The organism is Micromonospora sp. CNZ299 (assembly GCF_002754415.1).
Map to the genome: position 1 here is coordinate 5539926 of NZ_PEFG01000001.1, position 227328 is coordinate 5767253.

Annotated in this window: 215 protein-coding genes, 3 pseudogenes and 1 riboswitch (2 of these 219 running past the window's edge); of the genes and pseudogenes, 105 read left to right on the top strand and 113 right to left on the bottom strand. The window is 70.5% G+C overall.

The features are described 5' to 3' along the window. Positions 1–3095 carry the 5' portion of a S8 family peptidase gene (locus CLT68_RS25230; protein WP_099854620.1) on the bottom strand. It extends 250 nt beyond the left edge of the window, so 3095 of the gene's 3345 nt are visible here — the first part of the coding sequence; the start codon lies at positions 3093–3095; the stop codon falls past the left edge of the window. Positions 3096–3336: 241 nt separating this feature from the next. Here CLT68_RS25230 and CLT68_RS25235 point away from each other — a divergent pair, with 241 nt between their 5' ends. The 4 genes from CLT68_RS25235 to CLT68_RS25250 all read left to right on the top strand — a co-directional run bounded on the left by CLT68_RS25235 (position 3337) and on the right by CLT68_RS25250 (position 8212). Beyond that, positions 3337–5220 carry a Xaa-Pro dipeptidyl-peptidase gene (locus tag CLT68_RS25235; protein ID WP_099854622.1) on the top strand — a complete coding sequence of 628 codons (1884 nt, stop codon included), beginning with the start codon at positions 3337–3339 and terminating at the stop codon, positions 5218–5220. A 512-nt stretch (positions 5221–5732) separates the two neighbouring features. Next, the gene (locus tag CLT68_RS25240; RefSeq protein WP_099854623.1) at positions 5733–6392 is read left to right on the top strand and encodes a C39 family peptidase; all 660 of its coding nucleotides are present in this window, start codon (positions 5733–5735) and stop codon (positions 6390–6392) included. A 249-nt stretch (positions 6393–6641) separates the two neighbouring features. Further along, complete coding sequence (locus CLT68_RS25245) at positions 6642–7535, top strand: DUF1996 domain-containing protein (protein ID WP_099854625.1); 894 nt, start codon at positions 6642–6644, stop codon at positions 7533–7535. Between the two features lie 74 nt (positions 7536–7609). Further along, on the top strand, positions 7610–8212 hold the full coding sequence (locus tag CLT68_RS25250; RefSeq protein ID WP_099854627.1) for a DUF305 domain-containing protein: 603 nt from the start codon (positions 7610–7612) through the stop codon (positions 8210–8212). Between the two features lie 79 nt (positions 8213–8291). Here the strand turns inward: CLT68_RS25250 and CLT68_RS25255 are convergent, their stop codons facing one another. After that, the gene (locus CLT68_RS25255) at positions 8292–8951 is read right to left on the bottom strand and encodes a TetR/AcrR family transcriptional regulator (RefSeq protein WP_099857605.1); all 660 of its coding nucleotides are present in this window, start codon (positions 8949–8951) and stop codon (positions 8292–8294) included. Positions 8952–9089: 138 nt separating this feature from the next. On the opposite strand from CLT68_RS25255, the gene CLT68_RS25260 reads away from it, so the two are divergent. Beyond that, positions 9090–10193, top strand: coding sequence for an aldo/keto reductase (locus tag CLT68_RS25260; RefSeq protein WP_099854629.1), 1104 nt, complete (start codon positions 9090–9092; stop codon positions 10191–10193). Here CLT68_RS25260 and CLT68_RS25265 read toward each other — a convergent pair. From CLT68_RS25265 to CLT68_RS25275, 3 genes are all read right to left on the bottom strand, one after another. Next, positions 10148–11137, bottom strand: a complete 990-nt coding sequence (locus tag CLT68_RS25265) for a serine aminopeptidase domain-containing protein (protein WP_099854631.1) — start codon at positions 11135–11137, stop codon at positions 10148–10150. The genes CLT68_RS25260 and CLT68_RS25265 overlap by 46 nt on opposite strands. A gap of 76 nt (positions 11138–11213) precedes the next feature. Then, a complete protein-coding gene (locus tag CLT68_RS25270) occupies positions 11214–12110 on the bottom strand; it encodes an acetyltransferase (RefSeq protein ID WP_099854633.1) in 897 nt (298 codons plus the stop codon). A gap of 158 nt (positions 12111–12268) precedes the next feature. Then, positions 12269–13465: a low temperature requirement protein A gene (locus CLT68_RS25275; protein WP_099854635.1), complete on the bottom strand. Its 1197-nt coding sequence runs from the start codon at positions 13463–13465 to the stop codon at positions 12269–12271. Positions 13466–13771: 306 nt separating this feature from the next. Here CLT68_RS25275 and CLT68_RS25280 point away from each other — a divergent pair, with 306 nt between their 5' ends. Then, positions 13772–14884: a glycoside hydrolase family protein gene (locus CLT68_RS25280; RefSeq protein WP_486482310.1), complete on the top strand. Its 1113-nt coding sequence runs from the start codon at positions 13772–13774 to the stop codon at positions 14882–14884. Between the two features lies 1 nt (position 14885). Here CLT68_RS25280 and CLT68_RS25285 read toward each other — a convergent pair whose 3' ends face one another. Continuing rightward, positions 14886–15779, bottom strand: a complete 894-nt coding sequence (locus CLT68_RS25285) for an NAD-dependent epimerase/dehydratase family protein (RefSeq protein WP_099854639.1) — start codon at positions 15777–15779, stop codon at positions 14886–14888. Positions 15780–16014: 235 nt separating this feature from the next. Here CLT68_RS25285 and CLT68_RS25290 point away from each other — a divergent pair, with 235 nt between their 5' ends. Both CLT68_RS25290 and CLT68_RS25295 read left to right on the top strand, forming a co-directional pair. Beyond that, positions 16015–16260: a hypothetical protein gene (locus tag CLT68_RS25290; RefSeq protein ID WP_486482311.1), complete on the top strand. Its 246-nt coding sequence runs from the start codon at positions 16015–16017 to the stop codon at positions 16258–16260. 78 nt (positions 16261–16338) lie between these two features. After that, positions 16339–16758, top strand: a complete 420-nt coding sequence (locus CLT68_RS25295) for a PPOX class F420-dependent oxidoreductase (RefSeq protein ID WP_099854643.1) — start codon at positions 16339–16341, stop codon at positions 16756–16758. Positions 16759–16809: 51 nt separating this feature from the next. On the opposite strand, the gene CLT68_RS25300 is transcribed toward CLT68_RS25295, so the two are convergent. After that, positions 16810–17691, bottom strand: coding sequence for a bile acid:sodium symporter family protein (locus tag CLT68_RS25300; protein ID WP_099854645.1), 882 nt, complete (start codon positions 17689–17691; stop codon positions 16810–16812). A gap of 145 nt (positions 17692–17836) precedes the next feature. On the opposite strand from CLT68_RS25300, the gene CLT68_RS25305 reads away from it, so the two are divergent. Further along, complete coding sequence (locus tag CLT68_RS25305; RefSeq protein WP_099854646.1) at positions 17837–19180, top strand: glycoside hydrolase family 18 protein; 1344 nt, start codon at positions 17837–17839, stop codon at positions 19178–19180. 26 nt (positions 19181–19206) lie between these two features. Here the strand turns inward: CLT68_RS25305 and CLT68_RS25310 are convergent, their stop codons facing one another. Then, the gene (locus CLT68_RS25310) at positions 19207–19587 is read right to left on the bottom strand and encodes an effector-associated constant component EACC1 (RefSeq protein WP_143743239.1); all 381 of its coding nucleotides are present in this window, start codon (positions 19585–19587) and stop codon (positions 19207–19209) included. Positions 19588–19753: 166 nt separating this feature from the next. Between CLT68_RS25310 and CLT68_RS25315 the strand changes: the two genes are divergently transcribed. Then, positions 19754–22555, top strand: coding sequence for a M14 family zinc carboxypeptidase (locus CLT68_RS25315; protein WP_099854648.1), 2802 nt, complete (start codon positions 19754–19756; stop codon positions 22553–22555). A 73-nt stretch (positions 22556–22628) separates the two neighbouring features. Here CLT68_RS25315 and CLT68_RS25320 read toward each other — a convergent pair whose 3' ends face one another. Together CLT68_RS25320 and CLT68_RS25325 are read right to left on the bottom strand one after the other, a co-directional pair. Beyond that, complete coding sequence (locus CLT68_RS25320; RefSeq protein ID WP_412535448.1) at positions 22629–22814, bottom strand: DUF397 domain-containing protein; 186 nt, start codon at positions 22812–22814, stop codon at positions 22629–22631. Continuing rightward, positions 22811–23302: a DUF5753 domain-containing protein gene (locus tag CLT68_RS25325; RefSeq protein ID WP_486482312.1), complete on the bottom strand. Its 492-nt coding sequence runs from the start codon at positions 23300–23302 to the stop codon at positions 22811–22813. Before CLT68_RS25325 ends, CLT68_RS25320 begins: the two co-directional genes overlap by 4 nt. A 455-nt stretch (positions 23303–23757) precedes the next feature. Between CLT68_RS25325 and CLT68_RS25330 the strand changes: the two genes are divergently transcribed. Beyond that, on the top strand, positions 23758–24114 hold the full coding sequence (locus tag CLT68_RS25330; RefSeq protein ID WP_099854651.1) for a hypothetical protein: 357 nt from the start codon (positions 23758–23760) through the stop codon (positions 24112–24114). A gap of 760 nt (positions 24115–24874) precedes the next feature. Here CLT68_RS25330 and CLT68_RS25340 read toward each other — a convergent pair. The 6 genes from CLT68_RS25340 to CLT68_RS25365 form a co-directional block, all read right to left on the bottom strand. Further along, on the bottom strand, positions 24875–26941 hold the full coding sequence (locus CLT68_RS25340; protein ID WP_099854655.1) for a cellulose binding domain-containing protein: 2067 nt from the start codon (positions 26939–26941) through the stop codon (positions 24875–24877). Positions 26942–27225: 284 nt separating this feature from the next. Next, positions 27226–27639 (bottom strand): hypothetical protein, encoded by a 414-nt coding sequence (locus CLT68_RS25345; RefSeq protein WP_099854657.1) that lies wholly within the window; start codon positions 27637–27639, stop codon positions 27226–27228. Positions 27640–27641: 2 nt separating this feature from the next. After that, on the bottom strand, positions 27642–28127 hold the full coding sequence (locus CLT68_RS25350) for an EndoU domain-containing protein (RefSeq protein ID WP_099854659.1): 486 nt from the start codon (positions 28125–28127) through the stop codon (positions 27642–27644). Continuing rightward, the gene (locus CLT68_RS25355) at positions 28120–28614 is read right to left on the bottom strand and encodes a WXG100-like domain-containing protein (protein WP_099854661.1); all 495 of its coding nucleotides are present in this window, start codon (positions 28612–28614) and stop codon (positions 28120–28122) included. The genes CLT68_RS25350 and CLT68_RS25355 overlap by 8 nt, the downstream gene beginning before the upstream one ends. Position 28615: 1 nt before the next feature. Further along, positions 28616–28942, bottom strand: coding sequence for a hypothetical protein (locus CLT68_RS25360; protein WP_099854663.1), 327 nt, complete (start codon positions 28940–28942; stop codon positions 28616–28618). 25 nt (positions 28943–28967) lie between these two features. After that, positions 28968–29795, bottom strand: coding sequence for a hypothetical protein (locus CLT68_RS25365; protein ID WP_099854665.1), 828 nt, complete (start codon positions 29793–29795; stop codon positions 28968–28970). Positions 29796–29910: 115 nt separating this feature from the next. Between CLT68_RS25365 and CLT68_RS25370 the strand changes: the two genes are divergently transcribed. Continuing rightward, positions 29911–30618, top strand: coding sequence for an ElyC/SanA/YdcF family protein (locus tag CLT68_RS25370; RefSeq protein ID WP_099854667.1), 708 nt, complete (start codon positions 29911–29913; stop codon positions 30616–30618). 6 nt (positions 30619–30624) lie between these two features. Here the strand turns inward: CLT68_RS25370 and CLT68_RS25375 are convergent, their stop codons facing one another. Genes CLT68_RS25375 through CLT68_RS25390 form a run of 4 tightly spaced genes read right to left on the bottom strand, consistent with a single transcriptional unit; the run spans position 30625 to position 34901 of the window. After that, entirely contained in the window at positions 30625–31668 is a 1044-nt protein-coding gene (locus tag CLT68_RS25375) for a LacI family DNA-binding transcriptional regulator (protein WP_088948778.1), read from the bottom strand. 53 nt (positions 31669–31721) lie between these two features. Next, the gene (locus CLT68_RS25380) at positions 31722–32558 is read right to left on the bottom strand and encodes a carbohydrate ABC transporter permease (RefSeq protein ID WP_088948779.1); all 837 of its coding nucleotides are present in this window, start codon (positions 32556–32558) and stop codon (positions 31722–31724) included. Next, complete coding sequence (locus CLT68_RS25385; protein ID WP_099854669.1) at positions 32555–33553, bottom strand: carbohydrate ABC transporter permease; 999 nt, start codon at positions 33551–33553, stop codon at positions 32555–32557. Before CLT68_RS25385 ends, CLT68_RS25380 begins: the two co-directional genes overlap by 4 nt. A gap of 52 nt (positions 33554–33605) precedes the next feature. Next, entirely contained in the window at positions 33606–34901 is a 1296-nt protein-coding gene (locus CLT68_RS25390) for an extracellular solute-binding protein (protein ID WP_099854671.1), read from the bottom strand. Positions 34902–35153: 252 nt separating this feature from the next. Here CLT68_RS25390 and CLT68_RS25395 point away from each other — a divergent pair, with 252 nt between their 5' ends. Then, entirely contained in the window at positions 35154–36779 is a 1626-nt protein-coding gene (locus CLT68_RS25395; protein ID WP_099854673.1) for a glycoside hydrolase family 43 protein, read from the top strand. Positions 36780–36827: 48 nt separating this feature from the next. On the opposite strand, the gene CLT68_RS32915 is transcribed toward CLT68_RS25395, so the two are convergent. Beyond that, positions 36828–37442 (bottom strand): hypothetical protein, encoded by a 615-nt coding sequence (locus CLT68_RS32915; protein ID WP_158240927.1) that lies wholly within the window; start codon positions 37440–37442, stop codon positions 36828–36830. A 280-nt stretch (positions 37443–37722) separates the two neighbouring features. On the opposite strand from CLT68_RS32915, the gene CLT68_RS25405 reads away from it, so the two are divergent. The 5 genes from CLT68_RS25405 to CLT68_RS25425 all read left to right on the top strand — a co-directional run bounded on the left by CLT68_RS25405 (position 37723) and on the right by CLT68_RS25425 (position 41818). Beyond that, positions 37723–38925, top strand: a complete 1203-nt coding sequence (locus CLT68_RS25405) for a chitosanase (RefSeq protein WP_199177138.1) — start codon at positions 37723–37725, stop codon at positions 38923–38925. A 231-nt stretch (positions 38926–39156) separates the two neighbouring features. Beyond that, positions 39157–39549 (top strand): MerR family transcriptional regulator, encoded by a 393-nt coding sequence (locus tag CLT68_RS25410; protein WP_099854677.1) that lies wholly within the window; start codon positions 39157–39159, stop codon positions 39547–39549. Beyond that, the gene (trxA, locus tag CLT68_RS25415) at positions 39519–39866 is read left to right on the top strand and encodes a thioredoxin (protein WP_099854679.1); all 348 of its coding nucleotides are present in this window, start codon (positions 39519–39521) and stop codon (positions 39864–39866) included. Before CLT68_RS25410 ends, trxA begins: the two co-directional genes overlap by 31 nt. Before the next feature lie 139 nt (positions 39867–40005). After that, positions 40006–40515, top strand: coding sequence for an HAD domain-containing protein (locus CLT68_RS25420; RefSeq protein ID WP_486482313.1), 510 nt, complete (start codon positions 40006–40008; stop codon positions 40513–40515). Between the two features lie 52 nt (positions 40516–40567). Then, positions 40568–41818, top strand: coding sequence for an HNH endonuclease signature motif containing protein (locus CLT68_RS25425; protein ID WP_099854681.1), 1251 nt, complete (start codon positions 40568–40570; stop codon positions 41816–41818). A 159-nt stretch (positions 41819–41977) separates the two neighbouring features. On the opposite strand, the gene CLT68_RS25430 is transcribed toward CLT68_RS25425, so the two are convergent. Then, a complete protein-coding gene (locus tag CLT68_RS25430) occupies positions 41978–43246 on the bottom strand; it encodes an MFS transporter (protein WP_486482314.1) in 1269 nt (422 codons plus the stop codon). A 61-nt stretch (positions 43247–43307) separates the two neighbouring features. Beyond that, entirely contained in the window at positions 43308–44030 is a 723-nt protein-coding gene (locus CLT68_RS25435) for an aldo/keto reductase (protein WP_099854686.1), read from the bottom strand. 539 nt (positions 44031–44569) lie between these two features. On the opposite strand from CLT68_RS25435, the gene CLT68_RS25445 reads away from it, so the two are divergent. Together CLT68_RS25445 and CLT68_RS25450 are read left to right on the top strand one after the other, a co-directional pair. Then, positions 44570–45016, top strand: coding sequence for a hypothetical protein (locus tag CLT68_RS25445; protein ID WP_486482315.1), 447 nt, complete (start codon positions 44570–44572; stop codon positions 45014–45016). 47 nt (positions 45017–45063) lie between these two features. Next, positions 45064–45345 (top strand): DUF6881 domain-containing protein, encoded by a 282-nt coding sequence (locus tag CLT68_RS25450; protein WP_486482316.1) that lies wholly within the window; start codon positions 45064–45066, stop codon positions 45343–45345. Between the two features lie 85 nt (positions 45346–45430). Here CLT68_RS25450 and CLT68_RS25455 read toward each other — a convergent pair whose 3' ends face one another. Then, the gene (locus CLT68_RS25455) at positions 45431–45775 is read right to left on the bottom strand and encodes a hypothetical protein (RefSeq protein WP_099854691.1); all 345 of its coding nucleotides are present in this window, start codon (positions 45773–45775) and stop codon (positions 45431–45433) included. A gap of 286 nt (positions 45776–46061) precedes the next feature. Between CLT68_RS25455 and CLT68_RS25460 the strand changes: the two genes are divergently transcribed. From CLT68_RS25460 to CLT68_RS25470, 3 genes are all read left to right on the top strand, one after another. Further along, positions 46062–46586, top strand: coding sequence for a YfbM family protein (locus CLT68_RS25460; protein ID WP_099857616.1), 525 nt, complete (start codon positions 46062–46064; stop codon positions 46584–46586). Between the two features lie 184 nt (positions 46587–46770). Beyond that, positions 46771–47400: a hypothetical protein gene (locus tag CLT68_RS25465; protein WP_099854693.1), complete on the top strand. Its 630-nt coding sequence runs from the start codon at positions 46771–46773 to the stop codon at positions 47398–47400. A gap of 51 nt (positions 47401–47451) precedes the next feature. Continuing rightward, positions 47452–49344, top strand: coding sequence for an ABC transporter ATP-binding protein (locus CLT68_RS25470; RefSeq protein WP_099854695.1), 1893 nt, complete (start codon positions 47452–47454; stop codon positions 49342–49344). Between the two features lie 71 nt (positions 49345–49415). Here the strand turns inward: CLT68_RS25470 and CLT68_RS25475 are convergent, their stop codons facing one another. The 4 genes from CLT68_RS25475 to CLT68_RS25490 form a co-directional block, all read right to left on the bottom strand. Next, positions 49416–49976 carry a PepSY domain-containing protein gene (locus CLT68_RS25475; protein WP_099857618.1) on the bottom strand — a complete coding sequence of 187 codons (561 nt, stop codon included), beginning with the start codon at positions 49974–49976 and terminating at the stop codon, positions 49416–49418. A gap of 106 nt (positions 49977–50082) precedes the next feature. Next, positions 50083–50637: a DUF5872 domain-containing protein gene (locus CLT68_RS25480; protein WP_088948790.1), complete on the bottom strand. Its 555-nt coding sequence runs from the start codon at positions 50635–50637 to the stop codon at positions 50083–50085. Between the two features lie 28 nt (positions 50638–50665). Continuing rightward, positions 50666–51952, bottom strand: a complete 1287-nt coding sequence (locus CLT68_RS25485) for a sensor histidine kinase (protein WP_099854697.1) — start codon at positions 51950–51952, stop codon at positions 50666–50668. Then, on the bottom strand, positions 51949–52644 hold the full coding sequence (locus CLT68_RS25490; protein ID WP_099854699.1) for a response regulator transcription factor: 696 nt from the start codon (positions 52642–52644) through the stop codon (positions 51949–51951). The genes CLT68_RS25485 and CLT68_RS25490 overlap by 4 nt, the downstream gene beginning before the upstream one ends. A 102-nt stretch (positions 52645–52746) precedes the next feature. On the opposite strand from CLT68_RS25490, the gene CLT68_RS25495 reads away from it, so the two are divergent. Then, complete coding sequence (locus CLT68_RS25495; RefSeq protein WP_099854701.1) at positions 52747–53211, top strand: septum formation initiator; 465 nt, start codon at positions 52747–52749, stop codon at positions 53209–53211. Positions 53212–53247: 36 nt separating this feature from the next. Here the strand turns inward: CLT68_RS25495 and CLT68_RS25500 are convergent, their stop codons facing one another. Next, on the bottom strand, positions 53248–53700 hold the full coding sequence (locus CLT68_RS25500) for a MarR family winged helix-turn-helix transcriptional regulator (protein WP_099854703.1): 453 nt from the start codon (positions 53698–53700) through the stop codon (positions 53248–53250). Between the two features lie 118 nt (positions 53701–53818). Here CLT68_RS25500 and CLT68_RS25505 point away from each other — a divergent pair, with 118 nt between their 5' ends. Continuing rightward, entirely contained in the window at positions 53819–54091 is a 273-nt protein-coding gene (locus CLT68_RS25505) for a hypothetical protein (RefSeq protein ID WP_199177139.1), read from the top strand. Positions 54092–54128: 37 nt separating this feature from the next. Here the strand turns inward: CLT68_RS25505 and CLT68_RS25510 are convergent, their stop codons facing one another. The 4 genes from CLT68_RS25510 to rpsD all read right to left on the bottom strand — a co-directional run bounded on the left by CLT68_RS25510 (position 54129) and on the right by rpsD (position 60452). Beyond that, the gene (locus tag CLT68_RS25510) at positions 54129–55205 is read right to left on the bottom strand and encodes a hypothetical protein (protein ID WP_099854707.1); all 1077 of its coding nucleotides are present in this window, start codon (positions 55203–55205) and stop codon (positions 54129–54131) included. Continuing rightward, positions 55202–55549, bottom strand: coding sequence for a PadR family transcriptional regulator (locus CLT68_RS25515; protein ID WP_099854709.1), 348 nt, complete (start codon positions 55547–55549; stop codon positions 55202–55204). The genes CLT68_RS25510 and CLT68_RS25515 overlap by 4 nt, the downstream gene beginning before the upstream one ends. A gap of 104 nt (positions 55550–55653) precedes the next feature. Further along, entirely contained in the window at positions 55654–59589 is a 3936-nt protein-coding gene (locus CLT68_RS25520) for a ThuA domain-containing protein (RefSeq protein ID WP_099854711.1), read from the bottom strand. A gap of 254 nt (positions 59590–59843) precedes the next feature. After that, entirely contained in the window at positions 59844–60452 is a 609-nt protein-coding gene (rpsD, locus tag CLT68_RS25525; protein WP_099854713.1) for a 30S ribosomal protein S4, read from the bottom strand. A gap of 110 nt (positions 60453–60562) precedes the next feature. On the opposite strand from rpsD, the gene CLT68_RS25530 reads away from it, so the two are divergent. Together CLT68_RS25530 and CLT68_RS25535 are read left to right on the top strand one after the other, a co-directional pair. Continuing rightward, on the top strand, positions 60563–61222 hold the full coding sequence (locus tag CLT68_RS25530; RefSeq protein WP_486482457.1) for a DUF2470 domain-containing protein: 660 nt from the start codon (positions 60563–60565) through the stop codon (positions 61220–61222). Positions 61223–61359: 137 nt separating this feature from the next. After that, positions 61360–61662, top strand: a complete 303-nt coding sequence (locus CLT68_RS25535; protein WP_088948797.1) for a DUF1540 domain-containing protein — start codon at positions 61360–61362, stop codon at positions 61660–61662. 79 nt (positions 61663–61741) lie between these two features. Here CLT68_RS25535 and CLT68_RS25540 read toward each other — a convergent pair whose 3' ends face one another. From CLT68_RS25540 to CLT68_RS25550, 3 genes are all read right to left on the bottom strand, one after another. Further along, the gene (locus CLT68_RS25540; protein WP_099854717.1) at positions 61742–63202 is read right to left on the bottom strand and encodes a hypothetical protein; all 1461 of its coding nucleotides are present in this window, start codon (positions 63200–63202) and stop codon (positions 61742–61744) included. Then, on the bottom strand, positions 63199–65055 hold the full coding sequence (locus tag CLT68_RS25545) for a dynamin family protein (RefSeq protein ID WP_099854719.1): 1857 nt from the start codon (positions 65053–65055) through the stop codon (positions 63199–63201). The genes CLT68_RS25540 and CLT68_RS25545 overlap by 4 nt, the downstream gene beginning before the upstream one ends. 115 nt (positions 65056–65170) lie before the next feature. Further along, positions 65171–66055: an IniB N-terminal domain-containing protein gene (locus CLT68_RS25550; RefSeq protein WP_099854721.1), complete on the bottom strand. Its 885-nt coding sequence runs from the start codon at positions 66053–66055 to the stop codon at positions 65171–65173. 297 nt (positions 66056–66352) lie between these two features. Between CLT68_RS25550 and CLT68_RS25555 the strand changes: the two genes are divergently transcribed. The 6 genes from CLT68_RS25555 (at position 66353) to CLT68_RS25580 (ending at position 73773) form a co-directional block, all read left to right on the top strand. After that, positions 66353–67618: an Hsp70 family protein gene (locus CLT68_RS25555; protein ID WP_088948801.1), complete on the top strand. Its 1266-nt coding sequence runs from the start codon at positions 66353–66355 to the stop codon at positions 67616–67618. Between the two features lie 5 nt (positions 67619–67623). Next, complete coding sequence (locus CLT68_RS25560; protein WP_199177140.1) at positions 67624–70188, top strand: LuxR family transcriptional regulator; 2565 nt, start codon at positions 67624–67626, stop codon at positions 70186–70188. Positions 70189–70231: 43 nt separating this feature from the next. Next, positions 70232–72154: a nitrate- and nitrite sensing domain-containing protein gene (locus tag CLT68_RS25565; RefSeq protein ID WP_099854723.1), complete on the top strand. Its 1923-nt coding sequence runs from the start codon at positions 70232–70234 to the stop codon at positions 72152–72154. Then, the gene (locus tag CLT68_RS25570) at positions 72151–72600 is read left to right on the top strand and encodes a roadblock/LC7 domain-containing protein (protein ID WP_088948803.1); all 450 of its coding nucleotides are present in this window, start codon (positions 72151–72153) and stop codon (positions 72598–72600) included. Before CLT68_RS25565 ends, CLT68_RS25570 begins: the two co-directional genes overlap by 4 nt. Next, positions 72578–72958 (top strand): DUF742 domain-containing protein, encoded by a 381-nt coding sequence (locus CLT68_RS25575; RefSeq protein ID WP_099854725.1) that lies wholly within the window; start codon positions 72578–72580, stop codon positions 72956–72958. The genes CLT68_RS25570 and CLT68_RS25575 overlap by 23 nt, the downstream gene beginning before the upstream one ends. 74 nt (positions 72959–73032) lie before the next feature. Beyond that, complete coding sequence (locus CLT68_RS25580; protein WP_158240928.1) at positions 73033–73773, top strand: cellulose binding domain-containing protein; 741 nt, start codon at positions 73033–73035, stop codon at positions 73771–73773. 10 nt (positions 73774–73783) lie between these two features. Here CLT68_RS25580 and CLT68_RS25585 read toward each other — a convergent pair whose 3' ends face one another. From CLT68_RS25585 to CLT68_RS25600, 4 genes are all read right to left on the bottom strand, one after another. Next, the gene (locus tag CLT68_RS25585; protein WP_143743241.1) at positions 73784–74371 is read right to left on the bottom strand and encodes a prolyl oligopeptidase family protein; all 588 of its coding nucleotides are present in this window, start codon (positions 74369–74371) and stop codon (positions 73784–73786) included. 123 nt (positions 74372–74494) lie between these two features. Then, positions 74495–75058: a GerMN domain-containing protein gene (locus CLT68_RS25590; RefSeq protein WP_088948807.1), complete on the bottom strand. Its 564-nt coding sequence runs from the start codon at positions 75056–75058 to the stop codon at positions 74495–74497. Continuing rightward, entirely contained in the window at positions 75055–76410 is a 1356-nt protein-coding gene (locus CLT68_RS25595; protein ID WP_099854730.1) for a sensor histidine kinase, read from the bottom strand. The genes CLT68_RS25590 and CLT68_RS25595 overlap by 4 nt, the downstream gene beginning before the upstream one ends. Beyond that, a complete protein-coding gene (locus tag CLT68_RS25600) occupies positions 76407–77096 on the bottom strand; it encodes a response regulator transcription factor (protein ID WP_088948809.1) in 690 nt (229 codons plus the stop codon). The genes CLT68_RS25595 and CLT68_RS25600 overlap by 4 nt, the downstream gene beginning before the upstream one ends. A gap of 152 nt (positions 77097–77248) precedes the next feature. Between CLT68_RS25600 and CLT68_RS25605 the strand changes: the two genes are divergently transcribed. From CLT68_RS25605 to helR, 4 genes are all read left to right on the top strand, one after another. Further along, positions 77249–77617 carry an STAS domain-containing protein gene (locus CLT68_RS25605; RefSeq protein WP_099854732.1) on the top strand — a complete coding sequence of 123 codons (369 nt, stop codon included), beginning with the start codon at positions 77249–77251 and terminating at the stop codon, positions 77615–77617. Further along, on the top strand, positions 77614–78210 hold the full coding sequence (locus tag CLT68_RS25610) for an STAS domain-containing protein (RefSeq protein WP_099854733.1): 597 nt from the start codon (positions 77614–77616) through the stop codon (positions 78208–78210). The genes CLT68_RS25605 and CLT68_RS25610 overlap by 4 nt, the downstream gene beginning before the upstream one ends. 74 nt (positions 78211–78284) lie before the next feature. Next, the gene (locus tag CLT68_RS25615) at positions 78285–78665 is read left to right on the top strand and encodes a YccF domain-containing protein (protein ID WP_197699536.1); all 381 of its coding nucleotides are present in this window, start codon (positions 78285–78287) and stop codon (positions 78663–78665) included. A gap of 153 nt (positions 78666–78818) precedes the next feature. Then, positions 78819–80948, top strand: coding sequence for an RNA polymerase recycling motor ATPase HelR (gene helR / locus CLT68_RS25620; RefSeq protein ID WP_486482317.1), 2130 nt, complete (start codon positions 78819–78821; stop codon positions 80946–80948). A gap of 77 nt (positions 80949–81025) precedes the next feature. Here the strand turns inward: helR and CLT68_RS25625 are convergent, their stop codons facing one another. Together CLT68_RS25625 and CLT68_RS33945 are read right to left on the bottom strand one after the other, a co-directional pair. Beyond that, positions 81026–83098 carry a PQQ-dependent sugar dehydrogenase gene (locus CLT68_RS25625; protein WP_088948814.1) on the bottom strand — a complete coding sequence of 691 codons (2073 nt, stop codon included), beginning with the start codon at positions 83096–83098 and terminating at the stop codon, positions 81026–81028. Between the two features lie 157 nt (positions 83099–83255). Then, entirely contained in the window at positions 83256–83396 is a 141-nt protein-coding gene (locus tag CLT68_RS33945; RefSeq protein WP_247666796.1) for an RNA polymerase sigma factor, read from the bottom strand. Positions 83397–83408: 12 nt separating this feature from the next. Here CLT68_RS33945 and CLT68_RS33950 point away from each other — a divergent pair, with 12 nt between their 5' ends. Then, on the top strand, positions 83409–83687 hold the full coding sequence (locus tag CLT68_RS33950) for a hypothetical protein (RefSeq protein ID WP_486482318.1): 279 nt from the start codon (positions 83409–83411) through the stop codon (positions 83685–83687). On the opposite strand, the gene CLT68_RS25635 is transcribed toward CLT68_RS33950, so the two are convergent. Then, positions 83684–84388: a hypothetical protein gene (locus tag CLT68_RS25635; RefSeq protein ID WP_099854740.1), complete on the bottom strand. Its 705-nt coding sequence runs from the start codon at positions 84386–84388 to the stop codon at positions 83684–83686. The genes CLT68_RS33950 and CLT68_RS25635 overlap by 4 nt on opposite strands. 195 nt (positions 84389–84583) lie before the next feature. On the opposite strand from CLT68_RS25635, the gene CLT68_RS25640 reads away from it, so the two are divergent. Beyond that, entirely contained in the window at positions 84584–85381 is a 798-nt protein-coding gene (locus CLT68_RS25640) for an SAM-dependent methyltransferase (protein ID WP_099854742.1), read from the top strand. Positions 85382–85438: 57 nt separating this feature from the next. Here the strand turns inward: CLT68_RS25640 and CLT68_RS25645 are convergent, their stop codons facing one another. Together CLT68_RS25645 and CLT68_RS25650 are read right to left on the bottom strand one after the other, a co-directional pair. Then, positions 85439–86161, bottom strand: a complete 723-nt coding sequence (locus CLT68_RS25645; protein ID WP_099854744.1) for a cellulose binding domain-containing protein — start codon at positions 86159–86161, stop codon at positions 85439–85441. Between the two features lie 216 nt (positions 86162–86377). Further along, positions 86378–87475: a winged helix DNA-binding domain-containing protein gene (locus tag CLT68_RS25650; RefSeq protein ID WP_099854746.1), complete on the bottom strand. Its 1098-nt coding sequence runs from the start codon at positions 87473–87475 to the stop codon at positions 86378–86380. A 294-nt stretch (positions 87476–87769) separates the two neighbouring features. Here CLT68_RS25650 and CLT68_RS25655 point away from each other — a divergent pair, with 294 nt between their 5' ends. Next, on the top strand, positions 87770–93232 hold the full coding sequence (locus CLT68_RS25655) for an ATP-binding protein (protein ID WP_099854748.1): 5463 nt from the start codon (positions 87770–87772) through the stop codon (positions 93230–93232). 28 nt (positions 93233–93260) lie between these two features. Here the strand turns inward: CLT68_RS25655 and CLT68_RS25660 are convergent, their stop codons facing one another. The 9 genes from CLT68_RS25660 to CLT68_RS25700 all read right to left on the bottom strand — a co-directional run bounded on the left by CLT68_RS25660 (position 93261) and on the right by CLT68_RS25700 (position 103726). After that, positions 93261–93839, bottom strand: coding sequence for a sigma-70 family RNA polymerase sigma factor (locus tag CLT68_RS25660; RefSeq protein ID WP_307871367.1), 579 nt, complete (start codon positions 93837–93839; stop codon positions 93261–93263). Positions 93840–94033: 194 nt separating this feature from the next. Beyond that, positions 94034–95884 carry an ABC transporter ATP-binding protein gene (locus CLT68_RS25665; protein ID WP_486482319.1) on the bottom strand — a complete coding sequence of 617 codons (1851 nt, stop codon included), beginning with the start codon at positions 95882–95884 and terminating at the stop codon, positions 94034–94036. Then, positions 95881–97587: an ABC transporter ATP-binding protein gene (locus CLT68_RS25670; RefSeq protein ID WP_099854753.1), complete on the bottom strand. Its 1707-nt coding sequence runs from the start codon at positions 97585–97587 to the stop codon at positions 95881–95883. The genes CLT68_RS25665 and CLT68_RS25670 overlap by 4 nt, the downstream gene beginning before the upstream one ends. A 32-nt stretch (positions 97588–97619) precedes the next feature. Then, entirely contained in the window at positions 97620–98192 is a 573-nt protein-coding gene (locus tag CLT68_RS25675; protein WP_099854755.1) for a gluconokinase, read from the bottom strand. Then, complete coding sequence (gene manD, locus CLT68_RS25680) at positions 98182–99411, bottom strand: D-mannonate dehydratase ManD (RefSeq protein WP_088948824.1); 1230 nt, start codon at positions 99409–99411, stop codon at positions 98182–98184. The genes CLT68_RS25675 and manD overlap by 11 nt, the downstream gene beginning before the upstream one ends. A gap of 35 nt (positions 99412–99446) precedes the next feature. Continuing rightward, complete coding sequence (dgoD, locus tag CLT68_RS25685; RefSeq protein ID WP_099854757.1) at positions 99447–100595, bottom strand: galactonate dehydratase; 1149 nt, start codon at positions 100593–100595, stop codon at positions 99447–99449. A gap of 7 nt (positions 100596–100602) precedes the next feature. Beyond that, positions 100603–101418 carry a carbohydrate ABC transporter permease gene (locus tag CLT68_RS25690; protein ID WP_088948826.1) on the bottom strand — a complete coding sequence of 272 codons (816 nt, stop codon included), beginning with the start codon at positions 101416–101418 and terminating at the stop codon, positions 100603–100605. Continuing rightward, positions 101415–102365, bottom strand: coding sequence for a carbohydrate ABC transporter permease (locus tag CLT68_RS25695; RefSeq protein ID WP_088948827.1), 951 nt, complete (start codon positions 102363–102365; stop codon positions 101415–101417). Before CLT68_RS25695 ends, CLT68_RS25690 begins: the two co-directional genes overlap by 4 nt. A 74-nt stretch (positions 102366–102439) precedes the next feature. Further along, the gene (locus tag CLT68_RS25700; protein WP_486482320.1) at positions 102440–103726 is read right to left on the bottom strand and encodes an ABC transporter substrate-binding protein; all 1287 of its coding nucleotides are present in this window, start codon (positions 103724–103726) and stop codon (positions 102440–102442) included. A gap of 135 nt (positions 103727–103861) precedes the next feature. On the opposite strand from CLT68_RS25700, the gene CLT68_RS25705 reads away from it, so the two are divergent. Beyond that, entirely contained in the window at positions 103862–104647 is a 786-nt protein-coding gene (locus CLT68_RS25705; RefSeq protein WP_099854761.1) for an FCD domain-containing protein, read from the top strand. Between the two features lie 109 nt (positions 104648–104756). Here the strand turns inward: CLT68_RS25705 and CLT68_RS25710 are convergent, their stop codons facing one another. The 11 genes from CLT68_RS25710 to CLT68_RS25760 all read right to left on the bottom strand — a co-directional run bounded on the left by CLT68_RS25710 (position 104757) and on the right by CLT68_RS25760 (position 116193). After that, complete coding sequence (locus tag CLT68_RS25710) at positions 104757–105539, bottom strand: hypothetical protein (RefSeq protein WP_143743243.1); 783 nt, start codon at positions 105537–105539, stop codon at positions 104757–104759. Between the two features lie 138 nt (positions 105540–105677). Continuing rightward, positions 105678–106502: an SDR family NAD(P)-dependent oxidoreductase gene (locus CLT68_RS25715; protein WP_486482321.1), complete on the bottom strand. Its 825-nt coding sequence runs from the start codon at positions 106500–106502 to the stop codon at positions 105678–105680. A 54-nt stretch (positions 106503–106556) separates the two neighbouring features. Then, complete coding sequence (locus CLT68_RS25720; RefSeq protein WP_099854763.1) at positions 106557–107861, bottom strand: L-fuconate dehydratase; 1305 nt, start codon at positions 107859–107861, stop codon at positions 106557–106559. Then, positions 107861–108700 carry a fumarylacetoacetate hydrolase family protein gene (locus CLT68_RS25725; RefSeq protein ID WP_088948833.1) on the bottom strand — a complete coding sequence of 280 codons (840 nt, stop codon included), beginning with the start codon at positions 108698–108700 and terminating at the stop codon, positions 107861–107863. The genes CLT68_RS25720 and CLT68_RS25725 overlap by 1 nt, the downstream gene beginning before the upstream one ends. Then, positions 108697–109539: an amidohydrolase family protein gene (locus tag CLT68_RS25730; RefSeq protein WP_099854765.1), complete on the bottom strand. Its 843-nt coding sequence runs from the start codon at positions 109537–109539 to the stop codon at positions 108697–108699. The genes CLT68_RS25725 and CLT68_RS25730 overlap by 4 nt, the downstream gene beginning before the upstream one ends. Beyond that, on the bottom strand, positions 109536–110513 hold the full coding sequence (locus CLT68_RS25735; protein ID WP_099854767.1) for an aldo/keto reductase: 978 nt from the start codon (positions 110511–110513) through the stop codon (positions 109536–109538). The genes CLT68_RS25730 and CLT68_RS25735 overlap by 4 nt, the downstream gene beginning before the upstream one ends. Continuing rightward, positions 110510–112042 (bottom strand): sugar ABC transporter ATP-binding protein, encoded by a 1533-nt coding sequence (locus CLT68_RS25740; RefSeq protein ID WP_099854769.1) that lies wholly within the window; start codon positions 112040–112042, stop codon positions 110510–110512. The genes CLT68_RS25735 and CLT68_RS25740 overlap by 4 nt, the downstream gene beginning before the upstream one ends. Further along, entirely contained in the window at positions 112039–112989 is a 951-nt protein-coding gene (locus CLT68_RS25745; RefSeq protein WP_099854771.1) for an ABC transporter permease, read from the bottom strand. Before CLT68_RS25745 ends, CLT68_RS25740 begins: the two co-directional genes overlap by 4 nt. Next, the gene (locus CLT68_RS25750) at positions 112986–114059 is read right to left on the bottom strand and encodes an ABC transporter permease (RefSeq protein ID WP_099854773.1); all 1074 of its coding nucleotides are present in this window, start codon (positions 114057–114059) and stop codon (positions 112986–112988) included. Before CLT68_RS25750 ends, CLT68_RS25745 begins: the two co-directional genes overlap by 4 nt. Next, the gene (locus tag CLT68_RS25755; protein ID WP_099857628.1) at positions 114056–115144 is read right to left on the bottom strand and encodes a mandelate racemase/muconate lactonizing enzyme family protein; all 1089 of its coding nucleotides are present in this window, start codon (positions 115142–115144) and stop codon (positions 114056–114058) included. The genes CLT68_RS25750 and CLT68_RS25755 overlap by 4 nt, the downstream gene beginning before the upstream one ends. Continuing rightward, entirely contained in the window at positions 115144–116193 is a 1050-nt protein-coding gene (locus tag CLT68_RS25760) for a sugar ABC transporter substrate-binding protein (protein WP_199177142.1), read from the bottom strand. Before CLT68_RS25760 ends, CLT68_RS25755 begins: the two co-directional genes overlap by 1 nt. 124 nt (positions 116194–116317) lie before the next feature. Here CLT68_RS25760 and CLT68_RS25765 point away from each other — a divergent pair, with 124 nt between their 5' ends. From CLT68_RS25765 to CLT68_RS25780, 4 genes are read left to right on the top strand one after another with little or no spacing between them, the layout of a single operon-like run. Further along, positions 116318–117037: a GntR family transcriptional regulator gene (locus CLT68_RS25765; RefSeq protein WP_099854777.1), complete on the top strand. Its 720-nt coding sequence runs from the start codon at positions 116318–116320 to the stop codon at positions 117035–117037. A 30-nt stretch (positions 117038–117067) separates the two neighbouring features. Beyond that, positions 117068–117778, top strand: a complete 711-nt coding sequence (locus CLT68_RS25770) for a (Fe-S)-binding protein (RefSeq protein WP_099854779.1) — start codon at positions 117068–117070, stop codon at positions 117776–117778. Beyond that, positions 117775–119220: a LutB/LldF family L-lactate oxidation iron-sulfur protein gene (locus tag CLT68_RS25775; RefSeq protein WP_099854781.1), complete on the top strand. Its 1446-nt coding sequence runs from the start codon at positions 117775–117777 to the stop codon at positions 119218–119220. Before CLT68_RS25770 ends, CLT68_RS25775 begins: the two co-directional genes overlap by 4 nt. Next, the gene (locus tag CLT68_RS25780) at positions 119217–119825 is read left to right on the top strand and encodes a LutC/YkgG family protein (protein WP_486482322.1); all 609 of its coding nucleotides are present in this window, start codon (positions 119217–119219) and stop codon (positions 119823–119825) included. Before CLT68_RS25775 ends, CLT68_RS25780 begins: the two co-directional genes overlap by 4 nt. Here the strand turns inward: CLT68_RS25780 and lspA are convergent. Beyond that, positions 119814–120314, bottom strand: a complete 501-nt coding sequence (gene lspA / locus CLT68_RS25785; RefSeq protein WP_099854782.1) for a signal peptidase II — start codon at positions 120312–120314, stop codon at positions 119814–119816. The two genes, CLT68_RS25780 and lspA, sit on opposite strands and share 12 nt — an antisense overlap. Positions 120315–120548: 234 nt before the next feature. Here lspA and CLT68_RS33955 point away from each other — a divergent pair, with 234 nt between their 5' ends. The 5 genes from CLT68_RS33955 to CLT68_RS25810 are packed head-to-tail and all read left to right on the top strand — an operon-like array spanning position 120549 to position 125682. After that, positions 120549–122138 carry an ABC transporter substrate-binding protein gene (locus CLT68_RS33955; protein WP_099854785.1) on the top strand — a complete coding sequence of 530 codons (1590 nt, stop codon included), beginning with the start codon at positions 120549–120551 and terminating at the stop codon, positions 122136–122138. Next, positions 122108–123127, top strand: coding sequence for an ABC transporter permease (locus CLT68_RS25795; protein WP_486482323.1), 1020 nt, complete (start codon positions 122108–122110; stop codon positions 123125–123127). Before CLT68_RS33955 ends, CLT68_RS25795 begins: the two co-directional genes overlap by 31 nt. Then, a complete protein-coding gene (locus CLT68_RS25800) occupies positions 123120–124004 on the top strand; it encodes an ABC transporter permease (protein ID WP_099854787.1) in 885 nt (294 codons plus the stop codon). The genes CLT68_RS25795 and CLT68_RS25800 overlap by 8 nt, the downstream gene beginning before the upstream one ends. Continuing rightward, entirely contained in the window at positions 124001–125005 is a 1005-nt protein-coding gene (locus CLT68_RS25805; RefSeq protein WP_099854789.1) for an ABC transporter ATP-binding protein, read from the top strand. Before CLT68_RS25800 ends, CLT68_RS25805 begins: the two co-directional genes overlap by 4 nt. Then, positions 125002–125682: an ABC transporter ATP-binding protein gene (locus CLT68_RS25810; RefSeq protein WP_486482324.1), complete on the top strand. Its 681-nt coding sequence runs from the start codon at positions 125002–125004 to the stop codon at positions 125680–125682. The genes CLT68_RS25805 and CLT68_RS25810 overlap by 4 nt, the downstream gene beginning before the upstream one ends. 79 nt (positions 125683–125761) lie before the next feature. On the opposite strand, the gene CLT68_RS25815 is transcribed toward CLT68_RS25810, so the two are convergent. From CLT68_RS25815 to CLT68_RS33445, 3 genes are all read right to left on the bottom strand, one after another. Then, a complete protein-coding gene (locus CLT68_RS25815) occupies positions 125762–126661 on the bottom strand; it encodes an ABC transporter substrate-binding protein (protein WP_099854791.1) in 900 nt (299 codons plus the stop codon). 10 nt (positions 126662–126671) lie between these two features. Further along, the gene (locus CLT68_RS25820) at positions 126672–127583 is read right to left on the bottom strand and encodes a GNAT family N-acetyltransferase (RefSeq protein WP_486482458.1); all 912 of its coding nucleotides are present in this window, start codon (positions 127581–127583) and stop codon (positions 126672–126674) included. Between the two features lie 450 nt (positions 127584–128033). Beyond that, complete coding sequence (locus CLT68_RS33445; protein WP_199177145.1) at positions 128034–128207, bottom strand: hypothetical protein; 174 nt, start codon at positions 128205–128207, stop codon at positions 128034–128036. Positions 128208–128860: 653 nt separating this feature from the next. Here CLT68_RS33445 and CLT68_RS25840 point away from each other — a divergent pair. Further along, entirely contained in the window at positions 128861–129076 is a 216-nt protein-coding gene (locus tag CLT68_RS25840; RefSeq protein ID WP_238659872.1) for a winged helix-turn-helix domain-containing protein, read from the top strand. A 478-nt stretch (positions 129077–129554) separates the two neighbouring features. Here CLT68_RS25840 and CLT68_RS25845 read toward each other — a convergent pair whose 3' ends face one another. After that, positions 129555–130082, bottom strand: a complete 528-nt coding sequence (locus tag CLT68_RS25845; RefSeq protein ID WP_143743245.1) for a hypothetical protein — start codon at positions 130080–130082, stop codon at positions 129555–129557. 253 nt (positions 130083–130335) lie between these two features. Between CLT68_RS25845 and CLT68_RS25850 the strand changes: the two genes are divergently transcribed. After that, the gene (locus tag CLT68_RS25850) at positions 130336–131208 is read left to right on the top strand and encodes a class I SAM-dependent methyltransferase (RefSeq protein WP_099854804.1); all 873 of its coding nucleotides are present in this window, start codon (positions 130336–130338) and stop codon (positions 131206–131208) included. 659 nt (positions 131209–131867) lie between these two features. On the opposite strand, the gene CLT68_RS25855 is transcribed toward CLT68_RS25850, so the two are convergent. From CLT68_RS25855 to CLT68_RS25875, 5 genes and pseudogenes are all read right to left on the bottom strand, one after another. Then, entirely contained in the window at positions 131868–132455 is a 588-nt protein-coding gene (locus CLT68_RS25855; RefSeq protein WP_099854806.1) for a nucleoside monophosphate kinase, read from the bottom strand. 174 nt (positions 132456–132629) lie between these two features. Then, a complete protein-coding gene (locus tag CLT68_RS25860) occupies positions 132630–133427 on the bottom strand; it encodes an IS3 family transposase (protein ID WP_158240929.1) in 798 nt (265 codons plus the stop codon). Between the two features lie 112 nt (positions 133428–133539). Further along, positions 133540–133746, bottom strand: a pseudogene (locus CLT68_RS33960) (transposase); the annotation flags it as partial. A gap of 161 nt (positions 133747–133907) precedes the next feature. Beyond that, on the bottom strand, positions 133908–134204 hold the full coding sequence (locus CLT68_RS25870; protein ID WP_486482325.1) for a hypothetical protein: 297 nt from the start codon (positions 134202–134204) through the stop codon (positions 133908–133910). Positions 134205–134494: 290 nt separating this feature from the next. Continuing rightward, positions 134495–134938 (bottom strand): annotated as a pseudogene (locus CLT68_RS25875) (acyl-CoA thioesterase). A gap of 49 nt (positions 134939–134987) precedes the next feature. After that, positions 134988–135202, bottom strand: a riboswitch (cobalamin riboswitch). A gap of 131 nt (positions 135203–135333) precedes the next feature. Between CLT68_RS25875 and CLT68_RS25880 the strand changes: the two are divergent. The 4 genes from CLT68_RS25880 (at position 135334) to CLT68_RS25895 (ending at position 139866) form a co-directional block, all read left to right on the top strand. Continuing rightward, entirely contained in the window at positions 135334–137373 is a 2040-nt protein-coding gene (locus CLT68_RS25880) for a copper resistance protein CopC (protein WP_099854810.1), read from the top strand. Between the two features lie 65 nt (positions 137374–137438). After that, positions 137439–138038: a copper chaperone PCu(A)C gene (locus CLT68_RS25885; protein ID WP_099854812.1), complete on the top strand. Its 600-nt coding sequence runs from the start codon at positions 137439–137441 to the stop codon at positions 138036–138038. Between the two features lie 23 nt (positions 138039–138061). Continuing rightward, a complete protein-coding gene (locus tag CLT68_RS25890) occupies positions 138062–139276 on the top strand; it encodes a Dyp-type peroxidase (RefSeq protein ID WP_486482459.1) in 1215 nt (404 codons plus the stop codon). A gap of 23 nt (positions 139277–139299) precedes the next feature. After that, positions 139300–139866: a copper resistance CopC family protein gene (locus CLT68_RS25895; RefSeq protein ID WP_099854817.1), complete on the top strand. Its 567-nt coding sequence runs from the start codon at positions 139300–139302 to the stop codon at positions 139864–139866. A 64-nt stretch (positions 139867–139930) separates the two neighbouring features. Here the strand turns inward: CLT68_RS25895 and CLT68_RS25900 are convergent, their stop codons facing one another. Then, positions 139931–141064: a cupin domain-containing protein gene (locus CLT68_RS25900; RefSeq protein ID WP_099854819.1), complete on the bottom strand. Its 1134-nt coding sequence runs from the start codon at positions 141062–141064 to the stop codon at positions 139931–139933. Between the two features lie 13 nt (positions 141065–141077). Continuing rightward, complete coding sequence (locus tag CLT68_RS25905; RefSeq protein WP_143743246.1) at positions 141078–141431, bottom strand: hypothetical protein; 354 nt, start codon at positions 141429–141431, stop codon at positions 141078–141080. A 199-nt stretch (positions 141432–141630) separates the two neighbouring features. Here CLT68_RS25905 and CLT68_RS25910 point away from each other — a divergent pair, with 199 nt between their 5' ends. Then, on the top strand, positions 141631–143232 hold the full coding sequence (locus CLT68_RS25910) for a helix-turn-helix domain-containing protein (RefSeq protein ID WP_099854823.1): 1602 nt from the start codon (positions 141631–141633) through the stop codon (positions 143230–143232). Then, complete coding sequence (locus tag CLT68_RS25915) at positions 143232–144059, top strand: GNAT family N-acetyltransferase (RefSeq protein ID WP_099854825.1); 828 nt, start codon at positions 143232–143234, stop codon at positions 144057–144059. The genes CLT68_RS25910 and CLT68_RS25915 overlap by 1 nt, the downstream gene beginning before the upstream one ends. Before the next feature lie 8 nt (positions 144060–144067). On the opposite strand, the gene CLT68_RS25920 is transcribed toward CLT68_RS25915, so the two are convergent. Beyond that, the gene (locus tag CLT68_RS25920) at positions 144068–145078 is read right to left on the bottom strand and encodes an aldo/keto reductase (RefSeq protein ID WP_099854827.1); all 1011 of its coding nucleotides are present in this window, start codon (positions 145076–145078) and stop codon (positions 144068–144070) included. Positions 145079–145194: 116 nt separating this feature from the next. Here CLT68_RS25920 and CLT68_RS25925 point away from each other — a divergent pair, with 116 nt between their 5' ends. After that, positions 145195–145803 carry a TetR/AcrR family transcriptional regulator gene (locus CLT68_RS25925; RefSeq protein WP_099854829.1) on the top strand — a complete coding sequence of 203 codons (609 nt, stop codon included), beginning with the start codon at positions 145195–145197 and terminating at the stop codon, positions 145801–145803. A 35-nt stretch (positions 145804–145838) separates the two neighbouring features. Here CLT68_RS25925 and CLT68_RS25930 read toward each other — a convergent pair whose 3' ends face one another. The 3 genes from CLT68_RS25930 to CLT68_RS25940 all read right to left on the bottom strand — a co-directional run bounded on the left by CLT68_RS25930 (position 145839) and on the right by CLT68_RS25940 (position 148138). Further along, the gene (locus CLT68_RS25930; protein WP_099854831.1) at positions 145839–146468 is read right to left on the bottom strand and encodes a VOC family protein; all 630 of its coding nucleotides are present in this window, start codon (positions 146466–146468) and stop codon (positions 145839–145841) included. Positions 146469–146655: 187 nt separating this feature from the next. Continuing rightward, positions 146656–147540: a pyridoxal-phosphate dependent enzyme gene (locus CLT68_RS25935; protein ID WP_099854833.1), complete on the bottom strand. Its 885-nt coding sequence runs from the start codon at positions 147538–147540 to the stop codon at positions 146656–146658. A gap of 64 nt (positions 147541–147604) precedes the next feature. Further along, the gene (locus tag CLT68_RS25940) at positions 147605–148138 is read right to left on the bottom strand and encodes a hypothetical protein (protein ID WP_099854835.1); all 534 of its coding nucleotides are present in this window, start codon (positions 148136–148138) and stop codon (positions 147605–147607) included. Positions 148139–148465: 327 nt separating this feature from the next. On the opposite strand from CLT68_RS25940, the gene CLT68_RS25945 reads away from it, so the two are divergent. Continuing rightward, entirely contained in the window at positions 148466–149680 is a 1215-nt protein-coding gene (locus CLT68_RS25945; protein WP_099854836.1) for a hypothetical protein, read from the top strand. Further along, positions 149673–150254, top strand: a complete 582-nt coding sequence (locus CLT68_RS25950) for a hemerythrin domain-containing protein (protein WP_099854838.1) — start codon at positions 149673–149675, stop codon at positions 150252–150254. The genes CLT68_RS25945 and CLT68_RS25950 overlap by 8 nt, the downstream gene beginning before the upstream one ends. A gap of 104 nt (positions 150255–150358) precedes the next feature. On the opposite strand, the gene CLT68_RS25955 is transcribed toward CLT68_RS25950, so the two are convergent. Together CLT68_RS25955 and CLT68_RS25960 are read right to left on the bottom strand one after the other, a co-directional pair. Continuing rightward, entirely contained in the window at positions 150359–151072 is a 714-nt protein-coding gene (locus CLT68_RS25955) for a GAF and ANTAR domain-containing protein (RefSeq protein WP_099854840.1), read from the bottom strand. A 208-nt stretch (positions 151073–151280) separates the two neighbouring features. Then, positions 151281–152408, bottom strand: a complete 1128-nt coding sequence (locus CLT68_RS25960; RefSeq protein WP_099854841.1) for a glycoside hydrolase family 183 protein — start codon at positions 152406–152408, stop codon at positions 151281–151283. Between the two features lie 230 nt (positions 152409–152638). Here CLT68_RS25960 and CLT68_RS25965 point away from each other — a divergent pair, with 230 nt between their 5' ends. The 6 genes from CLT68_RS25965 to CLT68_RS25990 all read left to right on the top strand — a co-directional run bounded on the left by CLT68_RS25965 (position 152639) and on the right by CLT68_RS25990 (position 159466). Continuing rightward, positions 152639–154081 (top strand): FG-GAP repeat domain-containing protein, encoded by a 1443-nt coding sequence (locus tag CLT68_RS25965; RefSeq protein WP_099854843.1) that lies wholly within the window; start codon positions 152639–152641, stop codon positions 154079–154081. Between the two features lie 19 nt (positions 154082–154100). Continuing rightward, positions 154101–155732: an N-acetylmuramoyl-L-alanine amidase gene (locus tag CLT68_RS25970; RefSeq protein ID WP_099854845.1), complete on the top strand. Its 1632-nt coding sequence runs from the start codon at positions 154101–154103 to the stop codon at positions 155730–155732. Positions 155733–155753: 21 nt separating this feature from the next. Continuing rightward, the gene (locus tag CLT68_RS33965; protein ID WP_099854847.1) at positions 155754–156152 is read left to right on the top strand and encodes an FG-GAP repeat domain-containing protein; all 399 of its coding nucleotides are present in this window, start codon (positions 155754–155756) and stop codon (positions 156150–156152) included. Between the two features lie 79 nt (positions 156153–156231). Beyond that, positions 156232–157689 carry an FG-GAP-like repeat-containing protein gene (locus CLT68_RS25980; RefSeq protein ID WP_486482460.1) on the top strand — a complete coding sequence of 486 codons (1458 nt, stop codon included), beginning with the start codon at positions 156232–156234 and terminating at the stop codon, positions 157687–157689. A gap of 15 nt (positions 157690–157704) precedes the next feature. Further along, complete coding sequence (locus CLT68_RS25985; RefSeq protein WP_099854851.1) at positions 157705–158697, top strand: esterase family protein; 993 nt, start codon at positions 157705–157707, stop codon at positions 158695–158697. Between the two features lie 58 nt (positions 158698–158755). After that, entirely contained in the window at positions 158756–159466 is a 711-nt protein-coding gene (locus CLT68_RS25990) for a DNA alkylation repair protein (protein ID WP_099857638.1), read from the top strand. Between the two features lie 8 nt (positions 159467–159474). On the opposite strand, the gene CLT68_RS25995 is transcribed toward CLT68_RS25990, so the two are convergent. Next, positions 159475–161751: an LLM class flavin-dependent oxidoreductase gene (locus tag CLT68_RS25995; protein ID WP_099854853.1), complete on the bottom strand. Its 2277-nt coding sequence runs from the start codon at positions 161749–161751 to the stop codon at positions 159475–159477. Between the two features lie 144 nt (positions 161752–161895). Between CLT68_RS25995 and CLT68_RS26000 the strand changes: the two genes are divergently transcribed. Beyond that, positions 161896–162423, top strand: a complete 528-nt coding sequence (locus CLT68_RS26000; protein WP_099854855.1) for a MarR family winged helix-turn-helix transcriptional regulator — start codon at positions 161896–161898, stop codon at positions 162421–162423. An 18-nt stretch (positions 162424–162441) separates the two neighbouring features. Here the strand turns inward: CLT68_RS26000 and CLT68_RS26005 are convergent, their stop codons facing one another. Then, positions 162442–163269 carry an SAM-dependent methyltransferase gene (locus CLT68_RS26005; protein WP_099854857.1) on the bottom strand — a complete coding sequence of 276 codons (828 nt, stop codon included), beginning with the start codon at positions 163267–163269 and terminating at the stop codon, positions 162442–162444. A gap of 241 nt (positions 163270–163510) precedes the next feature. Between CLT68_RS26005 and CLT68_RS26010 the strand changes: the two genes are divergently transcribed. Next, positions 163511–164446 (top strand): hypothetical protein, encoded by a 936-nt coding sequence (locus CLT68_RS26010; protein ID WP_099854859.1) that lies wholly within the window; start codon positions 163511–163513, stop codon positions 164444–164446. A 118-nt stretch (positions 164447–164564) separates the two neighbouring features. Here the strand turns inward: CLT68_RS26010 and CLT68_RS26015 are convergent, their stop codons facing one another. Continuing rightward, positions 164565–165287 carry an alpha/beta fold hydrolase gene (locus CLT68_RS26015; RefSeq protein WP_486482326.1) on the bottom strand — a complete coding sequence of 241 codons (723 nt, stop codon included), beginning with the start codon at positions 165285–165287 and terminating at the stop codon, positions 164565–164567. A 441-nt stretch (positions 165288–165728) separates the two neighbouring features. Here CLT68_RS26015 and CLT68_RS26020 point away from each other — a divergent pair, with 441 nt between their 5' ends. The 3 genes from CLT68_RS26020 to CLT68_RS26030 all read left to right on the top strand — a co-directional run bounded on the left by CLT68_RS26020 (position 165729) and on the right by CLT68_RS26030 (position 168380). Next, positions 165729–166589: an NADP-dependent oxidoreductase gene (locus tag CLT68_RS26020; protein WP_486482327.1), complete on the top strand. Its 861-nt coding sequence runs from the start codon at positions 165729–165731 to the stop codon at positions 166587–166589. Positions 166590–166749: 160 nt separating this feature from the next. Then, positions 166750–167166, top strand: a complete 417-nt coding sequence (locus CLT68_RS26025; protein ID WP_099854863.1) for a YciI family protein — start codon at positions 166750–166752, stop codon at positions 167164–167166. Beyond that, positions 167166–168380, top strand: a complete 1215-nt coding sequence (locus CLT68_RS26030) for a sigma-70 family RNA polymerase sigma factor (protein ID WP_199177146.1) — start codon at positions 167166–167168, stop codon at positions 168378–168380. The genes CLT68_RS26025 and CLT68_RS26030 overlap by 1 nt, the downstream gene beginning before the upstream one ends. A 24-nt stretch (positions 168381–168404) precedes the next feature. On the opposite strand, the gene CLT68_RS26035 is transcribed toward CLT68_RS26030, so the two are convergent. Both CLT68_RS26035 and CLT68_RS26040 read right to left on the bottom strand, forming a co-directional pair. After that, complete coding sequence (locus CLT68_RS26035) at positions 168405–169994, bottom strand: hypothetical protein (protein WP_486482328.1); 1590 nt, start codon at positions 169992–169994, stop codon at positions 168405–168407. A 126-nt stretch (positions 169995–170120) separates the two neighbouring features. Next, the gene (locus CLT68_RS26040; protein ID WP_099854865.1) at positions 170121–171332 is read right to left on the bottom strand and encodes an MFS transporter; all 1212 of its coding nucleotides are present in this window, start codon (positions 171330–171332) and stop codon (positions 170121–170123) included. 45 nt (positions 171333–171377) lie between these two features. On the opposite strand from CLT68_RS26040, the gene CLT68_RS26045 reads away from it, so the two are divergent. Both CLT68_RS26045 and CLT68_RS26050 read left to right on the top strand, forming a co-directional pair. Next, positions 171378–171923 carry an ABATE domain-containing protein gene (locus tag CLT68_RS26045; RefSeq protein ID WP_099854867.1) on the top strand — a complete coding sequence of 182 codons (546 nt, stop codon included), beginning with the start codon at positions 171378–171380 and terminating at the stop codon, positions 171921–171923. 122 nt (positions 171924–172045) lie between these two features. After that, positions 172046–173500: an alkaline phosphatase PhoX gene (locus CLT68_RS26050; RefSeq protein WP_099854869.1), complete on the top strand. Its 1455-nt coding sequence runs from the start codon at positions 172046–172048 to the stop codon at positions 173498–173500. A gap of 62 nt (positions 173501–173562) precedes the next feature. On the opposite strand, the gene CLT68_RS26055 is transcribed toward CLT68_RS26050, so the two are convergent. The 3 genes from CLT68_RS26055 to CLT68_RS26065 all read right to left on the bottom strand — a co-directional run bounded on the left by CLT68_RS26055 (position 173563) and on the right by CLT68_RS26065 (position 178120). Beyond that, a complete protein-coding gene (locus tag CLT68_RS26055) occupies positions 173563–175290 on the bottom strand; it encodes an IlvD/Edd family dehydratase (RefSeq protein ID WP_099854871.1) in 1728 nt (575 codons plus the stop codon). A 104-nt stretch (positions 175291–175394) separates the two neighbouring features. Continuing rightward, the gene (locus CLT68_RS26060; protein ID WP_099854873.1) at positions 175395–176912 is read right to left on the bottom strand and encodes an aldehyde dehydrogenase family protein; all 1518 of its coding nucleotides are present in this window, start codon (positions 176910–176912) and stop codon (positions 175395–175397) included. Then, the gene (locus CLT68_RS26065; protein ID WP_099854875.1) at positions 176909–178120 is read right to left on the bottom strand and encodes a fumarylacetoacetate hydrolase family protein; all 1212 of its coding nucleotides are present in this window, start codon (positions 178118–178120) and stop codon (positions 176909–176911) included. The genes CLT68_RS26060 and CLT68_RS26065 overlap by 4 nt, the downstream gene beginning before the upstream one ends. A 127-nt stretch (positions 178121–178247) precedes the next feature. On the opposite strand from CLT68_RS26065, the gene CLT68_RS26070 reads away from it, so the two are divergent. The 7 genes from CLT68_RS26070 to CLT68_RS26100 all read left to right on the top strand — a co-directional run bounded on the left by CLT68_RS26070 (position 178248) and on the right by CLT68_RS26100 (position 185303). Then, a complete protein-coding gene (locus CLT68_RS26070; RefSeq protein ID WP_143743247.1) occupies positions 178248–179159 on the top strand; it encodes an IclR family transcriptional regulator in 912 nt (303 codons plus the stop codon). Positions 179160–179206: 47 nt separating this feature from the next. After that, on the top strand, positions 179207–180151 hold the full coding sequence (locus CLT68_RS26075; protein WP_099854879.1) for an acyltransferase domain-containing protein: 945 nt from the start codon (positions 179207–179209) through the stop codon (positions 180149–180151). 92 nt (positions 180152–180243) lie between these two features. Next, positions 180244–181785: a CoF synthetase gene (locus CLT68_RS26080; protein ID WP_099854881.1), complete on the top strand. Its 1542-nt coding sequence runs from the start codon at positions 180244–180246 to the stop codon at positions 181783–181785. Further along, positions 181782–182228, top strand: coding sequence for a DUF4188 domain-containing protein (locus CLT68_RS26085; RefSeq protein ID WP_099854883.1), 447 nt, complete (start codon positions 181782–181784; stop codon positions 182226–182228). Before CLT68_RS26080 ends, CLT68_RS26085 begins: the two co-directional genes overlap by 4 nt. Next, positions 182225–183310, top strand: a complete 1086-nt coding sequence (locus CLT68_RS26090) for a hypothetical protein (RefSeq protein ID WP_099854885.1) — start codon at positions 182225–182227, stop codon at positions 183308–183310. Before CLT68_RS26085 ends, CLT68_RS26090 begins: the two co-directional genes overlap by 4 nt. After that, positions 183307–184200 (top strand): hypothetical protein, encoded by an 894-nt coding sequence (locus tag CLT68_RS26095; RefSeq protein ID WP_099854887.1) that lies wholly within the window; start codon positions 183307–183309, stop codon positions 184198–184200. Before CLT68_RS26090 ends, CLT68_RS26095 begins: the two co-directional genes overlap by 4 nt. Before the next feature lie 98 nt (positions 184201–184298). Further along, a complete protein-coding gene (locus CLT68_RS26100) occupies positions 184299–185303 on the top strand; it encodes a hypothetical protein (RefSeq protein ID WP_199177147.1) in 1005 nt (334 codons plus the stop codon). A 27-nt stretch (positions 185304–185330) separates the two neighbouring features. Here CLT68_RS26100 and CLT68_RS26105 read toward each other — a convergent pair whose 3' ends face one another. Further along, on the bottom strand, positions 185331–185765 hold the full coding sequence (locus CLT68_RS26105; RefSeq protein ID WP_099854890.1) for a VOC family protein: 435 nt from the start codon (positions 185763–185765) through the stop codon (positions 185331–185333). A 760-nt stretch (positions 185766–186525) separates the two neighbouring features. Continuing rightward, positions 186526–186735 carry a hypothetical protein gene (locus CLT68_RS32685; RefSeq protein ID WP_143743248.1) on the bottom strand — a complete coding sequence of 70 codons (210 nt, stop codon included), beginning with the start codon at positions 186733–186735 and terminating at the stop codon, positions 186526–186528. A gap of 94 nt (positions 186736–186829) precedes the next feature. On the opposite strand from CLT68_RS32685, the gene CLT68_RS26110 reads away from it, so the two are divergent. From CLT68_RS26110 to CLT68_RS26130, 5 genes are all read left to right on the top strand, one after another. Next, positions 186830–187111 carry a hypothetical protein gene (locus tag CLT68_RS26110; RefSeq protein WP_099854891.1) on the top strand — a complete coding sequence of 94 codons (282 nt, stop codon included), beginning with the start codon at positions 186830–186832 and terminating at the stop codon, positions 187109–187111. A gap of 83 nt (positions 187112–187194) precedes the next feature. Further along, on the top strand, positions 187195–188433 hold the full coding sequence (locus tag CLT68_RS26115) for an MFS transporter (protein ID WP_099854893.1): 1239 nt from the start codon (positions 187195–187197) through the stop codon (positions 188431–188433). Positions 188434–188581: 148 nt separating this feature from the next. Then, positions 188582–188938 (top strand): YciI family protein, encoded by a 357-nt coding sequence (locus CLT68_RS26120; protein ID WP_199177148.1) that lies wholly within the window; start codon positions 188582–188584, stop codon positions 188936–188938. Then, complete coding sequence (locus CLT68_RS26125; RefSeq protein ID WP_099854898.1) at positions 188935–190200, top strand: sigma-70 family RNA polymerase sigma factor; 1266 nt, start codon at positions 188935–188937, stop codon at positions 190198–190200. Before CLT68_RS26120 ends, CLT68_RS26125 begins: the two co-directional genes overlap by 4 nt. Beyond that, entirely contained in the window at positions 190197–190703 is a 507-nt protein-coding gene (locus CLT68_RS26130) for an SRPBCC domain-containing protein (protein ID WP_158240930.1), read from the top strand. The genes CLT68_RS26125 and CLT68_RS26130 overlap by 4 nt, the downstream gene beginning before the upstream one ends. Before the next feature lie 13 nt (positions 190704–190716). On the opposite strand, the gene CLT68_RS26135 is transcribed toward CLT68_RS26130, so the two are convergent. Both CLT68_RS26135 and CLT68_RS26140 read right to left on the bottom strand, forming a co-directional pair. Further along, positions 190717–190932, bottom strand: a complete 216-nt coding sequence (locus tag CLT68_RS26135; RefSeq protein ID WP_099854903.1) for a hypothetical protein — start codon at positions 190930–190932, stop codon at positions 190717–190719. 41 nt (positions 190933–190973) lie between these two features. Continuing rightward, positions 190974–191366 (bottom strand): YybH family protein, encoded by a 393-nt coding sequence (locus CLT68_RS26140; protein WP_088948906.1) that lies wholly within the window; start codon positions 191364–191366, stop codon positions 190974–190976. Between the two features lie 157 nt (positions 191367–191523). On the opposite strand from CLT68_RS26140, the gene CLT68_RS26145 reads away from it, so the two are divergent. The 4 genes from CLT68_RS26145 to CLT68_RS26160 all read left to right on the top strand — a co-directional run bounded on the left by CLT68_RS26145 (position 191524) and on the right by CLT68_RS26160 (position 194630). Further along, positions 191524–192165 (top strand): DNA alkylation repair protein, encoded by a 642-nt coding sequence (locus CLT68_RS26145; RefSeq protein WP_199177277.1) that lies wholly within the window; start codon positions 191524–191526, stop codon positions 192163–192165. Positions 192166–192321: 156 nt separating this feature from the next. Further along, complete coding sequence (locus CLT68_RS26150) at positions 192322–193059, top strand: phosphotransferase (RefSeq protein WP_099854908.1); 738 nt, start codon at positions 192322–192324, stop codon at positions 193057–193059. Positions 193060–193134: 75 nt separating this feature from the next. Next, the gene (locus CLT68_RS26155) at positions 193135–193887 is read left to right on the top strand and encodes a phosphotransferase (protein WP_199177149.1); all 753 of its coding nucleotides are present in this window, start codon (positions 193135–193137) and stop codon (positions 193885–193887) included. Positions 193888–194039: 152 nt separating this feature from the next. Beyond that, on the top strand, positions 194040–194630 hold the full coding sequence (locus CLT68_RS26160; protein WP_099854909.1) for a DinB family protein: 591 nt from the start codon (positions 194040–194042) through the stop codon (positions 194628–194630). 81 nt (positions 194631–194711) lie between these two features. On the opposite strand, the gene CLT68_RS26165 is transcribed toward CLT68_RS26160, so the two are convergent. Next, positions 194712–196745, bottom strand: a complete 2034-nt coding sequence (locus CLT68_RS26165) for a hypothetical protein (RefSeq protein ID WP_099857651.1) — start codon at positions 196743–196745, stop codon at positions 194712–194714. A gap of 162 nt (positions 196746–196907) precedes the next feature. Here CLT68_RS26165 and CLT68_RS26170 point away from each other — a divergent pair, with 162 nt between their 5' ends. Then, on the top strand, positions 196908–197348 hold the full coding sequence (locus tag CLT68_RS26170; RefSeq protein ID WP_099854911.1) for a hypothetical protein: 441 nt from the start codon (positions 196908–196910) through the stop codon (positions 197346–197348). Between the two features lie 129 nt (positions 197349–197477). Here the strand turns inward: CLT68_RS26170 and CLT68_RS26175 are convergent, their stop codons facing one another. Beyond that, positions 197478–197765, bottom strand: coding sequence for a hypothetical protein (locus tag CLT68_RS26175; protein WP_218906239.1), 288 nt, complete (start codon positions 197763–197765; stop codon positions 197478–197480). A gap of 682 nt (positions 197766–198447) precedes the next feature. Here CLT68_RS26175 and CLT68_RS26180 point away from each other — a divergent pair. The 3 genes from CLT68_RS26180 to CLT68_RS26190 all read left to right on the top strand — a co-directional run bounded on the left by CLT68_RS26180 (position 198448) and on the right by CLT68_RS26190 (position 202070). After that, complete coding sequence (locus tag CLT68_RS26180; RefSeq protein ID WP_255508936.1) at positions 198448–199866, top strand: family 43 glycosylhydrolase; 1419 nt, start codon at positions 198448–198450, stop codon at positions 199864–199866. 36 nt (positions 199867–199902) lie between these two features. Then, positions 199903–201558, top strand: a complete 1656-nt coding sequence (locus CLT68_RS26185) for an RICIN domain-containing protein (RefSeq protein WP_099854915.1) — start codon at positions 199903–199905, stop codon at positions 201556–201558. 101 nt (positions 201559–201659) lie between these two features. Beyond that, positions 201660–202070 (top strand): VOC family protein, encoded by a 411-nt coding sequence (locus tag CLT68_RS26190; RefSeq protein WP_199177150.1) that lies wholly within the window; start codon positions 201660–201662, stop codon positions 202068–202070. Between the two features lie 54 nt (positions 202071–202124). On the opposite strand, the gene CLT68_RS26195 is transcribed toward CLT68_RS26190, so the two are convergent. Further along, complete coding sequence (locus CLT68_RS26195) at positions 202125–203405, bottom strand: GAF domain-containing protein (protein ID WP_099857655.1); 1281 nt, start codon at positions 203403–203405, stop codon at positions 202125–202127. Between the two features lie 244 nt (positions 203406–203649). On the opposite strand from CLT68_RS26195, the gene CLT68_RS26200 reads away from it, so the two are divergent. Further along, the gene (locus CLT68_RS26200; protein WP_099854917.1) at positions 203650–204531 is read left to right on the top strand and encodes a fructosamine kinase family protein; all 882 of its coding nucleotides are present in this window, start codon (positions 203650–203652) and stop codon (positions 204529–204531) included. 57 nt (positions 204532–204588) lie between these two features. Here CLT68_RS26200 and CLT68_RS26205 read toward each other — a convergent pair whose 3' ends face one another. Continuing rightward, entirely contained in the window at positions 204589–204777 is a 189-nt protein-coding gene (locus CLT68_RS26205) for a hypothetical protein (protein WP_088948915.1), read from the bottom strand. A 190-nt stretch (positions 204778–204967) separates the two neighbouring features. After that, positions 204968–206170, bottom strand: a complete 1203-nt coding sequence (locus CLT68_RS26210; RefSeq protein WP_099854919.1) for a cellulose-binding domain-containing protein — start codon at positions 206168–206170, stop codon at positions 204968–204970. Positions 206171–206533: 363 nt separating this feature from the next. Here CLT68_RS26210 and CLT68_RS26215 point away from each other — a divergent pair, with 363 nt between their 5' ends. Beyond that, complete coding sequence (locus CLT68_RS26215) at positions 206534–207556, top strand: zinc-dependent alcohol dehydrogenase family protein (RefSeq protein WP_099854921.1); 1023 nt, start codon at positions 206534–206536, stop codon at positions 207554–207556. 69 nt (positions 207557–207625) lie between these two features. Here CLT68_RS26215 and CLT68_RS26220 read toward each other — a convergent pair whose 3' ends face one another. Next, a complete protein-coding gene (locus CLT68_RS26220) occupies positions 207626–210106 on the bottom strand; it encodes a M14 family metallopeptidase (RefSeq protein WP_099854923.1) in 2481 nt (826 codons plus the stop codon). 282 nt (positions 210107–210388) lie between these two features. Between CLT68_RS26220 and CLT68_RS26225 the strand changes: the two genes are divergently transcribed. Beyond that, positions 210389–211132, top strand: a complete 744-nt coding sequence (locus CLT68_RS26225; RefSeq protein ID WP_099854925.1) for an SDR family oxidoreductase — start codon at positions 210389–210391, stop codon at positions 211130–211132. A 132-nt stretch (positions 211133–211264) separates the two neighbouring features. Then, positions 211265–212350 (top strand): hypothetical protein, encoded by a 1086-nt coding sequence (locus CLT68_RS26230; RefSeq protein WP_099854927.1) that lies wholly within the window; start codon positions 211265–211267, stop codon positions 212348–212350. Positions 212351–212430: 80 nt separating this feature from the next. Here CLT68_RS26230 and CLT68_RS26235 read toward each other — a convergent pair whose 3' ends face one another. Beyond that, entirely contained in the window at positions 212431–212775 is a 345-nt protein-coding gene (locus CLT68_RS26235; protein ID WP_099857657.1) for a DUF1801 domain-containing protein, read from the bottom strand. A gap of 244 nt (positions 212776–213019) precedes the next feature. On the opposite strand from CLT68_RS26235, the gene CLT68_RS26240 reads away from it, so the two are divergent. Beyond that, entirely contained in the window at positions 213020–214255 is a 1236-nt protein-coding gene (locus tag CLT68_RS26240; RefSeq protein ID WP_486482329.1) for an MFS transporter, read from the top strand. A 362-nt stretch (positions 214256–214617) separates the two neighbouring features. Continuing rightward, on the top strand, positions 214618–215136 hold the full coding sequence (locus tag CLT68_RS26245) for a polyketide cyclase (protein ID WP_099854931.1): 519 nt from the start codon (positions 214618–214620) through the stop codon (positions 215134–215136). A 127-nt stretch (positions 215137–215263) separates the two neighbouring features. Here the strand turns inward: CLT68_RS26245 and CLT68_RS26250 are convergent, their stop codons facing one another. Further along, positions 215264–215617 (bottom strand): aldo/keto reductase, encoded by a 354-nt coding sequence (locus CLT68_RS26250; RefSeq protein ID WP_486482461.1) that lies wholly within the window; start codon positions 215615–215617, stop codon positions 215264–215266. Between the two features lie 8 nt (positions 215618–215625). Between CLT68_RS26250 and CLT68_RS26255 the strand changes: the two genes are divergently transcribed. Beyond that, on the top strand, positions 215626–216180 hold the full coding sequence (locus CLT68_RS26255; protein WP_099854933.1) for a TetR/AcrR family transcriptional regulator: 555 nt from the start codon (positions 215626–215628) through the stop codon (positions 216178–216180). Between the two features lie 123 nt (positions 216181–216303). Here the strand turns inward: CLT68_RS26255 and CLT68_RS26260 are convergent, their stop codons facing one another. Next, positions 216304–216711, bottom strand: coding sequence for a nitroreductase family deazaflavin-dependent oxidoreductase (locus CLT68_RS26260; RefSeq protein WP_099854935.1), 408 nt, complete (start codon positions 216709–216711; stop codon positions 216304–216306). A gap of 221 nt (positions 216712–216932) precedes the next feature. Between CLT68_RS26260 and CLT68_RS26265 the strand changes: the two genes are divergently transcribed. Further along, complete coding sequence (locus tag CLT68_RS26265) at positions 216933–217574, top strand: DUF4291 domain-containing protein (RefSeq protein ID WP_099854937.1); 642 nt, start codon at positions 216933–216935, stop codon at positions 217572–217574. Positions 217575–217621: 47 nt separating this feature from the next. Here CLT68_RS26265 and CLT68_RS26270 read toward each other — a convergent pair whose 3' ends face one another. The 3 genes and pseudogenes from CLT68_RS26270 to CLT68_RS26280 form a co-directional block, all read right to left on the bottom strand. Then, positions 217622–218014 (bottom strand): hypothetical protein, encoded by a 393-nt coding sequence (locus tag CLT68_RS26270; RefSeq protein WP_199177151.1) that lies wholly within the window; start codon positions 218012–218014, stop codon positions 217622–217624. Positions 218015–218170: 156 nt separating this feature from the next. Then, on the bottom strand, positions 218171–219400 hold the full coding sequence (locus tag CLT68_RS26275) for a hypothetical protein (RefSeq protein ID WP_099854939.1): 1230 nt from the start codon (positions 219398–219400) through the stop codon (positions 218171–218173). A gap of 101 nt (positions 219401–219501) precedes the next feature. Further along, positions 219502–219714: pseudogene (locus CLT68_RS26280) on the bottom strand (VOC family protein); the annotation flags it as partial. An 18-nt stretch (positions 219715–219732) separates the two neighbouring features. Between CLT68_RS26280 and CLT68_RS26285 the strand changes: the two are divergent. Beyond that, a complete protein-coding gene (locus CLT68_RS26285) occupies positions 219733–219894 on the top strand; it encodes a LuxR C-terminal-related transcriptional regulator (RefSeq protein ID WP_433549909.1) in 162 nt (53 codons plus the stop codon). Between the two features lie 94 nt (positions 219895–219988). Here CLT68_RS26285 and CLT68_RS26290 read toward each other — a convergent pair whose 3' ends face one another. Beyond that, the gene (locus tag CLT68_RS26290; protein WP_099854941.1) at positions 219989–221677 is read right to left on the bottom strand and encodes a cellulose binding domain-containing protein; all 1689 of its coding nucleotides are present in this window, start codon (positions 221675–221677) and stop codon (positions 219989–219991) included. A gap of 432 nt (positions 221678–222109) precedes the next feature. On the opposite strand from CLT68_RS26290, the gene CLT68_RS26295 reads away from it, so the two are divergent. Beyond that, entirely contained in the window at positions 222110–222817 is a 708-nt protein-coding gene (locus CLT68_RS26295) for an SDR family oxidoreductase (protein ID WP_099854944.1), read from the top strand. 24 nt (positions 222818–222841) lie between these two features. On the opposite strand, the gene CLT68_RS26300 is transcribed toward CLT68_RS26295, so the two are convergent. After that, positions 222842–223210, bottom strand: a complete 369-nt coding sequence (locus CLT68_RS26300) for a MerR family transcriptional regulator (protein ID WP_099857661.1) — start codon at positions 223208–223210, stop codon at positions 222842–222844. Between the two features lie 92 nt (positions 223211–223302). Continuing rightward, positions 223303–224505, bottom strand: coding sequence for a low temperature requirement protein A (locus CLT68_RS26305; RefSeq protein WP_099854946.1), 1203 nt, complete (start codon positions 224503–224505; stop codon positions 223303–223305). A 217-nt stretch (positions 224506–224722) separates the two neighbouring features. Here CLT68_RS26305 and CLT68_RS26310 point away from each other — a divergent pair, with 217 nt between their 5' ends. Next, positions 224723–225316, top strand: a complete 594-nt coding sequence (locus CLT68_RS26310; protein WP_088948936.1) for a hypothetical protein — start codon at positions 224723–224725, stop codon at positions 225314–225316. A gap of 95 nt (positions 225317–225411) precedes the next feature. On the opposite strand, the gene CLT68_RS26315 is transcribed toward CLT68_RS26310, so the two are convergent. The 3 genes from CLT68_RS26315 to CLT68_RS26325 form a co-directional block, all read right to left on the bottom strand. Beyond that, on the bottom strand, positions 225412–226176 hold the full coding sequence (locus CLT68_RS26315; protein ID WP_199177152.1) for a class I SAM-dependent methyltransferase: 765 nt from the start codon (positions 226174–226176) through the stop codon (positions 225412–225414). Positions 226177–226204: 28 nt separating this feature from the next. Further along, positions 226205–226612, bottom strand: coding sequence for a helix-turn-helix domain-containing protein (locus CLT68_RS26320; protein WP_099854951.1), 408 nt, complete (start codon positions 226610–226612; stop codon positions 226205–226207). A 156-nt stretch (positions 226613–226768) separates the two neighbouring features. After that, positions 226769–227328 carry the 3' portion of a Gfo/Idh/MocA family protein gene (locus CLT68_RS26325; protein ID WP_099854953.1) on the bottom strand. 541 nt of this gene lie beyond the right edge of the window, so only the last 560 of its 1101 coding nucleotides appear in the window; the start codon falls outside the window, past its right edge; its stop codon occupies positions 226769–226771.

The following is a 227328-nucleotide window of genomic DNA, read 5'->3' on the forward strand; positions in this document are numbered from 1 at the left end:
CCGCCGGTGGCGTGGTTGAGGGTGTCCATCGGCAGCGCGTAGTCCACCGCCAGCAGGGGCAGCGGCACACTGCCGGTGCCGTCCGGTCCGGCGGACCGGAACGTCCACGACGTGTTGACCCTGGTCGAGATCGGCAGGATCAGGCTCGTGTCGACGTCGAGGGTCAGCCGGTAGTCGGCCATCTGCTGCGCAACGGTGACGTCGGCGAGCGGGCGGTCCCGCTCGTCGATCAGCTTGCCGTTGCGGTACACCGACAGCTTGCGGTTCACCCCGATCGAGCCGCCCTGGAGGCAGTCGGCCCGCTGGTGCTGGTCCGTCAGCGACACCAGGTCGATGTGCAGGTTGCCCCGGGTACGCGACGGCGCGGTGGCGCAGCTGGACTCGGCCCCGGCCGGGTCGTCGTACCAGCCGGAGTGCAGCGGCTGCCGCGCCCAGACCTTGGTCTGCCGACTGCCCGGCTGGTAGCTGCGCGGCGCCTCCTGCGCTGACAGTCCACCGTAGACACCCTCGTCGGCCCACAGGTAGCCGGGCGAGAGGTAGTCGGTGCGGTACGGGGGCAGGTTGCCCTCGTGGGTCTGCGTCACCGGCACCCCGTCGGGCGTGAAGCCGCTGCGGATCAGCTGGGTGACCATTCCTTCCGAGTCCATCTGGTGGAAGCGCTCCTCGATCCGGGCGAGCTTCGCCTGTTCGGCTCTGCTCACTCGGAAGGCGGGGTCGGCCGGTACTCCGCCCGCGTACTCGTGCACCAGGTTGTAGCGGTACGGCCTGGCGGTGCCGGCCGGCGAGTCGAGGTTGACGGCCGCCCAGGTGCGCCGGGACCCGACGCCGGGTTTCGGCAGCGCGGTGGTGCGGACCGTCGTCTGGGCCCCGTACCCGCTGACCTGGTGCCACCAGGACAGCCCGTTCGGGGCGGTCTGGACGTTGGTGAGGTCGGTCCGGGTGGGCGTGGTGGGCACCCCGTCGACAGTCGCCGTCACCGGCCTGGCCCGCGCCGGGTCGAGCGTCACGCTTCGGGCACCGCGCACGTCCAGGTCGGCCTCGGCGGCGAGCGTCGTCTCCAGCACGTCACTGTCGACGTAGTAGGCGACGGATGAGCCGAGGATCGCGTACCGGCCGGCCGGCACCCGCAGCGTGAAGGTGTCGCCGGGCGTACCGCCCGCACCGCTGTAGTAGACCACCGGGTCGGTGAGGTTGGTGACCAGCAGGTTGATCCAACTCTCCGCGCCCTCCTTGAGGCCGGGCAGTGGCTTCGTCCGGATCGTCAGGTCATAGCTGGGCTGCTCGACGTAGAAGCTCACCGGCGTGGTCGAGACCAGCTTGTGCCCGGCGGTGCGGGCGGTGACGGTGGCCAGGTAGAAGCCCGGCCGGGCGGCCAGCGCCGCGCGGTTGATCCGCACTGTCGCGCCGGCGGTCGCGCCGCGCTTGAGCGTCACCCGACTCGCCGACAGCGACGCCGCGCCCCGCGGCACCGACTGGCCGTCGTGGTTGACGACCGACACGTCGAGGTCCAGCACGGTCGTCGACTCACCGGTCCAGCTCAGCTTCGCCTCACTGGTCCCGGACTGCGGGTACGCGAAGGTGCCGAGGTTGACGACCGGCTGGTTGCTGGTCGGGCTGCCGAGGGCCCGGGCCGCGTTGAGCCGGCCAGCACCGACGGCGTACGCGTCGACGCCGCTCAGCGGGTCGGCGGCACCGACGAGTGCGGCCTTGAGCTGCGCACCGGTCCAGTCCGGGTGCCGCTGGGCGAGCAGCGCGGCGGCGCCCGCCACGTGTGGGCTGGCCATCGAGGTGCCGCTGATGGCCTCGTAGTACCTGTCGATCGGGTCCTGGAGGTTGGTGCCGGCGGCCCGCGCGGCGACGATGTCGACGCCGGGTGCGACCAGCTCCGGCTTGGCCACGTTGCTGGTGACCAGCGGCCCACGGCTGGAGAAGTCGGCGAGCTTGTCGTTCCGGTCGACCGCGCCGACGGTCAGCGCGCTGGCGGCCGACCCCGGCGAGGAGATGGCCCCGCCGCTGTTGCCGGCGGCGATGACGAAGAGCGCGCCGGTGGACCTGCTCAGCCCGTCGACGGCCAGCGAGAGCGGGTCGTTGCCGTCGTCCGGGTCGCTGCCGCCGAGGCTCATGTTGATGACGTCGGCCCGGTTGGCGGCCCACTCCATGCCGGCGATGATCCCGGAGTCCGCACCGGAACCGTGGTCGTCGAGGACCTTGCCGATCACCAGCTTGGCGTCGGGCGCCACGCCGCGACGCTGACCGCGGGCGGCCGCGCCGGTGCCGGCGATGGTCGAGGCGACGTGCGTACCGTGGCCGTTGTGGTCGACGGCGTCACCGCCCTCGGCGGTGAAGTCGGCCCGGTCGGCGACCCGGCCGACCAGGTCCGGGTGGGTGAAGTCGGCACCGGTGTCGAGCACCGCGACAGTGGTCCCCCGGCCGGTCCAGCCAGCCTTCCAGGCGTCGGGCGCGGCGATCTGGCCGAGGTTGCGGTCCAGGTCGGCGTGCTGTCCGCCGCCGGTCAGGGCGGTGGCGCGGACCTTGCGGTCCAGCCAGACCTTCTTCGCGCCGGCGAGCAGCGAGTCGGTCGCCAGCTTCGCGGTGGCCGGGCTCTTCTTGGGTACGTGGCCGGCGACCGCGCCGATGCTGGGCAGCGACAGCACGTCACCGAGTGCGGCCACCCGGGCGGACGCGGTGGCGGGCTGCACGATGACCGGCAGGTCCGTGGTGTTCTCGTCGTCGTACCCGTCGGCGATCAGCGCGGTGACGTCGAACAGGTCGGGGTCGAGGACCGGACCGATCTGGGACGCGACGCGGGCGGGTACGACGTGCAGGTGACCGTCGGGGCCGCAGGTCTGCTGGATGACCGCGTTCTCGTCGGCCGGCCGCACCGTGGCCTTGGGGCATCCCGATCCGGTGCTCCGTACGGTCACCACGTCCCCGGTCAGCAGGGTGACGGTGTGCGTCTTCCCGTCGACCGAGGTCCTGGGCGTGCCGGTCGTGCCGATGCCGCCTGGCCCGGCCGTGGCAGAGCCGCCCGGTAGGGCGGTCAGTGTCGTGGCCGTGACGGCGATGGCCAACAGCCACCGCGTTTTCCTGAGCATGGCGCTCCTCGTCTAATGTGGACGAAGCCGTCTCTTCGGGCGGCTTCCCGCAAGATCATATGCACGAGACTGTGATCTTCGGAGCCCCCGGAACGAGGAGTTTTCCGGCTCGCGCGAAGGATGCATCCCCGCCCGAGGGGATCGACGGGACGCCAGCGCCGTCCTAGCATGGCGACGAATGGATCTTCGAGATCGGCCCCTGCCGACCCCCGGCAACCAGCCCAACCGAAGGGAGACGCGCATGCGTCGACCCCGTCATCTGGCACTTCTGAGCATCGGCGTGTCCGGCGCTCTCGTGCTCAGCGCAGCCCCCACAGCAACGGCTGCCCCGCCCACCGCGACCACGCCCACCGGCATCGTGGTCAGCGACGGCATGACCCAACCGGTGTTCTCGCTCGCCGACGCGATCGAGGAGCGGGTGTTCGTCCAGACCCCGGTCGACACCGACCACGACGGTCGACCCGACCGGGTGGCGATCGACATCTCCCGACCCCGGGAGACCGCCACGCAGGGCTTCAAGGTGCCTGTCATCTTCGAGCACAGCCCGTACCGCAAGGGCACCTGGGGTGACGTCCCGTACCCGAGCGTGCTGGTCGACGACCTGCCGCAGAACGGCCTGACCGACCGTTCCGGACGGCGGGCGCTCGACGTGGGCACCCAGCGCGCCCAGGCGAAGGCCAACCTGCCCGGCTCGCTGGACGACTACTACGTGCCCCGCGGGTACGCGGTGGTGCTCGGTCAGAGCGTCGGCACCGGCGACTCGGACGGCTGCCCCACCAGCGGCGACCAGGCCGAGACGCTCGGCACCAAGGCGGTCATCGACTGGCTCAACGGCCAGGCGTTGGGGTACGACGCGAACGGCGCCCCGGTCTCCGCCGGCTGGACCACCGGCGCGGTCGGCATGACCGGTGTCTCCTACAACGGGACGCTGCCCAACCAGGTGGCCACCACGGGAGTCAAGGGACTCAAGACCATCGTGCCGGTCTCCGCCATCAGCAGCTGGTACGACTATTACCGGGCCAACGGTCTGGTCGTCGCCCCCGGGACGTTCCAGGGCGAGGACCTCGACATCCTCGCCCAGTACACCGCCGGGCAGGCACGGGCCGAGGGGCAGTGCGCCGACGAGCTGGCCGCCATCACCGAGGAGCAGGACCGGGTCACCGGCGACTACTCCGAATTCTGGCAGGACCGCGACTACCTCGACGCCCGCAACGTCAAGGCGAGCGTCTTCGTCGTCCACGGCCTCAACGACTGGAACGTGAAGACCGAGCACTTCGCCGGCTGGTGGGACCAGCTCGCCAAGCGCGACGTACCGCGCAAGATCTGGCTGCACCAGGGCGGCCACGGCGGCCCGGGCAGCAGCGCGTCGGTGACCCTGCCGAGCGGCCAGACGTGGACGTACAAGCAGACCGAGAACCGCTGGTTCGACTTCTGGCTGTGGAACGTGCGCAACGGCATCATGGACGAACCGACCGCGGTGCTCCAGCGCGAGGACCGGGCCTACACCACGTACGCCAACTGGCCCGACCCGGCCGCGCGTGAGGTCGGCTTGCGGTTCGCCGCCACCGACGCCACCGCCCCGGGCACGCTCACCACGGGCAAGCCGCCGAAGGCCAAGGTCGAGCAGAGCTTCGTCGACGAGGGGCGGACCATCCACCCGGACACCCTGGTGTCCAACCCGGACACGGCGAGCGCGAACCGACTGGCGTACCGCTCCCCCGAGCTGACGCAGAGCGTGCGCATCTCCGGCCGTCCGGAGATGCGGCTGCGGATGGCGATCGACAACAAGCCGGACGCGAACCTCACCGCGTACCTGGTCGACTACGGCCCGGCCGGGTCGACCGCCGCGCCGACAGTGGTGACGCGAGGTTGGATGGACCCGCAGAACCGCAAGAGCGCCGCACGCACCCAGCCGGTCAAGCAGGGCAAGCTGTACGACTACCGGTGGACCATGGAGCCGAAGGACTACGTCTTCCCGGCGGGCCACCGGATCGGCGTGGTCGTCTTCTCCAGCGACCAGGAGTACACCCTGCTGCCGTTGGGCGGCACCGAGCTGCGGGTCGCACCGAACGACAGCGAACTGCGGCTGCCGGTGGTCGGCGGGCGGAGCGTCCTCGGGTTCTGATCACGCCTCGTGCGACAGGTGGGGCGGTCCGACGCGTTCGGGCTGCCCCACCCGCGCGTCCGGCGGTGTCCGGTATCCCCCCCGGGTCAAGATCCGCGCAACATCAGGGAACTTGCTGCCTCGTCGCGGTCTGAGGCAGCACTTTCCCGGAAAGTGCGCGGATCTTGGATTGTCGACGCCCGGGGTTGCGGGGTGTGGTGTCCGGTTCGGCGGATCCGACCCTGGGGTGGGTGTCGGGTTTCGGCGTGGGTTTCCCGTGGTCGGGGCCACCCTGGGGGTGGAATCGTGGGCCGGGCGGGGTCGTTATACCTGGCATGCCACCGCGACTTTCGGGTCGTGGGGCGAGGGCGCACCGGCCGGGAACATCCGCTGGGCCGCCCCGGTTACATCCCCCGCAACGCCCGAGCAGATCCCCCCAGGGATCGCCGGCGTTCTCGCGAGACTTTCCCGCACGGTCACCGTCCCCCCTTGCGTGTCGTGCGGACACCCCCGATGCAGAGGAGCACGCCATCATGCGTACCGATCTGATTCGTAAGACCGCTCTGACCGCTGCTGGCCTGGCCTTCACCGGCGGCGCCATCGTCGGACCGATCACCGCCGCGTACGCCGCGACCGATGCCAAGCCCACCACTCAGACGCAGTCTGACCGCAAGCCGTCTGGTGAGCGTCAGCTGGGCGTGCGCTACGAGGCGCAGCCGAACTTCTACTACTGCGGACCCGCCGCCGCCCGTAACGCCCTGAGCGTGCAGGGCAAGAACATCAGCGTCGACGCCATGGCCAAGGAGATGGGCACCACCGAGGCCGGCACCAACTCCATCAACGACATCACCCCCGTGCTGAACAAGGAAACCGGCAAGAACGACGCCTACCGGTCCGTAGAGATCAGCACCCCGGATGCCGACGCCAAGCAGACCGACAAGCTGCGCGCCGACATCGTCCGCACCGTCGACGACGGCCGGGCCGTGGTCGCCAACATCGCCGGCACCACGACTGACACCGACGGTGGTATCCACTCGTTCGAGGGCGGGCACTACATCAGCGTCGTCGGCTACCGCGACAACGGCAACACGGTGAAGATCGCCGACTCCGCCGACCCGAACACCGCCTCCTACGAGGTCACCGTCGAGCACCTCGCCGACTGGATCGCCACCCGCGGCTACGCCACCAGCTGACCCCGCACCAGACACGAAGCGAAGGGCCGGACCCCACCACGGGGCCCGGCCCTTCGTCGTCTTTCATTTCCGCCAATTGCGGAACGTATTGACAAGTTTCGACATCAGGGTGAGGCTTGACCTGCTGAGAGCGCTCTCTCGCACCCGGCCTCAAACCGGCCACCACCAGTCTGGCCAGGGCAATCTCCGATGTCTTCGGCGGCGGCGCCGGAGCTTTCCCTGACCCGTCCCCCCGACAGGAGTCACACGATGGACAGGGCCGCACCCCTCTCCGGCACCCACCGCCGGCTGCGCCTCGCCACGGCGATCGGCGCACTGCTGGTGCTACTCGGCACGTACGTCGCCTCCACCACCGAGCGGGCCGACGCCGCCCCGGTCGCCAACGCCATCCGGGTTGCCGAGTTCCCCGCCGACTGCGCCTACAGCCACCGGCTGCCGGACGACCCGATCATCTTCCCCGGGCTGCCCGGGGCCTCGCACATGCACAGCTTCTTCGGCGCCACGGTGACGAACGCCAACACCACCCTCCCTGACCTGGTCAACTCCCCCAGCACCTGCAACCCGCGGGTGGACGTCTCGTCCTACTGGGTGCCGACCCTGTACCGCGACAACGTGCCGGTGGAGCCGGCGATCGCCACGTTCTACTACCTGGGCGAGGGCGTACGCTCCGACGTCGTCGCGAACACCCAGCCGTTCCCGCTCGGGCTGCGACTCGTCGCCGGCAACGCGAAAGCCACCGGCTCGAACGACAGCATCGCCCGGTGGTCGTGCCTGCACGCCGGGCACGTGGCGCCGTCGAAGGACTTCGTCAACTGCCCGTCCGGCACGATGCTCGAGTCGTACCTGGACTTCCCGCAGTGCTGGAACGGCCGCGACCTGGACTCGCCGGACCACAAGAGCCACCTGGCGTACCCGGTGAACCAGGCCTGCCCGAGCACCCACCCGGTGCACGTGCCCAAGCTGCGGCAGGTGCTGCGATACCCGGTCACCGGCGACCCCTCGCGGATCCGGCTCGCCTCCGGGCCGGGCTACACCATGCACGGTGACTTCTTCAACGCCTGGCCGGTCGCGGAGATGGCCCGTCGGGTCCAGGACTGCATTCGCCCCGTCATCAAGTGCGGTCACGACGGCCGACCGATCTGAGCCGACAGGCTCCCACCACGGAGGCGGGTCCGGTCACGCCGGGCCCGCCGTCCGGGGGGGCGAGAGGAGGCCGGATGCGAGCCCTCGTGAGCGCGTCCATGTCCCTGTCCCTCGCGGCGCTGCTCGTCACGGCCTGCGCCACCGGATCACCGACCACGACCGCACCGTCGACCGCCGCACCCTCGATTGCCGGACTGGCCGGCTCGGTGTCGCCCAGCGGCTCGGCCAGCCTGTTCAGCCCCACCGACATCGCGTGGCTTCAGCTGACGGTGGCGATGAACGAACGCCTACTGCCGGTGCTGGACATGGTGCCGGGTCGGACCACCGACCCCGCGTGGCAGACCTTCGCCGCCCGGCTCGGCACGGCGCACCACGCCGACCTGAGCATTGCCCGACGGCTGCTCGCCGAATCCGGTGCCCCGGCGACCAACCCGCACGAGGGCCACGACATGCCGGGCATGGTCACCGAGCAGGAGTTGACGACGTTGCGGTCGGTCACCGGTGTCGCGTTCCAACGATTGGCAGGCCAGCACGTACGAGCGCACCTGCAACAGGTGGTGCGGGTCGCCACCGCGGAGCAGCGGAACGGGGTGCACCCGGCGACGACCGCGTTGGCCGCGGAGGTGGTCCGGGCCGGCGACGCCGAGCTCACCCGACTCGACCGGTTGACCCCGTAGACCGCCACGCCGATCGCCCTCTCAGCCGGTCGCCAGCAGCCGGGCGATCGTCGCTGGCTCCGCCAGGTGCGGGAAGTGACTACCGGGCAGCACGGTCACCACGACCTCCGGCAGGGTCGCGCCTTTCCTGCTCTCCGCTCGCCCGGGCGCTGGCCCGAAGCGAGTCGATGGTGAGGTCGAGAGCCGCCTCGAGGTGATCGATCTTCCCGGTGGAGAGCAGCAGTAGGACGCCGCCCTGAATGCCGGCCAGCAGCGCCGCGGAGGCACGGTCGGCGTCCACGTCCGGGCCGATGTCCCCGGTCGACTGCATGTGGCGGATGCCCTCGGTGATCGCCGCCTGCCAGCGCCACATCAGCCCGGTCACGATCGCCTGCGCGCCCGGCGCGCGTCGGCCGGTCTGACCGAGCAGCCCGTTGAGCGGGCACTTCACGCCCTGCGCGAGGTAGCGCTCGATGAGCCGGTCGCGCCACGCCAGCCAGGCCGACCAGGACGTCAGGTTGCTGAGCATCGGCTCCTGGTCGATGAGCACCTGATCGGCCTCGTGCTGGGCCACCGCGAGCAGCAGGTCCTCCTTGCCGCCGGGGAAGTAGTGGAACAGCTGTCCCTTGCTGGTGCTGGTGTGGGCCATCACGTCTTCGAGGCGTACCTCGTCGACGCCGCGCTCGCGGATCTCGGCGGCCGCGCCTGCGACGATCCGCGCCCGGGTGGCCTCGCCCTTGCGGGTCAACCCCCGTGTCATGAGACCCCCGTCACCGATCTGCGTCCGTACCTGCCGGTCCAACGCTAGCGCGGACTTTGGACTTGCAGGTCCATTTTTGCCGAGCAAAGGTCTGGGACGGCCCGCTCGGGGCCGACGCGCGATCGAGAGGACGCAACGATGAACCACTACTACCTGCTCGGGCGGTCCGGTCTGCGGGTGAGCCGGCTGGCGCTGGGCACCATGAACTTCGGCGTCGACGGGTTCCATGCCGCCTACGGCAAGACCGAGGAGGAGGCGGAGCCGATCTTCCGTCAGTACCTGGAGTCGGGGGGCAACTTCATCGACACGGCGGATTTCTACACCGCCGGGGAGAGCGAGAAGATCCTCGGCCGCCTGATCGACCGGGCCGGCGTCCGCGAACGGCTCGTGCTGACCAGCAAGGCCACCAACACCGTCGACCCGACCGACCCGAATGCCAGCGGCAACGGTCGCAAGCACATCACGCGGGCTGTGGAGGCCTCGCTGCGCCGATTCGGCACCGACTACATCGACCTGTACCTGCTGCACACCTGGGACCGGATCACACCGGTCGAGGAGGTCGTGCACACCTTCGACGACCTGGTGCGGGCCGGCAAGATCCGGTACGCCGGGCTCTCCGACGTGCCGGCCTGGTACGCGGCCCGGGCGCAGAGCTACGCCGAGGCACACGGGCTGGCCCCGATGATCAACGTGCAGCTGCCGTACTCCCTGGTCACCCGGCACATCGAGGCGGAGTTCGTGACGATGGCCCAGACCCTGGGAATGGGTGTCACCGCGTGGAGCCCGATCGGTGGCGGCCTGCTCAGCGGCAAGTACCGCCGGACCAGCGAGGGCATGAGCGGCACCGGTCGGTTGACCAACCCCGACGCCGCGGGTCGGGAGATCAGCCCCGGCGACTGGCAGGTGATCGAGGCACTGGAGAGCGTGGCCGCCGATCTGGGGCGCACCATGGCGCAGGTGGCGATCAACTGGGTGGCCACCCAACCCGCCGTCGCCTCGGTCGTGGTCGGGGCGAGCAGCCCCGAGCAGCTCGCCAGCAACTTCGGCGCGCTCGACTTCGAGATCCCGGCGGACGCCCGTCGGCGACTCGACGAGGCGAGCGCCCCGAACCTCGGGCTGGTCTACAGCATGTTCACCCCGCAGTACCAGTCCTGGGTGGTGAGCCCCGGCCTCGGCATCGGCGACAAGCCGGCCGGTTACGCCCCGCCGGTGTTCAACGGCGCCACCCCGCCCACCCGGTAGGGGAACGGTCCGGGGAGCGGTTCCCCCTCGTAGAGCGCGATGTACAGCCGGCGCAGCTCGGGCCCGTCGGCGCCGAGCGCGGTGAGGTTGAGGGTGTTGTGGCCGACGCCCAACGCCTCCGGCAGGGTGCAGACCTGGAGCGGAATCGCGTTTGCGTCGGCGATCCGGCGCGGCACGCGCTCCGCCGCACCGAGGTCGACCACGCCGTCGAGGGGGCTGATCGCGACGGCCGCGGTCCGCAGACCGGTCCGTCGTGGCGGCTTCGGCAGAGTACGCGCGATGCTCAGGTACCGGGTGACGGCGGCGAGGCTGTAACCGCGCGACGTGACGCGGTCCGGGAGGATGCGGCGCCCGTACAACATGATGAGCGGTCGGACCGCGAAAGCCGGCGCCTGCCGACGGTCCGGGCCGAAGAACGGCGACAGCAACAGCAGACGCCGTACGACGGTGCCCGGCACCTGGGCCAGCCAGGCGGCCAGGACGGCACCGCCGGAGATCCCCACGACGCCCACCTCGTCTCCCAGGCCCTCGGCGACGGCCAGCGCCCGCGCGGCGTACGTCGTCAGCTCGTCGGCCTGGACCCGGTGGTGGGCCCGCAGGTCGACGGTGCCGTGCTGCGGGGCCCGCGGAACCCAGACGTTGTAGCCGCGGTCGAAGAACTCCTCGGCCAGTTTGTCGTACTGGTCGGGCGCGAGGGTGTATCCGTGCAGCAGCAACACGACCCTGCCGGTGCGGGCGCCGTGGCTCAGGAGACGGCTGCGCGACTCCGGGCGGACCTCCGGGTCTGCCGCCTCCGCGGCGATGACGGCCTCGGCGGCACGGACGGCGGTGTCGAAGTCGAGCGGTCGCGCCGGTGCGACCGGTGGCTCACGGCGCAGCGACCGCCGGAGGCAGAGCGCGGCGACGGCCGCCACGACCAGCGCCAGTACGCCGACGATGAGCATGGCCCGATGCTGACAGGGCCAGCGGTCGACGCCGGTGCGGGGGTGCGCCCCGGTGACAGGGCGCACCCCCGATCCGCTACTCCTGCTGGTCCGCCGGCGCGAAGACGACCCTGGTGCGCAACTGCCGGAACCCGGTCCGTTCCAGCTCGGCCAGCACCGCCACCCGCCGCGCGTCCACGTCGGCGATGACCTCCCGGGCGCCGCCGGCGGCCAGCAGCCGGACCGCCTCGACCAGCAGTTCTGGCCGGGCCGCCTCGTCGAGCAGGCCGAGGTAGACGAGAAGTGGGTAGCAGGCGTCCCCGGCGGTGCCGACCAGACCCACCGGCTCTCCGGCGTCCAGTGCGACGCGCCATCCCTCCACTCCGTCCCCCAGCCAGCCCAGAGGGTCGGTGGAGAGGTCGACGCCGCTGACCACCCGTGCGATCTCGACGCCGGTCAGCACGTCCGGCTCGTCGATCCTGGCGACCAGGGCGTTGACCTCCGTCGCGTCGACCGGCGGCCGGAAGTCGTACCGTCCGGAGGACGCCGGCAGGGGTGTGCCCGTCCAGGAGCACCGGAGCCGCTCCCCCCGCTCGACCAGGCCGGCGAGCCGAGCCGCGGCCATCGGTGCCTCCACCACGGCCCGCACCTCGGGGCGGCGCCGCCAGTGTGCCGGCAGCGCGGCGTAGTACAGGCCGGGGCCACCCAGCGCCTGGTGGGCGGCGTGCAGCAGTTCGGCGCCGACCTCGGGCTCGGCGTCCAGATCGAACCGGTCCAGCCAGGGCGCGCCGACGGCGCCCGGTGGGAGGAGCCAGGCGGCCCGGCCGACCACCCGGCCGTCGCGCAGGGCGACCCAGGTGGTCTCGGGCCGATAGCCGCCGCCGGCGACCCCGTCGGCGTAGCCGACCTGGCGCAGTTGGGGCAGCGGATCAGGCATGGAGTCGAACAGGTTTTCCTCGCCCGCGACGAGCGGACGGATGACCAGATCAGTCATGGCGTGGTCCTCCGGGAAGCGAGCGCCCCGGATCAGATCCGCGCGGACGCCGGAGCGCGGAGGGGGCGCAGAACATCGGACATTGTTCTGACCTCCTCCCGGCTCGACGGCGTGCCGGAAGAACATACGCCGATCGGTCGCCGGCCCGCAACGGGTTGTCACAGAGTCGGGTTGGTTTCCGACCCTCGCTTGTGGGCCCGCTGGTCGAACACGGCGATGCCGGCCAGGATCACCGCTGCGAGGGCCGCCACGGCGACCGGCGGGAGAAACACCATCGGTACCGCCGCCAAGGCCAGCGTCACCGCACCGACGTACAGCACCCGACACCGCGGCGTGGTTCTGCTCGCCCGCTCCAGGGTGCTGCGCCCGAACAGGAACAGCACCGGGCCGCCGAAGATGATGACCACCAGAGCCCAGTCGATCGGCGGGTGCGGGTCCTCGATGACCTGTCCGAAGCCGACGGCGGTGCAGATGATGCCACCGACGATCAACAGCAGGCTGTAGCTCGCCCACGGCGACAGCTGGACCCCCTCACCGCTCGGGGTCGAGGCATGGCCGGACCTGACGTGGTAGAAGTAGATCCGCCAGAACGAGACCACCGCCACGAACGAGGCGACGAGGGTGATGGTCCCATCGGTCGAGAAGCCCGGAAAGCTGACCGCGGCGCCGGCTTCGAGCACCACCTCGGCGAGAGCGATCATGAAGAACTGGTTGTACCGCTCGGCGAGATGCGCCTGCGAGACAGTGACCCCCAGGGCGTTCAGCTGTCTCCCGCCTATTCGCGGAAGGGGGTAGGTGGTGGCGGCGCCGATCATCTCGATGGCGAGAGCGAGGGTCCAGAAGATGCCCCGACCGAGACCACCACTGATCCCACCACCGATCCAGAGCACGCCGGACACCAGGTGCCAGGTGAGCACCCGGAGCGAGAACGCGTAAACCGCATGGCCCCGCAGGGCGAACGCCACGAAGAGCGGTCGGCCGACCTGGATGACGACGTAGGTGCAGGCGAAGACGACGCCGCGCTGGCCGAAGGCCTGCGGCAACGTGACGGCCAGCACCAGGGTGCCGAACATCGTGGCCAGCAGGACGACCTGGAGATCGGGGCGTCGAGGGTCGTAGGTGCTCGCCAGCAGAGCGTTGAGCGACCAGATCATCCACATCGCCGTGAAGAACAGCACCGTCTGGCCCGCCTCGGACAGCAGCGTGTGCCGGACGATGGTCAGGTCGTCCGCGACCCGCCCGGCGAGACGGGCCAGCGCGAAGACGTACACGATGTCGAACAGCAGTTCCAGGACCGTCGCCGAGTTCGGGCTCCTGCTGTCCCCGAGCCCACGGGACCCGATGCGCGTCAACACGGACGGCGGGACAGCTCAGCCGGCCAGGGCCGCCGACACGGGCGGGCCGAGGTGATGGCGGTGCTCGGCGATCCGACCCGTTGCCATCGCCCCCGAGCCCCCTCACCGACCGCGTGATCCAGTTACGCGCACTTTATCCATCTTCTGGCCGATTCCGCGGTGGATGGCGGATCTGGCCCGCTGCTCACCCGGGCAGAAACTGTTATCCCGTTACGGGCGTCCAGTCTCCTGAGGGGAAGGTGGTGGCAAGATCCGCCGCTACCACGGCATCGGACAGCGATGCGACCACACGGAGGAGTCGAGACGATGCGCGCAACAGGTCAGGGTGGAGCGGACGCCGCGAAGGGGAATCGGGGCGTCCACGCGGCCCCCCGACGCGGATTGTCCGGCCGCCTCCCGACCGGCGCGAGGCGTCTGCTGTGGCCGCTCGCCGTGGCCGCCGTGGTCGTCCTCCTGGTGACCGGGGTGATCGTCGTGATCCAACCGACCGGGCCGACGCCCGCACCCGCGGCTGCCCCGCAGTCCGTCGACGAGCCGCTGGGCGCCAACCCGGCGTCCAGCTCCGCCACCGCGACCACGCCCGCCGCCACGCCGAGCCCGACGGGAGCGACCCCGTCCCCGACCCTGACGCCGACGGCGAAGCCGACGACCGGGCGTACGGTCGCCCCGGCGGCACCCGTGGTGACCTCGAAGCGCAAGGGTGTCGGGGTGTGGACCTTTGACGGCGTCAACCAGGCGCTGGCCAGCTCCGGGGCGAGCTGGTACTACACCTGGGACGTGGCCCACCAGGGCGTCACCAGCCCGCAGGGCGCCGAGTTCGTCCCGATGATCTGGGGGGCGAAGAGCGTCACCGCCACCAATCTGCAACAGGCCAGGAAGAACGGCAGCCACCTGCTCGGTTTCAACGAGCCGGACCTGAAGGGTCAGGCGGAGATGACCGTGGAGCAGGCGTTGGAGCTGTGGCCGCAACTGGAGGCGACCGGCCTTCCGCTGGGCAGCCCCGCCGTGGCCTGGGGCGGTGACCGGCCGGGCGAGTGGCTCGACCGCTTCATGGCCGGCGCGAAGCAGCGCGGGTACCGCGTCGACTTCATCGCCCTGCACTGGTACGGCGGCGACTTCACCACCGCCAACGCCGTCAACCAGCTCAGGTCGTACCTCCAGGCGGCGCACGACCGCTACAAGCTGCCCGTCTGGCTCACCGAGTTCGCCCTGATCGACTTCTCCAACGGCGTTCGCTTCCCGACCCAGGCACAGCAGGCCGCGTTCCTCACCGCGGCGACCAGAATGCTGGGCGGCCTGTCCTGGCTTCAGCGGTACGCGTGGTTCGGCCTGCCCGCAACGGACAAGGATCAGACCGGGCTCTTCCGTACCGGCAGCGAGGCGACCGCCGTGGGCCGCGCCTACCAGGCGGCTCGCTGACCTAGAGCTGATCCACGTGGTCTCGCCAGGAGTGCTGCGGCTCGTACCCCAGCACCCTGCGGGCCTTGTCGATGCTGAGCAGGGTCTCGTGCTCGCCCAACTCCTTGCGGACCTCGACGCCCGGGTAGACCTCGGCCATCAGGCTGGCGCTGGACCTGGTCATGACGGTGTCGGCGTTGGCGATGATGAACACGTCGGCGCCGGGCTGGTCGTGGGCGAGGGCCCGCTCGACCGCCTGGGCCCCGTCCCGGGCGTCGATGTAGCCCCACAGGTTCCACCGCCGCAGCAGCGGGTCGGCGTCGAAGGAGGGGAACGGGGCGTAGTCCTCGACGTCCATCACGTTGGAGAAGCGCAGACCCACCATGACCAGATCCGGGTCCCAGCGGCAGAAGTGCCGCGCCATCTCCTCCTCAAGGGCCTTGTTCAACGAGTACGTCGACTCGGGGCGCGGCGCGTACTCCTCGTCGACCGGCGCGTACGGCGGTGGGGTGTCGAACGGCAGCCCGAGGACCGTCTCGCTGGACGCCCAGACGACCCGCCTGATCCCGGCCGCCCTGGCGGCGGCGAAGACGTTGTACGTGGCGGCGGAGTTGTTGGCGAACGTGGTCGCGTTCGACATCAGCCCGGGGGCCGGGACCGCCGCCAGGTGCACGACCGCGTCGATACCGCCGGCGTGCTCGTCGGCGCCTCCGGTGAACGCCTCCACCACCTGCCCGTAGTCGATCAGGTCGACCTGGAGGAACTCGCCGGCCACGTCGCGGGGGTCGCGGCCTCCGGCGCGGTCCACCGCCAGCACGTCGACGCCCACGGCGCGCAGGTGGGAGACGACGGCGCGACCGAGCTTGCCGGTGGCCCCGGTGACGACGACGCGCGTGGGCAGTGCGGGATCGGTCATGACCACATCTTCTCCGGCGTGGCGCGGCACCCTGCACGCGGGTGGAGCACACCCCAGCGGCCCTGCCACGTGGTCGCCGGCGCGACGCTGGCACCGCTGCTGGCCGAAGCCGGCCCGGCGCGCGGCGAGACCCGATGGCAGGCTGAGGGACACCGGGTACGCCTGGTGGGCCGACCGCTGCTGCCGCACGAGCGGACCTGGGCGGACCTCGACCAGGCGGCATCACGGTACGACTTTGGGAGTCAGCGCGATGGGAATGATGGTAACCGCGAGGCGGATCGAGGCCACCGCGGATGAGATCCGCTATGAATTCGGGTTCGAGGACAGGTTCGACCGGATTCTCACGATCGATCCCAGAACCCTTGAAGCAGGTGTCGACGACGGCGAATTCAACTCGGCCGCCAGCGCGATCACCGTAAAGATCGTCAAGGCGTGGCGGTCCAGCGGCGAGTTCCCCGCCACGATGATGTACGCCAGTTGAGCGATCACATCTCACGGTGACCGGGACGGTGGGTGCGTAACGTGCAGGGGTAACCCTGACGCGACGAGGAGAGACTTCATGTCCAAGCCACCGCTGCCCGAGCCCGCGATCGCCATGCTGCAGAAGCCGAACCCCGCTGTCATGACCACGCTTCGCAATGGTGGTCAGCCGGTGTCCGCTGCCACCTGGTACCTGTGGGAGGACGGCCGGATCCTGGTGAACATGGACGAGAGCCGCCGCCGGCTGGAGCACGTCCGCAACGACCCGCGGGTGTCCCTGACCGTGCTCGACGAGGCCGGCTGGTACACCCACGTCAGCATCATCGGGCACGTCGTCGAGCTGCGGGCCGACGAGGACCTGACGGACATCGACCGGTTGTCGCAGCACTACACCGGCAATGCGTACCCCCGGCGGGAGCGCGCCCGGGTCAGCGCCCTGATCGAGATCGACCGCTGGCACGGTTGGGGCTCCCTCAAGGACAACGACCAGGTCGGCTGACCAGCATCAGCCCGGCCGGCGGCACCGCCGGCCGGGCTGGCGGCACCCGGGTCAGGGCTGCACGGTGGCGGGCCGGGCGCCGACGCGGGTCACCAGGTAGCCGAAGGCCGCCGCGGTGAAGAACATGACGATGCCGTAGACGGCGCCCGGGATCGCCATCTGGGTGCTGTTGAGCAACGCCGGGCTGAGCGCGATAGTGATGGCCAGGGTGCTGTTGTGGATGCCGATCTCGAACCCGGCTGCCGTCGCGGCGCTCCGCTCGACACCGGCGAGCCGCGGCACCCCGTACCCGATGGCGAGGCTCAGCAGGTTGAACGCGAGCACGGCCAGGCCGACCGCGACGAAGTAGTCGGCGATGTTCTCCCGTTCGCCGAGCACGGCCCCGGCGATCACCGCGACGAGCACGACGACGGAGAGGATCCGGACCGGCCGGTTCAGACGCTCGGCGACGTGCGGCAGCCGGGCCCGGATCAGCATGCCGATCGCGACCGGGACGAGCACGATGGCGAAGACCTGCACCACCTTGTCGAACTGCAACCCGATGCTCCTGCCGTCGGGCAGGAAGTACGCCGCCGACAGGTTGACCAGGATCGGCAGGGTGAACACGGCGAGCACCGAGTTGATGGCGGTCAGGGTGATGTTCAGGGCCACGTGGCCGCCGAACAGGTGGCTGTAGAGGTTGGCGGTCGTGCCGCCCGGCGAGGCGGCGAGCAGCATCATGCCGACGGCCAGCTCGGGCGCCAGGTCGAACGCGAGGACGAGGCAGAAGCAGAGCGCCGGCAGCACCAGCACCTGGCACACCAGGGCGATGACGGCGGCTCGTGGATGCTGGGCCACCCGGCGAAAGTCCGCGATGGTCAGTCCGAGACCCAGACCGAGCATGATGATGCCGAGGGCGATGGGCAGGCCGATCAGAGTCAGGGCGGAGTCCATGGCACAACATCGTTACCACCGGGTAACGCCGCAACAATCCCCCATGTGGCTGGACGCTCTTGACCCCGGACTGTGATCGGCTTAACTTCATCAATCAGATAAGTCTCTTTACTAATTCTGCTTGATGCCTCGTGGGAGTGTGCCGATGCGACCATTCCGCCACCGCCGTCTCACCGCCGTCGTCACAGTGGCGGCCCTGCTGTTCACCGCCGCACCGCCCAGCGCCGCCAGCGCGGGCGACAACCAGCAGCGCCGCACCGGTTACCACCGGGTCGGCTACTTCACCCAGTGGGGCATCTACGGCCGGGCCTTCCCGGTCAAGAAGCTCGACACGTCCGGGGCGGCGAGCCGCCTCACCCACGTCAACTACGCTTTCGGCAACGTCAGCGAGGACGGACGCTGCTACGTGGACGGCGGGCCGGGCGAGGGCGACGCCTGGGCCGACTACCAGCGACCCGTCCCCGCCGAGGAGAGCGTCGACGGCGTAGCGGACGCCCCGGGCCAGGCCCTCAACGGCAACTTCGGCCAGCTCGCCAAGCTGAAGACCAAGCACCCCAAACTGAAGGTGCTGATCTCGCTGGGTGGCTGGAGCTGGTCCACGTACTTCTCGAACGCCGCCCGCACCGACGCCTCCCGCAAGGCGTTCGTCGCGTCCTGCATCGACCTCTACCTGAAGGGCAACCTGCCCGGCGGGGACGGCGCCGCCGGCGGCCCGGGTGCCGGGGCCGGCGTCTTCGACGGCATCGACCTCGACTGGGAGTGGCCCAACTGGGAGGGTGAGCCCGGCAACGTCATCCGCCCGGAGGACCGGGAGAACTTCACCAAGCTGCTCGCCGAGTTCCGCCGGCAACTCGACGCGTACGGGCGCACCACCCGGACGCACCACCCGCTGACCGCCTTCCTGCCGGCCAACCCGGCCACCATGGACGCCGGCTACGAGGGCCGCAAGATCTTCAAGTACCTGGACTTCGCCACAGTGCAGGGGTACGACTTCCACGGCGGCTGGGAGGCAGTGGCCAACCAGCAGTCAGCGCTGCGCGTACCGGCGGGATCGCCGGACAACCCGGACTTCTCCGTCGAGGTGGCCATCGACGGCTGGATCGCCCGCGGGGCGCCGCGCGACAAGCTCGTGCTCGGCATCCCGTACTACGGTCGGGGTTGGACCGGTGTCACCGGAGGCGGCAACGGCCTCTTCCAGCCGGCCACCGGGCCCGCGCCGGCCACCTTCGAGGCCGGCTACGAGGACTACAAAAAGCTCAAGACCCTGGCCGGCAACGGCTACACCGTGCACCGCGACCTCCGCGCCGGGCACGCCTGGCTGTTCGACGGTACGACGTTCTGGACGTACGACGACCCGGCGGTCGTGTTGCAGAAGACGCTCTACATCCGCCGCGCCGGTCTGGCCGGAGCGATGATCTGGTCGCTGGACGGCGACGACGACAACGCCACGCTGACCAGGACGATCGGCCTCGGCCTGACGACCTGGTAGGCGTACCCGCGACGCGCCGCCCGTGATCACCTGGTCTCGGGCGGCGCGCCCTGTCCGGGGGAAACCGCGCGCACGGCGGCCTCGATGAGCCCGGTGACCTCGTCCATGTCCCGAGCCCGGTGCACGTCCAGCTCGGCCGACCAGCCGTCCGGACGGCTGAGCTGGACCGTCACGTCGTCGCGGCGATGGGTCAGCCAGCCGGCGATCGCCTGCACCAGCACCATGACGGTGCCAGCGTCGTCGGCCACCACCCGCAGCACCTCGGTGTCGCCCGCCGACGAGGTTGTGGTCACCCCGTCGCGCAGCCGATCCTCCGCGCGTAACCAGGACGTCAGCGAACGCCGAGCATCGGCGGACGGAAGATCCGGGAAGACCGAGAGCGTGATCATCTCAAGAGACGCCGGCACTGTCTCCTCCTTCCGGGCGAGGTGGACCCCACCCCGCCATCCTGCCAGCCGGCGCCGGCACGAGCATCCCGTGCAGTCACCGAAGTCGATCGAAGCTTGACCTGCGCATCGACGGTTCATAGGCTCCGGCCACTGCGAGGCTTTCCCCAGGAAGGGAACCCGAGACATGGCCCCATCGTCGCGTCCGTTCTGGACGGTCCCTCCGAAGCGGCTGGCGGGTGCCGCCACGATCGCGCTCCTGCTCGGCATGGCTCCCCTGCTCAGCGGCACGGCGACCGCGAGCCCCACCCGACCCTCCCCCTGCAGCAACGACCCGACCTCCCGGCTGAGCACCGTGCCCGCCCCGGAGACCGTGCTCGGCTTCCCCCTCGGCGCAGGCCAGGAGCGGGTCGTCACCAACGACGAGGTGCGGACGTACCTCGGGGCTGTGGACAGCGCCTCCAACCGGGTCGTCACCGGCGTGATGGCCACCAGCGTGCTCGGCCAGCCTCTGCCGTACGCGGTGGTGTCCAACGAACGCCACGTGCGGCCGTCCGCCCTGCGGAAGATCGCCGACGACGTACGGGACCTGCGCGACCCGCGCCGGACCAGCGCGCGGACGGCCGACCGGACGGCGAAGGACAGCCCGGCCATCGTCTGGGTCACCGCGAACGTGCACGGCGGTGAGAAGAGCGGCACCGACGCGGCGCTCAAGACGCTGTACGAGTTGGCGGCGGGCCTGTCCTGCGAGGTCGCCCGGCGAAACGACAACCTGGTCACCATCATCGTTCCGACCCAGAACCCGGACGGCCGCGACGCGACGCGTCGGCAGAACGAGTTCGGCTTCGACATGAACCGGGACTGGTTCGCCCGCACCCAGCAGGAGACCGACGGCAAGCTCGAACTGCTGCGCCGCTACCCGCCGCAGGTGTTCATCGACGCGCACGAGATGGGTGGCCGGCAGTACTTCTTCCCGCCGAACGCGGACCCGATCCACCACGAGATCGCTGGCGAGGCGGTGGACTGGATCAACCGGATCGGCGAGGCCAACAAGGCCGGCTTCGGCTTCAACGGGGCCTGCGACGACACCGTCACCACCGAGTGCTACTTCAACTACGACACGTACGACATGTTCTTCATGGGTTACGGCGACACGGTGCCCACCACCGGTTTCGGTGCGGCCGGCATGACGTACGAGAAGGGCAGCGCGTCGGCGGTGGCCGACCGGGTCCAGCAGCAGTTCCACACCCAGTGGTCGACGCTGGGCTGGGCCGCCGCGAACAAGCGCGAGGTGCTCAGCGGCTACTTCGACATCTGGACCGACGCGCTCGCCCAGGGCAGGGCGGGCACCCTGGAGCCGAACGAGGTGGTGCAGCCCACCAACGAGGTCCAGTTCCCCGTGCCGGACATCAAGATCCGCTCGTACTTCCTACTGCCGGACCGGCAGCTCGCCGACGTCCGGCAGCTCGTCGAGCGGCTGCGCCGGATGGACGTCGAGGTGTACGAGGTGCAGAAGCCGACCCGGGTGCCCACCGCGCGGGTCTTCGGCGGACGGACCGCCACGAACGTGACAGTGCCCAGGGGCGCGTACTGGATCCCGATGGACCAGCCGCAGAAGCACTGGATCCAGGCCATCATGGGCGAGGACCCGTACGTTCCGTTCCCCTACTTCTACGACGTGTCGTCCTGGAGCAACCCGCTGTTGATGGGCGTCTCCACCATCTACACCGGCGACAACGTCCGACCGAAGGCGGAGCTGGTCCGGGAAATCTCCGGCGGCCGGAGCTCGCTCGCGTGGCCGTGGGGCTCGTACACGTACCCGCTCGACTCGGCCGCCGCCGCGGAGTTCACCTTCCGCCTGCTCGGTCGCGGCGTCCCACTGGTCCGTGACCTGAAGACCAGCCGCGTCGCCATCCCGGCGACCAAGCTGAGCCGCACCGTGGACGAGCTGGCCGAGTCGTTCGGGGTGACCCTCACCCCTGGCGGGCGGCCCACCGGCACCGGCCTGGCCCTGCCCGACGTCGGGCTCTTCCAGGGCACCGGCATCTCCACCACCTCGGGTTCGCACGGCGAGGCCCGGTACGTGCTCGGCAAGCGGTGGGGGCTCGACCTCACACCGGTCACCACTGCCGACATCAACGACAACACCGAGGCGTTCACCGGGCGTACCGTGCTGCTGGTCCCCGACGGCAGCAGCGCGACCGGCGGTCTGACCGCGACCGGGCAGGCCAACCTGCGCGACTGGATCGCCCAGGGCCACACCTACCTCGGGCTGCGCAACGAGGGCACACGGGTGGCCCGCGCGGCCGGGCTCACCTCCACCACCGAGAAGACCAAACCGGCCGACTACCTGGTGATCGGCTCGCACCTGCGGGTCGACGTCGACACCGACAGCCCGGTCGCGCTGGGCCGCCCGGCGGAGGACTTCGAGTTCAACAACAGCGACCCGATCCTCAACCCGAGCACCACCGGGACGAACGTGCTCAGCTACCCGACGGGTGACACGTTCTGGGCCAACGGCTACACCGTCGGCGAGGACGCCCTGAAGGGCACGGCGGCAGTGGTCGACGAGCCGACCGGTGCCGGCCGGGCGGTGCTGTTCGCGTTCAATCCGCTCTTCCGGGCGTACAACGAGAATGGTCTGCACCTGGTCGCCAACGCGCTGCTCTACCCGGCGGACGCCTCGGACGCCCGGCGTTCCGCCGGGGTCGACCCGGCGCGCGCCAGCGCCGCCGCCGCGCCGGTCACGCCGGACCTGGGCGGCGGTTGGCGGCCGATCACCATCCAGGTGGCGGCGGCGGACCTGCCGCGCGCTGAGGCGATCGTCGAACGCTTCACCACGGACGCCAAGGCGTCCGCGAAGGACGACTCGGCGTACGTCGTGATCCCCAACCCGCAGGGCCTCCAGGTCGACGAACACCCGTTCGCGAGCGATCTGGTACGCGCGCTCCGCGACGCCAAGGTGCCGCTGCGGTCGGTGGTCGGCTGACGAATCCCGCACAGCGAAGCGCCCGTCCCCGCAGGTTTCGGGGGCGGGCGCTCTTCGCGTGCAGATGGCCGGGTTACGACTGCCGCGCGACCTCGGCGACGAACGCCCGCCACGACGCCGGCCCGAAGATCAGCGCCGGCCCATCGGGGTCCTTGGAGTCCCGCACACCGACAATGCCAGGCAGATCGTCCGCAACCTCGACGCAGGCTCCGCCATTGGTGGACGAGCGGGAGGCTTTCCGCCAGTGTGCACCCGTCATGATGTCCATGTCTTTGCCGCTTCCTTGAGTAAGCCGAGGGTTTGCCCCAGTGGAAGAGCCTCGCCCCGGACCGCCTCCCACGACAGTCCCAGGCTAGCAATCCCCTTCGGCTGCTCCACGATCTGCGCCGAAAGCTGATTGTCCACATAGCCAACACGTGACCCGTCTGGCATGTCGGCCAGAATGAATGCCCCTGCCAGGCCTGAGTACATGCCAGCCGACATTGGGACCACGTGCAACTGAATATGCGGTTCTTCGGCGTAGCTCATCAGATGTTCCAACTGCTCGGCCATCACGTCGGGGCCACCGCACGCACGTCGAACCGCCATCTCGTCCACGACTACGAAGAGCTGCGGGGCTGGGACGCGGGCGAGAACCGCCTGCCGCTCCAACCGCGCGGAGACGCGCTGATCAAGCTCGAACGCCGGCACCCGTGCCGCCCGGAAGGTTGCCCGCGCATAGGCCTCGGTTTGCAGGAGCCCCGGCACAAGGCGTGCTCGTACCAGCGCAGCGCGGTCGCCTCGCGCTCAGTTTCGATCCACTCGCGCAACCAGACCGGCGCAACGTCGCCCTTGACCAGCTCGTTCCAGAGCGTTGTGAAGTGCCCTCCGGTGTCGAGTGCCTTATCCACCGCCGCCAGATAGGGCAGCGTGGGCGGCTTTGTTCCAGTCTCGATCGCACTCACCTGGGAATCCGAGCAGAAAGTTTGCTCGCCGAGCTGCTCCGCGAAATTCCACACCGTTCTCCACCAGGCCCAGATCTGACTGCCGCGCTCCGTGATCGAGCGGTAACTGTTCCGATCCTAAGTGCCCACCATTCAGGGTGAAACCAGCGGCGCGGCCGGTGGAGGACCCGAGACCCGGCGGACCCGTTCGTAACGGGGCCGCCCCTCTGGGCGAGCACTCACGGGGCGGCCCCTCCCAACGCGAGCCAGGGGAAAACCATGCCCACAGACCAGCCAGTGCAGGTGCGGTCCGGCGATCTGCTGCACCTGACCCGTACCGCCAGCCCGCAGTTCACCCGTCCCATCACCGTCCGCGTGATCCGAGCCCTCGCCCACCGGCACACGTACCACGGTTGGTTGTGGATCGACGCCTACCAGCTCGGTCCGAAGGGCGACGCCATCGCCCGGCGCGAGCTGTACCTCATGCCGGCCGGCGCACAATGGCTGGCCGCTCCGCCCGCCGCGCCCTCCGGGTCTGCCGCGCCGCCTCTGCCGGTTGCGCCAGCCCAGCCGGTTGCGTCACCGCGGCGTGATGCTCGACGGCCGGTCCGGCGCGATTCGGCTCGGGTCGGCTGATGCCCCGTCGCGCTCCCGATCACCAGCCGGCCCGCCCAACGTGGCGCTGCGGCACGTGCGGCATCGCTTGGCCCTGCTCGGCCGCCAAACTCAGACTCCTCGCGATCTACCGGTTGGATCGTCCTGCCATGCTGGCCCACCTGGCGGCGCTTCAGGCGGAGGCTGCCACCAACCTCGCCGCACTCAACCCGAGCGCCGCCCCGGCCGATCTGAATGACCGCTTCACCGGCTGGGCGTCCGCCCGATAGGGATCCCCTCCTGCGGCCGGTCGGCCTTCTCGCCAGCGAGAATCCGCCCGCTGTCACGCCGCTGGTCCGGGGGGCGACATTGAGGTTCGGGTCCTTTGGAGCTGATGTCGTCAACGAATCAGACGACGACCGAGCAGGCGGGTGGGCGAGCTGGGAACGGGCGGGCCAGCGGGCCGGCGATTGGGCGGGCACGTGAATGTGTGATTCGTTTGCGACATCAGCTCCAAAGCGTCCCTACCCAGGATGTCGCCCTCCCGGTGGGCGGGCGACTATGCCCAGGCCGACGCGCGCAGCGGCACCACCCCGACGGCGCGGAGGCCGCCCCGTAACCCCTCAGCAACGCCGTGCCGTCGCGGCAGTGCGCCCGTGACGGGTGACCAGCAGGTGGCCCGCCAACGGCCCTCGCGCTGACCAGCGCGATGCCTGTGAGTCATCACGATGACTCACAGGCATCACCGACCTCGATGGGCCAACCCGAGCCAGGTTGACCAGGGACGCCGCTGGTGGCTCGGTCAGCCGGTGGTGCAGACGGTGCCGTTGAGGGTGAACGCCGTGGGCAGCACGTTCGGTCCGCTGTACGCGCCGACGAAGCCGGCGCTGACGCTGCCGCCGGCGGCGATCTGCCGGTTGTCGTCGGTGGGCGTGACCCGCACGGCGGTGCCGACCTGCTCCCAGGTGGCGCTCCAGCCGCTGCTCACCTGCTGCCAACCGGTGGGCCAGGTCCAGGTGAGCGTCCACCCGTTGATCGGACTGGTCCCGTTGTTGACGATCTCGACGCCGCCGATGTAGCCGTTGCCCCAGTCGCTGTTCGTGGTGAACCGGACGGTGCACGCGCTGGCGGCGGGGCCGCCGGTGGCGAAGGTGAGCGGCGGCGAGGACCAGGACACCCGACCGGCGGTGTCCCGGGCCACCACGTTGACGGTGTACCTGCTGCCCGGCACGAGGTTGCCGACAGTGAACGAGGCGGCCGCCGTCTCGCCGAGCTGCTCGCTGAGCCCGCCGTTCTGCCGGTACACCTCGTACTTGGCGATCGGGCTACCGCCCGGGGTCGCCGCCGGCCAGGAGATCGTCGCGGTCCGGTCGGTGACGCCGCTGACGGTGGGTTGGCCCGGTGCCGAGGGCCGCCCGGCGGTCGCGCCGGCCGGTCGCAGCACGAGCGTGGTCAACGAGTATGCCGGCAGCGTCCGGCTGGTGGCGGAGCCGGACTGGCCGGTGCCGATGCCGGTGGCGCCGTTGGTGAGGGTGGACACCGTCGGCGCGGCGGTCGACGGGGTGAACCCGGCATAGTCGATGGTGACCGGGTGGGCGTTGTCCGGGTCCTTGTTGACCAGCAGCACCGCGAGGTCACCGTTGCGTCGGCGGACCGCGTGCGCGCTGACCAGCGGCTCGTCGCTGCCGGCCCGCACGAACTGGTCACCGGCCTTGGCGAAGAGCTTCATCATGCTCAACCCGTGGTACGGCGCGAACGGTGTGTTCAGCGGTGGTTCGCAGACCGAGCCGTCCTCGGTGCAGGCGCCACTGGAGAGCATGCCGAAGTCGCCGTAGTCGGTCTGCCCGGCGACCTCCGTGACGGTGCCGATGCCGTTGTGCACGTTCCACCAGTGGACGGTGAAGATGCCGTTCTCCAGCAGCTCGCTGTAGGCGTCGGCCAGGAAGAGCGCGGCCGGTTGGGTGGTCCGGCCGGCATCGACGTTCAACTCGGTGAAGCTGATGCTGATGCGGTCGGCGTTCGGGCCGGCGTAACGGCTGAGTTGCTGCCGCAGCAGGTAGGTCGCATCGGAGATGTGGCTGGTGCGGGCCAGCGAGTCGGCGGCGCTGCCGCCCGGGTACCAGTGCACGTCCACAAAATCGATCTTTGGGCCGGCGATGGAGAGGACTGTCTGGTTCCACGGGCCCGGGTCGCTGCCGGCGGTGATTCCGTCCGGCCAGTTGCCCGGCATGGTGAGCACCGCGCCGACCTTGATGCTCGGGTCGACCGCCTTCATGGCGTCGGCGTACTCGACGACCAGCCGCGCGTACTGTGTCGCGCTCTTGTCCGGGTGGTCGTCCGCCTCCCAGGCGGACCCGTAGTGGCCGTTGCCGTAGTTCTCGTTGCCGACCGTCCAGTACCGCGCGCCGTACCCCTTGGTCACGTTGGCGTAGCGCACCCAGTCGGCGGCCTCCGCGGGGGTGCCGGTGCCGTAGTTCGCGATGATCATCGGCTGTGCGCCGACCCGCTTCACGGCCGCCATGAACGTGTCGAAGTCGGTGTTCGGCGCGACGTAGCCGCCGGGCGCGGTGTGGTCCTTCCAGTGGTAGATGTCGGCGTACGAGCCGCCGGGGTAACGCATCATCTGCACGCCGGCGTCGCGGAGCAGGTCCGACGTCTCGGGGGTGCCGAGGTTCTGGTCCCAGATGGCGTGGTTGACGCCCAGCGCGGTGTCGGGCACGGTCGCCATCCCCGCCCGGGCGTCGACGGTGACGGCGACGGCGGCCGGGTCGGGTGCGGCGCTGGCGTTGGGTGGGTTGACGCCGGAGAGCGCGGTCGCGGCGAGCAGCAGGCTCGCCAGCAGCGTCGCGCGGCTTCTCGGGAGGTTCATGGGCGGATTTCCTTCGCGGTGAACGACGGTGAGTCGCCCAGCCGGACGGATGTGACGCGGTGGCGGGGCGGACTCGTGGACGGACAGGCCCCGGTGTCCCATCGCTCGTGCCCCGTCCCCCGGAATCCCTGGTCGGATCCCGGCTGCCCTGTGGACGGGCGTCGGCCCCCGCAGGCGCGGCAGGCAATCGACGGCCAAGAATGTCACGGTCGGATCGAAGATCTCAAGGGCCCGACCGGAGCGGCATCGGCGCAGACGCGTCGGGCCCGTCGAAGAAAGGGGTGTCAGTCGTCGAGGCGCAGCAGGTGACGGCCGGGGAACGGGCCGCCGTGCTCCTGCTCCCAGGTCGCCAGGTGCCGCTTCCTGTCCTGCACGGACGGGGCCAGGAAGTCGAAGTAGGTGAGGATGACCTCGCGCGCCTCGTCGACCGTGTACGTCGTACCCGACGGGACAGGCCCGAGGCTGTCCACCGTGACACCGGTCGGCGTGCAGCGCACGACGGCGGAGTTGCCCTCGTACTCCTCGTACGCGGAACGCCCGGACACCACGTCGTCGATGCACTGCAACAACTCCAGGCAGTCCGGGGCGTAGCTCTGGATGTCGCTGGTGAGTTGGGAGGCGAGGTCGCGGAAGCGCCGGTCACCGCTCGTCATGGTCGGCGCGCCGTACTGGTTACGACCGAACTCAACGTGCCCCATCGTCAGCTTCCCCCCACCGGCCAGGCCGAATACCACGTCGTGCCGCCCGGATTGTAGAAGCCCTCCACCAGCACACCGTTGGCCCTACCCTGCCACTTGTTCGGATCCGCCGGGTGCGGACCTCCCGACCGGAACGCGCCTTCGATCGTCTCGTCGACCCGCTGCGGCGTCCAGTTGTCCGGGAAGAACGTGCTCGAACCCCGCTTCTGACGCCAGACACCGCCGTCGTCGAGCACATCGACCCGGGCCCGGTACGTGCCGTCGACGTGCCGCTCCAGGATCATCTCCCGGCCGTCGGGGCCGACGCGGACCCGGGCGCCGGGCGGGTTCTCCCCCATGAAGCGGTGGTGGAAGCCGGTGCCGCGGGGCGGGGTGGCGTTCGCGTTGACGTGGCCACGAAAGATGTGCTCGTAGCGGCGGTGGCGCATTCGCGCCCGGAGCCACTTCTCGACCGGCCGGAAGAGGCCCGCCTTGCCGCGGCTACCCACCGAGTACCGCTTCGGTCGCCATGTTCAGCAGTTGGTCGATGAGGGCGCCGGTGATGAGCTTGAAGATCGGGATCTCCAACAACGAGGCGCCGAAGGTGACCGCCGCCGTCGCGACGGCCTGCGCGATCTGGATGGCCAGCAACGTGAGCTGCACTATCACGTTGATCTTCAGGGCGAGCACGATGCCGGCGCACACCATGAGCCCGGCCCCGATCAACGCCGCCGCGGTAGCCCCGTCGTCGAGGTTCGTCTTCGCCGAGTCGCCGGCCTGCCAGGTGGCCTGGAAACGCTCGATGGCGTCGTCCCGGTTGTCGATCCACACCTGCCGTGCCGAACTGTCCGCGTCGGCCACCGGCGCGGCCAGACGGTCCGGGAAGGCGAGCCATGCCTGGCCCATCTCCAGCAACTTGGTCTCATCGGCCTCGGGCCAGGTGTAGCCCAGAAGGCCCAGCAGGGACACCAACTCGGCGGGCAGCGTCATTCCCATGTCAGCTGAGCATCTCCCCGAAACGGCCGAGGTGCTCCACGATGGCACGCTCGGTTTCCTGATAGTTCAGGCCCATCACCCGGCTCAACTTGCCGATGTCCTCGATCTCGACCCCGTTGGCGTCGTAGCTCTCCAGCGCCAGGTCGCGGATCGTCTCGTACACCATGCCGATGAGCGAACCAAGATCGTCGTTGCCCCAGGGCGCACCGAACGCGGCCAGCTCGGCGTCGAAGGCGGACAGCGCGGAGCGGATGCGCTGGGCCGAGGCGACCATGTTGTCACCCGCCTCGATGATCGTCTCCGGGTTGATCTCAATCTCACCGGCCATCACACCTCACCCCGTTCGATCATCGTCACGGCTCCCGGACGCGGGCCATCATGCCGGTCAACGCCCCGGTCAGCGCAGCCATCTGTCGGATGCTGGCCTCCTGCAGCTCAGCGGCCCGACCGCCGAGGTCCTCCCAGGACGGCCCGTCCTGCGGGGCGTCCGCCGGGTCGATCTCGTCAAGGGCCCGATTGACCGCCTCGACGATCGACGCACCCAGCTCCGCGGAAGTGAGTCGACCGGCACGAGGCACCAGCTCCAGGCGGACGATCTGGCCGGCGACATCCACCTCGGCCAGGACATGCCCAGCGTCGTCGGACCCGGTCCACCGACGCTCACCCTCCTCGACCTGATCGGGGCCGGGCGTCGTCGCGCTCGCCGACCGCAACACGTCCAGGACACCGTGCAGCAGGTCTGCCGAGCCGTGCGCCGGAAGGTCACCACCGAGCCCGGTCGCCGGGCCCACCTTGGCGACAGCCTCGGCCAACGCCCCCTGGAGGCGGTGCATCGCCAGTTCGCTCTCCGCGAGGACCGCCGCCACACTGTCAGTCAGTCGTGAGACGTCCGGTGCCGCCTCCACACCGGACGGCACGGCGCGGGTCTCGGCGAGCGCGTTGTTGGACGCCTCCGTCACCAGGGGGCTCAGCTCCGCACCGGACATCCGCATCAGCTGGGCGGCGACCTCGACCGACTGCAGGCGGCCTGCCGCCGCGACGACGGTCACCGACCCGTGCGCGTCGTCGGCGCGGCTCTGCGCGACCGCGTCGGTCCTCGGTGGGCCCGCGCGCAGACCCGCCAGCTCCTGGCGGTACGCGTTCACCCGCGCGGTCCAGCTGTCCCCGGCATCGTCTGACATCCCGCAGCCTCCCCGTCCTGGCCCACGAAACCCTAGCAACGAAAGCCAAACCCGAAGGCCGTGCTGGTCGGCCCCGGGCCGGGCGTCGTGAGCACGGCCCGAATACTCTCTCGGCATGCGGGGACGGTCCGGTGCGCTCAGACGGTGGTACGGGAAGCGCGGGCGACTCGCTCGTCGTACCTTCGTGGCGGTGGTGGTCGGCGCGGTGCTGCTGACCGGCGGCACGGTGGCCAGCGTGGTGTGGATCCGCGACGCGGCCGACGGCCACATCTACAGCGAGGCAACCGTGCCGGATGCGCCCGTCGCCCTGGTGCTGGGGACCAAGGTGGACACCGACGGCAACCCGTCGCCGTTCCTCGCGGCCCGGTTGGAGATCGCGCGACGGCTCTTCGACGCCGGCAAGGTGCGGGCGATCCTGGTGTCCGGTGACAACATGAACGCGGACTACAACGAGCCAGCCGCGATGCTGGGCTGGCTGGTCGACCGGGGCGTGCCGGCGCGCAAGGTCGTGCTCGACCACGCCGGTTTCGACACGTACGACTCGTGCGCGCGGGCTGAGCGGATCTTCGGGGTACGGCGCGCGACGGTCGTGACCCAGTCGTTCCATCTCCCCCGCGCGGTGGCACTGTGCAGGGGCCTCGGCATCGACGCCAGCGGAGTGGGTGACGAGACCGCGAGACGGTACGCGCAGACCTGGCGGGTCAGCTCGTCCCGGGAGAACGGCGCCTGTCTGAAGGCAGCAGTGGATCTGCTGTCCCGTCGGGACCCGGCGCACCTCGGCCGACGGGAGACGGGCGTCGACGACGCTCTCCGTGGCGGCTGAACGGTGTCACGACCGGGGCCGCCCCGACGAGGACTCTCGCGGCGGTGCGGCGCTGTCGCGCACGATGAGTTCGGTGGCCAGCTCGACCCGGGGGCTTTCGGTCTTCTCGCCGCCCGCGAGGCGCAGCACGGTCCGCGCGGCCAGCATGCCCATCTCGGCGAGGGGTTGACGAACGGTGGTCAGCGGCGGTGAACACCAGCGGACCTCCGGCAGGTCGTCGAAACCGACCACGCTGACGTCGTCGGGCACCCGCAGGCCGCGCTTGCGGACCGCCTCGTAGACGCCGAGGGCCATCTGGTCGCTGGAGGCGAAGATGGCGGTGGGCGGATCGGGCAGGGCCAGCAACTGTGTGCCCGCGCTGAACCCGGCCTCGTGATAGAAGTTGCCGGGTCGGATGAGGGCGTCGTCGATGGGGATGTCTGCGGCGCCGAGGGCGGCCCGGTAGCCGTCCATCCGGGCCCGGCTGCACATCAGGTGCGGTGGGCCTGCGATGAAGCCGATGCGGCGGTGGCCGAGGTTGATCAGATACTGGTTGGCGCTCAGGGCGCCCGCCCAGTTGGTGGCGCCGATGGTGGGTGACTCCTGGGGGTCCACACCGGCGGGGTCGATGATGACCACCGGCAGGTGCAGGCGGCGCAGCTCGGCCTGCAACGGCGGGTTGACCATCGAGGTCACGAAGATGATGCCCTCGGTGGAACGCGTCCGCATGTTGTCGAGCCACTGCTTGGCCGAGGAGATGCGCCAGTGGATGGCCGACACGACGGTCCCGACGCCGCTGGTCTGACCGACGTCCTCCACCCCGCGGATGATCTCGACGGCCCACGGGCTGTCCAGGTCGTTGAAGACCAGGTCGATGAGGGCGGCGTCGGTGCGCCGGGCCGGTGACCGGCGGCGGTAGCCGTGCCGGTTGAGCAGGGCCTCAACACGTTCCCGAGTGTCGGGGGCGACGTCGGAGCGTCCGTTGATGACCCGGGAGACCGTGGGCACGGAGACACCGGCCAACCTCGCGATCATGGCGATGGTGACGTTTCGGCCGTTCTCCGTGCCCACGGTCCCCCCTTCGTCGTGCTGGAAGCGTCAGGTCTGCTCGCGGTGACGCGGTGTCATCCCTTGACGCTGCCGGTCAGGCCGCCGATCAGTTGGCGCTCGGCCACGGCGTAGAAGCCCAGGGCAGGCAGCATGGACAGCACGACGTACGCGAGCACCCGTGCGGTGTCGTCGGCGTACTGGCCCTGGAAGGCCTGCACCCCGACGGGGAGGGTCCACCAGCTCTGGTCGCTGAAGACGACCAGCGGGAGCATGAAGTTGTTCCAGCTGGTCACGATGGCCAGCACCGACACGGTGGCCAGGGCCGGACGGGCCATCGGCAGCAGGACCCGCCAGAAGAACCCGAACGAGCCGCAGCCGTCCAGGACGGCTGCCTCCTCGACCTCCGCCGGGATGGTGCGGAAGAACTGGCGCAGGATGATGATGGTGATCGGCAGCCCGAAGGCGGCCTGGGGCAGGATGACACCCAGCGGGTTGTCCAGCAGGTTCATGCCGCGCAGCAGGACGAACAGCGGCAGGATGGCCACCGCGAACGGGAACATCAGGCCGATCGCGAACAGCGTCACCAGGAACTCGCGGCCCCGGAAGGCGTAGCGAGCGAAGACGAACGCGGCCATCGCCGCCGCGCCGACGACGATGACGGTGCTGCTCACGGCGATGAGCAGACTGTTGCCGAGCTGCCGCCAGAACACGCCGTTGCTCAGGATGTCGATGTAGTTCGGCACCCAGGGGTCGGGCCAGCCCAGCGGGTTGGTGGACAGCTGGCCGTTGTCCTTGAAGCCGCCGAGCACACCGAACCACACCGGCACGACGATGAGCGCGCCGACGGCGATGCAGACGAGGTGCAGCACGACGCTGCGGGTCCGCTGGGCACGGCTCGCCGTGGCGGTCATCGCTGGCCTCCCTGGTTGGTGATCGCGCCCGCGGTGTCACGACGCAGCACGATGCGTTGGTAGAACAGGGCGAAGACGAGGCTCAGCAGGAACATGACGATGCTGATGGCGCTCGCGTAGCCGACCTCGAAGCGGCGGAAGCCGAACTGGTACATCGTGACGGCCAGCGTCTCCGAGGAGTGGATCGGACCACCGCCGGTGAGCACCCACACCATGTCGAACAGCTGGATGGTGCCGATGACGGACAGGAACACGCTGATCCGGATCGTCGGGCCGAGCAGGGGCAGGGTGACGTGCCGGAACGCCTGCCAGGCGGTGGCACCGTCGGTGACCGCAGCCTCGGACAACTCCTTGGGGATTCCCTGCCGGGCGGCCAGGAAGAGCATCATGTAGAGGCCGAAGTACTTCCAGGACACCACCAGGAAGACGGCGAACAGCACGGTGTCCGGGTCGGCGAAGACCGCGCCCGCGTCGGCGCCCAGCCACCGGGAGACACCCTCGCCCAACCCTCGGTTCGGTGAGAACACCAGGGTGAACAGAACAGCCGTGGTGACCTCGGAGAGCACGTACGGGGCGAAGAAGATCAGCCGGTAGATGGCCCGGCCGCGAATCGGCTGGTTGAGGAGCATGGCCAGGGCCAGCGCCACCGGCAGCTGCACGACCAGCGACAGCACCACCAGCACCAGGCCGCGCCTCAGGTCGCCGCGGAAGGTCGGGTCGCCGAAGGCGCGGGTGTAGTTGTCCAGCCCGATGAAATTCTCCGGCAGCCCGAAGCCGTTCCACTTGTAGAGGCTGGCGTAGCCGGCCACCACGATGGGGGCGAGGACAAGTAGCAGGAACAGCGCCAGGGCAGGCGCCAGGAACACGGCGAGGACGCCACCCCGGCCCGGCCGGGGCTGGCGGCCGCGCTGTCGCGCGGTGCCCGGCCTCGGTGCCGGCGGATCGGTCGCCGTGTCGCCGCGCCTCGTGTCCGACACGGTCGATGGCCTGGTCATGCCTGCTCCACTCGGGTTCTACGGCCGGCTACGGATGGGTGATGGATCACGGTCAGACGGTCTTTGCCACCTGCGTGATGTCCTTGAGAATCGCCGCCGGCGACTTCTTGCCGGCGATGATCTCGGCGACGCTGTCGTTGATCTGCTGCCCGAGCGCGGGCGCGTACGCCTGATCGAGGTAGAGCTGGAAGCCGGTGTTCTTGGCCAGGGTCTCCGCGACGACCTTGTTGTTGGCGTCGCTGATCGCCGAGGTGGCGTCCTTCACCGTGGGCAGCACCGCGCCGGTCTGCGCGGACCGCTTCTGGTTCTCGGCGCTGAGCAGGAACTTCAGGAAGTCGATGGTGGCGGCCGGCGCGTCCTTGCCGACGGCGAAACCGTTGCCGCCACCGAAGACCTCGGTCGCGGAGCCCTTGCCGCCGTCCACGGCAGGGAACGGGAAGAAGCCGAGCTTGTCGCCGAGGCCCTTCTTGCTGGTGGAGCTGGACGCCTGCACCGCCGGTGCCCACTGCCCCATCAGCTCCATGGCCGCGCCGCCGTTGCCCATCGTGGCGGCCTGCCCGTCGGGCGAGCCGAACTCGGCGCCCAGGAACCCCTTCTGGAACGGCTGCAGGTCGACGAGCTCCTTGAGCCGCTCGCCGGCGGCGGCGAGATCAGGGGTGTCGAAGTTCTTGTCGTCGACGGCCTTCTGCAACGCGCCCACGCCGCCGATGCGCATGGCGAGGTAGGACCAGTAGAAGTGGGCCGGCCACTTGTCCTTGCCGGCCAGGGCGACCGGGGTGATGCCGGCGGTCTTGAGCTTGCGGACCGCGTCGAGCAGGGCAGCCCAGGTGGCGGGAGCCTCGGTGATGCCGGCACGGGTGAAGAGGTCCTTGTTGTACCAGAACCCGACCATGCCGATGTCGAACGGGATGCCGTAGATCTTCCCGTCGATCGTGTAGGGCTGCATGGCGGCGGGCAGGATGCCGCCGACCAGATCCTTCACGTCGTCGGTGAGGTCCTTGACCAGGCCCGCGTCCACCTGCTGCTTGAGCACGCCGCCACCCCAGGACTGGAACAGGTCCGGCGGGTCGCCGGCCTGGGTGGCGGTGGTGAGCTTGGCCTTGAAGGCCTCGTTCTCCAGCGGCTGGATCGTCAACGTGACGTTGCTGTGCGCGGTCTTGTACTCGTTGGCCATCGCGGCCCAGACCGGCAGCATCGGGTCGGTGTTCTGGATGTGCCACCAGTTGATGGTCTGCGGGGCGTTCGGGTCGCTGGATTTCTCGTCGTCGCTACAGGCGCTCAGCAGGTAGGCGCCAGCGCCGGCACCGGCGAGGCCGAGCAGCGTTCGGCGGGAAAGGTGTGTGGTCATGATCCATCCCTTCGGGGACTCACGGGGTGCTCGGACGCCGGCCGAGCCGGCGGGGTGGAACCTATGGATCTCCGGAACTTTCAAAGCTTCGCCGGTATTACCGGTCGATGGCCGGCACGCTACGAGCTGTTTCCGCAACGGTCAAGACCTCTGTCCTATTGCGAAAAGACCGGCTAGCGTAGTCACGACTTCCAGCGATCCGGGACCGCAAGTTTCCGGAAGTTCCAGACAGCCCCGTCCAGAGGAGCCATCGTGTCGACCGACATCGCTAACGTGGCGACCGCTACCCGGTCGATCCGCAATCCCGTCCTCGCCGGGTTCCACCCGGACCCGTCGATCCTGCGTGTCGGGGACGACTACTACCTGGCCACCTCGACATTCGAGTGGTATCCGGGCGTGCGTGTGCACCATTCGCGTGATCTCGTGAACTGGCGCACCCTGGGCGGGGTCATCACCGACCGCCGCCTGCTCGACCTGCGAGGCTGCGGTGACTCCAACGGGGTGTGGGCACCCGACCTGACGTACCACGACGGCCAGTTCCACCTCGTCTACAGCGACGTCGCCAGCTTTGCCAGCGGCTACTGGGACCCACAGAACTTCCTGGTCACCGCCGAGGACATCACCGGCCCCTGGTCGGATCCGGTGAAACTGCACGGGCGCGGTTTCGACGCCGCGCTGTTCCACGACGACGACGGCACCAGTTGGCTGCTGAGCATGAGCGCGGACTGGCGACCCGGCCGGGACCGCTTCGGCGGCATCGAGATCCAGCAGTACGACAGGGCCGCGCGCAGCCTGGTCGGCCGGCCGCGCATCCTGTTCACCGGCACCCCGGTCGGGGTCACCGAGGGCCCGCACATCTACCGGCACGACGGCTGGTACTGGCTGATCACCGCCGAGGGCGGCACCAGCTGGGAGCACCAGGTCACCGTGGCGCGGTCCCGGGAGCTGTTCGGGCCGTACGAGGTGGACCCGGACGGTCCGCTGCTCACCTCCGTCGGCCGCCCCGAACTGCGGTTGCAGAAGGCGGGCCACGGCAGCCTGGTCCGTACGCAGGACGGCGAGTGGTACCTCGCCCACCTGGTGGGCCGCCCCTACTCCCCGCTGGGCAGTTGTGTGCTCGGCCGGGAGACCGCGATCCAGCGGGTCGAGTGGCCGGCTGACGGCTGGCCGCAGATCGCCGGAGGGGTGCCGGCAGACGAGGTCGTCGCACCGGACCTGCCCGCGCACCCGTGGCCGGCGGAGCCCGACACCGACCACTTCGACGCCCCCGAGCTGGGTCTGTGCTGGTCGACGCTGCGCCGGCCGGCCACCGCGGACTGGGTCGACCTGCACAGCCGCCCGTCACACCTTCGCATCCACGGCGGGCAGTCACCGGTCGGTCGACAGGCCCCCAGCCTGGTCGGGCGACGCGTCGGCGCGATGCACTGCTCCCTGGAGACCGTGCTGGAGTTCGACCCGGTCGACCACCGCCAGCTCGCCGGGATCACCGCCTACTACAACACCCTCAACTGGCACCACCTCTACCTGACCCGCGCCGATGACGGGCGGACGGTACTGGAGCTGCTCAGTTCCGACAACGGGCGGCGCACCCCGCACCCCGAGCTGACCGTCGACGCCAGCGGCGTGGACCAGGTCGGCCTGCGGGCCGTGTTCGACGGGCCGGTGGTGCGTTTCGACTACGACCTCGGCGCCGGTTGGCAGCGGCTACCGGTCGACCTGGACGCGACGATCCTGTCCGACGAGCACGCCGCGCTGATCATCGACGGTGAGCCGGCGGCGTGGGGTTTCACCGGGGCGTTCCTGGGCCTGTGGGTGCAGGACCTCGGCGGCGACGGTGCGTACGCCGACTTCGATCTGGCCACCTACCGCGAAGAGTGAGCACGCGGACGGCACCCGGTGGGTGCCGTCCGCGTTCCAGTCGTCGTCCTACTTCACCTGGGCTGCGACGGCGCGGAGCTGGCCGAGGGTGGTGCGGAAGCCGTGGCCGGACACGGCCGGGTCCTCGTCGACCAGGCCGCTGACGGCCATGGTCTGCGAGCGGGACATCGCGACGGCGTCATCACCGGTCCCGGTCACGTCGAACACCCCGAAGTCGCCGCTGAGCGTGCGGAACGTCGGGGCCGCCGGGTCCTTAGCGAGGTAGAGCACCACGACCTGACCCGCCGTGAGCGTGGACATCTGGGCCATGTCCGCCACGCCGCGATCCAGGCTGGCGAGCGTGATCCGCGTCCCGGCCCCGACTGCCGATCCGTTCGCCGCGCGCAGCACCTCGTCCACCCGGAACCCGGTCGCCTCGACCTCACCCCGTACCACCAGGTCCGCAGCCTCACTGAGCTGCCGCACCGTGCCGTACCCGCGCAGCTTGCCCTTGACCGCCGGGAGCGCGGCGCCGGTCGGCGTGGCCTCGGTTGGCGCGGCGGCGCTCGGCGCGCCGACCGGGTCGGCGGCGTCGGCGCTGCCGCAGGCGGACAACGCCACCACGGCCAGCACGGCGGCGGCCGTGGCCCACAGAGACGGGGTACGGCGGAGGGGGACTGCCATGGAACGCTCCTTGCGTGTCGGTGCCGTCCCGGGTCGTCTCGCCCGGGACCGCGGCACTGCTGACGACATCCAACTGGGCGGGCCGGGCATCGAGCTCTCGGGTGCCTGTCAACGAGATGAACATGCGTCGTCACGGCCTGCGGTCGTCGATTGACGACACACGAACGTACTGATATCTGTTAATACAGTTTCCTGATGCTCGCGGTGCCCGCCGGGGCCGAACCGCCGCGCCGGGCCACCGACCGGCCGGCGGCACGCCGCCCCTTCCCCGAGGAACACCATGGTTCACAGGAGAACAGCCGCCTACGTCGTGGGCGCCCTGCTGATGGGCGTCGCCGCGATCGGTTACGGTCTGCCGTCGGCCAGCGCCGCGACCGCCGGCCGGATCACCGGCCTCGGCGGGAAGTGCGTCGACGTGGCCGCCGCCAACTCGGCCAACGGCACGGCGGTCCAGCTCTACGACTGCAACGGCAGCGCGGCCCAGACGTGGACCGTCGGCAACACCGACAACTCGATCCGGGCACTCGGCAAGTGTCTCGACGTGACCGCCGCGTCGACCGCCAACGGCGCCAAGATCCAGTTGTACGACTGCAACGGCACCGGCGCGCAGAAGTGGACCGCCAGCAACGGCGCGCTCGTCAACACCGGCTCCGGCAAGTGCCTCGACGTCACCGACCGGAGCACCGCGAACGGCGCCCGGTTGCAGATCTGGACCTGCGGCGGCACCACCAACCAGCAGTGGACCCTGCCCGGCGGCGGCACCCCAACGCCCACCACCCCGACCGGGACCAACCTCGACGACCCGGCGAAGAAGGACGTCGCCATGCAGCTCGTCTCGGCTGCGGAGAACTCCTCGCTCGACTGGCGCGCGCAGTTCTCCTACATCGAGGACATCGGCGACGGGCGCGGCTACACCGCCGGCATCATCGGCTTCTGCTCCGGCACCGGCGACATGCTCGAACTGGTCGAGGCGTACACGCGCACCAAGCCGGGCAACGTGCTGGCCGGCTACCTGCCGGCGCTGCGCGCCGTCAACGGCACCCCCTCGCACTCCGGCCTGGACCCCAACTTCCCCCGCGACTGGCGGACCGCGGCCAACGACTCGGTGTTCCGGGCCGCACAGGAGGCCGAGCGGGACCGGGTCTACTTCAACCCATCGGTACGCGACGGAAAGAACGACCAGGTCCGGGCGCTCGGTCAGTTCGCCTACTACGACGCGGCGGTCATGCACGGGTACGAGGGGATGCGACAGATCCGCAACCGCGCCCTCGCTCGGGCGAAGCCCCCGGCGCAGGGCGGCGACGAGCGGACCTGGCTCAACGCCTTCCTCGACGAGCGGGTCATCGAGATGAAGAAGGAAGCGGCCCACTCGGACACGTCCCGGGTCGACACGGCCCAGCGAGTGTTCCTCAACAACGGCAACTTCAACCTGACCACGCCGTTGGTGTTCGCCGTCTACGGCGACCAGTTCCGCATCGGCTAGCGCACAGAGACTCAGGGCGCCGCATCGCGGCGCCCTGAGCCATGCCTGGGCCTGGGCTCGGGGCTGGGCCTGGGCTCAGGGCTGGGCCTGGGCTCGGGGCTGGGCCTGGGCTCGGGGCTGGGCCTGGGCTCGGGGCTGGGCCTGGGCTCGGGCCTGGGTTCGGGAGCAGCCTTGCCTTGACGCTGACGACAAGGTTTAGCCTGGTCGCGACAGGCTGGTCGAGGAGGTTTGATGCTGATCGGCGAGCTGGCGGAACGGGCCGGCACGAGCACCCGAACGCTGCGCTACTACGAAGCCCACGGGCTGGTACAACCGCAGCGCTCAGCGAACGGCTACCGCGTCTACGACGAGGCGGAGCTGCGGGTCGTCCGGGAGATCCGGGCGCTGCTCGACGTCGGCTTCGGCCTCGACGACGTCCGACCGTTCGTCGCCTGCCTGCGAGCGGGCAACGCGTCCGGTGACGTCTGTCCGGATTCCGTGCTGGTGCTGCGGCGCAAGCTCGCCGAAGTCGACGACTACCTCGATCGGCTCGGAGCGGTCCGTCAGCAGTTGCACACCCAGCTCACCCACGCCATCGAGCACCGGGAGAAAAAATGTCCCAGGAAACGAGCCTCAGCTCCCTGATCACCGTCACCGACGACACGTTCGCCGAGCTGGTGCTGGCCAGCGACCGGCCCGTCGTGGTCGATTTCTGGGCGGAGTGGTGTCCGCCGTGCAAGATGATCGAGAAGAGCCTCGTCGAGCTGGCACAGGAGTTCGGCGACCGGATGGTCATCGCCAAGCTCAACTCCGACGACAACCCGCAGGCCACGCGGCGCTACGCAGTCATGTCCCTGCCGACACTGCTGGTGTTCCGTGGGGGCGAGGTCGTCGGCTCGATCGTCGGGTCCAGGCCGAAACTCCACCTGCGGCAGAGCCTGACCATGCACGCCGGCCTGTGACCGTCGCCGCTGGTCGAGTGCCGCTTCCCGCCTCCCGCTGTTGAGCGTGGCGACGGTGGTCCGCGTCTGGCGGTACCGGTCCTCGCCGCGCGGGTGGTGGAGCGACCGTCTCCCCTCCGTCTGAACACGGCGTCGTGACGTGCGAATAACCCGACCCCTGCTGCTGCTCGACATCGACGGTGTCCTCAACCCGTACGGCAGTCCTCAACCGCTGGCCGGCTACACCGAGCACCGCCTGTTCCCCGGAGAGGAACCCGTCCGTGTCAACCCCGTACACGGCACCTGGATCACCGAAGCGAGTGCCATCCTGGACATAGCCTGGGCCACGAGCTGGAACGATGAAGCAAACCAACTCCTCGCTCCGCTTCTGCACATCACTCCCCTGCCGGTGGTCACCATGCCGTGCACACCGCTCCACCCCAGCGAGAAAATCCCACTCATTGCCGCCTACGCCCAGCAACGGCCCGCAACATGGATTGACGACCTTCACTCGTCCGAAGCCCACGTCTGGGCCGCGAGGCGTACCAGCCCCACTTTGCTGATCACCACCGACCCGACGATCGGTCTCACCCGCGATTCCATCGACCGCGTCATCACCTGGGCCAGGCCCTTCAACAACCCTCAGGAACCTCTCGGCTCCGCCTCATAGCGATCGATCATTGCCACTGAAAATTGTCGTACACCTGTTCTAGTCTCTGGTCATGGTCGAGGAGTTGGCACAGGCAGACGACGCGGTCGCTGCCTGCGTTGACGACGCCGTCTGGGCCCTCGCCGACGATAAGCTGGTCGCGGCGCTCGATGCCGCGCACCGCTTGGAGCAGCGTCTCGCCGCCGTGAAGCTGGCGTTGGTGCGGGAGGTGGACGGTCGGGGCACTGCGGTCGCGCAGGGCGCGTGCAGCACCGCGGTCTGGTTGCGTGAGCGACTGCGGTTGACCATTCCCGCGGCCCGGCGGTTGGTCGATCTCGCGGTCTGCGTTGACGCGGCCCCGCCGGCCGTGCGGGGCGCGCTGGCGGCCGGCGCGGTCAGCGTGGAGCAGGTGCGGGTCATCGCCGACACCGTCGCCACTGTGCAGACGGCCGCCGGGCCGGAGGTGGCCGACAAGGCCGTCGGTGTGCTGGTTGACTGGGCCGGGCAGTTCGATCCCATGCTGCTGCGCAAGCTCGGCACCCGCATCCTCGACCACGTCGCACCCGACATCGCCGACGCCGCCGCGGCGGCGGCTCTGGAAGCCGAGGCGGCCCGGGCGACCCGCGACCGGCACCTCACCGTCTCCGAGCAGACCGACGGCCGGCTGCGCCTCACCGGCACCCTCGACGCCGAGGCCGCCGCGTTGCTGCGCGCCGCGATCGACCCGCTGACCGCCCCGTCCGGCCCCGACGACCAGCGCTGCGCCGGGCAGCGCCGCCACGACGCCCTCGCCGACGTGTGCCGCCTCGCCCTGCGCACCGGTGAGCTGCCCGACAGCGGCGGCGATCCGGCCCAGGTCGTCGTCACCACCAGCTACGACGCGCTGACCCGGCAACTGGGCGATGGGGCGCTCGACATCGGCCTGCGGCTCACACCGGAAACAGTGCGCCGACTCGCCTGCGACGCCGCGATCCTGCCCGCCGTGCTCGGCGGCAGCGGTCAGGTCCTCGACGTGGGCCGGCAACGCCGCCTCATCACCGGCCCACTACGCCGCGCCCTCGTGCTCCGCGACCGCGGCTGCGCCTTCCCCGGCTGCGACCGACCACCCCGCTGGTGCGACGCCCACCACATCCACCACTGGGCCGACGGCGGCCCCACCAACCTCAACAACGCCGTCCTACTCTGCGGCCACCACCACCGACACCTCCACCACAACGACTGGACCGTCCGACTCGGCGACGACGGCCATCCGGAGTTCGTGCCCCCGGCCTGGCTCGACCCCGACCAACTCCCCCGCCGCAACCACTACCACCGACGGACATAGACACCACCAGCAGAGAGCAATCACTCCTGTCCGGGTGACGAGGCATGCCCTCGGGACCAGTCCACGAGTAGCCGGTCGCGCTGATGCCGGGCATCGGGCCCTTCTGCGCCGCCGTCGACGCGCACCTCCCGCGCTGCTGCCGCCCGCGATCGCTGGTCTCTAGACGGTCCCCGCTGAGTGCGGACGCGTTCGCTCGCCCCACCGGACGACCGCCGGGGCGGCGAGCCCGACCGCGACGAAGATGCCACCCATCAGCAGCCATCCGGGGGCACCCCAGGCGATGCAGAGCAGGCCCAGTAAGGAGGGTGCGGCGACGTTGGCCAGGCCCGTGCCGAGCCCGGAGATTCCCGTGTACTGCCCCTGCGCGTGCGCAGGGGCGAACCGGAACTGCAACTCGAGTGAGCCCGCCGCCTGCCACAGCTCGCCGACGGTGTGCGCAGCGACCCCCAGCGTCATCACCGTAACGGCGAGCCAGCCGGGCATCGCCGCCGTGGCGGCGATCAGGGCCATCCCGATCAGGAACGCCACCCCGGAGCGGCGCATGGCCCGACCGGCCGCTGGACTGGTGTCGATCCCCCGGCTCGCTCTGACCTGGAGCGACGCCACGAGGGCGGTGTTGACCAGCACGGCCACTCCGACGAACCAGCGCGGCGCGTGGGTCTGCGAGACGATCCACACCGGCAGCGCGAAGACCAGCACCTGGCCCTGAATTCCCAGGATGGCGTCCAGCGCGGTGACTGCCAGATAGGGCTTGTCCTTCAGCGCGATCCAGCGCCCGGTCGTCTGGGGCACTGGAATGGGCGGCAACGAGGGCAGCCGAGTGATGATCGCGGCGCATGCCACGAAACTGATGGCGTTGCCGACGACCAGGGCCAGGTAGGCCGCACGGGTGTCCAATTGCACTGCGGCGCCCGCGGCGAGGGCGCCACAACATCCGGCGAGGTTGGCGACCGAACGCAGATAGGCCCGGTACCGGGCCAGGTGCGTGCCGCCGAAGCCCCGCACCAGCGGACCGCGAGACGCCCCGCCGGCTGAGTGGGCGAGCTGGGTCAGGCAGACCAGGACGACGAACAGCCAGAACGTGTGCACGAAGGCCAGGGCGGCCATGGTGGCGGCACGGATGATCAGAGTCAGCAGATAGATCTCGCGCGGCCCCCGCCGATCGGCGAGATGCCCCACCGGGATCCCGGCGAGCATCCCGACGAACGCTGCGATGCCCATGCCCAGAGCGACCTGCGCAAGGGGAAGCCCGACGGATCGGGTGAAGAAGAGCACGGCGCTGGCCATGAAGATGCCGCTTCCGAGCATGTTGACGAAGGCCGCGACGGCCAGGACGCGCCGAGGGCCATGATCGGGGATGAGTCCTCGGGCAACGAGCCACGAGCTGTCGGGCGGCGGGATGGGAATGGGCGTTGTCGCTGCCTGCACAGGGACGGACCTTCCGTCGGAGGGTCGCGGCTTCGCAGCAGGGCCGCATCCTGCCGGGCCGCTACTCGAGGCTGGCCAAATCGTCCAGCGACAGGACCAGCGCCCCGGCGGCCAGGTTCTCGACCAGGTGATCGGGGTTGCCGGTACCGGGGATGGCCAGCAGGTGCGGGCCGCGGCTGAGGGTCCACGCGATACGCACCTGTGCCGGCGTCGCGCCGTGCGTACGCGCGACGGCCTGAACTGCCGCGTTGGCGGCCACGCCGCCGGCCTCACGTCCGTCGCCGGCGATCGCGAAGAACGGCACGAACGCGACACCCTGGTCGCCGCAGGTACGCACGAACTGGTCGTGCATGCGTCGGGTGTCGACACCGTACGTGTTCTGCACGCAGACCACCGGGGCGATCGCCTGCGCCTGCGCGAGGTGCTGCGGGCGAATATTGGACAGGCCGAGATGCCGGATCAGACCGGCGTCGCGCAGCTCGGCCAGCGCGCCGAAGTGCTCCGCGACCGAGTCCAGTCCGTGCTGGCGCAGGTTCACCACATCCAGGTGGTCGCGGCCGAGCTGACGCAGGTTCTCCTCGACCTGCCCGCGCAACTGGTCCGGCCGGGCCAACGGCAGCCATTCCCCCGAGGGGTCGCGGCCCGGCCCGACTTTGGTCGTGATGACCAGGCCAGCGGCGTACGGCGACAGCGCACTATTGATCAACTCGTTGGCCGACCGCAGCGGTGAGAAGTAGAACGCCGCCGTGCCAGCGGAACTCGCACTGATCATGTTCGTGGGCATTGGGCGAACTTAGCCACCGCCGCTGACCTGCGCAGTCGGTCGTCTGCCCGATACCGATTCCACAAAATCGTTGTTAGGTTATCTATCGTGGGAAGCGCTCCGCCGGCAGTGCAGTGACAGCCCGGATTCATCTCGGTCCTGACCGCATCCGCGTTCCACACGTGACGACAAACCGTCCGACGACGAGGGCCGGACCGTCCACATCTGACGGATCGGTCTCCGAACGCGCCGCCAGGGACTTCGCCAAGCCAACTGCCTCCTCGGTGAGAACGCCGAAGCGCCAAGCGGTATGTCCGAGACACGGGCCGGCGAGTCCGAGCAACGGGTTGTCGGCTGCGGCTCGCGTTGCGACCTCCATGCACCAGTGCTCCACGAACGCATGGTCACCGTCGTTCAACGCTGTCCCGATCAGCACGGTCGCGGCCTCGCCCGCCTGTCCACGGTCGTTCAGCGTTCGGGCCGGGCTTTGTGGCGGCGGCGACCGCGAGTCACTCGTCAATCGGATCGAGGTTCTGCCTCCCGGCGGTCGCGACGAGGTCGTGAACGCGCTGCTGGCTGAGGACTTCCTCATTGCTGCCGGCGGCCTACGGATTCGTGACAGCACTACCGGGACGGTGGTGACGCCGGGCTGCTGTGCCGGGCTGGAGGACTGGCGCGACTGGGCGCAGGTGTTGATCGGCAACTCGCCGTGGCTGGGACATGACCCGGGTCCGGAGGTCGAAATCGTCAGCGACGATCTGCGGGTATGGCAGGACGGCGGCCCGAACCGGCATCGCGGCCGGTGGGCGGGCGTCCACGTCGACCTTCCACACCGCGCGCTACCCGGGCTACTGAACGGCGCGCACCGAGACCTGGTCGGCTTCCTCAATGCCCTCACCCGATGGGCCACGCGAGTAGGACTGCAGCAGCGCGAAGCCACCCTGGTTGAAGCGATCGACAAGAACTTCGCGATCACGGCACCGTTGGACGTACAGCCGCTCCAATAGGCCTGTCGGCGGCAGATCCGTGCATGAGTGGATCTACGCTTACGGCCGTGACCCGCTTTTACCGTCGTTGCTGGGACGAGTTGCGTGGCGACGAGTTCGATGCTTGGGGGCACTCGGTCTGGTATTTCGAGGTGGATGACGACGGTTGGCCGGTCCGGCAGATTGAGGTGTACGAGCGTGGCCCGGTTCTCCGGTACGGGCCCGGATATGACGAAGACCAGTTCGGCGGCCTCGGGCAGGCGAGCCTGGATGATCCTGACGAGGACTGGAGCCCGTTCGTCATCACGCGAACCACCTTCGAAGACGCCTGGGACTCCGCAAGCGAGTAGCCCGAGCCCTTACGCGCGCCTCGCGGCAGATCGGTGGAGCTGACCTCGGTCAGGCGCACGTTCAGACGTGCATCATCTGTCCTAGTCAGCGGCCTTCCAGCGCGTCGGCCTGGCTGCGCAGCTCTGTCGCAAGGTTGTCCCAATCGGGACCGTGCATGTACAGGCTGTCGGCCGCCTCGCGCATGAGCGCCGGCTGGTTCGGCCGCTGCAGGAGCGCAAGCCGGTAAGCGAGATTGCGGACCCAGACCGGCAGAAGTCCGTCGACCAGGTTCGGGCAGAGTTCCCGCAGCATCGCGAGAATGGTCTCCGCGTCCGCGAAGGTCAGCTCTTCGACGAAGTAGTGCTCCTGGTGGTCCGGGCCACACTGCAACGCAGGCCGGTACTCGTCGCCGTAGAGGCACCGCGCGTGCTCGGTCAGGGTGCTGTGCACGATCGCAGAGCCTACGGCTCCTCTGCTTACTCTCCGGCGCACCGGCGCATTCGGAGACGCCTCGGTGCATCACGGACCCGGCTCAGGATCACACAAGGCGGCATCACGGCGCGGTGCCGCGACATGGTTGATGCACGGATCTCAGCGCCCCGGACGCCGGCGACCGGCGCCGACGGCACTCGGTGACGAGCACCTTGCGGTATTACAGTGCGCCGCCACGTTGCCGACACCTTTGCCTGCTGTTGGGGGAACTGTCGTAACCAGCGTTTAGCCTGCCGTGGTGAGTATGAACGGCAACTGGCTGCGCGTTTCCCCGGACGAACTTGAGCAGGCGAGGGCCGACCTCGGCTGGGCGTACGAACTCGCCATGACGCAACGGGACGACAACTCCGAACGCTGGGCTGCCACCGACAAGGCATGGGACGGGCTTGATTTCCTACTTGATCGGCTGGGCTTCGAGATTCCGCTGGTCTCGGGCGCGGAGCGGTTCGTGGAGTTGCCAGACGTCGAGCCCGACAGCGAGGAGATGTTCGATTTCCTGGAAAACCTCGAAGACGACTGGGGCTACGGGCCGCCTTCCTATCTGACACCGACCCAAGTAGCGACGGCAGCCTCGCAACTGGCCGCGCTCACCGAAGACGGCCTCATTCGGGGCGTCGACCCGCAGGAGTTGAACCGGGCCGATATCTACCCCGGGCCCTGGGAAGGCCCCGGGAAACTTGCCTGGGTGGCCCACTATCTGCCAGGCGTCCAGAGCTTCTTCGCTGCAGCCGCCAGGGATGGTGCTGCGGTGATCTGCTGGCTCGACTGAGCAACGGCTCAGCCGTCACAGCGCCGGTAGGGGAAGGACCGCGTTTACGTCCAGTCAGTGAACACAAAATCCGGGGTGGTGGCGACCACCACGTCGCGCAAGCGGGTCACCAGTAACGGGACAGCGGGCGTGCGATATCTTTCGCGCGAAATCTAGACGGGGACGGGACTCAATGACGCGCACGATGCCGGTTGGCCCAACCATCGTCGGCGCGCTGACGTCGGCGATCCTGTTGTTCACGACCGGGTGTTCGGGGCAGTCCGACACTCCGGCGCCGGCAGCGGCCATGCAGTCGTCGGCCCCCGCTGCGGCGATGCGCATCGATAAACCGGCCAAGCTCCTGGGCACCTGGACCGAATCCGTGGATCGGGGTTTCCACGACCACGCCGAGCAGCAGATGGGCAACTTCAAGAAGCTGCTCACCGCTGGGCCCACCAGCGCGATGGGCACCGCCTACGTCCGGGCCGAAGAGGTATACTCCCGTGAGCGCGGGCTGCACATCCCCAGCGATGACCAGCGGGTCATCCTGATCAGCGCGGTGTCCGGCACGATCACCGACCCGACCGCGACACTGAACAAGATCTTCGCCGGGCTGCCGAAGGTCACCGACGTGGGGTCGGTCGTGCCGGGCTCGCTGGGCGGGGTGGCCGGCTGCGGCACCGGTCAGGCCGGGACGGGCATCCCGGTCGACGTCTGCGTGTGGAGTGATCAGCACACCATCGGCATGGTGACCCTCGTCGGTTTCACCCGGACGGATGACCCGCGAGGTGTGTTCGGTCAGATCCGCGCCGAACTGGAACGCCCCGCGCGGTGACTTGACCTCAAGCTCGGGTGAGGTCCTAACCTCCGATATCGGAGGTAAGGCATGAGCATGGAATTTACCGCGTGGACGTCTCTGCACCACGCGATGAACGCGCAGGAAGAACGACCACTGTCCCGTGTCACCCTGAAGCGCATCGTGGAGTTCGCGCGGCCGCACCGGGCCCTGATCGTCAGGTTCCTGCTGCTGAGCGTGGTGACGGCGGTCCTCACGGTGGCGGCACCCGTCCTCGCCGGACGGGTGGTCGAGGCTATCGTGGACGGCGCCGACAGCGGCGTCGTGATCCGGTTGGCGGTGCTGATCGCCGTGATCGCCCTGGCCGAAGCCGGCCTGGGTCTGGTGACGCGGTTCCATTCCGCCAGCATCGGTGAGGGGCTCATCGTCCAGCTGCGGACGGCCGTCTTCGACCACGTGCAGCGCATGCCGGTGGCGTTCTTCACCAGGACGCGCACCGGAGCGCTGGTCAGCCGCCTGAACAACGACGTGATCGGTGCGCAGCGGGCCTTCAGCGACACGCTGTCCGGGGTGGTCGGCAATGCGGTCACCCTGGCACTGACGTTGGCGGTGATGCTCAGCTTCTCGTGGCAGATCACGGTGCTGGCGCTCGTGCTGCTGCCCATCTTCGTTCTCCCGGCGCGCCGGATGGGTTCGAAGCTCGCCCAGTTGCAGCGTGAGGCGGCCGAGCACAACGCGGCCATGAGCACGCGGATGACGGAACGCTTCTCCGCGCCCGGCGCGACCCTGGTCAAGCTGTACGGGCGGCCGGCCGAGGAGTCCGCCGAGTTCGCGGCACGGGCGCGTCGGGTGCGGGACATCGGCATCCGTACCGCCATGCTCCAGTGGGTCTTCATCACCGCGCTCACCGTCGTCGGCTCGCTGGCGCTGGCCCTGGTCTACGGGCTGGGTGGTCTCTACGCACTCCGGGGCAGCCTCGACGCCGGCACCGTGGTCGCCCTGGCGCTGCTGCTGTCGCGCCTCTACGCGCCGTTGACCTCGCTGGCCAGCGCCCGGGTGGAGGTGATGAGCGCTCTGGTGAGCTTCGAGAGGGTGTTCGAGATCCTCGACATCAAGCCGCTGATCCTCGACCGGCCCGACGCCCGCCCGCTTCCCGACGGGCCTGTCGCTGTGGAGTTCGACGACGTACGGTTCGGCTACCCGTCGGCGGACAAGGTGTCGCTCGCGTCTCTCGAAGATGTGGTGAAGCTCGATGCCCGCGGCGGCGAGGAAGTGCTGCACGGTGTGTCGTTCCGCGCCGAGGCGGGGCAGATGGTCGCCCTCGTCGGCTCCTCCGGGGCGGGCAAGTCGACGATCGCGCAGCTCGTCCCCCGCCTGTACGACGTCGAGGACGGCGCGGTGCGGCTGGCCGACGTCGACGTACGCGACCTGTCAGCCGAGTCGATCCGGACGGCGCTGGGCGTCGTCACCCAGGACGGGCACCTCTTCCACGAGAGCATCCGCGCCAACCTGGCGTTCGCTCAGCCGGGCGCCACGGAGGACGAGATGTGGGAGGTGCTCCAGCGGGCCCGCCTCGACGACCTGATCCGCACACTTCCCGATGGGCTCGACACCGTCGTCGGTGAACGCGGGTACCGGTTGTCGGGCGGGGAACGGCAACGGCTCACCATCGCGCGGCTGCTGCTGGCCCGTCCGCGCGTGGTCATCCTCGACGAGGCCACCGCGCATCTCGACTCCACCTCCGAGGCCGCGGTTCAGGAGGCTCTCGCCGAAGCCCTGACCGGCCGCACGAGCGTGGTCATCGCACACCGACTCTCCACCATCCGGGCGGCCGACCAGATCCTCGTCGTCGAAGACGGACGCATCGTCGAGCGTGGGCGACACGGCGACCTGCTCGACGCCGGCGGCCGGTATCAGGAGTTGTACCGCACCCAGTTCGACCAGGACCAGCCGACGGTGAAGGAGCAACGCGTCGCCATCTGAGGCACGCCTGCTCCACGACCAGAGCCGCCGCCCGCCCGGGGGATCCCGTGACGGGCGGCGGCGCCGGACGGTCAGTCGTCGTCGTTGTCGTTGTCGTCGTTGTCGTCGTCGTTGTCGTTGTCGTTGTCGTCGTCGTCGTCGTTGTCGTCGTCCTTGTCGTCGGCGTCATCGTCGCCGTCGACCGGCTCCTGCTCGGCCTTGACCACTGAACCGTTGTCCCGGTCGACGTCCACCTCGTGCTCGATGTCGCCAGCGACGATCTCGACGCTCCACACCGGTCGACCGTGCTCCTGCTCGGACTCGACCTCGACGATCTGACCGCCACCGGCCTTGGCGAGCGCGATCTCACCGGCACGCTTCTCGTCGACCGCGCTACCCGCCGGCGAGGTGCCAGCTGACGGCGTGCCGCTGGACGGCGTACCCGATGGGGTCTCGGCCGACGGCGTGCCGCTGGCCGACGGCGAACCGCTGGTCCCGGGCGCGTCCGTGGCCGTCGGTGCGACGGTCGCCGCGGCGAGCGTCGTGCCGCCGGTCCGCGAGTCGTTCGCGGCGTTGACGCCCAGCGCGACCCCGGCCACCGCCAGCACCGCCGAACCGCCGACCGTCGCCAGAAGCAGATTGGTGCGCTTCATGGTGGTGTCCACCTTTCCTCGGTTGTCGACTCCGAGGATCGGTCAAATCGGGATAGCAGCGCGCTGTCGGGACGCTAAGGCCAGGTTAAGGCGGTCGACGGGCAGGTCAGCCGCGCCGGTTGAGTTCCGCTTCGAGCCGCTGGACGAGCGTCTTGCGGTCCTTGCTGGCACGCTCGTTGCGCAGTGCGGTCTTGAGCTGTCGCGTGTCGAGGCCCCGGACCAGCTTGGCCGCCTCGGCGACCGACATCTCGGTCATCCGACCGGCCGTGGTGGCGTCTCGACGCGCTCGCTTGGCCGGGCCGGTGTTCGCGACGTACTGCCTGCCGGTGCGGGAGGCTTCGCGCTTCTTGGTGTCGGTCGCGCGCTTCTGGCTCTCCGACATCTCGTCCCAGGCCTTCTTGGGCAGGTAGCGGCTCGTCGTGTCGCCCTTGCGCGCCCGCGTGTCGCCCTCTTTCGTCTGCCACTTCTCGTTGCCCCAGCGCTGGAGCGACTTCTGCCGCTCGTCCTTTTCGCCGAGGAATCCCCCGCCGCGCTTCTTGTACTCCTGGGTGACCAGCTGCGACTTGCGCGCCGACCACTGTCCCGGCCGGCCGCCCTTGTCGGAGGACTTGATCTCTTCCTTGATCTGCTCTCTGAGCTCGGGTTTCGTGTACCGCGCCATGACTCGCAGCTACCCGGGACCGCAGCGGCTATGCCTGCCGCGGTGACGTCGGTGGTCCGAGCCGCAGCAGCACCTGTCCCCCGCCCCGCGGGGCGGTCCGCAACTCCAGGCGACCGCCGGCGGCCTGCGCGGCGCGGCGGGCGATGTCCAGGCCGAGGCCGGTGGAGCCGGCCGCGCTCGCGCCCCGGCGGACGGCGCCGTCCGGCATGCCCGGCCCCTCGTCGGCGACGCTGAGGACCACCTCCCCCGCGTCCGGGGCGAGCCGGACGGCGAACGACGTTCCATCGGGGGTGTGCGCGAAGACGTTGCCGAGCAGGGCGTCGACGGCCGCCGCGAGGTCGTCCGCTGCCACACCGACCGGGAGAGGCCCGGGTGCCAGGTCGAGGGTGACGGCCCGGCCGGTGTCCTCGGCCAGCACCGACCAGAACGCGACCCGGTCGGCGACGATCGCCGCCGCGTCCGAGGCGGCCGGGCCCGCCGGTGAGTGCCGCCACCGGGCCTGCCGGATCAGCCCGGTGACCGCACGTTCGAGACCGTCGGCGGCGGCGGTGATCCGGACCGCGTCCTCCGGGTCGCGCAGCGACTCCGCCTCCAGCCGCAACGCCGTCAGCGGTGTCCGCAACTGGTGGGACAGGTCGGCGACCTGCTCGCGTTCCTGGACGAGGAGCACCTGGATCCGGGTGGCGAGGTGGTTGAGCGCACCAGCCACCTCGCGCAGCTCGGGCGGGCCGGCCGGGGTGACCCGGGCGTCCAGCTCGGCGTTGGCGAGCCGGTGCGAGACGGCGGAGAGGTCGCTGATCGGCCGGACCAGGGTGCGCGCCAGCCGGTCGGCGACCAGCAGCCCGATCAGCACGAGGATCACGCCGAGCAGCGCGAGCACCAGCCAGGCCCGGGTGACCCCGGCGGTCAGTTCGTGCTGCGGCACCACGATCCGGATCACGCCGGTGCCGTCCGCCCGGCCCTGCACGGCGATGACCACCTCCCGGCCGGCCGCCGACTCCCCGGTGAGGCTCTGCCCACGCGCGGCCAGGGCCACCGCCGGCGTACGGGGGGTCTGGGCGCCAAGCACCGTGCCGTCCGGCAGGAACACGCTCACCGGCCGACCGGACTCCGCGGCGAGCTGCTCGACGGTGAGCCGGATGGTCGCCGCGTCGGCGGTGCCGACCACCGGCACGAGACTCTGCGCGTCAGCGGTGGCCCGAACGGTGGCCCGGTCCTCGGCGACAGTGCGGACCAGCAGCGCCAGCGGCACCAGGAAAGCGATGAGGGTCAGCACACTGACCGCGGCGACCAGCAACGCGAGCCGTGCCCTCACGGCTGCGCCGCCGGCGCTTCGAGACGCACCCCGACACCGCGCACGGTGTGCAGGTAGCGAGGCTGCTGGGCGTTCTCCCCCAACTTGCGACGCAACCAGGACAGGTGCACGTCGACGGTCTTGTCGGCACCCCCGTAGGGGATCTGCCAGACCTCGGTGAGCAGTTCACGTTTCGTGACCACCTGGCCGGGCCGGCCGGCGAGGTGGTGCAGCAGGTCGAACTCGCGCGGCGTCAGCTCGACCACCACCCCGTCCAGGGTGACCTGCCGGGCCCGGGGGTCGACGCGCAGCCCGCCGACGACGAGCGCCGGGTCCTGCGCGTCGGCACCGGAGGGCCCCCGCCGCAGCACCGCCCGGGCGCGGGCGTCGAGCTGCGCCGCCGTGAACGGCTTGACCACGTAGTCGTCGGCACCGGCGTCGAGCACCCGTACGATCTCGGCCTCGTCGTCGCGGGCGGTGGCCACGATGACCGGCACCGAGCTGACCGCGCGCAGCATCCGCAGCAGCTCGCGTCCGTCCAGGTCGGGCAGGCCCAGGTCGAGCACGACGAGGTCGGGACGGTCCTCCAGTGCGTCGCGGAGCCCGGCCATCGCGGTCGAGGCCGCGGCCACCGCATGGCCGCGTTCCCGCAGGGCACGGATCAGCGGGGTACGGATGGTCAGGTCGTCCTCGATGAGCAACAGGCGGGCCACAGCTGGGAGGCTAACCGCTACCGCTGTCAGCGAGGCGCACGTTAACTATGCCTTAGCGTCCGGATGTGCCAACGACAAGGAGGGATCGGGGATAGTCAGAGCATGGGCCGTCGTTCGATTCTCGTCGCCGCCGGGTGGGTGGCCACCGTCGCCGTGGCGACCCTGATCGGGTTGGGCGCGATCCGGTTGGTGGGCGAGAGCCTCACCGGCACACCGGGTGGGGTGCGCAGCGAGGCCGAGATCGAACGGGCGCTCGCCTCGCCGGAGCCGGTGCCCACCGGCACGACGGGCACCGGCTCCGTCGGGCCGGGCACGACGAGTCCCACACCGAGCGCGAGCTCCGGGGTCCGCCGGGGGTTCGCCACCGAGGGCGGCACGGCCGTGGCCGAGTGCGGTGCCGGTGGAGTACGCCTCGTCTCCTGGGCGCCCGCGCAGGGCTACCGGGTCAGGGACGTGGACCGGGGCCCGGACGACGACGTCGAGGTCACGTTCCAGGGGCCCACCCGGGAGTACGAGTTGAAGGTGCGCTGCATCGGCTCGGAGCCGGTGGCCGTCGCCGACGACTGACGGCCCGGGAGCAGGTGAGGTGAGTGTCGCGGCGGTTCACCGGCTCTGCAGGGCGTCCACCAACCGCCTGAGCGTCGCGCGCGCATTCTCGAGATCCCTGAGGCTGAGGCCGGCTCGTTCCACGGCGTCCCGGCGGTCGGCGTCGGAGCGTTCCAGGAGGCCGGTGAGCGTGGCCAGCCCTGCCGTCGTGAGTGTCACCAGTGGCGCGCGGCGGTGATCGGGGTTGTCGTGCAACTCCACCATCCCGGCACGGGCCAGGTCGTCGACCACTCGCTGCACGCTCTGTCGAGCGAGGCCGAGTCTGCGCGCCGCGCTCGCGACGGTGCGGGCACCGTCGGAGAGCACGCTCATCACGTGCCATCGGGCGGCAGTTTGGCCCTCTTCTCGGGCGAGCTCCTCGCTTGAGCGCCGAGACTCGCCTGCCAGTTCGTACACGTCTGCCACCAGCAGCCGATACGCGTCGACCCGGTCCTGTTTCCGTTCGGTCATCGGCAGCACCTTACCGCATATTGACAGCCTACTACTGGAATGACAGCATGCTGTCATGATTCTTCGACTGTGGAGCGGGTGGACGGAGCCCGCTCTCGCTGACGCCTACGATCGGCTGTTGACGCAGGACATCGCGCCCGCGATCCTCGCCCGGGGGGTGGCCGGGCTTCGGGAGCTTCGGGTTCTGCGTCGTTCCCCGCAGGAGCTGGACCCCGCCGAGGGCAGCGAATTTCTCACCGCCATGACTTTCACGGACTTCGCCGCAGTGTCGGCCTTCACCGGCGGCGATCCGTCCGCCTCCGTTGTCCCGCCTGCCGCCCGCGATCTGCTCGGACGCTTCGATCGGCAGTCGCGGCACTATCTCAGCCGAGCGGTGTTCCGCGCCGGGTGACGGCCAGCCGCCAGGCGTCGGGTGAGCACCCGGCCGCTCACTGACCCATTGGCTGCTCGCGGTCGGCGTTCCGGCCGAGGGCGACCATGCGCAGGGTCTCCTCTCGACGTCGCACCAGTAGCGCCCCGGCCAGGAAGGTCACCGGCGCGACGAGCACCAGCATCGCCCACTGAGCCGGCACCAGGGGGATGGTGTGTCCCATGTGCATGGTCGAGGTGACCCAACCGGCGAGGGCGCTGTCGATGACCAGGGCGAGGGCTGCCACGGGCAGCAGCATGACGACGATCCGTCGGCGTACCTCCGGAGTGAGCGTGGCCACCGCGATCACCATGGCCAACGCGGCAGCCGCCAGGCCCGCGACGTAGAGCCAGACGACCAGCTCACTGCTCGCCTCGATGCCGTACAAGACCTGGTACGACACCTGGCCGACGAAGCCGAACGTGGGGCTGGTCGCCCGGTTCGTCACAAGGAGCGCGACCATCGCGGCCGGTGCGAGCAGCAGGGCCAGCAGTCGGCGTACGCCCAGCAGCGCGATCGCCCGGCGGCGCGGCGCCGGCACGGTGAGCGCGGCGGCAGCCACCACGGCGAGGGCGAACTGCGGCAACGTGTCCACCACGTACGTCGGGTTGTCACCGGCCTGCGGCGCGACGAGCGCACTCCAACCGAGCACGCCGGCCCAGGCTAGACCGGCGGCGACCCAACGCCACCCGACCAGCACCGCCGTGCAGACGCCCGCCCAGCCGGCGACGCGCAGCCAGTCGACGAGATCCGGACCGCTCGAGGCGAACCCGGGCGGCGGGCTCGACGCGCGGACGAGCAGGTCGAGCAGCGTCCTGCTGGCGAGCGCCAGCAGGACGACCCCGACCAGCAGGCCGGTCACCGTCGCCGCGTCCGCCCAGCTCGACTCGGTGAACCCCCGTGCGCCCACCCGTAGCCGCGTCCGCAAGCCGGCGCCGACCAGATTCCGCACGTCGGCGGCGCCGGGTCGTCGCTGGCCCGGCCGCGCACCAGCGAGGAGCACGGCCAGCATCTCGTCCTCGTACACCCGACGGTGTTCCCACGGATAGACGGCCAGCAGCCGCCGGTAGCGGCGCTCCAGGTCGTCGCTGCTCACGCCGCACCTCCGTCGGTCAGTAGGACGCTGCGGCGCAGCCGCACCCGAGCGGCGTCCGCGTTGTGTCGCAGGCGGGACGCCTCTTCGGTGAGCCGCCGCGCGCCCAGGGCGGTGAGGCGGTAATAGCGGCGTAGTCGGGACTGCACCACCTCTTCGCGCTCGACCTCGATGAGACCGTCGGCGCGAAGCCGATCGAGGACGGCGTAGAGGGTGCCGGCGCGCAGGCGCACCCGGCCGTCGGAGATGCGCAGCACGTCCTCGATGACGGCGTACCCGTGCATGGGCGCCTCCGCCAGCGCGGTGAGCACCAGGAACGTCGGTTCCCGCAGTGGAGCTTCAGCCATGCCAGGGAGCATATACCGATAGGCGGTATATACAAGGACGACGAGCTGCATTGACGGACGTGGCCGGCACGGATCACCGTGCCGGCCACGTCAACGGTGGTGGTTCAGCTGGTGTAGGCCTCCACCTCCCAGAGCGAGTGCCCGTACCCGGTGCCCCGGGCGGTGCCGTTGATCCGCAGATAGCGGCCGTTGGCACCGAGCGCGGTGTGCTCGTCCACACCGCCGTCCGCGCCGGTCACCGTCTTCACCGTCGTCCAGGTGGTGCCGTCGTTAGAGGTCTGGATCTGGTACGCGCTGCTGTACGCCGCCTCCCAGCTCAGCTTGACCCGACCGATCGCGGTGGGACTGCCGAGGTCGACGCGGATCCACTGCGGGTCGGAGAACGTGCTCGACCAGCGGGTGGTGAGGCTGCCGTCCACCGCCTGGGCGCCGGACACGTCGGCCCCCTCGTTGCTGGAGGTCGACGTGGACTTGTTGAGCAGCAGGTTGCCGCCGGACGGGCCACCGGTGCCGCCGTACACCTCGAACTCGAACAGTGAGTAGCCCCAGGCGGTCCCCCGGGTGGTGCCCAGAAGCCGGACGTAGCGGCCGGACCCGCTGAGCCCGGTCAGGTCGTCCACCCCGCCGTCGCCACCGGTCACCGTACGGATCGTGGTGAAGTTGACCCCGTCCGGCGAGGTCTGGATCTGGTAACCACTGCCGTACGCCGCCTCCCAGGTCAGCTTGACCCGGTTGAGCGAGTACGTGGCGCCGAGGTCCACGTCGATCCACTGCGGGTCACTGAAGGCGCTGCCCCACCGGGTTCCGGCCACGCCGTCGAACGCGTTGGCCGCGCCGTACGCGCCCTCGAAGCTGGACGCACGCGCCGGCTTGCCCCGGGCCAGGTTGGCGCCCGGCTCGGGATCCGGGTCCGGGTCCGGCCCGGGACCGCCGGGGCTGGTGGAGAGGGTGAACTCGTCGATGTCGAACCACGGCCCAGCGCCCTTGAAGACCAGGAACAGGGTTCGGGTGCCGGTCGGGGCGGTGACCCCACCGGTGACCGTGGCGAAATTGGCGTACCCGCCGGTGGGCACCACGGTGGCCGAGCCGACCAGCGGCCCGGTGGGCGAGTCGACCCGCAACTCCACCGTGCCGCCGCCACCGGCCGGTGCGCCGACCCGGGCGCTGAACGACTGGACGCCGGTCAGGTTGTAGGGGCGGAACGAGATCCAGTCGTTGTTGTCGATGTAACCGACCGCCGCGCCGCCGTGTCCCGCCGCCCCGGCGACGATCTGGACACCTGATGAGTCACCGAAGTGCTCGGCCTGGCGTACCCGAGGTTGGAGGACGGCCTGGGTGTGCGTGGTCAGCGGCGGCTGGCCCCCACCGCCCAGGTCGGTGTACTCGGCGTCGATGATGCCGAAGATGTTCGCCGCGGTGTCGTGCTCGCCGTCCGCCGAGGTCTGGATGACGCCGGAGCAGCCCTGCACGCTGCCGAGCTGGTGGCCGTGCGAGTCGTGGCCGAGGACGTAGTTCACCTTCACCCGGGCGCAGTTGATCGCACCGTCCTGGGCGTCGGTGACGGTGACCGAGAACGGCACGGCGTCCCCGAAGGTGAAGGTCTGCCCGTTCAACGGGGTGTTCACGGTGACCACCGGGGCGCTGTTGCCGACCGTGACCACCACGCTCGCGGTGGCCGTCTTGCCGGTGGTGTCCCGGACCGTCAACGTCGGGCTGCGGGTCCCGTTGGTGGTGTACGTGAAGCTCGGGTTGGCCGCTGTCGAGTCGGTGGTGCCGTTGTTGTCGAAGTCCCAGGCGTAGGTGAACGGGTCGCCGTCCGGGTCGAGCGTGCCGGCCGAGGAGAAGGCCACTGTCAGCGGCGCGGTGCCGCTGGTCGGGGTGGCCGAGACCTTGGCGACGGGCGCTCGGCCCTCGCGGGCGTACTCGATGCGGTAGAGCGCCGAGTTGGCGTCGCCGTTGAACCAGCCGGTGCCGTAGTCGAGCACGTAGAGCGCGCCGTCGGGCCCGAACTCCATGTCCATGACCTGCGTGCCGGTCCACGGGAACGGGTTGATCTTCAGCGGTTGGCCGGACGCGTCGAGCTTGATGTTCTTGATCCAGCGGCGGCCGAACTCACCGGCGAAGTAGGTCCCGTCGTAGTACTCGGGGAACGCCACGGGCGAGGTGTTGTTCGGGTCGTACCGGTAGACCGGGCCGCCCATCGGCGACAGGCCACCGCCGGTGAACTCTGGCGGCGAGCCGGAGCCGCCGTACGGCAGCCACGCCGAGACGGCCGGCGGCAGCTGGGTGATGCCGGTGTTGTTTGGCGAGTTGTTGACCGGCCCGCCCGCGCAGTTGAACTTCGGCCCGGACGGCCCGGACGGGAAGGTGTAGTCGTTGTACGCGTCGTTGTGGGCGGTGCAGTACGGCCAGCCGTAGAAGCCGGGCCGGTCGATCCGGGCGAACTCCACGTTGCCCGCCGGCCCCCGGTTCGGGTCGGCGGTGCCCGCGTCGGGGCCGTAGTCACCCAGGTAGACGATGCCGGTGGCCTTGTCCACGCTCATCCGGAACGGGTTGCGGAAGCCCATCGCGTAGACCTCCGGACGGGTCCGCGCGGTGCCCGGGGCGAACATGTTGCCGGCCGGGATGGTGTAACCGCCGGCGGCGCTCGGCTTGATCCGGAGCACCTTGCCGCGCAGGTCGTTGCTGTTCGCCGAGGTGCGCTGCGCGTCGAACGCCGGGTTGCGCCCGGCCCGCTCGTCGATCGGGGTGAAGCCGGCCGAGTCGAACGGGTTGGTGTCGTCACCGGTGGAGAGGTAGAGGTTGCCCGCCGCGTCGAAGTCCATGTCACCGCCGACGTGGCAGCACATGCCCCGGCTGGTCGGCACGTTGAGGATCAGCGTCTCGCTGGCCAGGTTGATGGTGTTGTCCGCGTTGACGGTGAACCGGGCCAGCCGGTTGACGCCTTCCCAGACGGCGAACTCGGCCGGCGTGCCGGTGGCCGGGGCGCCGCCACCCGGGGTGCTCAGTGGCGGGGCGAAGTAGGCGTACACCCAGCGGTTGGTGGCGAAGTTCGGGTCGGCCTTGATGCCCTGCAGACCCTCCTCGTCTCCGGTGTAGACCGGCAGGGTCGCGGCGATCTTGGTGTTGCCGGCGGCGTCGGTGTGCCGGATCACGCCGTTGCGGGAGGTGTGCAGCACTCCCCGGTCCGGCAGGATGGTCAGGCTCATCGGCTCACCGGTCTCGGCCGCGCCCTTGGCCAGCTCCACCTGCTGGAAGCTGCTGGTGACGGTGGGGCCGCAGTCGGCGTCGACCTCCCCGGCCGCGGTCCTGATGCCACCGAGCAGGTGCTGACGGAAGCTCGCCTCGGTGTACGACGCGTCGGTGTGCCCCAGACCGGTGTACCAGGCCCGGCCGCCGGAGTAGTTCTGGCACCAGGAGATCGGGTGGTCGGCGCCCATGCTCCCGCCGGTGTAGGTGCTCTCGTCCAGCGTGGCCAGCACGTGCACGTTGCCGCGGGGGTTGGTGCGGTAGTTGTACAGCTCGTCGAACCGGTTCCACCGCTGCGGCAACGTCGCGGTGGACGGATGCACCTGGTCGGCGACCTTGACGGTGACGTTCTGCTCGGCGGGGTGCGAGGCGAAGTACGCCCCGACCAGCCCGCCGTACCAGGGCCAGTCGTACTCGGTGTCAGAGGCGGAGTGCACGCCGACGTAGCCGCCACCGCCGGTGATGTAGCGCTCGAACGCGGCCTGCTGGGCGGCGTTGAGAACGTCGCCGGTGGTGGACAACCAGATCACCGCGGCGAACCGGTCGAGGTTGGCGTCGGTGAACTGGGCGGCGTCCTCGGTCGCCTCGACGGTGAAGCCGTTGGCGGCGCCGAGCTGCTGGATGGCGGTGATGCCGGGGGTGATGGATCCGTGCCGGAATCCGGCGGTCTTGCTGAAGATCAGCACGGTGAACGGTGCGGCGCTGGCCGTGGGCGGCGCGGCGACGATGCCTCCGGCCACGAGGATCGTGCTCAGCGCGAGGCCAAGCCACGATCTCAGGGATCTGCGCACAGTGGGGTCCTTTCGCGGTGCGAGGGACGGCGTGCGCCGATCACGCCTGGCGGTGGTGGGACGAGATATGTGCATGCATCGTTGCGTCCGGATCACGGGCGCGTCAAGCACTCTCCCACCATCCGTGAGAGCGTTATCTCCGCAGCTCAGGGACGACCGTGTGGAGTGAGATCGAATAACGGTTTTCGGGCCACGATCCACCTGCGGAGGGCCCCGGCGCAGGTGCCTGCACTCGGGGCCCTTCCAACCGTCGGTCAGCGCGAGTAGTACTCGACGACTAGCTGCTCGTCGCAGACGACCGGGACCTCCGACCGCAGCGGGAGCCGGGTCAGACGCGCGGTCAGGCCGGGCAGGCTGACGTCGAGGTAGGGGGCGAGCCGTTCCGAGGCGTGCGCCCCGGCCGCCGCGACGACGAACGGGGCCTTGCCCCGGCTGCGCTCGGCGACGGCGATGACGTCGCCGGGTTGCAGGCGCGCGGACGGCCGGTCCAGGCGACGACCGTTCACCGTGACGTGCTGGTGGGTCACGATCTGGCGGGCCTGGTAGATGGTGCGGGCGAGACCAGCTCGCAGCACCAGCGCGTCCAGCCGGGTCTCCAGCTCCACGACCAGTTCCTCACCGGTCTTGCCCGGCCGGCGCACCGCCCGGTCGAAAGCACGCCGAAGCTGACCCTCGTGCAGGTCGTACTGGGCCTTGAGCCGCTGCTTCTCCAACAGCCGGACCTTGTAGTCGCTGGTGGTGCGTCGGGCGCGGCCGTGTTGACCCGGCGGGAACGGTCGGCGTTCGAAGTAGCGCACACATTTCGGGGTCAGCGCGATGCCCAGGGCGCGGGAGCGCTTGACCTTGGGACGGGTCTGATTCATCCTTCACCTCTCAAGTAAGGTAAGGCTAACCTTATTAGGAGATGATCGCCGTGAGCAAGCCCTCGACCAGCACGGACACCACCGACGACGCGGGTGTGCGACTACGATCGATGCTCGTCGCCACCGATTCCCTCACCCTGCACATCCCGGGGATCGAGGCGTACGTTGCCGGACGGCACGTCGTGACTGGCGACGGGCGGCTGCGGGTCGACCTGCCGGCCGGGTGCCACCTGACCCACCACCTCGCGCACCAGCGGGAAACAGTGGCGATGGTCGAGGTGACCGACCTGGCGCCCACTCCGGTCCGCAACCGGGTGCGCGGGCGCGGCACACTCACCGGCTGGCTGGCGATCGAGACCGTCCCGACCGAAAATAATCAGGACCTGGTGGCGCTCCTCGACCTCGCCACCGCCGAGCTGACCGTCGACGGCCGCACCACCTCCGTCCACCCGGACGCCTTCGTGGCCGCCCGGCCCGACCCACTGGCCGCCGCCGAGGCCGACCTGCTCTGCCACCTCGACCACCATCACCCGCAGACCGTCGAACGGCTGTGCCGACTGATCCCGACCCGCCATCTCCAGGGTGTTCGCCAGGTCCGGCCGGTACGCCTGGACCGCCACGGCGTCGTGCTCCGGTTGGAGCTGGCCGGGGGTGACCGCGACGTCCGGCTGACCTTCGGCGCGCCCCTGCGGCATCCGGACCAACTCGGCGCCCAGATCGAGGCACTTCTTCGGCAGACACACGGCTGTCGAGCCCGACGCGTTCGTTGATGACCGAAGCGGATCACGGCTATTAGGTAAGCCTGGCCTATGCAAAATATCCCCAGAAGAGATGACTGATGGGGATTTGTCCCGTCGGAGCCGGGTACTGGGATTGCCCGGCACCACCGACGGAAGCGAGATCGCCGATGACTGACATGCTGGAGATGCCGCGGGTACACGAGTGCACCGTCACCGACTGCGGCTACAACCACGATGGCTGCCACGCGTTCGCCATCACCATCGGGCAGGAGAACGGGCACGAGAACGCCAACTGCGCCACGTTCATCGACACCTCGGCCAAGGGCGGGCTGGACCGGGTCATCGCCCAGGTCGGCGCCTGCAAGCGCAGCGACTGCCAACACAACGCCGAGTTGGAGTGCCACGCACCGTCCATCCGGGTCGGCCCGGGGCAGGACATCGCCGACTGCCAGACATACCAACCGCGCTGAGCCCTGCGGGCACCGATGGAGGCGGCCGTGATGGCCGCCCCCATCGCGTCTCAGATCACGCCAGGTACGACCACCGCTCTCAGCGACCGCCCGCGACCAGCTCGGCGATCATTCCCTCGCAACTGCGGGCGACGACCTGCGCCCCGCGCCTCTGCGCCAGCGGAAGCAGTGGGTCCTCGGCCCGGTCCCGCCACCGCCACTGCGCGTCGGCGGCGACCTCCCAGAGCCGCTGCGCGGTCGCCTCGTGCTCGACACCGAGCCGGGCGGCGAGGCCCACCCCGTTGCCCCCGACCAGTCGCTGCGCCTCGTCGGCCAGCTCCACGTCGAACCCGAGCCGGGTGTTGCGCAGCGCCACCAGCAGGCGCAGCTCCCGGAACTCGTGCGCACCGGCGAGGATCTGCTCGACCGCGCCAACCAGCTCGTCGGAACCCCGGGTGGGCTCGGCCCGCAGCAGCGTCTCCACCGCGGCCAGCGCGGACCGGGCCTTGAGGGTGTCTCGGCGATCGATGAAACAACGGGTCACCGACTCCCGCAGCTCGGTGAGGCCACTGCGCCGGATGAGTTCGGCGGAGAGCTTCACCCGACTGTCGAAGCCACTGCGGACCAGGGTGGCCGCCAGCCGGACACCGAAGATCCCGAACCGGTCCAGCAGCGCGCCGCGGACATCGGTCTCCAGCCGTACCGGCAGCTCGCCACGGAGGAAGCGCTCGGCGGAGAGCAGGTGGGCGTCCAACTCCGCCCGGGGCACCGAGGCCAGCGTCGCGAGCGCCGCGAAGTCCGATTCGCCGAGCATCCGGCCCGCCAGGCCGAGCATCCCGCTGCACGCCACCACGTTCACGCTGACTGCGCTCACCCGTGGATCGCGGTAGTGCCGCCGGGCGAGCTGGCGCGCGCTGAGCAGACCGTCGATCCGACCTCCCCCGGTCTCGTCCGCCCGGGACAACACCATGATCACGTTGATCGGGGCGGCCTGCCCGACGGCGCCGTCCCGGCCCGCCTCCAGCATCCGCAGATCACTGTCGCGACCGTCACGGGTCAGGTACAACACCGCGTCCGAGTCCCGCAGCACCCGCTCCACCAACGGCATCCGGCCCTGCTCGACGTCGCCCGGGAGCGCCGGGGTGTCGATCAGCGTGACCTGCCGAAGCGCGCGCGTCGGCCACTGCACCACGATGTCGCGTACGTCCCCGGTGTCCCAGCCGAGATCCACCCGCAACCCGGTCGCCGACTTGACCACCGTCAGCTCCTGCGGGGGCTGACCGGCCGGGTAGGCGGTGGCACGCGGGGCAGGGCCGTCCTCGTACCAGGTGAACACACCGTCGGCCCTCTCGACCGGCGCGACCTCCTCGCCCATCAGCGCGTTGAGCACCGTCGACTTGCCCGACCGCCACGGCCCGGCGACAGCGATGCGCAGCGGTTGCTCCAACCGGGCCACCTGATTGCGCAACTGCCCCACGGCCCGGGGGTTGCCCTGATAGAGGTCGATGGCCTGGTGCAGCAACCCCCAGGCCGCCTCGTCCAGCCGCAGGCCCACTGTCATGTCTGCGGCTCCAACAGCAGCGGGGCCGAACGCGTGGCGGTCAACTGCTGGGCCTGCTCGTAGAGCGCGGCCAACCGGGTCATCTTCAACCGGATCTCGCGCTGCCGCTGCTCGCGCAGGGAGGCGTCGGTGTCGGCCTCCTGCTTGGCGCTGCGGAACGACTGCACGATGGCCTCCTGAAGCTCCTCGGTCAGCCCCGTGAAGTGGTCACGCAGCATCCGCTGCACCTGCCGGACGGCGTCCCGGCAGTCCCGGGTGATCCGGACGAAGAAGTCGTCGACGTGGCGCTGGATCGCGGTCTTGACGGTCGCCTGGCGGCGTCGGAGCAACTGCTTGCTCTCGTCGCGAATGCTCTTGCCGCCGAAGAGCGCCCCGATGCCGACCGAGACCGGGTTGATCATCGGCATTCCGGCCAGGGTGGTCGCCAGGCCGAACATCAACATGCCGCCGTACGAGCCCTTCATGCCGGTGAACAGCTTCTGGCCGGTGGTGAACCTGTCGATCGTCGGCCGTTGCAACTCCGGCAGTCGCCGGGCGATGTCGTCCGGCATGGACATGGACCAGGGTGGCAGGACGTCGTAGCCGTACCGGTTGAAGTTGGCGGCCACCCGGCGGGCGATCCAGTCGCAGCGCTGGATCAGCCACTCGTGGTTGGCCTCCGCCGCCTCGACCAGGCTCCGCTCCAACCAGTCCTGAAAGGTGTCCCAGGCGTCCAGCGGATCGGCGGTGTCGAACGCCTCGTCCACCGTGCGCAGGATCTGCCGGGTCCGGTCCCGAAGGTCGTACTCGATGTCGGAGAGCAGGTCGGCGATCTCGTCGTTGAGCGTGTTCTGCCAACGGGTGGAGCAGCGACGCAGCTCGTCGACCTCGCGCTGGGCGGCGTGCAGGCGGGAGATCGGCCCGGAATGCTCCTCGGCCTCCTGGGTCGCCAGCTCGGCGCGCAGCGGTGCGGCCAGCTGCTCCACCACCGTCCGGGCCACCGCCTGCACCGACGCCCGGGCCAGGTGGTCGGACTTGCCGGCAAGGTCCCGCTGCAGTCGGGCGATCAGCGCGGGAAAGCCGGACTCGGCGTTGAGATCACGGTCGCCGGAGGCGGCGGCGCGCAGTCGTAGCGTCGCCGAGACCGGGATCAGCGCCGCCGGGACGCCGGCCTCGACGAGATGCTGCCGGTTGCGCTCGGCGACCGCACGCCAGTCGGCCACCAGATCGGTCTTGCTCTGCACCACGACCACGTTCGGGTGCGCGCGCATCACGTGCAGCAACATGTTCAGCTCGGCGACCGACAACTCCCGGGTGGAGTCGGAGACCAGCAGCACGGTGTCCGCGCGGGCGGGAGCCGCGACCGGGGCGGCACCGCCGACACCGGCGACCTCGTCGGTGCCCGGAGTGTCCACCAGCACCAGCCCGGCGCCGAGCAGGGCACGCGGCACCCCGATCTCGACGTACGCCGGACCGCCGCCCGCCCGACGCCCGATCATGCCGGCCACGCCCGCGGCGACCTGGTTGAGCGCCACCGGAGTCCGCTCCACGGTCACCGTGGCGGCGCCGCCGGCGGGACGACCCGTGGCTGGTGGCGGCGCCTGAGCCACCGCGGCGGACGGGGCTTCGGCGTGCTGCACCACGGTCGGCAGGACTGTCGTGCGGCCGTCGCCCACCGGGCAGGCGGGGGCGTTGATGATCGCGTTGATCAGCTGGCTCTTGCCCTGGTTCGGCTCACCGATGACCAGGACCCGAAGCGTCGGGTCCAGCAGTTGGGCACGCTTCTGCCGCACCGTCTGGAGCAGGTCACCACGACCATGAGCACTGCACGTACGGGCGATCTCGTCCAGCACGTCCAACCAGATCCCGGCCATCACCGCACCAAGTGTGCGGATTTCGGCTCAATTATCAAGAGGGACCGGATGTGGAACAGGAGAGGGCCGGATCGCCCGAAGCGACCCGGCCTCCCGCTCCTACCGGAGATCCCTGTCAGAGCAGGCCGCCGGTGATACCCAGCAGGCCCTGGTCCGGCGAGGCGTGCGAGTCGCCCAGCACACCGTCGGTGGCGCCCCCGGTCACATCGCCGACCGCGCCGGTGACACCGGGAAGGAGGCTGTCCACCTGGTGCGTCACACCACCCACAGTGGACGGAACATCGAGCGGCGGGACGACGCCACCGACAGCGCCGCCCGCGTGGCCCAGACCCAGCCCACCCAGGGTGTCGTCGACACCGAGGGAACCCACGACACCGTTGAGCTGACCGTGGGAGCCGGAGAGGACACCGCCGGTCAGGTCGCCGCCGAGCAGGCCCGGGTCGGTTGCGCCGAGGAGACCGCTCGGGTCGCCGGCCACGCCGGTGACGTTCCCCAGAACCGGGTCCGCGATGGCGTCCACCGGCTGCGCCACGTCGGCGTCGAGGGTGTGCGCCACGTCGGAGACACCAGCCAGGTCGCTGTCCAACCCGTACGGACCGACGCCCAGGCCGATCCCCGGCAGCACGGTGATCCCGGCGGCGGCAGCCGACGGGTCGACCGCGATGGCGCCGAGCACACCGGCCTTGATGTCCACGCCGGTGGGAGAACTCGTGACGCTGATCTGCTGCGCCACGCTCTGCAACTGGCCCACCACGTCGGTGGTGTCGGTGACCAGCGGGTCGAACCCGAGCTGCCCGACGGCCGGCACCAGTGGGGTGAGGCCCTCCCCCGGCGCGTAGTCGACCACCAGCGGCACCACGTCCTGCACGTCCGCCGCGGTGATGTCGCTGAGCCCTGCGGCCCGCAGCGCACCCTCGGGGTCGAGGTCGAAGGCCGACCGCGCGTCGGGGTTCGTCAACAGGTCGAGCACGAAGTCGTGGAGGGTCTGGTGCGAGTCCATGTGCCGGTTCTCCTCGGATCTGGCCGTCGGCGGGTGTCGTACATCGACAGTGACGCTATTGCCCGGCCCACCCCCGGGCATCGGGGCTCAGCCCGCATCCGGGCCGGTTGAACTAGGGGCTCCGCCGCCTCGTACGTTAGGGGGACAGGGGGAAACCGACCCGGCGAGATTAGGGTCCCGACCAGGGACTGATCTCTGGTACGAACGTAGGAGCCCGCGGGGTTCGCCGGGGGTGGGTCGTCGGCAGCACCGACGCCATCGCCATCGGCCGGCCAACTCACGGGGGGAGAAGAGACGATGCCGTACGTCCTGGGGATAGACATCGGAAGCACCAACACCGCCGCCGCGGTCGCACGGTCGCACGGCACGACCTGGACCCGCCCCGAGCCCGTCCCGCTGCAGGTCGGTTCGGCTCTCGTGCCGTCGGTGCTGTGCCTGTCCGAGGATGGCTCGCTGCACGTCGGCGAGCCCGCCACCGACGACGGCAGCCGCACCACACGCGACTTCGTGCACCGGATCGGCGATGACGTACCCCTGCTGCTCGGCGGCGAAACGTGCGCGCCGCAGACGCTCACCGCCGAACTGGCGGCGTGGGTGGTCGAGCGGGTCCACGCCCTGGAGGGCGGCCCGGCAGAGGCGATAGTGCTCAGCCACCCGGCGGGGTGGCGCCCCTACCGACGGGAGGTGCTGCACCGGGCGCTGTCCGGCTTCGGCCTGCGCAACGTGACGTTGCTTCCGCGCACTGTCACTGTCGCCGAGAGCCACGCGGCCCGCGGGTTCGCGGGCAGCACCGCTGTCGTCTACGCCCTGGGGGGCAACAGCTTCGAGGCGGCTCTCGTGCGTCGCACCCCGCGCGGCACCTACGAGACGTTCGGCACCCCGCAGGGTCTGGACCCGATCGGCGGGGCCGACTTCGACGAGGCGCTGGCCGACCACACCCGTACCGCGCTGGCCCGGGAGTTGGCCACCAGCGCGCGCCGCGGCACCCAGGCCGCGCTGCGCGGGCTGCGCGCCGAGTGTGACCGGGTCAAGCGGGTGCTGACCGTCGACCTGACGGCCGACGTGGTGCTGGCCCTGCCGGGCGGCCCGGCGCGGATACCGGTGACCCGGGCCCAGTTCGAGGACATGATCCGCCCGACGGTGCAGGTCACCGTCGACCTCCTGCTGCGGGCCGTGCGCAGCGCCAACCTGACGCCGGGGCAGCTCGACGGTGTCCTGCTGGCGGGCGGGTCGACCCGCGTGCCACTCGTCACCGAGCTGATCAGCGCGGCCCTCCCGGTCCCCGTCGAGGTGGAACCGGACTCCCAGTTGACCGCCGCCACCGGTGCGGCGATGGCCGCCTGCCAGGTGGTGTCGCCGCGCCCCCGCCGACAGCCACCGGCCCGCGATCCATCCCCGGTCAGCGGTGCCGGTCGGGCCTCCGTCCCAGCCACCCGCCGCCCCCACCACGACACCACCGTCCCGGGCGATCCGCCACCGCGGCCCCCGGTCCGGGTCCTCCCACTGGACCTGCCGAAACCGTCCCGCCTGGCCTTGGCCCGCAGCCGGGGACGCGAAGGATGACCCCAATGATCATGAATGACATCGCCGAGACCGGGCTGACGCTGGACCGGGGGCCGCAGGTCCTGCTGGACACTGTCGGACAGGACCCGACCGGCCCGCTCAGCGTCGGCATCGCCGGCCCGGGCGGTCACGGGAAGACCGCGCTGCTCGCGGAGCTGGCGCGAGTCCATCAACGGGCCGGGATCACCGTGCGCACGACCGCCCCGGCGCCGGGCGAACCGGTCGACGCCGACACCCTGGTGCTGGTCGACGACGCGCACCTGCTCGACGACGCACGGATCGAGGTGCTGCAGGGTCTGGCCGCCACCCGTCGGCACCGACTGGTGGTCGCCCACCGCCCGTGGCCCCGGTCGGCGGCGCTCAGCGAGCTGGTCGACGCGCTCCGACGCGACGGGCAGGCCCTGCTCCTCACGCCGTTCACCCGGGAGCAGACCGCCGCCTACCTCGCCTCCACACCCGAGCTGGACGGCCGCGACGACCTGGTCGACTTCGTCCACACGCAGACCTGCGGCGTACCCCGGGATGTCGAACGGCTGGCCCGCGGCCTGGCCGCTGCGGAGACCCCGACCGGCGCGGTGGTCGACCCACCCCGGTCCGTCGTCGGCGAGTTCGGGCCGGACCTGGACGTCCAACCCGACGCGGTACGACGGCTGCTGCTCGCCGTCGCGGCGGGCGGGACGCTGCCGGTGAGCATGCTCGGCGCCCTCCTGGGCCGGGAGCCGGCGGCGGTGGACGATCTGATCGCCACGACCAGGGCGGCCGGGCTGCTCGGTGCCGACGGCCGGCTCGCACCGATCGTCCGGCGGGCCGTCACGACGCTGAGCCCCACCACCGAGCGGACGGCGGTCTGGCGTCGGCTCACCGAGTTGCAGCTCGCCAGGGGTGGCGCGGTGCTGCCGTTGGTCCGGTCCCTGCTCGCGGTCGGCGCGCTCGGCGATTGCCCGGTCCCGACCCTGGCAGCGGCTGCGAACGAGGCTCTGGCCGACGAGCCGGCGTTCGCCGCCGACCTGTTCGCGGCCGCCACGGCGGCCGGACGGCCAGCAAGCGCCGAGCAGGCGCTCGCCGCCGCACTGGCCGGCAACCTCGACGACGCCCTACGGCTGGCGGACCGACTGCTGTCGACGGCCACTCCCCCCGATCGCTGCGAGGCGGCAGTGGTGGCCGCGACCGCCCTGGCGCACCGTGGGCACGTCGGTCGCAGCGTGGAGCTGTACCGGTGGTCGGGCACCGCGTCGGCGCTGGCGTTCGCCACCGTCGGCGGGCTCGCCACCGGCGACCTGAGCGCCGCCGCCGAGCCGCCGGCCGGTGATCCCGGCGGCGAACCCCCGACCCTGCGCGCCAGCGCCGCCCGGCTGATGGCCACCGGCGTCCGCGACAGCGTGACCGGCTCACCGACCGCCGCGCTCTCCGCGCTCGTGCAGGCCGCCGCGCTGCTGGAGCCGGACGGACGCGCGGCACTCCTACCAGACAGCCCGGCGGCGCTCGCCGCGCTGACGGCAGTGCACTGCGGCGAGCTGGAGATCGCCGAGCAGGTGCTGCACCGGGCCCTGGCCGCCGGTGTCGGCGGCCCCCTGATGGCTCGTCGCCACCGGCTGTTGCAGGCCTGGATCCTGATGGTCCGGGGCGAGACGCACGCCGCGGCCGAACGTCTCGCCACGGTGACCCTCGACGGGCGGCCGTTGGAGTCGCGCGACCTGCTCTTCGCCGCCGCGATCCGGATGGGCGTCAGCCGGCGCAACAGCGACCTCGGTGCGCTCAAGCGCGGGTGGGGGCAGGCGCTGGAGGCGGTGGTCCGGCACCCCGTCGACCTGTTCACGCTGTTGCCGCTGGGTGAGCTGGCCATCGCGGGCGCACGGCTCGGTGACCTGGCCCGCCTGGAGCCGTACCTGCTCCAGGGACGCGCCCTGCTGGGCCGCCTCGGCGACCCACCACTGTGGAGTGTCCCGCTGCACTGGAGCGGACTGCACGCCGCCATCCTGACCGCCGAGCCGGCAGTCGCCGACGAACATGTCGCCGCGCTGCTCGCCGCCGCCGGTCACAGCCGGTACGCCGCCGTGGTCGCCGCCGCCGCGGAGAGCTGGGTGGAGGTGTTGCGGGGCGTCGTCGATCCGACCCGGGTGGAGGCCGCCGCCCGAGGGCTGCACGACACCGGACTGTGCTGGGACGGTGCTCGCCTCGCCGGTCAGGCCGCGATCCGCACCGCGGACCGGCGGGCGATGACCACCCTGCTGGAGTGCGCCCGCGCACTCCAGGGACGGCCACCCGGCGGCCACGGCGGGCAGACACCGACGACCGGCGCGAGCACGGCGCGCGCGGCCGGCCCCACCCAGCAGGGGCTCAGCGACCGCGAGTACGAGGTCGCCGAGCTGGTGCTGGCCGGGTTGACCTACCGGGAGATCGGCGACCGGCTCTTCATCTCGGCGAAGACGGTGGAACACCACGTGGCGCGGATGCGCCACCGACTCAACTGCGCCAACCGCACCGAGCTGCTGGCCCTTCTGCGCACCATCGTCGCCGACCGGGCCAGCGACACGGCCGGTCAGCCGTGGCCACAGCGGGCGACCCGATGAGGCACCCACGCGGCGGACGCCTCCGCACCGGGCGGGGCCGACCGTGACGCGCGACGAGGCGCGGCTGATCCGGGTCAGGCTGGTCGTGCTGTGCGCCGTCCTCGTCTCGCTCTGGTCCTACGCCGCCTATGTGGCCGGCCAGGACGCGGCCGACCTGCTGCGCGTGCGGGCCCTGGCGGACACCCTGGGCCAGCCCGTCGACCGACTGATCCTGGGCCTGCAGGCCGAACGTCGGCTCACCGCCGAGCGGGTCGCCGCAGCCGCGCCGACGGCGCCCCCGCTGGTCGCGGCGCGCGAGGGCACCGACCGGGCGGCAGCCGAGGTCCGCGCGTTCACCGAGGGGCGTGACCTTCGACTGCTCAGCGCCAGTGACGTCCGCGACCGGGCCGGCGAGCTGGTCCGCCGGCTCGACGGCCTGGGCACGATCCGGTCCCAGGTGGACGCCGGGAGTCTCGACCTGGCCGAGGCCGTCGACGCGTACGACCAGGTCGTCGACGTCGCCTTCCGGGTGTACGGCCCGGAGTGGGGCGCGTACGAGAGCGCTCTGGCCGCCGACACCCGGGCCGTGATCGCGGTGGCCCGTGCCCGGGAGCTGCTCGCCCGGGAGGACACACTGGTCAGCGCGGCCCTGACCGGCGCTCGGCTCGGTGCCGACGAGCGGAGCCGGCTGATCGAGCTCGTCGGCGGCCAGCGGTACGCGCGCACCGAGGCGGCGGCAGGGCTGCCAGTGGACGGCCGCAGTGAGCACCAGCGCCTCGTGACCGGCCCCGACTTCGCGGGTCTGCTCGCCCTGGAGGCCCGACTGCTCGCGGCCGACACGGCGCTGACCGGGATCACCGTCCAGGCCTGGCGGGCCGCGGCGGACGCCGCCCTGGGCGCACTGCAGACGCTGGTGACGACCACCGCCCGCAGCAGTACCGAGCGGGCCGCGCCGGGCGCCGCGGTGGTCGTCGCGCGTACCGGCGCCGTGGTGGGGCTCGGCCTCATCGTCGTGCTCGTGCTCCTGCTGGGTTGGGTGAGCACCGTCCGACGCCTGACCGAGGACCGGACCGGTTCGAACCACGACGCTCCGGCTCCGGCCGGTGATGCCACGGCGACGCCCGACGGCGCCAACCAGGAGTTGTTCCTGCGGCTCACCCGACGCAACCAGGTCCTGCTGCGCGATCAGCTCGGCCTGCTGGACGGGATGCAACGCCGGGAGCGGTCCGCCGAGGAGACAAACGAGCTGTTCCAGCTCGACCATCTCACCACCCGGATCCGACGCAACGTGGAGAAGCTGATCACGCTCGCCGGCGCGAGGCCCGCCCGCCGCTGGCGACGGCCCGTGCCGCTGCTCGACGTGACCCGCGGCGCGGTCGCCGAGGTGCCGGACTACCACCGGGTCCTGATCGCGCCGCACTGGCCCTGGTCGCTCGCGGGCAACGCCGTCACGGACGTCGTCCACCTGCTGTCGGAGCTGATCGAGAACGCCCTCGCCTTCTCCGCTGCGGACACCACCGTACGGGTCAGGGGCGAGCACCGACCGCAGGGCTGCGCGGTCCTGGTCGTCGACGACGGGCCGGGTCTGGACACGTCCGCGCTGGCCGAGGCGAACCACCTGCTCGGCAACCCGCCACCGGACGGCCCACCCCCGGGTTCCGCGGGTCTGTACGCGGCCGCCGTGCTGGCCGGCCGATGCGGCGCACAGGTCTCGTTGCGCCCCAGCCGGCGCGGTGGGACCGCCGCCACCGTGCTCCTCCCGGCCGGGCTGGTCACACCGAACGACACCGGCCGTGGAGCGGCCACCGCGCCACCCGGCACCCCCCACCCGCCGGCCCGCGACGCCGCCGACCCCTCCACCCCGAACGGCGACGGCGAGCTGCCGACGCGGACGCGCCACACCGGACCGACCGGCCCGGAACCCGGCAGGACCAGCCTCGACACCGTCGAGTTCCCGGTCGCTAGAGCAACAAGGAGACACCCATGACGTCCGCAGTGGTCACCGACGACGACCTGACCGGCGCCCTGGACCGCCTGGTCGACCGAGTGCACGGCGCGGAGTTCGCCGTGGTGCTCTCCCCCGACGGGCTGTTCCTCGGCGGTTCCCAACAGGTCAAGGGCGAGCTCGCCGAGCAGCTCTCCGGCGTGGTCGCTGGTCTGATCGCGTTGGGGCTGGCCGCCACCCGGATCTGCGAAGGGGGCGGTCTGCGTCAGGTCGTGGTGCAGATGGCGCGAGCGTTCCTGTTCGTCGCCACCATTCCGAACGGCACCATCCTCACCGTGCGGATCGCCGGTGACGACGTCAAGGTCGGCGACATGGCGTACGAGGTGGCGCTCTTCGTCGGGCAGGCCGAGCGGCACCTGCCGATCCGTCTCGGGCCCGCCTCCTCGGCGACGATCGGGGATCCTGGTGCGCAGCACCGGCAGCGCTGACGAGGCGTGGTACGACGACGACGCCGGCCCGGTGGCCCGGCCGTACACGATGACCGGGGGGCGCACCGCGCCCACGGGCGACAAGTTCGACCTGATCTCACTGGTCGTCGCTCGCCGGGGGGTCACGCCGCCCACACCGCTCTTTCCCGAACAGGCGCGGATCGTCGAGCTGTGCCACGATCCGGTGTCGGTGGCCGAGGTGGGTGCCGAGCTGGATCTTCCACTGGGGACGGTGCGGGTGCTGCTCGGTGACCTGCTCACGGCCGGGCTGATCGAGACGCATGACCCGCCGATGCTGTCGGAGGTGCCGAACGAGGATCTGCTCAAGGCGATACTCGTCGGGCTCCGCGCCCTGTGACAGGGCAGATGCCATCCGCGACCCGCACGGATCGCGGGCGCGCATCCGGCGACGAACTGAAGGGGAGACAGGCAGTGCCGGCAACACCACCGCAGCCACGCCGTACCGTGGCGATCATCCTGCTGGACCGGATCGTGGCCTTCGGCACGACCGCGCGGCGGGTGCTCACCGGACGGGACGACGTCTCGCGGGCCACCTGGGTGGCCGTGATCGCGGCGTTCGGGGTGCTGGTCGCGACGGCCGTCTCCGTCATCGGGTTGCTGCGTACGCCGGAGAAGCTGACGCCGGTGACCCTCGACGCCCCACCGTCCGTCGAGCAGGTGGGCACTCCATCGACCGGCACTCCCCGGGCGCAGGCACGGCCGGCGGCCAGCAGCCCGGCGGCGCCCGCTCCCCCACCGCCCGCGTCGGCCACCGCCGTCCCGACGACCGCAGGTGCGTCGACCCGGCCCACACCCACCGGTGCGACGGCTTCGCCCACCCCGACCCCCCTGAACGCCGACTTCGCCATCGCGGACAACGCCCTGCTCAGTTACGGTGCGGCCGTGACGATCAGCAACCCCGGCTCGGTGCCGGTGCCGCAGTGGACGCTGACCGTCACCCTGCCCCGGGAGTCGCTGCGGGTCAGCGCGGTCGAGGGCGCGCGGGTCAGCCGGGACGGTGCGGTGTGGACGTTCGTGCCGGACGGAAGCGCCGGTCAGGTGCCCGGCAGCACCTCGGTCCGGGTGACGTTTCGCGTCAACGGTTCACCGGCGGGTGCCGCCCCCGAGGCCTGCGCCATCGACGGGGCCGCCTGCACCGGCCTGCCGCACTGACCAGGGCGAGTCAGCGGGTCGAGTGCGTTACACCCGGCGTTCCGGCGACAGCCGGAAGCGCGGGCGCCAACGCCGCCAGGATGCACAGGCCGCCGATGGGGAGCAGGTTGAGCGTTACCGCCGGTGCCACGATGCCGACGACCAGCAGCGGAACGCTCCACCACGGCAGCCGCCGTCTGACCACGAGCATGCCGGCGAGCACGACCAGGCCGAGGAAGAAGAACTGGGGTACGACGTCGTAGAAGGCCACCTCGACACCGGGGATGTCCTTGAAGTCCGCGCCGAGGGCCGACATCTCCGCACGGTCCGCGGCCAGGAGCCCTTCGACGATGTCGGCGCCGAACTGCACCATGGTCGCGGCCAGCCCGGCCATGGTGAGGGCCACCACCCCGGTACGCCATGGGCTGCGGGGCAGCAGGCCGGCCAGGGCGAGCACGGCAGGGACGAAGCACACCATGCCCGCAAGCCCGACGAGATGCGCGGCCTGCCAGTCGAACCCGGGGCCGTACACCCCGTCGGACCTACCCCACAGGCGTACGAGGCCGTAGGCCGCGATGCCGACCGGTCCGGCGATCACGAAGAGCGCAGCGCGTTTCATGCCAGCCATCATCTGGCCGCCGACACCCACCCGACCTCCGGGAAGCTCCCCTGCCCGGCCCTGGACTTCGTCTCAGGTCTTCCACTGAGCAGACCCTCGGTGCCGCCGGCGGTGTGAACGGGCTCACTGCTCCTTGATCAGTGGGGCGTATGCGGCGCGGGTGAGCGGGTCGGCGGACAGCGAACCGTCGGCCCGGGGCACACCGAGCGGTCTGCCGTCGCGCAGGAAGGCCACTGTGGTGACGTCGTCGCGGCTGGTCAGGGTGCAGACGATCTGCCCGAAGGCGAGGACCTCGTCGCTGCGGCCGGCGTCGACGGCGGGCGCGTCCACCGCGACGAGAGCCTGCGTGCCGGTCACCGTCACACCAGCGGCGTTGACCGCTCCCGGCAGCGCGCTGGTCAGGTCGCTGTCACGTTCCTCCCCGGTGGGCCCGGCGAGCAGATGCCGCAGTTGGTCGGCCATGCTCGGCACACTGTCGACGCGCCGGACCACGGGGATGATCCAGTTGTCGCGTACGAGGCAGAGGGTTTCGACGACGTGGCCGGCCGGTGCGGTGGCGTCGGCGGGAACGGAGCTGTGGAAGGGCCCGCGCGGTGGCTGCACCGTTCGGGGGCCGTCGTCGGTGGGGATGCCGCAACCGGTCAACAGCAGGACGAGCGCCAACGGGGCGAGACGGCGTCGGTTCACGGCAGGCTGCCCGGAAGCGCGACCCGGAAGCGTCCGCCGCCCCCGGGGCGGTCGGCGACGGTGGCATGCCCCTCGTGCGCCGCGGCGTGCTGGGCCACCAGCGCGAGCCCGAGCCCGGTGCCGTCACCTGCGCCACGGGTGTGGGCGGCCCGACCCCGGACGAAACGGTCGAAGATCGCCTCACGATCCTCCACGGGCACGCCCGGGCCATCGTCGTCGACCTCGATGACGCCGGTGTCACCGTCGCGGTAGAGACGGACGGCTGCGGGGCCGGCGCCGTAGGTCACGGCGTTGTCGAGCAGGTTCGCCAGGACCTGGGCGATCCGCCGCCGCTCGACGTGCCAGGTCGGGGGGACGCCCGGTGCCAGGTGGACGAGGCTGACCGGCAGGTCGTACGCATGGCAGGCCTCCTCGGCCAGCTCCACCACGTCCACCGGGGCACGGTGTGCGGGCTGGTCGCTGCGGGCCAGGTCGATCAGGTCGTTGACCAGTCGCTGGAAACGGTCGATCTCGTCGGCGACGAGCCCGGCGGCAGTCGCCGTCCGGTCGTCCTGGTGTTCCCGACGACGGGCCAGGACGCTGGCCGCCGCGGCGAGGGTCTGCAGCGGTGAGCGCAGTTCGTGGCTGACGTCGGCGGCGAAGCGCCGGTCCCGTTCGATGCGGCGGGCGAGCTGGTCGACCATCTGGTTGAACGAGGAGGAGAGGCGGGTCAGGTCGGGGTCGGTGGCCGGGTCCAGCCGGGCGGTGAAGTCACCGGCGGCGATCTTCTGGGCAGCGTCGGCGACCGCCGTCAGCGGCCGTAGTCCGTGTCGGGTGGCGTACCACCCGAGGGCGGCACCGGACCCGGCGACCAGCACCGCGACGGTGGTCAACGCCAGCGCCAGGACCTGGAACGTCTGCTCCAACTCGCGCATCGAGTTGACCTCGAAATATGCCGCCGACGCGGACAGTGGCACCCCCACCACCAGGGCGGGTTGCCCGGCGACGCGTACGCGCTGCACCGCTGGCTCTCCGGCGGCGACGATTCGACGCAACTCGGCGGGGATGGCGGCGGTGGTGTCCGGGTCCGCTGTGCGCGCGTACCACTCGCCGTTGAGGTGCAGCACCGGCCGCCGGCTCCCGCCGGTGTCCAGCGACCGGAGCACCTCCACCACGTCCGGACTGTCCGTGTCGAGCCCGGCGTGCACCACCGCGGCGTCGAAGTAGGCGGCCCGCAGTGCGATGCGTGCCCGGTCGTCGAGCAGGGACTGCCGGGTCAGTTCGTAGGAGACCAGGGCCATCGACGCGGAGAGCAGGAGCGCGCCGACCGCGAACGCGGCCGCCACCCGGGTACGCAGTCCGAGGCGTCTCATCGTTGCAGCTTGTAGCCCAGACCCCGCAGGGTCACCAGGTGCCGGGGGTTCGCCGGGTCCGGCTCGATCTTCTGCCGCAGTCGGCCGACGTGCACGTCGACCAGCCGTTCGTCGCCGCTGTCGTACCCCCACACCCGTTGCAGCAACTGCTGACGGGACAGCACCCGGCCGGCGTGCTCGGCCAGCTCGCAGAGCAGGCGGAACTCGGTGCGGGTGACGGTGACCTGCTGACCGGCGCGGCGCACCTCCCCCGCCTCCGGACTGATCTCCAACTCGCCGAAGGCCACGGCCGGCACCGGATCCGGCGTCGACGCCGCCGCCAGCGGTCGGGCGCGCCGACGCAGGGCTCGCAGTCGGGCGGTCAACTCCCTGATCGCCACGGGTTTGACGACGTAGTCGTCGGCGCCGGCTTCGAGAGCGGCCACGATGTCGTCGGTCCCGTCCCGGGCGCTGACGACCACGATCGGAACGTCGTCGTCACGGCGCAGTTGTCGGATGCACTCGAAGCCGTCGAGGCCGGGGAGCATCAGGTCGACGAGCACGTAGTCGGCCGGGTGGTGACGCTGGGCGCGCAGGCCCTCCTCCGCGGTAGCCGCCCCGAGGGCGTCGTAGCCCTCGTCCTCCAGTGCGAGCAGCAGCGCGAGCCGGATGCGGTCGTCGTCCTCGATCACCAGTACGGCCGTCATGCCGGAATCATCCTCGGCAGCCCGCCGAGCGGCCAACCGTGCTGCCCAGCTCGCGGTTTTGTCACACAACTGTCACAGAGCCTTGCAGCTATCGCCAACCCCGCCCGTAACGGTGGTGGTGGACCGAGGGGCTGACGGAGAGGGGCACGGCCATGACAACGCCGGTGATGCCGACGCGGTACACGCTGCCGCTGGTTGAGGTGCGCGTCACCGAACTCGACCTGGCCTGCCTACCGGAGGTCGGCGCCATGTTCGATCGGCTGCTCAGCCTGCGCCCCGCGCAGATCGCGCTCGACCTCTCCGACTGCCGACACCTCGACGCCGCCGCCATCGGCCTGATCCTCGACCTGCACCGGAGGCTGGCTCGCGCCGACGCGGTCCTCACCGTGCGCAACCCGAACCCTCGGGTCCGCCGCATCCTGCACATCGCCCGCCTCGACCAGGTGCTGTCGATCGTCACCGACCCGGCCCGGGCGACGCGGACCGCGCCAGGCCAGGGCGTAGGAAGGACCCCAGCATGACCGTCGTCCCGGACGAGTACCTGATGACCCTGATCTGTGACACCTGCGGCGAGACCATCCGCGGCACCGCGTGCGTGCTACCCGACGCCGAGGTCGTCTGGACCCTGGTTGCCGAGCACGGCTGGACCGGCTCTCCGTTCGCCACCGGGCCGCACCGCTGCCCGCACTGCAGCCTGCTACCACCCCCGCGCAGCGGGCCGGGCTCGTGCGGCGACCACGGCCCCGGAGGCATCCTCGGCATCGACCACCTCGACGACGTCACCGTCATCGCCGCGACGGGCGACATCGACCTCGACACCGGCGACACACTGCGCACGGCGCTGCGACACGTGGCCGAGGTGGGCGGGCACGTGGTCGTCGACCTGAGCCGTGTGCACATCATCGACTCGACCGGGCTCGGTCTTCTCGTCCGCGCACACCGCGACGCGCGGGAACGCGGGGTGACGCTCTGCCTCGCCGCGCCGTCGCGATTCATCCGCACCGTCCTGCACACCATGCGCCTGGACGGAGCGTTCCCGATCTTCGAGAGCCTCGACGACGCCGTCGGCCAGTTGTCCGACGACGCCACGCGGCGCCAGCACGTGGCCGGCTGACCGTGCACACGCTCCGGCGAGGAGGGGCGGGAGGGCAGCGCGGGCCGATTGCGAGCATCGCTCATGCTGGAGTGGTGATTCGTTTCGTACTGAACGTGCTGTGGCTCATCTTCGGCGGTGGCATCGTGCTGGCGGTCGGGTACGGCGTCGCCGCACTGATCTGTTTCGTCCTGGTCGTGACGATCCCGTTCGGGGTCGCGTCGCTCCGCCTCGCCGTCTATTCGCTGTGGCCCTTCGGCCGCACCCTGGTGCCGAAGCCCGGCGCGGGCGTCGCTTCCGGTCTGGCGAACATCCTCTGGCTGGTGCTGGCGGGCTGGTGGCTCGCGCTGTCCCACATCGTCGCCGGGGTCGCCCTCTGCGTGACGATCATCGGGATTCCGTTCGGCATCGCCAACTTCAAGCTCGTGCCGGCGGCGTTCTGGCCCCTCGGCCGCGAGGTCGTGGACACGCCCTGAGCTTGGAAAATGGGGACACCTGGCCCCCTGCCACTTCTAACATATAGCGCACTGGGGGGCTTGCGGCAAGACCCGGTCCGTGCCGCAAAATCGTCGGCCGAGGCCAGAATCTGCCGAATTGGAAGTTCCCATTTGAATTCCTTGCCCACCTCCGTGTTCGATCTCCCCGATCACCTCTCCCCCAAGGCCGACCCGGCGCTGATCGGCCGCGACGAGCAGCATTTCGCGACGATGGCGGAGAGCCTTGATCAGCTGAACGCCGAGCTGTCCGAGCGCCTTGCCGCCGAGCGCAGGGCGCCCGGCGGCAAGGGCCGGCAGGCGATGGACCGGGACGAGGAGATCCGTCGGCTGACCGGCCGCCTGCGTGCGCTGAGTCGCTACGGTCTGGACCTGTGTCTCGGCCACGTGGTCGCTGCGGGCAACCCCGAGCCCGTGTACGTCGGACGTCGCGGCCTCACCGACAGCGAGGGTCGGCGGCTGCTGCTCGACTGGCGCTCGCCCGCCGCCGAGCCGTTCTTCGGCGCGACCCACGCCAACCCGATGGGTTTGTCGAGCCGTCGCCGGTACCGGTGGACGCGCGGCCGGATCAGCGACTACTGGGACGAAGTCTTCACCCCGGACGGGTTCGTGGGGCACGCCGTCGCGCTCGACGACCAGTCCGCGTTCATCGCCAGCCTCGGCAGCGCCCGGTCGACCCGGATGCGGGACGTGCTCAGCACCATCCAGGCCGACCAGGACGCCATCATCCGAGCGGGATCGGCCGGGGCGCTCGTCGTGGACGGCGGTCCGGGCACCGGAAAGACCGTCGTCGCGCTGCACCGCACCGCCTACCTGCTCTATTCCGACCCTCGCCTGGGTCAGCGCCGGGGTGGCGTGCTCTTCGTCGGGCCGCACCAGCCCTACCTGGCCTATGTCGCCGACGTCCTGCCCAGCCTCGGCGAGGAGGACGTGCAGACCTGCACCTTGCGGAACCTCGTCGGCGAGGGCGCCGGGGCGACGGTCGAACCCGATCCGGACGTGGCCCGGTTGAAGTCCTCCGCGGAGCTGGTCGGTGCGATCGACGCCGCGGTCAGGTTCTACGAGGACCCACCGGTCAAACCGATGACGGTCACGACCGACGAGGCCGACATCTGGCTGGGTGCCGGCGACTGGGCCGACGCGTTCCAGGCGCCCGGGCCGGGCACCCCGCACAACGAGGCGCGAGACGAGATCTGGGAGGAGTTGCTCACGATCCTCGTGGACAGGTACGACGGCGACGAGCCGGACGACGTGGTCCGCAGGTCGCTGCTGCGCAACAGGGAGCTGCGCGCGACCTTCAACCGCGCCTGGCCCCTGCTCGACGCCGCCGACATCGTGGGAGACCTGTGGTCGGTGCCCGCGTACCTGCGCACGTGTGCGCCCTGGCTCAGCCCTGCGGACGTCCGGAAGCTGCGGCGCGACGACGCCCGGGCCTGGACCGTATCCGACCTGCCGCTCCTGGACGCGGCACGGCGACGCCTCGGTCACGCGTCGGAGCGTCCGCGTCGGCACGACCCCGCCGCCGCCGTCGAACGCGAGCACCGGGCACGGGTAATCGACGAACTGCTCGCGGCCGACGCCTACGACGACGGCGAGGGCCTGCTGACGATGCTGCACCAGCCGGACCTGCGCGATGCCCTGGCCGACGAGTCCGCGCTGCCCGCCGCCGACCCGGATCTGCTGGCCGGCCCGTTCGCCCACATCGTCGTGGACGAGGCCCAGGAGCTGACCGACGCCGAGTGGCAGATGCTGCTGGCCCGCTGCCCGTCGCACAGCTTCACCATCGTCGGGGACCGCGCCCAGGCCCGGCACGGGTTCACCGAGTCGTGGCAGGAACGCCTGGAGCGCATCGGCCTCGACCGGATCACGCTGGCCACCCTGAGCATCAACTACCGGACCCCGGAGGAGGTCATGGTGGAAGCCGAGCCGGTCATCCGGGCTGTGCTCCCCGACGCCAACGTGCCGACCTCCATCCGCAGCAACGGGCTGCCCGTCGTCCACGGATCGGCCGCCGAGCTGGGCGCGATCCTCGACGCCTGGCTCGGCGAGCACGCCGACGGGACCGCCTGCGTGATCGGCGATCCGATGTTCCCACCGACGTCCCGCGTCCGGTCGCTGAGCCCGGAGCAGGCCAAGGGTCTCGAGTTCGACCTGGTCGTCCTGGTCGACCCGAAGGCGTTCGGCACGGGCATCGAGGGGGCTGTCGACCGTTACGTCGCGATGACGCGGGCGACCCAGCAACTCGTGATCCTGACGAGTTCCTGACGGCACGAGCTGTCTCCGCGGGGCCACGCACGTGGTGGCCCCGCGGAGACGTCGCTCACTGAACCGCTGCGGTCCCCCTAGTTGCCGAGCGTGACGTGCAGGATCCGCTCGTTGCTGTTGTTCGGGGTGCTGTCCTTGTCACCGGTGTTGGTGGTGGTCAGCCAGAGCCCTCCGTCGGGAGCCGGCTCCACCGTCCGCAACCGACCGTAGGTGCCGCTGAAGTACGTCTGCACGTTCGTCAGACTGCTGCCGCTGATCACCGCGCGGTACATTCGGGCACCACGCGCGCAGGCCACGTAGAGCGCGTCCCGCACGATCGTGATGCCCGAGCACGACCCTTCGGCGGTGGGATAGGTACGCGCCGGCGCGATGAACCCGGCGGTGCCGCACGTGCCGCTGGTGCCCTCGCACGCCGGCCAGCCGTAGTTGCCGCCCCGGGTGATCAGGTTGGTCTCATCCATGACCGAGTTGCCGAACTCCTGCTCCCACAGCCGGCCCTGCGAGTCGAACGCCAGCCCCTGCGGGTTGCGGTGGCCGTAGCTCCACACGTAGTTGCCGAACGGGTTGTCGGAGGGAACGGTGCCGTCCGGGTTGAGGCGCAGGATCTTGCCTTCGAGGGCCGCCCGGTCCTGTGCGTAGTTGCCGTTCTGCGCGTCACCCGTGCTGGCGTACAACTTTCCGTCCGGGCCGAACCGTAGGCGCCCACCGTCGTGGTATTTGTTGCGCCGGATGCCGCTGACCAGCACCTGCTCGCTGGCCGTGTTGAGTCGCCCGTTCTCCAACCTGATCCGCACGATCCGGTTGTCGCTCGGCGAGGTGTGCATGATGTACAACCAGCGGTCGCTGCTGTAGCTGGCCGAGATGGCGAGCCCGAGCAGGCCGCCCTCACCGTCGGTGCTCTGCACGTTCGGCACCGTGCCCAGGTTGGTCTTGGCGCCGGTGGTGGGGTTGAGCTGGATGATGTCGTGCGCGTCGCGGCGGTTGTAGAGCACGTTGCCGTCGGGCAGCGTCACCAGCCCCCACGGGATGTCGGTGTCGGTGGTGACCTGGCGCACCCCGCACACCGGGTTGCCGCACGCCGCGCCGGTCGTCACTGTCGTCGTGCCGCTGCGCGAGGAGGCGTTGTCCTGGGCGTCCCGCGCCACCACGTAGTACTGGTAGGCGGTGTTCGCGGCCAGCCCGCTGTCGGTGAACGTGGTCGCCGGCGGCGCGCCGGTGACCGTGCCGACCTTCACGCCGGCGCGGTGGATGTCGTACGCCCGGACCCCGATGTTGTCGCTCGACGCGGTCCACCGCAGTGTCACGGTGGTGCCCGACGCGGTGCCGGTGAGCTGTTGTGGCGCGGTCGGCGGCTGGGTGTCGGCCTGGCAGGGCGGCGGCGTGATCGAGACCGTGGTGCTCGCCTGGGACACGTTGCCGGCGGCGTCGCGGGCGTTGACGTACAGGCCCCAGGTCGCCCCGGCGACCACCGTGAGGGTGGTGGACAGCGTCGTGCCGCTCACCGATTTCATCAGCTGGCCGTCGTGGTAGACGTCGTAGAAGGCGACAGCGACGTTGTCCGTCGAGGCGTTCCACGCGAAGGTCACCGAGTTGCAGGTCAGGCCACTCACCCGCGGGCTGCCCGGCGCCGTGGGCGGCTGGCTGTCGCTGCTGCCCAGGGCAGTCGTCCACCGTTGGTTGGTCTGCCCGTTGCAGGTCCAGAGACCGACAGTGGTGCTGTTGGCGGTGCCCGCGCCGGTCACGTCCAGGCACAGGCCGGACTGGACGCCGACGATGGTCCCGTTGGTGTTGATCCGAAAGCGCTGGTTGGCACCACCGTTGCAGCCGTTGATCTGCAGTGCGGCCGGCGCGGTGGTGTCCTGGCCGACCACGTCGAGACACATCGTCTCGTTGTAGACCCGCAGCTCACCGGCCGAGGTGAGGCTCCACGCCTGGTTGGCCTGACCGTTGCAGTCGTAGATGTTGATGCCGGCGCCGGCGGTCCGCACGTTGCCGACCACGTCCAGGCACCGGCCGCTGGCCACGCCGACCACCGTCGACGGTGCCGCTGCGGCGGCCGGCACGCCGACGGCCACGGTCAGCAGTGTCACCGCCGCCATCACCGCCGGCAACAGCCGCCGTCGTGGTTTGGTTCGCGCGATGACTCGCATCCGTCCTCCAGGGTCAGGGCGTGGACCGGGTCACCCGGATGACCGAGCGCCTGACCGCACCCAGCGATAGACATCGACTATCAAAGATGCATTCGCCGCACAAGTCAAACGATGTCACTCGATCGGGGGCAAACCCGCAGATCGGCGTACGCTTCGCTCAGCCGCCCTCCAACGACTCCCGCACGTGCCGACGGGCGTGATGGATCCGGGACTTCAGCGTGCCGACCGGAATGCCCAGTTGCCCGGCGATCTCCTGGTAGTCGAGCTGACACAGATCGCGGAGCACGAGTGCCGTCACCAGCTTGTCGGGGTGAGCCGCACCCTGCGTGCGGCGGAGCCGACGCTGCCCGATCACAGTGGCTGCACGGATGCCGCCGACCGGACGGTCACCGTCGGCACCCTCGGTGGGATCGTCGCGCACTGGGCGCGATGCGGGGGCACGGAGACGTCGTTCAGCGAGGTCACCCTGGTGGCGGCCGACGGTTCGTTCGGCGTGTACGTGCAGGTCAAGCAGACCGACGGCGTGGACCGCACCGACGAGGTCCTCGGCACGCTGCGGGTGGACACGTCGGTGGTCGCGCAACGCTAGAACCGTTCCCAGTTTCCGCTGCCGTCGGCCTTGCGCCACCGCCTGGTCTCGGTGTTGCCGTCGAGTTTACGGACGGTGGCCTCCACGTTCTGGCCCACCACCCGGTACGAGACGAAGGTCATGACCCGGTCGCCGGTCGGGCTGGAGTCGTCTCCCAGGATGACCGGCCACGCGTACCGGTTCCGGCCGTTGTCCGCGAGCTGAACGGGCACGAGCGCCTGCCGCCGCGAGGCGTCGGGGTTGCCCAGTTCGACGAGGACCAGCGCGTCCTCGGTCGACGGGGCATTCGCCGGCTCCTCGACGATGAACTCGGCGTACACCGGCCGGGCACCGCCGGGCAGGATCCTGCACGGCACGTCGAGGCCGTTCGACCCGTTGCGGAACGACACGGAGTCGTCGGACTCACCGCAGAACCTCAGGTTGCGGATCACCGCGTTGGGCCAGTTGGTCCGCCTGATCTCGCTCTCCTGAGTGGCCGGCCCGGAGGTGCGGGTGGCCGCAGCTTCCGGGCTGGAGCTACGGGTGGCCGGAGCACTCGGCCCGGAGCTGGTCGACGCCGGAGCACCCGGTGTCGACGGGCTCGCGCTGCCGGCCGGAGAGCCGGCGGGCGCCGCCTCGCCGCCGACACGGTCGACGGATGACGTGCACCCGGCGACGAACGTGAGGGTGAGCACCACACCGGAAATCAGCTTGCCGCGCATGGCTGGTCCCTTTCTCTGCGGGTCTGTCACAGGGTTGGATGCCCCGCCATGGGCATTGGTTCACGCGAAACTCCTACCGTCGAGCTGCTCTGGCAGACCGAACGCCCGGCGTCGACAGTGGACGGCTCCGGAGTACGATCCCGGTCACACCGCAGAGGTGATCTCCCGCCGACGACCCCTCGATAGGAGCCTGGCATGGCCGGCCCGGACGCCGAACTCACCGCGAAGCTTCAGCCCGACGTGCCGCACGCGGCCCGGATCTGGAACTACTGGATGGGCGGCAAGGACAACTTCCAGTCCGACCGGGCGGCCGGCGACGCGGTCGCCGAGGTCTACCCGGAGATCGTCCTCATGGCGCAGCAGTCGCGCCTGTTCCTGGTGCGGGCCGTGCGGTACCTGGCGGCCGAGGCGGGCATCCGGCAGTTCCTGGACATCGGCACCGGCCTGCCCACCATGCAGAACACGCACGCGGTCGCCCAGGGGGTCGCGTCCGACTCGCGGATCGTCTACGTGGACAACGACCCGATGGTGCTGGTGCACGCGCGGGCGCTGCTGGCCAGCACGACCTCTGAGGGTGTCACCACCTACGTACCCGCCGACTACCACGACCCGGAGCAGATTCTCGCCGAGGCGGCGCAGACGCTCGACTTCGACCAGCCCGTCGCGGTGATGTTCATGGGCGTGATGGGCTACGAGCCCGACCTCTCCGTGGTGCGCTCGATCGTCGAGCGGACCATGGACGCGATGCCCTCCGGCAGCTACCTCGTGCTCTGGGACGGCACCAACACCAGCCCGGCTGTCGTTTCCGGTGCGGAGCGACTGGCACAGAGCGGCGGCGTCCCGTACATCCTGCGCAGCCCGGCGGACCTCGACAGTTGCTTCTCCGGCCTGACGAAGGTGGAGCCGGGCCTGGTGCCGATCCCCCTGTGGCGACCGGACGAGCCCGACGTCACGGCGATCGACGCCTACGGCGCGGTGGCCCGTAAACCCTGACCGACAGCACGCCGCCCCGCTCGCGCCGGCACACGGCGGGAGCGGGGCGGACGTCGTTCACCGGGCGCAGGCCATCGTCAACCCGTCGGGCACCGAGCTGGTCGTCACCAGCATTCCGAACGTCGTCGCACCGTCCAGCGCCAGCGCCCCGTTGTACGAGGCGTTGCGGACCGTGACGTCGACACCGGCGGCCTCGGCCACGCCACCCCAGGCGGTCTGGACGCGCTCGTCACCGGTCCACCGCCAGGACACCAGCCACCGGTCCAGTGGTTGGGTCCCGGTGTTGCGGACCGTGACCGTGGCGACGAAGCCGTTGCCCCAACGGGCGTCGATCGTGGCCGTCGCGCGGCAGGAGGCAAGTGGGGAGGTGCGCGCGGATGAGATCGCGTACGGGTCCCGCCGACCGTCGACGTCGGTCAACCGGTACCAGTACTCGGTGTCGGGCGTCAGCCGGTCGACGGTGACCGAGCCGTTGCGCTCCGGCCCGGAGACAGCCACGGCAACCGGGGCCCGCCACTGTTGGGCGTCCTCACGGCTGGCGAAGAGGCTGACGGTCATCGGCGGGTCGTAGCCGCAGGGTGGGCGGAGGAAGATCGAGTACGAGATGGTGACGCTGGTGGTGGTGACCCCGGCGACGTTGGCGGTGATCGGCAACACGGGCGGGCAGGTGGGCATCGGCGAGGGCGTCGGCGTGGCCGTGGGCGTGGGCTCTGTGGTGCCGCTCGCCCCGCCCCAGACGGCGAGCGCCACGGTCGTGACGGCGAGGAACATGCGAAGCATCGGTACCTCCGGTGGTTGCCGGGCACCGCTGACCGAGGTCGTAGCCGGTGCCGTGCTCGGGATCCGGTCGCCGACGAGGACTGCCCGGCACGGGTGAACTGACCACCTCGTGCGTCCCGTGGACCGGAGAAGGTGTGGTGCGCGCTGGCTCCCGAGCACGACCGAACCACATCATGGCAGTGGACAACCATCGATACAAGGTCGTTGGGGTTGGCCTCACCGGGGAGACGCGGCGACCCGCACCCGGTCGCTCTCCTTGTCGGAGAGGAACAGCGCCAGTGCCTGCCCCTGCTCGGCGACGGCGGCGCGGTCGGCGCGGGAGAAGCCGGTCAACGGGTTGACGGTCACCGTGCCCGCCTCGACGCTCCAGGTCGCGGCGACCCGGCCGTCGACCAGCACCACGCGCTCACCGGCCACGGACAGGCCGCGGTGGGCGTCGTCGATGATCCGGCTGCGGTCGTCGTAGCCGAGGATCGCGTTGTCGAACGCCGGCAGGAAGCGCACCGGAGCGGGTGTCTCGGGGTCGGGGCGTGGTGCGTCGGCGAGGTCGATCAGCCTTCGGCCGCGCTCGTCGCGGAAGGTGATCAGCTCGTCGCGCATCGCGGTCACCGCGGCCGGCAGCCCGGCGAGGCCGGACCAGGCGCGCACGTCGGCCGTGGCGGCCGGCCCGAACGCGGCCAGATAGCGCCGTACGAGGATCTGGCCGACGGGATCGGCGTCGTCCGGCGTCGGCGGGTGGACCTCCCGACCCAGCCACGCGGAGAGCAGGGCGTGTCGGGCGCCGCCCTTCATCCGCCACACTCCGCGCGGCGGCAGTTGGGTCAGCGGGACGAGGGCCATCGCCATCTCCCCCAGGGCCTGCGGGCCCGGTGTCGGCCAGTGCTCGCCGAGCGCTCGCCCGATCTCGGGCATCGAGCGCGGCTCACCGTCGGCCAGCAGCGCCCGCGCCGCCGCGGCGAGCTCGTCGAGGCCAACCCCGTCCAACTCGCCGCGGTAGACCCCGAGCACCCGCTGGCACAGCATGGCCTGGTGCCGGGATCGCCAGGCCAGCACGTCGTCGGCGACGAGCAGGTGCACGGTGCGGCGCATGAGATGGGTACGCACCACCTGTCGCTGGGTCAGCAGGGTCGAGAGCACCGCGGGGTCGAAGGTGCGCAGCCGCGACCAGAGCCCGACGAATGGTTCCTGCGGTTCCTGCGCCTGCAGGCCGCCGAGGTGCGCGACGGCGTCGAGGACCGGCAGGTCGGCGCGATCGAGCAGCAACTGCCGGGCGAGCGTCGCGCGGTTGAGCGCCCGCGGGTCGAGAACGGTCACCTCCTCATTGTCAGGCCCGGGGTGACAGTCACTGACGTCGCGGCGGTCGAGCCGTGCGTGACGCCCGGCGCGACCCCCGGCTGAGGTGAAGGTGATTCGGGTGCCCGCCTGGGCTACCGTGGCGGTCGCGGGCTGCGGGGACACCAAAAACTTTTGTTCACTTCCTACAACTGAGAGACGGTTGGTTCGGTGGTTGCGCCATAGCGCTGGCAGCCGCCAGCCGGAAAGGTGATCACTGCTGGGAGCCGTCGTCTCGCGGCACGCAGTTCAAGGTCTAGCTAAGGGGTCAGTCGGGTGTTCAACCGTGTCGCCATCGTCAACCGTGGTGAAGCCGCCATGCGGCTCATCCACGCGGTCCGCGAGTTGGCCGCGGAGACCGGCAACCAGATCGAAACCGTCGCTCTCTACACCGACGTCGACCGCACCGCCACCTTCGTCCGCGAAGCGGACATCGCCTACGATCTCGGTCCCGCGTCTGCCCGCCCGTACCTCAATCTGGCGGTGCTGGAGCGCGCCCTGACGGAGACCGGGGCCGACGCTGCCTGGGTCGGCTGGGGTTTCGTCGCTGAGGATCCCGCGTTCGCGGAGCTGTGCGAGAAGATCGGCGTCACCTTCGTCGGGCCGAGCCCGGACGCCATGCGCCAGCTCGGCGACAAGATCGGCTCCAAGCTGATCGCCGAGGAGGTCGGCGTGCCGGTCGCGCCGTGGAGCCGCGGCGCCGTCGAGACCCTGGACGCCGCTCGTGCCTCCGCGGCCAAGATCGGCTACCCGCTGATGCTGAAGGCGACAGCGGGCGGCGGCGGACGCGGCATCCGCGTGGTCCGCACCGAGGCTGAGCTGGTCGACGCGTACGAGCGGACCAGTCAGGAGGCCGCGCGGGCCTTCGGCAGCGGCATCGTGTTCCTGGAACGCCTGGTCACCGGGGCCCGGCACGTCGAGGTCCAGGTGATCGCCGACGGGCAGGGCACCGCGTGGGCGCTCGGGGTGCGCGACTGCTCGGTGCAGCGACGCAACCAGAAGGTCATCGAGGAGTCGGCGTCGCCGGTGCTCGACCCGGCGCAGGCCGCCGAGCTCAAGACGTCGGCCGAGCGGCTGGCCATCGCGGTCGGCTACCGCGGCGCGGCTACCGTCGAGTTCCTGTACCACCCCGGCGACCGGCTGTTCGCGTTCCTGGAGGTCAACACCCGCCTCCAGGTCGAGCATCCGATCACCGAGTTGACCACCGGGTTCGACCTGGTCAAGGCGCAGCTGCACGTCGCCTCCGGCGGGCGGCTCGACGGCGAGCCACCGATGGAGCGCGGGCACGCCATCGAGGCCCGCCTGAACGCCGAGGATCCCGACCGCGACTTCGCGCCGTCGCCGGGGCGGATCGCGCGGCTGGACCTGCCCAGCGGCCCCGGCATCCGGGTGGACACCGGCGTCAGCGAGGGCGACACCATCCCGGCCGACTTCGACTCGATGATCGCGAAGATCATCGCGTACGGCCGCGACCGCGACGAGGCCCTCGGCAAGCTGCGTCGGGCGATGGCGAACACCACGGTGATCATCGAGGGTGGCGCGACCAACAAGAGCTTCGTGCTCGACCTGCTCGACCAGCCCGAGGTGATCGACGCCAGCGCCGACACCGGCTGGATCGACCGCGTCCGCGGTGAGGGCCGACTCGTCACGCACCGCCACTCCGCTGTCGCCCTGGCGGCCGCCGCCATCGAGTCGTACGAGGAGGAGGAGCGCGCCGAGCGGCAGCGGCTGCTGTCGACGGCGTCCGGTGGTCGCCCGCAGGTGCAGCACGCCAGCGGCCGACCGCTGGACCTCAAGCTGCGCGGTGTCGGCTACCGCACCCGCGTGGCACGGGTCGGCCCCCACCGGTTCCGGGTCGGCATCGAGGCGGGCACCGTCGTCCGCACCGCCGACGTCGAACTCGACCGGTTCGACCGGCACACCGGCCAGATCGTCGTCAACGGCATCCGGTACCGCCTGCTCACCGGCACGTACGGGCCGACCCACCTGGTCGAGGTGGACGGTGTGACGCACCGGGTCAGCCGCGACGAGGGCGGCGTCCTGCGCTCCCCGATGCCGGCACTCGTCGTCGCCACACCGCTGGAGGTCGGCGCCGAGGTCGAGGCGGGCGCTCCGGTGCTGGTGCTCGAAGCGATGAAGATGGAGACGGTGCTGCGCGCGCCGTTCAGGGCGCGGCTCAAGGAGTGCGCCGTCTCGGTGGGCAGCCAGGTCGAGGCGGGCGCGCCGCTGCTGCGCCTGGAGCCGCTCGCGGACGACGCCGAGGAGACCACGGACGACCCGACCGCCGAGACCGTCGAACTGGACCTGCCGACCGCCGCCGAGACCGTTCCGGCGGACGAGCGGGGCAGGCGCGGTCAGGAGGATCTGCGGGGTCTGCTGCTCGGCTTCGACGTCGACCCGCACGACGACCGCCGGGTGCTCGACGGCTACCTCGCCGCGCGGCGGGAGGCCGCCGAGGCCGGTCACCGGCCACTGGCCGCGGAACTCGACCTCATCGAGGTGTTCGCCGACCTCACCGAGCTGAGCCGCAACCGGCCGACGGGTGAGGACGGCGGCGCCGCGCACGTGCACAGCGCGCGGGAGTACTTCCACACCTACCTGCAGAGCCTCGACGTCGAGCGGGCCGGGCTGCCGGACGCCTTCCAGACCAGGCTCGCCAAGGCACTCGGCCGGTACGGCGTCACCGACCTGGAGCGCTCCCCCGCCCTCGAAGCCGCCGTCTTCCGGATCTTCCTCGCCCAGCAGCGTGCGTCCGCCGACGCCACGGTCATCGCGACCCTGCTGCGCGCCTGGCTGCGGGAGACCCCGCCGGACGAGAGTTTGCGTGAGCCCGCCGGCCTGGCGCTGGAGCGGCTGATCGCCGCGACGCAGGTCCGCTTCCCCGTGGTCGCCGACCTCGCCCGCGGCGTGGTGTTCGCCTGGTTCGCCCAGCCGCTGCTGCGCCGCAACCGCGCCCGGGTCTACGCCGAGGTCCGTGGGCACCTGCGGCACCTGGACGCGCGCCCGGACGCGGCGGACCGCGCCGAGCGCATCGCCGAGATGGTACGCAGCACCGAGCCACTGGTCCGGCTGCTCGGCCAGCGGCTCGTCCGCGACCACCTCGACAACGCGGTCATGCTGGAGGTGCTGACCCGCCGGTACTACGGCAACAGGGCGCTCACCAGCGTGCGTACCCAGGAGGCCGCGGGCTGCACGTTCGTGGTCGCCGAGCGCGCCGATTCGAGCGTGGTCTCCGCCGCGGTGAGCTTCGACGCGTTGGGCGGCGCGCTGCGCGGGCTGGCCGAGCTGGCCGGCGACGAGGACTCCGTCGACGCCGACATCTACCTCGGCTGGGAGAACCAGCCGGAGGACTTCGACGCGATGGCGGCGGCGCTGGCCGAGGTCATCGCCGCGCACCCGCTGCCGACTCAGGTCCGACGGGTCACCACCACCGTCGCGGGTCGCGGCGGAGCGGTGATGCACCACCACTTCACCTTCCGACCGTCGGGCACCCAGCTGACCGAGGACCGGCTGATCCGCGGCCTGCACCCGTACATCGCGCAGCGGATGCAGTTGGAGCGTCTGCACAAGTTCGACCTGACCCGGCTGCCGTCGTCGGACGAGGAGGTCTACCTCTTCCAGTGCGTGGCGCGCGAAAACCGGTCGGACGAGCGCCTCGTGGCGTTCGCGCAGGTGCGTGACCTGACCGAGCTTCGCGAGCAGGACGGCCGACTGGTCGCGCTGCCGACGACCGAGGACGCCATCGCCGCCTGCCTCGACTCGATCCGCCGCGCCCAGTCGCTGCGGCCGTCGAAGACGCGCTTCAACACGAACCGGATCGTGGTCTACGTCTGGCCGCCGAGCGAGCTCACCCGCGAGGAGATGGAGATGATCGCCGGGCGCGTGCGCCCGACGACCGCGGGGGCCGGGCTGGAGGAGATCCTGTTCATCGCCCGCCAGCGCGACCGCCGGACCGGCGAGCTGACCAAGATCGCCGTACGGATCTCGTTCGACGCCGCCGGCGGCGCGGAGCTGGCCGTCGGCGAGCCGCCGGTCGAGGCGATCGAGCCGCTCGACGAGTACCGGCTCAAGGTGTTGCGCGCGAGCAGCCGCAACACGGTGTACCCGTACGAGCTGACCGGCAGGCTCGGTGACTTCGTCGAACACGACCTCGACGACGACCACGTGTTGCAGCCGGTGGACCGGCCGCGGGGGCGCAACAGCGCCGCGATCGTCGCCGGGGTGGTCACGACGCCGACCGAGCGCTACCCGCAGGGCGTCACCCGGGTGGTGCTGCTCGGCGACCCGACGAAGTCGCTGGGTGCCCTGTCCGAGCCGGAGTGCCGGCGTGTGATCGCCGCCCTGGACCTGGCGGAGCGGATGCACGTGCCGCTGGAGTGGTGGGCGCTGTCCGCCGGCGCCCGGATCTCGATGACGTCGGGAACGGAGAACATGGACTGGGTGGCCGCGGCGCTCAAGCGGATCGTCGAGTTCACCCAGGCCGGTGGTGAGATCAACATCGTGGTCGCGGGCATCAACGTCGGCGCGCAGCCGTACTGGAACGCCGAGGCGACGATGCTCATGCACACCAAGGGCATCCTGGTGATGACCCCGGACTCGGCGATGGTGCTCACCGGCAAGCACTCGCTGGACTTCTCCGGTGGCGTGTCGGCCGAGGACAACTTCGGCATCGGCGGCTACGACCGGGTGATGGGCCCGAACGGGCAGGCACAGTACTGGGCGCCGAACCTGACGGCCGCCCGGGACGTGGTGATGGCGCACTACGACCACACGTACGTCGCGCCCGGCGAGGACGCGCCCCGCCGGGCGGTCACCACCGACCCGACCGACCGCGACATCTCCGACTTCCCGCACGACGTGGCGGGCAGCGCCTTCGCCACCGTCGGGGAGATCTTCTCCGTCGAGGCCAACCCGGACCGCAAGAAGCCGTTCGACATCCGTACGGTGATGCGGGCCCTCTCCGACCAGGACCACCCGGTGCTGGAGCGCTGGGCGGGCATGGCCGACGCGGACACCGCGGTCGTGCAGGACATCCACCTCGGTGGCATCCCGGTCTGCCTGCTCGGCATCGAGTCCCGGTCGGTGCCGCGGCACGGCTTCCCGCCCACCGACGGTCCGGACACCTACACGGCGGGCACGCTGTTCCCCCGCTCGTCGAAGAAGGCAGCGCGGGCCATCAACGCGGCCAGCGGCAACCGGCCCCTCGTCGTGCTGGCGAACCTGTCGGGCTTCGACGGCTCACCGGAGTCGATGCGCAAGCTGCAACTGGAGTACGGGGCCGAGATCGGTCGGGCGATCGTGAACTTCCGGGGGCCCATCGTCTTCTGCGTGATCTCGCGCTACCACGGCGGTGCGTTCGTGGTGTTCTCGAAGGCGCTGAACCCGAACATGACAGTGCTCGCGCTGGAGGGCTCGTTCGCCTCGGTGCTCGGTGGCGCGCCCGCCGCCGCGGTGGTGTTCGCCGCCGACGTCAACGCCCGTACGGCGGCAGACCCCCGCGTGCGGGACCTGCAAGCCCGCGTCGGTGCCGCAGCCGGCACCGAACGCGCCGCGCTGACCGCGGAACTCGACGAGCTGCGCTCGTCGGTGCGCGCGGAGAAGCTCGGCGAGGTGGCGACCGAGTTCGACCGGGTGCACAACATCCAGCGCGCCGTGCAGGTCGGCTCGGTGGACGCCGTCATCCGCGCCGCCGAGCTGCGTCCGCGCATCATCGAGGCCATCGAGGCCCGCCTGGGGTGAGCGGCCGGGATCGGGCGGGGCCCCAGCCTCAGCTGGTTCGCCGCGTACGGCTCTGGTCGCCCTCGGCCTGCCAGGCGGCGACGAGGTCCTCGCGTGCCCGGGCGACCCGGGAGCGGATCGTGCCGATGGGGCACTGGCAGACGTCCGCGGCCTCGGCGTAGGAGAGGCCGAGCACGTGGGTGGCGACGAACGCCTCGCGACGCTCCCGGGTCAGGCCGGCGATCAACTGGTGCAGGGTCACGCCCTCGTCGGCCCCGGCGGCGATCGCGCCGGCTGACTCGGCCGCTGTCTGCCAGTCCGGCACCGACGCGATCCTCGGCCGGGCCACCGCCGTCCGGACGTGGTCGACGGCGACGCGCCGGGCGATCGTGAACACCCACGTCCGGGCCGACGAGCGGCCGGCGAAGCCGGGCAGGTTGCGGAACGCCCGCAGGAACGTCTCCTGAGTCAGGTCGTCAGCCTCACCCGGTCCGGCGAGGTGCGACAGGAACCGCCAGACCTGGTCCTGGAGGGCCCGGATGAACGCGGTGGCGGCCTGCCGGTCACCCCGGCCAGCCTCCTTCGCCCAGCGGGTCACCTGGTCGTCGTCAGCGACGCCGTCTCGCACGGACCACCGTCCTGTGTGCCACGGGCGCTCCTTCATGGCGAAGTGCCGTCGTCGGGACGCCGCCGGTCAGCCGCGCATCCTGGTTGTCGCTGGCCGGTCCGGAAAAGTTCCCGGGCTCCCCCGTTCGGTCGACTTCCCGGTTGCGTACCAGCGGGCCGGGGCCACGGCGGGACGGCGCGCGCCTCGTCGGCCGCTCAGCCCAGGACGGGTTGCTCCTCGATCTGCCCGGTGCTCCCGCGCCCCTGCGGCGGCACGGGGTCGGGCATGCGCCAGGACCGCCACAGCTGGCTGTAGCCACCCCCGGCCGCCAGCAGCTCGGCGTGCGTGCCGTGCTCGGCGACACGCCCATGCTCCATCACGACGATGCGGTCGGCGGTGGCCGCCTGGCTCAGTCGGTGGGCGACGACCAGGGTGGTACGTCCCTCGGTGGCCGCCACGGCGGCGCGGTCGAGGTCACGCGCACCCGCGCTGCCCGCCTCCGCGGTGGCCTCGTCGAGGACCGCGACAGCGGGATCGGCGAGGACGAGGCGGGCCAGCGCGAGCTGCTGGGCCTGGGCCGCGGTGAGGTGCCGTCCACCCTCCCCCACCTCCGTGGCGAGGCCGCCCGGCAGGGCACGGAACCAGTGGGTGGCACCGACGAGGTCGAGGGCGGCGGTCAGCTCGTCGTCGGTCGCGTCCGGGTTGGCCAGCCGCAGATCGTCGGCGAGCGGCCCGGCGAAGACGTGCACCTCCTGGCTGATGAGGGCGATCTCGCGGCGCAGCCGGTGCTCGCCGAGCTCGGCCAGCGGCACGCCGCGCAGGGTCACCGACCCGTGGGTGGGCGCGATGATGCCGGCGATGATCCCGGCGAGCGTGCTCTTGCCCGCGCCGCTGGCACCCACGAGGGCGACGCGCTCGCCCGGTGCGAGTCGGAGGTCGACGTCGCGCAACACGACCGGCCCGTCGTCGTAGCGGTGCTGCGCGACGGTCACCTCCAGTGCCGCCGGTTCGGGCCGCGCCGGCCGGGAGGGCTCCGGGCCGGCCGGGGTCGCAGTGTCCGGCAGCGCGGTGACCCCGACGAGCCGGGCGAGGCTGGCACCGGCCTGCAGCACGGAGTCCGACTCGAACAGCAGCAGGCCGATGGGGTTGAAGAGGCGGTGGAAGTAGAGCGCGGCGGTGGTGGCGGCTCCCACAGTGGCGAGGTCGTCGCGCACCAGCAGGAAGCCGGCGAGCAGCACGGCGGCCAGCCCCACGAACTCCGACCTGTTGATGCGCAGCCCGAACCGCGTGAACAGCCCGAAGATCTCCAGCGACAGGTCGCGGGCGACGCCGGAGCGCGCCGCGATCCGGGCGACGTGGGCGTCCTCCATCCGGTAGGCGCGCACGGTCGCCGCGCCGCGGAGCGCCTCGGCCGTCGCCTGCGCGCGTTCGCCAGTGGCCACCCGCTCCCGGGCGTAGTACGGGATCGACCGTTTGAGGTACCAGCGCAGCGCCAGCGCGTACGCCGGTGCGGCGACCAGCCCGGCGATGCCGAGCCGCCAGTCGAGGGCGAAGAGCCCCACCGCGGTCAACACGACGGACAACAGGGCGCCGAGGAAGGCCGGCCCGCTGGTGGCGATCACGTTCGTCACCACGGCCACGTCGTCGCCGGCGCGGGCCACCAGGTCCCCGGTGCCGGCTCGCTCCAGGGTGGCCGAGGGCAGGTGCAGGGCGCGGTCGAGGACCCGCTCCCGGAGTCGGGCCAGCACCGTCTCGCCGAGGCGTGCGGCGACCGCGGCGCCGACCGCGGTGAGGATGCCCGCGAGCACCGCGGCACCCGCGATCACGCCCGCCCAGGTCACGATCTGCGACGTGTCGGAGCCGGCGATGACGTCGTCCACGAGGCGACCGAGCACCCAGGGGGCGACGAGCCCGGTCGCGGACGCGGCCACCAGCAACGTGCCGGCGACGGCGCTGAGCCCCGGCAGGCGGGCCAGCTCGGTGCGGAGGGTGGCCCAGGTCTGTCCGGCGGTGGCCGTCGGCAGCAGTTGCCGGGGCTCGGCCCCGGTCATGGTCGGCTCGGTCATCGCAGGATCTCTTCCCGGTAGCGGGCGTCGCTGGCGAGCAACTGCTCGTGCGGCCCCTCGGCGATGACCCGGCCTCGGTCGAGCACGACGACCCGGTGTGTGACCCGCAGCAACGCCGGGCTGGTGGTGATCAGCACCGTGCCGTGGGTGTCCGCTCCGCGGGCCGAGGCCAGCCCTTCGGCGAGCAGGCCCTCGGTCACCGCGTCGACAGCCGTGGTGGGGTTGTGCAGCACCAGCACCGGGGGGTCGGCGACGAGCGCCCGGGCCAGCCCGATCCGCTGCCGCTGCCCGCCGGACAGGTTCGCCCCCCGCTCGGTGAGCTGGCGGTCGAAGCCGTGCGGGTGCGCGGCGAGCACGTCCTCGGCCGCCGCCGCCCGCACCGCGGCGCGCAGGACCGTGTCGTCGACCTGGGCGCCGGCGCTGAGGTTGGCGCGCAGGGTGCCCTCGAACAGCGCCACGTCATGCTGCTCCACCAGGACCACGGCGCGCAGGGCGTCGATGTGCAGCTCTTCGGCGGGCACGCCGTCGACGTAAAGCGTTCCCCGGCGGTCCGGTTGCGGCACCCGGCCGGCCAGCACCGCGACCAGCGCCTCGGCGTCGCTCGGGTCGTAGGCGAGCACGCCCAGGATCTCGCCGGCACGGACGTGCAGGCTGACACTGTCGAGGCCCGCGTGACCGACCCCGTCGAGGGTCAGCCGGGACGGGGTCGGTGCGGGCGGCCCGGCGTCGCCCGGCGCCAGGACCGGTGCCGCGCCGAGGACCCGGGCGACCCGCCCCGCGGAGGCCCGGGCCATGGCGAACAGCTGTACGCAGTACCCGAGCGTCTGCACCGGCTCGGCGATGAACTGGGCCAGCCCGACGACGGCGACGAGTTCGCCGATGGTGAGCCGGCCCTGGAGCGCGAGCCAGCCCGCGACGCCGGCGACCGTCGCGAGGAACAGGCCGTTGATCATGGTGGTGAGCCCGAGGTGCAGGCCCTTGGTGGTGGCGGCACGCAGGGTGACGTCGAGCGCGTGGCGGCTGGCGCCCGCGTACCGGCGCGCGGCGTGGTCCTGCGCGCCGATACCGCGCAGCACGCGCAGGCCGGTGACGAGGTCGACGGCGAGCGCGGTGGTGGCCGCGAGGGCCTCCTGCTGCGACGAGCTGCGCCGGGTGAGCAGCGGCGCCATCCGTTGCAGGGCGAGGACCAGCAGGGGTACGCCGAGGAGCACTCCGAGCCCCAGCGGGACGTCGACGACGAGCAGCGCGACGGCGGCGACCACGATGGCGGTGAACGCGGCGGCGGTGAGCCCGGCGACCCGCACGACCAGCGCGGACAGCTCGGCGTCGGAGGCCGTGACGGACAGCAGCTCTCCGTCGCGCATGCCGGAGTGGTGTCCACGCGGGTCGAGGGCGCTCCGGGCGATCTCGACCCGCGTCGCGTGTGCCTCGTGCTCCACCGCGGCGTACGCCATCCGGGCACCGGTCCGGTAGGCGAAGGCCAGGACGGTGAACAGGGCGGCCAGCCCGGCGAGTGAGAACACCAGCGCGCGGACGTCACCGGTGGCGACCGCCCGGTCGATGACCACCCCGATGGCGACGGGGACGAGGGCTTCGGTGGCCTGGTGTGTGCACAGCAGCGCGATGCCGAGCAGCACCCGGCCACGCTGTCGGCGCAGCGCGCGACGAAGCACCACGCCACCGCTGATCTCGGCGACTGACATGCGAGGCGGACTCCGTTATCGATTAGGGTTGGCTAACCTAACACGCTCCGTTGCGGGTCCGGACGGCGGTAGGGGTGCAGGCCGAGGCCGTCCACTGCCGCCGCGACCAGCGCCTCCGGGGTGAGCGCGACGTCGAGCACGAGCACCGACTCGTCCGGCTCCGCCGGCTCCAGCGTGGCGAGCTGGGACTCGAGCAGGCTCGCCGGCATGTAGTGCCCCTCGCGTCGGGCCATCCTGGCCCGGATGACCTCCGCCGACCCGGCGAGGTGCACGAAGTCCAACCGGAGCGTGCCCTGGCGCAGCACGTCCCGGTACGACCGCTTGAGCGCCGAGCAGGCCAGCACCGTCGACCGGCCCTCCGCGCCGCGATCGGCGATCCACACGGCGATGTCCCGCAGCCAGGGCCAGCGGGTGGTGTCGTCCAGCGGTACGCCCGAGCGCATGCGTGCCACGTTCGCCGGGGAGTGGAACTCGTCCGCCTCGGCGAACGCCAGCCCGGTGGCCGCGCTGATCCCCCGCGCCACAGTGCTCTTGCCGGCGCCGGAGACCCCCATCACCACGACGTGCCGGGTGGGTGGGGCGTCGCCCCGCCCCTCACCAGTCATGGATCGTGCCGTCCTTGAGCCGGTTGAACGGCAGGTAGGCCGGCTCGTACGGGAAGCGGGCCGCCACCTCCTCGTCGAGCTCCACCCCGAGACCCGGCTGATCGCCCGGGTGCAGGTAGCCGTCGGTGAAGGTGAACGACTGCCGGAACACCTCGTTGGCCAGCGGGGTGTGCTTCATGTACTCCTGGATGCCGAAGTTGTGGATGGCCAGGTCCAGGTGCAGCGCCGCCGCCATGCCCACGGGGGAGATGTCCGTGGGGCCGTGGATGCCGGACTTGATCTGGTACTGGGCGGCGAAGTCGAGCAGCTTGCGCATGGCGGTGATGCCACCGGTGTGGGTGACCGCGGACCGGACGTAGTCGATCAGCTGCTCGCGGATCAGGGTCTGGTAGTCCCAGACCGTGTTGAAGACCTCACCGATGGCCAGCGGGGTGGTGGTGTGCTGGCGGACCAGCCGCAGGGCCTCCTGGTTCTCCGCCGGGGTGCAGTCCTCCAGCCAGAACAGGTCGTACGGTTCGAGGGCCTTGCCGAGCTTGGCGGCCTGGATCGGGGTCATCCGGTGGTGACCGTCGTGCAGCAGCGGCAACTCCGGGCCGAACTCACCGCGGACCGCCTCGAAGACCTCGGGCAGGTGGCGCAGGTACGCGCGGGTGTCCCAGTCCTCCTCGACGGGCAGCGGGGTGCGCTGCGCGGGTTCGTAGTCGTAGCGCTGGCCGGTGGCGCTGGGCTGGGCGGCCACGCCGTACACCGCGTTGATCCCCGGCACCGAGGTCTGCACCCGGATCGACCGGAAGCCCTCGTCGAGGTGGCGACGGATGGAGTCGAACAGCTCGGGAAGGTCCCGTCCCGACGCGTGCCCGTACGCCATGATGCCGGTGCGCGACGCGCCGCCCAGCAGTTGGTACAGCGGCATGCCCGCGGCCTTGGCCTTGATGTCCCACAGCGCCACGTCGACCGCCGCGATGGCCGCCATCGTGACCGGTCCACGACGCCAGTACGCCGAGCGGTACAGGAACTGCCAGGTGTCCTCGATCCGGTGCGGGTCCCGCCCCATCAGCAACGGGGCCACGTGGTCGCGCAGGTACGAGGCGACGGACAGCTCACGGCCGTTGAGCGTGGCGTCGCCCAGACCGGTGATGCCCTCGTCGGTGGTGATCTTCAGGGTGACGAAGTTCCGGTCGGGGCTGGACACGATGATGTCTGCTGCGACGATCTTCACGGGGTGCCTTTCGTTCCTTCAGGACCGGGGTGGTCTCACCATTCGGCGAACGAGCCGTCGGGGTGCCGCCAGGTCGGGCTACGCCAGCCGTGGCCCCGCTTGTCGGCCGTCCGCACCGCGTGCTCGTCAATCTCGATGCCGAGGCCGGGTGCGGTCAACCGCTGTACGTAGCCGTCGACGAAGGTCAGCGGGGTCTTGTCGAGGCAGTAGTCGAGCACCTCGGCGCCCTGGTTGTAGTGGATGCCGACGCTCTGCTCCTGGATCAGGAAGTTGGGCGTCGCGAAGCCGACCTGGAGGCAGGCGGCGAGGGCGATCGGCCCGAGCGGGCAGTGCGGGGCGAGCTGCACGTCGTACACCTCGGCCAGCGTGGCGATCTTGCGCACCTCGGTGATGCCGCCGGCGTGCGCGAGGTCCGGCTGGGCCACGGCGATGCCGGCCTGCAGCACGGGCAGGAACTCCTGCCGGCTGTAGAGCCGCTCCCCGGTCGAGACCGGGGTGGTGGTGCAGCGGACGACCTCGCCGATCAGGTGCGAGTTCTCCGGCACCACCGGTTCTTCGAGGAAGAACGGCCGGTACGGCTCCAGGAGCGGTGCGACCCGCCGAACGTTGGCGAGGGTGAATCGCCCGTGGAAGTCGACAGCGACGTCGCGGTCGTCGCCGAGGACCTCGCGGGCGACGGCCACCCGCTGCACGACCGCGTCGAGTTCGGCAACCGAGGCGAGCGCGCCCATCCGCCCCGACGCGTTCATCTTCACCGCGGTCAGGCCCGCCTCGACCTGGGCGCTGATCTGGTCGCGGATCTCGGCGGGCTCGTCACCACCGACCCAGCCGTAGACCCGGATCCGGTCCCGGACCGGCCCGCCGAGCAGTTGGTGCACAGGGGCGCCGTAGTGCTTTCCGGCGATGTCCCAGAGCGCCTGGTCCAGACCGGACACCGCGCTGGCCAGGATCGGGCCGCCCCGATAGAAGGAGCCCTTGGTCAGCACCTGCCAGTGGTCCTCGATGCGCAGCGCGTCCCGACCGGTGAGCAGCTCGCTGAGCTGATGGACGGCGGTGCGTACGGTCTCGGACCGGCCCTCACAGGTCGCCTCCCCCCAGCCGACGATGCCGGACTCCGTCTCGACCCGGACGAACAGCCAGCGCGGCGCGACCAGGAAGGTCTCCACCTTTGCGATCCTCGTCATGGAGCTGTCAGCCCTTCGTGGCACCGGCGGTGAGGCCGGAGACGACGTACTTCTGCACGAACAGGGCGATCAGCATGATCGGCAGGGTGACCACTGTCGCGGCGGCCATCAGGCCGCCCCAGTCGATGCTGGCGTACCCGACGAAGTCGAAGATCGCCACGGGCAGCGTCTTCGTGTCGGAGCCCGAGAGCACCAGGGCGAACATGAAGTTGTTCCAGGAGAAGATGAACGAGAGGATGCCGGCCGTCGCGACGCCGGGCACCGACAGCGGCAGGGTGATCCGCCGGAACGCGCCGATGTGGGTCAGCCCGTCGACCAGCGCCGCCTCTTCCAACTCGGTCGGCAGGCCGTCGAAGTAGCCCATCATGATATAGACGATCAGCGGCAGCGACACGAACATGTGGCTCAGGATCAGCACGCTGAACCCGCCGACCAGCTTCAGGTTCGAGAAGACGTAGTACCAGGGCACCAGGAGCGAGACGCCCGGGATCACGCGGGCCATGAGCACGACCAGCGCCGACTTCTTCATGTTGAAGCGGCTCATCGAGTAGGCGGCGGGCACGCCCAGCAGGAGCGAGAGCGTGGTGGCCGCGAACGCCACCCAGAGGCTGTTGCCGATGAACTCGAGATAGTTGGCCTGCTGGAGGACGGTCTCGTAGTTTTTCAGGCTGGGTGAGAAGACGAACGCCTTGGCGGTGTCGTAGATGTCCACATTGGTCTTGAAGGACGCCGCGATCATCCAGAGCAGCGGCGCCATCAGCCCGAACACCACGACGACGAGAGCTGACGTGCGGAAGACGCGGTACGGCTTGCTCGGCTTCATCGGCCCAGCCCCTTCTTGCGATAGGTGAGGGCCCACATCACCCCGATGATGATCAGGAAGAAGATGATGAGAACGGTCGACGAGACGCCGTAGTCGTTGTAGTCGAAGCTGAGGCCGTAGGCGTACACGTTGAGGGTCTCGACCTCGTGGAACGACCCGCCGCCGCGCCCCTTGGTCGCGTAGAGGATGTCGAACGTCTTGAGCGCGTCGATGCCCCGCAGCAGGATGGCGACGATCACCGTGGGCATCAACAGCGGGAGGGTGACGTGCCGGAACCGCTGCCAACTGCTGGCGCCGTCGATCCGGGCCGCCTCCTGGGGCTCGTCGGAGAGTGAGGTGAGCCCGGCGAGCAGGATCAGCACGACCATCGGTGTCCACTGCCAGATGTCGATGAACATCGTCGTCGGCAGGGCCGAGTTCTGGCCGGCCAGCCAGGGCTGTGGGCCGATGCCGATCCAGCCGAGCAGCTGGTTCGCCATCCCGATGTTGGGGTCGAAGATGAGGCGCCACATCATGCCGACCGCGACCGGGGTGGCCACCAGCGGCAGGAGGATCGCGACGCGGACCCACTTCTCACCGCGGAAGGGCCGCCACAGCAGCAGGGCTATCGCCATGCCGAGAACGACCTCGAAGAACAGCACGACGCCGGTGAACAGGACCGTACGCCAGACCGCCGGCCAGAACCGGTCGGTGTCGGTGAGCACGTCGAGGTAGTTCTGGAAACCGATGAACTCGGACTCGGCGCGCACCGAACCCTCGGCGTCGGTCAGGCTCAGATAGCCCGTCCACGCCACCGGAAAGATGATCAGCACGGCGACGAACGCCATGGCGGGTGCCGCGAAGAGCCACTTGCGATGTTTGTTGGCCCACTGCGACCAGGCCGACGACTCCGGGGACGCCATGGGGGCCTTGGGCGAATCGGTGCGGGGTGCGGTGACGGCTGACATTCAGATCTCCGGGTTCGGGGGCCAGGTCCCGGCGAGGCGGCGGAGCACGTCGGCTCCGCCGCCCGGCGCGTGGGTTACTTCGCCTCGTCGTCGAGGAACTTCTGGAACGCCGCGTTCGCCGCGTCCGCCGAGCTGGCCGCGTCCTTGCCGGTGATCGCGTCGACGATCGGCTGGCCGACGATCTCGCGCGCCTCAGCCACCTTGACCACCAGCGGGCGGTCGTGCCCGACACCGTTCGCGGTGCTGACCGTGTTGGCCTCGGCCAGATCCTTCGGCAGGGTCGCGGTGCTCGCCGGGTTCGCCCAGACCGAGGTACGGGCACCGGGCACGCCGGCCGTCTGCTGCGCCAGCGTCTGCTCCTTGCCGGCCGCCCACTGGATGAACTTCCAGGCGTTGTCCTTGTTCTCCGAGCTGTCGTTCATGCCGAGCGCCCAGGAGGGGATGTTGTACGGCTTCGACCCGGCAGGGCCGGCCGGGAACGCGGCGAAGCCGACGGTGTCGACGACCTTGGACTTGGTGGGGTCGGTGGCGTTCTTGTAGAGCGAGTTGGCCTCGGTGTAGAAGGCGGCCTTGCCCTGCGTGAAGATCGCCATCGCCTCCGACCAGCTCATGTCGGTGCTGATGTTCTCCGGGCCGTGGTCCCGGAGCAGGCCGCCGTAGAAGGCGTACGCCTGCTTGGCCTGCTCGGTGTTGACAGTGGCCTTTCCGCTGCTGTCCACGAAGTCGCCACCGAAGCTGAAGAGGAAGCTGGAGAACTGGGTGACGGCGGCGGCCTTGCCGGTACGAGCGACGAACCCGGCCACACCGGGGTTGTCGGCCTCGATCTTCGCCGCCTGCGCCTTGAGTTCGTCGAGGCTCTTGGGCGGTGCGGTGAAGCCGGACTTGGTCAGCAGGTCCTTGCGGTAGTAGAGGACCTCCTGCTCGGTGATGATCGGCAGGCCGACCACCTTGTCCTCATAGGTGGTCGCCTGCACCGGCCCGGCCTGGAAGTCGCCGAACTCGAAGGCGCTGTCCGACTTGACCCTCTCGCTCAGGTCGGCGAGGTACTTGTTCTTGCCGAACTGCTTCCCCTCCTGCAGGGGCCGGTACATCATCACGTCGAGGTCGGTGGACCCGGCGTTCAGCTTGACGTTGTACTGGTCGGACAGCTGGTCCTCGCCGAGCTGGGTGACCTCGACCTTGAGGCCGGACTGCTTCTCGAACTCCGGCAGGGCCTTCTTGATGTTCTCTGTCCAGACGTGGTTCACCAGCGTCACGCGGACGGTCTTCGAACCTTCGCCGCCATCGTCGCCGCCGCAGGCGGTGAGGCTCATGGCGGTGACCACGGCCAGAGAAGTGCCGATTATCGATCGACGTCGCACGCTTGTCTCTCCTTCTGTCGTGGCCGCCGCCCTCGGAAGAGCCGCTACCTCGGTGTTACATCCGCTTAACATCGGGATGCTAGGCCGAATAGACGGATTACTTCAAGAGGTTGATGTAAATGATATGATCTTTGAGTGGAACCGTCCTCAGCAGAGGTTGCAGCCGCTCAGACCGCCCCCGCCGAGGCTGGGCTGCACGCCCGCGTCCTCGACCATCTGGGCACCGCCATCTGCGGCGGCGAGCTGGCGCCCGGCGCGATCCTCAACATCGACGAACTGGTCGACAGGTACGCCGTCTCCCGCTCGGTCGTCCGCGAGGTGCTGCGCGTCCTGGCGTCGATCGGGTTCATCGAGGCACGCCGACGGGTGGGGGTGATGATCCTGCCGGCCAGCGCGTGGAACGTCTTCGACCCGCAGGTGATCCGCTGGCGGCTCGCCTCGGCTGGCCGGATGGCCCAGCTCCGGTCGATCACCGAGCTACGCACCGCCGTCGAGCCGCACGCGGCCTACCTGGCGGCCAACCGGATCGGCCACGACGAAGCGAGCGACCTGGTCGGGCTGGCGGCGAAGATGTGGGCGGCCGGCGAGGCCGGTGACGAGGAACGCTTCCTGCACCTCGACATCGAGTTCCACCGGCGCGTCCTGCTCAACTCCGGCAACGAGATGTTCGTCCGGCTTCAGGATCTGGTCGCCGAGGTGCTCACCGGCCGGCACAAGCACCACCTCATGCCGCACCACCCGCACGAACAGGCTCTCCAGATGCACGCGGACGTCGCCCAGGCGATCCAACGACGCGACGGCGCACGCGCCCGGCAGGCGATGGTGCAGCTGATGGAGCAGGCGTTCGACGAGATGAAGTCACTGTGGGAGCAGACCTCGGTGCCCGACCGGGAGGCGCCTCCCGGGTCGGCCAGCCGCTGATCGACTCGGTTTACGGGAAGTCGCGGTGTCGGGCTGCCCCGTACACCGCGACTTCCGTGAAGCCGAGTCGATCATGGGCCGGCGCCGGGTGGCGCCGACCGGATCGGTCTCAGCGCGCGGTGCCTCGACCCGATCGACCCGCACCGGCGGAGGGCCGGTGCGCGATGCGGGGCGCCCGCACGGCGGAGGCGTTGCCGGCGCCGGGGCGGTAGTCCCGTGCCGCGCTGGCCACCATCTCGTCGGGGTCGCGGGTGAGCTGCTGGCGGATGTGCTGCGGCACGACCTCGGACGTCGCCATCGCCAGGCGAACCTGCACCGACCGGTCGTCGACCAGGCGCTCCAGGTCGGCCTCGTCCAACTCCAACGAGCGGACCAGCGCGGCACGCACGTCGACCACCGGGTCCGCGGCGAGCGCGCTGCGCTGCGCGGCGGTGGTCCGCGGGTTGCGGGCGACCCCCTTGCGTACGCGGGCGGTGCGATCGGCCAGCAGGGTGTTGATCACGTCGAGGTCGTGGGTGTGGGTGGCGAGTCGTTCCCGTACCTCGGGTGAGACGTCGTCGGTCAGCTTGGCGGCCAGCTCGGGCTCCAGGTCCCGGCTCTCGGCGAGGAGGCCGCGAAGCTCCTTGTCCGATGCCTGCGCCATGGCCCGGCGAACCGACTCGTCGCAGGCCGGGTTGCTGGCGACCGCCCAGCGGATCCACCGGTCGTCGTCCTTGACGAGACGCAGGAGGTTGGCGATCGAGGTGGAAGGGTTCCTCGCCACGGCCTCCCGGACCTGACGATCCTGGTCCCTGGTGAGCGGTCGCAGGGCCTGCGCGGGCGCGTCGGCCCGAGCGGCGACCGCCTTGCGGACCACCGCCGACGGGTCGGACGCCAGGTCGATAAGGGTCATTTGTGGCGTTGTGGGGTCCTGTGCGAGGGCGAGCCGCGCGTCAGCATCGCCACCGATCGGACGGTGGGCGGTGGCGTCGGACCCGCTGTGACGGTCGGGCTCGCCGACGTCCTGCTGTTTCCCCATGACCCAATCATGTCACGCGCCCGATCCGGCACTGCGGGCCTGACCAGCGCCAGGTGGCACCTGGGCGGGTAGTCGCAGGCCGGACATGCCACCATCCACCGCCAGCGACGTCCCGGTAACCGACCCCGTGGTGGGCGACGCGAGGTAGACGACGGCGGCGGCCACCTCGTCGGCGGTCACCAGACGGCCGGTCGGCTGACGGGCGGCGAGCTGCCGCTTCTCCGCCGTCGGGTCGGCCGCGCCGGCGAGCAGGCGGGCCACCCAGGGCGTGTCGACGGTGCCGGGGGCGACACAGTTGACCCGGACCCCCTCGGTCACCAGGTCGGCGGCCATGGCGAGGGTGAGGGCGTGCACGGCACCCTTCGACGCCGAGTACAGGGCGCGTCGGGGCAGGCCGACGGTCGCCGCGATCGACGAGACGTTGACGATCGCCGCCGCCGACGACCGACGCAGGTACGGCAGGGCGACAGCGCTGGTGCGGGCCACGCCGGTGACGTTGACGTCGAGCACCCTGCTCCACCGCTCGTCGTCGTCCTCCTCCACGGTGCCGACGGCGGAGATGCCGGCGTTGTTAACCAGAATGTCGATGCCCCCGAATGCCTCGGCGACCGAGGCGACGGCCCCGCTGAGCGAGGACCGGTCGGCCACGTCGGCCCGGACGCCGTGGACGTGCGGATCGTCGGGCAGGCCCGACAGGTCCAGGTCCAGGACGCCGACCCGGGCGCCGGCGGCCACGAACGCCCGTACGCAGGCGTTGCCGATCCCCGAGCCACCGCCGGTCACCACCGCCACCAGGCCGTCACACCGCATGTTGCTCTCCCATTCCGAGTAGTCCACCAGGTTGACGCACCGCCATCAGGAAGGCCGCGCGGTCGAGCAGGTCGAGGCTCGTCAGACCCATGCCGGCCCGTCGGGGTACGCGTACCTGGCGAGGCTCTCCGGGCGCATCTCGGCGGAGAACCCAGGGACGCTCGGCACCACGTAGTGCCCGTCGGAGATCACCACCGGGTCGACGAAGTGCTCGTGCAGGTGGTCGACGTACTCGACGACCCGGTCACGGGTGGAGCCGGACACGGCCACGAAGTCGAACATGGACAGGTGCTGGACCAGCTCACAGAGGCCGACTCCCCCGGCGTGCGGGCACACCGGCACCCCGAACTTCGCGGCCAGCAACAGGATGGCGACGTTCTCGTTGACGCCACCCACCCGGCACGCGTCGATCTGCACGACGTCGACGGCGCCGGCCTGCAACAACTGCTTGAACACCACCCGGTTCGCCACGTGCTCGCCGGTCGCGACCCGGATCGGTCCGCCACCGGGTGCGCTGGCCGACAGGGCGGACCGGATCGCCGCGTGGGCGAGCACGTCGTCGGGGCTGGTCGGCTCCTCGATCCACCACGGGTCGTACGGCGCCAGCTCCCGCATCCGGGCGACCGCCTCGGCGACGTCCCAGCGTTGGTTGGCGTCGACGGCGATCCGGATGTCCGGGCCGACCGTTTCGCGGGCGATGCGGAGGCGGCGCACGTCGTCGGCGGCGTCCGCGCCCACCTTCAGCTTGATCTGGGTGAACCCGTCGGCCACCGCCTGCTTGGCCAGCCGGATCACCTTCTCGTCCGGGTAGCCGAGCCAGCCGGGCGACGTCGTGTACGCGGGATATCCCCGCTCGATGAGCCGGACGATCCGCTGGGCCCGACCCGACTGCGCCGCCCGCAGGATCTCCAGCGCCTCGTCGGGGGTCAGCGCGTCGCTGAGGTACCGCCAGTCGACCAGGTCGACGATCTGCTCGGGGCTCAGGTCGGCCAGGTATCGCCAGACCGGTTTGCCCGCCCTCTTGGCGACCAGGTCCCACATCGCGTTGATCACCGCCGCCGTCGCCAGGTGCATCACCCCCTTCTCCGGGCCGAGCCAGCGCAACTGCGAGTCCTGGGTGAGCGAACGGGCGAACGCGCCGAGGTCGACGGTGTCCGGGTCGAGCCCGACCACGTAGGGCACCAGCGCCTCGATCGCCGCCCGGCAGACCTCGTTGCCCCTCCCGATGGTGAAGGTGAACCCGTGCCCGTCCGGCCCGTCGTCGGTGCTCAGCACCAGGTACGCGGCCGAGTAGTCGGGATCCGGATTCATCGCGTCGGAACCGTCCAGGTCACGCGAGGTCGGGAACCGCACGTCGTACGTGTCGACGGAGGTGATCACCGCCATCAGGCGCTCCCGAGCGTGCTGCGCTGCCGGCCGAGACCGTCGATCTCGACCTCCATCACGTCGCCCGCGGCCAGGTACGGGAACCGGCCGGAGAGCGCCACCCCCTGCGGGGTGCCGGTGTTGATGACGTCGCCCGGGTCCAGGACGGTGTACTGCGACAGGTGCCAGACCAGGTACGCCACGTCGAAGATCATGTCCTTGGTGCTGGAGTCCTGTCGGGGCTCGCCGTTGACCCAGGAACGCAGCCGCAGCGCCTGCGGGTCCTCGATCTCGTCGGCGGTGACCAGCCACGGGCCGAGCGGCTGGAACGTCTCACAGGACTTGCCCTTCGACCACTGGCCTCCGGAGACGGCGAGCTGGAAGTCGCGCTCGGAGACGTCGTTGGACAGCGCGTACCCGGCGATGTGCCCGAGGGCGTCGGCCGGCGAGGCGAGGTAACGGGCCCGACGGCCGATCACGACCGCCAGTTCCACCTCCCAGTCGGTCTTCGTCGAGCCACGCGGGATCAGGACGTCGTCGTGGGGGCCGACGACGGTGTTGGGCGCCTTGTAGAAGATGATCGGAGCGGTCGGGGGCTCGGCGCCCGACTCGGCGGCGTGCGCGGCGTAGTTCTGCCCCACGCAGAGGACCACCCCGGGGCGGGCGACCGGCGCGCCGACCCGCTGGCCGGTGATGTCGACCTCGGGCAGGTCGGTGGCCTCCCGTGCCCGCTGGACGCCGTCGCCGGCGAGGAACTCCCCGTCGATGTCGGCGGTGAGCGACGAGAGGTCGAAGTGCCGTCCGTCGACGTACAGCACGGGGCGCTCCCGCCCCACGGGCCCGACGCGCATGAATTTCACGAACCAACCTCCAGTGCATAGGTACAAGTCGCGGTGCCCGCCAGCACGGCGGTCCGCTCGTCGGTCGACAACTCAGCCAGGCAGGCGTCGAGCGCCGTCCACGCCTCGGCGTACGAGGCGACGAGGTCGCAGACGGGCCAGTCGGAGCCGGCCATCAGCCGTTGCGGGCCGAACAGCTCCAGCGCGGTGTCGACGTACGGCCGGATGTCGGCCACCCGCCACCCGGAGCCGGCCTCGGTGAGCAGTCCGGAGAGCTTCGCGACGACGTTGTCGCAGGCGGCCAGGTCGCGCACCGCGGCGCGCCACCCGGCGAGACCATCCGCGTCGATCCGCGGTTTGCCCAGATGGTCGAGGACGAAGGTGACACCGGGAGTGGCCCGGGCCGCCTCGGCGCAGGCGGGCAACTGCCCGAGGTGCACGACCAGGTCGAAGGTCAGCCCAGCGGCCCCGATCGCCGCGAGGGCGGCACGCACGTCGGGACGGGCGAGGTGCCCTGGGTCGGCGACCGCCTGCACCTGGTCGCGGATGCCGACGAGCTTCGTCGCGCCGGGCAGGTCCCGGTAGCCGGCGAGGGTGGCGGGCAGGGCCGGGTCGGTGAGCGACGCCCAGCCGACCACGCCGGCGATGCGGGGGGTGGCGGCGGCGAGGGCGAGGAACTCGGCGGTCTCGGCGGCGTCGCAGCGGCCGGCCTCGACCAGCACCGTCGCCGTCACACCGGCCTCGTCGAGCCGGGGTACGAGGTCGGCGACGGTGTAGTCGCGCCGGATCGACTCGAGGCCCGGTGCGGCGAGCCAGGAACAGTCGGCGGTCCACAGGTGGTGGTGGGCGTCGATGATCACGGGGTTGGCACCTCCTCCGGCAGCAGACCCTCGGCCTTCAGGTCCGCCCACAGCGCGTCCGGAACGTCCCACTCGAACATCGCCACGTTGTCGGCGATCTGCGCCGGGTCCTGGGCGCCGATCACCACGCTCGCGACCGCCGGGTGGCCGAGCGGGAACTGGATCGCCGCGGCACGCAGCGGCACTCCGTGCCGATCGCACACCGACCGGATCGCCGTGGCTCGGCGCAGCAGCCCCGCGTCGGCCGGCCGGTAGTCGTAGTGGGCACCCGGCTTCGGGTCGGCCAGCAGGCCCGAGTTGTAGACCCCGGCGGCGAGGACCGAGATCCCCCTCCGCCGGCACAGCGGCAGCAGCTCGTCGAGGCCGGACTGGTCGAGCAGGGTGTACCGGCCGGCGAGCATGAAGCAGTCGAAGTCGCCAGCGTGGGCCAGCTCGACCAGCGCCGGCGCCTGGTTCATCCCGGCGCCGACCGCGCCGATCTCACCGGCATCGCGCAGCCGCGCCAGCTCCGGGTACGCCTCCGCCGCCGCCTCGGCGAGGTGGTCGTCCGGGTCGTGGATGTGCGCGATGTCGACCCGGTCCAGCCCCAACCGGGCCAGGCTCTCCTCGTGCGAGCGGCGCACCCCGGCGGCGGAGAAGTCGAACCTCGGTGCCAGGTCGGTCGACTCGGCCCAGAACCCCTGCCCGTCGCCGCCGCCGGGGACGAGCAGCCGACCCACCTTGGTGGAGAGGGTGAACTCGCCGCGCGGCTTGCCGGCGAGGACCGCCCCGGCCCGCCGCTCGGAAAGGCCGCAGCCGTAGAGCGGGGCGGTGTCGAAGTAGCGCAACCCGAGGTCCCAGGCCGCCTCGACGGTGGCGTGGGCGACCTCGTCGCCGACGGCGGTGAAGAGGCCGCCGATCGGGGCAAGCCCCAGACCGAGGCGGGTCACCGCCACGTCCGTACGCCCCACTGTCACCTGGTCCGTGGCCCTCACGCCACCACCCCCTGCCCGTCGTGGATGAAGCGGATCACCGACTGGCTCATCCGGTCATAGTCGTGGTCGTTGTCCAGCTCCCCGATGATGGCGAACTCCCGCATCACCGCGATCCGGTCGGCTAGGGTCACCATCTCCGGCAGGTCCGACGAGATCAGCAGGATCGCCATCCCCCGCGCGGCGAGACCGGCGATCAACTCGTGGAAGGCCGCCTTGGTGCGGACGTCGATGCCCACTGTGGGTTCGTCGATGATGAGCACGTCGCAGTCGGCGGCCAACCATTTGGCGAGGCTGACCTTCTGCTGGTTGCCGCCGGAGAGCTGGCCGGCGAGCTGGTCGGGCGAGGCGAGTCGGATGCCCAGCCGGTCCGCGTACTCGTCGACCAGGGACCGCTCCGCCCGGTCCCGGACCAGGCCGAGCCGGGCCAGCTTGCGCCACACCGTCACCGCCGTGTTGCGGGCGACGGTCTGGTCGAGGAAGAGGCCCTCCTCCTTACGGTTCTCGGTGACATAGCCGATCCGGTGCCGGTGCAGGGCGTCGCCCACGTCCCGGATCCGGGCCGGGCGCCCGTGCACCCGCACCTCACCGGCGGTGATCCGGTCGAGGCCGAGGAGCGCCTTGGCCAGTTCGCTGCGGCCGGCACCGACCAGCCCGTACAGGCCGACTATCTCGCCGGGGCGTACGACGAGACTGACGTCGTGGTGGCCGGCGGTGGTCGCGACGTGATCCAGAGCCAGGGCCGGTTCGGTGTCCGCGTCAACGGTGCGCTCGGCGAGGTGCACCTGCTGGTACGCCCGGCCGACCATCAGGTCGACGATCTGCTCGCGGGTGTGGTCGGCGAGGGGCTCGGCCTCGGCGACGCTGCGCCCGTCGCGCAGCACGGTCACCGTGTCGGCGACCGCGAAGACCTCTTCCAGCTTGTGGCTGACCAGCACGGTTGCGTGACCCCGCTCGGACAGTCGGCGCACGATCCCGTAGAGCCGGTCGGCCTCGTCGTTGGTCAGCGAGGCGGTCGGTTCGTCGAGCAGCAGCACCGTCGAGTCGGCCGACAACGCCTTGGCGATCTCCACCAACTGCATCTGGGCCACCGAGAGCCGCGACACCGGCAGGTCGGGGTCCAGGTCGAGGTCGAGCAGGTCGAGGCACCGACGTGCCTCGACGCGCAGCGCCGCCCGGTCGAGCAGGCCGGCGCGCCGGGGCAGGTGTTGCAGGCAGATGTTCTCCGCGACGGTGAACGCCGGGATGAGGTTCCGCTCCTGGTGCACCACACCGATGCCGGCCCGCTGGGCGTCCTGCGGGTTGCCGAGCTGCACCGTACGCAGCTCGCCGTCCGGCCCGGGCAGCCGCAGGAGCCCACCGTCCGGCCGGTACACCCCGGTGAGGATCTTGATCAGGGTGCTCTTGCCGGCGCCGTTCTCGCCGAGCAACGCGTGCACGCTGCCGGCGGTCAGGGTCAGCGTCGCCTCGTCCAGGGCACGCACCCCCGGGAACGTCTTGACCAGGTTCTCCGCGGACAGCACGACGCTCATCGCTGACCTCCGGAGAGCTTGTCGCGGAACTGACCGAGCAGCACCGCGCCGAGGACGACCGCGCCGATGATGAGGTCCACCCACCGCCGGTTGATGTCGAACTGCGACTGGCTCACATCGACCAGCCGGACCAGGAAGGCCGCGAGGACCGTGCCGGTCACGCTGATCATGCCGCCGGCCAGGGCCACCCCGCCGATGATCGGCGCGGCGAAGCTGGGCAGCAGCAGGTCGTCGCCGATCGAGGCGTTCACCGAGCCGAAGGCGGCCACCACGATCACGGCGGCGAACCCGGCCAGCAGCCCGGACAGGGTGTGGGCCAGCACCAGCGCCCGGTCGTTGGAGATGCCCGACAACCGGGCCGCGAACGGGTTGCCGCCGGAGGCGAGCAGGTGCCGCCCCGGCACGGTACGACGGAAGAAGAGCGCGACCGCGACCGCGATGGCGACCGCCAGCAGGAACACCACGGGCACCCCCGCCAGGGACGCCTGCCCGAACTCCCGCAGCCCGGGTGAGTAGCCCTGGTAGGTGCCGGTGCCATTCACCCCGTACCGCAGCCCTTCGAGGATCGTCATGGTGGCGAGGGTGACGATGAACCCGTTGATCCGGGTGAAGATCACCAACAGGCCGTTGACCAGGCCGACGGTGGCGCCGAGGGCCAGCGCGGCGAGCACCGCGACCGGGGCCGGCAGACCAGCGTCGATCATCAGCCAGCCCGAGGCCACCGCGCAGAACCCGGTGAGCACGCCCACCGAGAGGTTCATCTGACCGACGGCGAGCACCACCATCTGGGCCAGGCCGATGACGATCGGCAGGGCGAGGAAGCGCAGGAACGCGTCCAGCGTGCCGGCGGTGAGCAGGTTGAAGTCGGTGGCGACCGCGAGCGCGGCGAACCCGAGGGCGGCGATCACCGCGAGGGTGAACTCGTTGGTCCGGATCAGGCTCTTCATGATGTCGACACCGCCCTTCGCTCGGCGATCACGGCTCGCAGCCGGTCCAGCGACAGCGCCGCGAGCAGGACCAGTCCGATGTAGAGCTTCAGCTCCTCCAGGGAGAACTGGAGCAGGTTGAGGCCCTTGTAGATGACCTGGGTGAGGGTGGCGCCGAGTGCGGTGCCGAGCACGCTGACCGCGCCACCGGCGAGCAGTGTGCCGCCGAGCACCGGGGCCAGGAACGACGGCAGCAGGAACGACTCCCCGATGTTGGCGGAGAAGGCCCCGTTGTTGGCGGCCAGCAGGAACCCGGCCAGTGCGGCGAGCAGCCCGCTCACCGCGTGCGCGGCGACGATCCGACGGTGTGTGGGGATGCCGGACAGCTCGGCGGCGACCGTGTTGGAGCCCGTCATCAGGATCTCCCGACCCAGCCGGGCATGCCGGAACAGCAGCCCGACGCCGAGCGCCGCCGCGACCGCGATCGGCACGACCAGCGGGATCCGGGGTCCGCAGACGTCCCCCATGCAGTAGTCGGCGAAGGTGTCGAAGCGCAGGGCGGACAGCCCGCTGGGCTGCACCGCGAACGACACCCCGCCGGTGGCCCACGTGTAGAGGATGGTGACCAGGCCCAGCAGCCCGAAGTCGAGCGCGAGGGTCACCACGAAGGAGTTGACGCCGGTCTTGGCGATGAGCAGGCCTGCGAGCGCGCCGATGCCCGCCCCGACGGCGAGGCCCACCAGCAGCCCGACCAGCAGGGGTACGCCGAGCCGGTCGTAGACCAGGCCCATCGCGAAGGTGGACAGCGCGGCCATCCGGCCGACCGCCATGTTCATGTGCCCGAGTGAGAGCACGGCGAGCTGGGCGAGACCGACCACGACGTACACGCTGATGTCGGCCTGTAGCGGCGCGAGGGTGAGCCGGGGGTCGAGGAACGCGGGGGTCAGCGACGAGAAGAGCACGACCAGCACGGCGATGACGATGAGCAGGCCGAGTCGGGGGTTCGCCCAGACCGGCAGGACCCGGGTGGGAGGCCGGGCCTCGGCGGCCGGAGGCGCTGCCGGCGCCTCCGGCGCGGTTTCGGTCTTCACGCCACCCTCCTGTCCTCGATCGCGTCGCGGTCCCAGTCGATGCCGAGGCCGGCCTCGCTCGGGGCGAGCGCGTGGCCGTCGACGATCGCGACCTCGGTCCGGGTGATCGCGCGCAGTTGCGGGATGTGCTCGACGTAGCGGCTGTTGGGCACGGCCGCGCAGAGGCTCACGTGCAGCTCCATGAGGAAGTGCGGGCAGACCACCACGTTGCACGCCTCGGCCAGGTGCGCGACCTTCAGCCACGGTGTGATGCCACCGATCCGCGCGACGTCGACCTGGACGATGCCGGCGGCCTGGCGACGCAGATACTCGGCGAACTGGCCGATGGAATACAGCGACTCCCCCACTGCGACGGGGATGCTGGTCGCGCGGGCGAGCAGCTCGTGCCCGGCGACGTCGTCGGCCGGCAACGGCTCCTCGAACCAGGCGACCTGGTGCGGTTCGAGCAGCCGGGCCCGGCGGATCGCCTCCGCTGCGGTCAGGGACTGGTTGGCGTCGACCATCACGTCGAAGTGGTCGCCCAGGGCCGCCCGGACCGCGCCGATCCGCGCCGCGTCCTCGGCCGGGTTCGGCTTGCCCACCTTGAGCTTGACGCCGGGCCAGCCGGCCGCCTGGGAGACCTTCGCGCCGGCGACCAGCTCGTCCTCGGTGAGGTGCAGCCAGCCGCCCTCCGTGTCGTACAACGGGATGCGGTCCTTGGCGCCGCCGGCGAGCACCCACAGGGGCAGGCCGGCGGCTCGGGCGCGCAGATCCCACAGCGCGGTGTCGACCGCGGCGAGCGCCAGCGAGGTGACGGCGCCGACGGTGGTGGCCCGGGTGGCGGCGTGCAGGTCACGCCAGATCGCCTCCACCCGCGCGGCGTCGCGGCCGACCAGGTGTGGCAGCAGGTAGTCGCGCAGCAGCGCGAGCACCGCGGTGCCGCCGGTCCCGATCGTGTACGAGTAGCCCGTGCCGTGCCCGCCGTCGGCCGTGCGTACCTCGACGAAGACCGTCTCCTGCTTGAGGAACGACTGCACAGCGTCGGTGCGGACGGTCTCGACGGGGATGTCGACGAGGTACGCCTCGGCCTTCGTGATCTTCGACATCAGTTGCACTTGAGCAGGTCGCCGTCGAACTTCTTCCGCAGTTCCTCGGTGGTCGCGGTGCGGTCGGCCTCGTAGCCGTCCAGCTTGTCCCTGGTCACCACGAACGAACCGGAGTCGATCGTCACGCCGGGCTCGGAGATCGTGCAGCCGCCGCTGAGCTTCATCAGCGCGTACGAGCCGACCCGGGCCTGGCCGACCGGGTTCTGCAGGACGGTGGCTGCCACCGATCCGCCCCGCAGTCCGTCGAGGACCGCCGGGTCGTCGTCGATGGCGATCACCTTGATGGGCAGCTTCGACTGGCGTACGCCCTCGGCGGAGGCGACCGCCGGGTTGTAGGCGGTGTTCACGATCGCCTGGATCTGGCGACCCTTGGCGGCGAGCAGGTCGGCCACCGCCTTCTGGGCGCTCTGGAGGTCCTTGTCGATGTCGGTGACGCTCTGGACGAGCACCACCTTGCCGCCGGTCTCAGCGACCGCCTTCTCCACGCCCTTGATCCGGCGCTGGGTGTTGGAGTCGACCTTGTTGCCGGTCAGGTGCACCAGGTTGCCCTGGCCACCCATGGCGTCGATGGCGGCCTTGGCGCCCTTGTACGCGGCGACCTCGACGTCGGTGGAGAGACAGAAGTCGGCCTTGTTGGCCCCGGCGGGGCACGACGCCAGGGAGCCGACGGCGAAGCCCTGCCGCTTGAGGTCCTCGAAGGTGGAGTTGATGTTGTCCGGCGAGACGCCGAAGACGCCGAAGGCGTTGTAGCCCTGTGCGGCCAGGGACTTGAGCACGTCGTTCTGTTTGGTCTGGTCCCAGCCGGCCGTCTCGTTGAAGGTGACGTCGCCGAGCGAGAGCTCCGATTTCGCGGCGGCTCCGGCGTCCTTCCAGGGCTGGAAGTACGGGTGCGAACCGCCGGGCACCAGCGCGACCTTGACCTGGGCTGGTTCCCGGCCGCCGGCTTCGGTGTCGGTGGTGTCGCTCTTCTTGGTGCAGGCCACTGTGGTCGTGGCGAGGGCCAGGACGGTGAGGCCCGAGCCGATCCGGGACAGCATTCTGCGCGACATGTTCGTCTCCTCGGGGGCGGTGGTGGTGAGACGGCGGCGGGGGAACCTATTTCCTATAGGATGTTGCTTTGCTAGTGTGTACTCGCTCACGCCAGCACAGTCAAGGGGTTGCTTAGGAGACGAGATGGCCCAGCAGGAAGCACGCGAGGGTCGACTCCGTCCCGCCCGTCGGCTCACCCTCAGCGAGGACGTCTACGAGTCGATAAAGACCCTGGTGATGGACCACATCCTTCCCCCCGGGGAGCGGGTCAACATAGACGCCCTCGCCCGTGAGCTGGACGTCTCCCCCACACCGGTCCGCGAGGCACTCGCCCGGTTGGAAGCCGACGGACTGGTCCGCAAGCGCCCCCTGTCCGGCTACACCACCACGCCCCTGCTGAGCCGCGCCGAGTTCGACGACCTGTTCGACGTCCGCCTGCTGCTGGAGGGCGCCACCGCCGGCCGGGCCGCCACACACGCCTCCACCGAGGAACGACAGCGGATCACCGCCGAGGCCGCGGCGAGCATCGATGTGGAGGCCGGCGACGGTTACCGCCGACACGCCGCCTTCACCGCGCTGGACGCGAGATTCCACGACCTGATCGCCGAGGTCGCCGGCAGCCCCCTGCTGCGCGACAGCGTCACGCGGCTGCACTCGCACCTGCACCTGCACCGGCTGTACTTTCCGGTCACCGGCGCTCCGGACACCAACACCGAGCACCAACGCATCGCCGCCGCCATCGCCGCGGGTGACTCCGAGGCGGCCGCCGAGGCGATGCGGGCCCACCTGACCGCCGCCCGGGAGCGCCACCTGCCCGCCTTCGACCAGCTTGCCGACCCCGGAACACCGCGCGACCCGGTGTGATCCCGCCCCCGACACACGTGAGGAGTCGCCATGCGCATCGCCCTCTTCATCACCTGCGTCAACGACGTCGCCTACCCGGCCACCGGCATCGCGGTCACCCGCATCCTGCGGCGGCTCGGCCACACCGTCGACTTCCCCACCCGCCAGACCTGTTGCGGGCAGATGCACGCCAACACGGGCTACCGCGCCGAGGCGATGCCGATGGTGCGCAACTACGTCGACGTCTTCGACGGCTACGACGCCGTCGTCGTGCCGTCCGGGTCGTGCACCGCGATGATCCGCGACCAGTACCCGCACCTGCACCCGCCCGCCGCGTCGGTGGCCGCCCGCACCTACGAGCTGTCCGAGCTGCTCGTCGACGTCCTCGGCGTCACCGACGTCGGCGCCGAGTTCCCCGAGACGGTCACCTACCACCCCACTTGCCACGGCCTGCGGATGCTGCGGTTGGGTGACCGGCCGCTGCAACTGTTGCGTCAGGTTCGCGGCATCCGGCTGGTCGAGCTGGCCGACGCCGAGGAGTGCTGCGGTTTCGGCGGCACGTTCGCCCTGAAGAACCCGGACGTTTCCACCGCGATGCTCACCGACAAGTGCGCCCGGGTCAGTGAGACCGGAGCGCAGGTGCTCGCCGCCGCCGACAACTCCTGCCTGGCGCACATCGGGGGCGGCCTGGACCGCCACCGGTCGGGCGTGCGGGCCGTGCACTACGCCGAGATCCTCGCCGCGACGGGAGCCGCCTCATGAACCGTCCGGTCGCACCGGCCACCGGCAGCGGACGCATCCGCACGCCACTGCCCTTCCCGACCGCGGCCAGACCGGCCGTCGCCGACACCCAACTGCGCGCCAACCTGCACCGGGCCACCCGCACCATCCGGGACAAACGCGCCCGGGTCGTCGACGAGGTACCCGACTGGGAGGCTCTCCGCGACGCCGGCTCCGCGATCAAGGCGGACGTCCAACGCCGGTTGCCCGAGCTGCTGGAGCAGTTCGAGGCGTCCGCCACCGCTGCCGGCGCCACAGTGCACTGGGCCCGGGACGCGGCCGAGGCCTGCCGGATCGTGGTCGAGCTGACCCGGGCCACCGGGGCCGACGAGGTCGTGAAGGTCAAGTCGATGGCGACCCAGGAGATCGAGCTCAACGAGGCGCTGGAGGCGGCCGGGATCGCCGCGTACGAGACCGACCTGGCCGAGCTGATCGTGCAGCTCGGCGACGACACGCCCTCGCACATCCTGGTGCCGGCGATCCACTACAACCGGGCGCAGATCCGGGAGATCTTCCAGCGTCGAATGCCCGACGTGCCGGCCGACCTCAGTGACGAGCCGTCCGCGTTGGCCGAGGCGGCCCGCGCGCATCTGCGCCGACGTTTCCTCTCGGCCCGGGTGGCCGTGTCCGGCGCCAACTTCGCCATCGCCGACACCGGCACGTTGGTGGTCGTGGAGTCCGAGGGCAACGGGCGGATGTGCCTCACCCTCCCGGAGACGCTGATCAGCGTCGTGGGCGTCGAGAAGCTGCTGCCGACCTTCACCGACCTGGAGGTCTTCCTGCAACTGCTGCCGCGGTCGTCGACCGGTGAGCGGATGAACCCGTACACCTCGCTGTGGACGGGCGTCACCCCCGGTGACGGGCCACAGGACGTGCACGTGGTGCTGGTCGACAATGGACGCTCCGCGGTGCTGGCCGACCCGGTCGGGCGGCCGGCGCTGTCGTGCATCCGCTGCTCGGCCTGCCTGAACGTCTGCCCGGTGTACGAGCGGGCCGGCGGGCACGCGTACGGCTCGGTGTATCCGGGGCCGATCGGGGCGATCCTGTCACCTCAGTTGACCGGCGTGGCCGACAACGCGTCCCTGCCGTACGCGTCGACCCTCTGCGGCGCCTGCTACGACGTGTGTCCCGTGAAAATCAACATTCCGGAGATCCTGGTCCACCTCCGCCAGCAGGCACCGCATCCGCTGGCCGAACGCGCCACCATGGGCGTCCTGTCGTGGGTGATGCGCAACCCTCGGCGCTGGGCCGCCGCCCTGCGTCTGGCCCGGACCGGCGCGGGTCCCCTCGGGGCGTACCGCGAACGGCGCACCGGCGCTCGGACGCTGCGCCGGCTGCCCTGGCCCGTCTCCGCGTGGACCCGGTCGCGTGACCTGCCGCTGCCCGCGGCGCAGACCTTCCGAGAATGGTGGGGAAAGCAGTGACCGCACGTGACGAGATCCTGGCGCGGCTCCGCACGGCCCTGGCCGACGACCCGCCGCCCGTGGAGGTGCCCCGCCGGTACCGCCGGGTCGGTGACCGCCCCGACCCGGTCGCCATCCTCGTCGACCGGCTGGAGGACTACCGGGCGGTCGTCCATCACGGCATCGGCTCTCTGCCCGGGCTGCTGGCCGGGGTGGACCGGCTCGCCGTGCCCGTCGACGTCCCCGCCGGCTGGCTGACCGGCTACGCCGGGCAGGTGCACCGCGACGCTCCCCCGCTGACACCGGCCGACCTCGACGCGATGGACGCGGTCCTGACCGGCTGCGCCGTGGCGGTCGCCGAGACGGGCACCATCATCCTCGACGCCGGCCCGGCACAGGGGCGACGAGCGCTCACCCTGGTGCCCGACCGGCACATCTGCGTCGTCCGCGCCGACCAGGTCGTCGGCCTGCTGCCGGAGGCGCTGACCCGGCTGGACCCGCGCGCGGCACAGACCTGGATCTCGGGCCCGTCCGCGACCAGCGACATCGAGCTCAACCGGGTCGAGGGTGTGCACGGGCCGCGCCGGCTGGAGATCGTGCTGGTCGGCGGCAACTCAGGAGCGTGACGCCACCTGCTCGTCGCCTGACGGGGTCTCCTCCCGCAGCGGGATGCCCCGCAGGTTCAGCACCATGACGACACCCACGCCGACCACCAGCGCGACGTCGGCGACGTTGCCGACGAAGAACCCCGCGTAGTCGATGAAGTCCACCACGTGCCCCCGGGCGAACCCCGGCTCGCGGAACAGACGGTCCAGCAGGTGGGTCGTCGCGCCGCCGAGCACCAGCCCCAACGCCACCGCCCAGGCGCGCGACGTGACCCGCAACGCCACGACCGTCACCGCGACCACCGCCGCGGCCGCGAACACCGCGAAGATCCAGGTGTACGCGGCGCCGATCGAGAACGCGGCACCCGGGTTGTAGACGAGTCGCAGTTGCAGCAGCTCACCGACGACGGTGACGGTCTGCCCGTCGGACAGTGCGGACTCGGCCCAGTACTTGGTGAGCTGATCCGCGGCGAGCACCACAGCAGCGATCAACACGACGGCGCGAAACATCCCGGAACCCTAGCCGCTCGACCTCGACCGTCACCAGCGTCGGATGGCTCCGGGCACCAGTGGGGCGAGGGCGGTCAGCCGCGGCGTGAACAGCGAGTTGATCAACTGCATAATGCCGGAGTGTGGCAATTGCAAAACACTGGCAACTGTGTCACCGTGATGATCAACGGCTGCGGCGCCACGCCCACCCGACCACGACTTCTTCCCCCACCACAGGAGAGTTCTGTGACCCGGATGCGTCCGACCTTCCGGCGCCTCGTGGCGTCTACCGCAGCGGCCGGGATGCTCGTCCTCGCCGCCTGCTCGGCCACGACCACCTCCGAGGGCCCGGCCGGCGGCACGACGCTGGTCGTCGCCACCTCCGACGAGCCGGACGCGTTGAACCCGGTGCTCAACTACGGCGTCGACGGCGCCGCGCTGATCTTCGACGGGCTCGTCTCCCGCGACAGCGACAACCGACTCGTCCCCGGCCTGGCAGCGGCGTTGCCGACGGTGGCACCCGACGGGCGGACCGTGACCGCGAAGCTCCGCGAGGGCGTGCTGTTCCACGACGGCACCGCGCTGACCGCAAAGGACGTCGTCTTCACGTACCAGGCCGTCCTGGATCCGACTGTCGACTCGACGCTGCGCTCCGACCTGGACATGGTGGAGTCGGTGACCGCACCCGACCAGGGGACGGTCGTGTTCAGACTGCGCTACCCGTACGCGCCGTTCCTGCAACGGCTCACCCTCGGCATCGTGCCGGCCACGCTGCTCAGCGGGCAGGACATCAACACCGCCGGGTTCAACCGGAAGCCGGTCGGGACCGGGCCGTACGCCGTCGAGTCCTGGACGCCGGGCGACCGGCTGGTGCTCACGGCCAACGAGCGCTACTTCGGTGGCCGGCCGGCGAACAACCGGGTCGTGGTCGCGTTCGTCGCCGACGACAACGTCCGCGCCCAGCGGATGCGCGCCGGGGAGTTCGACGCCGCCGAGTTGCCGCCGAAGCTCGCATCCGCCTTCGACCAGGACACCACGTACCGGGTGCAGCGGGTGCCGACCGCCGACTACCGCGGCGTGATGCTGCCGACGGGCAACCCGGTCCTCGCCGACCCGGCGGTCCGCCGTGCGCTCAACCTGGCCGTCGACCGGTCCGCGATGGTGTCCGGCATCCTCGGCGGCGCCGGCGAACCGGCGTTCGGGCCGATCCCCCCGACCTCCGAGTTCGCCGATCCCACTGTCGTCGGCGCGCCGACCGCCGACCCGACGGCCGCTGCGGCGCTGCTCGACGCCGCCGGCTGGACGCCCGGTCCGAACGGGGTACGCGCCAGGGACGGGCGGCCGGCCCGGTTCACGCTGATGTACCCGGCGAGCGACACCCTGCGCAAGGACCTGGCCCTCGCGGTGACCGCCGACGCGAAGAAGATCGGCATCGAGGTGACCCCGGCGGGGCTCACCTGGGACGCCATCGACCCACGGATGAAGTCCGACGCCCTGCTGATGGGCTATGGCACGCCGTACGACCCGGACTTCGTCTCGTACAAGCTGTTCGGCTCGAAGTTCGCCGGGCAGGGCTACTTCAACCCCGGCTCGTACCGCTCCGAGGTGGTGGACCGGGCCCTGCAGAACGGCCGGGACCAGATCGACCCGGCGCTGCGCAAGGCCGCGTACACGCAGTTCCAGAAGCAGCTCGCGGCCGACGTGCCGTGGCTGTTCCTCACCTACCTGCGGCACACGTACGTGCTGAAGGCCTCGGTGCGGGGGGTGGCCCCCCGGGTCGAGGCGCACGAGCACGGGGTGGCGAACAGCATCTGGTGGAACATCGACACCTGGACCCGGTCGTGACCCGCTCCGGCCGACTGGCCGGGGCCGGAGCGGTGATCCGACGCCGACTCCTCGTCGCCGTGCCGGTGCTCGCCGCGACCAGCATCGGGATGTTCGCCCTCGGCGCCGCGTCGCCGGTCGACCCCGCGAAACAGTACGCGGGCGCTGCGGCCTTCACCGCCACCGAGGAGAACCTGGCGCAGATCCGCGCCAACTGGGGTGTCGACGACCCGCTGCCGGTGCAGTACCTGCGCTGGATCGGCAACCTCGTCCAGGGCGACCTGGGCTGGTCGACCAGTCGACACGAGCCGGTCGCCTCGGTGCTCGCCGCCCGGGCCGGCTGGACGCTGCTGCTGATCGGCGTGAGCCTCGCCCTCGTCCTGGTCGCGAGCCTGCTGCTGGGCGCGCTGGCCGCGTACCGCCGGGGTGGGCTCTTCGACCGCGCGTTGCGGACGGCGGCCTACGCGGTCCAGTCGATGCCGGTGTTCTGGTTGGGTCTGGCCGCGATCGCCGTGTTCGCGCTGGCCCTGGGATGGTTACCGGCCGGCGGGCTCACCGACGTCACCGCGACCGGCACGTCCTGGTCCGACGTGGCCCACCACCTGATCCTGCCGGTCGGCGTGCTGGCCGTGTCCCAGGCCCCGTGGTTCGTGCTGTTCGTCCGGGACGCGGTCGCGGAGAGCATGCGCGACGACCACGTGCTCGCGGCCCGCGCCCGCGGCCTGCCGGGACGGACGGTGCTGTTCGGGCACGCGTTGCGGACCGCGCTGCTGCCGTTTCTCACCCTGGTCGGCACGCATCTGCCCGAGCTGGTCGGCGGGGCGGTGCTGGTCGAGACGGTCTTCTCGCTGCCGGGCCTCGGCGCCGTCACGGTCGCCGCCGCTCTGGGCAGCGACTTCCCGCTGCTGGCGGCGATCACGCTGGTCACCACCGCTGTGGTGCTGGCCGCGAACCTCGCGACCGACCTCGCCTACGCCGCCGCCGACCCGAGGGTACGACTCGATGGCTGACCTCGCTGCCCGACCGGCGCTGCTCCGGATCGCCCGGTCCCGACTGCGGCTGCGGCCCGGCCAGGCCGGAGTCGTCACTGCCGGCCTCGTGCTCCTCGTCGCCGTCGTCGGTTCGCTTCTCGCCCCGCTCGTCTGGCCGCTGGACCAGAGCGCTGTCGCGTTGGGCCAGACCCGTTTGGCGCCGTCCTGGGCGCACCTCGCCGGCACCGACGACCTCGGCCGAGACGTGGCACACCGTGCCGTCTACGGGCTGCGGGTCTCGCTGCTCGTCGGTGCCGTCGCCGCGCTCGTCGCCACCGTCCTCGGCGGTGTGGTGGGCGGGATCGCCGGCACGCTCGGCGGCCGGGTGGACCGGATCCTGATGCGGATCGTGGACACCATCGCCGCGATGCCGCACCTGCTGCTGGGCATCTTCATCGTCGCCATGCTGCGTCCCAGCCTTGGCGCGGTGATCGCCTCCGTCGGGCTCACCCACTGGCTCTCCACCGCCCGCATCGTCCGATCCGAGTTGCTGAGCCTTCGTACCCGGCCATTCGTCGACGCCGCCATCAACGGCGGAGCCGGTCGGGGTCGGGTCCTGATGCGACACCTCCTGCCGCACGTGCTGCCCCGACTGGCGCTGGCCACCACCCTGATGATCCCGCACGCGGTGTGGCACGAGACCGCGCTGTCGTTCCTCGGCCTGGGGCTGCCACCGCACCTCGCCTCCCTGGGAAACATGATCAATGACGGTCAGGGGTCGCTGCTGACCGGCGCCTGGTGGGCCAGTCTGGCGCCGGGGGCGGTCATCGTCGTCGTCACCCTCGCCATCGCGGTCCTCGCCGCCCGCTGGCGCGACCGCCTCGACCCCCGGGTCCGAGCGGAGCTGCACCTGTGACCACCACCGAACGCCTCACCGCCCCGGCACCGGACCGCGCCGCCGTGCGTCGCCCGCTGCTCGCAGTGGACGGCCTCGGCGTCCAGTTCCGGCTCCGCGACACCAGCGTGCACGCCGTCACCGACCTCAACCTCACCGTACGGGCCGGCGAACTGCTGGCCATCGTCGGTGAGTCCGGCTGCGGCAAGTCCGTGCTCGCCCACGCCCTGCTCGGCCTGTTGCCGGGCAACGCCACGATCACCGGCCACGCCGTCCTGCACGACCCGGACGCCGACCCGGTCGACCTGGTCACCTGCGGTCAGCGCCACCTGGCCCGCCGAGTACGCGGTCGCCGGGTCGGCCTGGTGCCGCAGAGCCCGGCCACCGCGCTGAACCCGGTCCGCACCGGACGACGACTGCTCACCGAGACGCTGCGGGCGCACGGCCGGGCCCGCGAGGACTGCGACCGGCTCGCGGTCGACGTCGGGCTCGACCCGGCCGACCTGGACCGCTACCCGCACGAACTCTCCGGCGGCATGGCGCAGCGCCTGGTCACCGCGCTCGCGCTGGCACCGGACCCGTCGCTGCTCATCGCCGACGAGCCCACCACCGGCCTCGACCGCCCGCTGGTGGACCACACCCTCGATCTGCTGCGCCGCCGCTGCGACGACGGCTCGGCCGTCGTGCTCATCACCCACGACCTGGCCGCCGCGCAGCGGGTCGCCGACACCGTCGCCGTCATGTACGCCAGCCACATCGTGGAGCACCGGGACGCCGACCAGCTCTTCACCGCACCAACCCACCCGTACGCGGCGGCGCTGCTCGACGCCCTGCCGGACCGCGCCTTCCGGCCGGTGCCGGGCGACCCGCCGATGCTCACCGCGCTGCCTCCGGGGTGCGCGTTCGCGCCCCGCTGCCCACGCCGCACCGACACCTGCGCGAGCCAGCCACCGCCGACACCGCTCGCCCGTGGTGGCACGGTCGCCTGCCACCACCCGATCACCACCGGAGTCGTCACGTGACCAGCTCGCCGCGTCTGCTCGCCGACGAGGTGACCGTCGGGTACGGCCGGCAGGTCGTGCTCGACGGCGTCACGCTGCGCATCGACCGGGGCGAGACGGTCGGACTTCGCGGCCCGTCCGGCTGCGGCAAGTCGACACTGGTCCGGGTCCTGGCGCTCCTGCACCGCCCCGACCACGGCCGGGTCAGCATCGACGGCACCCCGGTCGGCGGTGTGCGCTACGCCGTGCCGGTCGACCTGCGGACCCGCGTCGCCGTGCTCTTCCAGAGCCCTCGCGCCGCCGCCGATCCCCGGCTGAGCCTCGACGACCTGATCGCCGAACCGCTGCGCGCGATCCGAACGCCCGAGCCGACCGTCCGCGAGCGGGTAGCCGAACTCACCGACCTCGTCGGTCTCACCCCGGACCTGCGCGGCCGGCGGCCACACGCGGTGTCCGACGGGCAACTGCAACGCGCCTGCCTCGCCCGGGCGCTCGTACACCGCCCCGACTACCTGCTCTGCGACGAGGCCACGGCGATGCTCGACGCCTCGACCCAGGCGCACGTCGCCGCCGTCATCAGCGACTACCAGCGGGCGCAACACGCCGGAGTCCTGGTCGTGACCCACGACCAGATCCTGCTGGACCGCTGGGCCGACCGGATCGTCGACCTGGCCGCTACAGCGGGGGTACGCGCCTGACCCTCCGTGCGTTGCGAATGCTGGCGGCAACGGGTGATCGGCATCGGAGGTCCGCCCCCGCCACTCGGGCGCGGCAGCGTCAGCCGACGTCGAGGGGCACCCGCCGAGCGCGGGAGTCGGGGCGGCCGCCGAGGATGCCGGCGAGGATCTCCGCGCCGTCGACGACCCTCGGGCCGGGGCGGTTGAAGTAGGCAGGCCCGTCGACCACCCACACCTGCCCCTGACGGACCGCAGGCAGGTCCGCCCAACCGGGTTGCGCGGTCGCCACCGACAACTCGTCGAAGGTTCGCTCGGGCGTGAACCCGCACGGCCCGAACACCACCACCTCGGGAGCCAGGTCCGCGACCACCGACCACCGCTGCGGGGTGCTGTGCGCACCCGGTCCGAGCAGCAGAGACCGCCCACCCGCGTAGGTGATCTGCTCCGGTACCCAGTGCCCGCCAGGCATCAACGGGTCGAGCCACTCGACGAACAGCACCGTCGGCGCGCCGGGCACCGGCCCCGGCAACGCGGCGAGGCGACGCCCGGCGTCGGCTCGGATCTCCGCCGCCCTGCCTTCGGTGCCGGTCAGCGCGGCCACGGCATCGACAGTGTCCAGGATCCCGTCGATGGTCCTCGCCTCCAGGGACATCACCCTGGTGTCGAGATCGATCAGACCAACCGCGTCGTTGACCCGCTGGTAGGAGACCGCACACACGTCGCACAGATCCTGGGTCAGGATCAGATCCGGCTTCAACCCCTCCAGCATGGCGACGTCGAGCTGGTATAACGACGATCCTCGGTGCGCGTCACCGGCGATCGCCGCCGAGATCTCCCGGCTCGTCAAGGTCTCCGGCAGGGACGTCGCGGTCACCGCCGGGATGTCGGCCAAGGCCCCCGGCGGCCAGTCACACTCGTGGGTACGGCCGACCAGTTGCCCGGTCAGGCCAAGCGTGGCCACGATGTCCGTGGCCGCCGGCAGCAGGGAGACGATTCGCACGTCCGCCTGCCTACCAGGCGCGACCGAGCCACGTCCACTCACCCGACAGCGAGATCACGGCGGCCATCAGCGTGGTCAACGACCGTCTCAGCTCAGCACGCCTCGACTGGTTTGCGGTAACGGGGTTGCCAAGCGGTAACCCCGTTACCGCCTTCTCGTACAACCGAACGCTGTTGTTCGGATTCTCCGCAACCGTGCTGAGTCGGGCCGTCGAAACTCCCGCTTCCGCCAAAATGCGGAGCGTGCGCCTCATCACCGCAAGACCGACCCCCCGCCGACGCCACGCGGTGCCTACGGCAACCCACGGCGTCCGGGCGCTGCCGTCGGCCTGCAACTCGTTCACCACGACCGCCGCGATGTCGTCCCCCGCCCAAACGACGCACCAGATGTCGATGTCCTGGACGTCGCGGAGGTACTCCTCGTAGGTCCTGGGCCGGTAGCCGTCGCGTGTTCCCGCGAAGCACTCCTCGATCACCTCGTGGATCTGGGGGTGGTGGGCAGCCTCGACCGGACGCTGGGTGAGCCCTTCGGGTAGCCGAATGTCGCCGTCCGGTAGACCGTGCAGGTCGCGGGCCATTTCCACTGCCGTGAACGCGACCCGGTAGCCGTGAGCTGTCAGCAGTGCCAGATTGCCCGGTTGGTGCTCGCCCACGTTCGCGCCGAAGACGCTTCGGCCGCCGACCGGCCTGCTGCCGTCGAACTCGATGGCTTGTGCCTCCTGCCACCGCAGCATGGCGCTGCCGATGCCCCGTCGGCGCCATGCTGATTCCACACATCCACTCAGCAGGTAGACCCGGGTATCGGCCACTTCGGACCACCAGTCCATCCAGGTGAAGCCGACAGTTCGCCCCGAGTCGGCTTGGGCGATCAGACAGAACGGGTGTACGCCGTCGGGGTCCTCGCTGGTATCGGGACCGGGCAGCCAGAGATCGCCGTCGGCTCGGTGCCCTCGGCACGGACGGCCTGGAGGCCGGCAATGTCACTGGCACGCACATAGAGCCGCATCGTGACGCCAGCCTCCACCAACGAACCGAACTGCTCAACCGCCACTGTCCCGCCCTCTCCGTGCCAGTTCTTCGGAGGACTGCACGCCCGGTCATCGCGACGACCGCCGCGCCCGCGCTACGGACCGCTGCTCTCGATGTTAAGACGTACACGCGTGGTAGCCCTTACCGGTTGATCCGGCAACGGGATTCTGACCTGCACGAACCGAGAGTGGGCGATGCTGGTATCGAACCAGCGACCTCTTCGGTGTGAACCCTCGGCAAGCCGGTCGGGCCAGGCTTGATGCGAGGCCATACGGCCTGCTAACGCGCCTCTCGGGCCGGTTCGGCTGGCACGGTTGCTGCACTTCGGTGCTGTACTGCTGGCGTCAGACGAGGCGTTGGATGCGGACCTTCGGGCGCTCGTTCCGGAAGTGGCCGTGCTTGTGTTGGCGGACCTGCTCGTCCCAGACCTCTTGGTCGTAGTCCGGGTCCGGCGGGATCCACTTGTGCGAGCCGTCGCTGTAGTGGAACTTCTCGTCTCCCGGACGCAGGATGCTCATCGGCCCAGCCGAGGAATCGGTAATGCAGGTGGCCGGCGGGAACGTGGGCCAGGTCTTGGGCTGCATCGACGAGTTGGGCGGTCAGGTAGAGGGCGAGTGACACCGGGGCTCGGTCGTACTCGGCTCGCAGTTCTCGGCGCCGGGTCTGGCATGGCCACTCCCCCACACAGCCGCCGCACGTCCAGGCTGACTTGATCGGGTGGTGAGTAGTCACTGCGGGCCGTCCTGGCTGGGCCAGTGACCGCGGTTGATCGGGATGCGGTGGCGGCTTCGGCATGGCAGCTCGCCTCCGCAGCGGCAGACGCGCCGCCAGTGTCGCCAGGACCAGACGGGCTGGTGCCGACGAGCCAGAGTCAGCGCCACCGCCAGCACGTACTCGTCGTACGAAACTCGCTTCACCGGCTCGCCTCGCCCGCTCGCGCCAAGGTCTGCCCTGCCCATGTCGATGGGAGCACTGCCGTCTCCTTGTGCCGGAGCGATCTGGAGGCGTGGATGCCCGAACGCGGGGGACGCGCCGAACATCCACGCCGGCGAGGACGGCCCACAGCGCCAACCGAGGGAATCGACCTCCTCGGCAACCTCCCACAGGTACCGTTGGGTAGTCAAGGGCTGGCGTAGGTGGTCTACTCGTGTTGCCAACCGAGGAGAGCCACGTGCCACCGCGTTATCGCTACGAGCAGATCGCCGACGACCTCGCCGAACGCATCAAGTCCGGCGAGTTCCAGCCCGGCTCCAAGCTGCCCAGTCGGCGAGAGTTGATCGAGCACTACGGGGTCACTGAGCCGGTGATCGACCGCGCCATGCAGGTGCTACGGATCAAAGGGATGACCGAAACGCTTCCTGGCGTTGGCGTCTTCGTCGCCGAGTAGATCTCCTCGCAGAGCCGACCGCCACGCCCGCGAAATCTCGCTTACAAGCTCTGTGCACGTCGTCCGTGCTCGTCCGGGAACGGCTGCACGCTCGGAGCCTCGTCCATGCCAGCCCACGTCAGCGTGCCGCCGTCCGGCGCGGTTGCTGTCAGCGCTGCTGTCGACAGCTATTCCTTCGGCGACCTGCGCCGACCCCCCTCGGGGGGACGCGGACTCGTTTTGTCGTGGGCTGCCATCTGGCGGCGGCACGCACCGTTGAGCACGTGGTGGGCGGGGTTGGTTGATGTCCAATGCCAATTGCCATCGACGACCGCGCTGCCTCCTTGCCGCCTCACACTGGTGCCTCGGTTAGGAGATTTGGGAGCGCAGCAACAGCGCCCCCGTCCATGGCCTTGGCCACCTGAAGCACTCGCCTCTTGGGGGTGGGTGGCCTGCGCGCCGCACCTTCGGCCCAATGTCGCTACGGCTGTCGCTGCCTCTATGGCAGCAGCGCGTCGGCATCGTATGCCGAGGCAAGTGAGAGCTTTTCACCCAACTCTCGCCGCAGTTGGTTCACGAGCCTGCGTTCGAGTTCCCAAAATATCAGCAGCTTTTCGTCCAGGTGTGGGTCGCCCTCGGCGGCGGCCACCGCGATCCTGCGGGCGGCTCGCGAAACCAGATGGGCCTGATTGACTGTTCCTTGCTCCCCCGCGACCAGTTGGAGCCCTGTGTAGGTTGTCTCGACGGCCTCTCGAACTTCGTGGCCCCTACCGCTGAACGACGGCCTCGCGCGGCTGCCGTCCTGGTTGCGGATGATCGAAATTTCTCCGGCATGGGAAGTGACGTACACCATGTAGGCGCGAAGGGCGGTCAGGTGACTCACGTAGGCCCCTCGCTTGACTTCTGCGGCCTGCCGCTCCTGTTCCTGTCTCAGCGCATGACCCTGTGCTCGGCTACTCATTACCGTTCCTAGCCATACACCCAGCAGAGCACTGATCGGACCGGCCAAGGCAAGCACGAGGTTCATGCAGTCAGCCTGCTAGTTCGACGCAAGGTCTTGCTTGGGCAGTCGGTGCGGTTGACTGCTCTGTTGGTTGCTCGCCTGCGGCACACGTTTAGGAAGGCAGTTGCGCTGCAAGCTGCAATGGCACTCTGAGCAGCGGAAGCGCTGGTTGCCCGTCACCTACCATCCTTGATCGTTCCGCGCATAGTCCGGATCTTGGTCCGCTATCGCTGTGACGGGCCAGTGCGGTGCTCGGGGCCGGCACTATCGTGACCCGATGACGACCGACAGGTGGGCACAGTGGCTGTTGACGCGCCGAGACGGCGGAAGCGCCACCCTGCGCGCCCGGTACGCCTCAGACCTGGCGTGGTTCCGCGACGGCGTCCTCGACCGAGCCGATCTGAAACCCGATGACGTTCTCCTCGACGTCGGATGCGGAACCGGCTTAATTGGGTTTGGTGCGCTCGACCGTCTCGGCCCGGACGGCCGTGTCATCTTCAGTGACGTGTCGCAGGACCTGCTTGACCAGTGCCGGCGGATCGCCGACGGCGATGAGCGGTGCAGCTTCGTACAGGCGCCGGCCGAGGACCTTGCCGGCGTTGCTGATGCCTCCGTCGACGTCGTCACCACCCGGTCGGTGCTCATCTACTCCGACCGCAAAGCCACGGCGTTCGCAGAGTTCTTCCGAGTGCTGCGGCCAGGCGGAAGGCTCTCCCTCTTCGAGCCCATCAACCGCTTCGCGCGGCAGCACCGCCCCGACGACCTGTTCGGCTTGGGCGGCTCCCCGGTCGACGACCTGGTGGCCAAGGTCCGCAACGTGTACCGGGGACGCACAGAAGCGGCCGAGCAGCCGATGGTCGACTTCGACGAGCGCGACCTGATGACCTGGGCAGAGAGGTCGGGTTTCGAGGCGGTGGAGCTGGACTACCGCGCCCAGCTCGACGTACCCGCCGAGCCGATCAGCGACTGGGACGCGCTCAAGCGGGTCGCCCCCAACCCCCTGGTCCCGACGTATGGCGAAGCCATCGCCGCCGCACTGACCAACGACGAGCGCGAGCGCCTCGACGCGCACATGGCTGCCCTGACAGCGGCCAGGACGCCTACCCGCCGCACTACAGCCATAGCGTTCCTACGCGCGCTGCGGCCCTGAGGTCCAAGTCCGGGACTGTCCGCTGCGGCCTGCCCAGACGAACAGGCCGCATACGACACGCAGAGTCATCGAGAAAACACCTTCAGTGCTGTCACATTACGGACGCTTGCTGCCATCCCGTCTGCCGCCGACCCGCCCTAATGGGGAGTGGGCCGCCGGCCGGTCCGCCACGTCAAGTGGACCTTGACGCACGTTCGGACGCTGGCGGGCCGGGCGGCGGTCTGCTCGGCTCGCCCGGGTCGGCGGCTGGCGGGATGGCTCTGCGCAACCACCCACGGGCCGCGATGCGCCGACGGACCCCCGGCCATCTCGGAGTCGTTTCGCCCCCGCCGGAGGCGCGGTAACCGCAACCACCTTGCCGGCGCGACCCGCCGCGCGGACCCGGCGTGCCCTTCCCTACGCCGCGCCGATCGGGCGCGGCCCGGCCGGCTGCCGGCCCACCAACCTCAACCACCCTCGGCGCTACCGTCTACGGCGGCCCCCGGGCTTACCGCGCTCTCCGCGCCAGCCGCCGGGCGTTCTGCGTGGCCGGCGTGGAGCGACAGCGGAGCGACGGACGCGCGCCCAGGCGGCGGCGCGTGCGGCCCGTTCAGGGCCGCCTTGATAGACGTAAGGAAAGTCCTCCCACGGCGGCCGACAGCCGGCCTACCTGCCCGATCTCACGGGTGGCGTTGGCCATCGGAGGCGATTGGGATCAGTCTGGCTGCTACGTCTTCGAAGTCGCCGAAGCCATTGACGGTTTGCAACAGGCCATGGGTCCGGTAATAGGCGCGCAACGGCTCGATTTGCTCTTGGTAGTTTTCCTGTGAATGCGTGTACATAAGCAGGAGTTCCTGGCGTCGCTCGGCTTGCCGGAGGTTCAATTCTATCCGTCGTTCTACGCGGCAGTGAACGGCGAGGCGGAGTTGGTCCTCAGTCAGGACGAGTTCGATCACTGTGTCGGGGACGTGACCGCTCTGCGTCAGCAACTCGGCCTGACAGATCTTGCGAGGGAAGTTGTACAGCACCCATCCGCCGCCAACGTTGGCTAGGGCTTCAGCGACGGCTCTGACCACCAGCTCATCCGGGACAAGATGTCCGGCCTGCATATACCCGTTCGCCTCTTCGCCCAGCGGAGTCTGCTGCTGCACGTGCTCGCGGAAGACGTTTCCTGCGCTGACGACCTGTAGGCCGGTGGTGGCTGCCAGAGCCGACGCAGCGGAAGCCAGGTCGACTACCGGCCCGGCGATGAGGGCCACGTTGGGCATGTGCACTCCCTTGGGGACGCCAATGAGCCTGGGCTTGACCCGTTTCGACGGACAGGGTCGTTGTGTTGATCTTAGTTAGGCGGCTTGGTCGATCGGTAGCGGTTGTGAGCTGGTGGCCTCGAAGGCCGCAGGGCTGAGGTAGTCGAGGGTTGAGTGTCGGCGGCGGGTGTTGTACTAGCCCTCGATGTATTCGAGCATGGCCTGGCGGGCGGCTTGATGGGTGGGCCAGGCCTGGCGGTGCAGGAGTTCGGTTTTGATGGTGGCGAAGAACGATTCGGCGACTGCGTTGTCCCAGCACTGTCCGCGCCGTCCGACGGACAGGCGGATGTCGTGACGGTGTGCGAGGCGGGCATGCTGGGCGCTGAGGTATTGCGTGCCGCGGTCGGAATGAAACACCAGCCCGGGCTCGGGTCGGCGGCGTGCGAGAGCGTCGGCGAGGGCGGCGTCGACCAGGTCGGTCTTGAGGTTGTCGGCCACGGCCCAGCCGACGACCCGGCGTGATGCGAGATCGATGACGGTGGCCAGGTAGAGCCAGCCCTGCCAGGTGTTGATGTAGGTGATGTCGCCGCACCAGCGGGTATCGATTACGCCGGGATCAACACGGAAGTCGCGGCCGACCAGGTCAGGTCGGAGCCCGGCGGCCGGATCCGGGATTGTGGTCGTGCGCCAGCGGCGTGGGCTCTTGCCGGCGAGTCCGGCGGTGCGCATTAGCCGGGCGACGCGTTTACGGCCGTGCCGCATACCGGCGTCGGTGAGGTCAGCGTGGATCCGCGGCGCCCCGTAGGTGCCCTTGGACCGTTCGTGCAGCACGGTGATCTTGTCGGTGAGCTGGGCATCGACCCGCTCGCGCTGCGACTGGGTGCCGGCTTTCTGCTGGTAGTAGGCGGATCGGGAGACCTTGAGCAGTTCGCAGGCACGTTTGACGTTGTGCTTGCCGGCCTGCTCCGCGGCGATGAACGGGAAGACGTTCACCGGGTCTCCTTCGCGAAGAAGCCGTCGCCCGTTTGAGCACATCGACGTCTTCGCGCAGCCTGCGGTTCTCTTTGCGCAGCTGTGCGAGTTCGGCCCGTTCGTCGGTGGTCAGCCCGTCGGCGCGGACGCCGGTGTCGAGTTCGGCCTGCTTGACCCACTCACGCACCGCCGTCTCGGTCAGATCAAAATCCTGGCTGACCTGCCGAAGCGTGCGGTCACCACGCTGGCACAACTCGACGATCTCGGCCTTGAACTCCGGCGTGAACGAACGCCGAGGCTGCGGCCGCTCCTTCCCCATGCTCTCCATGATGATGGACATCCTCCCGGAGACCCCAGGTCCCCTGATCTCGGATGTCCGTCAAAACGGGGCAGGCCCACCATGATTGCCGACCGGCGTCCGTCGTGATCGTCACTCAAATAGTCACCCGCCCGGCGCATGCCCCGTGCGTCAGCACTGATCGTCGGCCAACGCCTTCTGCCCTAGGAACTCCCGGAAGAGTCGGCAAAGAGCGAGACGGCCTGCCTGTGGTCCGTATCGCTGACCACACTGTCCTCGGTGGCATTTTCACCGAAGGTCTCGACGAGCACCAGAGCCGAGAAGGTCAGGGGGCTGCCGTGATGCCGGTCGGACATCCACTCCTGGAACGCCGCCAGCTCGCCGCGACCACGCGCAAGGGCGAATCCCGTCAGCGCCGAGAACGCTCGCTCGTACCTGGGTCGTCCGACATACATACCTAGCCGCTGATCCATGTGCCACAAGAACTCTTCCCAGCTCACTGCGCGATTGTCCCTGATGCTCGACCGTTCCGGTGTAAAGGAACTGCCAGCCGGTTGCGAGCTGCACCAGCAGCAGGAGTGAGCAGTCCGCAGGAGTCCCTTGACGTCCGGCGTCGCTCGCGCCCGACGTCGTCACCCGGTTGGTCACCCCGCCTGGGTGGCAGACGTAGAAGCAAGACTTAGGCGGCCTCTCTCCTGAACTGCGGTGACCTAGACGACGCTCTGGTCCCGCTCACGCGCAGGGCGGCTCCTCGGATCGGCAGCGCCGCGACGGACCGACCGAGCACGTCTCAGCCGTCGGCGCCGTCGAGTAGCGCGCGCCGCAGCGCCAGGCGGTGCTCCCGGCGGATCTCCGCTTCCCGGTACCGACGCCGGTCCCCGTCGGTCTCCGGCAGCAACGGCGGCACCGTACGAGGCTGGCCGTCGTCGTCGATGGCGACCATGACCAGGTGGGCGGTGGCCACGTCGGTGGGCGGCACCGCCCGGTCCCACCGGTCGGCGGTCACCTTGACGGCCACCTCCATCGAGCTGCGGCCGGCCCAGGTGATCCGGGCGTCGACGTGCACGACGTCGCCGACCCGCACCGCGCGCAGGAACGCGGTCTCGTCGATGGCGGCGGTCACCGCCGGTCCGTCGGAGTGCCGGGCGGCGACCACACCGGCGACGGAGTCGATGAGGTTGAGGATCCGGCCGCCGTGCACCGTACCCATCAGGTTGGTGTGGTGCTAGTCCATGATCTGCGACAGGGTCAGGTGCGACGCCGACGGCGCTCGGCCGGCGATCGTTGTGTACGCGGCGCCGGCAGGTCTTCGGACTCGCGGGCCTGACCGGTCGCGCCCGTCCCCTACTGGCCGTCGCTTCCCAGGCCTGCTGGCCCAGTGCTGATGACGGCGGTCGTTCCCACTCACCGCTGCGGGGCAGCCCCGGATTTCCACCGGGTTCCCTCTTGCGACGCCCAGTCGGTCACGACGGGGCGAACCAGCGCCGCCGACGGCATAGCTGGCCAGCGAATCCGTCCGCCTGGCGCGTCGCATCGCGGCCGCGCGGCGGCCTCGTCATCAACTTTTGCCATCTGAGGAAAAAGATCGCCACCTCTTGAAAAAAGTCTCACGGCGGTGAGGATATTCAAATGCGTCGTCTCCCTCAGACTTGCGGGCGGGTGGTCTCGGGCCTCCTCGCGCTCCTCCTCGCCTCGGCGGTCGCCCTCCTCGCGTCCGCCCAACCCGCCGCAGCTCACGGGACTCTCGCCATGTCCACTCCGGCGAGCGGCGCCACGGTGAACGAGCCGTTGACGTCGGTGCAGCTCTACTTCACCGAGAAGGCCGCCGCCAACGCGTTCTTCACCATCACCGCCCCGGGCGGCGTCCGGGTCGACAACGGCTGGTCGTACGGGGAGCCGAAGCCGCTGGACAAGCCGGTGCGGGAGTACTTCCTGGTCAACGGACAGTTCGAGCCACGGGAGTACACGACGGGGTTCCCCGCGGTGGTTCCCGTCTCCCACCTGCCGGCCAAGGGCCAGTACTCGGTGAGCTACCTGTCGGTCGCCTCCGACGGCGACACCGTGCGGGGCACGTTGACCTTCCGCTACAACGGTCGGGTGACGGCAGCGCCGCAGGGGTGGAGCCCGCCGTCGACCCAGCCGGACCCGGCGCTGGTGGCCGCCACCGAGCAGCATGGGTCATCCGGGCAGGGCTCAGCGGTGCCGACCACCGCAGCCGAGTCCGCGGCCCCGCCGTCCGCGGCTGCGGCGGCCCCGCCGACCGGGTCGACCGATGAGAGCGACTCGGGGGCACTGGCCTGGGCCGGCTGGGCGGTCGCGGTTGCGGCGGCCGGGGCGGCGGCCGGATTCGTCGTCTGGCGTCGCCGATCGGCTTCCGCCGGCAAATCCACCAGCCGGGGCCGTACCTCGTCGGCGACCTCCGGTCGACGCGGCGGCGGCGCCCGTTCCACGAACAGGAGCGGCGCCGGCCGGACCGTCGGTGCCAAGCCCAGCGGCGGCAAGGTCGGCGCGGCGACCGTGGGGCAGGCCACGGGCGACAGGCGGCGACCCACCACCGTGCCGGCGGCGCGCAAGGGCAACGCGGTCGTCACCGCCCGCACGGGCGTCGCGGTCGATCCGACGGCCACCGACGCGGCGGCGAAGGCCCCCGCCACCACGGTCGGCGCGGCGACGGTCGACCCCGGCCCACGGCCCGACACGGACCTCGCCGCCGTGACACCCGGGTCCCGCCTGAGCAACACCCACCTGGCGCTGCTCGTCGGTGGGCTGGTGATCGCCCTGCTGGCCGGGTTCGGGCTGGCTCGCATCGGGACCGGCGACGAGAGCCCGGCGGGCGGCAACGCCCGTCCGGCCGCGGGCGGTCCGCCCGCCCCGGGGCAGGCGCAGTCCGCGACCGACGGGCACCAACACCCGGCGGGCACCGGGCCGCACACGCATCGCGGTGACGGCGCAACGGGCGAGACGCTGGCGACCGGGACGACGGTCAGCGCCGGTGGGTACACCCTGCAACCGCTGGAGCGGTCCCAACCCCCCGGTGTACGCGCGGACTACCGATTCCGCATCGTCGGGACCGACCGGCAGCCGGCGACCCGTTTCGCGGTCGTACACGACAAGCCGTTGCACCTGATCGTGGTGGGCCGCGACCTGTCCGGCTACCAGCACCTGCACCCGACGATGGCGCCGGACGGCACCTGGAGCGTCCCTGTGACGCTGGCCCGGCCCGGCGGCTACCGCGTCTACGCGGACTTCTCCGTCACCGCGACCAACGGCACGCAGGTCCCTCTCGTGCTGGGTGTCGACCACACCGTGCCCGGCGCGCACACCCCGACCGCGTTGCCGCCGGTGCAGGCCGAGACGACGGCCGGGCCGTACGCGGTGTCGATGAACGGCACGCCGACGGTGGGGATGACGGCACCGATGCACTTCCAGGTCAACGGCGCTCCGACCACGCCGGTGCAGTTGGAGCCGTACCTGGGCGCGTACGGGCACCTGGTCGTCGTCCGCGAGGGCGACCTCGGGTACGTGCACGTCCACCCCGAGCCGGAGCTGGTCGACGGGTCGGTCAAGTTCTGGCTGACCGCGCCGAGTTCGGGCCGGTACCGGGCGTTCTTCGACTTCCAGGTCGCCGGCAAGGTGCACACCGCCGAGTTCACGATCAACGTGCCCTGAGACCGGAACTTTCTCCATGCTGCGGCCGACCATCCAGCCAGCAGCAATCAACGGAGGAAGAACACATGCGCACCACCAACCCGCTCGGTTCACGCCGCTCGGCCACCGTCCTCACCGCCGCCATCCTGGCGGTGAGCGCCGCCGGTTGCGGCTCGTCCGACTCTCCGTCGGCAGCGCAGCCGAGCCCGTCCGTGTCGGCCTCGGCCAACCCGGACGCCGGTGTGATCGGCATTCGTGACCCGTGGGTCAAGGCGGCCGACAAGGGGATGACGGCGGCCTTCGGGACCCTGGTCAACGACGGCGACAGCGATGTCACGCTGACCAGTGCCACGACCTCGGTGTCGTCGATGGAGCTGCACGAGATGGCCATGAAGGACGGCAGGATGGTCATGCGGCAGAAGCAGGGCGGCATCGTGATCAAGGCCAAAGGCACGCACGCGCTGGAGCCCGGGGGCGACCACCTCATGCTGATGAGCCTCACCAGGCCCGTCCAGGCCGGCGACGAGTTGACCTTCACCCTGACCTTCGCCGACGGCAGGACCCAGCAGTTCCGCGCGGTGGCCAAGCCCTTCACCGGCGCGCAGGAGAGCTACGCCCCCGGGCACGGCGAGCCCACGCCCGGCATGAGCGCTACGCCGGGGATGAGCATGAGCCCGGCATCGTGACCGGGACGGCACCCGTCCGGCCGGTGAGCAGGCGCGGCCTGCTCACCGGCGGGGCTCTCGCCGTCGGTGGTGCCGTGGCCGGCGGGGCCGCGATCGCCGCGACCCGCGCCGGGCAGACCGGAGCACCTCCGGCGACCGCTGCCGACACGACCCTGGCGTCGACCGTCGGCGGCCTGGTCGAGCCGTTCCACGGCGCCCGGCAGGCCGGGGTGGCCACCGAACCGCAGGCGCACGCGGCATTCGTCGCGTTGACCCTGCGGGCCGGAACCGACCGGGCCGCGTTGGGCCGGATGCTGCGGCTGCTCACCGACGACGCGGCCCGGCTCACCCGGGGCCAACCCGCCCTGGCCGACACCGAGTCCGAACTCGGGCTGTTACCGGCGCGACTGACGGTGACCTTCGGCTTCGGGCCCGGCCTGTACCGGGCCGCCGGCGTCGACGACCGGCGGCCGGCCTCGGTGGTCGACCTGCCGTCGTTCCGCGTCGATCGGCTCCAGCCGGCCTGGTCCGGCGGTGATCTGCTGTTGCAGATCTGCGCGGACGACGCGATCACCGTCGCCCACGCCCAACGAGTCCTGATCAAGGACAGTCGGCCCTTCGCCACCGTCCGCTGGGTCCAGCAGGGCTTCCGGCGCAGCCCCGGCGTCGAGCCGGGCGGCCAGACCCAACGCAACCTGTTCGGCCAGCTCGACGGCACCGCCAACCCCCGGCCCGACACGCCGCTGGACACCGCCCTCTGGGTGCCGGACGGCCCGGCGTGGCTGCGCGACAGCACCACACTGGTGGTGCGGCGCATCAGCATGAACATGGAGACCTGGGACCTGCTCGGCCGCACCGATCGCGAGCTCGCCGTCGGGCGGCGCCTCGACACCGGCGCTCCCCTCACCGGCACCGCCGAGCACGACGAGCCCGACTTCGCCGCGACCGGCCCCGACGGGCTCACCGTCATCCCGGACTTCTCGCACCTCACCCGGGCGCATGTCACCGACGACCGGCTGAAGATCCTGCGCCGGCCCTACAACTACGACGGGGTGCCGACAGCGGACGGCCACGCCGACAGCGGGTTGATCTTCGCCTCGTACCAGGCCGACATCGCCAGGCAGTTCCTGCCCATCCAACGCCGGTTGGCCGACCGGGACCTGCTCAACGAATGGACCACGCCGATCGGGTCCGCCGTCTTCGCCATCCCACCCGGATGTCCACCGGACGGTTGGATCGGCGAGCAGGTGCTCGGATGACCCCCGCCAACCGGAGACTCGCCATGACCGTGCCGCCGTCCCGTCGCACCGCCGTCCGGCTCGGCGCGGCGGTGCTCGCCGTCGTCGTGGCACTGCTCGTCCCGGCCGCACCGGCCTGGGCACACAACTCGCTCAAGTCGGCGACGCCGGCCCGGGAAGCGACAGTGCCGAGCCCACCGACCGAGGTCACCCTCGAATTCATGCAGCGGCTCGACCCCACCTTCACCACCATCGTGCTCACCGACGCCGCCAGGCGGAAGCTCGCCACCGGCGACCCGGTGGTCACCGGGGCGAAGAGCACGGTCCAAGTGACCGACACCCTGCCCAACGGGACGTACACGGTCGCCTACCGGGTCGTCTCCGCCGACGGGCACCCGGTCCAGGGGTCGTACCCGTTCACGGTGGCCGACCCCGCGTCCAGTGCCGCGCCGGTCGCGGACGCCGCTACGTCGGCCGTCACCCCGTCCGCCGTCGCCGCGGTGCCGACCGACGGCGGCCCGGGTGCCGGCGTACTCGTCGCGGGTGCCGCGCTGGCCGCGCTCGTCATGGTGGCGGTTGGGCTGCTGTGGCGGCGGGCCGCCCGTCGCTGACCCGACCCGCTCTCGCCTCTCCTGCACCCGTCGGAAGCTGATCCGCGAGGGCCGGTCACAGTGGTCAGACCACCGTCTGCTTTGTGGTCGGCAAGGCGTCGACCATCGACTTCTGCACGTTGATCGTGTCCGCGATGATCTCGTGGGGCGTGTTGGCCATCCACTGCATCACCGAGATGTCCTCGAAGCGCGGGTGCCGGAACATCTCCAGGAACACCAGCGGTTCGTCGCCGGTGTTCTCGATGTAGTGCCCGTACGCGAACGGCACGTAGCCCACGTCGCCGGCCTGGAAGTCGAACGTCCGGGCGGCGGCCTGGGCCGCGAAGACGCCCATCCGACCGGTGCCGGAGATGTAGTACTGCCACTCGTCGGTGGTGGGATGCCAGTGCAGCTCGCGCATTCCCCCGGGCTCGACCTCGACGAGGGCGGCGGCGGTGGTCACGGACGCGGCGAAGTTGGTCGAGTCGGTGACCCGTACCGTCCCGCCGCGGAAGCGTTGCGGGGTTTGGGCGGTCATCCGGTGTTTGAAGCTGCGCGGGATGTCACCGGTGGGGCTGATCACCCGGTCCTGTTGCAGGGGCGGCGGCACGTCGCCCTGGAAGATGTACTTCTCCCGCTCGGGCAGGTTCTCCATCTGTTCCATCGTCCAGCCGAAGTTCTTGGCCAGGACGTGCCGGGGCGTGTGGGCGAAGAAGTCGCTGAGCAGGAAGGTGTTGTTCTCCGAGAACGCCCCGTCGTTGAAGACGAGCAGGAACTGCGCGCCCTCGTCCAGCGCCTGGATGTTGTGCGGCACGCCCTGCGGAAAGAACCACAGGTCGCCCTCCTTCACGTCCTCGATGAAGTTGCGTCCCTCGTGGTCGACAGCGCTGATCCGGCAACTGCCGCTGAGCATGTACGCCCACTCCGACTGCTGGTGCCAGTGGATCTCGCGGTATCCGCCCGGCTCCAAGCCGAATTGGACGCCGGCCATCTGGGTGGCGATCGGCAGATCCCGGGCGGTGACCTCGCGGGTCCAGCCACCCTTCTCCACCCGGGTGTGCGCCTGGGAGAACGAGAACTTCAGGTTGGGCACCAGTCGACTGTCGGTCGTCGGCGGCACCACCAGGTCGGGGTTCTGCCGCTCAAGTGCGATGTTGCGGCCGGGGATGGGCGGGCCGCCCTGGTCGCCGCGTCGCGGCTGGGGATCGCTGTTCGCCATGATCGCTGTCTCCTCACTCCGGTTGGGCCGGGTTGGGCGCGGACACGGATCCACCTCGCAGGCGTGGCCGGGAGGGCAGCCCCAGCAGGGTGCGCACCGAGGACCACCCGTACTGGACCGCGATCGCGGCAGGAACCGCCACCGCGGTCGCCACCACCACCAGACGGGTCCACGGCGGAGCGTGGCCACCCGCGCCGGTGCTGGCGAACACGACGAGAGCCAGCAGTACGACCCGGAGCCGGTGCACGCCCGGAAGCCCGGTCCGCCCCGGCTGCTCGCCCCGATCGTTGGCCGTCGAACAGCAGTCGGGCCGACCCGTTGCGCTGCTCGGCAGCCAACCATCGAGGGGCGACGTGGAGTGAGCCATGCTTTCGATGATCGGGGCCGGGCCGGCGCCGTCGCATCACGTGATCGCGCCATTACGGCACGCCCAATCCGGGACGTCGTGGGCCATTCGGCGCAATCGCGCCGGTTCGTCGATCTGGTCGCCCGCCGCTGCCGCCATGGCTAGGCTCGGTCCGAGGACGGCATTTCGACGCGCCGGGTAACCACCGGGGAGAACGCCATTGTCCGAATCATCCTTCAACGCCGGAGCCATCCCGGCTGACGACATCGCCGCCGACGCCGAGCAACGACAACGGTGGCTGTTCGCCGTGGCGGATCAGCTCCGGCTCGACGGGCGCGGCCAGGCTGCCCTGCGCGTCCTCGCGGTGGAGATCGCCGCGAATGGCCGCGATGAGCGACACCGCGCCCTGCTGCTCGGTCGCCTGGCACAGATCGCGGCGCTGGAGCCACCGTCGATCACCCTCGCGGGCCTACGGGAGTCGCTGAACCAACGGCTGGACGCCCCGAGCCGGGCCACTCTGCTCGCCGTCATCGCCACCGTCGCTGCCCGCACCGGACATCCGGACACCGATGCCCTGCTGCGCGAGGCGGGCACCGCGCACGCCACAGCGGGCAACCGGTCATCCGCCCGCCACCTCGCCCTCGGCCGGGCCGCCCGCGCCCTGTCGCACGGAGACCTGCCCGGCGCGCACGCCGTCCTGACGGCCATGGACCCGGACGCCAGGGCGGCCCGACGGGACGTCACCTCGGTCCGAGCCGAAGGAATCCTGGTGCAGCTCGGTCTCGGTCGGCACCAGGATGCCCGGACGGCGATCGGTCAGGCCTTCGACGACACGACGTCGACCGGTACGCCGCTGAGCGGCACCCTGACCGCCCTGGACTGCCTGCGCATGGTCGCGGTGGGCGAGTTGCCCGAGGCTGCCGCCCTCGCGGCCACCAGGCTCGGATCCGATTCGGTGGACATCAGCCAGGAGACACGGGCCCTGCTGGTCACGGTCATCGCGGAGGTGCACCACCGCCGGGGCGATCACCACGCTGCGCGCGCCGTCCTCCGTACCTGTCTGAACCGTAGACGGTGGCCGGACAGTACGGTGTGGACTCCCGCTCTTTGCGTCGCCGTCCGCGATCCGGCCCTCAGCGAGCCGTCGAGCCTCCTCAACAGCATCGTCGGCGACCTGCACCGGTCAGTGCGGCCTCTCCTGCCGGTGCCGCAGTTCGGCCCCCGCCTGGTCCGCGTGGCAGTGGCCGCTGGCGACACGCAGGCCGCCCGCCGGGTCACCGAACTTGTCGCACTGGTGGCCACACGGACTCCGGTCCCGCTGTGGCAGGCACTGGCGGACCAGACCAGAGGGCTGCTCGATCGCGACCCCGACGCACTCCGGTCGGCTATCGCCGGGCTGCGCACCACCACCGCGTGGCCGGCCCTGGCCGACGCGTTGCTCGACCTCGCCAACAGCCCTCGGCTGCATCCGACCGAGGCGTGGGACGCCGCGCACGAGGCGGCTGCCCTCTACGCCCGCATCGGCGCGCCGGGCGACCAGGCGACCGCCGACCGGAGATGCGCCGAACTCGCGGCCACCCCACGCCGTCGGTCGTCGGCCGATGAGTCGCCGCGCAGGGGCATCGACGCGCTCACGCCCGCCGAGGAGCGGGTGGCCGAGATGCTCGCCGCCGGTGCCACCAAGAAGGAGGCGGCCGGGCACCTCTTCGTCTCGTTCCACACGGTGGACACCCAGCTCCGGTCCATCTACCACAAGCTGGGTATCAACAACCGGATGCAGCTGGTGCGAGCCTGGGACCGGTACAGGTCGACAATCGGCTGATGACCGAGCCATCCGACCTGACCCCGCTCGCCGAGGGCGTGGAGTGCGAATTCATGTACTCCTACGAGTCGCGGGCGCCCGAGCCCGCGTACACCGATCTCGGGATCGCGACCACGCGCATCGGCGGCGGTGTCGCCCTCGCCATGCGCAACGACCCCTCCGGTGGGTACTGGAGCAAGGCGCTCGGCTTCGGCATGACCGAGCCGTTCACTACGCGAACCCTGGATGGCGTCCTCGACTTCTACCGGGAGCAGGGCGTCGGTCAGGCCGTCCTCCAGCTTGTCCCGTCGGTGCTGCCCGCAGGCTTCGACGAGATCGCCTCGGCACGCGGGCTCGAAGCGGGGAGCACCTGGGTCAAGCTGGCCGTCCGACCCGGTGACGTCGCTGCGGCCCCGACCCGCCTGCGCGTCGGCCCGGTGCCGACGGCCGAGGCGGAGCGCTGGGCGAACGTCGTGCTCTCCGGCTTCGGCATGCCGGCCGGTGGGCTCACCGACATGCTGACGGCGACCGTGGGCGAGCCGGCCTGGCGGCCGTACGCGGCGTGGGACGACGCGGAGCTCGTGGCGGGCGGCAACCTGTTCCTGCACGACGGGGCCGCGTCGCTCAACGCCGCCGCGACGGCACCCGGTCACCGCGGCCTCGGTGCGCAGTCGGCGCTGATCGCCGCCCGCGCCCGAGCCGCGGCCGAGGCCGGATGCCAATGGCTGTTCGCCGAGACCGGAAAGCCCGCACCCGGTACGCAGAACCCGTCGCTGAACAACATGCGCCGGGCCGGGCTGGTGCCGCTCTACGAGCGCCGCAACTGGGTCTGGCGGTCAACTCCCTGACGTGGCCGTCACTTCTCGCTGTCGAGCAGGTCCATCATCGGCGCCGCATACCGCTGGCCGGAGGCGGCACCGGCCGGCACGGCACGCTCGATCTCGTCCAACGTCTCCTGATCCAGCGTCAGGTCGGCTGCGGCCAACGACTCGGCCAGCCGATCCCGCCGCCGCGCGCCGACCAGCGGCACGATCTGCTCACCCTGCGCGGCGACCCAGGCGATCGCCACCTGACTCGTGGTGGCTCCCAGCCGCTGGGCGACCCGGCCGAGCGCGTCCACGAGGCGCAGGTTCGCGGCCAGGTGCTCGCCCTGGAACCGTGGGCTGTTCGCCCGGAAGTCCGTGCCGGTCAGCTCACGGTCCGCCGACCAGTGCCCGCTGAGCAGACCTCGGGACAGCACACCGTAGGCGGTCAGGCCGATGCCCAGCTCGCGCAGCGCCGGCAGGATCGTGGCCTCCGGGCCACGTGACAGCAGCGAGTACTCGATCTGGACGTCACTGATCGGTGCCACCGCGGCGGCCCGACGGATGCTGTCCGCGCTCACCTCGGAGAGCCCGATATGCCGGATGTAGCCGGCCTGTTGCATGTCGAGCAGGGCGCCCACGGTCTCCTCGACCGGCACCTGCGGGTTCAGTCGCGACGGCCGGTAGATGTCGATGTGGTCGGTGCCCAACCGGCGCAGCGAGTACGCCAGCCGGTCCTTCACCGCCGCCGCCGACACGTCGTACGGTGCCGCCTGGAACCCGCCGTCCGGTGTCCGGCGCGCGCCGAACTTCACGCTGATCACCAGCTCCTCCCGGCGGCGCTCCCGCAGCACCCGGCCGATCAGCATCTCGTTGTGGCCCGACCCGTAGAAGTCGGCGGTGTCGACCAGGTTCACGCCGGCGTCGATCGCCGCGTGCAGGGTCGCGACGCTCTCCGCCTCGTCGGCCGGCCCGTACAGGTCCGACATGCCCATCGCGCCAAGGCCGATGATCGACACTTCCGGCCCGGAGGCACCCAACTGTCGCCGTCGTAGACCCGTCATGTTCCTCGTCTCCTTCGGTCGTCGTCGCGGTGCGTCCTACTGTCGGGGCACCGTTGTGTACGCTGTGTCCATATAACCAGCACGAAGACACTCTGTCCATATAACTCGGAGGACCAGTGGCCCAGCTCACCCCGGATGCGAACACGCCACCCCGGCGTGGCCGTGGTCGCCGACCCGGCGACCAGGTACGCGCGGAGATCCTCACGGCCGCCGGTGATCTGCTGCTGGCCGAGGGCATGGCCGGCTTCACCATCGAGAAGGTCGCCGCCCAGGCCGGGGCCAGCCGCATGACGATCTACAAGTGGTGGCCCTCCAAGGGGGCACTCGCCCTGGACGGCTACTTCACCGTCGTCGCGCCCACGCTGGCCTTCACCGACACCGCCGACATCGTCGCCGACCTGACCAACCAGCTCGTCGCCTTCGTCCACCTCGTGCGCGACACCCCCGCCGGGCGGGTCATCGCCCACCTCATCGCGCAGGCGCAGACCGACCCCGAGCTGGCCGACGCCTATCGGCAGCGATACTCGGGCCCCCGTCGGGCCCTCGCCGTGGAAGCACTCACCCGGGCCATGGCCCGGGGGCAGCTACGCGCCGACATCGACCCCGAGTCCGTGGTCGACCAACTCTGGGGCGCCTGCTACCACCGGCTCCTCGTCCCCGACCTGCCGCTCACCGAGGACTTCGCCCGCACCCTGGTCGACAACCTCGTCCGCGGGCTGCGCTGACCGGCCGACCGCCGCCTCGCGTCGCGTCGCGGGGCTCACTCGGGTGGCGTGGCCCCCGACTGCTCGCTGACCATGTACGCCGCGTACCAGTCCGGCCAGTTCTCGTCCCGCTGGCCGGTGCGCTCCTCGTGCTCGCCGTGGGCGGCAGCCGCGCGTCGCATCGCGCTCGCCAGGTCGGTCGCCGAACCGTACGACGTCAGCCCACTCTCGATCCGACCCGGAAGCCTGTTCGTGATCTCCTGCATCAGCCAGGTGTTGCCGTCCGGGTCGCGGAACGTGGCGCGCGAGACGTAGCTGCGCCGCTCCGGGTCCAGCCCGTCGACCGGGCCGGCCGGGCTGACGTGGAAGACCCCGCCGACCTCGACACCGGCGGAGACCAGGGCGTTGCGGGTCGCCTCGATGTCGGACACGACCAGGTAGGCCATGGCCGAGCCGGGCGCCGCCGGCGTGAGCCCGGGGCCGAACTGCACGGAGCACCCGGAACCGTGCGGCGTCAGCTGGACGATGCCCGGCGGCGTCTTGTCGAGGCGCCACCCGAGGCGTACGTAGAACGCCTTCGCGCGGTCGACGTCCGACACCGGGATGACGATCACCTCCAGCTTCATGTCGACGCCCTCGACGCCCGACATGCCGCTCGCGTCGCCCTGAGAACTCTTCGGGCTCATCGCTGCCCCTTCCGATCACCACGGAACCGCCTGCGTCTCTGCGGGATGCCGCGTTCCCGACATCAGCCGGACGACACCTTCGCGGCCCGGCGCCCCGAACAGGGCGACCGGGATGACGGCGACGGAATACTCGCCAGGTTGACCAGCACCACCATGGCGGTGGCGGCGGTCCTCGGCACAGTGAGGCCTAGAACTGCGGGTGGCCGAAGAGGCCGGGAAGGCCGCCGGTGTGCAGAAAGATCACCCGGTCGCCGTGCGGGAAGCTGCCGGCCAGCAGCGCAGCCATCGCCCGACCGGTGTACGTCGGGTCCAGGAAGACCCCCTCGTCGCGCGCGGTCGTCTCCAACGCCGCCCGCGCCGCGTCGGTGAACGTGCGGTACCCGGCGCCCACCTGGGAGCCGTCGATCCGCAGTGCGCCCGGCTCGACCTCGCCGACGAGCAGCCCGGCGACAGTCGCGCGCGGGTCGGGCACGGCGCCGACACTCACGCCGACCACCCGCTCGGCGCCCAGTTCCCGTACGAGGCCGGCCATCGTCCCACCGGAGCCGAGCGCGACCACGACCTCGGCCGAGTCGATGTCCGGCACCTGGGCGCGCAGCTCCCGAGCGCAGTCCACGTAACCCTGGGTGGACGCGGGCGAGGTGCCGCCGAACGGGATGAGGTACGCCGATCGGCTCTCCGCCTCGTGCGCCACCACCTCGGCGAGCGGTCGGTGCCCGCCCCAGACGATCTCGGCGCCGGCGAGCCCGTCGAGCAGCAGGTTGCCGCGCTGGTCGTCCGGGGGCGGGCCGTCGAGCACCAGCACGCAGGCGAGGCCGAGCCGGGCGGCCGCGGCGGCGGTGAGGCGGGCGTGGTTGCTCTGCGGCGCGCCGGAGGTGATAACGGTGGTGGCGCCGACTGCGAGCGCCTCGGCGCAGGTGTACTGCAACTTGCGGATCTTGTTGCCGCCCCCACCGAGGCCGTTGAGGTCGTCACGCTTGAACCAGAGGTCGGCCAGGCCCAGCCGGGCGGCGAGCCGGGGCGCGGCCTCCAGCGGAGTCGGCCAGGTGCCGAGGGAAACGGGGGCGATCATCCGTGCAGCTAATCACTCCACTGCCCCGCCTGCAGCACCTCGGCCGACAGTGCCAGGTGACGCGTCAGCCCCGACGCACCGCGGCACGCGGCAGCGGGCCGACGTCCGAGTGGCGACCGGGTCGGAGTGCCGCGTGCCGCTGTCCAGGTCCGGCGCCGTCGCGGGCGGCGAGCACATCCGCCACCGCGCCGGTGGCGAACCCGTAGATGGACTTGTGCACCATGTCGATGGCGAGTTCCGCACGTGGCCAGGTCAGCGGGGGCGCCCCCACACCGGTGGCGTTCTCCAGGATCTGGTCGCTGGTCAGGCGCACCGCCGTGAACATCCCCGACGCCCAGGTGCCGCGCAGGCCGGCCTGAGCCATGACACTTCGCAGCACGCCGACCAGCGCGCCCTGCCCGTAGTGCATCGCCAGGTTCTGCCACCGCGGCTGCTGCCCCGGATGTTCCGGCAGGCCAGTCAGCCGTGCCAGCACCCGGGCCGGCACGTACGAGTCGGGTCGGCCTGTGACCCGTTGCTCGACCTTCTCGGCGGCCGTCATCACGGCCGCCCCCACCAGACCCGCCACCAGTCCCTGCCACACCGCTCTCTTCAGCATGGTGGACGCCCTACCCAGTGGACGGGTACTCACACCCGTCTCCAGCCTTGCGTGGCCGCCGGATCCAGGTCCCGGAAGACGGTTTGGTTTGTGCCCGCTTGCCGTGGGTAGCGTGATGTTCGGGTCAAGACACGCGCCCTTCGATGGTCATCCCTGCCTCGCGCCCACACGCGGCGGGTGGGCACCCTCGTCGATGGCGGAGGCAACGTGTGACGGACCGGATTCCATTCCGCAGCCACCACCCCACGGCTGTGCCCTCAGCGCGGCCCGGGTGGCCCCGCACCCTGCCCTCCGCGTATGTCCCACCTCCCCCGACAAAGGAGAGAGATGTTCAACCCCCTGGACCACAAAGGAATCCCGCTCGACGGTCAGATCCGCAACTGGCGTGAACTGAACGTCGAGCCGATCGACCCGGAGGCGGTCGACCCGTACACCCGGTGCCGGATCATCACGATGAACGGCATCGAGGTCGAGGCGATCAACTTCCAGCACCAGTTCGCCCGGAACTGCCCGGACCAGGAGGTCCGCCGGCAGCTCGCCTACGTCCGGTACGTGGAGAGCCAGCAGCAGAGGGTGGTGAACTGGCTGCTTCCCGGCGTCGCCAGCGTGCTCGAGACGACGCTCGGCTACGAACAGGTGGCCGTCGACCTCACCGCCTGGGTGGCCCGACACGAACCCGACCCCTACCTCAAGCAGGCGTACGAGTTCGGCGTGCTGGAGGACTTCGACCACCTGTACCGCTACGCCAACCTCTACGAGATGGTCGAACGGCGTAAGGCGGAGAAGATCGTCAACGGTCTCACCGAGGTCATGCCGGGTCGGCCGACCATTCAGGAGCACCGGCACCCCTTCGACGAGGTTCGCACCCCGTACGACCGCAACTCGGTGGACCCGCGCTCGAAGCTGCACGCGTTGACGATCCTCTCGGCCGAGCAGCAGGTGATGTTCTACTACATGAACGTCGGCCCGCAGTACATGGAACCGATCGCGCGCCAGCTCTACCAGGAGATCAGCCTGATCGAGCAGGAGCACGTCACCCACTACGAGTCCCTGCTGGACCCGGGCGAGAACTGGTGGGAACGACTGCTCACCCACGAGTACAACGAGTGCTGGCTCTACTACTCCTTCCTGCAACAGGAGAGCGACCCCCGGATCAAGGCGGTCTGGGAGCTGCACCTGCAGATGGAGCTGGCTCACCTCCAGCAGGCCGCCGACCTGTTGCGCCGGCACGACGGCCGGGAACCCGAGGAGATCGTCGGCACGGCCGGGTTGCCGGAGCCGCTGACCTTCGAGCCCAACAAGGACTACCTGCGCCACCTGCTGGCCACCCAGATGGATCTCACCAAGCTCGGCGAGGGCTACGTCCGAGAGGCCCACGAGCGTTTCGAGTGGATGCAGGAGCAACTGCACGACGGTCAGAAGCCGCCGAGCGAGCAGGTCATCGACATGCACCGGGAACGCTTCGGCGACGAGTACCGGATGGAGACCGAGGGGCCGCACCCGATCGAGACGCTGCGCGCCGAGGGAGGCAGCCATGCCTGACACCGACGCCCCGACCACGCCCGGGCCCGAGGAGGACGTGGTCGACCTGCTGCTCGCGCAGCACGCCCAGATCGAGCAGCTCTTCCTGCTGGTCATCGGCAGCACCGGCGACACCCGGCGGGACGCCTTCGACGATCTGGTCAAGCTCCTCGCCGCGCACGAGACCGCCGAGGAGGAGGTCGTCCACCCGCTCGCCCGGACGCTGCCCGGTGGGGGTGGTGACGCGATGGTCGACGACCGGCTCGACGAGGAGCGGCAGGCGAAGGAGACCCTGCAAACCCTGATCAAGGGCGGTGTGGACGCCGATGGCTTCGACACCGGGATCGTCCTGCTGCGCGACGCCGTACTCACGCACGCCCGTTACGAGGAGCGCTACGAGTTCCCCCAGCTGCGCCAGCACGTCCCGGTCGACCGGCTGCGCAGCCTCGCCACCGCCGTGCGGGCGGCGGAGGCGTCCGCGCCGACGCGGCCGCATCCCAGCGCCCAGTCCGCGAAGGGCAACCTGGCCGCCGGTCCGGTGCTGGCCGTCATCGACCGGGTACGCGACGCGGTGCGCAAGCCGTCGGAGAGCTGACCGGAATCAGGCGGGCGGTGATCCGGTCCGCGTGATCTGCCGACAGGGCCACCCGCCTCGCGCGGGTGGCCCTGTCGGTGAGCAGCGTGCAGTCGCGGCGTGGCTCACCCGCGCTTCTTTCCGACGGCCTGGGCGACAAGGGCCTCCGCGACCTCGCGCACCTTGCGGTTGGTGTCCTGGGAGATCTTGGACAGCAGCGCGAACGCCTCCTCGGACGAGCACCGCCGGTCCCCCATGATGATCCCTTTGGCCTGCTCGATCACGGCCCGGCTGCGCATCGCCTCCTGCATCTGCGCTGCCAGTGTGGCGGCGTTCTCGTACAGGTGCGCGTTGGCCAGGGCCACCGCCGCGTACGCGGCGAAGCCTTCCGCGTTGGCGATCGAGGACGAATCGAAGGCGTTCGGCGAGTCGCTGTAGACGTTGAGCGCGCCGACCACCGACCCCTGGATGGGCAGCCCGATCGAGAGAGAGCTCTGCACCCCGGCGGCGCGGGCCTTCTCCGCCCATGCCGGCCAGCGCTCTTCGGTGGTCATGTCCGGCACCGAGATGGTGTCACCGCTGGCGGACGCGTCCAGGCAGGGGCCGCGGTGCTCCTCGTACTGCCACTCGTCCAACTGACGGGCCAACTCGCCGGTGAATGCCCCGGTCGAACCGACCTGACCCCGAACCAGGGTGACGGTCACCTCCCTGGTCCCGGGAATGCTCCGGTTGGCGAGGTCGGCGATCCGGCCCAGCATGTCGTCGAGGCTGATCTCGTCGAGTCTGACCCGGCTCAGCTCGGCCAACGCGTCAGCGGGTTGCATCGTCGGCTGCGTCATCGCCGTGGGCCCTCCTCGATCAGCGTCCGCCAAAATGCGACATTCCGGGATGGCCGGCACCCCGTCAACTGTGCTCCGGGGCGTTCGTCGTCAATCTTGGTCCTACCCCCTGAATCACCCACTCACACCCCGCCCGGAATGTGGCGGGCCGCGTTCCCGCCGATCGGCTCAGGCAGGTCGGGCCCAGGAGCGCCAGGTCAGCGCCTCGTCACACTGAGCCGGCGAACTGGCTGACGTGGTAGGCGGTGCTGCGGCCGTCCGGCGTACGCGTCCACTTGGAGACCATCAGGTGAAGATCGTTGGCGTTGCGACTCGACCAGGGGTGGATGAACCCGCCGTAGAGCGCCGGCTCCTGCCAGCTCGTCACCTGGATCTTCTCCGCCGTCCACGCCCGGTCCGGTCCGGACGCGGTCCGGGTGACCAGGCACCCGTTCTGGCAGTTCAGGTATGACATCACCCAGGTCCCGTCGGCCAGGCGGCGCACCGATGGTTCACCGAAACGGCCGGTGAGGATGGGTGTGCAGGGCCGGCCCCAGCCCCAGTTGGTGCCGTTCCAGCCCCAGCCCTCGTAGGACTCGGGGTAGAACAGCCGGTCCCAGCGGACGCGGCGCAGCATCATCGGGCCGTCCTGCCGCCCGGCGCGCACCGAGAAGACATAGACGTGATCGCCGTCGCGCTGCATGGTCCACATCTGGAACGGGTCCCTGTTGTCCGGGCTGTTCCACCACTTGAGCGGCGTACGGACGAAGTCGTTGCCGTTGTCGGAGAACGCCAGCCCCGCATAGCGGGACTTCCACTGCGGCCCGGCCGGGCCGGCGGAGTTCCAGTTCTCGATGCTCATGTAGGAGATGACCTGCCGGCTGGTCTCCGGGAAGCTGATGCCGTCGTTGGGGATGACCGTCACCTCCGGCAGGCCGTCGATGCCGATGCCGTGGTGGCCGTTGTGCATCAGCTCGGGCGCGCGTCCGTTGCCTGCGACCCGGGCGGCGCTGTCGAAGACCACTCCACCCGGGGCGGCGGGGTGGACGGCGGAACGCAGCATCACCGGCGAACGCCAGTCGTTCGGCACGGGCGGCCCCTCGGGCCACGGCGTGTCGAAGGTGTCGCCGAAGAGGTAACCGATCGAGCCGTTCTCCAGCACGTACGGGATGCCCAGATCGGTGCCGGCCACCCGCCAGCGGCTGGAGGTGTCAAGGTCGGCACCGGTCAACCGCTTCTTCCACACCGCGGCCTGGGCCGGCGCTGCCGTTGTCAGGACCGTGCCGACGGCACCGAGCGCGCCGGCCGCACCTATCGCGGCGGCGCGACCGAGCAGCGAGCGACGACGCACACCCATGGCTGTCCCCTCCGGTCGGATCGATGCCCTCGACACCGGTTGCGGGCGAGTAAACCCGCGACAATCGTCGGTGTCAATACCTGCCCGCCCTGACCCGTGCAATGAAGGAATTCTTCATGACGCATTGACATCGATCATCGCCCTGATGACACTCTCAGCATTCGATACGGGTGTCCGAGGCGGTTCGCGACGCCACCAGGATGGCCGCTCGACCCCCTGGGAGGAGCAGCGTGAGACGTACTCTCCTGGCCCTGCTGGTCGCCCTCGGCACCGCCGCGGCGACGGTCACGGCGGCGCCCGCGCAGGCCGACCCGGTCGGCACCCTGGCCTGCACCTCCATCCCGGCCAACCGCGACCCCGCAGTGACCCTGGTCGTCTACCGGGTCGCCCGCGCGCACAACGCCAACGACAAGGTGACGCTGTCCGCCTTCGAGGCGGGCTGGGTCGAGTCACACATGAACAACCTGCCGTGTGGCGACAAGTCCTCGCTCGGGGTCTTCCAGCAGCGCTGGGACTACGGCTGGGGCACGCCGGAGCAGATCATGGACCCGGTCTACGCCAGCACCCAGTACGTCACCCGGGCGATCGTCTGCGACCGCAACAACCCGGGGTTCAGCGCCGGCCAGGTCGCCCAGTGCGTCCAACGGTCGGGTTTTCCCGACCGGTACGACCAGGCGGCCGCCACCGCGCGGGCCCAGCTCAACGAGGCGGCCCGGACCCACGCCATCGCCGGCGGATCCGCCACCGACGTCACCGGCGACGGCCGCGACGACATCGTCGGCTTCACCCAGAACGCCCTCGCCGACGTCTACGTGGCCACCTCCACCGGCGGCTCGTTCGCCGGCACCTCGGTGAAGTGGAACGAATTCTTCTCCATCGGTGGCGAGACCGCCTCCACCGGCGACGTCAACGGCGACGGCCGGGACGACATCGTCACCTTCGCCCACAGCAACACCGGCGACGTGTACGTCGCGCTGTCCACCGGCACTTCGTTCGGCGGCGAAGGGAAGTGGCACGACTGGTTCGCACCGGGTGCGGAGATCGGCGCGGTCGGCGACGTCGACGGTGACGGGCGCGACGACATCGTCGCGTTCACCCACAACCCCGCCGGAGACGTGTACGTCGCGCTGTCCACCGGCACCGGCTTCGGCCCCGGCCTCAAGTGGCACGAGTACTTCAGCCCGTTCGGCGAGTTTCCCGCGCTCGGTGACGTCAACGGCGACGGCCGCGACGACCTCGTCACCTTCACCCAGGGCCCCGCCACCGCCAGCGACGTCATCGTCGCCCTGTCGAACGGCAGCTCGTTCGGCGCCGCGCAGAAGTGGCACGACCTGTTCGCCGTCGGCGCCGAACTGCCCCGCGTCGGTGACATCAACGGCGACGGACGCGACGACATCGTCACCTTCACCTGCAACGCCGACGCCGACGTCTACGCCGCCACCTCCACCGGCACCGGCTTCGCCGGGACCACAGTGAAGTGGAACGAATACTTCTGCCTGGCCGGCGAGTTCCCCTACCTCGGTGACGCCGACGGGGACGGCAGGGACGACCTCATCGTCTTCACCAAGGGCGGCACCAACGACGTCCACGTCGCACGCTCCACCGGCACCGGCTTCCTCGGCGCCACCAGATGGCACGACTTCTTCGGCCTCAACGGCGAGACGACGCTGTGACCCGCGGATTGGAGACCCCATGCGACTGACCAGGCGCAGGTGCGCCCTCATTCTGGCGGCGGTGCTCGCCGGGCAGGTCGCGACCGCGCCGGCCCACGCGGCCCGGCCGGTGGCGCCCGGCCCGCTCGCCGCGGACTTCGCCCGGGCCTCCGCCGAGTTCGACGTGCCCCGCGACCTGCTGGTCGCCGTCGGCTACGGCGAGACCCGCCTGGACGGGCACGGCGGCCTGCCCAGCCAGGCCAACGGATTCGGCGTCATGCACCTCGTCAGCAACCCCACCCAGCACAGCCTGGAACGGGCGGCCACGCTCACCGGCGAGCCGGTCGACCGGCTGCGCTCGGTCACCTCCGCCAACATTCGCGGAGGCGCCGCGGTGCTGCGTGACCTGGCCGACAGCGAGGGACTGACCGCCGGTGCGCGCGACCGGCTCTCCGCCTGGTACCCGGTGGTGGCGCGCTACTGCGCCGCCGCCGACGACTCGACGGCCCGGCTCTACGCCGACCACGTCTACGACCTGCTGCGCACCGGTATCGCGGCCACCACCGTCCGGGTCGCCGCGCAGCCGGTGCGCCCCGAACTGGGCCGGTACGCGTCGATCACCCCGGCTGGCGCCGGCCCGAACGTCGCCGCGGCGGCGGTGCCCGAGTACGGCCCGGCCCGCTGGGTCTCCGCCTACGGCGGCAACTACCAGGCCGGCCGGTCGTCACGGATCACCACCGTCGTGGTGCACGTGACCCAGGGGTCGTACGCCGGCACGGTGAGCTGGTTCCAGAACCCGTCGGCGGGGGTGAGCGCGCACTACGTGGTGAAGTCCAGCAACGGTGAGATCACCCAGATGGTGCGCGAGGGAGACACGGCCTACCACGCGCGCTCGGCCAACCCCTACGCCGTGGGCATCGAGCACGAGGGGTTCGTGGACAACCCGGCCTGGTTCACCGACGCCATGTACCGGTCGTCGGCCGCGCTGACCCGCTACCTCTGCGAGAAGTATGGGCTGCCGAAGACCCGCGCGGCGATCAGGGGGCACAACGAGATGCCCGGCAACGACCACACCGATCCCGGTCCGAACTGGAACTGGAACTACTACATCTCCCTGGTCAACGCCGGCGGCTCGGGAGGCCGCTACCTGGCGGGTTCACCGACGGACTTCACCGGCGACGGGCGGGACGACGTCGTGAGCTTCACACAGGGCAGCCTCAACGACGTCTACGTGGCCACCTCCACCGGCAGCGCGTTCACCGGTACGTCCGTCAAGTGGAACGACTTCTTCGGCCTCAACGGGGAGACCCTGCTGTCCGGGGACTTCAACGGCGACGGGCGCGACGACATCGTGGCCTTCACCCACGGCTCGCTCGCCGACGTGTACGTGGCCCTCTCCACCGGCACCAGCTTCGGCGGTGGCCTGAAGTGGCATGACTGGTTCGCGCCGGGCGCGGAGGTCGGTGCGGTCGGCGACGTCGACGGCGACGGCCGCGACGACATCATCGCGTTCACCCACGACACGAACGCCGACGTGTACGTGGCGCTCTCCACCGGTACAGGCTTCGGCCCCGGCCTCAAGTGGCACGAGTACTTCTCCATCCCCGGCGAGTTTCCTGCCCTCGGCGATGTCAACGGTGACGGCCGCGACGACATCATCACCTTCACCTAGGGGCCGCTCACGGCGAGCGACGTGATCGTCTCCCTCTCCGCAGGAAGCGGATTCGGCGCGCCCCAGAAGTGGCACGACCTGTTCGCCGTCGGCACCGAACAACCCCGCGTCGGCGACATCAACGGCGACGGACGCGACGACATCGTCACCTTCACCTGCAACACCGACGCCGACGTCTACGCCGCCGTCTCCACCGGCACCTCGTTCGTCGGCACCACAGTCAAGTGGAACGACCTCTTCTGCCTGCCCGGCGAGTTCCCCTACCTGGGTGACTACAACGGCGACGGCAAAGACGACATCGTCGCCTTCACCAAAGGCAGCTTCAACGACGTCCACGTCGGCCTCTCCACCGGCACCACCTTCCTCGGCGCCACCAAATGGCACGACTTCTTCGGCCTCAACGGCGAAACCACCCTCTGAGTACGTCAGGAGTCCCGCCATGTCCCGGCCTTCGCGTACCCCCGTCCTCCGCGCCCTGGTCGCGCTGCTCACCCTGGCCATGGCGGTCCTGACCGCCGTGGTGGTGTCACCCTCGCCAGCGATGGCCGCACCGAACTTCAAAGCGCCGTTCCCGTGCGGACAACGCTGGACCTACGACCACCACAGCGCGGAGGTGCGGCAGGCGTTGGACTTCGTGCGCGCCGACGGCGGCGCCACCGGAGGCACCCCCCAGATGGCGTCCGCAGCGGGTGTGGCCCGGCACTACTCCCAGCCCAGCGGGGCCGGCAACTACATCGTCGTCGACCACGGTGGGGGCTGGACGACCTACCACTTCCATCTCAGCGCCTACTCGGTCGCCAATGGCGCGTACGTGCAGCAGGGACAGCAGATCGGCATCACCGGCAGCACCGGCAACTCCTCCGGGCCGCACGTCCACTACGAGCAGCTCTACAACGGAGTCGGACAGACGATCGTCATCAACGGCGCCTCGCTGGCTCCCTACCCGGCCCAGTACAACCAGAAGTACCTGGTCAGTGACAACTGCGGCGCCTCGTCGGGCGGCCGCTACCTGGCCGGCTCGCCGACGGACTTCACCGGAGATGGTCGCGACGACATCGTCGCCTTCACCCGCGGCTCACTCAACGACGTGTACGTGTCGGCGTCCACCGGCTCCTCGTTCGCGGGGACGTCGGTGAAGTGGAACGACTTCTTCGGACTCAACGACGAGACGCTGCTGTCCGGGGACTTCAACGGCGACGGGCGCGACGACATCGTGGCCTTCACCCACGGCTCGCTCGCCGACGTGTACGTGGCACTGTCGAACGGGTCGTCGTTCGCGGGCGCCACGAAGTGGCACGACTGGTTCGCCCCGAACGCCGAGGTGGCCGCGGTGGGGGACGTCAACGGCGACGGCCGCGACGACATCGTCGCCTTCACCCACGACGGCGCCGGGGACGTGTACGTCGCGTTGTCCTCCGGTTCGTCGTTCGCCGGAACGGCGCTCAAGTGGCACGAGTACTTCTCGATCGCCGGGGAGTTTCCTGCCCTCGGCGACGTCGACGGTGACGGCCGCGACGACATCATCACCTTCACCCAGGGGCCGCTCACGGCGTCGGACGTGATCGTCTCCCTCTCCACAGGAAGCGGATTCGGCGCGCCCCAGACGTGGCACGACCTGTTCGCCGTCGGCACCGAACAACCCCGCGTCGGCGACATCAACGGCGACGGACGCGACGACATCGTCACCTTCACCTGCAACGCCGACGCCGACGTCTACGCCGCCGTCTCCAACGGCACCTCGTTCGTCGGCACCACAATCAAGTGGAACGACCTCTTCTGCCTGCCCGGCGAGTTCCCCTACCTGGGTGACTACAACGGCGACGGCAAAGACGACATCGTCGCCTTCACCAAGGGCAGCTACAACGACGTCCACGTCGGCCTCTCCACCGGCACCACCTTCCTCGGCGCCACCAAATGGCACGACTTCTTCGGCCTGCCCAACGAGACCACCTTCTGACCCAGGGAGACTCCAATGCTCGACGTACCCCCGTCCGCGTCGATCAGCCGGCGCCGGCTGATCGGTGGCTCCGCGGCGGTGGCCGCCGCCGGGCTGTTCGCCGGCGCCCTCGCCGCGCCGTCCGCCGCCATGGCCGCCACCGACGGGTACGGCCTGCGCATCGTCGACCGCAACGAGAACGGCGGCCGCCTCCAGTACTACCGCTTCGCCACGGATGCCATCGGGTGGGACCCCGGCGTCAACGTGCTGCTGCCTGACGGGTACCACACCAGCGGCAAGCGGTACCCCGTGCTGTACCTGCTGCACGGTGGCAACGCCGACTTCCGCACCTTCCACCTCCAGGAGAACATCATCGGTCTGACCGCCGGCCGGGAGGTCATCGTCGTCATGCCGGACGCGTCGACCGGCTGGTACTGCAATCCGGTGAACAGCTTCGTGGGACCGCGCAACTGGGAGACCTTCCACATCGCCCAGTTGCTGCCGTGGATCGACGCGAACTTCCGTACCTTCGCCGAGTACAACGGACGCGCGGTGGCCGGCTTCTCGATGGGCGGCTTCGGCGCGTTGAAGTACGCGGCCAAGTACTACGGCCACTTCTGCTCGGTCAGCTCACACTCCGGGCCGGCCAGCCTGCGCCGGGACTTCGGGCTCGTCGTGCACTGGGCCAACGCCACCTCCGCCGCGCTGGACCTCGGTGGTGGCACCGTCTACGGGATCCCGCTTTGGGACGAGGCCCGGGTCAGCGCCGACAACCCGGTCCAGCGCATCCCGAGTTTCCAGAACAAGCGGATCTTCCTGGCGGCCGGCACGTCACCCGACCCGATCAACTGGTTCGACACGGTCAACGAAACCCAGGTGCTCGCCGGTCAGCGCGAGTTCCGCGCGGCACTCGCCCGGGCCGGTATCCCGCACGAGTGGCGCGAGGTGCCCGGCGGGCACTTCTTCCGCCACGACCTGTTCGTCCAGGACCTCAACGGGATGCTCGGACGACTACGCCGCGCCGGCTGAGGTGGCCTGCGGCGGACGCGGCGTCGTGGCCACCGACCGGCACGGTAGCTTGCAGGTCATGGCCACGAGCGTCGACGTCCGTCGAGACCTCGCCAGCCGTGCCGACCCACGTCGCGCCGAGGCGTCGAGCCGTTTCCTGCAGATGGTCCCCGGCGGTTACGACGAGGGCGACCGGGCCATCGGCGTGTCCGTGCCGGACCAGCGCACGGTGGCCGGCAGATACTGGCGCGACCTCTCCCTGGCCGAGACAACGACACTGCTGCACTCCGACGTGCACGAGGAGAGGCTGACGTCGCTGCTCATCCTGGTCCGCAAGTTCACCAGGGGCCACGAGCAGGAACGGGGCGAGATCTACCGCCTCGTCCTGGCCAACACCGACCGCATCAACAACTGGGACCTGGTCGACTCGTCGGCGCCGTACATCGTCGGCCCCTGGCTCGTCGACAAGGAGCGCGGCGTCCTGGACCGGCTGGCCGGGTCTGACCTCGTGTGGGACCGGCGCATCGCCGTCATGGCGACTTTCGCCTTCATCAAGGCCGACGACTTCGAATGGACCTTCCGGCTCAGCGACCGGCTCCTGCAGGATCCGCACGACCTCGTCCGCAAGGCGGTGGGCTGGATGCTGCGTGAGGTGGGCAACCGGGACAGAGCGGCGGAGGAGGAGTTCCTGCTCCGCCGCTACCACGCCATGCCCCGGGTCATGCTGCGGTACGCGATCGAAAAGTTCGAACCGCAGCGACGGAGGGAGTACCTGTCCGGCACGCTCTAGACGACCGGTCAGCCCGGTGTCGCCGGTGAGATCGGGAAGTTCCGGTTGAAGACGTTGTCCGGATCGTAGGTGGCCTTGATCGCGCGCAGTCGGCTCAGCGTGGGCTCGGGCCAGGCATCCAGCAGTCGAGCCGGGTCGGTGTCGGACTCGAAGCTGAGGTACATGCCGTCCAGATGCGCGTACAGCTCGGCCCACAGCTTGTCGAGTTGCGGCCTGCGGTCCGGGACCGTTGCGGCGAGCACCGAGAAGTTCTGCTCCCGGTGCGGGTACGCGGTCGCGTCGCGAGCGACGTCGTTGACGGCCGCGCCGACGGACCGGAGCTGCATGATCATCACGTCGCCGGAACGGATCATGTTTTCCATGAGGTCCGCTGCCTCCGGTGTGACGTGGTGCAACAGCCCGCTGCGGGTGTCCCGCAGACCCTGACCCCGATGGTCGTTGCCGGGTGGCACGACGATCGCCGGGTACGGCACGAGTTGCGCCTGCTGATCGAGGATCGGGCCGATCTCCAGGAACGGGCTCAGCGCGGACTGCGCCGCCTCGACGTCGTCACCGGCGTACACGAGGGTTACCTGGGCCATCGGGGGGTTTCCACGGCGGCCCGGGAAGAGGGACAGGAAGCTCGTCAGGTCCCGCGGCGCGTCCTCCACGAGCCGGCCCCAACGGTGCAGCAGTTGGGCGGTGTCGGTGGCGTCCGCGACGAGGTGGGCGTAGACGACTTTGTCGACCTCGTACGCCTCCAGTTCGAGGGCGGTGACGACGCCGAAGTTGCCACCGGCGCCACGGACGGCCCAGAACAGATCAGGATGGTGCTCGTCGTCCACGCGGAGCAGGCGGCCGTCGGCGGTGACGATCTCGGCGGCGACGACGTGGTCGATGGTCAGGCCGTGCCGGCGCGCCAGATAGCCGACGCCTCCGGTGGTGGCGAGGCCACCGACGCCCACGTCACCGTAGTCACCCGAGCTCATCGCCAGGCCGTACGGGGCGAGCGCCTGGGCCACCTCCCCCCAGCGGGCGCCCGGCTCCAGCCGGATCCGGCGAGTCGCCCGGTCCAGCACCTCGACCCGGTTCATCCTCGACATGTCGATGACGATCCCGCCGTCGTTCGTCGACCGGCCGCTGATGCCGTGCCCGCCGCTGCGCACGGACAACGGGACGTCCTGGGTCCGCGCGTACGACACGGCATCGACCACCTCGGCGGTGCTCTGCGGCCGGATCACCAGAGCCGGTGACCCCTGCCAGCTGTAGGTGTGGCGCACACCCTCGTACTCCGGATGGCCGGGCTCGACGGCACCGGTGGTCAGCGATGCGGGCAGCGCGTAGTAGTCGAGGCCCGGGTGCCGCTCGGACCGGGCGGCGACCGCGTGGGTCGGTCCGGTGCCGGACGCGGTTCCCGCCCGCTCCCTCGCGACCGCCTCCCGTAGCGCGGGGGCGATCTCCTGCCCGAGGGTCTGGATCAGTCGCGGGTCGTCCCGACCGATCAGGAAGGTGCTGAAACCCTCTTCCAGGACCAGCGGGAGGAGTTGTTCGACCCACTGCTCCGCGGGGCCCTGGAGGAAGCCACGGCTGCGCGACGAGACGTCGACGGTGAACAGATTGAGCAGTCGCCGGATCTCCCGAGGGTCACGTCCCGCCCCGACCGCCGCCTCGTCGATGAGCCGGTTGGCGGTCACCCGGTCTGGGGACCGCAGGTATTCCAGGGTCGGCAACCAGCCGTTGGCCTTCTGACCGGTCAACGCCAGCATCTTCGGCTGGTACGCGCCGAGCCAGATGTCGATGTCGTGGGCCGGCGCGGGGCCGCGCCGCATGCCGGGGATCGGGTAGTACCTCCCGTCGCGCCGCAGCGGCCCGGGGGCCTCGGCGTCCCAGACCCCTCGCAGGACGTCGATCGCCTCGCGCAGCGCCTCGACACCCTGCCCCGCCGTCAGCCGACGAGCGCCCATGCCCTCGATCCCGTCCCAGAACGCGCCGGCGCCGAGGCCAAGCTCGAAACGGCCGTGGGACAGCCGGTCCAGGCTCGCCGCGGCCCTGGCCAGGACGGCCGGCGGACGCAGCGGAAGGCTGAGGACGTTTCCCGAGATCCGCAGTCGTTCGGTGCGGGCCGCGACCCAGCTCAGCAGGGTCCAGGTGTCGAGGAACTCGGCGTTGTACGGGTGGTCCTGGAAGGTGGTGAGGTCCAGTCCCGCCGCTTCGGTCAACTCAGCGAGCGCCATCACGTGGTCGGGGTCCTGAGCGGTGGGCGTCAGAAACGTGCCGAAGAGAAGTTCGTGCCCGTAATCAGACATTTCGTCAGCATCTCCGTGGTCATGTTGCCAGAATATAATCTGCACAGCAGATCGTATGTCCCACAACGCACTTGCCCACTGGCTAATTCCTCGGTGCACAGGAACTTCGGTTTGATCAACACATCGCCTGCTAGCGTCCGGTGCATGTCCGCCACCGACGCGTGCGAGCTGCCGGCCGACCGCAGGCGCGGTTCGACCTTCGGCTGGTCACTGGGTGTCGTGCTGCGCCGCTGGCACGAGTACGTCGAGGAGACACTGAGCGACCTGCCGCATCGCAGCCGGGGCTACCACATCCTGGCCGTCGTCGTACACGAGGACGTGCCCACGCAGGGCGCGCTGGCCGCGCGCCTTTCCATCGACCGCAGCGTCCTGACGTACGTCATCGACGACCTGGAGAATGCCGGTCTCATCGAGCGGAAGCTCGACCCCCAGGACCGGCGCGCCCGCCGGGTCGTGGCCACCGACCGCGGGAGTGCGGCACTCGCCGAGGCCGAGCGGCGGGTCGCCCACGCCGAGGACCACGTGCTGGGCGGGCTGCCCGAGGATCAGCGCGACGCCTTCCGCGACTTCGCCGCCCGCGCCGCCGAGGCGATCCACGCCGCCGCGCCCGCCACGGACCCCTGCGTCGCCGTGCGGAGCGTCCTTCCGCAGACCGAGCAGTCAGACGGGTAGGCCGCCGGGCCGCTAACCTCAGTTCTTGCGGCCCACCCCGCCGAAGGCGTCGATGTCCTCGGGCGTGTCGACCGCGTCGTCGGGTCGCCAACGCGGGCACGGCACGACGCCCGGCTCCACCAGCTCCAGCCCGTCGAAGAACCCGGCGATCTCGTCGGGCGAGCGAAGCGTGTACGGGGTCGCCCCGGTGTCGTTGTAGTCGTCCTGCGCCTGCTGCATCTCCGCGCTGATCAGGCTCGTGCCGTCATTGAGCGAGAGGTAGCTGCCGCTCGGCAGCGACGCCAGCAACTGCCGCGTGATCGCACGGGCCGTCTCGTAGTCGGGCACGTGGCCCATGACGCCGCTGAGGATGAGGCCGATCGGCTGCTGGAAGTCGAGCGTCCTGCCGGCCTCGGCGATGACCGCGGCCGGGTCGTGCAGGTCGCCGTCGATGTACGCCGTCCGGCCCTCGGGAGTGCCGACCAGCAGCGCACGGGCGTGCACCAGCACCAGTGGGTCGCTGTCGACGTAGACGATCCGCGCGTCCGGCGCGATCCCCTGCGCCACCTCGTGCGTGTTGTTGGCGGTCGGCAGCCCCGTGCCGACGTCGAGGAACTGGCGGACTCCCGCCTCGCCGGCGAGGAACATGATCGAGCGGACCAGGAACTGCCGGGAGGCACGGGCGACGTCGACGACACCGGGGAAGACCTGCCGGTACTGGTCGCCGGCCTCACGGTCGACAGCGAAGTTGTCCTTGCCGCCGAGCCAGTAGTTCCAGATCCGGGCCGAATGCGGCACCGACGTGTCGATCTTCTGCGGCACGTCGACGTCGTCGGCCCCGGGTCGGTCAGTCGCCTGCGAGTCCATGGTCACGACGAACCCCTCACCTCGACCGCGTACGCCACTCCGTCGCGGGGACAGCCCGGTCGAGGACGCCGTCGCCCGCGACCGTGCCACGGTATAGAAGGCAGAGAATCGGCGCCACCCTGCCCACCCGCCGGGCGAGGATCGCTCGCCTGTGGATCGGCGACGAACCTCACCCGAGCGAGGGAGTGCGTTCCCCTGCCGGCGGGGGCCGTCCGCGCACCGGTCCCGCGAGGATCGACGCATGACGACATCGGCACCGGCCGTCCGCGAGGCGGGCCATGGCCTGACGTACGCAGTGCTCGGCTGGGCCGTGGCATACGGGGGTTTACGTCTGGCGTGGACCGTCGGTGAGGCGCCGGAGTTCGGGCGGTTCGGCACGGACCTGCTGGGTTTCACCGGCTGGTGGTCGGTGGCGATGTGCGTCGCGGCGGGTGTCCTGGCGGTTGCTCTGGACCGGCTGGTGGTGTGGCGGCCAGTGCTCGCGGCAGTCGCCTGGTCGACCGCCGGGGCGCTGGTCGCCGCAGCCGCGATCCTGCTGCCGGAGCTGGTGGGCTTCCTGCTGTTCACGGTCGGCCCGTACTTCGACCCGCTCGCGTTCGCCAGCCGGCTCGGCTGTGTCACCGGAGCGGTCCTGCTCGGCCTGGCCACCGCCCGCTATCAGCGGCGTACCCGGGGCGACTGTCCGGACTGCTGCCGGACGGTCCGACCGGGTCTGCGGCGCCCGACACCAGCGTGGTGGGCGCGGTGGGCCGCGTACGCCACAGTGACCGGCCTCGTCGCCCGATTCGCGGCCCAGGCCGTGGTGGGATTCGACGGTCTCACCGACGACGCCACAATGGTCGGGCTGATGATCGGCATGGTGCTGGCCGGGGTGTTGTTGCCGCTGGCGCTGGTGCACCACTGGGGTGAGGTCTGGCCGGGATGGGTGCCGCTGCTCGCCGGCCGCACGATCCCTCGTCTGGTGTTGCTGGTGCCCGGCTTCGGCCTCGGGACGGGCATCGTGGCCTACTTCGGCATGGGGATGGTGCAGGTGGTGTCGGGATCGGAGAGCGAGTTCTCCGACGCGTTCCTCTGGGTGGCGATGTCGGCGTACAGCATCCTGGGGCTCGGCCTCGTGGCGGCGTCCAGCGACTACCACCTGCGGACCCGCCGGCCGTGCGGTGCCTGCGGCCGGTGACCGGCCCGATCGGGACCGCCCACCGGGGTGCCCGCCGACCGTTCGGTCGACGGGCACCGCACCCGCTAACGGCGGCAGCGCCACACCAACGGCCGGGGCGTGACGGAACCGCTCGGGCTCAGGACGATCCGCGTACCGCCTCGATGATGCTCTCGGCGACCTCGCCGGGCTGGGACACCGTCATCGCGTGGGAGGCGCCGGTGACCTCCCGGACCCCGCGAGCTCCGGCCCGCTCGGCCATGAAGCGGTGCGCGGCGACCGGGATGTTGTGGTCTCCCTCGCCGAAGACGAACCAGCTGGGCAACAACTTCCACGCCGGCGTCGTCGACGCCAGGCCCTCGCCGAGCGCCTGCTCGGTCACCGGCCGCTGCGTCCGGGCCATCACCGCCGCCATGTCCTCGGACACGTCCTGGACGAACTGTTTGTGATAGGCGTTCTGGGCGATCGCCACCTCGTTGCCGCCGGTCGCCACCGGGTAGGAAACCAGGGTGTCGGCGAGCGTGCTGCCGGGGAACTTGCCGGACAGCGCCAGCGCCGACTCACCCGTGTCCGGGCAGAGCGCGTTGACGTAGACCAGGGCACGCACCATCGGGTCGCCCGCCGCCGCTTCGGTGATGACCATGCCGCCGTACGAGTGGCCGACGAGCAGGACCGGTCCGCCGACACCTCGTACCACGTCCCGGAGGTATGCGGCATCTCCGGCGACGCTGCGCAGCGGGTTGGCGGCGGCCACCACGGAGTAGGCCGCACCGAGCCGCTCGATCACACCGTTCCAGCTCGCCGACTCGGCGAACGCGCCGTGAACGAGGACAACAGTGACGTCTTGGTCTGACACGGCCATCGGCTCCTTTGCCTGAGGACGGGCTCGGGTGGACGCCTCGTCCGACTACGTGGGCGCGGCTGATTACCCACCCTGCGACCAGGAAACGTCGCGTTCAGGTCGGACGAGTCGTGCCGAACCGCCGTTGGTAGGCGGCGGGGCCTGCGACTACCTCGGCGTCCACCGCGCGGGGACTTCAGGAACGAGTTCCTGCGGGTCCAGTTCGACGGGATGAAGAATCGACCCGAGACCACGAACGGCACGGTCAACTCCGACGTCCTCGAACACTTCATTCCCGGCCTGCCGCGCGTCACGACGATCGAGCGCATCCTCAATTCGCCCTGGCCGCACCGACCGGACTCAAGCTCCCATCCGACGAACTCTTGTGGAAAGGATCCGAGTATGCGAGCGATCACCGTGCGAGACCGTGACGCGGGCGTCAGTGGACTCACCCTGACCGACATGCCATACCCGCACGCTGCGGAGAACGACGTCATCGTGCGCGTACACGCCGCAGGGTTCACTCCCGGAGAGCTCGGCTGGCCGGCAACGTGGACCGACCGCGCCGGCCACGACCGGACACCCAGCATTCCCGGCCACGAGCTGTCCGGTGTCGTGGTCGAACTCGGCTACGGGACCACCGGCCTCAGCGTGGGTCAGCGGGTGTTCGGCCTGACCGACTGGGCCCGCAACGGGTCCCTGGCCGAGTACACCGCGGTGGAGGCCCGCAACCTGGCCCCTCTCCCGGCCGACATCGACCACACCGTGGCCGCAGCCCTGCCCATCTCCGGGCTGACCGCGTGGCAGGCACTGTTCGACCACGCCCACCTCACGACCGGCCAGACCGTCCTCATCCACGGCGCGGCGGGCGGTGTCGGCTCGATCGCCGTCCAACTCGCCCGGGAGGTGGGCGCCCGGGTGATCGGCACCGGCCGAGCCGACGACCGTGCTGCCACCCTCGCCCTCGGCGCGCAGACCTTCGTCGACCTGGACGCCGACGATCTGCGGCAGGTCGGCGAGGTGGACGTGGTGCTCGACGTCATCGGCGGCGACATCCTCACGCAGTCGACCGAACTGGTACGCCGGGGCGGGACACTGGTCACCATCGCCATGCCGCCCACAGTGCAACCCAGGGACGGGCGAGCCATCTTCTTCGTCGTCGAACCTGATCGCGTCCGGCTGGCCGACCTCGCCCAGCGCCTTCGTACCGGACGGCTCAACCCCGTCGTCGGCGCCGTACGACCACTGGCCGAGACGGCCGCCGCGTTCGCCCGCCACCGTCGTACACCCGGCAAGACGATCATCCAGGTCGCGGACGAATAGTCCGACGGCTTTCGCGGTTGAGGCGGGACACGGATCGCAGGAAGGGGCAGGCTGCGTCCCGGCGAGAGATTATTCAGGGGCCGTGTCGATCCGCGGGCCGCTCGTTCGACGTGGGGGTGCGAGGCCCGCCGGGCGGCCCCGCCGGACGAAGGAGAACGCGATGGCGCAGTACATGCTGATCATGCGGGGCACCGACGAGACCAACGCGGCCGTGATGGCCAACGTCGACGAGCTGATGACCGCGACCCGCCTGTTCATCGAGGAGGCGGCCAAGGCCGGCGTCTACGTCGCCGCCGAGGGGTTGGACGATCCGAGCCAGGGCGTCGTGGTGCACTTCGGCGACGCGGCACCGGTGGTCACCGACGGGCCGTACGGGGAGACCAAGGAGTTGTTCGGTGGCTTCTTCCTGCTCGACGTCGCCTCGATTCAGGAGGCTGTCGAGTGGGCCAAGCGGGTTCCCTCGGTTCCCGGATCCAAGATCGAGATCCGTCGGGTGCCCGGTGAGGACGAGGTCCCGCAGGACAGCGGGAAGTTCGTCACGGAAGGGACCTCGCACGGGAGCAGCGGCCGGGTCTGATGGGTACGGCCGACATCGAGGCCGTCTGGCGGATCGAGTCGGCCCGGATCGTCGCCGCGCTGACCCGGTTCACCGGCGATTTCGGGCTGGCTGAGGACGCGGCCCAGGAGGCGGTGGCCGAGGCGCTGGTGTCCTGGCCCCGTGCCTCTCCGGCCAATCCGGGCGGCTGGCTGATGGCCACGGCCCGGCGGCGGGCGATCGACGCGATCCGCCGCCGGGCCGCCCTACGGGACCGTTACGCCCTGCTGGCCGCCGAACCCGCAGTCGACCCGGAGATCGACCCCGACCGGATCGGCGACGACATCCTGGCGCTGATGTTCGTCAGCTGCCACCCGGTGCTCTCCCCGGAGACTCGGGTGGCGCTGACCCTGCGCGTGGTCGGCGGCCTGTCCACCGAGGAGATCGCCCGCGCGTTCCTCGTACCCGTGCCGACCGTGCAGGCCCGCATCACCCGGGGCAAGAAGACGATCGCGGCGGCCCGGGTGCCGTTCGAGCTGCCGGCCCCCGATGAGCGCCGGGAACGGCTGGGTGGTGTGCTCAGCGTCCTCTACGTGATCTTCACCGAGGGTTCGACGGCCACGTCCGGCGACCGGCTGCTGCGTCCCGACGTCGCGTACGAGGCGATCCGGCTGGCCCGCACGCTCGCCGCGCTGCAGCCGGACGAGCCGGAGGTGCACGGCCTGCTCGCGCTGTGCGAGCTGACGGCCGCGCGCTTCCCGGCCCGCACCGCCGCGGACGGCACGCCGGTCCTGCTCGAGGACCAGGACCGCCGACTGTGGGATCCCGCGGCGATCCGCCGCGGGCTGGCGGCGTTGGCCAGGGCATCGACCCGCGGCCTCCGCCCCTATGGTCTGCAGGCCGCCATCGCGGCCACCCACGCGTCGGCGCCCTCCGTCGAGGAGACCGACTGGGACCGGATCGTGCTGCTCTACGAGGCACTCGGTCGGGTCGCGCCCTCCCCGGTGGTCGAGCTCAACCGGGCCGTCGCCGTCGCCATGGCCTCGGGGCCGGCGCAGGCCCTGTCCATCGTGGACGGTCTGGTCGCCTCGAACCGACTGGCCGGGTCGTACCTGGTCCCGACCGTACGCGGGGAGCTGCTGAGCCGTCTCGGTCGCCGACCTGAGGCGCGCGCCGAGCTGGAGCTGGCCGCCCGGCTCTGTGCCAATCAGCGCGAGCGCGCAGTGCTGCTCCGCAAGGCGGCCGCGCTGAGCTGACTCCGCAGACTGGACGCCGCGCCGTCACCCACCGGGGCGGCTGCTCGTCAGCCAACCGGTGAGCTGCTGGCTGGTCTCCGCTGCGAGCGCCGCCGCCGCTCGTGCGGCCAGGGTGACGAGCTCAGCGTGCTCCGTCCCCGTCACCTGCAGGGGTGGCTGAGGGACACGGTGCGAGGCTGTCCATGTCGCGTCACGGGTGATCCGGGTGGCGTCGGCCGTGCCCCGCTCGGCCAGGCGTGGGTCCGCGTCGACGGCCAGGATCAGAGCGGCGCGCAACTCGACGCTGACACCCCGGCCGCGCAGGAGCCGGTAGCCGGCCCGGCGCAACTCCACCCGGCCATCCCGCAGCAGTTCCCACGCCAGGGCCGGCGGCAGAGCGCCGGCGACCGGGCGCAGGGCCGCGGTGACCTCCCGCACCACCGCCGGTGACGGGTCCCGCAGCAATGCCGCCATCTCCCCCACCCCGACCGCGTCCAGCAGCCGCAGACCCCGTACCGCCTGCGCGCGCAGCCTCGCCTGCTCATGACCCAGCAGCCGTTGCAGCAACGGGGCGTCCGCCACGGAGCCGATCTCGGCGAGCCCGGCGATCGCCCCCGAAGCCGGGTCACCGGTGCCGACGACGCTCCGGTAGTGCTCCCGCGCGTCGGTACCGAGGCGGCGGGCGGCGTCCCGGGCCACCGCCCGTACCAGCGGCGCGTCATCGTCGAGGCACGCGGCGACCTGGGCGTCGTGCCCCGCGCGGACCAGCCCGGTCAATGCCACCGCCCGCACCTCGGCCCGAGCCGATCGAGCCAGACGCTTCAGGGCGTCGAGCCGGCGGGTCCACACCGCCTCACGGCACGCCGCCTCCGCCGCCCGCGCCCGAACCCGCACATCCGGATCCGACTCGGCAAGGGCCACAAGATCGGGGAGGCGCAGGCTGCCCTGCGCCAGGACGATGTCGAAGACGAACCGGCGCTGCCGGCGACCGCCCGAATCGAGCAGACCCCGCCACACCTTCTCCGTCGCCGCGAACACCGCCGCCCGCACCTGGGCGACCGCGAAGCCGGCACGCAGGCGCGCCTCAAGACGGAGCACCACCGGCACGACCGCCGGCAGGTGGGCCACCGGATCGTCGGCGAGCAGCACCGCGAGCCCGGCCCGGGCCCGATCCCGGACCGGCTTGACCCAGTCCGCGGTCCGCAGCACCAGGAACGGCATGGCCTCCGCGCGCGGGCGACCGGCCATCGTCGCGACCGCACGCTCCCGGATCCGCCCGTCGCCATGCATGCTCGCCAACACCGTCGTCACCGGACCGGAAGAATCGCCGGAGAACCGTGCCGAGACCCACCTCAGCGCGGGCTCCTGGTAACCGCCACGCCACGGCGCCGACCGCGCGTGCTCGTCAAGCCGCACCAGCAGCTCCGGCATTCCGGCCACCAGCGCCACGGCCGACCACGCCGCCTCCTCGTCGCCTACGGCATCGACAGCCAGCAGCACCTCGACCAGACGGTTCAGTGCCTCCCACCGGCCGGTGCGAGCCTCGTCGACCGCGACCCGCACCGACCCGGGCAGGCCGTCCTGTCCCACCGGCGAAGGCGGGCGATCCCCGGTGACGCGTCTGCTCCCGATCATGGCGACATCCTGCCCCAGCCGACCAGCCCGACCGAACCCCATTTCCGGCCGAGCGGCGAACCGAGGCGGACGGCAACTCCACCGGGTCGGGCCCGTGCCGCCAGCCCTGCCAGGCGGCACCTTCCGCTAGCGGCGGCGGAGCAGTACGCCGCCCGCTGTCCCCGCGACAATCGGAAAGGCGGCGACCAGCAGCAGTTGGGCGCTCACCGGCAGGTGGGAGGCGAGGCCCAGGAGACCGGCACCGATCGCGGAAGCCGCCACCTTCAGTCCGGCGCCGATGGTGAAGACCTGCGTACGGGTCGTCTCGGTGGCCAACTCGTTCCGGGCCAGGAACAGCGCTGCGGCGAACGGTCCGGTGAAGAGCCCCGACAGCGCAAACAACGCTGCGGTCAGCGGTAGGGAGTGCACGGCGGCCGCCAGCGCGAGGGGTACGCCGACCGCGACCATGGCCCAGACCGTCACAACCGGCGCGCGGGGGGCCGGCATCGGCCTCCAGGCCCAGAGCAGGGAGCCCACGAACGCACCTGCGGCGATCACGCCGAGCAGCAGGCCAGCGCGCGTGGGTTCGTGCGCGGCGGCAGCCAGGGTGGTGGCGACCACGGCGAGACCGCCCAGGCCCAGTTGGCCGAAGCTGGTCGCGAGGGTGAGCACTCGCAGGGCCGGATCGCGCGCGACCGCGCGGGTGCCGTGGAACAGGCCAGCGGTTCGTGTCCGCGCCGCCACGGTGTCGGAGGTGGGCAGATGCAGGGAAGCGACGCCGAGTGCGCCGAGCCCGGCGATGATCGCGAGCGCGAGGATGGCGGTGCTCGGGCCGGCTGCCGCCGCGACCAGCCCGACCGCCGCCGGCCCGGCCATGCCGGCGACGTTGTAGAAAAGCGAGTCCAGCGCGAAGGCACGAGCCTCGTGCCCGGGTCCCGCCAGCTCGGCCAACCGGCTGGTCAGCCCGCCGGTCACCGCCGGTCCGCAGCACCCCGCCAGCACGAGGACGAGGTAGGTCTGCCACAGCGGCGCGTGACCGAGCAGGGCGACCGGGGCCGCGAGGGCGCCGGCGAAGACGGTGATCGCGCCGGCGAGCACGGCCGCCGGCCGTCGCGACCGGTCCACCAGCGTGCCGACCAGGGGTGCGGCCACCACGTGTGGAATGAGCAGGGTCGCGACCAGCGTTCCCCCGACGGCGGCGCTGTCCGCCCGGTCCAGGGCGAGAAGCACCAGCGCCACCCGTGCGCCCTCGTCGGCGGTACGCGCCAGTAGCGCTGCGGCCAGGTAGTGGGCCAGCCGTGCGCCGTGCCGGCGGGTGCCGGGATCGGTTGCCGTCACCTGTTGGACCGGTGATGCCATCGAATCACTCTTGCATCGCCTCGCGTCACCGGTCAAGATGGTGACGTGAGATTCGAGTTCATTGCCGACCGGCCGGTACTGGACTTCCTTCCCACGCTCGCCGAGCGCGGCCACACCGACGTCGAGCAGCTGACGGCCCCGCAGGATCTCGCGGACTGGGCCGTTCAGGCTGGCGTCGTCGAGCAACCCCCTCATGTGGACGATGCGGCTCTGCGGCAAGCCAAGGATCTCCGCGAGGCGATGTTCCGCCTGGTCCGAGCCCTGATCGACGGCACCGACGCGGCCCCGGCCGATCGCGAGCTGGTCAATGATGCCGCGGCTGGACCGCTACCCGAGCTGCGCCTGGACGTCGACGGGGTGCACCGGACGGGCGACACCGACGCCGTCCTGACGGTCCTCGCGCGCGACTGCCTGGAGTTGCACGCCAGCGACGACCGTCACGGCCTCCGGTGGTGCGCCGACGAGCACTGCACACGAGCGTTCGTCGACCGGTCGCGAGGCTCGCGGCGACGCTGGTGCGGCATGCGCGGCTGCGGAGATCGCGCCAAGGCCGCCGCGTACCGCCGTCGACGGCGAACCTCGGCCCCCTGAGGGCAGCGGCCCCGATTCTTCACCCCGATGTCACCGAGCGATCCGGTCCGCGACGTTTCGGTGTCCGCCCGCAGGAGTTGGCTGCCAGTCGTCGCACTTGTCCTGACCAGGAGCTGATCCCTGTGCCTTCCTCTCGTCGTACCTTCCTCGCTGGCAGCGCCGCCGCCGGCGTTGGCCTTGCCGTCGCCGGCGGCCTGCCGTCGCTGGCCCAGGCCAGCCCGGGCCGACCGCACCCGCCGGTCAAGTCCGGTCACGTGCCCTTCCCGCCGCTCATGGACGACCCGAAGGGAATCCTGGCCCTGCCCGAGGGCTTCAGCTACACAGTGGTCACCCGGACCGGCGTGACCCGGCTCGATCGTGGCCAGGGCATGACCCCGGCCGACCACGACGGCATGGCCGTCTACGACGCCGGCAACGGCCGCTACACCCTGATCCAGAACCACGAGATCGACCCCGGCGCGGAGTTCGGCGTGCCGCACGTCAAGGGAACGGTGTACGACCCGGGCGCTGTCGACGCCGGCGGATGCACCGTGATCAGGACCGACCGTGCGGGCCGCAACCTGGGTGAGTTCGTCGCCCTCTCCGGCACCATCTCCAACTGCGCCGGCGGGCCCACCCCCTGGGGGACCTGGCTCACCTGCGAGGAGACCGAGGACCGGGCCGGCGACGAGTGGGAAGAGGGCGGCCGGTCCGGCGTCTACCAGAAGGACCACGGCTACGTCTTCGAGGTCTGGGCCGACGGCAGCGCCGACCCGAGGCCGATCAAGTGCCTGGGTCGCTACTCCCACGAGGCCCTGGCGGTCGACAAGGACCGCACCCACATCTACCTCTCCGAAGACGCCGACGGGCCCAACGGCCTCTTCTACCGCTGGTCGGCGCCGCGCGGCGTCAAGGTCGGTCCCGGCGTGCTCACCCGGCTCGCGCCCAACGCCGGCGTCCTCGCCGCGATGCAGATCATCATGGACGACGGTTCGGTGCTGCCGGACGTCGCCTACCTGACCTCCGCGCAGCTGGGTCGCCCCTTCCCCGTCCGGTGGATCGAGGTGCCGGACCGCGACGCGCGGGACAGGTCCGTACGCGAGCAGTTCACCGATGGCCAGGTCACCCGCGGACGCAAGTTCGAGGGTGTGTGGGGCACCGACGAGGGCGTGTACGTGGTCAACTCGTACGCCTGGGACGAGGGTGACCTGCCGGCGGACGCGGCACCGCACGACGGCATGGTCTGGTTCTACGACTACAAGGCGCAGACCATCCAGCTGGTGACGTACTTCCCGCACCAGAGCGCCTCCGAGGAGGGGACGCCGGTCAGGTACAACGACATCACCTTCGACGGCCCGGACAACGTGACCGTCACACCGTGGGGAAGTCTCGTCCTCGCCGAGGACGGCAAGGGCACGTCCCACGTGCTCAGCGCGGTCCCGGGCGGCCCGACCTACGCGATCGCCCGCAACCAGCTCAACGACTCGGAGTTCTGCGGGCCGACCTTCACCGCCGACGGCAGGGTGCTCTTCGTCAACATGCAGGACCCCGGCCTCACCCTGGCCATCACCGGGCCGTGGGAGAAGTACCTGGGCTGAGCTCGGATTCGGATCGATCGGTGGGGGCGGGCGGACCGCCCGACCCCCACCGCGTCCACACCTCAGTGCGAGTGACGGGGCACGGCGCTGCCGCTGCCGCCGACGAGGAAGTCCAGGTCCGCGCCCTGGTCGGCCTGGAGGACGTGCTCGCTGTACAGCCGTACCCATCCCCGGTCGGCCACCGGCGGCGGCGGCCGCCACGCGGCCCGGCGCTGGACAAGCTCGGTGTCGTCGACCAGGAGTTCCAGGCTCCGCGACGGGACGTCGACGCGGATCAGGTCGCCGGTGCGCACCAGCGCGAGCGGGCCGCCCACGGCCGCCTCCGGGGCCACGTGCAGGATGCAGGTGCCGTAGCCGGTGCCGCTCATTCGGGCGTCGGAGATCCGCACCATGTCCGTGATGCCGGCCGCGAGCAGCCGTCGTGGCATCGGCACGTTGCCCACCTCCGGGAAACCGGGGTAGCCGCGCGGCCCTGCGTTGCGGACCACGAGCACCGTGTCGGGGGTGACGTCCAGGTCCGGGTCGTCGGCGGCGACGACATAGTCCTCGATCCGGTCGAAGACGAGCGCGGGACCGGTGTGCGTGAGCAGCTGGGCGGAGGCGGCGGACACCTTCAGCACCGCCCCGGACGGCGCGAGCGAGCCTCGCAGCACCACGGTGCCGGAGCCGGCGGGCTGGAACGGCTCGGCCAGGGTGCCGATGACCTCCCGGTTCCAGCACTGGGCGCCGGTGATGTTGTCGGCCACGCTCCTGCCGCTGACGGTGACGTGGTCCATGTTCAGCAGCGGGGCGATCTCCGCCATCACCGCCGGAACGCCGCCCGCGTAGGCGAAGTCCTCCATGAGGTACGCCCCGGACGGCATGAGGTTGACGAGCATCGGCACGTCGGCGGTGAGGGTGTCGAAGTCCTCCAGGGACAGGGGGACGCCGAGGCGTCCGGCGATGGCGAGCAGGTGTACGACGGCATTGGTGGAACCGCCGATCGCGGCGTTGACCCGGATGGCGTTCTCGAACGCCTGCCGGGTGAGCACCGTGGACAACCGTTGGTCCTGTTGGACCATGGCGACGATCCGGCGGCCGGCGGCGTGTGCGAGCGCGTACCTGCGGGAGTCGACAGCCGGCACGGCGGCGGCCCCCGGGAGTTGCACGCCCAGCGCCTCGGTCACGCAGGCCATCGTGGAGGCGGTCCCCATGGTCATGCAGTGGCCCCGGCTGCGGGACATGCCGACCTCCGCCTCGGCGCAGTCGGCCGCGCTCATCCGACCCGCCCGCATCTCCTCGGTGAAGCGCCAGACGACGGTGCCCGAGCCGATGTCCTGGCCGCGGAACTTGCCGTTGAGCATCGGGCCGCCGGTCATCATCAGAGTCGGCAGGTCGACGCTCGCCGCCCCCATCAGCAGACCGGGCGTGGTCTTGTCGCAGCCGGAGAGCAGGACGACCCCGTCGAGCGGGTTGGCCCGGACCGACTCCTCCAACTCCATCGCCAGCAGGTTGCGGTAGAGCATGGTGGTGGGTCGCATCAGGGGCTCGCCCAGGCTCATCGCGGGGAACTCCAGGGGCAGGCCGCCGCTCTCCCACACGCCCCGCTTCACCGATTCGGCCAGGTCCCGCAGGTGGGCGTTGCAGGGTGTCAGCTCCGACCAGGTGGTGGCGATGCCAATCACCGGACGGCCGTCGAAGACGTCGTCCGCGAACCCCTGGTTGCGCATCCAGGACCGGTGGATGAACCCGTTGCGGCCCTCCGCACCGAACCACTGCCCGCTGCGCAGCGGCGGATTCGTCGTCGACATCGGCACACCTTCCTGTCGTCGTCCCGCCCGGCGTCTGCGAGCCGGCGGGTCTGGCTGGTGACATCGGGACCAGGGAGCACGTGCGGGAGCGACCGACGGCGCGGCTACTCCCCCTTCGGTTCCAATTTCCCGTCGACTCGGCGCGGAATGGCGGTGTACGCGTCCCGAAGCTCGTCCGGGAGGATCCACTCCGGGGCGTCCTGCCACGCCAGCGGACGGAGGAACCGTCGGATCGACGTGGCGCCCACCGAGGTGTGCACGGCGTTGGTCGACGGCCAGGGCCCGCCGTGGTGCTGAGCCCACGACACGCGGACACCGGTGGGATAGCCGTCGAAGACGATCCGACCCGAGCGGGCGGCGAGCACGTCGACCAGCCCGCGCACGGCATCGGCGTCATCGTCGGGTCCACGATGGACGGAACCGGTCAGTGACGGCGGGACGGTCGCCAGCACGGCGTCGAGTTCGGCGACGTTGCGATACCGGACCACGACCATGAGGGGTCCGAAGCACTCGCCGGCGATCTCGGCGGTGAGTCCCGGCAGGTCGACCTCCAGCAGGGTCGGCGCGACGGTGAAGCCCTCGCCGGGCTCGACCTGGGGCCGGGCCGAGACACGCGCGCCGGCCTGCTCGAACGCCGTCGCGCCGCTCTCGTAGGCGTCCCGGATGCGCTCGTTCAACAGGACCGTGCCGCCCGCCGAGGCGACCCTCCCATGCAGCGTGTCGACCAGGTGCTCACCGCCCGGATCCGCCGGGATGAACGCCAGACCAGGCTTGGTGCACAGCTGACCACCCGAGGCCGTGAAGGAGGCGAACAGCCCTTCGGCGATCGCGTCTGCCCGGTCGGCGGCCGCCCCGGGCAGGACGACGACCGGGTTGACGCTGCTCAGCTCGGCGTAGAGGGGAATCGGGTCGGGTCGTTCGTCGATGGCCGCCTGGATGGCCCGGGCGGCGCCGACGGAGCCCGTCAACGCGACCGCGCGGATCGCGGGGTGGCGCACCAGCGACCGGCCGGACTGCTCCCCGTACACGGTGGTGATCACGCCGTTGGGCCCGCCCAGGTCGCGAATGGCCGACCCGATCGCGTCGGCGGAGGCGTGCGACGTCAGCGGGTGCGACGGGTGGGCCTTCAGGACCGTGGGACAGCCCGCGGCGAGCGCGGAGGCGGTGTCGCCTCCGGCGACCGAGAAGGCGAAGGGGAAGTTGCTGGCCCCGAAGACGGCGACCGGCCCGAGGGGCACGAGCATCCGCCGCAGGTCGGGGCCGGGCCCGATGGGGGTGTCGGCGGCGTGGTCGATGGCCGCCTCGACGTACCCGCCGTCGCGCAGGACGTCGCCGAACATCCGGAACTGGAGAGCCGACCGGGTGAGCTCCGTTTCGAGCCGCGCCTGGCTCAACCCGGTCTCCGCCTCCGCGACGGCGACCAGGTCCGCGCGACGCGACTCCAGGGACTCGGCGATGCGGTCCAGCATTTCCGCCCTGCCGATTCTGCCCAGGCCGGAGAGCCACTGCGCGGCACGGGACGCCTGGCCGACGACAACCTCCAGCCGAGACTCGTCCGTCTCGTTGAGATCGGTCGCGCGACGCCGACCGTCGCGCGGATCGACAGTGTTGACCACGTTCACAGCAGCCCTCTCCTCCCCAGATTGCCCATCAGATCGCGGACGCCGAAGTGCCAGGGCTCGCACTCCTCCGCGTGCCACACCCGGTTGACCAGGGTGCCGAGTGCCGGACAGCTGATCCGTACGACGTCGTCGACCTTGTGGGTGAAGCCCTCACCGGCGCCGTCGCGGTCCTGGATGGGCGCGAACATCGTGCCGAGCATCAGGGCGGCACCGTCGGGATAGCTGTGGTGCGGGCCGATCAACTGCCGCACGAGGTCCTCCGGGTCCCGCGACATCCGGGTCATCTCGGACACCGCCTCCAGGAGGAAACCGTCCAACCCGCGGACCTCCAGGCTGACCTCGAGTTCGCGGACCCGATCCATGCCGAACCGGTCGTCGAAGAGCCGGATCAGGGGGCCGAGGGCACACGAGGCGTTGTTGTCCTTCGCCAGCGGAAGCAACAGCGCCGACCGGCCCTCCACATCCCGCAGGTTCACGTCGTTGCCGAGGGTGGCTCCGACGATCCGGCCACTGGACTGGACGATGAGCGTGACCTCGGGCTCCGGGTTGTTCCAGGTCGACGCGGCCAGCACGCCGACCGGAACGGCGGTGCCGACGGCGGACAGGATCTGACCCTTGGTGAAGATCTCGGCGTCCGGGCCGATCCCCACCTCCAGGTACTGACTCCACATGCCCTCGGCCACCAGCAGACTCTTGAGCCGCTCCGCCTCCGCCGAGCCCGGAGCCAGGCTGTGCAGGTCGACACCGACGTCGGCGAGCATTCGGCGCCGGATGTCCCCCGCGAGCGCCAGGTCTCCCCGGGCCCGTTCCTCGATGACGCGTTCGATCATCGAGACGGGAAAGGTCACGCCGGCGGCCTTGAGGACCTGAAGGTCGACCGGGGCGAGCAGCCAGGGCCGCGTACGGTTGCGGGTCGCGGCCTCGGTGTTGGCCAGTATCTCCCCGAGGTCGCCCACCCGCGGCCCGTCGAGCCCGGCCACCGTCGCGGCGGGGTCGGGAAGCTCGCAGATGTCCCGGACGGTCGGGAACCGCCGGCTGACGTCGAAGACCTCGCCGTTTCGGACGGTCACGGGCGAGGGTCCGTCGACGGACGGGTCCCAGATCCGGCCGACGAGGACGCTGTCGTCGGCGTCGTCCGGCAGCGCCTCGACGGCGGTGCCGGCCCAGCCCGCGCCCGGGGTCGTGCGCCGGGGCCGTGGCACCGTCATGAGCCGCTCCCCAGGTCGAAGAAGGATTGCTCGCCCCGGGGCGGATGTCACAGACGGCGTCCTGGTACATCCGGAGTGGATACGAGTCAGCGTCAGGCGTGTGAAATTGCAACGATCGTAGCGCTATGTGCAACGCTGTCAAGCGCTGGTTGCGCATAGCATTACCCTCATTGCGTATTATGCAATCGCAGTGGCGGTGATGCTCCGCCGCGCGGAGGGAGACAGGGCCTTGGCGCAATCGATTCGCCGTGCGATCGACCTCGTCCGTCGGTCGGCGGAGCACCCGCTGTCGCTCACGGAGGCGGCGGACGTGCTCGGCGTCCACAAGTCCACGGCCCTGCGTATCCTCCAGACACTGGAGTCCGCGCGCTTCGTTCGCCGGACCGGCGCGGGCACCTATGTGCTCGGCAGTGGCGTGATCGAGCTGTCCGAGCTCGCGCTCGGCTCGATGGACCTGCGTCAGTTCGCCGCCGCACACCTGCGTGCGTTGCAACGCCAGACCAGCCACACCGTGCACCTGGCGCAACTGACCGGTGACGAGATCATCTACATCGACAAGGTGGACAGCCCGGCGTTCGACGCCGTCAAGCTGCCGTCCCGGGTGGGCCGCGCGGTGTCGATCTATGCGAGCGCCGTCGGCAAGACGATCCTGGCCTACCTACCCCAGGATGAGCGCGACCGCCTCCTGTCCCCCGTCGTCTTCGAGCGGTTCACCGACACCACCTTCGCCGACCCCGAGTCGCTCGCGACCGAGTTGGCCCGCATCCGGGAGCAGGGCTGGGCCACGGACAACGGCGAACACGACGCGTACGTGATGTGTGTCGCCGCACCGGTCAGGGATTCACGAGGGCAGGTCATCGCCGCCGCCTCGATGACGGCGATCGAGGTCATCGCGAGCCTCGACCAGTTGAAGAGCGCCCTTCCGCTCCTGCTGAGGACCGCGGACCAGATCTCGTCCGAACTGGGCTACACACCTCCGTCACCCGCGGGCACTGACGGCTCGGTCGACGACGACCGCCCGACGAACACAACCAGCTGACGAAAGAGGGCACGAGGACGGCCCCGGCGACCGTTACAATCGCCGCCGTGGAGCTGGACGAGACCGCCGCCCGACTCGGGGTGCCCGTCGAGGACGTCGAACGCGTGCACCAACTCGCCGGTGACCGGCCGTCGGCGCCGCTGCCCGACAAGGCCGACGCGCGCGCGATCCTCGGCCGGCTCGCGGTGCGACCGGACGACACCACCGAGATCATGGCCGGCTGGCCCGACCCCGACTCACCACACTGGACCCCTGAGCTGCGCTGGCTGCTCGACCGGTCGATCGCTCTGGTCCGCGCCGACCTCGGCGGCTACGGCTGGCTGTCGCCAGGGCCGGAGTTGCCGCGCGAGCGGGGCCCGGCGTGGCGGCATCTCTACGTGTACGCGTACCTGGCCCTGGTCGACGTCGTCACGGCGTACCACCGCGATCACGGCATCGCCGACGCCGTGTCCTGGGTGACCCTGGCGGACCTGGGCCGCAACCTCGCTGTCGACCGGCGGATGCGCGGCGAGGGCTGGCCGGTGATGCAGAGCTGGCTGACCCTGCACGCGCGCGGTGGCCTGTTCGAGCTGGGGCGGTTGCAGCACCAGCGCGGTGGCAGCGCCATCGACCTGCACATCCCCGAGTCGGGACCGCTGACCCCGGAGGCGGTCGCGGCGTCGCTCGACGAGGCCCGCGCGTTCTTCCCCCGCCACTTTCCCGACGAGCACTACACGGCTTTCGCCTGCGGCTCCTGGCTGCTCGACCCGCAGCTGCGGGAATACCTGCCCGAGGACTCCAACATCGTCCGGTTCCAGCGGAGGTTCGAGCTGGAGCCCTACGACGAGCAGGAGGGGCCCGACGCCGACGTGGAGGTGCTGCGGTTCGGGTTCCGCAGCCTCACCACGCCGCTCGACGAGCTGCCACGCGGCAGCGTGCTCCAGCGCGCGATCGTTGACCACCTGAAGGCCGGCCGGCACTGGCAGTGGCGCCGCGGTCGCTTCCCGATCTAGTGCGCCGTCTGACGGAGAGTCCACAACGTACTCAACGACGCCTGAGTACCCGCCGTCATTCGCCCGCCCCGGTGGCTCGATAGCGTTGCCGCGTGGTCACTTTCCTGCGCCGGTGGACGCTGCGATCCTCGAGCTTCGCTCTGACCTGGCTCTACACGCTCTACCGGATCCATCCGGCGGTGTGGCGGCTCACGGCACGTCAGTACCGCCCGTACATGGGTCACTTCGCCCGGGTGCACGCCTGGATGACGTGCCAGTTCGCCGCGATCGACGTCCCCGCGTACGGCGACTTCCTGCGCCGTGGCAACTGGCGGTTCCGGTGGTTCGACCTGTCGTCGTACCCCCCGACGGACAAGCGGTCGTATGTGCAGGCGTACCCGGAGGCGCAGCGTTGCCGGCACGGTGAGATCGAGATCGCCGGCAGCGTGGTCGACGAGTCGTCGGGCTCGTCCGGGCAACCGTTCAACTGGATCCGCAGCCGCCGTGAGCTGCGATCGGTGCACAAGAACCTGGCCGGCTACGCGACCATGGTGTTCCCGTCGAAGCGGCGGTTCGTCATCAACGCGTACTCGATGGGCGCCTGGGCCACCGGCACCAACACCGGCATCGCCATGTCCACCATCGCGATGGTGAAGAACACCGGGCCCGACCTCCAGAAGATCGCGGACACCCTGCGCTACTTCGGTCCCGGCTTCGACTACATCGTGACCGCGTACCCGCCGTTCCTCAAGCACCTGCGCGACAAGCTCGACGCCGAGGACTTCCCGTGGGCCGACTACCGCATCAGCGGTCTCGTCGGCGGCGAGGGGATGACCGAGGCGCTGCGCGACTACCTCCAGGAACGTTTCCTGAAGGTGCGCTCCGGCTATGGGGCCAGCGACCTCACCATCGGCATCGCCGGGGAGAGCGACTTCAGCGTCTGGGTGCGTCGACGATTGCGGACCGACGCCGCACTGCGGGCCACCCTGCTCGGCGCCGACGAGCACCGGCTGCCGATGATCTTCCAGTACAACCCGCTGGAGACCTACCTGGAGACCACTGCGGACAACGAGGTGCTCTGCACCATCAACTCGACGGCGGTGCTCAATCCCCGGGTCCGCTACAACATCGGCGACGAGGGGCGGCTGATCTCGTACCCCGATGTCGTGGCCGCGATCACCGACCCCGCCGCGCGGGCCGCCGCGGACCGTGCCTGGCAGGTCGACCGGATGCGGCTGCCGCTGCTGTTCCTGTACGGCCGGAAGGACAGCACGATCTCCTACATGGGCGCCAACATCTATCCGCAGGACGTCGAGTACGGCCTCTACACCGGCAACCCCCAGGCGCACCTGCTGCAGAGTTTCTGCCTCCAGGTGGTCGAGCAGGCCGACCTGGAGAGTCGACCGGTGGTCAACCTGCAACTTCGCGACGGTGTGGCCCTCGGCCCCGACGAGCGGCGAGCCCTCGTCCACACCTGCCGCGCGGGGGTGCTGCGTCACCTCGCCGAGGTCAGTCGGGACTTCGCCGAGTCCCTCGCCGAGGACCCGTCCGCAGCCGACCTGCGGGTGGAGATCCACGAGTACGGCACCGGCCCGTTCGCCGGCGCCGGCTCCACGATCAAGAACGTCTACCTGGTGAAGGGCGTGCCGGCGTGAGGACCACCGACTTCTCCGCGGCTCCCCCGGTGGGCCAGGCGACAGCCATGTTCGTCGGGGCCACCCGCTATCGGGGGCCGCGCTCGATCTTCACCCTCACCCGGACCTGGTTCCGGATGGTCCGGCAGATGAGACGGATGAAGGGGTACCGCTGGCACACCGTGTATTACCAGTTTCCCTTCACGCTCGGCACCATCGCCTTCTTCAGCGACCGCGACGCCCTGCTGACGTTCGCCCGCAGCCGCCACCACCGCGACCTCATGTGCTGGGTGACCGATCACGGCACCACGAACGCGACCGGTGGCTACATCCGCCTGTACAACGCCGAGCCCGAGGGCTACAGCAACGGCATCTGGCGCGCCGAGTCGGACGGCATGGCGCACATACCGACCTTCACCCCGCTCTCCACCGAGACGGCCGGCCCACCGGTGCACCGCGGATGAGACTGGATCCGGTGCGGTCCCGGGCCGACCTGCGGGCGTTCGTCGACTTCCCGCTGCGGCTGCACCCGAGCGACCGGTACGTACCCCTGCTGTCGTCGGTCATCGCGGCCCACCGCCGCACCGCCGACCTGTTCCTGGTCCGCGACCGCCACGGTGTGGTCGTGGGCCGCACCAGCATGCACCGAAGTGCCGCCTTCGACGCCAAGGTGGGGCCCCGACAGCTGTTCGGGCACACCGAGTTCGTCGATGACGACGACGTCTTCGCCGCCATCATGGACGCGGTCGAGACCCGGGCCGACGGTCGGCCACTGTTCGGGCCGGTGGCACTGCTGCCCAACCAGACCGGCGGGGTGATCACCTCGGGCTTCGCCGACCGCGGCTTCGTGGACTCCGCGTGGAACCCCGCCTACTACCCGCACATGTACGAACGGCACGGCTTCCACCGTCGTTTCGAGGCCGACACCTGGCTGGTCGACCTCCACGGCACGGCCGTCGCGGACCAGGACCACGGTTTCGTCTTCGACGACGCCCGGATCGCCGCCGAACAGCTCGTCGTCCGGCACGGCTCCCGGTGGCGTCTACGCGGCCAACTGCCGATCCTGCGGCGAATGCTCAACGCGAGCTTCGCGCAACTCGGTTACTACACCGACATCTCCGCCGAGCAGCTGGCGGAGCAGACCGACGGTCTCGCGTTCCTGCTGGACGAGGCGCTGCTCCTCTGGCTGGAGAAGGCCGGCAGGCCGGTCGCGTTCGTCGTCACCGTGCCGGACATCTCCGAATACCTCATGCGCGTCGGTGGCCGGCTCGGTATACCCAACCAGCTCCGGCTGCTCGCCACCCGCCGCCGCTACCGCAGCGACGCCGTCCTCATCATCAAGGGCACCGTGCCCGACGAGCAGGGCAAGGGGTACCTGACGCTGCTGTCCCGGGAGCTGCACCGCAACCTCGCCAGCTTCGGCTACCGCACGTTGCGCAGCACCTTCGTCGAACGGACGAACATCGCCTCGGCCGCCCAGTACCGACGGGCCGGCGGCCGGCCACTGCACGGGTACACCTTCTACGAGAAGGCGGCGGTCGCGTGAGCTGGGTCGAGCGGTTGCGAGCCAACGAGGCGATCTGCCGCCGGGCGCCGAGCGCGCACAACACGCAGCCCTGGCGACCGGAGTACCACCCGGACGAGATCACCATCGGCGTCGATCCTGCCCGCAGCCTGCCCGACTCCGACCCGACCGGGCGGGACCTGGCCCTCGGCATCGGCGCGTTCGTCGAGACGTGCCTCATCGTCTCCGCCGAACTCGGTCTCACCGTCACCGCGGCCCGCGGCCCTCGACTGGTCCCCGCGGCGGACCGCTACGCGACTCCCTTCACCATCGCCGACGTCGAGTCCCGCCGGGTCGCCCGTGGCCCGTACGCGCCCGGGTGCGTCGACGCCGCCGTCATCGCCGAACTCGGCCCCGGCATCGCGCACGTTCCGGCCCGGGATCTCGTGTCGGACCTGGTGGTCGCCGACCGGTGGCTCTTCGGCACGCCGGCCGTCGCGGTCGAGCTGCGTGACTGGCTGCGGCTGAGCCCGACCCACCCTCGCTACCACCTCGACGGACTCACCGACCGGGCGCTCGCCCTGTCCTGGTTCGAGGCACGGTTCCTGTCCGCCGCGCTTCGCGCGTACCCGGTCACCCGCCGGCTGGGCCTCCCGGCGCTGCTGGCCGCCAGCGGACGCGGTCTGTTGCGCTACGACGGCAGCGTCCTGGTGCTGCTCGCCGACGACGGCGACCGTATCGCCGCAGGCCGGCGTCTGCTGCGTACGTGGTTGACGCTCGCCCGGCACGGCCTGTCGGTCCATCCACTCAGCCAACTCGTCGACTGCCCGGCGACCGCCAGCCGGCTGGCCGAGCGGGTGGGCGGCGAACCGCTCGCGGTGTTCCGCGTCGGCCGGCCCCTCGCCGAGCCGGTCCGCTCGGCGCGACAGTAGCGCCCCTCCCGGCCCGGTCACCTCGCCCTGCCGTACACAATCGGGTTGTCCTGTGCGGGCGCAGGCGTGACCATGGTCGGCATGGCGGGAGCTCGCGGGTGAGATCGCCACTTCAGGGCGGGCTGCCGCTGCGGGACGCGGTGGTGGGCGCCGTCGTGGAGATCGCCTGCGACGAGTCGGGATTCTCCGGCACCAACCTGCTGCACTCGACCGCTCCCGTGATCACGCACGCGAGTGTCGATCTGATGGTCGACGAGGCCGTCGCGCTCATCACCGAGCTGCGGTCGGGGTTCCGGTTCTCACCACACGAGCTCAAGTCCGGGCGGTTCCTGCGCGGCTCGGGTGCCGACGAAGCCCTGGAGTGGTTCCTGACCGCGCTGACCGGTCGCGCGCACGTCCACCTGATCGACAAGGAGTTCTTCCTCGTCACCCGGATCGTCGACTTCCTGCTGGCCGAGCCGTCGTACGCGGCCGGCACCCGGCTGGCCCTCGACCAGCGGCCGACCGCTCTCGCCCTCTACACGGCCAGATACTCGGCCGGCAGCGACTGGGGTGTCTTCCTGGCGGCGTTCGTCGACCTCGTCCGGATGAAGCGGCGGGTGCCGGTGCGGCAGTCGGTACAGCGGTTCCTCCAGGCCCGGGACGCGCTGCTGCACCGCAGGCTCGGCGCGGCGGCCGACGCCGTCCTCGACGGGCTCGACCCGGGCCATGTGCGGGCCGTGGTGGCCCGGCTCGACGACGACCGGTCGGTGCCCCCACCACTGGAACCGCTGCTGCCGGCGCTGGCGGAAACGGTCCTGTCCTGGAGCGGCGGCCAGCGGCAGGTGCTGGTGACCCACGACGAGCAGAGTGCCCTGACGGCCGATCGACTGACCCGCCTCCAGCGGATGATGGCCGGCGTTGGCGCACCGTCGGCGGCAGCCGACACGACCTGGGCTCTGCCGGACGGAGTGTCACCCCTGGCTGGGCTCGTCATGGTCGACTCCCGTGACGATCCGCGCGTCCAGGTCGCGGACCTCCTGGCGGGGGTGGCACGGCGCAGTCCCGGGATCATCGGCGACGCTCTCCGTCAGCCGCCGCCACCGCGCGATCCGGCGGTGTGACGCCTGACCGACGCGTCCCCGGCGCTCTCAGTCGAGACAGAACTCGTTGCCCTCGACGTCCTGCATGACGAGGCACGACTCGTTCTCGCCGTCGGCCCGCAGCAGTTGCACACGTGCCGCGCCGAGGGGGATCAGTCGCGCGCATTCCGCCTCCAGTGCGGCCACGCGCTCCTCACCCACCAGCCCGGTGCCGACCCGCACGTCGAGGTGCACCCGGTTCTTGACGACCTTGCCTTCGGGAACGCGCTGGAAGAACAGTCGAGGGCCCACACCCGAGGGGTCGACGCACGCGAACGCGGCACCCTGACGCTCGGGCGGCAGCGTTCGATCGACCTCCTCCCACGAGGCGAACCCCTCCGGCGGGGGCGGCACGACGTAGCCCAGCACCTCGCACCAGAAACGAGCGACGCGCTCAGGTTTCGCGCAGTCGAAGGTGATCTGGACCTGCTTTACCGTCGCCATCGGTCCACCATAGAGGGTGCGTCGTTCTCCGTGGACGGGTCTCCGGCCAGGTGCGGCGCGACCGAAGGTGTAGCCCGCGTTTTCCGGGGGCAAGCAACCCACATGCAGCGAACGACAGGGAGCGAGGAGCGACCGCTCGGCCAGCGATGCCGAACCGGTGACTCGGACCGGGCACGGCTGGCGACAGGGCTCTCCGCGGCCCCTGTGCGATGCGCCTGAGGCACAGCCTGCCCGCGGTCGCGCTCGGGGCGGTGGCACTGGGCGCGGCCCTCGGCGCTGACCCCGCTCGCGCCGACTCGACGCCGCCGTTGCCGGTGCCGTTGCCAACCGGCCCCCACCCCGCGACGGCCGCCACTTCGCCGAATCCCATCGAGGCGCTGTTGCCCGACGTGGTCGAGTCGCCGCTGTCCATCCCGCTGCCGCTGCCGTCAGCCACCCCTCTGCCGCTGCCGTCAGCCATCCCCCTCCCGCTGCCGTCAGCCGCTCCCCTGCCGCTGCCGTCAGGCATCCCCCTGCCTTCGACGTCGGCCAGGCTTCCCGCCGTCATACCGACCCGGCGGCCAAGCGTGCCGTCGTCGTCCTCGCCAGCCACCGCCCCCGCCCCGTCCGCCTCCGCTTCCGCTTCCGCTTCCCGGGCTGCCTCGCCACCGTCGCCGTCGGCACCGCCAGCACCGGCGACCACCAGGACGGCGAAGGTGCCCCCGGGCACCCCCCACGGCACCGCTGACGGCCGCGCGCGGGATCGGGCCCAGAGGGCGGGTCACACGCAGGTGTCGATGATCGCGGTCCCCGCGCCGACGCCGCGCCCACCGGCTCGCCCCGAGCCGGGGCTGCCCGCGTTCGTGCTGGCTGTCGCGTCCGCACCCGCGGGCGTCGGCGCCAGCGGTGTCGATTCTCCGACGTCGGCGGCCGAATGTCCGCCACCCATCTCGCCGCTGTCCCGGGGGCTCACTGTCCCCGCCGTCGACATGCGCGCCACCAGCCGGCCCGTGGAGCGGGGCCCTCCGCCGCCGCGGCAACCCCTGATCAGTCAGCCGCGTCCACGACGTTGATCAGGAGAGATCATGGAAATAGCCGTTGTCTGGATCCCCGCCGACATCGAACCGTCGGAGCCCGCCGTCGCGATGTGTCTCGCACACCTTCATCGACACGACTACCGGTTGAAGGGAATCGTCCGGGCACCCTGGGAGACCGTCGAGCAGCAGATGATCGACGGTGAAGTGGATGTGGTCGTGATCGCCGACCCCGCCCACCTTCCGCCGGACCGGTCACCCCGGATCGAGGTAGCCACTTCGGCGTCGACGGCTCACGAGGACCGATCGGCTTTCGACCCGCAACTTGGCTGAACCGACCAAGCGCCCCGTCCACAACGGACGGGGCGCTTAGCCGTGGTGCTCTCGCCGCACGCGCCCCTATAGTGAGTTCCATTATGAGACTTACTGCCTTCTGGCGCTGGTGGGGCGCCAGCACGACCAGTCACCTCGGTTCGGCGATCGGTGGGATCGCCCTGCCGCTCACCGCGCTGACCGTGCTGCACGCCTCGGCCCTCGAAATGGGTCTGATCACGGCGGCCGGCTACCTCGCGTACCTGCTGATCAGCCTGCCGGCGGGGGTGATCGTGCAGCGCGTGCCGCTGCGCGGCACGCAGGTCGCCCTGGACCTGATCCGGGCCCTCGCCATCGCGTCCGTGCCCCTGGCCTGGTGGTTCGACGCCCTGACGGTGGCCCAACTGATCGTGGTCGCCCTGGTCGTGAGCTTCGCCAACGTGCTGTTCGACGTGGCGAACCAGACCTTCCTGCCGGAGATCGTGCCGGCCGCCCAGCTGCAGGCGCGCAACAGCCTCAACTCCGGCACCTATGCCGCCACCCAGCTCGGCGGGCCGTCCCTGGGCGGGCTCGCGGTGCAGCTGCTGGGCGCGGTGCCGACGCTGTTCGTGGACGCCGTCAGCTACCTGATTTCCGCCGTGCTGCTGCGCACCCTTCCGGCCCGGCGCCTGCTGCGCCCGGCCGAGCGGCCACCGATGGTCACGATGATCCGCGAGGGGTGGCACTTCGTGCTCCGACACCCGATCATCGGACCCTCCATGTGGGACGCCACAGCGACGAACTTCGTCTGCGGCGGGATGCTCGCGCTCTTCCCCTACTACCTGGTACGCGAGCTGCACGCGTCGCCACTCATGGTCGGGCTGCTGCTCGCCGCCGACGGACTCGGCACGCTCGTCGGCGCCGCGCTGACAACCCGGTTCACCGACCGGGTCGGCACCGCACGCGGCCTGGTGATCGCGGCCGTCGTCGGGGTGGCCGGGGCGCTCGTCATCCCGCTGGGCAGCGGCACCGCCGCCTATCTCGCCTTCGCCGTCGGGAACCTCGTCTTCGCCGGCTCCTCGGTGGTGCTCAGCGTGACCACCCGCACCTACCGGATGCTCGCCAGCCCGCCGGACCTCCTGTCGCGGGTGATCGCCACGGTCAAGTTCGTCTCCTGGGGCGCCATCCCGCTCGGCAGCCTGCTTGCCGGCCTCCTGGCCGGGCCACTCGGCGCGCGTACCACCCTGTTGATCTTCGGTGCCCTCACCGTGCTGTCGCCCATCATCTACCTGTCGACCCCGATCCGGCGGCTGCGCGACCTGCCGCTCGACGCTGCTGCGGAACCCGTCGAAGCCCGGGTGTGAACCGCGCGACAGAGCGGTGGACCGGCGGGCACCGCCGCCGGCCTTCCACCCGGCAAAATTGATCCCCTCGTTTGTCGATCGGCGATCAGGTTGACTCGTCGGTGAGGTAGGCGGGCCCGGCGGGGCTCCACACGATGGGATGCGCGACATGGCGAAGTACCTGATCCTCATCCACGGCGACGAACGGCAGTGGGCCGCGATGTCACAGCAGGAGATGCGGAAGCGCGACGAGGCCCACGGCGCCTTCTGCGCCGCAGCCGGTCCGGCCGTCCTCGACGGCCAGCAGTTGGAGCCGGCGGCCGTCGCGACCACACTGCGCACCGACCCCCATGGTCGGCTGGCCATCACGGACGGGCCGTTCCTGGAGACCAAGGAGGCGGTGGGCGGCTACTACCTGATCGAAGCCCCCGACCTCGACGAGGTGATCAGCCTGGCCTCGCGGCTGTACGAGGTCTCCGCCGGGCACAGCGGGGTGGAGATCCGTCCGGTGGTCGATCACGGATGAGCGCCGAGGTGGTCGCGGCGGTCGCGCAGGCGCACCGCCGCGACTGGACCCAGTTGCTGGCCGCGACGGCACGCCTGACCCGGGACCTCGATCTCGCGGAGGAGTGCACCCAGGACGCCTACGCCCAGGCGCTGCGGGTCTGGCCGCAGATCGGCATCCCCGATCGTCCCGGTGCGTGGCTGACAACCACCGCCCGCAACCGGGCGCTGGATGTGCTGCGCCGCGAGTCGGCGTTGCGTCGGGCTCTACCGCAGCTGGTGACCGACCAGTCGGTGTCCGGCCCCGAGGACGGCCTCGATGACGACCGGCTCCGACTCGTCTTCACCTGCTGTCATCCGGCCCTGTCCCGCGACGCCCAGGTCGCGCTGACGCTGCGGCTGGTGTGCGGGCTGTCCACGGCGGAAGTGGCCCGCGCGTTCCTGGTGCCGGAGCCCACAATGGCCGCACGGATCACCCGGGCCAAGAAGAAGATCACCACTGCCCGTATCCCGTACCGTGTGCCGTCGCCCGACCACCTCGCCGGGCGCGTCAGCGCCGTCCTCGAAGTCGTCCATCTGATCTTCACCACCGGCCACACGGCGCCGAGTGGCGGGCACCTCGTCCGCCGTGACCTGGTCGACAGCGCGATCAACCTCGCTCGCATGCTGCACCTGCTCATACCGACCGACACGGAGATCAGCGGCCTGCTCGCGCTGCTGCTGCTCATCCATGCGCGTGACGACAGTCGCCTGTCGGCCAGCGGTCGGCTGCAACTGCTCTCGGAGCAGGACCACGGGCGTTGGGACACCCGGCTCATCAGCGAGGGGGTCGCCCTGGTGACCGTCGCCCTGCGTCGCAGACCGCCGACACGGTACGCAGTCGAGGCCGCGATCGCCGCCGTGCACGCCGAGGCACCGACCTGGCAGGACACCGACTGGGCGGAGATCGTTGGGCTGTACGACGTCCTGCTCCAGCTCTGGCCCTCGCCGGTGGTCGAGCTCAACCGTGCCGTGGCCGTGGGTCTGCGCGACGGCCCGCAGGCCGGTCTCGACGCACTGACGCCACTGCTCGCCGAACCGGTCCTGGCCACCTACGGCTACCTCAGCGCCGCCCGTGGTGACTTCCTGCGTCAACTCAACCGCTGGGCGCCGGCGGCGGACGCCTACCAGGAGGCCCTGGCCCACACCGACAACAAGGTCGAACGCGCCTTCCTCAGCGAACGGCTCGGCGACGTCCAGCGCCAGGCGTCGGCGACGATCACCTTCGAGGAGGCGTACCGGTGACAGGTGGTCGGGCCGAGCCCGTCGCGGTGTCCCGGCGGATCGCCGCGCCAGCGGCCGACATCTTCCGGATCCTCGCGGATCCTCGGCGACACACCGATCTCGACGGCTCCGGGATGCTGCGGGGTGCCGTATCGGACGCGGTGGTCGCCGCCGTCGGCGACGTCTTCGTGATGAGGATGCACTACTCGCGGTATGGCGACTACGAGATGAACAACCACGTCGTCGAGTACGAGGTGAACCGGCGCCTCGGCTGGACACCGGAGCCGGGCCGAGGCCACCCGGACACCGCACCCGGCGCCACTGCTCGGACGCGATGGGGACACCGGTGGACCTACGAGCTGACGCCCGACGGCCCGGACGCCACCATCGTGACCGAAATCTATGACTGCTCCCAGCTGCCGGCCGACGAACAGGCGGCGATGGACGGCGGGCGCGGCTGGATCACGAGCATGACCGAGACGCTGGAACGGCTGGAGGCGCTCTGCGCCAACCCGCCCGACTGAGCCAGCGGCCCCTCTACGAAGCCGCGAAGGCCAGCCCTTGCTCGGCCAGCGCGGCGGCCAGGATGTCGACCGCCTTCGGGCCCACCCCGTGCATGGCCAGCAGATCGCCGCGGCTGTGGGTGGCCGCCTGGGCGAGCGTGGTGATGCCGGCTTCGAGCAGGGCACTGGTGGCTGGTCGCCCGATCGGCGGCAGGTCACCGATCTGCGCGGGCACGTGTCGGGTACTCACGGAATCACGATAGTCCGCCCCCCAGCCACCGGGGCCTCGGGTCACGAACCGTCCGGAGGGTTGGCCGGCTGCTGTCCCGGCCAGAACGGCCACTCCTCGAACGACCGGCAACGTCCGTCCTCGGCGAACCGCATGACCCACAGGTCGCGGTACTCCTGCTCGACCGGGTCGCCGTAGCGGACCTCGTGGCGCGACACGGCGGTGTCACCGTCGACCGCGACGATCTCGCTGGTCATCCGGAACACCTCGTCGGGGCCTTTGCGCTGTTTCTCCCACATCTGGGCGATGGCCGGCAGACCGACGACAGGTGTCCAGTAGGGCCCCTGCTGGTAGCTCGCATCCTCGGTGAAGAGAGTTACCAGGGCGTCCGTGCCGGGCGTCCGCCACAGCCGCTCGTACGCGGTGAGCCATTCGTTGACGTGCGTCCTGTCCATGGACATCACTGTGCCATTCGATGGGCCACGCGCGGCAGGAACCGACCAGCCGCAGGTCATCACCGGTCCACTGCGTCGTAAGGTGCATCTCACACCCGAACAGCTGGAGGCTGCGGTGACCGCGACGACGCCGACCGACACGGTGCTGGCCGAGGTGATGGCCGAACTGGCCGGGCTGGAGGACCACCGGGCACGCGAGGTGAACGCGAAACACGGTGACGACCACGGTGTGCACCTCGGCAAGCTTCGTGCTGTCGCCAAGCGGCTCAAGACGCAGCAGGAACTCGCCCGCCAGCTCTGGAGGACCGGCGACACCGCGGCGAGACTGCTGGCGCTCCTGATCTGCCGTCCCAGGGCGTTCGAGCGTGCCGAGCTGGACGTCATGCTGCGCGAGGCACGCGCGCCCAAGGTGCACGACTGGCTCGTGAACTACGTGGTGAAGAAGAGCGCGCACGCCGAGGAGCTGCGCCTGGCCTGGTGTGCCGACCCGGACCCGGTGGTCGCGAGCGCCGGCTGGGCGCTGACCACCGAGCGCGTGACGAAGAAGCCCGAGAGCCTCGACCTGCCGGGGCTGCTCGACCTCATCGAGAGCGAGATGAAGGACGCGCCGGATCGCCTCCAGTGGGCGATGAACCACTGCCTGGCCCAGATCGGGATCGAGCACGCCGCGCACCGCGCTCGCGCGATCGACATCGGCGAACGTCTGGCGGTGCTCAAGGACTACCCGACATCCCCGGGCTGCACGTCTCCGTACGCGCCCACCTGGATCAACGAGATGGTGCGCCGCGCGCACACCTGACCAGCGCGCCGATCAAGCGCATGGTGGTGGCGGCGCGGGGAGGGCCCGGACCTCCCCGCGCCGTAGCTGTGCCAGGCCACCCCCGGGTACTGCGCCCGCAGAGCGGCCACCTCGCGAGCAGCGTCCGACCCGACGACAGTTAGCGATGGCAACCTGATGCACAGCCCGACCGACGTCGAACTGACCCGACTCCTGCACCAGTGGACGGGTGGCGAGGCTCCCCGACGGCTGGCCGGCAGGACCATGACCGAAGCGCGGAAAGAGGGTCGCCTCACCCTCGACGAGGCCAGGTCGGCGTTCGTCGACGTGTTGGCCCAACTGGGGGCAAGCGGGCCCTTGCCCGAGGCTCGGAAGCTGTCGGTCCTGGACGAGACGATGCCGCTCCACGAGGCGGACGACGCTTTCCCTGACGCCCTTTACGCACTGGCCACGCGTCGCGTCGCCCGATTCCGACAGGTCCTCGACCCGGCGGTCGAGGACCTCGACAGGAAGCTGGACGCGTTGCAGGACCGGCTGCGGGACGTCGACAGCGGACGACGCTCGGTCGTCCACGGCGACATGATCCCCGGCAACATCCTCGTGAACGACGCCGGCGGCCCTGCCGCCGTACTCGACTGGGGCTTCCTCACGACCGAGGGTGACCCGGTGTTCGACGCCTCCGTCGCGGCCTCGATCTTCGACATGTACGGCGAGCATGCCCTGGACACCGAACGTGGCCTCTACGCGCAGATCGAGGAGCGCCTGGGCTACCCGCGGCAGGCGCTTCTCGTCTACCGCGCGGCCTACTCGCTGATCACCGCGAACGCCTACGACGCCGAGGGCGGGGACGGTCACTTCGCGTGGTGTGTCGCGGCCCTGAACCGGCCCGACGTCATCCGGGCGCTCCTGGGGTGAGCACCACCGCCGGACGGCGACGTGGTCAGGCGTACCCGGTAAAGCCGGTGACATCGCTGGTCAACCCTCGCGATAATGCCGAACGTGCAGCAGGTCGAGGTCGTCGTCGCCCACCATGAGCGCGTGACCATGCGCGTCGGTGACGTGTTCCTGAAGATCGATGGCGATCAGACGCGCACCGACGTCGAGGTCGAAGCGATGGTTCTGGCGCCGATCCCTACTCCGGAGGTCCGGTGGCGAAAGCCGCCCGTACTCGCGCTCGCCGCCGTGCCCGGGACGGCGCTCGGCCGCCTCGGCGAGCCGTCGACGGCGTCGCCGGCGGCGTGGGCCGCGGCGGGCGCCAGCGTGCGGATGCTGCACGACGCCCCGCTGCCACCGTGGCCCGGACGGAGCCTCGACGAGATCGCGTCGCACCTCGACCGCGAATGCCAGTGGCTGGTCACGAACGGCGTCCTTCCCACCGACCTGGTCGCCCGCAACCGCCAGGTCGCCGACGCCGCGCTCCGGCCGTGGACACCCGTGTTCACGCACGGCGACCTGCAGATCAGCCACGTGTTCGTCAGCGGTGACGAGATCACCGGCGTCATCGACTGGTCCGAGGCGGGCCGGGGCGACGCCCTGTACGACCTCGCCAGCTTGACGCTCGGGCACGAGGAGCGCCTTGGCGACGTCGTCGCCGGCTACGGCACCGAGGTCGACCTCGACGTGATCCGTGGATGGTGGTCGTTGCGCAGCCTGCTGGCGATCCGCTGGCTGGTCGAGCACGGCTTCGACCCGTCCTCGCCGGGCTGCGAGGTCGACGTGCTCAGAGCCCGGCTCCGAGGTTGACGGCCACGAGTCTTGGCACGCGACGCGGGCCCGGGAGCAGCTGTGGCGCTACGCGGACATGCTCTCGATGCGTTGCCGCCCGCACCCGCCCCCTTCTAATCTTGCAAACGTCGCCCCCCACGGTGGCGCAGCCCTGAGGAAGACTGGCGGACATGGCTGACTTGAGCGATGCGAAAGCTGCGCTGCACCTCTACCTGAAGGAAAATCGCGACGACCTGATCTGGAAGCTCGACGGGCTGAGCGAACGCGATGCGAGAATGCCCCGCACCGCGACCGGCACCAACCTGCTGGGCATCATCAAGCACTGCCTCAATGTCGAAGCCGGCTACTTCGGGCCCACCTTCGGGCGCGAGTTCCCGACGCCGGAGGAACTCGTCCCCATGCAGGCGTTCGACGAGGACCCACAGGCAGACTGGTACGCGAGCGAGGACGAGACGAAGGACGGCCTGATCGATCTGTATCGCCGGGTCGGGGTGTTCGCCGACCAGACGATCGACCAGCTGCCGCTCGACGCGCCGGGGCAGGTGCCGTGGTGGCGCCCAGGCCGGCAGGACGTGACGCTGCAGCGGATCATCATCCACGTGACCTGCGACCTCGCCCGTCATGCAGGGCATGCCGACATCATCCGCGAGCAGCACGACTCGGCGATCGGCCTGCGGCACGACAACACCAACATCCCGGACGACTACGACTGGTCGGCGTACGTCGCCAAGCTGACGAAGCTCGCGGACCGCTTCGCCTAGGACACCCACGAACGCGCCGCGGATCTGCGGTGGGCGGCGCGTGACGTCAAAGGTTCGCGCCCCGCGGGGCGGCAGAGCGGGTCACGGGCAGGGCGTCCGCGCGCAGACGTCGATGACCTTGCCGGTGAGCAGGAAGGCGGCCTTCTGTCTCTGGGCTCCGGCCTGCGCCCGTGGGAACTCGTGCGGGTCCTCCCCGTACTCCGGCCCGGCCGGGGCGAGGTTCGTCGTCGGTGGCGCGTACGCCGCGCCGCTGTTCCAGATCACGAGCGCCGAGCCGGTGTACGGGTAGCGGCGGATCGGCGCGATGCCCCAGTACGGACGCACGTCCGATGACCAACCGTCGGCGAGCGCGGGTGTGTGCAGGCGAGCCCCGATGGTGCGCGCCTGGACCTCCGCTGCGGCGGGCGAGACCTGCTGGTCACCGAAGGCCACGTGCATCAGGACCTGGTGCGGTGGGGTGCCGGGCAATGGCCGGTCGGTCATGTGCTGGGCGTACCCGTTGGCCTCGGACCGGTCCCACAACATCTGCAGCAGCGCGAGGATCAGCTGTTGGTCGACCTTGTCCGGGTAGTAGCCGTCCATGACCGACTGGAACGGGGCGAAGTCCACGCTGCGTTGCAGCAGCGTGGAGTAGTTCATCGCCGGTACGCCGAGCACCGAGCGGGTCCAGTCCTGGGCGATGGCGGTGAGGGCGCCACCGTTGATGCCACCCTGGCTGTTGCCGTCGTAGTGCAGCCCGCCGGCCAGGTTGATCAGCGGTCGTGCGGTGACGTCCCGGAACGCCGGGTGGGCGGCGAACCCGCCCGGGTGGATCATCGCGCGGCCCAGGAACAGGAAGTTCAGGAAGCTCTGCTGCAACCGGTCCGCCACGGCGGGAAAGGCGCTGAGGTCGGTGAAGGCACCGGCCACGTAGGGGACGTCACCGGCGGCCATGCCGATCCAACTGGTCGCGCAGAAGGTGAAGTTGTGGGTGTTCGACATCGTCCTGACGTTGCCGGCGTTGATCTCGGTCGGCTTGCCGAGCAGGCCATGGCCGTAGAGCGACAGGTGTGCCGGCTTCGCGGCGGAGGCGCTGCGCGGGATGTTGCAGACGAAGTCCGCCGCGATCGTCGCGCCGGACGGCGTGGGCAGGGCGTTCGGTGTCTGCGGCGTCCCGGTGCCGCCAGCGGGCCCGTAGTGAAGCCGGGAGCCCGGCCCGCCGTCGCCGGTCAGATAGGACGGTACGCCGATGGTGCCGGTCACCTGCCGGGCGATCAGCGGCTCCTGCTCCGGTGGGTAGTCGGTCACCTGGGTGACGGTGAACGACGGTGCGGCTCGACGGAGGCTGGCGAACGCGCTGTCGCGGACCGCCAGCATCCGCCCGGTCAGACCCTGCCGGCTGGCCACCGTGAAGTCCCAGGCCAGGTAGAGGCTGTGCCGCTTGACCCCCGTGCGGGTCAGGTCGGCGAGGATCCGTTTCATCTGCGGCGCACGGCTGTCCCGATGGCTGTGGCCGGCACCGGTCACGTACGCCCTGAACGCCTTCGGTGCCGGGATCGACGCCCCGTTGCCGTCGCGCATGCCGCGCAGGCCGACGACGTAGCGGGTGCCCTCGGTCAGCGCCACCGCAGGTCGGATGATCAGCACCTGCCGGTCGGGCTCGCCGGTCGCGTGCGCGTCCAGCTCGGCCCAGTACGGCGTGCGCTCACCGGTCCGCGCGTTGATCAGCACGATCGGCGCGTCCGGCGCCAGCGAGCGGCCGATGTCGGTGACCGGCGCGATCCCGGTCGTCGTGGCGTCGAGGCCGGGCACTCGCACCAGGATCGGCGAGCCCGGGCTGAACCCGTCCTGCCGGTTCCATTCCGTCGGGTCGATCGGGGTCCCCTGCACGTTGGCGGGCATCGCGGCGGTCGCGAGCCGCACCCGCTTACCGGTGGGGCTGGTCCGGTCCGGCACGGTGAAGTAGTCGTTCGGGAAGGGCAGCAGGCAGGCCGTCGGGTCGATCGGGTCGCAGGCCTGCTGCCCGGTCGGTGCAGGAGTGGCGGGCGGTGCCGCGGCGGCCGACGCCCCGAACAGGACGGTGGCCGCGGTCACCAGCACGGACACGGCGAGACGGAGCCCTCTGATTGTGGTCACACGCATCTCCTTCGACGCAGGTGGTGTTCTTCCTACGCTCGTGAAGGAATCTCAGCAACCAGCACGACGCCCGTGGATGAGCAGGCCCCCTGAAGGAGCAGTGCGACCGCGCCGAGGGCTCCGTCTGTCGTTGGCCGGGGGCTGACAGGCTAGTTTGCTCGGATGAGTCTTCTCGATGACGTCGCGCGGCGTGACAACTGGCGATGCTGGGTGTGCGACGAGCCGGTCGACGCTGACATGTCGGTGAACGACCCGCGTGGGCCCAGCGTCGACAGCCGCACCGCCGACAAGAAGGCCAAGGTCGTCGAACGGCTTGCGCACCGCGCCTGCAACACCGGCAAGGGCGCCGTCAAGGTGGTCATCGCCTGGCCGGACCGTCTGCACGTGGTGGAGCCCGCGCCGCTGATCACCGTCGCCGAGAGGCTTGAGCGCAAGGGCGGCCGGGAGTTGGTGGCCCGTTGCCCGAGCAGGAAGGACGCCCAGGAGGCGGCGGACTGGCTGGTCGACCGGTTTTCCCGGCTGGTGCCCGGGCTGCCGGTGACCGCGAGCGTCGACGCGGGCGGCGGCCAGTATCTCGTCGCTCTGGCCACCGGCCGCCGCTGACTGGCGACCTGGCCGGCGGAACGTCACCGGCCAGGACCGCCCCGCCACGGGTACGGCAATGCGTCCGGACGCTGTCCGGACGCATTGGCATCGGCAGGTCGCTGACCAGCCGGTGGGTAGCAGTCTTGCTCAGAAAGGGGGTGCGTCCTGGCCCATCAGCGCCAGAACGACGCCTCCCTTTCCGCTCTTGAGGCCCTGAACGACGACCTTGCCGGTGCTGCCGTCGGGCAGCTCCAACGTGAAGGTCTTCCCGACCGCGTTCTTGGGGCCGTTGCCGGCGCTGTTGGCAGGTCGGAAGTCACCTGCCCACGGCGGGACCCCGCCCCTGCGGGCGGGCTCGGCGAAGAGAGCGGCGGTGCCGGGGGTCCTGGTGCCATCCGACGAAAGGAGCACTGAGGCGCTGCGAAAGGTAGCCATATGCGGCAAGGATATCCCGGACCGCGCCCATTTGCGCCACCGCGGCTCCCCGTGACGCGCCTGGTGCGCAAAGGGCACTATCAGCGGATGGGCGACCAACCGAAAAGAGTGCGTGCACGGGTGCGCCACCTGGCGGACCGTTCCTACGTCGTGCTGATCGACGGGCCCGATGGCGATGTGGAGGTCGGTCGTACCCGCCGGACGCGTGAGGTGCTGTCCATGGCGCGAGCCGGGGCCGCAGGTGCGCTTGGTGTGCCGGAGGGTGGTTTCGACCTCAACGACATCGCCCTCACATTACCGACGAAGAGGTTGCCGCGTTCGACGAGTACATCTCGGGCGCCAACCAGACACCTTGACACCTGTCGATGTTAGCGCCAACACTGAGACCGCAACCTGGGCGCAACGCCACCGTCATATCTCGCGATTCACTCGCGCATCGACCCCGGCGGGGCGCCGCAGGCTGGCGGCGCCGTCACCCGGGCGTCGCGGCCGGTTCCGGTCCCACGTGCTGCTCGGCGTCGACCTGATCGGCCACGACGCCACCGGCCGGCACCACCTGCGCCGATGAGTCGCTCACCAACCGTACGGAGGACAGATGCCGCTGCCACTCCACCCAACCGATCCGTTTGCCCGCCCGGCAACCGGCCGGGGGCCTGCCGGCCGCCGACGTCTACGGTCGGTCGTGGCCGCGGTGTTGGTGGTGCTCGCCGTGGCAGCCGGCCTGCCGGCGGCCGGGCCGGCGCACGCCGCACCGGCGGTCAACTACACCAACCCGCTGGTGAACCAGAGGGCCGACCCGCACATCGTCCGGCACACCGACGGCTACTACTACATGACCGCGACGGTGCCGCAGTACGACCGGATCGTGCTGCGACGTGCGACCACCCTCCAGGGCCTGGCCACGGCGGCGGAAACCACGATCTGGAACCGGCACACCAGCGGCGAGATGGGCGCCCACATCTGGGCGCCGGAGATCCATTTCATCAACAACCGGTGGTACGTCTACTTCGCCGCGGGCCGCACCGACGACGTGTGGCGGATCCGCATGTACGTGTTGGAGAACTCCAGCGCGAATCCGCTGACCGGGTCGTGGACCGAACGTGGTCGGATCATGACACCGTGGGACACGTTCAGCCTCGACGCGTCGACCTTCGTCGCCAACGGAGTGCGTTATCTGACCTGGGCGCAGCAGGAGCCGGGCATCTCCAACAACTCCAACGTCTACCTCGCCCGGATGGGTGCCAACCCGTGGCAGATCACCGGCACGGTGACGCGACTCGTCGTGCCGACGTACGACTGGGAGACCCGCGGCTACCGGGTCGCCGAGGGACCGGCGGTGATCCAACGCAACGGCCGCATCTTCCTGACCTACTCGGCCAGCGCCACGGACGCCAACTACTGCCTCGGGATGCTGAGCGCCTCGGCCACCGCCAACCTGCTCGACGCCGCCGCCTGGAGCAAGAGCCCCAACCCGGTGTTCGCCAGCAACGCCGCCACCGGTCAGTACGGCCCCGGCCACAACTCGTTCACCGTCTCCGAGGATGGGCAGAGCGACATCCTGGTCTATCACGACCGCAACTACCGTGACATCAGCGGCGATCCGCTCAACGATCCGAACCGGCGGACGAGGCTGCAGAAGCTGTACTGGAACGCCGACGGCACCCCGAACTTCGGCATCCCGGTGCCCGACGGGGCCACACCGGTGCGGCTGCGTTCACACGATCTGACCAGCAGCTACATCCGGCACTACGACTATCGGGCCCGGGTCGAGCCCAACGTGGCCAACCTGGCCGACTCGCAGTTCCGCATCGTCAGCGGCCTCGCCGGGGGCGGGACAGTGTCGTTGGAGTCGACCAACTTCCCGGGGTACTACCTGCGTCACCGTGGCTACGCCCTGTATGTCGAACGGAGCGACGGCTCGTCGCTCTTCGGCGGCGACGCGAGCTTCCACCGCCAATCCGGCCTGGCTGCCAGCACCGGGGTCTCCCTGGAGTCACAGAACTTCCCCGGCCGGTACGTGCGCCACCGCGACGGACTGCTCTACCTGGAAGCGGTGACCACGAGCGCCGAGCGCGCCTCCGCCACCTTCCACCTGGAATAGCCGCGGGACCACTCCCCCATCGAGCCAGGAGCACCGATGACCCCCACCATCACGAGAAGACCGTCCAGCCACGGCCCGATCCACCGCGACCGGCGTACCGGCCTGGTTCTGGCCATGATCACCGCGCTGGTCGGTGCCGTCGGCGCTGTGCTGGTCGGCGCGCCGCCGGCACAGGCGGCGACCATCGACACCAGCGCCTACTACGTTCTGGTCAACCGGCACAGCGGCAAGGTGCTCGACGTCGCGGACACGTCGACGGCGGACGGCGCGGTGATCCAGCAGTGGTCCCGCAACGACGGCGCGTGGCAACAGTTCCAGTTCGTCTCGTCCGGCAGTGGCTACTACCGCCTCAAGGCTCGGCACAGCGGCAAGGTCGTCGACCTCTGGGAGTGGAGCGCCGCCGACGGCGCCGAGTACCGCCAGTGGCCGGATCTCAACGCCACCAACCAGCAGTTCCAGGTGCTCGATTCCGACGGCGGTCATGTCCGGCTGATCAACCGCCACTCCGGCAAGGCAGTCGAGGTCTGGGAGCGGTCCACCGCTGACGGCGGCCGCATCAGTCAGTACACCGATCAGAACGGTGCGAACCAGCAGTGGCAGATGGTCCAGGTGGGCAACGGGGGCAGCACGCCACCCGGCTGCGGCAGCGGGTCGACCAACGCCGAGGCCGTGCTGAGCGGGAGCACCTGGACGGCCCGTAACGGCTCGTCGACGCTCTATTCGGGTTCGAGCATGTTGTCCGCGATGCAGGCGGCGGTCAATTCACTGTCGGCGGGTCGGACGGCGAAGCAGCGGGTCGTGGTTCGTGGCTCCGGTTCGGTGAGCGCGGGTTCGCGGTTGTCGTTGCCGTCGTACACGACGCTGGCGGTGTGCGGCACGATCAGCGTGACCGGGTCGGGCTCGGGTGATCAGGCGCCGGTGTATTCGCGGGGGACCACGGATGTCGAGGTGCAGAACCTGACGCTGACCGGGTCGCCGTTGTACGGGATCTTCATGCGCAACGTGAACAACCTGACTCTTGGGCAGATCGACATGCGGCTCTCCGCCGGGCTGGGCGTGCGTATCGACAATCACGGTGGCGATCGGTCGGTGAAGGTGCGCAACGTCCGCATCGACACCGTGTACGTGTCGGGGAGCGGTAGCCACGGGGTGGAGACGTACGGCGTGGACGGTTTGACGATCGGAACTGTCACGGCGCGGAACACCCGGGACTCTGGCCTGCTGCTCAACGACACGATCAACGCCACGGTCGGCACGGTCGACGCGCAGGGCGCCGGTGCCGGCACCGGGTACGCGGCGTTCCGGATGGCCAACCGCAACGGCCGGGTGGGCAACTCGTATCCGACGAACATCCGGGTCGGAACCGTGATCGCGTCCGGTGGTGGCCGCGGGATCTTCTGCGTGTCCGAGTCCGGTGGCGCGGTCATCGACCGGGTGACGATCTCGAACACGGGGAACAACTCGATCCTGGTGGAGAACTGCTACAACGTCGTCATCGCCGGGGTGTCCGGAACGGTGACCGGCGGCGGCGAGATCAGGATCGCGTCGCGGACGGAATTCCCGATCTCCTCCGGCATCCGGTTGCAGAACCTGACCGTCAGCGGCACCAACATCACCCAAAGCCCCTGCGGCGGCACCAACAACACCATCAGCAACGTCACCCGGGTCAACTCGACGCTGACCTGGTGTTGAGAGGCTGGCCCTCGCGTACTCGGTGAAGGGCGGTGGGTACGCGCACGTTGCGGGCCCACCGCGGCGCTGCCTCCCGACTCCCCGCGCGGCGATGAGCAGGTATGGACGCACGACGCAGGATGATGAGCGGATTCCACAACTCGAAGCAGGAGGTCCGCGTGCGCGTCGTCCGCGTCCTGGCCAACCTTCCGGTGCCTGACATCAGCGCCGCCAAGGGCTTCTACAGCGACTACCTCGGGTTGAGCAACGAGGAGTTCAACCTGGGCTGGGTGGCCCGCTACACCTCGCCCGACAGCGGCGCGAGCGTGCAGCTCGTCTCCGGCGACGCGTCCGCACCGGAGGATTCGGTCATCTCGGTGCAGGTGGACGACGTGGACGGCGCCTACGCGGAGGCACAGCGCCTCGGTTACGCGATCGTCCACCCGCTGACCACTGAGCCCTGGGGAGTGCGGCGGTTCTTCGTCCGCGCTCCGGACGGCAACGTCATCAACGTGGCAGCCCATAGTTCCTGACCAGGGATCAGGGCGGCGGCCGGGCCAGCCAGGTGCCGGCTGTCGCAGACCTCGTCAGCGGTTGAGGTAGGCGGCCAGGCCGCCGAGTTCCTCGCTGGCGATGAACACCGAGCGCACGTTGAGAAGGGCCTCCTCGACGTGCGCGGTACAGCCCCATGCCGAGTCACCCCACGAATCAGCGATCTTGATCTCGGCGGGTGCGGTGCAGGCGGGAGCATCGCCGAGCTGGCAGTGCTCCGGGTGTGGCAGAGCAGCCTGCGCGGCTGCGGCGGCACGCATCCGCGCGGCGAGTTCTGCGGAGGCGGCAGCACGCTGCTCGGCCTCGGCGCGCAGTTCCCGTTCCACGCGTAGCACCCTGGTCAGCTCGTCGTGAGCCGCCCTGGCGCGTGCTTCGGCGGCCGTCTTCGCCTGTTCGATGTGGTGGCGTTCGATGGCCAGGGCCGCGGTGCCGGCGAAGACCCGGGTGAGAGCGAGGTCCGAGTCCTGTGGGACGCGCGGGGTGCGGTGGTACATGGCGAAGGTGCCCAGCAGGCCGCCGTCGCGAGCCAGGATGGGAGTGGACCAGCAGGCCGCCAGACCGGCCCGGTCGGCCAGATCCCGAAAGTCGTTCCAGAACGGGTCGGTGGTGATGTCGGTGACGATCACCGGTTCCCGGCGGTGGGCGGCGGTGCCGCAGGAGCCGACGCCTTCGCCGGTGGCGATGCCGTCGATGGCCTGGTTGTAGAAGGCGGGCAGGCTGGGGGCGGCGCCGTGGCGCAGGTGCCGGCCGTCGGCATCGGCGAGCAGCACCGAGACGAGCACCTCCTGCGGTGCCAGATTCTCGATACAGCGAGCCATCCCGTCGAGCACCTCGGTCAGGGGCGCCTGGCGGGCGATCTGCTCCAGCAGGGCGCGGTGTTCGGTCATCAACCGTTGGGCGTGCTTGACCTGGGTGGTCTCCACGCCGAGCACGCGGATCCCGGTCACCGTGCCGGCTGCGTTTCGACGCGGCTCGTAGGAGACATCGAAGAAGGCCTCCCGGGCCTGCGGGCCGATGCCCAGCACGACCCGGATGTCACGGCCGACGTATGCCTCGCCCGTGCGGTAGACCTGATCCAGCAGAGCGATGTAGCCCTGATCGGCCAGCTCGGGCATCACGTCCACGAGCGCGACCCCGGTGCGGACCCGTTCCTGACCGATGGTCTCGAAGAAGGCCCGGTTCGCCGTCTCCACCACATGCGCCGGGCCGGTCAACGACGCGAAGACGGCCGTGGACTGCCCGAACAACGCCCGCAGATCCTCCTCAGCCGCTCCTCGCCCAGCAACCGCCGGATCCGCGGCAGGCACCGCCGTCATGTCGTGGTCCGCCTCTCCTCGGTTGCGTGGATGGTCCGTGACCCACTGGCCGGCGACGGAGGCCAACCACCACCGTCGGTCACGTGTTCGCACCACCAACCTACGGGACACCGCTCAGGTGTCCACAGGACCGTGGCCGCCTACGCTGGCATCGACGTGAAGGCCGGGCTGACAACGGTTCCTGGTGGCCGCCGGGGGCGGGCAGCCGCAGGCAGGGGTGCACGCAGATGAGAGGTGTGTCCTGATGAGCTCGACGACGACGCTGCTGGAACGCCTGCTCCAGGCCGGGATGAGCGAGGTCGTCACAGTGGAGCCGGTGACGGGCGGGGTCGCGGCGCTCGCGGGCCTCGCCACCCGTCGGGACGCCCCGTCGGTGTTCGTCAAGGGCTTCGCCGACGCGCCCGCCGAGGGGGTCTTCGTCGCGGAGGCCGAAGGGCTGGCCGCCCTCCGCGAACTCGGCGGCATGGCCACACCCGAGGTGCTCCTGGCGGACCCGGAACTGCTCGTGTTGTCGGTGCTGCGCCCGAGGCCGCACACCGAGAGCTTCTGGGAGCAGCTGGCCCACCTGCTCGCCCGCATGCACACGAGCACGACCCATCCTCGCTTCGGATGGCACCACGACAACTGGCTGGGCCGGCGCCGCCAGGTCAACACGTGGCATGACGACGGGTTTGCGTTCTTCGCAGAGCACCGGCTGCTTCGGTGGCTCGGGGAGCCCCGCGTCGAGGCGGCGCTCGACGCGGCGGACCGGGCGGCACTGGAGCGGCTGTGCCACCGACTGCCCGACCTGCTGCCGGACCGGCCCGCGTGCCTGACACACGGTGACCTGTGGACGCAGAACATCATGGCCACCCCGGACGGGCAGCCCGCGTTGATCGACCCGGCCGTGTCGTACATGTGGGCCGAGGTCGACCTCGCCCATGTGTGGTCCACCTCGCCCCCGCCCGAGGCACAACGGTTCTTCCAGGTCTACGCGGACCTGACCTCGCTGGACGACGGCTGGCAGGCCCGCATGCCGGTCGTCCAGCTGCGACAACACCTCGCCGTGCTGGCCCAGTTCGACGACGACTGGGGTGCTGGCGAGCAGATCCGCGCCACCCTTGCCCCGTTTCGGACGCGATCCTGACCAGAGGCCCGGCCGTTGACCGCCGCAACCTCGCGAGCGGCCGTGTCGGAGCGGGTCTCACGGACGAGCGTCGTCATCATCGCCGCCCCGACCGCGACCAGGGCGACGCCCACGGACGTTGACGGCGGCCACCAGGGTGACGACCGCAGCGGTCAACTGCAGCACACCACCGAGCAGATCAACCAGGCTGGAGATGGCGCCAGCGTCGGGAACAAGGTGCATCGCGGCCTCCGGGTTCGTGCCCACCGTCCGCTTCCTGCGGAAGGCCCTCCCCCGGGCCCAGCGGTAACCGCTTGGACGCCGCTGCCATTGTGGCACCCTCCCGCACCACAGAGGAAGATGTGCGCCCGGCGGCGTCCGACCCCATCGGTGAGCTCTGGCGGTGTGGGCGCGACGGTGCACCGCTGACGATGCACCGTCGCAGGATCTCGACGGGTCAGCAGCCGATTCGGCTGGACCCGACCGCGACGTCGTCGTACCAGAGGGTGTCGGCCCCGCCGCCGTAGCTCTCCCAGCCCAGCTTCAGGTCGGTGAGTTGCGGTCGCCAGGTGCGGTTGTACCACTGGCCGTCGATGTCGTGCGTCGGGACGCCGTCCGCGGTCAGTCCGGTGACAGCGGTGCCGTCCAGCCACGTACGAAGCTGACCGGCCGAGCCGTCCACCATGAACTCCACACAGGTCCACCGGTTGACCGGTAGTGGCAGGCTCTGCGCCACCCCCGCCGGGCTCTGCTCGGGCAGGGTCGCGTCGTCGGACGCGCGGTTCCACTGCAGGGCGCCGTTCTGGCCGCCCAACCGCAGGTCCTTGTTGCCGTCGGCGGCGTCGGCCATCGTCACCATCGTGGTGTGATCGGTGGGCTGGGCGGTGGTGTGCCGCACCCAGATCCGTCCGTACCGGACACCGCCCACGCTGCCGAGGTTCTTCGTCGACCTGATGAAGACGTGGTTGCAGTACCCCGCTGCGCCGTTGATCCGGACCGCCCGGCTGCCGCTGTGCGTGGTGGTCGTGTCGATGGTGGCCGTGCCGGCTCCGGAGCAGTCCGGGCTCACCACGGCCCAGTCACCGGACGGCGTCGAGCCGGTCTGGTTCTCGAAGCCGTCGCAGAGCACCGCCCCGGTGCATCCGACCGGCGGCTCGGTGGTCGGCGGAGGTGTCGTGGGCGGGGGCGTCGTCGGCGGAGGTGTCGTGGGCGGGGGCGTCGTGGGCGGGGGCGTCGTCGGCGCGGCGCCGTTGCACGGCACTCCGTTCAGGCTGAACCCGGTCGGCGCGCCACCGCTGGCGCCGAACGTGCCCTGCACGCCGAACTCGGTCGCGCCGCCGGCCGGGATGCTGCCGTTGTAGGACGCGTTGCGGGCGGTCACCGTCGATCCGGACTGGCTGACCGTGGCGTTCCAGCCGTTCGTGACGCGCTCGTCGCCGGCGTACGTCCAGGTGACGGTCCAACTGGACACAGCTGTGTCGCCCGGGGCGACCTTGATGTTGGCGGTGAATCCGGCGGACCACTGGTTGGGCGTGTAGTCGACCCGGCAGCCCTGGGCGGCTGCGGCCGGGCCGGTGAGCAGGGCCGTTCCGGTCACGGCGGCGGCCAGCGCGGCGACGACCACCAGGGTCGGAGCGGGGCGGGCACGGAAGATCGTCATGAAGGGTCCTTCTGCCATCGAGCTGAGCGGAGGCGACGCGGCGGCGCGCGTCCGGGACGGACGCGGCGCGACAACGCGCCCTGGGTGCGGCGCGGAGGTGCGCCACAGCGGCTGGTCGGCGCGTACGACCGAAGTGCCCGGCTCGGGGTGGACCTGTCAGCCGCCGACGGCCCGGTCGCCCGGACCACGGCGGTGCCCATCCTCAATCTATTTACCGCTCTCGATTTAATCAAGCGTCGGCAAGGCGGTGGTGGTGAGCGTCGTCCCGAACGTGCCCGGGAGGCGGCATCATCACGGCCTGCCCGGGTAGTTGGACGGGTAACAACAGGCCGGACGTGTCCGGCCCCTGGGAAGGAAGAACTTGTGCGTGGTGTCGTGATGCACGCTCCCGGCGACGTCCGGGTCGAGACGCGGGAGGATCCCAGGATCCTGCTACCGACCGACGCGATCATCCAGGTCTCCGCGACCTGTGTCTGCGGTTCGGACCTGTGGCCGTACCGGGGAGTCGAGCCGGTCAAGGGACCGTCGCCGATGGGCCACGAGTACGTCGGCATCGTCGAGGAGGTGGGCGGCGAGGTCCGCACCATCAAGCCGGGCCAGTTCGTCGTCGGCTCCTTCTTCGCCTCCGACAACACCTGCCCGATCTGCCGTGCCGGCTACCAGTCCTCATGCGTGCACCGCGAGCCGGTCGGCGGGCTCGGCGCCCAGGCCGAGTACCTGCGCGTACCCCTGGCCGACGGCACCCTGGTCGCGACGCCGGACATTCCCTCGGACGATCTGATCCCGGGTTTCCTGGCGGCCTCCGACGTGCTCGGCACGGGATGGTTCGGTGCCGTGGCGGCCGAGGTCGGCCCCGGCAAGACCGTCGCGGTGGTCGGCGACGGTGCGGTCGGTCTGCTCGCCGTGCTGGCCGCGAAGCGGCTCGGCGCGGAACGGATCATCGCGATGAGCCGGCACGAGCCGCGCCAGAAGCTCGCCGCGGACTACGGCGCGACCCACATCGTCACCGAGCGCGGCGACGAGGGCGTGGCCCGCATCAAGGACCTCACCGACGGTCTCGGGGCACACTCCGTCATCGAGGCGGTCGGCACCCAGGAGTCGATGATGCAGGCCATCCGGGCCACCCGGGCCGGTGGTCATGTCGGGTACGTCGGCGTGGCTCACGACGTCGAACTGCCCGGGGATGAGCTGTTCTTCTCCCACGTACACCTGCACGGCGGGCCCGCCCCGGTGCGCCGGTTCCTGCCCGAGCTGATCGACCTGATCGCGACCCGGCAGATCGACCCCGGCAAGGTCTTCGACCTCACCCTCCCCCTCGACGAGGCCGCCGAAGGGTACCGGGCGATGGACGAGCGCCGCGCCATCAAGGTCCTTCTCGAGCCCTGACCATCCCCGTCGTCGCCCCGCCGGCGCGGTTGGACCACACCGACGGGGCAACGATCCTCGGGAAGGGCGCTACTTCTTGGCGATGGTGATCGTCGCCGTGCGGTAGTTGTTGCGCTTGTCCGCCTTCGTCGGGTCGTAGTTCTTCTCGATGTTGCCGGCGCTGTCGACCGAGAACCAGCGGAACGTCGTCGTCTCGGTCACGTGGAACACCTGCCCCGGCTCGCGGAACTCGGTGGCCGCGTAGCGGGGCGATTCAAGCGTGGGCCGGCTGCCGTCGGTCGTGTAGTAGATGGTGGCCGGCTCGCTGGTCTCGAAGCGCACGTCGACGGGCCCGCGGTACTTCCCGTCGCCGGGGATCAGCCGGGACGTCGGATCCTTCTTGTCCTTGCCCCAGTCCGCCGCGACCCGGAACATCTCCATGATGCCGTTGGCGTACTCCATCGTTTCGGCGTGGCCACTGACCAGCTCCGGGTTTCCCGTCCACTCGGGTTGGAACGAACCGCCCTGCCAGTTGCCGGTGGCGGGGTTGTAGACGGAGCCGCCGACCTCCCAGCCGAACGCGTAGATGCCGTAGGTGTAGTACAGGTCCTCGCGCACGTTGCCCGCTGAGGAGTAGAGGACGTCCGACGAGCCGCCGACGTTCTCCGGCGTGACGACGGTTTCCCGGTGCGCCTTGACCTGCGACAGGATCCGAGCGGCCGACTGCCAGTAGAACGCCTCGTCACCCAGCGGCGGGCGCGGCGTGGTGATCCGTCCGTCCGCGATGTAGGCGCCGGGCTGCCAGAACAGCTGACCGCCGTTGGAGTGCACCGACATCATGAACTTGATGTTCGAGTACTTCTCGACCAGCCAGATGATGTTCTTCGACTCGGGCTCGGACAGCTCCTCCGGCCCCTGGTAGGTGCCACTGACGCAGTTGGTCGACCCTCCCGCGTAGCCGTCGTGGCCCGACCCGACCCGGTAGTTCCGGTTCAGGTCGACGCCCCACGAGTTCCGCTGCGCCGGATCGGCGCTGGCGTCCGGGCAGTGGTTCGTCATGTTCTTACGCTGCGAGGCGAAGTTGTAGAAGCTGTAGTTCGCCCCGTCGGGGTTGTTGGACAGGATGAAGAAGATGTCGGTGTTCTCGACGATCTTCTTCGTCTCCCGGTCCGACCGGTAGTTGTGCACCAGGCGCTCGGCCGACTCCAGGCTGGTCGTCGCCGGCACCCACTCGCGGGCGTGGTCCTGCGCCTGGATCAGGACACCAGGCTTCTTGCCGTCACGGTGCTTGCCGATCCGCAGGACCGGGATCGTCGCCGGGCCTCGCGGCACCTCACCCTCCGGTGCTCCGACGCGCTTCTGGTCCAGGAAGTCGGTCAGCGCGACCGGGCCGGCCGTCGGCGCGACGATGCCGCTGCCCTCGTTGGTGCGGTACGGGTGCGCCCGGTCGATGAGGCCCGCGGACCGGGTCCGCAGTGCGTCCGCCACCTGGGTGGCCGTACTCGTCGGCGCCCCGGCGGCGTCCGTGGCGAGCAGGACGCGAACCGCCTTGCCCGTGACCTCCACCGCGAGCGGGAGGTTCGCGTCGGGCCGGTCCACGAACTCCACTGTGATGTCGTTGCCGCCCTCGTGGCCCCACGCCGCGGAGGTGGCGACGACCGCCGCCTGCCCGGTGCCGCCGAGCTGAGCCTGCGCCTTGCGCTGGTACCCGTTGGTCTGGTTCGGCAGGTAGACGATCTCGGCGATGTCCGGGTACTGGCGGGCGATCTCCTTGGCGCGACTGTAGAGCTGCTGCGGGTGCTTGTAGCCGTCCACGAAGTCCGACTTGTAGGACGGGTTCGCCGTCAGCGGCGGCGGGGCGTTCTCCAACCAGTTCGAGACCACGCCGGTGGTGACCCCACCAGTGGAGCTCGTCACCTGGATCCTGGTCGGGCGGGTGTCGAGCTTGAACAGGTTCCGGTGGAACATGTACTGCCCGGAGTCGACGAACCGGCTCATCGTCCGGGCGAAGCCGAACGGGGTGCCCTTGCCCGAGTCGTTCTCGACCTGCATCCCGACGATCGGGTCCGCCTGCTGACCCTCGGTGGTCCGCGCCTCGACGTACAGGAAGCCCTGGCCCTTGGTGGTGAACCAGTCGGCGCGGGCGATGCGTACCGTCGCCTGGTGGTTCGACGGCTGGACAGCCCGCGCGCCGGCGGCGTCGACGCCGATGCCGCCGTCGGCCTGGTCGCTCCAGGCGAAGCCCGCGTCGTCGGCGAGCACCTCGACGCCCATCGCCGTGAGTTCGGTGACCTGCTCGGCGGTCACCACCGCCTCGCCTTCGATGCCGGTTGGCACGCGTCGGAGGCCGTGCTCAAGGTCGAAGCCGGCAGCGGCCACCTTGTCCAGCATGTCGGCGCCGGTCAGCCTGATCTGTACGAGGCGTACCGACTCGCGATCCTCAGATTGGGATCGGCTGGTGGCGGCTGACGGCCCGGTGGGATCGGCGCCCGCAGGCCCGGTCGCCACGAGGATGCTACCCACCAGGGCGGGCAGCGCCAGAAGCGCGATGCGCCGTTGTATGTGCCGCATTCCCCCTCCTTCTACTTACGACGGATGGTTGAGGTGGTGGCAGGACTCCGTGCTCGTCGACGATCGTCGTTGCGAGAAGGACGGGAGGACGGGAGCCGGCTGGGTCCGGTGAGCGTATGTGCGTTTGCGGCCGCAGTGGATCGCCTCGATCGAATTTGAGCATTCCTTGAGGCGATCAACACCGTGGATGGCGCGACCGCGTCCACGGTGGCCGTGCCTGCCACGAACGCGACGTCCGATCACCGCCAGACGGTCGATCCTCTGTCCAGCAGGCTTGCTCTCATGAACAACGCACTTGACGGCAAGGTAGCTCTGGTGACCGGCGGTGGACGTGGCATTGGTGCCGCGGTGGCGATGCGCCTGGCCAGGGAGGGTGCCGATGTGGCGCTGACGTACCAGCAGAATCAGCATCGCGCGGACGAGGTGGTGGACCAGATCAAGGCCGCGGGACGGCGGGCCGTCGCCATCCGGGCGGACAGCTCCGACACGGCGGCGGTGGTAGCCGCAGTCGACCGGGTCGCCGGCGAGCTGGGTCGGTTGGACATCCTGGTCAACAACGCCGGCGCGTTCCTGCTCGGACCGCTGGAGCAGTTGACCCTGGAGCAGTTCGAACAGACCGTCGCGGTCAATGTCCGGGCACCGTTCGTCGCCGCACAGGCTGCGGTACGCCACATGCCGGCCGGCGGGCGGATCATCAACATCGGCAGCAACGTGGCCGAACGGGCCGTCTTCCCGGGCTTCTCGCTGTACGCGATGAGCAAGACCGCACTGATCGGTCTGACCAAGGCGCTCGGACGCGAACTCGGCGACCGGGCGATCACCGTGAACCTGGTGAATCCGGGGGCCACCGACACCGAACTGAACCCGGCGGACGGCCCCAACGCCGACACGATCAGGGGGTTCACCGCCCTCGGCCACTATGCCGAGCCAAGTGACGTGGCTGCCGCTGTGGCATTCCTCGCCAGCCCGGACGGCCGTTACATCACCGGGGCGACGGTCAACGTCGACGGCGGCTTCACCATCTGACCGTCGACTCGCCGTCGCGCGGCCCGCCCGGTGGCGGAGACCCGACACCGGAGCGCGAGGTAGCCGACTGTGACCAATGCATCACTGCGCGCACACTCCTCATCGACATGTTCCCGTCGACTGGAGGAACACATGCGTCTCCGATCGTTCGTCACCGCCGCGCTGGCCGCCATACTGGCGGCCAGCGCGCTCGCGCCAGTGACCCCGGCAGCGGCGGCCACCGCCGACCGCTGGGGTTTCGCGTACGTCAAGGACCCCACAGTGCCGGTCTGGACCGTGCTGGACACCAGCCGGCAGTGGGGTAGCTGGAAGACCGCGTTCCCCGCCGCGTGGGCCGACGGTGTCAAGCTCGCGCCCGGCCGGTTCCAGGTCCGTTTCCCGCAGGTGGGGGCCAGCTCGCGCGGGGTGCCGCACGTGACCCCGGTAAACCGGACCGGGCACTACTGCGAGGTGGTCCGCTGGTTCCAGTCCGGCGCCGACGAGATCGTCGACGTGCAGTGCCACAAGCCCGGCGGCACGCGCGAGGACACCCCGTTCACAGTGCTCTGGACGACCAGCTCCGGCGTGCTGCCGGCCGGCACCTCCCACGCGTACGCGCAGTGGGGCGGCGGCGTGGTGGTGCAGTCGTACAACTCCACCGGCGTGGCGAACACCGTCGGCCCGCTGGGCGTCGGCCAGTATCTGGTGCGGCTGCCCGGGGTGGGTCTGGCCGGGCTGCTCGCCGGCAACGTGCAGGTCACCGCGGTGCAGCCGAACGCCGGCCCTCGCCGGTGCAAGGTCTACTCCTGGAACGCGGTCGGCACCGACGTGCAGGTGTACGTCTTCTGCTATAACCAGGCCGGTGCGCTCACCAACACCGACTTCGCCCTCTCGTACCACCGCCGCCGGCCGGTGATCGGCTCCCTCGGCCCGCCGTCGTACTTCGGTTACCTGGGTACCGCCGTGGGTGGGCCCACCAACGACAACTCGGTGGTTGGTGTCGGAGCGAACACGGTGGCACCGCTGGCCCCCGCCGGCCGCTACCTGGCGACCTTCCCGCAGATCGGCATCAAGGAGACCCACGCCCAGGTGGTCGCGCAGGGTGCGGGTAGCAACTACTGCCACCTCACCCAACCCTGGACGTACACCACCAACGCCGACGTCGACGTGATCTGCTTCGACAACGCTGGCGTGGTCACCCCGCACCGGTTCCTGGCCACCTTCACCTCGCGGCTCTGACGCCGCCGGCACCGGCGGTGGCAGCCCTCAGGCCACCGCCGGTGACCGCGTCCGTCACGGCCGCGCGGAGGTGTACGCAGCTACAGGGCGGCCGTGGTCTCTTTGAGGATGCCGGCAAGCGCGTCGTAGTCGACGGTCTGCCCGTCCTTGATGTCGACGGCTTTGCGTTCACCCTTGCCCAGGGGTCGGAGGAAACCCTTGACCTCGGGAACGTCCGTCGCGTTGAACACCATGAAGGAGATCTTGTCCTTGGCCACCGAGATGACGGCCGCGTAGTGCCCGTTCTTGAGGTAGTGCGGCTTGCCGTACTGCAGTCGCTCCTCGACATCAGGAATGGTCTGGACGACCATCGCGCGCAGCTTCTCGCACACGTCGATCTGCCACGGCTGCGTCTTGTTGATGTACTGGGTGACGTCGTCACTCATGGCCATCTCCTTATTGTCGTTGCCAAAGGATGGTCGACCCGCGACGCTTCACCCGCAGCCCGACCCGACCTGATCCGGTCGCCCCCGGAGCCGCCCCTGCCCGGGCAGGATCGTACGACGAATCCGCACCTCGGAGGGGCCCCGTGACCCTGGGATGTCGGCCCCGCCGCACCGGTCGGGTGCAGCGGCTTCGGAGCCCTGGATTACGGTGACCAGGAAAGGTGGGTGGATCATGGTGCCGCAGGTGTCACCGCGAAGGGCCTGGGCCGTGCTCGTCGCACTCTCCCTCGCGGCGTTCGCGTTCATCACGACCGAGCTGCTGCCCGTTGGGCTGCTGACCCACATCGCGCCCGACCTCGACCGGTCCCGCTCGCAGGTGGGTCTGCTCGTCAGCGGGTACGCCATCGTGGTCGTGCTGGCGTCCGTGCCGCTGGCCCGGCTGACCCAGCGGATACCCCGACGCCAACTGCTCGGCGTCACGATGCTCCTGTTCGCCGCCGCGAACGCCCTGGCCGCGCTCGCGTCGACGTACGCGGTGCTGGCCGGCTCCCGCGTCGTGACGGCGCTCGCCCAGGCGCTGTTCTGGTCCATCGCCACGGCGACCGTGACCGGCCCCTTCCCGGCCGCGGTGCGCGGCCGGGTGGTCGCGCTGTTCGCGACCGGAGCGACGCTCGCCCCCGTGCTCGGCGTACCCCTCGGCACCTGGCTCGGGCAACAGGCCGGCTGGCGTACGGCGTTCGGGGCGCTGGCCGGAGTCGGGCTGGCGATCGCCGTCGCGGTGTTCATCCTCCTTCCCTCCTATCCCCCGGCTGCTGGCGGCGCCGCCCGTGGCACCGCACCCGACGGGCGGCGCTTCGTCCTCCTGCTGGTCGCGACCGCCCTCGGCATCGGCGGCTTCATGACCCTGCAGACCTACGTCACACCGTTCCTGCTCGACGTCACCGGCTTCGCCGACTCGGTGCTGGCACCACTGCTGTTCGTCTCCGGCGCAGCCGGCGTCATCGGCACCCTGGCCGCCGCCCGCACCCTGGACAGCCGGCCGACCGCCTCCCTGCTGACACCGCTGAGCATCGGCACGGCCTCCCTGTTCGGCCTGTACGCGCTCGGCGCGCTCCGACCCGGCGTGGTCGCACTCCTCGCCGGCGTCGGCCTGGCCTACGCGGCGTTCGGCTCCGCCGTGCAGAGCCGCATGCTGCAACTGGCCCCGGGCAGCACCGACATGGCGTCAGCCGGCGTCAGCACCGCCTTCAACGCCGGCATCGCCGGCGGATCGCTGCTCGGCGGCGGCCTCCTGCCCACCCTCGGGCCACGCCCGCTGGCGCTCGCCGGCGGGCTGCTGACGCTGGCCGCCTTCGCGTTGCTCGCCGTGGACGCGTGGCGGAGCCGCGCCGTCGGGTCAGCGTCGGCCTCCACCCTTGGCAGCCCAGCGACCGCGCGAGAGATCACGCCGGCTCGGACGGGAACGGCGTTGCACGACTGACAGTGACGCGGGGTGCTACCTCCAAGACGTCGTTGATGGCGTTCGCGAGTTGACGAGTGGGCATCCCCGGCGCGAGGTGCAACGCAACTGTCGCCTGTTCTGCGGCCGACTCCGGCAGCCAGATGTCGGCGAACCCCCGAAGCGGGTCACCCCATTCAAGGGAGAGGTCGGGGGCCGTGCTGCCGTCACCGTGGACGGAGGCCCAGGCGACATTGCCGACATACAGCCGCTGCTGCGGAGTCCAGGTTCGTCCGACACAGCCCAGGCGTGCGGAGAGATCAGCGGAATTCACCTCAGCAGTCCGCCAGATGGGCCTTGTTCAGGTCAAGCTCAGGCGCGCGGCTATGACGGACCATAGGTGAATGATCGGTGACCGGTGGGGCGTGACCGACAGCGAGACGCTGCGTACCTATCCCTGTGACGATCTCGTCGTCGCACCCGCCCTACAAGCCTGGCGCGGAGTGTCGATCGCAGTGCCCGCCGCAGCAGTGTGGCCGTGGGTAGCCCAACTGAGGCTTGCGCCCTACTCGTACGACTGGATCGACAACCGCGGCCGGCGCTCACCTCGACAGTTGCAGGGCCTACCCGAGCCTCAGGTCGGAGAAGCGTTCACCACCGCCAGCGGACGAAAGTTGGGCAGGATCGTCTCGGTCGACCCCGGCAAACAGCTGACGAGCACCATCATGGGCGCCTTCATGTCCTACGTCCTTGTGCCTCAGGGGCACGACACGACGCGCTTGCTGCTCAAAGTCGTCATGCGGACGACCCGCTGGGCCGCACCCGGCCTGTCCATCGGCGACCTGGTCATGGCTCGACGACAGTTGCTGAACCTGAAGGAACTGGCCGAGCACGGCCAGCACCACGGACCCGCCACGAAATGAGCTCGGGCGAACGTTGATCGACAATCCCGGTCCGGTGCTGCGCGTCGCCCGCCCCGCATTCTGGGACACGCGGATCGCGGCAGATCCGTACGCCTGATGTTGTCCTGCAGTAATTGTGTCTTGGTGATCAGGCGGCGCCACGCTCGCTGACCGGCCGGCGGCGCAGGTTCGGGTTCAGCAGGGCCGGGGGCAGATAGGCCTGGTCGAGCCGGGTGACATCGGTGCCGGGCGCGACGATCTCGTCGATCTGGTCGAGGATCTCGTCGGTGAACGTGACGTCGACGCCCGCGAGCAGGTTGTCGAGGTGCTCCATCGTGCGCGGGCCGAGGATTGCGCTGGTCACGCCTGGGTGTGCGATGGCGAATGCCATGGCGAGGTGGGTCAACGGCATGCCTGCCTCGTCGGCGAGCGGGATGAGTTGTTCGACGACGTCGATCCGACGCTCGTCGGTGAGGTGCTTGGAGAAGCGGGCACGGCGCAGGTCGCCGGATGCGCACCGACGCGCGCCGCAACATCGAGTCCCTGCTCGATGCGGCGAAGACGGTCTTCAGCACCGCCGGCGTCGACGCCCCCGCCAAAGAGATCACCGATCTGGCCGGCGTCGGTGTCGGCACTCTCTACCGGCACTTCCCGCAGCGCTCGGACCTGATCAAGGCCGTCATCGAGCGCGAGATCGACGCCTGCGCCGACGCGGCCCCGGCGCTGGCCGCGGCACACGAGCCGGGGGTCGCCCTCGCGAAGTGGCTCGACCGGTTCACCGCGTTCGTCGCGACCAAACGCGGGTTTGCCGCGGCCCTGCACTCCGGCGATCCGGCGTTCGACGGCCTGCCCGGATATCTCATGCAGAAGCTAGGACCGGCCCTCGAGTCCTTGCTCGAAGCCGCGACAGCCAACGGCGAGGTCCAGGCCCGGATCAGTGCCCAGGACCTGCTGTACGCCGTTGCGAAACTCTGCGCGCCCATGCCGAACGAGGAACCCGACTACGGCCGGCGCATGGTCGCGCTCCTCGTCGACGGACTACGGTCCGGCGAATCCCCAGAGTGAAATATTCACCCTGGGTCGGCGACGCGTGGAGCGGGACGCACTCATCTCGGAGCCATGAGCGAATACGCGCCGGATCAGCGGCGCGCCCCCAACCGCCTGGCAATGGGGTTGCACCGTCTCTGCCTACGGCGCAGGTTCCAGTACGACGACCGGGATCTGGCGGGTGGTCTTCCGCTCATAGTCGGCGAAGCCTGGATAGGCGGCCTTCTGCGCGCTCCAAATCCGTTCCCGCTCGTCGCCGGCGGCAACTCTGGCGACCAACTCGACCTTGTCCGTACCGATCTCCGCTTGGGCCTGCGGGTGAGCGAGCAGGTTGTAGTACCAGTCGGGATTGGTGGGCGCACCGCCCTTGGACGCGAACACGGCGTAGCCGCCGTCCACCTTCTGGTACATCATCGGGTTCACGCGAGGCTGGCCGCTCTTGGCGCCGACCGTGTGCAACAGCAGCAGCGGCGCGCCAGCGAACTGACCGCCGACCTGCCCATCGTTGCCGCGAAACTCAGCGATGATCTTGTCGTTCCAGTCGCTCATGCCTCTCCTCGCCTCCACGAACCGACTCCTTGAACACGATTCTGACAGTCCCGGCCGGGGCGTGACACTGCGACCACGCACCAACGAACCCGGCGACGACAATGCACAGCGCTCGGTTCGCGGCGGATGCGGTTGCAGCCGCAGGTTCATTTCGGCCTGGTGCTGGGCTGGGTACGGAATCTCGATGGCGCAGTCGAGTCCCGATCGGTGACGATCAAGCCGTGTCCGTTCCCGCCCGTCAGATCCGCGCCCGCTACTCAGCCGACACCATCACCGTGTACCAGGCGTATCCCCCGCAGATCGCGCTGGCGGCGGTGGCAGCCGGCCGTTTCGTGGCCCCCTTCAAGCGGGACCGAATGACGTGGATCAAGCCGTCGTTCCTGTGGATGATGTACCGCTGCGGCTGGGCCATCAAGCCAGGGCAAGAGCGCGTGCTGTCCATCGACATTGCGCGGGAGGGATTTGAGTGGGCGCTGGCACGAGCCAGCCTGAGCCACTACGACCGAGACCTGCACGGCGACAAGGCGACCTGGACCCGGCAGCTGAAGGCCAGTCCCGTACGAGCGCAGTGGGATCCGGAACGATCACTGCATTTGAAGGTACTGCCGTACCGGTCGCTGCAGGTCGGGTTGTCCGGCGAGGCAGTCGGTCGATACGTTGACGACTGGATCGTGACCGTCACGGACATCACCCCCACCGTTCACCGCGTGAGGGATCTCCTGCGTAGCGGCGACGAACAGGCTGCGACGGCTCACCTGCCCGTCGAACGTGTCTACCCGCTGCCGGCTCAGATCGCCGCCGGCCTTGACGCCAGCCCGGACGTCGTCGCCGAAGAGGTGGCCGAGCAACAGCATGCACATTGACGGTCGCGGCACGCCAGCGCGCCCCGCTCGGCGCCGTGCGCGGGTGCTCATCGACCGGGGGCGAAGAGGTCCTCGCCGCTGATCACGAAGCACCCGAACATGTCGCCGAGGACCGCTCGTTGGTGTTCCGTGAGCGGGTTTACGAACACGGCAACACCGACCTCTGCGGCCCGGCACGCTTGCGCGACTTCGCGCGCTTTGCCCGGGCTAAGCAGTGTCCGCCGCGACAACGGCAACGCCATCTTGGCCGCGCCGCCGTGCGAGACACCCCGCCGCTGAATGTGTCGGCCCACTACCCGCCCGCCATGGACCTCCACCGAAGCCGCCAGCACATCAAGCTTTGCGCCGAAGTCTTTATCCTTTGCCGAGAACAGGCCCACGAGCGCCACGCCGGTGCCCGCCAGCACGGAGGTCAGTGACTCGGTCGGATATTGCCGCACGAGGGCATGGTGTCAGACGCCACACAGGCACCCGCTCATCGGCTAGATCCGGGCGGCGACCCGTGACGGCTTTCGTCTCGGTGGCGTGCACGGTCAGCGACAAGATTCGCGGCCTGTACTGGCCGAGGAACGGCATCCGATGGGTCAGCCTTTGCCTCATCGGTCGACGATCGGAAAAGCCCGCCGCACTTCCGCCAGGAACTCGGTCCGCCGAGCGGCGTAGGTTGTGACCGCCGCCCACAGCGCCTCCAGCGCAGCCTGCAGCGGATCCGACTCGCCAGCGGCCAGGAGCGCCGGCAGTGCCATCGCGACCGGGTCCACCGGGGCGTCGAGAAACCCGCGGAGCGGATCAGTCAGGCCCTGACCCGCCGGCCGCAGCGAGACCACGGAGAACGTGACGGCCGGCTCACCCACGATGCGCGTCCGCAGCGCTGACATGTCGGCGAATTCGGCGGGTAGTGGCACACCCCGATCCAGCGCCGTCCACGCCGGCGTCATCCAGTCGAGGTCCGCGATGCCGGCGACGGCGAACGCCTGCCGCGCCGCCCAGATCGCGATCTGTCGTTGAACGACGGCGTCGGCCTCGGCCACCCCGTCGACCAGGGCCCTGTCCAGCAGGGCGATGCCATAGACGTTGCCGCGCACGCGCCGGAGCCGCTCACTCGGCGGCCGGCCGCCCCAGCGCCGCAACTCATTCCGCTTGCGGTACTCCTCGTCGCGACGTTCCTGCTCCACCCGCTTGAGCATCTCAGCCTCGACCTGCTCCGACAGGGTCGGCGGGGGCGGCAACGCGCGCGCCCAGGCGTGCCAGTAGGCGGCGCCGCCGCTGGTCTGGCGCAGGATCGCGTCGGCGCGCGTCACGCCGTCACCCGGGTCGCCGCCCGTTGCGTCCTCCGGCCAGAAGCACAGCAGGTAGCGGTCCGGCCGCTGATCCATGTAGGTGTAGTCGTCCTCGGCAAGCTCGTCGGGGTCGTGACCGCCGAACGGGTCGTGCCCCTCATCCATGCCCATGGCGCAGTACCGCACGCGGTAGACCGGCAACCGGCTGGTGTCCGGCCCGTCGGAGGTCAGCGGCAGCTTGGCGAGCGAACCGTCACCCCACGGGACCAGGTCGACCACAGCGGCCCTCGGCTCGAACGACACCTCCACCACCTCCTCCCACTCCTCCCCTGCCGCCGGCGGCTCGACGTCGTGCAACTCCACAGTGAACTGGACCTGCCCGGAGTGCGTACCGGTCATCAGGAACAGCGTGCCCGGCTTACCGCCCCCGCAGAGGCCATTCGCCTGCCCGGCGAACGCCCCGGCCATGTCGTCTGGCAGCTCACGACTCGTCACGTAGATCTGCCCGTAGGCGACCGGAGCCTTGCCGTCGAAGAGAACGCGCATCGACCGATCCTGCCATCGACCGACGGACGCCCGCTGTCCCCACGAGCGGCAGACAGGTCGACGATCGCCTGTGCGGCGGCGTCGCGCTCCCGGATGTGGTGCTATTCGCGGGCGATCCAGGTGGCGACGCACGCCTCGTTGCCTTCGGCGTCGGCCAGGACCCACCACCTCGGCGCATGTGCGTCGGAGACGAGGTGGCCGCCTGCGGCCAGGGCGGCGGCGATGCGTGCCTCAGCCTGGTCGTGGGGAACGGCGACGTCGAGGTGCATGCGGTTGCGCTCTGAGCGCACCGTGTCCATCTGCTGCAACCCGAGACCCGGGCCTTGCACCACATGGCGCAGGGGCACACCAACGCCACCATCGCCGAGCGCCTCCACGTGTCACAGAGCGCTGTCGAGAAGCATGTCAACACCATCTTCGACAAGCTCGGGTTGCTACACGTGACCGGTTACAGCCGCCGGGTCCTGGCGATCCTGCGCTACCTCGGATCCTGAGCGCCCAGGGTCGCCCGGAAAGTCATTCCGGTGGGGCGTGCGGATGCGTTCGCTCGATCACACCCACACGCCCCACCGACGGTGAGAAGACGCCTCAGAGGGTGAACACGAGCGTGGAGATGCTGCGTGGACCGACGTTGATGGTGGCCTGACCTCCGTTCACGGTGGTCGGCTGGCTGGCCGCGTTGGCGGTCTGCGAGGTGAGGAAGTGCTCGGCCTTGCTGACGTTCTGCGGGGCCTGGACCACGGCGTTGTTGACCGCGTTGTTCGACCGGTTGAGGATGACCAGGCTGATCTTCCCGTCACCCTGGTAGGCGGTCACCTCCAGCGGCGACGCCTTGGAGCTCTTCATCAGGGCGACGCGCTGGTAGCCCGGGCGGACGTACTTGGCGTACTGCGAGAACGCGTAGCCGCGCTTGAGCGGGGCGCCCGCGACGGTGCCGTACGCGGCTTCGCCGTCACCGATGAACGAGTAGTAACGCTTGCCGTACCACCAGATGTAGGCGTTCCAGTTGGCCTCCATCGACTTGTGCACAGTGCGCATGATGTCGTCGAGCGTCTCGTTCCAGACCGCCGCGTTGCCGGGGTTGCCCCAGATGTTGGAGCCGCCGCCGTCGGCGGCGTGCAGGTTCCACTCGGTCATCCACACCGGCTTGTTGTGCTGCTCGGCAAGGGTGTACGGCTTGAGCCGGCCGGCGTCCTCGGTGCCGTACAGGTGGCCACCGACGTAACCGATGTTGTTGCGGGCGGTCGCGTCGTTGAGGGTTGGATCGGTGTAGCTGTAGTTCAGGTTCACCGCCTCGGCGACCATCAGTTTGGTGTTCTGCACCTTTGTGCCCTGGTCGCGGACGAAGGTGCGCAGCTCCGTGCCGCTCCAGTCCATCGAGTCGTAGTCCGGGTGCCAGTCCGGTTCGTTCTGCACCGAGGTGACGTCGATCGGCACGCCCTGGCCGCGCATGTACTGGACGTAGCTGTTCAGGTGGTTGGCGTAGTCGTCGTAGTAGTCGGTCTTCAGTTTGCCGCCGTTGACCCGGCTGTTGTTGGTCTTCCACGCCGCCGGCGCGGTCCACGGTGAGGCGAGGATCTTCACGTTGGACCCGGCGGTCTTCGCCGTCTTCAGGGAGTTCACGTGTGTCGCCCACTCGCTGGACACCGGTGACAGACCGGTACGCACGATGGACAGACCCAACTGGTTGGCGCCCATCCCGACCAGTGTCTGCGTCTCCGTCGTGGACCATGCGCTGCCCCAGATGGACTGGGCGGCCCCGAACCCGTCGACGGTCTGGTATCTGGTCGCGCTGTTCACCGTGATGTCCGCCGGCCCGTTCGGGGGTGGGGTCGTCGGCGGCGGGGTGGTGGGCGTCGTGCCACCGGTGCAGGCCACCCCGTTCAACGCGAAGTTGGTCGGATCAGGGTTGCTGCCGGTCCACGAGCCGTTGAAGCCGAACGACACCGTCCCGTTGGTCGCGATGCCCCCGTTGTAGCTGACGTTCTTGGCGGTGACTGTGGCGCCGCTCTGGGTCAACGTCGTGTTCCACGCCTGCGTGACGGTCTGTCCGGCGTCGTAGGACCAGGTCAGCGCCCAACTCGACACCGCGTCACCGACGTTGGTGATCGTGACGTTGGCCCCGAAGCCACCCTGCCACTGCGACGACACGCCGTAGGTCACCGAACAGCCGGCGGCTGCTGCCCCTGCCGGCACCGCCAAGGCGACAGCTGTCGATGCCAGCAGCATGGCGCTGGCCGACATCAACGCGGTTCTGATCACTCTGGGTCTTCTCATCGATCATTCTCCTGGATCGGGGGGACACTGATCCGTCGCCGTCGGGCCACGCCGCCACCGCAGCCAGGTCAGCGGTGCAGAGCATCGTTAGCGTTAACAAGCGCCGCCCGCCGTGCCCGCGGCTGAGTCATGTCGATGCACTGCTGGCGCCCGAGCTCCCGACGGCACGCCACCTACGCCCACATCGACTCTGGTAGATGAGCACTGCGTCCGTCAAGCTGCGACGACGAGCTTTCGCGAAAGTTTCCGAACGTCCCTCGCCCCAAGGCGCTCCCCGGCACAACCCGGCCGCCAAATGTTGTCGTGAACATTCGGGCCGGGCCGAGGGTGACCGAGGTCACCGACCAAGACCTTGAATCTGACACCAATGACAGGTTCTAGCGTTTCGGTGGCGGCGCACCTGGCGTCGCCCCGCCACCGAAGGAGTTCATCGTGCAGATCCAGGGTTCCATCGCTCTCGTGACCGGCTCGAACCGCGGCATCGGACGGGAGTACGTCGCGCAGCTCCTCGACCGGGGCGCGGCGAAGGTCTACGCGACGTCCCGCAACGGTCAGTCCGTGGACCTGCCGGGTGCCGTACCGCTGTCTCTTGAACTCACCGACCCCGCCGCCGTCCGCGCGGCGGCCGAGGTCGCGGCTGATGTGACGGTGCTGATCAACAACGCCGGCGTCGACTCCCATGTCGACCTGGTGGCCGGCGACCTCGACGCCGTCCGTCGCGACATGGAGGTCAACTATTTCGGCACCCTCTCCGTGGTGCGAGCGTTTGCCCCGGTGCTGGCCCGCAACGGCGGCGGCGCGATCGTCAACGTCCTCTCGGCGCTGTCCTGGTTCTCCTGGCCCGGGGAGGGGGCGTACGCGGCCGCGAAGGCGGCGGCCTGGTCGCTGACCAACAGCATCCGCCTGGAACTCGCGGCACAGGGCACGCACGTCACCGGCGTCCACGTGGGCGCGGTGGACACCGACTTCAGCGCGAGCTACGACGGCGCGAAGATCGACCCGGCGGACGTCGCTCGGGCCACCCTCGACGGCCTGGCGTCAGACGCCCTGGAGGTCCTCGTCGACACGTGGAGCGCCGACATCAAGGCCGCGCTGGCTCGCGACCCACGCGACTTCTACTCCCAGCTCTCCGCGGCCTGACGGTCCGCGGGCGGGCGGCCCGGGTCAGGTGCGGGCGAGCACCGCGCGGTGGGCGCGGTTGGCAGCGATCAGCTCGTCGAGCACCCCGCGGGTGTGGACCAGGTCCTCGATGTGCCGATCGAGCCGGTCGCGCTCGTGGCGCATGCGATCCACTGCAGCCTCGGAGGTGTCCTCACTCGGCGAGTCGACACACGGCAGCAGGTCGACGATCGTCCGGCTGCTCAGCCCGGCGGCGAACAGACGCTGGATGAGGACGACGCGCTCGACCTGACTCTCGCTGTAGCGGCGGTGGCCTCTGGGGCTGCGAAGGCTGGTGAGCAACCCCTGCTCCTCGTAGTAGCGCAGCGATCGCACGCTCACCCCGGCACGGGCGGCGAGTTCGCCGATCCGGATGCTGGCCGTCATCGCTACCCCCACAGCGCACCTGACATGGATGTCAGATTCAGTGTATCCATCGCCTCGCGGTTACCTGAGGGCCAGCGTGATCAGCGTTCGAAACGGTGTGGGTGCGGCCGTTCGGGAGGGTTTTTCCTGGCGCGCATCGTGTCGGAAATGGCAATGCCGCCGAGGACGACGACGGCGGTGACGGCCGCGGCCAGTGGCGGCAGGAGCACCATGGCCGGCGCGGCGCCGAGGAGCACCAGCGCGCCGACTATCCGGGAGCGGGATACCCGGTCGAACACGGCGTGTTCGGCGAGGGATCGCCCGCTCAGGAACAGTATCGGTCCGCCGAGGATGACGAAGATCCACGCCGTTTCGGTGTGTCCGAACGGGTGATCGATCACGATTTCGTACCCGACGGCGACGGCGACGATGCCAGCCACCATGAGTACGTGGGCGAGGAACGCCTCCCGGACGAGGCGGGCGGGCCCGACGGAGACTCTGATCGCCTCGGGTAACAACTGGCCCGCCTTGAAAAGGTAGACCCGAAACAGCAGCACCGTCGTGATGAATGAGACCGCGAAGGCCACCGCGGCCCCGCCCTGCCGAAAGGATGTGTCGCTGTAGGCCGATCCTGTCGTCAGAATCAACTCACCGAGGGCGATGATGAAGAACTGTCGGTAGCGCTCGGAAAGATATTCGGCCAGGACGGGCCACTGTCGTTGGGCGGGGCGGGTCCATGGCGCGGGATAGAACAGCAGCAGTGCGGCGCAGTCGATGGCCAGCGCCAGCGTCCACAACAACCCACGCGCCGAACCCGACACGATGGCGCCAGCGAGCCACGGCACGGCGGAGATCGCGAACCAGAGGAACACCCCAGCCGCTCGACGCTGGGCCTCGTGGCCGCGCAGCGCCGGCACGATGACCAGCCCACGAACGATGTGGACGGCAACGTACGCGCCAGCGAAGGCCAGGCTCCGGTCGCCGAACGCCTGCGGCACCGCGACCGCCATTATCAGTGCGCCGAGCATGGCCGTGTAGACCAACAACTGAAGCTGCGGCCGCTGCGGATCGTAGAGATCGGTGACCCATGCCGTGACCAACCAGAGCACCAGGAAAGCCAGCAGCAACAGCAGCGTCTCCCCGGCTTCGACAAGGACCACTCGCCGCTCGGTGAGGTCCTCGACCAGTCGGTGGGAGACCCGGTTGAGGGCAAAGATGAACACCAGGTCGAAGAAGAGTTCCAGAAGACTCGGTCGCTGCGGTTGCCCCGGCTTACGCAGCAGCTCTGCTGCCCTTGTCGGCATGGGCCGCCCGTTTCTGCCGGCTTCGCCTATCTGGGTATTGGTACCACGCCGGGCGGCTCGTCGAGTTGATACCGAACGATTGCCAACGTGACATTCGCCGGATTCCCATGGGCGAGGGAGCAGCTACCCCCTCGCAGGGGATCGCTTCCGTTCCCAGATGGCCGACCGTGGAGGTAACACAGAGCCGCGGCACCCCGGCCGGATCGGGAGGACGACCATGCGCAAGACACTCGGATGGGGCATCGCGGCAGCGGCCATGCTGGTTGTGGCGGCGACGCCGGCCGGGGCCGCGAGCCACAGGCCGGCCCAGGTGACCGGATCGGCGGAGTTCGTGCTGCCGTACGGGCAGGACAGCGACGTGCGATCGTTCGCCTTCGACGCCCGGTCGGTGCCCTACAGCCGCCCGATCCCGCTGCCGGGCGGGGAGAAGGGTTCTCCCGCAGACGCCACGGGCACGGTGCGGGTCGCGCACTGGCTGGCCACGGAGAACATCACCGTCCGCTTCGAGGCGGCGGTCGACTGCATGATCACCAGCCCGGGTCATGCGACGGTGACCGGCGTGGTCATCCGCGCTGACGAGAAGGCGAGCGACTTCCTCGGCCAGCGGGTCGGTTTCAGCGTGCAGGACGGCGGCCGTGGCCGCGACCGGGTCGGCTTCACCTGGTCGGCCAGCGCCGACCAGAACGAGGCAGGCCAGTGGGGTCCGGCCCGGGTCGGCACCTGCCTCGCGCCGGCGGCGTTCGCCACTGTGACTCGCGGCAACTACACGGTGCGGCACGCCGAGCTGACCGCGCCGCCCGAGGGCCACTGACCACCACAGCGCTGTGACAGAACCACGGCGGGGCGGAGATCGCCCCGCCGTGGTGCGCACGCACCCCGCGACGGACGGACTTCCGGCGATGCCGGTCAGCGACGAGCCGTGACGATCCAGGCGCGCGAGTCGAAGTACACGCCGCCGTCGGTGTGATGGGCGTCGAGGGTGGTGCGCAGCCGCGTACGGGCCCGCTCGGCGGCCGTGGCGTCCAGGTTGGCGAGCAGATCCTTGAATTCCCACAGACGGAACACCGCATCGAAGGCGGTGGCGCTGTCCGGACCGTAGTAGACGGGTACGTGCACGTCGGTGAAGTCGACGTCCGCGAAGCCGGCCGCCACCAGGAGGTCTTTGGTGACGGTCTGGTCGGCGAGGGAGAACGGGTTCGGACCGCCGCGCGTGGCTGGCTCGTCGGTGAAGGTCCGGCGGATCGCGGTGGCCCATTCGTTGCGGTCGCGGTCCTGCCACACCAGCAGCACCAGGCGCGCGCCGGGGCGCAGCGCGCTGCCGATGTTGGTGAACGCGGCGGCCGGGTCGGCGAAGAACATCGTTCCGAACCTGCTGATGCAGAGGTCGAAATGCGTCGGTGGGAAGCGGTGCTCCTGGGCGTCCGCCTGTTGGAAGGTGACGTTCGACAAGCCCTCGTCGTCGCTGAGCTGACGGGCCCGTTCGAGCATCGACCCGGAGATGTCGACGCCTGTCGCGCTTCCGTTCACCGCCGCGCGGGCGGCGTCGCGGGTGGACTGGCCGGTGCCACAGCCGATGTCGAGCACACGGTCGTGAGAGCCGACACGGGCAGCGGCGCGAAAGAGTTCGTTGTGCAGGCGCAGTTCAGCGTCGTAGTCGAACAGGTCGGACATCACCGTCACCGGGTCCTCTCGATGCCTGTCAGCTGGCCCGGGACGACCTTCGGTGCCCGAGGCGGCGTAAGGCGGCCAGAATGTGCTCTCGTTCGGCGGCGGTGGTGCGGGGATCGACCAGTCGGTCCCGGACGGCCACGAAGAGCGCCTCCGCCGCCGGCACCTCCGGCGCCGGTGTGTCGTACGACAGCGGGGTGAGAGCGCGCAGGGCGGCGCCGAGCGGGAGGTCCAGGGCCGCGCAGAACGCCCGCACCTTGGGAAGCTCCGGATGGTGCTGCCAGTCACCGGACAGCCATCGGAAGACGGTGGAGCGACCGACGCCGCTACGAGCCGCCACTTCCGTGATGGACCAGCCACGCTCGTCGCTGGCGGCGTCGACAGCACCGCGTACGAACCGAGCGAACGCGTCCTGCGCGGCCCGTCGGGTGTCACCCATGTCCCGGCCGTCGCCTCCCCCGCAGTCGACACCCGGCGGGGCCGGTGCGTCGTGGTGCGTCCGCTTCCCTCCGCGGACGTGTCGCATCATCGCCACAGTAATCGATCTCAATCGAGCTGACCGGGACCTCACACCGGCCGTCATCGCGGAACGCCTTTACGCGTTCCAGGCCTCGACCGGGGTGAGCGGCACCGGTTCGGGCCGCTCGGCCACCGTCGTCAGCTCGATCCGCCGTCCCTCGGCGGCCGACCGGAGCAGGGTGGTCATCGTTTCGAGGACGTGCAGCGCGACGTCGCCGCCCGCCCGTGGCGGACGCTGACCGTCGGCCCTGACCAGGTCGATCAGGCCGATGCCTCGGGAGGCCTGGGCGTAACCGGCGCGGGGTTCGAGGACGCGCCACCCGGTGCCGCCGAGCGCGAACAGGCGGACCTCACCGTCGAAGTAGTTCGGATCCGGCACGGCGAGCGTGCCGGTCTCCCCGTGCACCTCGATCGGTGCGGCCGTCGTCGCGACGCCGTCGAAGCTCGTCGTGATGGTGGAGAGAGCGCCGTTGGTGTGCTCCAGCACGCCGTTGACGTGGGTGTCCACCTCCACCGGAACCCGCTGGCCGGTGCGTGGGCCCGAACCGATGACGCGCTCGGCGCGCAGGCGGCTGGCGGCTCCGACCACCGCGCGCACCGGGCCGAGCAGGTGGATGAGCGCCGAGATGTAGTACG

Excerpts from the sequence above, each read along its gene's own strand:
- CLT68_RS25570 (WP_088948803.1), top strand. The coding sequence starts at position 72,151 with ATGACGTCCGCAGTGGTCACCGACGACGACCTGACCGGCGCCCTGGAC.
- CLT68_RS25675 (WP_099854755.1), bottom strand. The coding sequence starts at position 98,192 with ATGACTGGTGAGGGGCGGGGCGACGCCCCACCCACCCGGCACGTCGTG.
- CLT68_RS25845 (WP_143743245.1), bottom strand. The coding sequence starts at position 130,082 with ATGAACCTCGTGCTTGCCTTGGCCGGTCCGATCAGTGCTCTGCTGGGT.
- CLT68_RS25300 (WP_099854645.1), bottom strand. The coding sequence starts at position 17,691 with ATGGACTCCGCCCTGACTCTGATCGGCCTGCCCATCGCCCTCGGCATC.
- CLT68_RS25995 (WP_099854853.1), bottom strand. The coding sequence starts at position 161,751 with ATGTCTGATTACGGGCACGAACTTCTCTTCGGCACGTTTCTGACGCCC.
- CLT68_RS25595 (WP_099854730.1), bottom strand. The coding sequence starts at position 76,410 with ATGAGACGCCTCGGACTGCGTACCCGGGTGGCGGCCGCGTTCGCGGTC.
- CLT68_RS25885 (WP_099854812.1), top strand. The coding sequence starts at position 137,439 with ATGCGCACCACCAACCCGCTCGGTTCACGCCGCTCGGCCACCGTCCTC.
- dgoD (WP_099854757.1), bottom strand. The coding sequence starts at position 100,595 with ATGACGAGGATCGCAAAGGTGGAGACCTTCCTGGTCGCGCCGCGCTGG.
- CLT68_RS26245 (WP_099854931.1), top strand. The coding sequence starts at position 214,618 with ATGATCGGTGACCGGTGGGGCGTGACCGACAGCGAGACGCTGCGTACC.
- CLT68_RS25935 (WP_099854833.1), bottom strand. The coding sequence starts at position 147,540 with ATGATCGCCCCCGTTTCCCTCGGCACCTGGCCGACTCCGCTGGAGGCC.
- CLT68_RS25710 (WP_143743243.1), bottom strand. The coding sequence starts at position 105,539 with ATGACCCTTATCGACCTGGCGTCCGACCCGTCGGCGGTGGTCCGCAAG.
- CLT68_RS25550 (WP_099854721.1), bottom strand. The coding sequence starts at position 66,055 with ATGGACTCGCACCAGACCCTCCACGACTTCGTGCTCGACCTGTTGACG.
- CLT68_RS25600 (WP_088948809.1), bottom strand. The coding sequence starts at position 77,096 with ATGACGGCCGTACTGGTGATCGAGGACGACGACCGCATCCGGCTCGCG.
- CLT68_RS26040 (WP_099854865.1), bottom strand. The coding sequence starts at position 171,332 with ATGGCATCACCGGTCCAACAGGTGACGGCAACCGATCCCGGCACCCGC.
- CLT68_RS25465 (WP_099854693.1), top strand. The coding sequence starts at position 46,771 with ATGCCGGTTGGCCCAACCATCGTCGGCGCGCTGACGTCGGCGATCCTG.
- CLT68_RS25535 (WP_088948797.1), top strand. The coding sequence starts at position 61,360 with ATGACTGACATGCTGGAGATGCCGCGGGTACACGAGTGCACCGTCACC.
- CLT68_RS26155 (WP_199177149.1), top strand. The coding sequence starts at position 193,135 with ATGCCGAACGTGCAGCAGGTCGAGGTCGTCGTCGCCCACCATGAGCGC.
- CLT68_RS26310 (WP_088948936.1), top strand. The coding sequence starts at position 224,723 with ATGCGCAAGACACTCGGATGGGGCATCGCGGCAGCGGCCATGCTGGTT.
- CLT68_RS26220 (WP_099854923.1), bottom strand. The coding sequence starts at position 210,106 with ATGCGGCACATACAACGGCGCATCGCGCTTCTGGCGCTGCCCGCCCTG.
- CLT68_RS25770 (WP_099854779.1), top strand. The coding sequence starts at position 117,068 with ATGCGCATCGCCCTCTTCATCACCTGCGTCAACGACGTCGCCTACCCG.
- CLT68_RS25330 (WP_099854651.1), top strand. The coding sequence starts at position 23,758 with ATGCCCACAGACCAGCCAGTGCAGGTGCGGTCCGGCGATCTGCTGCAC.
- CLT68_RS25690 (WP_088948826.1), bottom strand. The coding sequence starts at position 101,418 with ATGAAGCCGAGCAAGCCGTACCGCGTCTTCCGCACGTCAGCTCTCGTC.
- CLT68_RS25495 (WP_099854701.1), top strand. The coding sequence starts at position 52,747 with ATGGGCCGTCGTTCGATTCTCGTCGCCGCCGGGTGGGTGGCCACCGTC.
- CLT68_RS33955 (WP_099854785.1), top strand. The coding sequence starts at position 120,549 with ATGCGTCCGACCTTCCGGCGCCTCGTGGCGTCTACCGCAGCGGCCGGG.
- CLT68_RS25475 (WP_099857618.1), bottom strand. The coding sequence starts at position 49,976 with ATGAAGCGCACCAATCTGCTTCTGGCGACGGTCGGCGGTTCGGCGGTG.
- CLT68_RS25755 (WP_099857628.1), bottom strand. The coding sequence starts at position 115,144 with ATGTCGAAGATCACGAAGGCCGAGGCGTACCTCGTCGACATCCCCGTC.
- CLT68_RS25560 (WP_199177140.1), top strand. The coding sequence starts at position 67,624 with ATGATCATGAATGACATCGCCGAGACCGGGCTGACGCTGGACCGGGGG.
- CLT68_RS25240 (WP_099854623.1), top strand. The coding sequence starts at position 5,733 with ATGCGTACCGATCTGATTCGTAAGACCGCTCTGACCGCTGCTGGCCTG.
- CLT68_RS25640 (WP_099854742.1), top strand. The coding sequence starts at position 84,584 with ATGGCCGGCCCGGACGCCGAACTCACCGCGAAGCTTCAGCCCGACGTG.
- CLT68_RS26025 (WP_099854863.1), top strand. The coding sequence starts at position 166,750 with ATGGCGCAGTACATGCTGATCATGCGGGGCACCGACGAGACCAACGCG.
- CLT68_RS25695 (WP_088948827.1), bottom strand. The coding sequence starts at position 102,365 with ATGTCAGCCGTCACCGCACCCCGCACCGATTCGCCCAAGGCCCCCATG.
- CLT68_RS25410 (WP_099854677.1), top strand. The coding sequence starts at position 39,157 with ATGCTGATCGGCGAGCTGGCGGAACGGGCCGGCACGAGCACCCGAACG.
- CLT68_RS25625 (WP_088948814.1), bottom strand. The coding sequence starts at position 83,098 with ATGCGAGTCATCGCGCGAACCAAACCACGACGGCGGCTGTTGCCGGCG.
- CLT68_RS25940 (WP_099854835.1), bottom strand. The coding sequence starts at position 148,138 with ATGCTGAAGAGAGCGGTGTGGCAGGGACTGGTGGCGGGTCTGGTGGGG.
- CLT68_RS26170 (WP_099854911.1), top strand. The coding sequence starts at position 196,908 with ATGAGTCTTCTCGATGACGTCGCGCGGCGTGACAACTGGCGATGCTGG.
- CLT68_RS25610 (WP_099854733.1), top strand. The coding sequence starts at position 77,614 with ATGACCGTCGTCCCGGACGAGTACCTGATGACCCTGATCTGTGACACC.
- CLT68_RS26285 (WP_433549909.1), top strand. The coding sequence starts at position 219,733 with ATGGCGCAGGGGCACACCAACGCCACCATCGCCGAGCGCCTCCACGTG.
- CLT68_RS25760 (WP_199177142.1), bottom strand. The coding sequence starts at position 116,193 with ATGTCGCGCAGAATGCTGTCCCGGATCGGCTCGGGCCTCACCGTCCTG.
- CLT68_RS25265 (WP_099854631.1), bottom strand. The coding sequence starts at position 11,137 with ATGCTCATCGTCGGCGTACTGGCGCTGGTCGTGGCGGCCGTCGCCGCG.
- CLT68_RS26115 (WP_099854893.1), top strand. The coding sequence starts at position 187,195 with ATGAGACTTACTGCCTTCTGGCGCTGGTGGGGCGCCAGCACGACCAGT.
- CLT68_RS25945 (WP_099854836.1), top strand. The coding sequence starts at position 148,466 with ATGTTCAACCCCCTGGACCACAAAGGAATCCCGCTCGACGGTCAGATC.
- CLT68_RS25370 (WP_099854667.1), top strand. The coding sequence starts at position 29,911 with ATGCGGGGACGGTCCGGTGCGCTCAGACGGTGGTACGGGAAGCGCGGG.
- CLT68_RS25800 (WP_099854787.1), top strand. The coding sequence starts at position 123,120 with ATGGCTGACCTCGCTGCCCGACCGGCGCTGCTCCGGATCGCCCGGTCC.
- CLT68_RS26275 (WP_099854939.1), bottom strand. The coding sequence starts at position 219,400 with ATGCGCGTTCTCTTCGACGGCAAGGCTCCGGTCGCCTACGGGCAGATC.
- CLT68_RS25605 (WP_099854732.1), top strand. The coding sequence starts at position 77,249 with ATGACAACGCCGGTGATGCCGACGCGGTACACGCTGCCGCTGGTTGAG.
- CLT68_RS25765 (WP_099854777.1), top strand. The coding sequence starts at position 116,318 with ATGGCCCAGCAGGAAGCACGCGAGGGTCGACTCCGTCCCGCCCGTCGG.
- CLT68_RS25745 (WP_099854771.1), bottom strand. The coding sequence starts at position 112,989 with ATGAAGAGCCTGATCCGGACCAACGAGTTCACCCTCGCGGTGATCGCC.
- CLT68_RS26175 (WP_218906239.1), bottom strand. The coding sequence starts at position 197,765 with ATGGCTACCTTTCGCAGCGCCTCAGTGCTCCTTTCGTCGGATGGCACC.
- CLT68_RS26305 (WP_099854946.1), bottom strand. The coding sequence starts at position 224,505 with ATGCCGACAAGGGCAGCAGAGCTGCTGCGTAAGCCGGGGCAACCGCAG.
- CLT68_RS26200 (WP_099854917.1), top strand. The coding sequence starts at position 203,650 with ATGAGCTCGACGACGACGCTGCTGGAACGCCTGCTCCAGGCCGGGATG.
- CLT68_RS26190 (WP_199177150.1), top strand. The coding sequence starts at position 201,660 with ATGGACGCACGACGCAGGATGATGAGCGGATTCCACAACTCGAAGCAG.
- CLT68_RS25955 (WP_099854840.1), bottom strand. The coding sequence starts at position 151,072 with ATGACGCAGCCGACGATGCAACCCGCTGACGCGTTGGCCGAGCTGAGC.
- CLT68_RS26320 (WP_099854951.1), bottom strand. The coding sequence starts at position 226,612 with ATGGGTGACACCCGACGGGCCGCGCAGGACGCGTTCGCTCGGTTCGTA.
- CLT68_RS25460 (WP_099857616.1), top strand. The coding sequence starts at position 46,062 with ATGAACGGCAACTGGCTGCGCGTTTCCCCGGACGAACTTGAGCAGGCG.
- trxA (WP_099854679.1), top strand. The coding sequence starts at position 39,519 with ATGTCCCAGGAAACGAGCCTCAGCTCCCTGATCACCGTCACCGACGAC.
- CLT68_RS25895 (WP_099854817.1), top strand. The coding sequence starts at position 139,300 with ATGACCGTGCCGCCGTCCCGTCGCACCGCCGTCCGGCTCGGCGCGGCG.
- CLT68_RS25985 (WP_099854851.1), top strand. The coding sequence starts at position 157,705 with ATGCTCGACGTACCCCCGTCCGCGTCGATCAGCCGGCGCCGGCTGATC.
- CLT68_RS26065 (WP_099854875.1), bottom strand. The coding sequence starts at position 178,120 with ATGACGGTGCCACGGCCCCGGCGCACGACCCCGGGCGCGGGCTGGGCC.
- CLT68_RS25920 (WP_099854827.1), bottom strand. The coding sequence starts at position 145,078 with ATGACGGGTCTACGACGGCGACAGTTGGGTGCCTCCGGGCCGGAAGTG.
- CLT68_RS26160 (WP_099854909.1), top strand. The coding sequence starts at position 194,040 with ATGGCTGACTTGAGCGATGCGAAAGCTGCGCTGCACCTCTACCTGAAG.
- CLT68_RS25390 (WP_099854671.1), bottom strand. The coding sequence starts at position 34,901 with ATGACCACACACCTTTCCCGCCGAACGCTGCTCGGCCTCGCCGGTGCC.
- CLT68_RS25285 (WP_099854639.1), bottom strand. The coding sequence starts at position 15,779 with ATGACCGATCCCGCACTGCCCACGCGCGTCGTCGTCACCGGGGCCACC.
- CLT68_RS25340 (WP_099854655.1), bottom strand. The coding sequence starts at position 26,941 with ATGAACCTCCCGAGAAGCCGCGCGACGCTGCTGGCGAGCCTGCTGCTC.
- CLT68_RS25545 (WP_099854719.1), bottom strand. The coding sequence starts at position 65,055 with ATGGCCGGGATCTGGTTGGACGTGCTGGACGAGATCGCCCGTACGTGC.
- CLT68_RS25295 (WP_099854643.1), top strand. The coding sequence starts at position 16,339 with ATGTCCAAGCCACCGCTGCCCGAGCCCGCGATCGCCATGCTGCAGAAG.
- CLT68_RS25280 (WP_486482310.1), top strand. The coding sequence starts at position 13,772 with ATGCGCGCAACAGGTCAGGGTGGAGCGGACGCCGCGAAGGGGAATCGG.
- CLT68_RS25585 (WP_143743241.1), bottom strand. The coding sequence starts at position 74,371 with ATGAAACGCGCTGCGCTCTTCGTGATCGCCGGACCGGTCGGCATCGCG.
- CLT68_RS25480 (WP_088948790.1), bottom strand. The coding sequence starts at position 50,637 with ATGGCGCGGTACACGAAACCCGAGCTCAGAGAGCAGATCAAGGAAGAG.
- CLT68_RS25990 (WP_099857638.1), top strand. The coding sequence starts at position 158,756 with ATGGCCACGAGCGTCGACGTCCGTCGAGACCTCGCCAGCCGTGCCGAC.
- CLT68_RS25775 (WP_099854781.1), top strand. The coding sequence starts at position 117,775 with ATGAACCGTCCGGTCGCACCGGCCACCGGCAGCGGACGCATCCGCACG.
- CLT68_RS25470 (WP_099854695.1), top strand. The coding sequence starts at position 47,452 with ATGAGCATGGAATTTACCGCGTGGACGTCTCTGCACCACGCGATGAAC.
- CLT68_RS26290 (WP_099854941.1), bottom strand. The coding sequence starts at position 221,677 with ATGAGAAGACCCAGAGTGATCAGAACCGCGTTGATGTCGGCCAGCGCC.
- CLT68_RS25315 (WP_099854648.1), top strand. The coding sequence starts at position 19,754 with ATGGCCCCATCGTCGCGTCCGTTCTGGACGGTCCCTCCGAAGCGGCTG.
- CLT68_RS26235 (WP_099857657.1), bottom strand. The coding sequence starts at position 212,775 with ATGAGTGACGACGTCACCCAGTACATCAACAAGACGCAGCCGTGGCAG.
- CLT68_RS25270 (WP_099854633.1), bottom strand. The coding sequence starts at position 12,110 with ATGACTGATCTGGTCATCCGTCCGCTCGTCGCGGGCGAGGAAAACCTG.
- CLT68_RS26005 (WP_099854857.1), bottom strand. The coding sequence starts at position 163,269 with ATGGACTCGCAGGCGACTGACCGACCCGGGGCCGACGACGTCGACGTG.
- CLT68_RS26020 (WP_486482327.1), top strand. The coding sequence starts at position 165,729 with ATGCCATACCCGCACGCTGCGGAGAACGACGTCATCGTGCGCGTACAC.
- CLT68_RS26230 (WP_099854927.1), top strand. The coding sequence starts at position 211,265 with ATGCGTCTCCGATCGTTCGTCACCGCCGCGCTGGCCGCCATACTGGCG.
- CLT68_RS26125 (WP_099854898.1), top strand. The coding sequence starts at position 188,935 with ATGAGCGCCGAGGTGGTCGCGGCGGTCGCGCAGGCGCACCGCCGCGAC.
- CLT68_RS25855 (WP_099854806.1), bottom strand. The coding sequence starts at position 132,455 with ATGCCCAACGTGGCCCTCATCGCCGGGCCGGTAGTCGACCTGGCTTCC.
- CLT68_RS25515 (WP_099854709.1), bottom strand. The coding sequence starts at position 55,549 with ATGGCTGAAGCTCCACTGCGGGAACCGACGTTCCTGGTGCTCACCGCG.
- CLT68_RS25905 (WP_143743246.1), bottom strand. The coding sequence starts at position 141,431 with ATGGCTCACTCCACGTCGCCCCTCGATGGTTGGCTGCCGAGCAGCGCA.
- CLT68_RS25980 (WP_486482460.1), top strand. The coding sequence starts at position 156,232 with ATGGCGGTCCTGACCGCCGTGGTGGTGTCACCCTCGCCAGCGATGGCC.
- CLT68_RS25930 (WP_099854831.1), bottom strand. The coding sequence starts at position 146,468 with ATGAGCCCGAAGAGTTCTCAGGGCGACGCGAGCGGCATGTCGGGCGTC.
- CLT68_RS25365 (WP_099854665.1), bottom strand. The coding sequence starts at position 29,795 with ATGTCAGACGATGCCGGGGACAGCTGGACCGCGCGGGTGAACGCGTAC.
- CLT68_RS25720 (WP_099854763.1), bottom strand. The coding sequence starts at position 107,861 with ATGGCGGTGATCACCTCCGTCGACACGTACGACGTGCGGTTCCCGACC.
- CLT68_RS25900 (WP_099854819.1), bottom strand. The coding sequence starts at position 141,064 with ATGGCGAACAGCGATCCCCAGCCGCGACGCGGCGACCAGGGCGGCCCG.
- CLT68_RS25250 (WP_099854627.1), top strand. The coding sequence starts at position 7,610 with ATGCGAGCCCTCGTGAGCGCGTCCATGTCCCTGTCCCTCGCGGCGCTG.
- CLT68_RS26000 (WP_099854855.1), top strand. The coding sequence starts at position 161,896 with ATGTCCGCCACCGACGCGTGCGAGCTGCCGGCCGACCGCAGGCGCGGT.
- rpsD (WP_099854713.1), bottom strand. The coding sequence starts at position 60,452 with ATGAATCAGACCCGTCCCAAGGTCAAGCGCTCCCGCGCCCTGGGCATC.
- CLT68_RS25850 (WP_099854804.1), top strand. The coding sequence starts at position 130,336 with ATGACGACCGACAGGTGGGCACAGTGGCTGTTGACGCGCCGAGACGGC.
- CLT68_RS26210 (WP_099854919.1), bottom strand. The coding sequence starts at position 206,170 with ATGACGATCTTCCGTGCCCGCCCCGCTCCGACCCTGGTGGTCGTCGCC.
- CLT68_RS26185 (WP_099854915.1), top strand. The coding sequence starts at position 199,903 with ATGACCCCCACCATCACGAGAAGACCGTCCAGCCACGGCCCGATCCAC.
- CLT68_RS25665 (WP_486482319.1), bottom strand. The coding sequence starts at position 95,884 with ATGACCGAGCCGACCATGACCGGGGCCGAGCCCCGGCAACTGCTGCCG.
- CLT68_RS32915 (WP_158240927.1), bottom strand. The coding sequence starts at position 37,442 with ATGGCAGTCCCCCTCCGCCGTACCCCGTCTCTGTGGGCCACGGCCGCC.
- CLT68_RS33445 (WP_199177145.1), bottom strand. The coding sequence starts at position 128,207 with ATGAGCATCCTGCGTCCGGGAGACGAGAAGTTCCACTACAGCGACGGC.
- CLT68_RS25345 (WP_099854657.1), bottom strand. The coding sequence starts at position 27,639 with ATGGGGCACGTTGAGTTCGGTCGTAACCAGTACGGCGCGCCGACCATG.
- CLT68_RS26140 (WP_088948906.1), bottom strand. The coding sequence starts at position 191,366 with ATGGACAGGACGCACGTCAACGAATGGCTCACCGCGTACGAGCGGCTG.
- CLT68_RS25320 (WP_412535448.1), bottom strand. The coding sequence starts at position 22,814 with ATGACGGGTGCACACTGGCGGAAAGCCTCCCGCTCGTCCACCAATGGC.
- CLT68_RS25360 (WP_099854663.1), bottom strand. The coding sequence starts at position 28,942 with ATGGCCGGTGAGATTGAGATCAACCCGGAGACGATCATCGAGGCGGGT.
- CLT68_RS25425 (WP_099854681.1), top strand. The coding sequence starts at position 40,568 with ATGGTCGAGGAGTTGGCACAGGCAGACGACGCGGTCGCTGCCTGCGTT.
- CLT68_RS26195 (WP_099857655.1), bottom strand. The coding sequence starts at position 203,405 with ATGACGGCGGTGCCTGCCGCGGATCCGGCGGTTGCTGGGCGAGGAGCG.
- CLT68_RS26105 (WP_099854890.1), bottom strand. The coding sequence starts at position 185,765 with ATGGCGACGGTAAAGCAGGTCCAGATCACCTTCGACTGCGCGAAACCT.
- lspA (WP_099854782.1), bottom strand. The coding sequence starts at position 120,314 with ATGTTTCGCGCCGTCGTGTTGATCGCTGCTGTGGTGCTCGCCGCGGAT.
- CLT68_RS25635 (WP_099854740.1), bottom strand. The coding sequence starts at position 84,388 with ATGCGCGGCAAGCTGATTTCCGGTGTGGTGCTCACCCTCACGTTCGTC.
- CLT68_RS25960 (WP_099854841.1), bottom strand. The coding sequence starts at position 152,408 with ATGGGTGTGCGTCGTCGCTCGCTGCTCGGTCGCGCCGCCGCGATAGGT.
- CLT68_RS25530 (WP_486482457.1), top strand. The coding sequence starts at position 60,563 with ATGCTCGTCGCCACCGATTCCCTCACCCTGCACATCCCGGGGATCGAG.
- CLT68_RS25380 (WP_088948779.1), bottom strand. The coding sequence starts at position 32,558 with ATGACCGCCACGGCGAGCCGTGCCCAGCGGACCCGCAGCGTCGTGCTG.
- CLT68_RS25305 (WP_099854646.1), top strand. The coding sequence starts at position 17,837 with ATGCGACCATTCCGCCACCGCCGTCTCACCGCCGTCGTCACAGTGGCG.
- CLT68_RS26255 (WP_099854933.1), top strand. The coding sequence starts at position 215,626 with ATGCGCACCGACGCGCGCCGCAACATCGAGTCCCTGCTCGATGCGGCG.
- CLT68_RS26010 (WP_099854859.1), top strand. The coding sequence starts at position 163,511 with ATGACGACATCGGCACCGGCCGTCCGCGAGGCGGGCCATGGCCTGACG.
- CLT68_RS26030 (WP_199177146.1), top strand. The coding sequence starts at position 167,166 with ATGGGTACGGCCGACATCGAGGCCGTCTGGCGGATCGAGTCGGCCCGG.
- CLT68_RS26055 (WP_099854871.1), bottom strand. The coding sequence starts at position 175,290 with ATGTCGACGACGAATCCGCCGCTGCGCAGCGGGCAGTGGTTCGGTGCG.
- CLT68_RS26225 (WP_099854925.1), top strand. The coding sequence starts at position 210,389 with ATGAACAACGCACTTGACGGCAAGGTAGCTCTGGTGACCGGCGGTGGA.
- CLT68_RS25970 (WP_099854845.1), top strand. The coding sequence starts at position 154,101 with ATGCGACTGACCAGGCGCAGGTGCGCCCTCATTCTGGCGGCGGTGCTC.
- CLT68_RS25260 (WP_099854629.1), top strand. The coding sequence starts at position 9,090 with ATGAACCACTACTACCTGCTCGGGCGGTCCGGTCTGCGGGTGAGCCGG.
- CLT68_RS25405 (WP_199177138.1), top strand. The coding sequence starts at position 37,723 with ATGGTTCACAGGAGAACAGCCGCCTACGTCGTGGGCGCCCTGCTGATG.
- CLT68_RS25355 (WP_099854661.1), bottom strand. The coding sequence starts at position 28,614 with ATGGGAATGACGCTGCCCGCCGAGTTGGTGTCCCTGCTGGGCCTTCTG.
- CLT68_RS26035 (WP_486482328.1), bottom strand. The coding sequence starts at position 169,994 with ATGATCGGGAGCAGACGCGTCACCGGGGATCGCCCGCCTTCGCCGGTG.
- CLT68_RS25880 (WP_099854810.1), top strand. The coding sequence starts at position 135,334 with ATGCGTCGTCTCCCTCAGACTTGCGGGCGGGTGGTCTCGGGCCTCCTC.
- CLT68_RS25670 (WP_099854753.1), bottom strand. The coding sequence starts at position 97,587 with ATGTCAGTCGCCGAGATCAGCGGTGGCGTGGTGCTTCGTCGCGCGCTG.
- CLT68_RS26145 (WP_199177277.1), top strand. The coding sequence starts at position 191,524 with ATGGCCGAACTGGCCGGGCTGGAGGACCACCGGGCACGCGAGGTGAAC.
- CLT68_RS25740 (WP_099854769.1), bottom strand. The coding sequence starts at position 112,042 with ATGAGCGTCGTGCTGTCCGCGGAGAACCTGGTCAAGACGTTCCCGGGG.
- CLT68_RS25555 (WP_088948801.1), top strand. The coding sequence starts at position 66,353 with ATGCCGTACGTCCTGGGGATAGACATCGGAAGCACCAACACCGCCGCC.
- CLT68_RS26110 (WP_099854891.1), top strand. The coding sequence starts at position 186,830 with ATGGAAATAGCCGTTGTCTGGATCCCCGCCGACATCGAACCGTCGGAG.
- CLT68_RS25255 (WP_099857605.1), bottom strand. The coding sequence starts at position 8,951 with ATGACACGGGGGTTGACCCGCAAGGGCGAGGCCACCCGGGCGCGGATC.
- CLT68_RS26090 (WP_099854885.1), top strand. The coding sequence starts at position 182,225 with ATGAGACTGGATCCGGTGCGGTCCCGGGCCGACCTGCGGGCGTTCGTC.
- CLT68_RS25435 (WP_099854686.1), bottom strand. The coding sequence starts at position 44,030 with ATGCCCACGAACATGATCAGTGCGAGTTCCGCTGGCACGGCGGCGTTC.
- CLT68_RS25245 (WP_099854625.1), top strand. The coding sequence starts at position 6,642 with ATGGACAGGGCCGCACCCCTCTCCGGCACCCACCGCCGGCTGCGCCTC.
- CLT68_RS25645 (WP_099854744.1), bottom strand. The coding sequence starts at position 86,161 with ATGCTTCGCATGTTCCTCGCCGTCACGACCGTGGCGCTCGCCGTCTGG.
- CLT68_RS25950 (WP_099854838.1), top strand. The coding sequence starts at position 149,673 with ATGCCTGACACCGACGCCCCGACCACGCCCGGGCCCGAGGAGGACGTG.
- CLT68_RS25235 (WP_099854622.1), top strand. The coding sequence starts at position 3,337 with ATGCGTCGACCCCGTCATCTGGCACTTCTGAGCATCGGCGTGTCCGGC.
- CLT68_RS25915 (WP_099854825.1), top strand. The coding sequence starts at position 143,232 with ATGACCGAGCCATCCGACCTGACCCCGCTCGCCGAGGGCGTGGAGTGC.
- CLT68_RS25540 (WP_099854717.1), bottom strand. The coding sequence starts at position 63,202 with ATGACAGTGGGCCTGCGGCTGGACGAGGCGGCCTGGGGGTTGCTGCAC.
- CLT68_RS26150 (WP_099854908.1), top strand. The coding sequence starts at position 192,322 with ATGCACAGCCCGACCGACGTCGAACTGACCCGACTCCTGCACCAGTGG.
- CLT68_RS26260 (WP_099854935.1), bottom strand. The coding sequence starts at position 216,711 with ATGAGCGACTGGAACGACAAGATCATCGCTGAGTTTCGCGGCAACGAT.
- CLT68_RS25500 (WP_099854703.1), bottom strand. The coding sequence starts at position 53,700 with ATGACCGAACGGAAACAGGACCGGGTCGACGCGTATCGGCTGCTGGTG.
- CLT68_RS32685 (WP_143743248.1), bottom strand. The coding sequence starts at position 186,735 with ATGTCGACGGCGGGGACAGTGAGCCCCCGGGACAGCGGCGAGATGGGT.
- CLT68_RS25385 (WP_099854669.1), bottom strand. The coding sequence starts at position 33,553 with ATGACCAGGCCATCGACCGTGTCGGACACGAGGCGCGGCGACACGGCG.
- CLT68_RS26120 (WP_199177148.1), top strand. The coding sequence starts at position 188,582 with ATGGCGAAGTACCTGATCCTCATCCACGGCGACGAACGGCAGTGGGCC.
- CLT68_RS26015 (WP_486482326.1), bottom strand. The coding sequence starts at position 165,287 with ATGGCCGTGTCAGACCAAGACGTCACTGTTGTCCTCGTTCACGGCGCG.
- CLT68_RS26315 (WP_199177152.1), bottom strand. The coding sequence starts at position 226,176 with ATGTCCGACCTGTTCGACTACGACGCTGAACTGCGCCTGCACAACGAA.